Origin of the sequence: Halorientalis persicus (genome assembly GCF_900110215.1) — an archaeon.
Classification (GTDB): domain Archaea; phylum Halobacteriota; class Halobacteria; order Halobacteriales; family Haloarculaceae; genus Halorientalis; species Halorientalis persica.
The window spans coordinates 164,707-345,647 of the sequence record NZ_FOCX01000002.1 but is presented as its reverse complement, the minus strand read 5'-3'; the positions used below and the strand labels follow the sequence as shown (position 1 = coordinate 345,647).

Sequence of the window (180,941 nt, the reverse complement as noted above, 5' to 3'; positions counted from 1 at the left end):
TCTCAAACTGTTTCAGCAACGCCGAGCGAGAAACAGCCGACGACTGGCTCCAATCGTTCGCCTTCGCATGGAATCAGCTAATCTGAACACTACCCGTTCAGGCCGTCGCCGCCTCGGCCGTGTGGCGCAGGATGTCCGTCGTGGTCAACATACCCACCACGTCGCCGTCGACGACCGGAATGTGGTTGAACCCGCTGTCCAGCAGGTGTGCGGACGCCTCGGCGACAGTGGTGTCGGGCGTGACCGTCTCCACCGTGGTCGTCATGCACTCTTCGACGGTGGTCTCGGTCGGCTCGGTATCGTCCGCGGCCACCTGGACGAAGTCAGTCGAGGTGAGGATGCCCACCGGGTCACAGTCCGCGTCGATGACAGCCACGGACTTGATCTCGGTGTCGCGCATCGCCCACGCGGCGTCGGACAGCGTCTCGTCCGGGGCGACAGTCAACACCGGCGTCGTCATGATTTCGCTGACTGGGGTCTCGGTCATAGTTCCCGCACTGTCTCCGCGAACAAAACCGTTCGTCTACCGGCGAGTGTTGACGGTCCACACGGTATATCGACAGTCAGCCCGAACACGGAGCGTCAGCGCACGAGCGCGCCGAACACGCGAGCCTCGATCTTCCGGAGGTGTTCGCCGGCAGTCGTCGGTGCGATGCCGACGCGCTCGGCCACGTCCTCGTGAGTCGCGGTCCGTGGATTGTCGTAGTAGCCGACGGCCACGGCCGCGTCGAGTACCTCCCGCTGACGCGCCGTGAGCAGGCGCGTGAACGACGCCTGCTCGGGGTCGTACTCGCCGGTCTCGACGACCTCGAACGCGACGCCCGCGTCGGCGGCCACGTCCTCGAACAGCGACTGGAAGGCCGGATCGCTCCCCAGATACGTGATCCGGAGCGCCCCGTCTTCGGTGAAGTAGATCGGCGTCTCGACGACCACGTCGGACTCGCGCTGGCGGTCGAGGATCCGCTCGGCCAGCTCGGTCGCCTCGAACTGGCTCACCGCCATCCACTGCCGTTCCCCGGAGACGAGGTAGTCGAGGACCGCGGGCGAGTCGGCCATGATCTCCTCGTATCGGTCGCGGTCGCCGCTTCCCTCCGCGAACAACAGGACCGTGCCGTCGTCCAGCAACTCGACGTGGTGGATCGCCTCCCGCGTGAGTGACGGGTCCTCGGAGAGGGCCCGTCCGAGCGGGTGGAACGCGCCGGTCTCGGCGGGCCGAACCAGCACCGTGAGATAGCGCATACCGGCACCGACCCGCCGACCCATATTAAAAGAGCGTGGATGCACTGCAGTCTGTGCTTCGTCGGCCCGCGCCAACCCTGTGGTATGCTCCGATCCGATCCCGAGATCGCGGTCGTCGGCGGCGGTATCTGTGGGCTCACCACGGCGCTGGCGCTCGAACGCCGCGGGTTCGACCCCACGGTCTACGAGGCCGCGGCCGCGTACCGCCCCGTCGGTGCCGGCATCCTGTTACAGACCAACGCCTTGCTCGTGCTGGACCGGCTCGGCGTCGCCGACCGGGTTCGGGACGCCGGCGTCCCACTCATGGAGAGTCTGATCCGGTCACCGAGCGGGTCGATCCTCCAGCGGCTGGACCTCGATGGCGTCGAGCGGGCCGAGTTCGGCTACGGCCACGTCGCGGTCCACCGCGCGACCCTCCTCGACAGCCTCCGGACGGCACTCGACACGACGGTCGAGACGGGGATGCGCTGTCGGGACGTGGCCGAGACGGCCCCGGCGACGGTGATCTTCGAGGACGGAACGCGCGTCCGGCCCGACGTACTCGTTGGCGCGGACGGCATCCATTCGACCGTGCGCGACGCCGTTGTTCCGGGCGTCGACCCGCGCCCCCTCGATGCCGTGGTCTACCGGGCGCTCGTGGACGTGGCCCTGCCCGACCGCCACCGGGACCGTGGAGTCGAGGTCTGGGGTGACGGGAGCTACGCCGGCGGTGCACCCGTCGGCGACGACCGCTTTTACTGGTTCGGGACGGCACCCGACCCCGTCCCCGCAGCGGGTGCCGACCCGGCGGCCAGGATGGCAGCCTTACGCGAGCGCTTCGGCAGGTTCCCCGCTCCGATTCCGACGGTTCTCGACCACGCCGACCCGGCGGCCGTGATCGTCACCGAACTCGAAGACGTACCGACGCTGGATCGGTGGAGCCGCGGCTCGGTCGTCCTCGCCGGCGACGCGGCCCACGGGATGCTTCCGTTCGCGGGACAGGGTGCGGCCCAGGGGATCGAGGACGGTCTCGCGCTGGCTCATGCCATCGACACTCACGAGGTCCCGACCGCGGCGTTCGACGCCTACGCGACGGAGCGGCAAGCCCGCGCCGAGCGCGTCCGCGACGAGGCCCGCCGACTCGGGATGCTCGGCACGCTGCAGTCCCGTCTCGCCACGCGAGCGCGCAACCTCGCCGTACGGGCCGTCCCGAATCGGCTCTTCCAGCGATTCCGCCGCCAGCGGACGGTCGGAACGTCGTTGCCCGATCCCGGCAGCCTCGGTGGGATCGAGACAGTTTGACCGACCTCGCTCAGCGCGAGAACCGATCTTTCGCTGACTGGATCGCAAGCCGGGAGAGCAGGCGAGCGGGGCCGCGTTTGTGGATGTCGCGGGCGGTCGCGACCGTGCCCGGTGGATCCCCGCCGCCCACGTCGAGGTCCCAGCCGGTCTCGTCGACGAACCGCTCGACGGCCGCCTCGGCGCGCTGCTGGACCGCGTCACCGTCGAGTCGCGTCGGCGTCCCGTCTTCGACCACGAACTCGCCGTCGACGACCACCGTCTCCACGTCGGCCGGTGTGGCCTGGTTGACGACCTGCGCGGGGAGATTCGTCCGGGGTGCGAACTTCGGTGTGTCCACGTCGAGGACCAGGAAGTCCGCCCGCTTGCCGGGTTCGAGGCTCCCGATCTCGTCGCCGACGCTCAACGCCCGTGCACCGTCGACGGTGAGCATCCGGAGCAACTCGATCGACTGGAACTGTCCGGTCCCGCGTTCGAGATTCGCTGCGAGACGGGCCTGTCGGGCCTCGCCGAACAGATTGTACGAGTCGTGCCAGTAGTGATCGTCGAGCCCCAGCCCTACGTCGACGCCGGCCGCCCGGAGTTCGGGAACCGGCGTCCACTGTGTCGACGGGTCGGGATTCCAGTAGCAGAACACGGAGGGACAGTGGGCGATGCCCGCACCTGCCTCGGCAGTGCGCTGGATATCGACCTCGTCAGCGATCCGGAAGTGGGCGGCGACCAGTCGGTCGTCGAGTAGCCCCACGTCCGACAGGAGTGCGGTCGAGTCCGCGCCACCGTTGGCCCGGGCCATACGGTCGCTCTCGTCGAGTTCGAGCAGGTGCGTGTGGACGAGCAGGTCGGGATACTCGGCGGCGAAGTCGGCGGTACGTTCCCACAGTTCCCGGGTACACGACCAGTCGTCGTGCGGGCAGATCGTCGCCCGAATCCGCCCGCCGTAGGTGTCGTGGTGAGTTTCGACGAACTCGCGAGCCCGCTCGAACTGCTCGTCGACTGGACGGTCCCAGAACAGGTCGCTGATCGCGGGGCCGAGAAAGCCGCGCAGTCCGGCCGCACCGACCGTCTCGACACCGACACCGGGACGCACGTCCATCGTGTTGATCGTCGTGATGCCGCCGGCCAGAAAGTTGTAGGCGGCGAGTTCGTACCCCGCCTCGATCAGGTAGTCGAACTCGCCGTCGGCGAACTGGGTGTAGACGGCCGTCATACTCCCGAGCATCTCCAGCAGATCGAGGTCGCTGAACGCGCCCAGCAGTGGTGTCAGATCCAGATGCGTGTGGGCGTTGACCAGCCCCGGCAGTACCAGTGTGCCGTCGCCATCGATCACGTGGTTCGCGTCCAGTGCCGCGTCGTCGGGGTCCGTCGACCGCACCTCGGTGATCGTGCCGTCTTCGACGACGAGTGTTCCACGCTCGAAGAGGCGATTCCGTTCGTCGACCGTGAGGAGGGCCGCGTCGTGGACGACGATATCGGCCATACATCTCTCTCGTCGGCCGTCTGTCAAAATGCTATCCGTCCCCGTTCGGGCCGGGGGTACTCAGCGGCCACCTGTCAGTAGTAGAAGATGGCGGTGGTGAGCGTGATCGCGGTCACGATGTAGGTGACCGGGCCCCAGTCGATGACGGTCAGGTCGGCGGCGTACAGCAGGCTGCCGACGGTCGGCAGGATGCCGCCGATCAGGAACAGCTGGGTCTGGCGGAGCCGATTGCCCTCGACTTTCGGCCACTGCAGGGCGAACAGCCCTGCGGCGGCGAACGATACGCCAAGCGAGTAGAGCGCGTGGACGTAGTACCACGGCCCGTACGTGACCGAGAGGCGCTCGATCCCGCCCTGCGGGCGCATCTCGGCGGCCCCTCGAACCAGCTCGTGCAGACCGAAGTAGTTCGTCCACACGAGAACGATGGTGAGCGTCGGGACCGCCGCCAGCAAGGCGACGTTGCGACGTGTCAACAGCTCTGCTCGATCCGTGAACTGAAAGGCAAAGAGTAGGAAGGCCAGCGACGCGAACGCGGGGCCGATGAACCGGACCGTGTTCCACAGCAACGCCTGATCGAGGGTCGTACTCGCCAACTGGAGCGCGTAACTGACCGACCACACGACGATAGGTGTGAACAACACGATCATGAGATACGCTCCCTTCTGTTGTCGTTTCATGATCGTGAGCGCGAGCAACGCGCCCACGATCACGGCCGAAAGCGCAAGGGGAATCGTATACGGTGTCGCCTGAAATGCCATTGTATGCACTGCCGACATATTGCCGTAATAAAATACTTTGGTAGAAATCACGAGTCGAACCGACGTTTCTGGGGTTTTGCGTGACGCCGACGCACCTGGGAAATACGTTCGGTGCCGTCTCTCCGGGAGAAATTCCGGCGTGGGTACTAAGGTCGACCGCGTGACACGAGCCGGGTATGACCGACATCACGCGTGACTCACGCACTGTGTCGAGCCGCCTCCCACCGATCACGGGATTGCTTCTCGCTGTTTCCTTGCTCGCACTGCCGGCCGTCTCGACGCTCGTCGCGGTCACCGATTTCACGCTGGCTCCCGTCGCCGTGATCGCCGTTCAGTGGGTCGTAGCCGGCGTCGTCGTCGGGGTCGCGGTCGGTGTCGAGGGCCGGTCGCTCGCGGACCTCGGGTTGCGCCGGCCGGCCTGGATCGACGGCGGCTACCTGCTCGGGGCGACGGTCCTGACGCTCGGCGTCTTCCTCGCGGCCGGTCCCGTCCTCCGGACGCTGGGGCTGCCGGTCGAGTCCGGTGTGGCGACGGCCTCGATGGACGCGAGCCTCCCCGTCGCGCTCGCCGGCGCGGTGACGATCGGCATCGTCGAGGAACTCCTCTTCCGGGGCTATCCCATCGAGCGCCTGCTAGAGTATACCGGGAGCCCGCTCCTGGCCGGCGGCCTGCCGTGGGCGGTCTTCGTCGCGGCACACGCGCCGACGTGGTCGCTCGGCAACCTCGTCTCGGTCTCGCTGGTTGCCGCCCTCCTGACGGTCGTGTACCTCCGCCGACGGACGCTCGTTCCGGTGGTCGGCACGCACGTCCTCGTCTGGGTGGTGGCGGTCCTGGGTCAGTTCTACGGGTGACCCGGCCCCGTTCACTCCACCCACGTCTCGCCGAAGCTGTCGAAGAAGTCCTCACCGGTGTCGACAGCGACGTGGCGCGCCCCCAGCCGGTCCCCGACCGCCTCGATCTCGCCGATGTGGGACTGGAGGCGGTCGCGATAGCGGCGTTCGACGTTCGCCCCGAAGTAGGTGCGCAGTTTCGTGTCGGCCTCCGGGTCGCGGAAGATCGTGTCGCCACGCGCCGGTGGGTCACGCTCGTCGGGCGCGAGGACGTGCGCGAGCGTCAGGTCGTTGCGCTGGAGGGCGGCCAGTCCCGCCTCGATCGCGGCGGGGTCGTCGAGGAAGTCACTCGCCACCAGGACCAGCGACTTCGAGTCGATGGTCGCGGCGTAGTCTTCACAGGCCGTCCGGAAGTCCGTCTCGCCCGACGGGTCGGTCTCGTTCAGTCGCTCGATCAACCGCAGGATCTCGCCCTGGGTCGAGCGGCCGCGGTCGATCCGCTCGAAGGTCTCGCCGAGCAGTGAGAATCGGAAATCGTTCCCTTCGGCCGCCGCGAGTGCGGCGAACCCGAGCCCCAGTTTGGCCGCGTACTCGAACTTGTGGGGGGTCGCTACCTCGCTTCGGTCGCCGCCGAAGTCCATCGACGTGCTGGCGTCGATCAGGACGTGGACGGTGAGGTTGCGCTCGGCCTCGTACTGTTTGATGTACAGTTCCTCGGTGCGGGCGTACACGCGCCAGTCGACCAGTCGGGTGTCGTCGCCGGGCGTGTACTTGCGGTGGTCGCTGAAGGTCAACCCCTCCCCGACTTCCGTCGAGCGCTGTTCGCCCTGTTTTATGGCGTCGACCCGGCGCTGGACGGAGGGGTCGAACCGCGCCAGTTCGTCGAGGAAGGTGGGTTCGATCACAGCAGGTCTCCGATCACGTCGTCGGCCGTCACGCCGTCCCGTTCCGCCCGGAAGTCCACGACCACGCGATGTCGCAGTACAGGGCGCGCCATCGCCTCTACGTCCTCGCCGGTGACGTGTGCGCGCCCGGCCATGAACGCGCGGGCCTTCGCCAGCACGACCAGCCCCATGCTGGCTCGCGGGCTCGCCCCGTACTCTAGCTGGTCGGCGGTCCGGGTGTCCCGCACCAGTTCGACCACGCGGTCACGGATGTCCTCGGCGATGGGGATCTGCCGGACGAGTTCCTGGGCGCGCAGGAGATCGGCGCTCGTCAACTGCTGTTCGACCGGGATGTTGCCGTCGACGCGGCCGGTGAACCGGTCGACGATCTCCCGCTCGGCGTCTTCGCCGGGGTAATCGACGAGGACCTTCGCCAGGAAGCGGTCCTTCTGGGCCTCGGGCAGCGGGTAGACCCCCTCCTGCTCGACGGGGTTCTGGGTCGCCAGCACGAAGAACGGATCGGGCAGGTTCCGGGTCTCGCCGCCGGCGGTGACCTGGCGCTCCTGCATCGCCTCCAGCAACGCGGCCTGGGTCTTGGGCGTCGCACGGTTGATCTCGTCGGCCAGCACGACGTTGGCGAAGATCGGGCCGGGTTCGAAGGTGAACTCTCGCCCGTCGCGGGTCTCCCGGATGATCTCGGTGCCCGTGATGTCGGAGGGCATCAGGTCCGGCGTGTTCTGGACCCGCGAGAACGAGCAGTCGGTGACCTCCGCGATGGTCCGGACGAGCATCGTCTTGCCCAGCCCGGGCGTACTCTCTAGCAGTGCGTTCCCGTCGGCGAGCAGGCAGGCCAGCACCTGATCCAGCACCGCCTCCTGGCCGACGAGGCGCTTTCGTACCTCGGATCGCACCGCCGCGAGTCGTTCCTGAATCCTGTCCACCTCGTCGTCGTCGAGTGTGTCGTCAGTCATCGGTATCACGCTGGACGCGCAGATTGTATTCCCGTACGAGATCCGCGTCTTCGAGGTTCCGCTCTGCGGCGAAGCCGGCCTGCTGGGCCGCGACCGGATCGCCGCCGGCCGACAGCCCGCTGTCCTCGTAGCTGTCGACCTGGTCGCCGGCCCCGCCGCCGCTACTCTGTGAGAAGTTCACGTCGAGTTCCTCGCGGCCGCCGGCGGCCTCCTTGCGCTCGCCGAGCACGTCGTCGGGGTTCTGGAGTTCGGACACGCCGTTGTCCTCCCCGCCGAACGATCCCGGCCCGCGCCGCTCGTCGGTCGTGTTCGGCTCCGGCGCGAACGTGACGCCCGCGACGGCCGCCTGGACGGTCAGCGCGCTCGCCAGCACGACCACGACGACGCTGACCGACAGCCAGCGGGTCTGGAGGAAGCCGCCGGCGCTGGTCTCGGAGAGCCGGTCGGTCACGTCCCGGTAGAGCCGGCGGGCCATCTGCGTCTCGGCCCCGTCGGTCGCGGCGTCCCGGGCCGTCCGGAGCGCGTCCGCGACGACCGGGTTGGCCGCCTCGAACCGCTCGACCGTGTAGTACCGGACCCGGAACGCGAACTCGACGCCACCCGCCAGCAGGGCGACGCCGACGGCCGCGACCGTCCCGCCACGGACCGGACCGACCGCCGGCAACGGGGCCGCGACGACCCGGGTCAGCAGGTTCACCACGAGGAAGACGGCCACGGCGTCGACCACCGCGTGGAGGCCGGCCGCCTTGTACCCCTCGCGTCTGATCGCCCGGACCGCGCGCTCGATCCCGGTGCGTTCCTCGCTCGGTTCGGTGTCTGGTTCCTCGCTCATGTCAGTTACACTCCGGATACTGCGCGCTGTTGTTCAGTTGCCCACAGACGTAGTCGAGATCGTCCTGCAGGGCTTCGTTGTCCTCCTCCAGGCCGTCGATCCGATCCTCCTGATCGTCGATGGTGCCGTTCAGTTCGTCGGTCAGATCCTGGAGGTTCGTGTTCCGGGCCTGGAGTTCGTCGTTCGCCTCGATCAGTTCGTCGCGGCGCTCTTCGAGTTCGTCCACCCGGTCCCGCAGGTCCGCCCGCTCGTTCAGGAGATCGTCGACCTCGCGCTGGAGTTCCTGTCGCTCGTTTTCGAGCCGGTCGATCCGGTCGCGGGCCGAGGACAGATTGCGCTCTGCCGCCTCCAGTTGATTGGTGAGGTCCTGAACGTCCGTCTGCCGGGTTTCGAGGCTCTCGTTGATCGTCGCGAGCCGTTCGCGAGTTTCGTTGAGTTCGCTGCGAACGGTCGCGAGTTCTTCCTCGGCGTCCGCTTTCTGTTGGGCGAGCCGTTCCGCGCGGTCGGTCACGTCTCCGACGCTGTACTCGTAGTAGACGGTGACGCCCGCGACACCGAGGACTGTCAGTCCGACCACGGCGAGCAAGACGACGTTGAGTCTGGTTCCGATCATAGCTGTCTGATGCGAACGAGTCGCCGCGTGCCAACCTCGGCGAGGTACAGCAGCAGGGCGACGACGAGGACGAGCCACGTCCACGCTCTGGTGACTGTCTCCACAGTACTGGCCTCCTGACAGACCTGCTCGGCGATGGCCGCGGTCCGATCCGGCTCGAACACGCGCCCGCCGGAGCGCTCGGCAGCGGTCCGGACGGCCCGGGACTGCCCGAAGGCCGCGAACTCCCGGGGGTAGTTCACGGCGTACTCGGCGGCCAGCAGCGACTGGTAGCCCGGCGACGCCGGCACGAACGTCGTCTCGTACTGGCCGGTGTCGACCTGGGTGAACCGGTAGCCGTCGGCCGACGGTCGGCTCGATCCCTCGTAGGTGGCCGTCGCGGGGCTGCCCACGCGGGCGTCCGAGATCGACGTGATGCCGGTCGCCAGCCGTTCGGGATCACCGATGGCCCAGTTGACGGACTTGGTGATCCCCAGCGAGTCCGGGGCCGAGAGCAGGCCGTCCAGGCCCCCGCTCTCGCCGTAGGCGGTGATCGCGACGGTCCGCCCCAGCCCGTACCGCCAGGCCGAGATCGCGGGCGCACCGTCCGATCCGGCGACGAGCAGGTCCGCCCCCCTGGCCGCGGCGACCGAGTGGGTCCGGCCCGGCCGGGCGGTGAACTCGACGCCGCTCGTGATGAAGTGGGTCCGGTCGAGCACCGTGAGACCGCTGCCCTGGAACTCGCGGGTCTCGCCGCCGAACTCGATCCGGAGCTTGTTGGACTCGTCGGCCCGGAGGAAGACGCCGTTACCGGCCTCGGCCACGTCCTGGAGTCGGTCGACGGCAATCTCGCTGCCGACGCCGACGGGGATAACCTCGATGCCGCGCTCGCTGGCCCGGGCCGCGGCACCCGGGGCGTTCCCGCCCTGTGCGCGCCCGTCGGTCAGGAGGATGATCGTCCCGCTCGAGCCGAGCATCTGGGTCGCCCCCTCGATCCCGGCGCTCACGTCCGTGCTCCCACGACTCTCCAGCCGGCGGATGCGGTCTTCGAGGAAGGATCGGGAACTCCCCACCCCCGTGAGGCCGGCGATCCGGTAGACCTGGTTGTTGAACGCGACGATGCCGACCCGGTTCTCGTCGCCGAGCTGGTTCAGCACGTCCAGGGCCAGCGCCTGCTGGGCCGACATCGACCCGGTCGTACTGCCGGAGATGTCGACCGCGATGACAACCCGCGAGGTCTCGCCGCCCTCGCCGATGGTGACCGGCAGGAGGTCGGTCACAAGCGACTCGCGGTAGTTGCCCCGCTCGAAGGCGTTGGGGCCGCCGACGGTGACCAGCCCCGTGCCGTCGATGACGGACCGCTGGAGCGCACTCACGTTGCCCAGGTCGCCCGCGGCGACGTTCTGGACCACGACGGCGTAGTACCCCGAGAGGTTCGCCGGGATCGACTCGGCCCGATCCACGTCGTACACGTCCCGGAGGAACCCCTCGAAGGCGTAGTCACCGCGGGAGACGTAGAGGATCTTCGGCGGTTCGACCACTCGCACCGTCTTGCGGAACACGTCGTTGCGGTCGTACACGTCGCCGCCCTCGATCCGGGCGGTCACGCGGTGGCTCCCCGTCTCCGAGAAGTTGTAGGTGAACGTCAGGCCCCCGTCGCCCTCGACGGTCTCCTCGCGGATCCGCTGGCCGTCGACGCTGACAGTGAGGGTCGTCGCGGTGTCTCCGAGCGCGACGCCGTCGACGGTCACGCGGAACTGGTTGGCGACGCCGGTGCTGGTCTTGGCCGGCCCGCTGACGGCGACGGCCCGCTCGGTTCGGTTCGAATCCAGCGAGACGGCGTGGATGGAGGCGTCGACCTGCTCTGCGACGCCCGCGGCCGCGTCCAGCGAGCGCCCCTCGGTCACGCGCCCGTCCGAGACCAGCAGGACGCTCCCGTTCGGGGCGAGCGCGCTCGTCACGGCGTCGCCGACCGGCGAGTCCGCCTCGCTGCCGACGGTCCGGGTCCTGACCGCGACGCCCTCGTTCTCGATGGCGGTCGCGAGTTCGCCGGCCGCGGCGTCGGTCGTCGCCATGCTCGCCGAGCGGTCGACGAGCATCGTCACGGTCGGCTGCCCCGTCGAGTCCGTCGTCGCCAGCGTGTAGGGGCCGGCGGCCGCCAGCACCAGCAGCGTCACGAGCACGAGCCGCGAGGCCAGGAACAGCGCCCGCGACCGCCCCGTGAACACCGCCCGCTCGCGCCGGCGGAAGGCGAGCCCGAGCAACACCGCTGCGACCGGCAGCGCGACCAGCACGAGCGGCCGCTGGAGGCCGATCCGGAGTCCTGCCAGCGTCGTCTCGACTGGCATCAGATGTCACCCCGTCTGCGGAGATACCCAAGCTCGGCCCCGAGCAGGACGAGCAGGCCGAGCAGGACCAGCGGCGTCAGGTCCTGGCGAACCTGCTGGCCCGTCGTGGGGCCGCCACCGCCGCCCCCGTCGCCACTCGCGTCGACCGGATCGGCGCTCACGTTCGACTCGGCGGGGGAGAGCAGGGCGGCGCTGGTCCGCTGGTCCGCGGTCCGGTAGGTGCCCACGCGGTCCAGCTGGACCGCCGCTGTCGTCCGCTGGCCCGTCGGCGTCTCGACGGTCGTCTCGTTGGCGAGCTGGAGCGTCGTTCCCGTCTCGCGGTTCAGGTCCGACAGCGAGGGGCGGCCGGCCAGCCAGTGGATCGCCCGCTTCCAGAACACCGGGTAGCGGTAGTCGTACCGGAAGGCGGTCTGGTTGGGCAGGTAGCCGTAGTACATCGTTCGGCCGCCCGCCCGCCCGTCGGTGGCCAGCAGCGGCGACCCGTCCGCGAGCGTCACCAGCGCGGTTCCGGTCGCCGTGGCCCCGAGGTGGTAGTCCGGGGCCGGGAACTCGAAGCCGGTGGTGACGGGGTGGCTGGTGACGTTGTCGATGCCGCCGGACTGTTCGATCCCGCCCGGCGTGACCGGGAGGAGGTCGCCGTAGCCGACCTCGCCGACGTTGCGCTGGCCCTGGATCAGGACACCGCCGCCGTCGTCGACCGTCCTCTGGGCGGTCTCGACGGTCGAACCCAGCACCCGTTCGGCGACCACGTCGGCGAACACCACGGCGTCGTAGTCGCCGGTCGTCGAGACCGGGGGTCGCTTCACGGTCACGTTCACCGTCGGGATCACGTCGAGTGCGGTCCGGAGGTTCCGGTTGTTCCCGTTGGTCAACAGCAGGGTGTCTTCGGCCTGTTCGTCGGGGACCGCGACGGGCACGCTGTCGTCGACCGGGAACGCGTCGCTCCCTGCTAACCGGGCGGTCGCCGACGCCGCGGGGAGCGGGAAGACGACCGAGCGCCGGTCGCCCGGCTGGAGCGACACCGTCCGGGACTGCCCGGCGAGCGTCACAGTCCGCTCGGTCGCCGTCGATCCGGTGTTCGCCACCCGGAGGACGACGTTGCGGTCCTCGAACGATCGGCCGACGATGCCGACGTTCTCGGTCGTCCCGCCGTCGAACTGCCGGAGGGAAAGCGTCGCGCCGCTGGCTCGCACCGCGTCGGCGGCCTGCTTCCAGCCCGCCTCGCCTCCGCCCGACCCGCCCGCGAAGTCGCTGAACACGAGGACACGGCTCTCGGAGCCGGCGAGTTCGCGGGCGCGTTCGATGGCTCCGCGGAGGTCGCCCGGCGCGTGCGTGACACGGAGTTCGTCGAGCGCCGACCGCGCGTCCTCTGGGTCGGCCTCCCCGATGGGCGTCCGGACGGAGCCGCCGGCGACGACGACCGTCGTCGGCGTCCCGACGGCCCCTTTGGCGGCCGCGACGGCCTCGGAAAAGCGGGTTCCGTCGCCCGTTTCAGTGGCCATGCTGGCGGAGGCGTCGACCACGAGGACCGTGGGCTGGGCGCTGACCTCACGGGTCGTCGTCACGTAGGGTGCGGCCAGCCCGACCGCGAGCAAGACGATGGCGAGGACCTGCAACAGGAGCAGGAGGTTCCGGCGCAGTCGCTCCAGCACCGGGTTCGAGCCCCCTTCGTCCGGATCGGACTGGAGAAACGAGACCGTCGGCAGGGGTAGCTCCCGCGGGTCCGGCTGGATGAGGTACAGCACGAACAGCGGGACGAGGGCGGCGAGCGCGGCCAGGCCGAGCGGGGCGGCGAAGACGTCACCGAGCGCCATGTGTTGGAGGGACCACTGCAGTCACGGTCCCCTTGTGGGACGGGTACTATAAGCCTCGTGGAAACTTCAGCCGGAATTTGTGTCACCGGTCGACTCGTACGCTGCACTGTCGACGCCGACGAGGGGGAACCGGACGGTCGCGGTCGTCCCCGAGTCGGTCACGTCGAAGCCGATGTCGCCGCCGGCCGCGCTGACACTCCAGGTGACGAGCCAGAGGCCGAGCCCGCTCCCGTGCTCGAGGTCGGTCTCGTCGCCGTCCTCGATGACGGCCAGTTCGTGAGCTGGGACGCCCGGCCCGCGGTCGCGGACGGTTACGGTCACCGCGTCGTCGTCGCTCGCGACCGTGACGGTCACGTCCCGTTGTCTCGCGGTGTCGTCACCGCCGTCGCTCGCCGCGCCATCGCCGTCGGTGGCGGTCCCGTGTTCCAGCGCGTTCTCGACGAGTTCGCGGACGAGGACTTCGAGCAGGGCGGGGTTGATCCGGAGCAGGGCGGCGTCGGTTCCCTCGATCTCGACGGTCGCCTGGGGGAACTCCTCGCGGAGTTCGGCCACCACTTCACCCACCACCTCCCGGGCGGCGACCAGCGACTCGGTGTCGTCCTCGATGACGCGCTCGAAACGCCGGGCCTTCTCACTGAGCGAGACCAGCCCACGCGTCTTCTCGCGGGCGGGGTCGAGCAGGGCGGTTACGTCCTCGTCGGCACGGTCGGCGGCGGCGTCTAAGTTCATGTCGACGACGGTCAGGTCGTTGCGGAGGTTGTGTCGGAGGACACGGTTCAGGACGGCCAGACGCTGTTCGCGCTGGCGTTCGGCGGTGATGTCCTGGAAGACGAGCGTGTAGCCCAGGTCCGCGCCGGTGCCGTCGTCCAGATCCGTGGCGGTCACCTTGAACGTCCGCCTGCCCGCGTCGGTCCGGATCGTGGCGTCCTGTTCGGCCTCGGTGGGGTCGATCTCGTCACCCTCGTAGCAGGCCGTGAACGGTTCGGTCAGGACATCGCGGCTCACCAGTCCGAACGTCTCTCCGGCGGCCGGGTTGTAGTTGACGACCCGGTGCTGTTCGTCGACGATCACGACGGGGTTCCCGAGGTCGGCGATCGCCGCCCGGTTGCCGGCCCGTCGGGTCGCGGGGTGGAAGTCGAACATCCCGCTGCCGACGAAGGCGTAGGCGTCGAAGGCGACGTGGGCGAGAAAGAGAACCGGGGCGACGTTGACCCCCGGTGCGGGGACGACGCCGAACGTCCAGGCGATGAGGCCGATCCCCGGCGGGAGCGGGCTGAGTGCGACCGCCAGCGCCTCGCCCCGGTAGAGGTCGCCGTAGCTGATGATCGTGTCCACCAGCAGGAGCGTCCCGACGGCGGTGCCGATGCTGGTGACGCCAAGGATCAGGAACGAACCGCCGTGTCGGGTGAACGATGCCGTCGCGAGTCCCCAGGTCGACTCGACCCGGAAGTCCGCCCAGACGAGTTCGTGGACGGGGTTGGTCACGACCAGCAGGGTCAACAGGACGGTGAGCGCGGTCAGCAGTTTGAACCACGGCGAGCGGATGACGTGGCCGCGGCCGGTGTAGGCCAGCGCGAAGGCGATAAACAGCGCCCCGAGCCAGATGTAGGCCACCCAGAACAGCGCCTCGACGGCCCAGCGCAGCCAGGAGTCGAAGACGAGGTAGCCGACGCCGTAGCCGGCGGTCAGCGCGAACTGCACACCGAGAACGACCAGAAGCCACGTCGCACCCGGGCGATCCCGGACCGACCAGAGGTAGTAGCCAAGCGCGAGTGTGCCGGCGGCCGCGGCGAACGAGCCGACCACGGGCCAGAGCGTGGTCGGAGACACGTTCGGAGTCTCGGCCCCCCGAAGCACGTACCTTTCGGTCGGCTCACGCGGGCGAACTCGGTGTGTACATTCAAAAAGGAAGACGCGACCACTGGGGGTATGATCGCCATCGCTGGCGCGAAGGGTGGATGCGGCAAGACGACGGCGACGCTGGGCCTGGCCCAGGCCTTCGCGCGGGCCGGGACGCCCGCGCTCGCCGTCGACGCCGACCGACAGCTACCGAACCTCCACGTCACGGCCGACGTGGAGCGCGAACCGACCGCCTCGGCCCTGGACGAGGGGACCGACGTGACCGCACTCGCACAGCAGACCGCCGGCTCGCCCAGTGTGGGCGTCCTGACGGCCCCGAAACCCGCAGACACCGTGGACCTGGGGGCCGCCCTCGGGAGCATCGAGCAGGACTCGACGGAGGTGTTCGTCGACTGTCCCTCCGGGGCCGGGCCAGACATCGTCGAACCGCTGTCGGCGGCCGACGGCGTCGTCGTCGTCTCCACACCCACGGAGCGGAGTCTGACCGCCGCCGAGACGACCATCGACATCGCGCGTCGGCTGGAGGTCCCCGTCGAGGGCCTCCTCCTCAACCAGTGTGACTCGGTGCCTGCGACGGTGGAGTCGGACTTCGACGTGCCGGTGCTGGGAGCCGTCCCCGAGCGTGAGCCGCCGTTGCCCGCCGAGGACGCCCGGACGGCCTTCGACCGGGCGGCGGCCCACCTGCTCGACTCGGCGACCGATCCCGAGCCGGTCGCGACCGTGCCCGACGCCGAGAACCGGCTGGCGACCGGCGTGGACGCCCTCGACCGGGCCTTCGGCGGTGGGTTCGAGCCGGGGACCGTCGTCGCGCTGACCGCCGCGCCCGCCAGCCAGTCGGAGCTGTTGCTGTACCAGTCGACGACCGAGCGGGGCACGCTGTACCTCTCGACGGAGCGCAGCGAGGACACCGTCCGGTACGCCATCGAGGAGTCGATGGCCACCGCCGGCAGTCCGACGGTTCGCCACCTCGACGCCGGCAACCCGCTGGTGAAAGCCGAACAGCTCATCAGCAACCTCCCCGAGGGGGCGAACCTGATCGTCGATCCCGCCGACGCGCTGGAACGGGGCGACCGCGACGACTACGTCAGTTTCCTGAACGCGCTGGTCGAACACACCCGCGCCACGGGGAGTATCGCCGTCCTCCACTGTCTCGACCCCGCGCCGGCGAACCGCTCGGCGACGGCGCAGTTCGCGGACGTGGTGGTCGACCTCGACGCCGACTTCGGCGACGAGGGGCTGACACACGAACTCCGCGTCAGCAAGTCGCGTCGCGACGGACTCCCGACCGAGCCCGTCGAGATCGACCTCACGACCGAGGCGACGCTCGGACACGGCGGCAAAAACTAGCTCAGGCGTCGATACGCGTCCCGATCCGGCTCTCGCAGGCCTCGATCCGGCGGGCCAGGCGCTCGAAGCTGTCGACGGCGGCACAGTCCGGAGCGTGGTCCCGCACCGGCTCCCAGTCGGCCTGAGCCTGTGCGACTGCCCGGTGTTTCGGGACGACGGTCGTCGGCGCGCCGAACGTCGCTTCGATCCGCTCGGCGATGGCGTCAGTCCCTGTCTGCTCGCCGTCACTCGCCTCGCCACTGCCGCCCAGCGTGTAGTCACCGACCGAGAATCCCTGGTCGCCGTCGTTCGCGCCGGGCCCGTCCCGGACCATGTTGAGCGCGACGCTGGCCAGCGGCGTGTCGACGTTGAGCGAGAGTTCCCGCGTTCGGTAGGCGTTCAGCAGGGCCGGCTTCTTCGCGGTCGTCACGATCACCGACACGTCGGCGCTGTGGAGTTGCATCCCCACGTCGCGGGCCAGGCCGGCCGGACAGTCGATCACGACCGTGCCGTACTGGCGCTCGACCGCGCCGACGGTCTCGACGATGCCGTCGAGTCGGGAGGCACGGGCCCCCTCCAGTGTCCGGCCACAGGGAAGGATCTTGATCGAGCCGAACTCCGCGACGGCGTCGACGGGATCGGTCCGGCCCGCCAGCACGTCGTGGAGGTCTGGGCCCGTCCCGCGGGGCAGGTCGGCGGTCGCCAGGTCGCCGTCGACGACGACGGCGTCGAGTTCTCGCCCGAGGTTCAGCGAGACGGTCGACTTGCCGACGCCGCCTTTCCCGCCGGTGACGGCGACGATCATGGGTCCTCGGCCAGGAGGTCGCTCGGCGGCGACCACGCGTCCAGATCGGCGAGCACTTCCTCGGTCCCGGCTCGGTCGTCCTCGGCGCGTGTGACCGAGACGACTTCGAGTGGCTCGTCGACCGGTTCGCCGGAGCTGGCGAAGCCAACCCCGCGCCGGCGGCCCGGCTGGACCGTCGCTTCCCACACGTCGCCCGACCACTCCGGGGCCGTCCGGTCGTCCAGCCCGGGCGACCAGGTCGGCCCGTCGATGCGACTGCGCAGCCGGACGACCTGAGGCGTCGACCGGTCGTTCGCCACGGTCGCGCTCACGAACGTCACCCCGGCACGCCGCCGCACGTCCGTGTCGTCGATCCACTCCTCGTGCATACCACTGGTGGCCTCGCTATCGCGTATAAAGTTCAACACGGCAGGGGAACATCCGCGGCCTGCCGGCTCGGCGCCGAATCGCCACTCAGTCGTCGCTGGCCGCCGCTTCCGTCTCGGCCCCGGCGGTGTCCGCCGCCACTGGCTCGCCCTCGCCGTTGCGCTGTCGGTCGCGGTCGCGCTCGTATTCCGCGAGGTCACGGAGCTGACCCGGCGTCCCGAGGACGTAGACGGTGTCGCCCGCCTGCAGCGGGTCGCGGTCGTCGGGGAACGGAACCGTCTCGCCGCCGCGGTCGACGACCAGCACGTCGACGGGGAGCCAGCCGGCGAACTCGCCGTCCAGCGCGCCGCCCTGCGCGACCGTCACGGAGGTCACCGTCTCGTCGGCCACCCGGACGACCGAGACGAGTTCGTTCACGTCGTCGGGGTCGGCTGGCTGGGTCACTAGCCGGTAGCGCGTCGCCGCGGCCAGGTCGTCGGCGTCGTCGGCGGCCACCTGCAGGGTCGTCACGTCGCCGACGCTCGCCCGGAAGGTGCCCGTGGCGACCAACTGTGCGTCCGCGTCGTCGTCGGTCCACACCTCGACGGGGTCGCCCGTGCTGGCGTCGGCGGGCGGGTCGCCCCGCACGGCGACTGCGACGGTCTCTGGCGGGAGCGACGGGCCGATGCCCGCCGGCCGTGTCCCGACGGCGAGGTAGGTCACCTCGCCCTCGTCGGTGACCGAGACCGACACGTGATCGACGGGAAAGTCCCGCTCGATCCGGGTGACCAGCCGCGACTCCAGCTCCTCGACCGAGAGCCGACGGGGGAACAGCAGCCGCCGGCCCGCCAGTTCCCGCTTGACGGCCTCGTCGACCGACGGGTACCCTTCGGCGTCGGCCACGGTATCGGGCAACTCGACGGCGATGACGAGGCCGGCCGAGCGGACCAGTCGCGCGAGTTCACCGTGGGCGTCCAGTCGCGTGATCCCGAACACCTCGCAGGCGAGGTGGTCGCCGATCCACCGGCCGCCCGCCGACGCGACGGCACTGACGAAGAAGGCGCCCAGCAGGTACGCGCCGGTACCGTAGTGCAGCAGCGGCGTGGGCTGGACGATCACGTCGCGGAGCAGGCCCACGAGGTTCAGCCAGATCGCCGGGAACACGGTCCCGACGACGATGCTCGCCCCGATGGGGAGCGGGTAGGTCGTGTACTTCCGGTAGACGAAGGCGACGCCCGTCGCGACGACGCCGGCGTACAGCCCGAACCCGAGGATGTGCAACAGCGAGCGCTTGGTCCAGTCCCCGGCCAGCGACTGGAGGAGAATCGGATCGATCATCGCGCTGCCTCCGTTTGCTCGTCCAGTCGACGCAGGACGGCAGTTTCGCCGACCACGAACGCCTCCTCGGCCCGTTCGAGCGCTGCCTGTGCCGGCCCGAACGTCCAGCCGTGTCGCGCCCCGCGCTCGGCGGGATCGGCGTCCGGCGTCTCGTCGGTGCTGTCAGTGTCCGCCACTTCGGCGTCGGCGGCGTCCACGTCGCCACGGACCGCCAGCGGCTGGATCTCGTCGTCGGCCAGCGCCTCGCGGACCGCCGGCGTCAGCGTGAGCCGCCGGATCGTCCGGTCCGTCCCGTCCAGCAGCGAGAACGCCTCGAAGTCGTGGCGGCGACCGCGGGGTTCGACGACGATCCGACCCCGCTCGGCGTCGAGCAGGGTGCCGGCCGCCGACGCGGGGACGGCCACCGTGACGCGGCCCTCGCCCGATGCTGTCGTGGCCCCGCCGTCGGGCACCACTTCGTCGGAATCGCCCGCAGTCCGGTCGATACCGAGTACCGTGCCCGCGACCGATCCCTCGGCGGTCCGGACGCTCACCTCGTCCTCGGCCGTCAACCCGGTCGGGAGCAGCGCCGCAACCGAGACGGCCCGCCAGCCGTCGGGGACCTGGCTGGCGACGCCGGCAGTCGGCGGCGCGGCGGTGATCGTCGCCCGGCCGCGCCCGTCGATCGAGACCGAGACCTCGCCGAGGTCGTGGTCGGTCCGCAACTGGTCTTCGAGTCGCCGCTCCAGTTCCGGGAGCGGGAGGTCGGCGGGGAGCCGCCAGGCCCCCTCCGCCAGCGTGGTCCGAACGTCGGGCGACAGCGACGGGTAGCCGTCGATCTCCTGGATCTCGCCGGCCGTCCGGATCGTCACCTGTCCGAGCCCGTCCACGGCGTCGACCGCCTCGGCCGACAGGGTGCGCTTGCGCTCGGTCGGCTGTGTCGTCTCCCGTGGCAGTTCGGCCGCGATCTTTTGACCCTGGCTGTTGGCGTACAGCGCGATCATGACGATGACGAGCAGGCCGATCAGCAGTCGCGGGACCTGCTGGACGCCCGATCCGATGATCCCGATATACAGCGCGTCGACCGCCACCAGCGGCAGGATGAGCACGACGACGGCGACCTGGGAGAGTTCCTGGTCCCAGTAGTAGCTGATCGTGAAGCTGAACACCCCGACGGCGAAGGAGACGACGATCCCGAGCAGGACGCCAAAGGAGATGCCCAGCAGCACTTCGACCGGAAGCGACGGTGCTGCCATTAGTTTTCCTCGATCGTTACTTCGTGACCATCAGTTCCTGGGTCTCTTCGTCCACGTAGTTGCTGTCGCCTGGGGGTTCGATGGTCACCTTGAGCGTTCCCTTGACCTGATCGGACCGGAAGTCGATCTTGTCGTGTTCGATCTCGATCGTCTGTGAGCCACTGATCGTCCGCGTCTCGGTGCCACTGGTGAGTTCGACACTCCCACCGCTGATGATGAGCGTCGATTCACCGTCGACCGACTTCCCCTCGGTATCGGTGACTTCGACCGTGTACGTCACGGGCTGGTCGTTTCCACTGCTGTCCGTGACCGAGGCGATCCCGTCGTCCTGTGTCTCTAGCTTAACTTCCGTCTGTCCGACGGTCCCGATCCCGCCGAGCAGTTGCATCATGATTGCGAGACTGGCCACACCCACGACGAGCGCGATCACGAGGCGGATCGGGAGTCCCTCGATCGCCCGCTCGTCCCCGCGGAACGATTGCTTTCGAGTCACACCCCCCTTGGATTCGTCTTCTGTCTTAAACCTTGGAGCCAAGGTTGAAATACGAAGGCTGGGCCAGACCGAGGTGTGACTGGCCAGGAGTTCGTCATCGGGCGTGGGCAGGATCTCGACGCGGGACCCTCGGGCCGGCTCGGTGCCTACCGGGCGCTGGACGGGAGCGAAGGGGCACCGCTGTATCTCGATCTCGACGGCCCACACGCCATGCTGATCGTCGGCAAGCGTGGCTACGGGAAGTCCTACACGCTGGGGGTCATCGCGGAGTCGCTTGCGCGGGCTCGCGGCGTCGCGCCCGTCATCGTCGACCCGATGGACGTGTTCACGACGCTTTCCCAGCCGACGCGGGGCGACGCGGACCCGGTGCTGGCCGACGTGATCGAGGAGCCCGCGGTCGCGCCCTCGGCGCTGGACCCGCGGTCGTGGTGTGCGCTGCTGGGGCTCCCGGTCGAGAGCGGGGCCGGGAGCCTCCTCTGGCAGGCCGCGGGCGAGGCCGACACGCTCGACGGGATGCGCGCGGAAATCGAGGCGACGGACGCGCCGGATACCGACAAGCGGGCGGCGAGCAACCACGTCGACATGGCCGAGGCGTGGGGCGTGTTCGACGCCGACGGGCTGACGGCCCAGGATCTGGCGGGGCCGGAGATTACGGTGATCAACGTCGCGGGGATGGACACCGACCCGATGAACGCCGTGGCGCGTGGCATCGGCGAGGCGCTGTACCGGGCCCGCGAGACCGAGACAATCGACCGGCTCCCCTGGCTGTTGATCGACGAGGCCCACACCTTCTTCCAGGGGGTCGCCGAGTCGACGTTAGAGACGATTCTCACGCGGGGGCGTGCGCCCGGTGTCAGCCTCATCATGGCGACCCAGCGCCCGAGCGCGGTGCCGGAGGTCGGCATCTCCCAGTCGGACGTGCTGATCTCCCATCGGCTGACCTCCGAGGCGGACCTCGACGCCCTGCAGGCGGCCCAGCCGACGTACATGAACTCCTCGCTGGCCGACGAGGATCGGATGCCCACCGATACCGGAGAAGTCGTCATCATCGACGACTCGACGGAGACCGTTCACGCCGCCCAGATCCGGCGGCGGGACACGCCCCACGGTGGGGACAGTCCCAACGCCAGCGACGTGGTGGTCGACGGCGGGGACTCGGGTGAGGAAGCAACCGGAGACGGCTGAGGGGACCAGCGAACGGCACCGCCGCCCCGTTCTAGGTTTAAGTACGAAGAGGCGGCCAAGCGGAGCATGACCGACATCGAGCGGATCGAACAGCGGCTCGCCGCCGTCGAGCGGACGGTCGTCGACGGGGACTTCGAGCTGGACGAACTCGCCGACGTGGCGGCGCTGGCCGAGGACGTCGAGCGGATCGAGTCGCGGCTCGAAGAGCTCGAACGCCGGGTCGCGGATCTGGAGGGATCGGCCCAGGCGGTCGAGGGGTACGTCTCGAACATCGAGGCCGTCAACGACGACGTCGAGCGGCGGGCCGACGCCGCGGTGGCGGCCGTCGACCGTCTGGAGCGTCGCGTCGACGAACTCGACGCGGAGGCGCGCGCGGCCGCCGGCGGTGACGGTGTGACGGTGCCCGCGGCCGACGGGACGGACGGTGACGCGAACGCGGGCACGGCGGTCGGCGCGTCCGGGGCCGGCGAGCCCCATCCCGCGACCGACGGACCGGCGGGAAGTGACGATGACATATTCGAGGACCCGAGCGAGGCCGAGCGGGCGGTCGACGACGTGATCGGGGCCGACGGTGCCGACCGCCGGACCGATGGCGACGCGCAGTCGGTCGGCGAAAACGGGCAGTCGGGCACTGCGCACGCGGCCAACGGTGGCCAGCAGGCGGGCGAACGGTCGCCCGATCGTCGGGGGTCGACCGGCGGGTCCGGGACGCCCACTGGTGCGGGAGGGACGCGGGGCACCCGGTCGAACGGGGACCGCGCGGACTCGGAGTCGGTCGAGTCGGCCGATCAGGAGAGCGTCGAGCGGAGCCTCGCCGGCGCTGACGGGGGTCGGGCCGAGTCGGCCGATACCGGCGGCCGGACCACCGATCAGTCCGGCGAGTCCGACGAGTCGGGCGGGCTGTTGGCCTCGCTACGCTCGAAGCTGTCGTGATCCGGTACGTGCTGGCCGTGTTGCTCACGGTCGCGATTCTGGGCATCGCGATGCCGGCCGTCGAGGACACGGCCGGCAAGCAGAGCGACCAGCAGATGGCCAATCAGGTCGCCAAGATCGAGCAGGCTGCCGTCTCGCTCGTCGAGAACGAGGAGCTCCCGCCGGAAGGGGAGACCGGCGCACGGCGCTCGATCACGCTCCGGTTCCCGGGCGATTCCTTGCTCTCCCGGCCCGTCACGGACTTCGAGATCGAGCGCGTCCGGTCGAACCTGAGCGTCGTCCGCTACACCGTCGAGGGGCGATCCCGACAGCGGCTGTTCATCGACGCGCCAGTGGCCAGCGCCGCCGACGGGACGATCGAACTCGGCGGCACGGGGGAAAAGGAGTTCGTCCTGACCTACGAGCGCAACGAATCGGGTGCGCCGACGGTGTTCCTGCGGCGACCCTAGGGTGGCTAATTTTAAACCGGATCACGCGGCCACTGGGGATATGTCACAGAACGCGTCCGGTTTCTCCATCGAGTCGCTGCTGGCCGACGCGGGGCTCGGGGGACTGTTCGGACTGGGGTCCGACGAGCCGGACCAGACGTGTTCCTGCCGGATGCGGTTCGAGGATCGACTGTTAGCGGTCGACGCCACGGACTGTGACGGCGACCTCTCGCAGTCGACCGTCTGCCGGCAGGCGGTCGTCGAACAACTCGTCGACCGGGACGCCGGGGGTATCGTCGTCGAATCGAACGGTCGGGAGTACCGCTACGACGACGCCACCGTCTCGCTGCTGTCTGCGGCCGGGCGGTTCGTCGACCTGCTGGGCGACCGCGACGAGCGTCTGGCCGACGCCGCCGCGAGCGACCCGCTCGACGTGGCCGCGGAACTGGAGACGCGTGTCGGCCCCGTCGCGGACGTGGGCGTCGAGTCGGGCCTGCTCGACGCCGCGGCGGCGATTCCGGACTACGCCGCGCTGGCTCCGGACGTGGGTCTGCGGATCGCCGACTACTACGTCGATCAGGCGGTCACCGAGGACGCCCGGCTCGAAGGGGTCACGTCACTGTCGACGGGTAGCGAGGCGCGCATCTACCGGCGGGACGACAGCGTCCCGCTGTACGCGCTCGATCCCGTCGATCTCACCCTGTCGCCGGCGGAACGCGAGATCCTGCTCGACGCCTACGAGGCCATCGCCAACGGCCTCGTCGACGGCGAGCGGGCGGCCTCGCGGGCCATCGAACACGTCACCGACGACGCGGTCGACCCACTCCTGACCGCGATCCTCGCGAAACACACGAGCGGCTACGGCGTCCTCGAGGACCTGTTCGCCGACGACCGCGTGACCGACGTGTACGTCACCTCGCCGGTGTCGGCCAATCCCGTCCGGGTCGTCGTCGACGGCCAGTCGATGACGACGAACGTCCACATGACCGAGAGCGGCGCGGAGGCGCTTGCCTCCCGCATCCGGCGGACCAGCGGCCGGGCCTTCTCCCGGGCGAGCCCGACTGTCGACGCGACCGCGGGACTGGACAACGGCATCGACCTCCGGATCGCCGGGATCACCGATCCGGTCGCGGAGGGCGTGGCCTTCGCCTTCCGGGAGCAGGCCGACGACCAGTTCACGCTCCCGTCGCTGGTGGCCAACGACACCATGTCCCCGGAGGTGGCGGCGTTCCTCTCGGTCGCCATCGAGCGCAACGCCGCGGCGCTGATCGCCGGGACCCGCGGCGCCGGGAAGACGACCCTGCTGGGGACGCTGCTGTACGAGTTGACGCCGGACACGCGGACCGTCGTGATCGAGGACACGCCCGAGTTACCAGTGAAACCGCTCCAGTCGGTCGACCGGGACGTACAGGCCCTGCGGACCGGGACCGGCGAGGGACCGGAGATCACCGCGACGGACGCCCTGCGGACGGCGCTCCGTCTCGGCGACGGGGCGCTGGTCGTCGGGGAGATCCGCGGCGAGGAGGCACAGGTCCTCTACGAAGCGATGCGGGTCGGGGCCAACGCCAACGCGGTGCTGGGGACGATCCACGGCGACGGGGCCGAGGAGGTGTACGAGCGGGTCGTCTCGGATCTGGGCGTCCCGCCGTCGTCGTTCGGCGCGACCGACCTCGTGGTGACGGTGCAGGCCTACCGAACGGCACAGGGCCGGAAACGCAGGCTCGCCCGCATCGAGGAGGTGATGGTCAGCGGCGAGGACATCTGGTTCGAGCCGCTGTACGAGATCGAGGGCGACCAGGCCCAGTCGACGGGCCGGATCGACCGCGGTGAGAGCCGCTTTATCGACCGGCTGACCGGACCGGGCGAAACCTACGCCGACATCAGGGCGGCCATCGATCGGCGGAGTCGGTTGCTCGCGGAACTGGCAGACGACGGCCGGACGAGTCCCCGGGAGGTGGCAGCGGCCTACGCGGGCCGGGAGAATGTATGAGTTCGCCGACGGCGGCCGACGCCGAGGAGGGAAGCGAGGACGACCTCGGGAGCCGAGTGCAGGGCTTCCTGACGGGACAGGAGGCCGACGCCGCTGGCTCCTCGGGAGCCGCGTCCCGGCGCGAGCGCCGGCGACAGCGGCGGGCCGAGCGGTCCCGCGAGCCCATCGTCGAACTCTCGACCGTCGTCCACGGGCTGGCGAGCCTCTACCCCTACGAGGTCGAGACGAGCGACGAACTGGCCGACTCGCTGTCCTTTCTCCAGTCGGCGTACCGCGCGGAGACGGTCGTTCGGGCCGGGTACGGCGCGGGGATGCTCTCGCTGTTCGCGCTCGTCCCTCTGATCATGTCGCCGCTCCCTTTGTCCGCCGTCGCCTTCCTGATGCTGTTGTTGCCGCTGGGGGTCATCCACGGCGTCCACTCTACGCCGCACGTGCTGGCCGACCTCCGGCGGACGCGGGCGCTCGGTGACACACCGAACCTGATCGGGCGGGCGGTCCTGCGGATGCAGATCCAACCTGCCACCGAGAACGCCGTCCGGTTCGCCGCCGACACCGGACGTGGGCCGCTGGCAGAGAGCCTCTCGGCGCACATCGACCGGTCCATCGGGACGCCCCGAACCGGGCTGACATCCTTCGCCGACGAGTGGGCGGAAGAGTTCCCGGCGATCCGGCGGTCGGCCGCCCTGCTCGTGACCGCACAGGACGCGCCGGAGGGCGAGCGCGGGCGGACGCTGGACCGGGCTCTCAGTGCGATTCTCGACGGGACGCGCAACCAGATGGCGGCGTTCACCTCCGCGATCCAGGGGCCGACGACGGCGCTGTACGCCTTCGGCGTCATGCTCCCGATGGCGCTGGTGGCGCTGATTCCGGCGGCCACGCTGGCGGGATATCCGGTCTCGATCTGGGTGTTCGTGGTGCTGTACAACCTCACCCTGCCGTTGATCCTGCTGGCGGCCAGCGCGTGGTTGCTCACCCGGCGGCCCGTCGCCTTCCCGCCGCCACAGGTCAGCCGCGCCCACCCGGACGTGCCCGACCGGGTGACGAAACCGCTCCTGATCGGCCTCGGGGTGGGTGGGTTCGCCTTCGGCCTGCTCCAGTTCGCCGGGCTGGTCGGGCGTGTCCCCCCGCTCGCGCCCGTCGCGTCGGTCGTCGGTCCGGTGAGCCATCTGGCTCCGATCGTCGCGCTCGGGCTCGGGCTCGGGTCGTTCTTGCTCGCGGCCTACCAGCCGATCAAGAACGTTCGGGACTACGTCCGGGACGTGGAGGAACACCTCGTCGACGCGCTCTATCTGGTCGGACGACAGGTCGACGAGGACGAGGCCGTCGAGTCGGCCATCGCCCACGCCGGCGACCGCGTGCCCGAGGAGACCGGCGAGGTCTTCGCCGACGCCGCTGGTATCCAGCGCCGACTGCGCACGAGCGTCCACGAGGCTTTCCTCGGTGACTACGGCGCACTCAAGGACATCCCGAGCCCGCGTGCGGAGGGGACTGCCTCCCTGCTCTCGATCGCCGCCGACGAGGGCCAGCCCGCGGGCCGGGCCATCGTCTCGATGGCCGACCACCTCGAAGAACTCCAGGAGGTCGAGGGCGAGACCAAGCGGGCGCTGGCGACGGTGACGAACACGCTCGAACACACGGCGTCGTTTTTTGGCCCGATGGTCGGCGGTGCCACCGTGGGACTGGCCGGCGGGATGGTCGGCGAGGGCGCGGCGGCCGCCGACGTGGAGCCGATGCCCGTCGAACCGCTGGGCATCGTCGTCGGCGTCTACGTCATCACGCTCTGTTTCATCCTGACCGCCCTCTCGATCGGTCTCCGGCACGGCCTCGACCGCTCGCTCGTCGGGTACAAGATCGGCCAGTCGCTCGTGTTCGCCGTCCCCATCTACGCGATGACGCTCTACATCGTCGGCTCGATCATGTAGGCCAGTATGACAACCAGCTGACCATCGCTTCGGTTTAAGTACGATCACGGTGCCAAGGGGGGTATGGACTTCGAGGCACCGGCGGACGCCTGGTACGTGTTTCTCGGCGTCTCGCTGATCAGTGTCGCCATGGCCGGTGTGGCGCTGGGGCTCCCGTCGGCGGCCCCGCCGGACGCCAACGCGGCGGCCAACACCATCGACCGGGTGGCGGCGAGCACCCAGAACGCCAGCGCGAGCTACGAGCACGACGCCGACCGGCTCTGGGTGGGAACGAAGCGGATCCGGATGGAAAGCGAGGACGGTGGCAGTGCCGAGGAGAGCATCTCCTTCGGCCAGATGGTCTTCGTCCGTCACGACGACGACGAGCAACTCGACGAGGTGCTCCACGGGGCCTCGCCCACCGAGGTCTACTCGGGCACGCCGAGCCAGAAGGAGACGAAATTCGAGACCGACATCGACGATGCGAAAGACGAGATGAACGACGAAGCGCGAAACGACGAGCCGGACTGGTGGACAGCCAACGGACAACTCCGTGTGCGGACGGTCAACTGGAGGGGTATCAGTGTCACGCTCGTCGACGGGTGACCGGGGCCAGACCGAGCCGCTCGCGGCGCTGGTGGCCGTCTCTGTTGTGGCACTGGGACTGGCGCTGTACGGCGGCTACCTCTCGGACGTGTTGCCCGGCAACAGCGACCGCCACGTCAAGGGCGCGACCCAGGACCGTGTCTGGAACGAGATTCAGACCAACGGCGTCTTCGACGGGTCGACACGGATCGAGAACAGGCTGGTCGGAACGAGTGGCGACGCGACCGACCTTCCGGAGGGGTACAACGTCTACGTCGCGGTGACGAGAATTGGTGCCGACGGCAAAGTCGAGGTGGTCGACCAGCACTACTTCGAGTCCGACAGTTCGCCGGCCGGCGACGCCCCACCGGACGGCGTGCCCGACGTGGCGAACAACGCGACCCGGCCGGTTCCCGTCCGGGAGTCGCCCGGCGACGTGGAGGGGGGCCAGCTCACCGTGTCCGTCTGGACGTGAGAACTGTTCGCCGGCAACGTTAGCTATCAGATCCACGGGTCGCCGACGTACCTGACGGCCAAGCCGGTGACTCGTGACACGGTGCCGGCGGTACGCCCGAACGGTGAGACGATCTCGGATCCCGAGAACACGCTGTACTCGTCGTTTGCGGCCCGGAACCATATGTTCCTCCCGCGGCCGGGACTCCCGTTGATCCCGTGGCCGACCTACTGGTATCTGTCGGTCAACAACCTGAACGTGCAGGTGCAAGGTGAGTACGCTCGCTTCGAGGTCACGGCAACCAGTGGGTCACCGATGTCGAGTGGTGCGACCAGCTACATTCGCCAGTCCCAGCCCGTCTCGCTGGAGATCAACGGGCTCCAGCGGAAAGTGGGGGAAGTCGAACCGATCGACTTCCGGAACGTGACGCCCATCGTCCTGATGACACCGGGTGGGACGGTCCAGCCCACCGGTAGCCTCGGACCGGGTGACATCGCTGGGAGCAGACCGAAACACTCGCTGAAGGAGTGTACGAAAACCTGGAAGTACACCGGCGCGGATTTCGACCCCCAGACGGACGTGACCGCCAGCGAGTGCGCTAACATCCAGCAGGCCGACGCCGGCGGACTGTCGGCGTTTCAGGCGTTCGTGCCCGACGGTCACCAGGGCACCGTCGAGACGGTCAGCGAGTACGTCGACGACGACGATGACGACTACGGTGATCTCTGCCATCTCTCGGGTAGTGCCGGACTGGCGTTGCGTGGCGGTGTCGGGACGCCGACAGCGACGGTCGCCGATGACGACGACGATGCTGCCGGGTGTCCCGACAGTGAACTCAGCGTGAACTTCATCAACGTCGGCAAGGGGACGGCGATCTTCGTCAACGGAACCGATGGCCAGAGTATGCTGATCGACGCCGGCTCACGAAAACACCCCGACAAGTACGGCCAGCATCCCAGTGACCGGGTCGAAGAGGTAATTCACGACACCCTCGATGACGTCGGCGACGAGCCATACGAGGTGGAGTATCTCGTTGTCACACACAACCACGGCGACCACCTCAACTTCGTCGACAAGATCGACGGCGTCGAATTTGGCACAGTCTATCACCAGGGCGAGTTACAAGGCGACGGCCTCCCGAACGAACCTGACTCGTACGATCACATAGAGACACTGCAGGAAGATGACGGGGACGAAATCGACCTCGGCACTGACTCGATGGAAGTTACGGTGCATCATCCGGTGGACGGTCTCTGGACGCAGAAATCCGGACACCCGTGTGGCGGCGGCACATCGAGTGGCAAACTGAAGGACTGTAACTCGATCGTGATGAGTCTCGAGTGGGGCGGGACGAAATTTGCGTTCGGCAGTGACATCCGGGCAAACACGAAACGATATCTCTGGGACGGGACCGGGCCCTTCAGGGGTGCGGATGTCGTTCAGGTGGCCCATCACGGCTCCGAGACGTCACTCCTCGACGAGCCGATCTACTGTCGAACGCCCGGGCTGGAGAGTGCCGTCATCTCCAACGTCAAGGAAGATCGGAAGGGGCCGGACGCACCGGTGCTGCAGGCGCTGGACGATGCCGGCATCTCCACGTACTGGACCGGTGTCCACGGAAACGTGGAGTACGTGGTCAAAGACGGCGGGGATTCCCTCTGGCTGACCCCTGAATCGGAAGACGGTGACGCTCGACAGACGGCCCATTCGGCCGATGCAGGCTCCCTCGTGGGTATGGCCGACGGGCCGACCCACGGCGGTGCCCTCTGTAGCGGTACCTGACCGGAGCGTGAACCGCCTCACGGTCATGCCCCGGGGCACTCGGCCTGCTCAGTCTGTAGACCGGCCGACAGCGCCCCCTCGAGTTGGGTCTCGTGTCAGAGCGGAACGTGTACCGAGAACGCCGCCCGTTCGGGTGCCGCCGGATCGTCGACAACCGCGAACGATTCGTTCTCGATCCAGTGTTCGCCATCGACGTCGATGATCGCCTCGTAATCGGCCAGGGCCGCTTCGAGGAATTCGTGTCTCTCGGCTCCCAGCTCTTCCGGGGTGAGAGCGTGCCCTGTCCCGTCGACGGTGGCGTGGAGCCGGCTCAGGGTGCCGTCCCGAAAGCGAGCACGGATGTCCCCGATATTCTCGTCGGTCAGCGTCAGGCCATCGAACTGGCGATCCTCCAGGTGCCGACTGAGTGCCAGATAGACTTCCTCGTCGGCCGCTTCGTGATCGAAGGCGTTCTCGATCTCGAAACGGACGACGCCGACGGGACCGCCATCCCCAGTGTTCGAACTGATCCGTCTGGCACGGTCCGCGAGCGAAACGGTCGAGTGCTCCCCCAGCGGGTACGCGTCCATTTCGATCGAGTATCGGTTCGAAAGGGCGTCCAGTAACCCTGCGAGCCGGTCGGCGAGGTCACCGGTTGCGTCGACATCCACGTATCTCGGTTGCTGGTCGCGTACGTCGGTCGTCTCCACCCAGCGCCCTCTGAGACGTGGGGCGTTCGCACCCGGACGAACGTACCACGACTCCGGTGATTCCTCGAAGACGCTCGCAGCAATTAACTGGCGCTCGATTTCGGTCTGGACGTCCATCGTTTCTTTCGCAGTGCCGCAGTATGGTATTCGTTTGGGACGAACGTGGTTCGGACACGGGTATACTCCGTCGACCGGCTAACGCGGTAGATACTACCGGCGCGACCGATACTGCGGTTCGCGCAGTCGATACGGAATCACCGGTGTCTCCCGGCGGCGACTCGAAATCGACAGACCGTCGTGTTTATAATCTGTCAACACGGCTCCAGAAACAATGGCGGAATCGCCGGACCGCCGGCAGTTTCTGAAGCTGAGTGGCGTGACGACGGCACTGGCTCTGGCTGGGTGTTCCCAGACCGATTCGGGACCGGGTGAGGACGGGGGGTCCCCACCGGGTGGGATCGACTCGGGACCGGACGGTGGGACCACGGACGGGTCTTCGGAGACGCAGAATCTGACGCCACTCACGGTCGACGAATCGTGGCCTTCGTATCGCGCCGACAGTTCGAACACCGGCCATACCACGAACGCGGGGCCGGGATCGGACCTGGAGGTCCGGTGGACATCCACGGACGTACACGCTCGGGGTGGCTTCGTCCTCGCCGAGGGGACCGTTTTCGTCGGATCGTATCTCGAGAACGCCTTCGTCGCGTTCGATGCTGCGTCCGGACGGGAGCAGTGGCGATTCGAACCGAGTGGACCCGTCGTGGCGAGTCCGGAATACACCGATGGGACGATCGTGTTCCCGACGAAATCGGGAACGATGTACGCGCTCGACGCCGCAGACGGCACCGAGCAGTGGCAGTTGAGCGCGGGCAGATACGCCACCCCGACTGCGGTCGACGGGACGCTGTTCGTCCCGGACGAACCGGTACTGGCAGTCGACGCGGCGTCCGGTGAGACGCTGTGGGAACACTCGATCACCGAGAGCCCGTGGGGGTACCATCCGGTTGCGGTCGCCGACGGTACTGTCTACCTCTCGGACAACGAGTGGGGGCTCCACGCCATCGATAGCGAGAGCGGTGAGACTGTCTGGGAGACCACACTCGGTGAGGGGGCTGCACCAGCGACGGGCACGATGCCGTTGATCGACAGTTCCGGGGACGACTCGGGCCAGCGGACGATCTATCTCAGCAACGGGACGCAGTTCACCGCCGTCGATGCCGCGTCGGGCGAGAAACGCTGGACCTACGAGACGCCGGACCCGGTCGATCAGCCGGCGGCACTCGCCGACGGGACCGTGATCTTGCTCTCGGGGGCCGGGAATATGCACGCACTCGACGCGGCGACCGGCGAGCAGCAGTGGACCAAAGACCTGTTCGGGTCGCTCACCGACCCGGTCGTCGCCGACGGGACGGTGTACGTCATGGACAAAGACACCGTGCTGTACGCGCTCGATGTGGCAACTGGTGACGGACAGGGGCAGTTCGAGATCGACCCGCTCGGCCACGACAGTCCGGCTATCGCCAGTGGCGTCATCTTCGTGCCTACGAACGAAGGCGTCGTGGCCCTCCAGTCGGCGGACGCGGCGTGACCGACCACCGTCCTCGCGTGCTGTGACTGCCTCGAAGTCGCCGGTCCCAGATTTAAATACGAAGACCCGACCAAGCAGGATATGTTACCGCTCGGTGGGTGGCCGGTCCGTGGCGTCGACGGCCGTCACGTACGGCAGTCTTGGCTTCTCTCTCCGCATTCTGGCGGCTGTGGCGACGATTCACAGCGCTGTGATCGAGAACGGGTCCCGTCAGACGAACCGATGTCGCTTCTTGTCAGTGGGTGATCGACGTGTCGAGACGCACACCCGACAAGCGAGCGCGCGCGATCAGCACGGTGATGGACGTGTCGCTGGCCCTGCTGTTGATCAGCGCCAGCGTCGTGTTGATCGCCACGTCGATGAACGAAGACAGCGAGGCGACGACGCCCGACCCGGTGGCGGCCGACCAGACCGCCGAGACGCTGGCGGCCACCTCGATGTCGGTGGAGTACTCCATCGAACCGGTTACGGACCACTCCGAGTGGGACGGGGAGAACGTCGCGACGGACTTCGCCGACGAGTCGTTCAGACGGGTCAGCCAGGGCTCTGCGGCCGGCCTGCTCGCGGAAGCGGCGGTGGCCAACGTCGAGGTCGACGGCACTCGGTTGACGAAGGAAGGCCAGAACTTCGAGCCCGCCGTGGAGGCGAAGGTCCTGAACACGTTCCTCGGGGCGAACCAGAGCGTCTACGTCGAGGCCGTCTGGCGGCCGTATCCCGAGTCCGCCATCGAGGGAATCGCCTCGGCCGGCGACCGACCGCCACGTGACACGTCGGTTAACACGGCCGTCCTCCGGGTCACGAGCGACGTGCCGTCGGTCGGCTCCGGGGCGGTGGAACGCGGCTATCGACTCGACGGCTTCGAGGGGGCGGCGGGACCGATCGCCGCCGCGGTCGTCCGGGGCCTGTACCCGCCGACGGAGATGCAACTCCTGCTCGAACGGCAGGGGTTCCACCGGGCGCTGGGGAAGTACCGGTACCAGCGGATGGCGACGACCATCGAGGCCTCGGACGCCGCGACCGACGACTTCTCCTTCGAGAACGCGCAGGGCGTCTACTTCGGCGAGGCGACGGTCATCAGCCGCAACGGGGCCGACGCCCGGGCGGCCAACGCACAGCTCACCGACCACCTCACACAGATTATCGCCGCGGACATGGACGAAAAATACGACGACGACGTGACGGCCGACGAACTCGGTTCGGACGTGGCGACCGGCGAGGTAGAGATCATCGTCAAGACGTGGTAAGATGACACGCAGAGATCACACTGTTTCGATCGCAGAGGACGACCGAGCACGGATTCCGTTCGCGCTGATCGGCGTCATCGTCCTGATCAGCAGCGTCGCCGTCGTCGGCACACTCCAGACCCGGCCGGAGCCCCAGCCCGACACCGATCCGTCGCTGGCGATGGATCGGGCGGTCTCGACCTCCCAGACGGCGATCAAAGACGCTGTCAGGACGGCCATGAAAGACGCGGCGGCCGAACCGCTGACCACGACAGCGAGCACGCCGGTCGGCAACGCGATCGACGACAGCGGCGGCGACACCTTCGACGATTACGTGAAGTTGCGGGTCTACCTCGAAACCGCCGAGGCCCTCCGGACCTCCGGCCAGCGGGTCGATACGGAGATGCGGACCGACCTGTCGCTGCCGCCGGTCGAGTACACCGAGGGCAGCATCGAGGACGCCATCGACCGGGTCGACCTGACCGTGGGCCACGAGTCCGGGTCGCTCGACGCCGGGAAGGTCACCGCGGAGATCAGCGGGATCGATGTGACGGTTCGCGACAACGGCTCGCAGGTCGCCAGCGACACCCGGACGGTCTCCGTGACAGTGAGTTCGACGGCCTTCGCGCTTGACGAGAAGGTCACGGAGTACGAGAACCGGCTCAACCGGGGCTTCTTCGAGGCCAATAGCCTGATGGACGGGTTCGGGAGGAAATTTGCTGCACGCCTGTATCCGATGGCCTACGCGAAGGCGTACTACGAGCGGGTGTTCGGTGATGTCCCTCCCGGAACCGAAGACATCTTCGAGCGGATAAACAAGAACAAACACTCGGAAGTGCTGGCTAACGACGCAATATTCGGAATCCAGAAGCAGACTTTCGATGCCACTGACCCCTACGCCGCCCGGACGATGAAAGGCGAGTGGGCCTGTATGGGTGCGAAGGTCGTCCAAGACCTGAGTAGCGGACGAGCATCCGACAAGATTTCGAGTAACGTCTCCGGCATTTCGGGTCCACTCTCTGCCAGCACCTTCTGTTCGGGTGCCAAGGCACTCTTCGGTGACGCAAACGGAAACCTCCCCAAGATTCCGACGCCGGGCGATTTCGTCGACCGTCGTATCAACGCCCTCTTCGGCCCGTCGACGGGTGTTTCCTCCGAACACGACATCGCCATCGACCGTTTCGCGGAAGCGGCCTACGAGGACATGACCGGCGGCGGGATGAGCGGTGACAATTGGCTGGCTAAACCCGACATCATCGACGAGGTTCAGGGCAAAGACAAGATGCCAGATATCGAAGAGGAGTTGCCCGAGGACATGGGTGACGGCCGTATCGAGACCGCGATCGACCGCACATACGAGGTCAAATCTTGGGCGGAGACGACCGACGAGAGTTCGAGCATCTCCATTCCGAGCGTGAGCAGTCCGGACGACGACGACCTCAGCGGCTGTAGCGCCGACAGTACCGACTACTCGATCGACAGCGTCGACAGCGTCAGTGCCTCGCGAAACGACGTCTGGAACTCCGACGCCGACGGCAGTCGGAAGCCGGTCGTTCGGTTCGACGTCGACGCCGACGTGACGGTCGAGACATCGGTCGACTTCTCCTGTAGCTCTCACGACGAGAAAAACGACAGCAATGCGCCGTTCTCCGGGTCTGGATCCGACACGTCCTCGGGATCGGTCAGCTTCGACGTCGAGATCGACGGGAAACACAGCACGGGAACCGGCGTCCTCCGCAACGGCGTCGACAGCGATTACGGCTCTGACAGCAACTTCAAAGCCGCGCTGGACAAGGCGGTCTCGGCCCACATCGCTGACGACGGAGAGGGTTCGATCGAAGGTGACGTGAACGGAGCGTCGGGGACTGATCTCGGATCGAGTACATCGGCATCGGAGGTCGAAGACGAAGTCGTCGATGCGGTCAGTTTGGACGGCTCACAGAAGACACACGACCTCAGTGCGCCCGGCGGGCTCGAAGGATCGATCGAGAGCGACATAGAGGACTTCCGGGGCGTCGTCAAATCGGAAGTCAGCAACGCGAGTTTCTCACGGCTCGGCATGGCGACGGGGAAGGGCCCGTTCGAGGAACTCAAGAACAACGTCGACCAGCGGGCGCTGGTCCATCACGACCGAACGCCGACGAACGATTACAGCAGTGCACGGCGGAAGGCGAAAATCGAGGCTCGGCGGATCTACATTCAGCGGCTCTACCACTGGATCGACGAGATCAACAGCACCCGGAACGAGGCCCGCGACAAGGCCGACAACAAGATCACCGACGCACTCGGCGGTGCGATGGACGGGCTCTCCGGCGGAATCGACGTTCTCAACAAGGGTCTCGGATTCGCACAGGAGGCGATGAGTGGTGACACGTCGTTGTCGATGGCCAACCGGGGAACCGTCGCGGAGACGCCGCTGACCGAAGACATCACCTACTCCGTCCACGGGTCACCGACGTATCTGACGAAATCGCCGTTGACTCGGGCGACGGTACCGGCGATACGTCCCGAATACGCCAACGTGACCGAGCCGATGGACACGATGCATGCGTCGATGGCGGTCCGGAACCGCGATCTGATCGCGTATCCCGGGCTGCCGATCATCCCGTGGCCGACGTTCTGGTACCTATCGGTGGACGCCTGGCAGGTCAACGTCCAGGGCGAGTATGCCCGCTTTGCGGTAAGCGCGAACCGCGGGGATCCGTCGACGACCGGTGGGACGACCTACGTCCGCCAGGCGCAACCGGTGACGATCGGGATCGCGGGACGTGGCCGCCGTGCTGGGACGGTCGATCCGATCACCTTCGACAGCGACACGCTGGTGATCATTCCGGTACCCGGTGGGACGGTCATGCCCGGGAAAGGCAACATGGGTGTCGGTGACCGAGTCGACGTTCCTGGCAGACCCAGTCTGGTCAGGAAGAAGTGTTCGAAGACGTGGGACTACACGGGGCCGGGATTCCGGCCGAACAGGGCCGCTGGACCAGACAAGTGTGATGACGGCGGGAATACCGGTAGCACGTCGCTCTCGACGGACCTGGTACCCGGTGGCGGCGATGTCGCCTGGGACGGTGACGGGCTCGAGTTCGAGGCGTCCGGCTTCGAGTACTCGACCGACGAAGGCCTCGAATACGAGGGCGAGGAGGCTGGCTGTGACGCCAGCGACCTCTACGAGGAACTGGAATCCCAGCCAGACAATCCATACAGCAGCGCCGAGGACATCACGGACGAGATCTGGGAGAGCTACTGTCGCCTGTACAAACCCACCTACAAGTCGCAGTTCGCCGAGTTCCTGGGCAGTTCGGACGATTCTGTTCAGGACTCCTGGCGGACCGTCGTCCCCGAAGTGGACGAAAACAGTCTGCGACGGACGATGTATTACCTCCTCGATGACGGAGACGGCGACTTCGATGGAACGGGATCGGTCGTCGACCGGTTCGATATCGTGCGGTTCACGACCGCCGAGGAAGCTAACGAACCACACATCGACGACGGCGAGCGTCCACCCCACAAACGGGGCGGCATCGTCACCGAGGTTGAAACAGACGATACGGAGGCTCTCGCCCGGGTATACGATGGTCCATGGATGCCTGGGAAATTCTTCGGCCGGCCGGGCGATCTGGAGGGGAAAGATTGGCAACAGATCGTCGGAGATCTCGCACTCATCGACAACCGGACTGTCAAGTCCGGGTCGAAAGACGAGATGGGCTGGGGAGTCTACGACTGTATCGGAAAGACGTTCGTTCCAAAGGGTGGATACGATCTTAGCATCGATTACACGAGCGGGTTCTACTTAGAAGAGCTCAAGCGGGACCTGCCGGGATCCACGATACAGTTCGAGATCAGTCACCACGACGGCAGTAGTGAAGAAAATATCGACCCCGATCACTGGGTTCCACTCGGCACGATCGGGTACTTCAGGCAGAATCCCGATAAACTCGAGGACCGCTGGGACGACGTGGACGGTCCTGACGACCACGTCGTGGGAACCGATAATGTCTGCCGGTCCACCCCCTGACTGGGCGACCGGATAACTTTCACATCGATTCCCCGAGTAACTCTAGTATGACTCAGCACACGGTCGGGAACTCGACGGTTTCTGTTTCGGGGTCTGGTGGAACTGTCTTCAGCCGAAGCGGCAAATTCCAGTTTCCCATGCCGATCAAAAGTCAGGTCATTCTCGACGGGCTGCTCGTCGTCGCTCTCGACCCGACCGAAACGCTCGACCTTGACCCGGATGTGACAGTCCAGCGCTGCCGGAACGTGGTCGCGCTCGGTCCCGACTGTCAGCTCTCGTGGGTCGTCGAGGAGCCGCCGACGGGAGACACCGACGACTACTACTCGATACTCTCGGTCTCGAAGGGCAAGCTTACGGCGAAATCGACCGACCGCCAGTTCCACCGGATCGACACGGCGACGGGGGAACTCGTCGACTCTTGGCGCGAGTACACCTGGCGCGAGGTCTGGATCGACGGGAGTACGATCTCAACCGCCAACTCGCGGCTCGCCCTCCCGCTGAAGCCTAGTATGTGGGATGGCTCGACCGACACGTTCGTCGTTGTGGTAGGTTCCGGGACCGAGGGGGCCGACGACCCGGACGTCTCGGTGTCGCCGCCGAACAACGCCATCGCAGTGGGGCCGGACGGGGCGTTGCGGTGGGTCGCCAGCGGCGTTACGACCCTTGAAGACGACTACTCGCTGCTGAAGCCCTACTGTCTCGGGGACCGTATTATCATCCGATCGGTGACGGACCACTATCACGAATTCGACCCGGAGACGGGGGAAGAGCGTGCGGTTTGGCCGCACGACCAGTTCGAGTTCGGTGGCGAGCGCTTCTCGTTCGGGTCTCCGGTCATTGGCCTCAAGTGGTGCGATGGAGTGACGGTCCTGAAGACGGACGGGCCGAACAGGGGCCACGAGCTCTATGGCTTCGCGGACGACGGCACACAGCTATGGCACAGATCCGACGAGACGCGCTGGCGGCTGCTCAAGAAGGAGGGCGAAATCCGGCTCTGGGATGAGACGACCCGTGGCCGCCCGACGCGGTTCAGATTCGACGAGATGACTGGTAAAATTATAGAAAAACTCACTGGATCGGGCTAGGATCGGCAGTTCGTCGACGAGTGATCGTCAGGCAGGTTCGAGCACGTACACTGCGCTCTCGGTGCCGTAGACGACGAGGTCTTCGAGCACCATCGGGAAGTTCTCGATGTATCCCGGCACTATCGTCTGCCAGCGAGTCTCCAAGGAGTCTGCGTCGACGGCGTACAGTCTCAGATCGGCGTCGAGATCCGGCTGGACGCTGAAGTAGACTGTCCCATCCGCCACGACCGGCTGGCCAGTGTAGCCGTCGATGTCGATCTGGTCGAGAGTCTGGCCGTTCCCGGCGTCGATTCGGTATGGACCGGGTTCTCCCCGGCCGCCGGCATAGACCATACCATCGGCGATTGTTGGGACGGTGCGAATCATCGTTCCATCGGTCCACTCCCACGACAGCGATCCATCTGCAGTCGAGCGGGCCTCGATCCGACCGTCGGTCACGAAGTAAGCTGTACCGTCGGCGACGGAGACACCCACGTCGTTCTGGATCCCCGCGTGTTCGACTGTCCACTGTCGGTCGCCGCTTCCGGTCTCGTAGGCCTTGAGCTGCTGACGGTCCTTCACCAACACGGAGTCGTTGGTGACTGCCAGATCGCTGAGTCCATCCGGGACGGCTGTCGTCCAGAGTTCGTCGCCAGTTTCGGCATCGCGAGCGAACAGTCGCTCCTGCCCTCTGGCGTACACTGTCCCGTCAGTGACAACGAGATCGAAGATGAACTCCTCCAGGGACTTGTCCCAGGCGACGGTGTTGTCGGCCGTAATCGCACTCACTCCGCCTGCCCAGCCGACGTAGACTCTGCTGTCGTCCGTGGCGAGACTGAATATCGTCTCGGGACCCAGATTCTGTTCCCACTGTTTCTCACCGGACAGCAGATCGAAAGCGTAGCAACTGCCCCCTTCGGTGGCGGCATAGACCGTCTCACCGCTAACGAGAGGGACGCTCGCAATCGAATCGAGCGTGTTCGACCAGCGCTCCTGAACGGCAACCGGCGGGCCACTGGCGGTGGTGGCGCGGGTGTTCGCGGCGTCGTAGTCCAGATGTGTCCATTCACCATTGGCGGTGACCGGTCCCTCGAAGGATTGCTCGCTCGTTCCGCCGTCGGGATTGGACGTGTCGCCGTTACCACTGTTCCCGCCGGGTGTGCTGCCGTCGTCGTCGGTGCCTCCAGTGCCGTCGTCGCTGGAACAGCCGGCGAGGCCGACTGCGGCGGTACTGCCGGCGGCGGCGAGCCATCGGCGGCGGCTCCACTGTCGCTGGTTTGTCATGCTACCTCTCGGTGCGAAGCGGAGTAAAATAAGCGTCGGGGAAGCGTGATCCGAATGGATGGCAGAACGGCGCCGATCACTCGAATCGATAGCGACGCTGTGACTACGATGCCTGCGGGATCGACGTTCTCAACGGGGGTCTCGGATTTGCACAGGAAGCGCTCAGTGGCGATACGTCACTGTCGATGGCCAACCGAGGGACGGTCGCGGAGACACCGCTGACCGAGGACATCACGTACTCGGTGCACGGCTCACCGACGTATTTGACGACACGACCGGTAACTCGGGCGACAGTCCCGCAGGTTCGCCCCGGATACGCGAACGTGTCCAGCCCGCAGAACACGCTTCACTCGTCGATGTCGGTTCGGAATCACGACCTCGTGGCTCATCCCGGCTTGCCGATCATCCCCTGGCCGACGTTCTGGTACCTGTCGGTGGACGCCTGGAGCGTTCATGTGAAAGGGGAGTACGCGCGGTTCGCGGTAAGCGCGAACAAGGGTGATCCGTCGACGACGGGCGCGACGACGTACGTGCGCCAGCAGCAGCCGGTCACAGTCGATATCGCCGGACGAAACCGGCGGGTCGGGACGGTCGAGCCGATCAGTTTCGACAGCGACACCCTGGTTGCGATCCCGGTTCCCGGCGGGACGGTCCTGCCAGGCCGTGGGAGTATGGGTGTCGGCGATCGGATCCATGGCCATGGGACCGGCGTGGTCAAAAAGAAGTGTTCGAAGACGTGGGGGCACGTCGGGCCGGGCTTCGACCAGAGCAAAGCTTCGACTGGCCCGAACTGCGCGCGGCCGGGGTCGTCGGGGTCGTTCGGAAGTCAGTGGCTACCCGGGTCGAACAGTGGCGTCTCCTGGGATGATGGTGGCCTGGAATTTCAGGCGGCCGGCGTCGAGATCGACGACGACGGGTTCGAGTACGAGGGCGTGTCTGCGGATCCAAGCTGTGACGAGGACACGCTGTACGACGCGCTCAACGACCAGCCGGAGAACCGCTACAGCAGTGCCGACGACATCGACGATCCGGTCTGGAAGAAGTATTGTCGGCTGTTGCGGCCGGAGTACAGGACGCAGTTCGCGGAGTTCCTCGGAAGCGGCGACGACGATGTCCACCGGAGCTGGGAGCGTTCGGTCAAACAGACGGATATCCGGGTTGGAGAAGTCAGAGAGACGATCAACTACGTCGTCGACGATCCGGGTGAGCCGCTGGACGAGCAACACGACATTACCGAGTTCCGCCTCGCTGAAAACGTCAACCGGGTCGAAGACGGCGTGCCGTCCCACGAAACGCCCGGGATCGTGATCTACTTGACGACCGAAGAGCCCGACTCGTTCGCTCGCGTTTACGACAGCGATGGCTCCCACGCGCCGAGCGGAAACTGGCTGGCAAGGACATACTCGCTCACCGGAAAAGACGAACACAATGTCATCAATACGTTCGCACTCTGGGACGATCGGGTCGTGAAGCCGAGTGCGGACTCGGATGACAAATGGGGCGACTACGACTGCATTGCAAAAATGTTCATAGAACAGGAAGACGACGTTGATATGACTGTGAGCACGGTCGGCGGATTCAGCGCTCGGGTACGCGATCCGCTCCTGCCTGCGCAGGTGAAACGAGTGAACCCAGATGGACGGCCGAGGCTTGAGGGTGGAGTGAAACAATTCCAGATTCTCATCGATCACACTCATTCCGAATGGCCGTTTGAAGAATCGCAGAATATGGTACCCCTGGGACCGATCGAACGGTTCGCAGATGACCCGTCGTATCTACGCAGTCAAATGGGTTCAGCAAGCCAGGGAGATGATCTCTCAAGTGCCTGTTAACAGACGTTTCACGGCTCATCCACTCGTACTGTCGACCAAAACCATTCTATCGGGGGAATAAATACTCCACTGTATGGAAACGGTCGAATTGGGCGGCAAATCTATTTCCATCGATTACGATGGTATCTTGAGCAGTGACACTACTTCCCTACGAATCGCCCCGAAAATAGTGAGTGCTGCGCGGTTTGACGATGGGTTGTTACTTCTGCGTATCGGGATGCCTGAAAAAGTCTCGTCCCCCGACATCGTGGTTCCGGAGGACAGAAACATCGTTGGAATCAGTCCGGAGCCCGGCCACATCTGGACGATCGAAACACCGCGTGAATCGGAGTCGACTCGGTACGATACTCTCGACACTTTGGGCGATCGAATTATCGCCCGGTCGGACACGAACCACTGCCACAATGTTGATCCCGAAACCGGTGAGATTCTGTCCGACTGGCCGGGGACGGAGTTTCAGTTCGGCGATCGGACGTTTTCCTTCCCGCGGGGTGAGGTTGCCCAGATCGAGTGGTTCGATGGAAGGATACTCATTCAGACGACGAGAAAGGACCTGTTCGGGTTCGAGCCGGACGGGACGAAACTGTGGGAGCGCAGGGACGATCCTGGGTGGGGGCTCATCCCGGAAGAAGACCGGTTCATCATCTGGCAACGGCCAAGACGTGGAAAAGAGATGGAATTCGTGTTGGATACCGAGACCGGGAAGATTGTTGAACAGATCCTCGGTGGGGAGTACGGCCAGCAATACGTCGACGAATGACCTGAGGCCGGGTCGCGACACTGGCTGCGGCGAAGGACTCGCTCAGGCCGGTTCGAAGACGGAGGGGACGCCGTAGACCAACAGGTCTTCGAGGACGATGGGTGTCTGGCCCAACTTGTCCGGGGGTTGCATCTCCCATTTCACCGCGTTCGTCTCCGCGTCGATAGCGTACAGTCGAGCGTTCGTCTCTCGGGTCCACGGTCGGCTGACAAAGACCGTCCCGTCGGCGACGACTGGGGGCATGGTGTACCCGTCGATGTCGATCGCGCCGAGGTTCTCCCCGGTTTCGGCGTCGATGCGGTATGGGCCGGTTCTGCCATGTGGGTTAGCGTAGACGACGCCGTCGGCGACGGTTGGCGGGGTCTCTTCGGCAGCGCCATCGGTCCACCGCCACTCAAGAGAGCCGTCCTCGATGGAGCGAGCTTCGATGTTGGTGTCGGCCATGAAGTAGGCTGTGCCGTCGGCGACGGAAACGCTGTTGAGTGCGATGCTGCCGCCGTGTTCGACCTGATAGCGTTGGTCGCCCGTTTCGGCGTCGAACGCTCGGAGATACTGTTGGTCCTTGGTGAGTACCGACCCGCCAGCTACAGCTGGTCGTGACTGTCCGGTATCAACCGTCGTGGTCCAGAGCTCGTCACCCGATGCAGCGTCGCGGGCGTACAGCGTCTTCCCGCTCCGCGTGTAGACTGTTCCGTCCGAGACGAGAACGTCGGCTGGGGAGGTAATGTCCTCAAAGGTCCACTCGACGCTGTTGTCCTTCGTCAACGCCGTCACGCTGCCCTGCTGGGCCACGTAGATGCGATCTCCGATGGCAGCGATATCGTACACTCTCCCGTTCCCCATCGACCGCTCCCATCGCTGATCGCCGGAGAGGAGGTCGAACGCGTAGCAAGAATTCTCCTTGGTTGCGATGTATACCGTTTTCCCACTAACAGCGGGACGTGCGACGGTATCTCCGACATCTTTCGACCACCGCTCCTGCACGGGCACCGGTGGGCCGCTAACTGCCTCGGTCGCGCGGGTGTTACCGGCATCGAGATATCGCATCGGCCACTCACCGTCGGCGGTGACTGGTCCCTCGAACGACTGTGTATTCGTCTCACCGGGATTGGACGTGTCGCCGTTGCCCCTGTTCCCGCCGGGTGTGCTGCCGTCGTCGTCGGTGCCGTCGGTACTCCCGTCGTCGCTGGAACAGCCTGCGAGGCCGACTGCGGCGGTACTGCCGGCGGTCGCCAGCCACTGGCGGCGGCTCCACTGTCGCTGGTCTGTCATGCTAACTATCGCTCCGGAGCGGCGTAAAATAAGCGTCGGGGATCGCGGTCAAGAACGACGATCTGATCGCCTATCCCAGCCTGCCGATCGTCCCGTGGCCGACGTTCTGGGACCTGTCGGTAGACACCTGGTAGGTCGGTGTGCAGGACGAATCCGCTCGATAATAATCAGAATATGACACGAACGGCTGGATGTGTGTTTGGTGCCCGTGGCCGGAGCTGTCGAAATACCGGACGTAGACGGCCATATTACTGTATTCAGACCCGATAGCTGCTGTCTTAACTGCCGCACATCACCCGGGTATACGCGTTTTATTAAATCGAGTCTGATATTCTACTCTCGGAACAAGTAGTAACGTTTATACTTCAAATCTCCCGCTATGGATATGTCGCGATTCGGTGGACTACAAATGGGTGGTGTAAACGACGGTGTTTCCTGCACCGAGTGTGGTGGATCGGTACGACGCACGGGGACGGAAACAGTCTGTGACGATTGTGGGCTCGTCGTCGACGAGGACGCGATCGATCGGGGACCGGAGTGGCGCTCGGGTGACGAGGAGAGCGACGAGCGCCGGACGGGCGCGCCGCTGACGCGGGCCCGTCACGACAAGGGGCTGTCGACGGAAATCGGCTACGGCACGGGTTCGGAGGTTTCGGGTCGGCGACAGCGCCAGCTCGTTCGGATGCGCCGCCAGCACAACCGGGCACGGCTCTCCCCGAAACGGGAGCGCAACCGGCTGTACGCGTTCACCGAGATCAGGCGGATCGTGTCGGTACTGGGGCTCCCGACGACGATCCGCGAGCAGGCGTGTTCGCTGTTCGAGTCGGCCCAGTCCGAGGACCTGCTCTGTGGCCGCTCGCTCGAAGGGTTCGCGGCGGCGGGCGTGTACGCGACCTGTCGGACCAACTCCATCGCCCGGACGATGGACGAGGTCGTGGACATCGCCCGCGCCGATCGGAGCGAACTCAAGGTCGCCTACGACGCATTGAACCGCGAACTCGGGCTCCCCATCGGTCCCATCGACCCGACGGACTACCTGCCCCGGTACGCCTCGGAACTGGGTCTGGAGGCCGACGTGGAGAGTCGGGCGCGGGAGTACGCCGTCACGCTCGTCGAGACCGGCCGCATGGGTGGGAAAAATCCCAGCGGCGTCGCGGCCGCCTGCCTCTACAAGGCGGCCTACGACCACGGCGTCGAGGTGACACAGACCCGGGCGGCCGACCTGGCCGACGTGTCCCGGATGACGATCCGCTCGACGGTGACGGACCTGAAACACCTCCGGCAGGCCGAGGACGTGGAGTTCCCCTTCGAGTGAAACCGTCCGGCACTGTTCCCGCCGAAACCCGTACCCGTCCGGTGGCCTTCCCGCAAGGACGCCTATGTTCGCGGCCGGTGTGCTACCAGTCGGCCCCGATGTTCCGGTCACTCCCTCACACGGACGCAGACGCGAGTCTCCGTACAGATGCGGTCTCGGGTCGCGTTCGGCGGTCGCCCGCCATCGCCGGTGTGGCCCCGGTGCTGACGGTCACGTCCGCCCGTCCCGTACTGCTGTTCGGGGGCCTGTCCGTAGTCGTCCTCCTGGCCGGTGTGTTGACGGTCGCGACGATTCGGACCCGGACGACCACGGAGTCCACCGAGGCCGACGACGCGGACGCGCCGGCACATCCCGACGCCTGGCGGGTCCGCCGACTGCTGGACGAACACGGCGGCCGGCTCCCCCAGTCCGAGATCGTCGAGCGGACCGGCTGGTCGAAATCGAAAGTGAGTCGCGTCCTCTCGGCGATGGCCGAGGACGAACAGGTCCGCAAGATCCGCCTCGGGCGCGAGAACCTCGTCACGCGACCCGGTGACGTGCCGGAACACGCCGGCAGCCCGTTCGACGACGAGTCCCCGAAGGGTTAGGTGCGTGGCGTGTCATCGGACGGGTATGTTCGGGCTGGGGAGTGATTCCTACGAAGACGTCGAGGACGTGGTGGTCGAGGACGCCGACGATCTGGTCCTCTCGAACCCCCAGGACGTGTTCGTCGAACGCCGCGCCGTCGCCGGCGAGTGTCGCATCGAGTCGGTGGGGGACGTGTACCTGACCGCCTCGAACGACGACTTCACGGAGCCGTATCGCGATTGTGTCGTCTCCGGCGGGGACGACACCCGGATCGAGACCTGCCAGGACGTGCTGATTACACGCGGTGCAGTCGACGGCGACCTCGTGATCGAGGACACCCGCGACGACGTGTTCACCGCCGTCACCGACGCCGTCGTTCTCGACGCTGTCGACGACGTGTACCTCCGGGGCGGCGTCAGCCGCGGGGACTCGGTCCGGGTCGAACGCGCCGAGGACGTACGCCTCGAGTCCGACGCGCACGTCCCGGCGGTGACCGCCGACGACACCGGGGACGTTCTCGTCGCTGGCCCCTCGGCCGTCACAGACGGCGTCGAGGAACGGGCGTACCACGAGCGTGCGCCCGTCCACCTCGGCGACGTGGAAGACGTGCTGGTCGAGGCCCGCGCCGTCGAGGGCCGACTGGTCGCGGCCGAGCCGGGCGATATCGACGAGGACGCGGTGCTGTGAGCGGACGGGTGAGCGTGTGACAGCCTTTCTGGAAATTCCGGAAGCGACACGCCACCAGTTAAGCCGCTGGCACCACAGGGGTCTGACATGATCGAGGACGCCCGAGTGTTGCGTGCGGAGTTCGTCCCGCACGAACTCGAACATCGGGACGGCGAGGTGACACACCTGTCACAGGTCCTCGAACCGGTGACGCGGGGCGAGCCCGCGGGCCCGGCGATCATCACCGGCCCGTCGGGCGTGGGCAAGACCTGCGTGGCTCGCTACACCGTCGAGCAGTTGCGCGAACAGCACCTGGACGTGGCGTCCCAGTACGTCAACTGCTGGCAGAACTACTCGCGGTTTCGCGCGCTGTATCGCGTCCTCGAAGGGCTGGGCAAGACCGTCGACATCCACCGGCAGTCGACGCCCCACGACGAACTCCTCGAACGGCTCCGCCGGTACGACGGGCCCCCCTGTGTGGTCGTGCTGGACGAGGCCGACCAGCTGGAGTCGGCGGACGTGCTCTACGACCTGCACGCGCTGTCGACCGTCTCGCTCGTGTTGATCGCCAACCGCGAGGCGGACCTGTTCGCCGGGGCCGACGACCGACTGCGCAGTCGCCTCCGGGGGAGCGAGCGGATCGGCTTCGACCGCTACGGGATCGACGAGCTCACGTCGATCCTGCAGGCGCGTGCCCGCTGGGGGCTGACGGCGGACGCCGTGACGCCCGACCAGTTGCGCGACATCGCCGACGCCGCCGCGGGGGACGCCCGCGTGGCGATCAGCATCCTCCGGAACGCCGCCCGGCGCGCCCAGCGGACGACTGCGGCGACGATCACCGACGAAATCGTCGCGGAAGCGGTCCCGGCCGGCCGGTCGGCGGTCCACCGGCGCACCCTCGACACCCTCACGCCCCACCAGCGGGCCGTCTACGAGATCGTCGAAGACGCCGGCCGGATCGACCCCTCGACGCTGTACCGGCGCTATCGGGAAGCCGTCGACGACCCGAAGACCGACCGCACCGTCAGGAACTACCTCGGGAAGATGGTCCAGTACGACCTGCTGGTCGCGGAGGGCACGAGCCGCGACCGCACATATCGGGTCGTCGAGCCCGCGGCCGACGAGGGCTGACGCCGGCGCCACAGACCGATTTCCGCCACGGACAGGTTTATTCCGCTCTCGGCCAACTAGAACGCGCTCCCATGAGTGACTCCGAGTACGCGTTGCTGGCACGACTCGAAGCCAAGGACGGCAAAGAATCCGAGGTCCAGGAGTTCCTGGAGTCGGCGCTCCCGATGGCCGAAGACGAACCCGACACGACGACCTGGTTCGCCCTCCGGATGGGCGAGTCGACGTTCGGCATCTTCGACACGTTCCCCGACGAGGACGGCCGGCAGGCCCACCTCGACGGCGAGATCGCCGCCGCGCTGCTGGAGCAGGCCGACGACCTGCTCGCCGAAGACCCCCAGATCGAGGAGGTCGACGTGCTCGCGGCCAAACACGCCTGAGCCACCGGCGACCGCGACGGCGACCCCGCACCGTGACAACTCTTCTGGAAACCCGCGAAACCTTCCGTTCAGGGCCGCGAACCTCCGCTCGTGACCGGGACCGGGCTTTCCGGAACTTCCGGAAACGACGCGCCAGCGCCCTTTTCGATGGCCCCACTCGGTCCGGGTATGGATCGCACTCGACTCCCCGAACTGCCGACGCTCGACTCCGGGATCCAGTTGCTCGCGACCGACGGCCAGCGAGCCGGCGAACCGCTCCGTGCGCTCGTCCTCGACCACGCGCTCGGCGGTGGACAGGTCCGCTGGGTCGACAGCCGCGGGTACGCACGCACCGACCGGCTGGCCCGACTCGCCCCGGACCCGCGGGCGCTCGACCGCATCCGGATCGCTCGCGGGTTCACCGCGCATCAGCACGTCGCGCTGGTGCGCCGACTGCCAGACGTGGTGACCGACGACACCGCGCTGGTCGTCCTGCCGGCGATGGACGCACCCTACCGGGCCGACGACGTGTCCCGGGGCCGTGTCCTCCTGCTCCGGAGTCTCGCCACCGTCGCCCGGGTCGCCCGCGACCACGCGGTCCCGGTGCTGGTGACCCGGACCGATCCCGAGGGCCTCGGCGAACCCCTCGCGGCGGCCGCCGACCGCACCGTGGAGTGCCGGCAGACGCCACAGGGGCCACGGTTCGTCACCGACGACTTCGAGACGCTGGTCTACCCGCAGGGGGACGGTATCGTCCAGACGACGCTCGCGTTCTGGCGGCGCGTGCTGGCCGCCCGCGCGCCGGCCGCCGGCGACGGGCCCGCTCAGGACGACTACCCCCGCCCCGCGGAGGTGACCGTCGATGGGGCGCACTAACCCGACCTTCCGGGATCGGCTGGAGCGACTGCGCGCCGACTGGAGCGACTACCGGCGGGCGCTCCGCCGACGCGACGAGCCACACTTCGACCGGCTGTTCGAGCACGCTCGCGCCCACGCCGACGCCTGCGGCTACCTGAACCACGACTCGCCCATCGTCCCGGTCCTGCTGTCGGTAGCGCTGGAACAGCAGGCGACCATCGCCGCCCTCGAAGAGCGGGTGGCCGCGCTGGAAGCCGCTGAGGACGACAGCGGGCGCGAGGTCGACGCCTGCCAGACCGCGATCGAGCGCCCCTGGCCGGGCGGGGTCGACGAATGACGTTGACCGTCGACTTCGCGGACGGCGAGGCGCGAAGCGCCGCTGGCGGCCGGACGCGGTCCGGCGACCCGCTCGTCTGGGAGTGTACCGACGACGGCGCGACGGCGACCCGTGACACCGACTACGCGCCGACGCTGTGGGTCACCCGCGAGGACGGCCCCGTCGCGGCCGCCCGCGAGACCGTCGCCGATATGCTCGACGTGACCGCCACGACCGTCGAGCGCCGCCGTCGCGGGTGGCGTGCCGACCCCGAACCTGTCCTCCGGGTCACCGTCGACCGCGTGGACCGAGTTCGGTCCGTAGCGACCAAACTCGTCGACCTCGGCCGCCCCGGCGAGTACCGCTGTTACGGCGTGGACCTCTCGCCCGGCTTCCGGTACTGTCTGGATCGGGGTCTGTCGCCGGTGCCCGACCGCGAGTTGCGGACGCTCGAACTCGGCACGCCCGAAGCGGCTCGCAACGGCGACCCGCTCGATTCGGTGACCGTCGACGGTGATTCCCACGAAGGAAATACGGGTGATCTCGTCACGCTGGTCGCCGACGCCGTGGCCGAGACTGACCCCGACGTGCTGGTCCTGGACGCGGGCGCGACGATTCCGACGCTGTACGAGGCGGCGGCGACGACCGGCCAGACCCTGCAACTGGGCCGCCGGCCGGGCTGGAAGCGTCTGGCCGGGGACTCGACCTACGAGAGCTACGGGCAGGTCCATCACTCGCCCGCGCGGTACACCGTTCCGGGTCGGGCCGTCGTCGACCGCTCGAACACGTTCTTCTACGAGCAGGCCGGGCTGGACGGCTGTCTCGATCTGGTCGCACGGTCGTGGAAACCCCTGCAGGAACTCGCCTGGGCCTCCATCGGGAACGTGTTGACGGCGATCCAGATCCGCGAGGCTCGCGACCGGGGCGTGCTGGTGCCCTGGCGCTCCTACCGCCACGAGCGGTTCAAGTCCGCGCGCACGCTCGCCGACGCCGACCGCGGCGGCCACACCCTCGAACCCGCGGTGGGCGTCCACGAGGACGTGCACGAACTCGACTTCGGGAGCCTCTACCCGTCGATCATGATCGAGTACAACCTGAGCCCCGAGACGGTCTGCTGTGACTGTCACGACCGTGCGGACGTGCCTGGACTGGGCTACAGTGTCTGTGACGACCGGGGCTACCTCCCGGACGTGCTCGCCCCGCTCGTCACCGACCGCCGGGCGATGAAACGCGAGCGAGCGGCGACCGACGACCCCGAACGCCGGCAGGCACTCGACCGGAAAATCGAGGCGATCAAGTGGATCCTCGTCTCCTGCTTTGGCTATCAGGGCTTTTCCAACGCCAAGTTCGGTCGGATCGAGTGCCACGAGGCGATCAACGCCTACGCCCGCGAGATCCTGCTGGACGCGAAAGCCGAACTGGAAGCCGGCGGCTGGCGCGTGCTGCACGGCATCGTCGACAGCCTGTGGGTGACCGCCGCGCCGGACGTACCCGACCGCGATCGGACGCCCCTCGACGAGTTGGCCGAGCGGGTCTCCACCGAGGCGGGCGTCCCCGCGAGCGGAGCGAGTGAGGGCCCGGGAGAGCAACGCTCGTCCGGTGTCCCGCTGGAGTACGAGGCGGCTTACGACTGGATCGCGTTCGTGCCCCGGGCCGACAGCGAGTCCGGCGCGCTGACGAAGTACTTCGGGAAGGTCACCGATCCCGACTCGTCCGACGACGGCTACACCTACCGCGGCATCGAGTGCCGGCAGGACAGCACGCCGCCGTTCGTCGCCGACTGCCAGCGCGAGTTGATCCGGACGTTCGACACACACCACGAGCCAGAACCGATCTGTGATCGGCTCGCCGGCCAGCTCCGGGACCTCCGGACCGGTGCCGTGGATCCCGGCGACCTGATCGTGGAGAAGCGCGTCTCGAAGGATCGGGCAGCCTACGACCAGTACACCCACTCGGTCGCCGCACTGGATCGACTCGCCGACGCGGGAATCGACCGCCACGCCGGTCAGCGCGTACGCTACGTCGTCACCGACGACGACTGTGATTCCCGCGAGCGGGTGCGTCTGGCCCGCGAGTCCCCGACCGACTACGACGCCGAGTGCTACGCCGACCGGCTCGTTCGGGCGGCCGAGAGCGTCTGTGCACCGCTTGGCTGGCGTCGCGGAGACATCGAGGACTACCTCGCGGAGCGGACGGACGCGTCGCTGTCGGCGTTCGGTCGATAGCGGAAAATTTGGTGCCGATCAGTTCTTGGCGATCCCGGGCTGCCAGTCGCGCAGCCAGGTGACGCCAGCGCCGACGAGTCCGGCTGGGATCGCCATGACGATGGAGCCGACGATGAAATCACCGAGGCTGCCACCGCTGCCACCGCCCGCACCGCCACCGCTGCCGCCGAGAACGGTGATGAGGAGGGCCACGATGATGCCCATCACGACGAAGCCCGCGGCGTTGCTGACGAACGCGAGGAAGTACGTCTGGTTGTCGACCTTGCCGATCTGGAGAAAGTCCTGCAACCCGATGACTGCCGCCAGGATGCTCCCACCGAAGATCGCGACGCCGAACGCCATCAGCGTGATGCCGAAGCTGATGAAACCCGTGGAGCTGGCTGTGCCTCCGCCACCGAGAAGCGAGTCGGCGAGGATGGCGGTGAGACCGATACCGACGCCGACGACGGCGAAGATGCCGACGACGTACTTCACGACCGACTGACCGGCCGGCCGGTTCAGCACGTCGGTCGCGCTCGGGCCGGTCTGGACCTGCTGGGCACGCCCCTGGCCGGGCTGGGTCTGCCCTGGCTGTCCGCCAGTCTGCCCGCTAGCCTGGCCAGCCTGTCCGGGCTGTCCACCGGTCTGGCCACCCGTCTGGCCGCCGGTCTGCCCGCCCTGGGCTGTCTGTCCACCCTCGTCGTTCCCCGTCGGATCGTCGTCCGAACTCATGAGTGTTACATTCAATAGACAGGTAATAAAGGTGAACGTTGACAGACGTTGTCGATACCGGGCTGTTTCCGCGTCTCCGGGCTGACCGGGGACGAACCCGCCTTGCCGGGTGTCGACGTCGGCGGACCCGAGACCGCCTCCTTTTGGGCGTCGACCGACAACGACGCCCATGGAGAGCCTCGAAGCCGAACTCGACCGGGCGCGCGACCTCGACGTGGCCGCCCTCGCCGACGCCATCGTCGAAATCGGGTTCGAGTGTACACGCTGTGGAGCCTGTTGCAAGGCCGAAACCTGCGGAAGCGAGGACGGAGACGAGAACGGGGAGTCCGAACCCCACACGGCGACGGTCTTCCCCGACGAGATTCGGCGGGTACAGGATACCGGCGACGAGGAGTACGACTTCCGTGACGTGGCCCGGCCGATGCCCTACGGCCTCGAAGACGGGCCAGCGGGTCCGGAGGGCGAGACGTTCGAGTGGGCGCTCCAGACCGACGACTGTGGCGACTGCACCTTCTACGAGGAGCGAGAGGCGTCGGAGACGCCTCACGGAGACGCCGGTACGGGGGCCTGTACGGTCCACGAGGATCGACCGCTGATCTGCCGGACCTACCCGTTCTCCGTCGCACTCGGGGGCACCAGCCAGCCGATGGGGGAGGCCGTGGATAGCGAGGGTATGGTCCGGGCCCACGAGTGTGAGGGGCTGGGACGGGACATCTCGCGGGCCGAGGCCGAGGATCTGGCCGCGGCGCTGAAAGAGCGAGCGATCCGGGAGATAGAGGAGGCCATCGCGGTTCGGGACGCGTACGAACCGGTCGAGACGGGGCCGGGCGAGGTCGTCGTCCACGATTCGGAGGGACAGAAGCGACCGGACGGGACGCCGCTGGACTGAGGGGACAGAGCGCCGGTCAAGGGCCGAGCCACGGGCAAGTTCTTTACTGTAGGCCTACCACATACCCATGGAGGTCTAACCTTGGAGATATCTGATAAACTCCTGTGTTTGTTCAGCGCCGAAGTCGAGCGGAGCGAGGACGGGTACGTGATCGAGGTACCACAGCGCGAACTCGACACTGGTTCGGTCGAAGCCGGGGACACTTACCGGGTGGCGCTCATCGAGAGCGAGCGGGAAGAACCGTCCGAGGACGAGCCCGAAACGCCCTCGTCGGAGCCCCAGCCCCCGGTCGAGGCCGGCGAGATCCGCTACGTCGAGATCGAGGACATCGGCAAACAGGGCGATGGGATCGCCCGCGTCGAACGCGGCTACGTCATCATCGTCCCCGGTGCCGAGATCGGGGAACGCGTGAAAGTCGAGGTTACCGAAGTCAAGTCCAACTTCGCGGTCGGCGAGATCATCGAAGAGGACCTCTGACCGTTACCCGGCTGTACCAACGGACCCGCCTCGTCATCGATCCCGGACCGTTCTCTCTCCGACGGATGCGCAAAACCGCCAGACAGCAGGCGGTTAACCGTCTGTACCAAACCCGCTAAAGGGAACCTTACCGTACGGATTAGTATGAGCGCGACCGCGACTGCGACGACCCAGGCGGCGACCAGCCTTTCCGAGAAACAGTCCCGCATCCTCGAGTACCTCCGTGAGAACGCCGACACCCAGACCTACTTCAAATCACGCCTCATCGGCGACGCACTGGATCTGTCCGCCAAGGAAGTCGGCACCAATATGCCCGCCATCCAGAACGGCGACTTCGAGGTCGACGTCGAGAAGTGGGGCTACTCCTCCTCGACGACCTGGAAAGTCACGGCCTGAAGCCCACGTCCGCGTCCGCTCGTTTTCTACGCGTCGTAACTGAGTAGCGTATCGGCCTCGGCCGCCAGCGCCGCGGCGTCCGAGTCGAACGAGTCGGCGTACCGCACGAGCAAGAGCATGATCGTCTCCGGGCTTTCGACGGCGTAGCCGTCCGTCCGCGAGAGCAGACCCGCCGTCTCGAGTTCGCTCGCGTACTTGCTGACCGTCGGCGTCGAGACATCCAGTCGGTCGGCCAGGCCGCTCGCGGTCAGCGCCGGGTCGCGCAACAGCGCGACGAGCATCCCTCGCGGTGTCTCCCGGCGCAGGTACCCCAGCGCGACCTGTTCGAACTCCGAGAACCGGTCGGCCGGGAAGTACCGGCGGTAGTCGCCGTCCTTGCGGCTCTCGACGACTCCCTCCCGGACGAGCCGACGGAGGTGGTGCTGGGTCTCGCCGGTGCCCAGTTGCAGGTCGTCCCGGAGCTTCGAGAAGTGTGCGCCGGGTGTCGCGGCGACGTAGCCCGCGATGGCGTCGGGTGCGTCGCTGTCGCTCCGTTCGTCGGACTGGAAGCGAGCGAGGGGGCTGGCCGCGCCGATCGCTGCGAACCGGCGCAACGTCGACCGCTTGGACTCGTCCACCCCCTCCTCAGGCATACCTATCCGTTGGTAAGACGTAGATAAAACGGCTTCGACTAGCCATCCTGGCCCATTCGCGTCCGGACGGGTGCGCCGTCCGTGCGCGTCGGTTGCGGAAACGTCGCAGCGCTACTTGCCGTCGCCCTCGCCGTCGGTGTCGCCGTCGACGCTCGTTCCGCCGCCACCGCCGGTCTCGAAGTCGTCGTCCATCTCCTCGATGACGTCGTCGGGATCTTTGATCTCGGCGGGGTTGTTCCCCTGCTTGACGGCTTTGGCCTGTTCTTCCATGGCCTCGACGTCGACCTCGGCCTCCTGGTCGATCTGGCCGAGGATCTCCTCGATGTTGTCGAGCCCGAGCATCTCGCGGGTCTCCGAGTCGAAATCCAGACTGTCGAGGGTGCCCTCGCCGTTGGTCTGGACGTCGCTGCCGGAGAGGTGCTTGCCGTAGCGGCCGACCATCGACGTCAGCTCCTGGGGCAGGACGAAGGTGTTCGACTCGCCCTGGCCGATGTTCTCCAGCGTCTCCATGCCTTTCTCGATGACGGCGCGTTCGCCCATCGACTCGGCGGATTTGGCACGCAGCACGGTCGAAATCGCGTCACCCTGTGCTTCGAGGATCTGGCTCTGCTTTTCACCCTGTGCGCGGATGATGTTGGACTGTTTGTCACCCTCGGCCTTCTCGACTGCGGAGCGTCGTTCACCCTGCGCTTCGAGGATCATCGCACGGCGGCGACGCTCGGCGGAGGTCTGTTGCTCCATGGCCTGCTGAACGTCCTGGGAGGGGTTGACCTCGCGGACCTCGACGGACTCGACGCGGATCCCCCACTCGTCGGTCGGTTCGTCGAGCTCGCGGCGGATCTTCGCGTTGATCTCCTGGCGCTTGTTCAGCGTGTCGTCGAGTTCCATGTCGCCCAGCACGGCACGGAGGGTGGTCTGGGCGAGGTTGGAGACGGCGCGCTTGTAGTCGTCGACTTCGAGGTAGGCCTTCTTCGCGTCCATCACCTTGATGTAGACGACGGCGTCGGCGGTCACCGGCGAGTTGTCGCGGGTGATCGCCTCCTGCCGGGGCACGTCCAGCGTCTGCGTCCGCATATCGAACGTGTGGGTTCGCGAGACGAACGGCGGGACGAAGCTGATACCCGGTTCGAGCAGTTTGCGGTACTCACCGAAGACGGTCAACGCGCGCTTTTCCGTCGCGTCGACGATCTCGACCATCTGGTAGACGGTGACCACGGCGAGCATCAACACCAAGATCAGGACGATGCTGATGGTGCCACCGCCGAGTTGTAGTACTGTCGCGGGGAACATTACTTCGACTTTCGGACGAACAACAGAAAAGGGTTCGGTCCAACGGGGTCCCGTGGTCTCGTCAGTACTACAGGACGCGAACGACACCGGACAGGAACGCAAAAGGGTTCGGTACGGTCGGGAAAGTGGCTCCGTGATGGTTGGGTTGGGGGGAGCGAAACCGGAACGGGGCGAGCCGACGTGGGAGCTCGCCGCGCTCGTGGACAACGGAACCACTGACACCAGTGGTGACCAGCCACGTAGTCGCTGACAGCGCACTGTGGGGTGTGACTACCTCACCGACCACCTCCCGTGCCGGTAGCGCCGGCGACCCCTCTCGCCACACGGGAACTGACCGAACGTGCGGCGTGTCTCCCGTTCCTGTACGCCCGTCGTCGTCTGAACATTACATCTACACGTATGTCCGAGGAGGATAATAAAGATTGGGTATAAGGAAAGTAATATCGAATATTAGTGTTTGGTCATACTGATTACCTCGGAGAAAGAAGGCGATCGTAAAACTATACGTCCGGTTCGGTTGTGGATCGGCGGATCGAGTCGATCTCGCGGGGGTAAAACTGAGCGTCTGTCCGTGGTCAGGCCGCGTCCGGGTCCGCGTCGGGTTCGCCCGTCTCGGTCTCCCGTTTGCGGGCTTCCGCTGCGAGTTCGCGGTCGATGTCGTCGGCGATGTCCTCGATGGCTTCGACCGTGACGACGTTGCCCCCGCCGGGGTCGATGACGATGATCTCGGTCCCTTCGGCGATCTCGCCGTCGACGGAGCGGGCCCGGTAGTGGGGGTTGAAGCCGCCCTCGTCGAGTTTCACCTCGCCGCCGGTCTCGGTGACGCGCTCGGTGACGCGGCCGGTCTGGCCCCGCAGGTCGTCCGAGGAACTGGTCTGGCCCGACCCCTTCCCGCCGTAGAAGTCGAACTGGCGGTACCCGTAGAGGGTGAGCCCGCCGACGACCAGTACCAGCGCCGCCAGCACGAGCGGCGCGAAGATGCCGATACTCGTGGGCAAGAGGAGGCCGGCGATGCCGGCGACCAGGAGGGCGACGCCCAGGACGATGAAGTGGGCACCGGGGGCCAGCGCCTCGGCGATCACCAGCCCTGCCCCCGCGATCACGAGGAGCAAGGCCAGGTCCTGTCCCAGCACCGAGGCCTGTGCGAACAACCAGGATACCATACCCGCGGGTAGGGCCGCCCCGGGGTTAAGCTTCGGGGTCGGCGGTTCAGATCAGTCCCAGGATCGCCATGAAAAACAGGACGGTACACAGCGCGCCGAGCAGGACGAACGCCGTGTTCTCCATCGAGGGCGATCCCGGTTCGAGCGGCTGATCGAGGACCATCGACCCGGCGACGTTCCCCTCCTCGCCGTCCTCGTCCTCGTCCTCGTCCTCGCCCTCGCCCTCGTCGGTCCTCGCCGACCCGTCGCCGTCCTCCTCGGGTAGGTCCTCGAGTTCGAACTTCCAGCCGCCCTCGTCGTCCGCCTCGGACATACACGACTGTACTGGCCTCACGACCAAAAGCACACGGTCCGCGTCCGCGGTCGATCCCCGGCCGCGCTACTGAACCTTCGAGCCAAGCGGTGCGTCGCCGTGGGTCGTCAACAGGTCGGCCTCGTCGCCGGCCGCCAGGATCATCCCGTTGGACTCGACGCCGAACAGCTCCGCTTTCTCCATGTTCGCCAGCAGGATACACCGCTCGCCCGGCAGTTCGTCGAGGTCGTGGAGCTGTTTGATGCCGGCGACGACCTGTCTGGTCTCGACGCCGATGTCGACCTCCAGCCGCGCGAGGTCGTCCGCGCCCTCGATGGGCTCGGCCACCTCGATTTGCCCGACCCGCATATCGAGGTCGCCGAAGTCCTCGAAGCCGATCCGCTCGTCGGCCAGCGCTTCGATGTCGGCGGCCGCGGACTCGTCGTCGTCCTCGTCCTCGGTCGCTTCCTCGACCCGTTCCTGCAGTTTCTCGTTCAACTCCTCGATGCGCTCGTCCTCGATCTTGGCGAACAGCTCGTCGGGCTCACCGAATTCGGCCGGCGGCGCGACCAGCGCGTCGTCCAGACTCGCCTCGTGGACGGAGCCGTCCTCGCCGAGCTGGTCCCAGAGGTCGGCGGCCTTCCCCGGCATCACCGGCTGCATCAACACGGCACAGGCCTTCGCGAGTTGCACGCAGTCCCGGATGACCTGGGCGGCTTCCTCGGGGTCGTCGTCGGTGAGCTTCCAGGGCTCGTTGCGCTGGATGTACTCGTTGCCGAAGTCCGCGAGTTCGACTGCGGCCGCGCCCACGTCGCGGATGCGGTAGTCGTTCAGCGCCGCCTCGAACTCGTCGATGGCCGTCTCGATGCGGTCGCGCACGTCGTCGCTGACCTCGGTATCGGGCGTCCCGTCGAAGTTGCGGTGGGCGAACAGCAAGGATCGGTACGCGAAGTTCCCGAGGTTCCCCACGAGCTCGCCATTCACCCGCTCGGCGAAGCGGTCCCAGGAGAAGTCCACGTCGGTCTCCATCCCGCTCCCGTCGATCATGTAGTAGCGGAACAGGTCGGGGTGGAACCCCTCGTCGAGGTACTCGTCGGCCCAGACTGCGCGATTACGCGACGTGGAGAGGGCCTTTCCGTCGATGCCGACGAAGCCCGTCGCCAGGATCGCCCGGGGCTCGTTGTAGCCCGCGCCCCGGAGCATGGCGGGCCAGAAGACGGCGTGGTGCTGGATGATGTCCCGCCCGATCACGTGGACGATCTCGCCGTTGTCCTCGCCGGTGAGTTCGGCCTCGTCCTCGACCGTCCAGACCTCCTCCCAGTCGTACTCCTCGGCACCCACCCGCTCGGTGTACTGTTTGGTCGAGGAGACGTACTCGATGGGGGCGTCGACCCAGACGTAGAGGACCAGATCCTCGGCCTCCTCGTCGTCACCTGGGTAGTCGATCCCCCAGTCCATGTCGCGTGTGATACAGAGATCCTGCAACTCGCCCTCGATCCACTCGCGGGGCTGGTTTTTGGCGTTGTCGGTGCCCTCCATCCGGTCGATAAAGTCCTGCAGGTAGTCCTGGAAGTGAGAGAGGCGCAGGAACTTGTGCTCGCGCTCGCGGTACTCGGCGGGGTTGCCGGTGAGCGTCGAGACGGGGTCTTCGACCTCCCCGGGTTCGAGGTGGCGTTGACAGCCCTCGTCGCACTCGTCGCCGCGGGCGTGTTCGCCACAGTAGGGACAGGTCCCCTCGACCAGTCGGTCCGGGAGCCACTGGTCGGCGTCGGGGTCGTAGGCGACCTGAATCTCCTTCTCGACGACGTGGTCGTCGTCGATCCACGAGCGGACGAACTCCCGGGTCGTCTCGACGTTCGTCTCGTCGTGGGTGTGCCCGTAGTTGTCGAACTCGACGTTGAACTTCGGGAAGGTCTCGGCGTACTCCTCGTGGTACTCCATCGCGAACGCCTCGGGTGAGACGCCTTCCTCGGCGGCGTTGACGGCGATGGGTGTCCCGTGCATATCCGACCCGCAGACGAAGGCGGTCTGCTGGCCGACGCGCCGGAGCGCGCGGGCGGCCGTATCGCCGGTGACGTAGCCCCGGAGGTGGCCGACGTGCAGGTCGCCGTTGGCGTAGGGCAACCCGACCGTCACCACCGCGGGATTGTCGGTGGGGAACTCCTCGTGGCTCATATCCCTACGGTCCCGACAAACGGCCTAAAACCCGCCGGTTCGCGGGCGGGGTCGCTACTGCTCGACGGTCCAGCCCTCGCCGTCCTCGCGGCGGACGATGCTGTCGAACAACGTCGCGATCGTCGCGACCGTCTGCTCGTCCTGTGTCGCGGGGTCGAGGTGGGCGTGGACGGACGCGTCGACCGCCAGACACCGACTGGTGAGCGTGTGCAGAAAGCGAAACACCCGGTCTCGGTCGGCGTCCCGGAGCAGTGACGTGAGCGAGTTCAGACAGACCGTGATGGGCGCGTCGCCGTCCCAGCGGTCCAGATACCGCGAGACGGCGATGCTCGCGCCCGTGAGGTCGCTGGCCGGGACGTGTGTCGTGTGGACACCGTCCGGCGGCTCTCGGTCGGCGTGTGACTCCGGGCAGACGATGGCCATCGACGCCGGCAAGGAGTCGTGGGCCGCCCGCCAGTGATCGACGATCCGGGTCGGTCGGCGCGTGTACGACAGCGACAGCACGCGCTGGCGCTCGGGGCTGTCACCCGAAAGCAGGTCGACACAGAGGTCGTCCGCCGCCACGTCGGCCGACGACGCCAGCACGAGCGCCCGCTGACGGTCCCGGACCGACTGGGTTGTGGGCTGTGATGCCATCCCGCGATCTACCCCGAACTTTCGTCGGAACCATCGAATAGCTTTCGGTCGTTTCGACACGAACCAAACTAGATGATCGCGAACGCGGCGACTCCAAACGAGATGGTCACGAGCAGTCGGCCGACACTCCCGGCGAAGGTCGCCAGCGCGAACTTGTAGTAGTCCTCCTCGAGAACGGTGAACGCGTAGATCGAGATGGTGTCGGGAAACCCGGGCACACAGAGCGCGAGCGCCAGCCCGATGTACCCCCACTTCTGGGCGATTTCGACGGTTTTGCTTTCGGACCACTCCACTACGTCGAACCGCGAGCGCCGCAGAAAGCGGATGACCGGTCCGGAGTCTTTGACTTCCTGTCCGATGTGGAAGGCGAAGACGCTCCCGGCGGCCTTCCCGAGACCGCTGACGAGGACGATGACGCCCAGCGTCCCCCAGTAGGGAAGGCCGAGATCGAGCGGTGCCGCGAGGACGACCTCGCTGGGCAAGGGGAGTACGAACGCGATCAGAAACGAGTAGACGGCGATGATACCCAGCCCTGCCGGACCGGTGGCCGTCCGGACCGCTCCCTCGACGACCTCGAACTGGAGGAACCACTCCAGGACTGCAAGCGTCACGGCGGGCACTACGTCCTGATTTTTGTGCTGGTGCTGTAAGCTTTCATATTTGTACTACAGAGACCTCCGGAACCGGTCGCGCCGACTCTGTCGCCGGCCCGTCAGAACCAGTCGAGTTCGGCCACGAACGACCGGAGCATCGACCGGGTGACGTGGGGCATACAGACCACCCGCATCTCGCCTGCCCCGGTCTTGGTGACCCGCCAGCCCCGGCGGCGCAGGTCCTCCGTGACGGGCATCGACATATCGGCGGCGACGATGGGAAGTTCCGGTTCGACCACCTCGTGACCCCGGGCGGCCAGGCGGTCGGCCAGCCACTCGGCGTTGTCCATCGACTCGTGGTACTGCTCGCGGTAGCCGACGGGCCATAACGCGTCCATCGCGGCGACGGCGCTGGCGACGCCCGCACCGCTCCGGGTCCCGGTCAACGTCGCCTGGGATTTGGACTCCAGATACGGCGTCTCGACGGCGAGTTCGTCCAGCAGGGACTTCGAGTGGGTGACCAGCCCGCCCGAGGGGATGGCGGCCTGGCCCATCTTGTGCGGGTCGATGGTCATCGTGTCGATGTCCGCGTGGCCGAAGTGCCACCGGTGGTCGGTGAAGGGCAGGACGAACCCGCCCCAGGCGGCGTCGACGTGACAGAGTGCGTCGACCTCGTTGGCCAGCTCGGCCAGTTCCGGGATGGGATCGACGCGGCCGTACTCGGTGGAGCCGGCGACGCCGACCACGACGACTGTGTCCTCGTCGACGGCCCGGGCGACGGCCTCCGGGTCGGCGCGGTGGTCGTCGTCGGTTGGGGCCGTCCGCAACTCGACGTTGAGGATGTCCGCGGCCTTGTTAAAGGAGAAGTGGGCGCTGTCGGGCGCGACCATGTTCGGCCGGTCGGTGTCGGCCCGGTTGCGGGCGATGCGAACCGCCTGGATGTTGGCTTCCGTCCCGCCGGAGGTAACGTACCCCGCGGGATTGGGCAGGCCGGTGACCGTCCCGAGCATCTCGACGGCCTCGTTCTCCAGTTCCGAGACCGTCTCGTAGGTGCCCGGGTCGCCGGGATTCGTCGCCAGAAACTCCTCGGCGGCCTCGCGGGCCGCTGGATGTGGCTTGGTACACATCGAGGAGAGAACGCGGCTGAAGTCCTGCGGTTCGACCCGCTGCATACTCCATCCAAGTGATGGCACCGGCTTAGGGGTTGCGCTCTGTTCACTGCCCACCACCGCAGTATATACGCTGTTCACCGCGACGGCACGAACGGTTAACAACTGCCCCGTCGTAGCCGGGGGCGATGCGACGGAGTTCACTCGACGGCGACACCGCGGTCGTCACCGGCGCGAGCGCGGGCATCGGCCGTGCGACCGCTCACGCGCTCGCCCGCGAGGGTGCCAACGTCGTCCTCGCGGCCCGGAGCGAGGACAGGCTCGAAGACCTCGCCGCGACCGTCCGCGAGGAGTACGACACCGCCGCGCTGGTCGTCCCGACCGACGTGACCGACGAAGACGCCGTGGCGGCCCTCATCGACGCCACGGTCGAGGAGTTCGGCGGCCTCGACGTACTGGTCAACAACGCCGGCCTCGCCCGCGGCGGCCCCATCGAGGACATGAGCACGGACCAGTACCGGACGATGATGGACACGAACGTCGACGGGATGTTCTTCGCCGCCCGCGCCGCCATCCCGCACCTCCGGGAATCGAGCGGGACGATGGTCTTCCTCGGGAGTTTCGCCGGCGAGTACCCGCGTCCGTCCAACCCCGTCTACGCCGCGAGCAAGTGGTGGACCCGCGGGTTCGCCAAGAGCCTCTCCGCGCAGGTCGGCGACGACTTCGCCGTGACCGTCGTCAACCCCGCCGAGGTCCGAACGGAGTTCGGCTACGAGGAAGGCACGCCGTTCAAAGAACGGTTCGACGAGGGCGAGGCCAGCGAACCGGCCGAGATTGCCGAGGCCATCGCCTTCGCGGCCAGACAGTCGCCCTCGATGGCCGCGGAGATCGACCTCTACCGGCGGGACAAGTTCGAGATGTTCGGGCGGTAAGACGGCGAAAACAGTCCCTGGCTGGTTAGCGGACCGAGTCGAGCAGGAGTTTCTGCTCGACGCGCTTGACTTCGTGCTGGACGTCGCGAACGGCGTCGATGTTGGCCGAGATGGAGGTCGCACCCTCGTTGACGAGGTGTTTGACCATCCGGGGCTTGGAGCCGGCCTGGCCACAGATCGAGGTGTTCACGTCGTGGTCGCGGCAGGTCTCGATGGTCTGGCTGATCAGATCGAGAACGGCAGGGTGGAGTTCGTCGAACCGATCGGCGACGTTCCCGTTGTTGCGGTCGACGGCGAGCGTGTACTGTGTGAGGTCGTTCGTGCCGAAGGAGGCGAAGTCGATGCCGGCTTCGGCCATCTTCTCGACGCCCAGGGCCGCGGCGGGCGTCTCTATCATGACACCCCAGGAGCGTTTCTCGGGGTCGATGCCGGCCTCCTCCATGAGGCCCTTGGCCCGTAGCACGTCCTCGGCGTCGTTGACGAGGGGGAACATGATCTCGACGTTGTCGTAGCCCATCTCGAACAGTTGCCGGAAGGCTTCGAGTTCGTGTTTGAACACGTCCGGCGTGTCGAGACTCCGACGGATGCCCCGGTAGCCCAACATCGGGTTGTGTTCCTCGGGCTCGTTCTCGCCACCTTCCAGCTGGCGGAACTCGTCGGTCGGCGCGTCGAGCGTGCGGACCCGGACCGGACGCGGGTAGAACTCGTCTGCGACTCCGCGGACGCCGTCGACGATCTCCTCGATGTAGGCGTCTTCGCCGTGATCCTCGATGTAGCGTTCGGGCGTCTTGTTCGTCGAGAGGATCATGTGCTCGATCCGGAGCAGGCCGACGCCGTCGGCACCGGTCGCCGCGGCACGCTCGGCCGCTTCGGGAATCGAGACGTTGACCTTGACCTCCGTCGCCGTCATGGGCTTGACGGGGGCCTGCGGTCGGACCTCCTCGACGGGTTCGGTCTCGTCCTCGGTCTCGACGCCCTCGCGGATGGTCCCCTTGTCACCGTCCAGGGTGACCAGCTGATCGTCTTCGAGCGCGTCGGTCGCCCCGCCGGTCCCGACGACCGCGGGCGCACCGAGTTCGCGCGCGACGATGGCGGCGTGGGAGGTCATCCCACCCTCGCTGGTGACGATCCCGGCGGCGCGTTTCATCGCGGGCACCATGTCCGGCGTCGTCATCTCGGTGACGATGATGTCGCCCTCGCCGACCTTGTCGAGCTGGTCGAGCTTGTCGACGATCCGCACTGCGCCCGAGGCGATGCCCGGGCTCGCGCCCAGGCCGGAGAGCAGCACGTCCTCCTCGTCTTTCTGGGTGGCCGCCGCGCCGGAGCCGTCGGCGGTCGCGGCCGACTCCCCGTCCTCCGAGATCGTGGTGATCGGTCGGGACTGCAGCATATACACTTCGCCCTCGAAGATAGCCCACTCCACGTCCTGTGGAGTGTCGTAGTGGTCCTCGACCTGCTCGCCGAGCTCGACCAGCCGCTCGATCTCGGTATCGTCGATGACCCGTTCGTTGCGCTTTTCCTCCGGGACGGGTCGCTCGTTGGTCTCACCGGTCTCGGGATCCTTGGAGTACATCGTCTTCTTGTCGGCGACCTCCACGTCGGTCACCGCGCCGGTTTCCCGGTCGATCACGTAGTTGTCCGGCGTGACCGACCCGGAGACGACGCCCTCACCGAGTCCCCAGGCGGCCTCGATGATGACCTGTCGTTCCCCGGTCGAGGGGTGAGACGTGAACATCACGCCCGACTTCTCGGCTTCGACCATCTGCTGGACGACGACCGCGATGTCGACCTTGTCGTGTGAAAAGCCCTGTTCCTGCCGGTAGTAGGTCGCCCGCTGGGTAAAGAGGGAGGCCCAGCAGCGCTTGACCCGATCCAGCAGGTCCTGCCCGGTGACGTTCAGGAACGTCTCCTGCTGGCCGGCGAAGGAGGCGTCGGGCAGGTCCTCGGCGGTCGCCGAGGAGCGCACCGCGACGAACGCCTCGTCGTCGCCGATGTCCTCGTAGGAGGCCAGAATCTCCTCGCGCAGGTCCTCGGGCATCTCCGTCTCCAGAATGAGCTCCTGTGCGCGGGCCTCGGCCTCGGCCAGTGCCTTCGAGTCCTCCGCGTCCACGTCGACCGCCTCGAACAGTTCCTCGTCGATACCTGTCTCCTCGATGAATCGTCGGTAGGTCCCCGCTGTGACGACGAACCCCGGGGGAACCGGCAGGCCTGCGGCCGTCAGTTCCCCTAACGAAGCCGCCTTCCCGCCGACCGACTCGAGGTCGTCTGCCCCGATTTCGTCCAGCCAGAGTACAGCCATGTCCTCACCTGGGAAGTACAGAACACCGATAAAGAAGGTTCCGAACCGAGCGTGGCGTGCAACGCTTGCCACCCCCGACGGGCCGAGACGGGATGCAGGCTCCCCGAAACGGCCGAAATCAGGCCTCGATGATCTCGTCGTCTTCGGTCTCGGGAACCACCAGATCCCCGTCCAGCGCGGTCACCGCCCACCCGCCGACCTCGATCTCCGCGCCGACCCGGACGTACACCGTCCCCGGGCGGTCGACGAAGTGTCCCTGCTCGAAGATCAGCTCGTCGGGCAGGTCGTCGAAGGCCTGGAACTCCCGCAGGTAGGCCCCAACCGCGCCGCTGGCGGTCCCGGTCACGGGGTCCTCGGGGACGCCGGCCTTCGGCGCGAACATCCGCCCGTGCAGCGTCGACTCCTGTTCCAGCGTGTCGAAAGTAAAGGCGTACACGCCGGCGGTGTCCACTTCGCGGCTCAATTCCGTGATGGCGGCCATGTCCGGGTCGAGATTGCTGATGTGTTCGAGGAAGTTCACGGGGATCACGAGGAAGGGCAGACCCGTCGTACTGCGTGCCAGCGGGAGGTCCGCGCCCACGTCCTCCAGCGCCGCCACGTCGACGCCGAGCGCGTCGGCCACCCGGTCGTATTCGAGGTCGACGCGTCGGATCTCGGGCTGGTTCTGTGTCATCCAGACGCCGCCGTCCTCGGTGACCTCGATGTCGAGGATGCCCGCCTGCGTTTCGAGGGTGTGCTCGCCGGCGTCGATCTCGTCGCGCTCGTAGAGGTGGGCGTGGCTGGCGATGGTCGCGTGCCCGCACATATCGACTTCCGTCTCGGGCGTGAAGTAACGCACCGCCCGATCTGCCTCTTCGGAGGACCGAAGGAAGGCGGTCTCGCTCGCGCCCAACTCCGACGCGATGGCCTGCATCTGTTCGTCGTCGAGATCGTCGCCGTCGGGCACGACGCCCGCGGGGTTGCCCGTGAGGGGCTCGTCGGTGAACGCGTCGACCAGAAGCGCCTGTCGCGTGTCCATACCTCCGGGTTCGGAGAGGGGTCGGATTAACTTACCGTCGGTCCGCGCGGTGATCTCACGTCACTCACCGACCAGCCGCTTGCCCCCCTCGCGCGGCCTGCTCCGGGAATCACCGATGGCCGTCGTCCCGGACGTACTGGAGCGCCTGGAGGAACTGTTCGGTGTCGACTCGATCCTCGCTCTCGGCCAGCCGCTCCTGGAATTTGGTCGGTGTCATGGGTATAGCTACCATACAACACGAACTGTCATAGCTCTTTCGCCGGGCCAGTCGGTGTCGAAAAAAGGTCACGATCACCGGGTTTCGGTCGCGCCGTACTCCTCTTCGGTGGCGGTCGGGTCGTTGCCGTACCAGAGCAGGATCGCGCCCGCGGCCGCCAGGAGCGCGACTGCACCGGTCACGGCGAGTGACATTGGCCACTGGGCGATGCCCCACGCGTCGACGACGTACAACAGACTCAGGATGACGAAGCCCGCGGCCGAGACCCAGCCCAGCGGGCCGAACGAGTGGTCTGCCATCGCGTCACTGACTTCCACGTCCAGACGGTTAATCACCCGTTCTTGGCGGACTGAGATGACGAGCGCGACGAATAACGCTCACCGAACGTTCGGTGCGGTGACCCGTCCTACGGCTCCGTGTCCCCCTCGTTCTCGTCCAGTTTCTCTTTGATCTCCCGGAGGCTGTTGATGCCGTACAGGCCGAGGAGCAGCCACGCGACCGAGAAGACCACGCCGAGGACGGCGAAGGTCAGCCCGAGGGTCGTTTCGTTGATCGCGACCATATCTACGTGGAGGATGCCCGTGGATATAAGCCGGTAGCCCCGGTTTCAGCGACTGAAGCCGTGCGGCGCGGTTGATGATCCGTCCCCGAGTGGTGGTACTGTGGATGCAGACAGCGATGTCGACGCCATCGCGACGCTTTTGGCCGACGACTGTGCGCGGACGATCCTCGAAGCGACCGCCGCGGACGCCCTGTCGGCCGAGGAACTCAGCGACCGCTGTGGCGTCTCCCAGCCGACCGTCTACCGCCGACTGGAGGACCTCCGTGCCCACGATCTGGTCACCGAACAGACCCGGGCCGACGCGGACGGCCACCACTACAAGGTCTTTACCGCCAGCCTCGACCGCGTCGTCGTCGACCTCTCGGCCGACGGACTCACGATCCGCCTGTCGAGACGGGACCGCATGGCCGACCGATTCACGCAATTCGTGGAGGATCTCAGATGAGTAATCCCCTGCTCCAGTTCACCGTCCGAGAGATCGGCTCCGTGTCGGCAGCGCTCACCTTCGCCATCGCGATCCTCGGCTTTCTGGTCGGCTACGTCGCCTTCCGGGGGTACCGGCGCAACGAGAGCCTCCCGATGTTGTTCGTCGCGACCGGCTTCCTGCTGACCTTCTGGGCCCCCGGCCTCCTGCTCGGAATCACCGTCGTCCTCGACCGGGTCGCCACCTACGCGCCCGGAATGTCGACGACCGTCGAGGTGGCGCTGTCGCTCGCGGGCGACGTGAGCACGCTCGTCGGCCTCCTGTGCCTGCTCTATGGCCTCTGGATGCCGCGCGATTAGTCCGCGATGGCCTCTTCGGAGCCTTTCGTCGCGTTGGGGTCCTGGATCCAGAGGTCGCCGAACAGATCGTCCTGCTGGAGGTAGACCTGCCCGCGGTGGGACAGAAAGAGCAACCCGAGGAAGGTTTCGACGCGGGAGCCGCCCGCGTCCTCGATCTCGGCGTAGAGGACCTCCTCGCGGCCGGCCTCCCACTGTTCGAGGCAGGCCGCGTACACGTCGTCGATGATCGCGTCGATGTCCTCGCCGTGGGCGGTCCCGGTCACGTCCGCTGCCGTCGGCTCGTCGTCCATCCGGAACTCGTCGCCGCTCCGGTAGTCCAGTTCCTGGGTCCCCCGCTGGTACGTGCCGGGACTGTCGCTGGTGTCGTACTCTCTGGACTCTTTCCACCAGGTGTCCCGTTCTGCCTCCCGGAGGTCCCGGACGAGTTCGTCCAGCGTCTGGGGCATCCCGCGGGCCCGTTTTCGTTCGAGCCGGCGGTCCATCTCCTGCTCCAGGGAGGCGAAGGGGTCGGCCTCCGGATCCAGCGGCGTGTCTTCGCCCATCGCCGCCGCCTCCCAGGGCTCGGGTTCGGGTTCCTCGTCCTCGTCGTCGTTCAGCATCGCGTCACTCTTCATCCGCAGGAGGACGCTCGCGTAGAACAGCGCCCGACCCGACGTACGCAAATCCGCCTCGTCCAGCCGGTCGAGGAACTTGTCCGTCACCGTCACGATGTCGATGTCCCAGGGTTCGATCTCGTCGTCTTTGGCCAGTTGGACCAGGACCTCGACCGGCCGTACGTCGTCCTCGTCCGCTTCGCTCGGCGGTTTCGGTCGGTCGACGGCGGGAGCGTCTGCTGTTTCGGGTCCGTCGTCGCCGGCCTCGGCATCGTCCCTGCCGAGCATCGACGACGCGCCCTCGGGCCGCTCCCGATCCTCGTGCCCCGCGATGTTCAGCGGGATGTCGTCCTCACTGTCGTCCGCTCCGTCCCCGTCACCGTCAATCATCCGCGGGCACCTCCTCGTCGCCGTCCCCGACGCTACTCAGGTCGATCCCCGTCACGGCGGAGATGTTGTCCTCCTGCATCGTGACGCCGATGGCCCGCTCGGACCGCTCCAGCAGCGCCGACCGGTGCGACACCACGACGAACTGCGCCTCGCCCGCGAGTTCGTCGACCATCTCCCCGACCATCTCGGCGTTGGCCGCATCGAGGAAGGCGTCCACCTCGTCGAGCGCGTAGAAGGGCGCGGGGTTGTACCGCTGGATGGCGAAGATGAACGCCAGCGCCGTCAGGGACTTCTCCCCGCCGGACATCGCCGCCAGCCGCTGGATCGGCTTGTCCTTGGGCTGGGCCTTCATCGTCAGCCCACCGTCGAACGGATCGTCCTCGTCTTCGAGGTGAAGCGTCCCGGTCCCGTTCGAGAGCCGCTCGAAGATGTCCTCGAACTGCTCGTTGATACCTTCGTAGGCATCCATGAACGTCTCCTTCTTTCTGGCCTCGTAGGTGTCGATCCGGTCGCGGATGCCGTCGGCCTCCTCGACCAACGTCTCCTTTTTCCCTTCGAGGTCCTCGAGATCGTCGGCCACCTCGTCGTACTCCTCGATGGCGAGCATATTGACGGGTTCGAGCTTCTCCATCTCGGTTTCGAGGCGGTCGATCTCGCGCTCGACCTCGTCGTGGTCGGGCACGTCCTCGGGATCGTAGTCGCCGACCTGCCCTTCGAGTTCGTCGACCTCCCAGTCGAGTCGGTCCTCGTCGTCCCGCAGGTCGTCGAGATCGTCCTCGACACTGGTGACCTTCGACTGCTGTTCGTCACGAACCTGCTTTGCCTCCTTGAGCTCGTCTTTGAGGTCTTCGCGCTCGTCTTTGAGGTCCGCGAGTTCGTCCTCCAGATCGGCGACCGCCGCCTCTTTCGCTTCGAGCAGTTCCGCCTGCTCGTCGATCTCCGCTTCCAGGTCCTCGATCCGTTCCTCCTGGTCGGCCTTGCGGTTCTGGGCCGCCTCGATGTCGTCGTGGAGTTCTTCGATGGCGTCCTCGGCGTACTGCTTTTCCAGTTGCAGTTCGTTCAGGTCGCCGTCCAGATCGTCCCGGCGGTCCTCGAGGTCCGCGATGTCCTCGCGCACCTCGTCGGCCCGACTCGTCAGTTTCGGCAGTTCCGAGTCCTCGATCTCGCTCTCCAGTTCGGCGATCTCGTCTTCGATGGCCTCGATACGGGCCGTTCGCTCCTCGATCTCGCCTTCGAGTTCGTCCATCCGGTCGGAGACCGCCTCCCGATCGTTCTCGATCTCGTCGAGTTCGGCCTCCAGCCGTTCGATCCGCTCGTTGGTCTCCTCGCGCTCGGTTTCGAGCGCTTCGATCTCGCTTTCGATCTCCCGGACCTGCTCCGCGGCGTCTGACTTCCGGTCGCGGGCGTCGTCCAGTCGGTTCTCCACGTCCCGGAGGTCCGACCGGATCGACTGGCGCTCGTCTTCGAGGTCGTTGATCCGCGCGGCGACCCGTTCGAGTTGCCCCTGCCCGCCCGAGAAGGAGTACCGGGTCCCCTTCGAGGACCCGCCGGTCATCGCGCCGGACTTCTCCACGAGGTCGCCTTCGAGGGTCACCATCCGGTAGTCGCCCATCAGGTCCCGGGCCGTGTCCATCTCGTCGACGATCAGCGTATCGCCCAGGACGTAGGAGAACACGCCCGCGTACTCCTGGTCGAAGTCGACGAGGTTGTACGCGAAGTCGACGACGCCGTCGTGACTCGGCAGGTTCGGGCGCGACCGCCGCTGCATCTTCGTGATCGGCAGGAAGGTCGCCCGCCCCGCGTTGCGCGATTTCAGGTACTCGATGCAGTGCTGTCCGATGCCGTCGTCGTCGACGACGACGTGGGCCAGTCGGCCGCCGGCGGCCGTCTCACACGCCGTCGCGTACTCGGGGTCGACGCCACCCAGCTGACCGACCGTGCCGTGGACGCCGTCGATGCCCCCGTTGAGGATCGTCGTCACCGCCCGGCCGTAGGAGGAATCGCCGTCCTGTCCGGCCTTGGCTTCGAGTTCGGCGTACTCCTGCTGTTTGGCCGATATCTCGTCCTCGATGTCGTCCAGATCCGACTGCAACTCGCGTTTCTCCTGTTTGAGGTCCTCGACGACGCCCGAGATGGTCGAGCGGTTCTCCGCTGCCTTCTCCAGTTCGTCCTCCAGGTCGGAGATCTCGGCGTCGATCTCGGGGAGCCTGGCCTCGGCCTCCTCGATGGCTTCCTCTTTCTCGCGTTGCTGGTTCGAGCGCCGGCGCGCCTCGTCGAGCAATCGGTCTTGCTCGCGCTGGAGGTCGTTTTTCTCGCTCTTTTCCTCTTCGAGCGCGGCCCGTTTCTCGTCGAGTTCGTCTTTGACCTCCTCGAACTCCGCGCCGACCTCCTCGATGCGCTCCTCCAGTCCGGCGAGTTCGTCCTCTTTCTCCTGGATGTCGGCTTTGACGCCGGACTTGGCGACCTTCGTCTCGCGGATATCGCCCTCCAACTCGTCGATCTCCTCCTGTTTCCGGTCGATCTGGACGAACGCCTGTCGGCGCTCGTTCTCGGCGTCCTCGATCTTCTCTTCGGCGCTCTCGACGGCGTCTTCCAGACGGGAGATCTCGCCTTTGACCTCCTCGATCTCGCGTTTGATCCGTAACTGCTCGTCCTCGCCTTTGCGCTCGATCTCGGCGTTTAGGTCTTCGAGGTCCTCTTCGAGGCGGACCACTTTCCCCTGGCGCTCGTCGAGTTCGCGCTGGAGACCCTCGAGTTCGTCTTCGAGGTCGGTGATCTCCTCGCGAACGCCCGCGAGTTCCGCGCGCTTGTCCTCGAGTTCGGCGGCTTTCCGGTAGGATTCGTACTCCTCCTTGTCCTCCCGGAGGTCCTGATATTCCAGGGCGGTCTCGCGTTCGTCTTCGAGCTGGCTCAGCCGATCGCGTTTCTCCTCGATCCGCAGTTGGGCCTCCTCGATGCGTTCCTCGACGACGTCCAGTTCCTCGAAGGCGTCCTCTTTCTTTTCGTCGAACTGGGCGACCCCGGCGATCTCGTCGATGATCTCCCTGCGCGCGTGCGGGGTCATATTGATAATCTCGGTCACGTCGCCCTGCATGACGACGTTGTACCCTTCGGGCGTGACGCCGGCCTGTGCCAGCAGGTCCTGAATGTCCGAGAGGTTGACCGAGCGGCCGTTGATGTAGTAGTACGAGTAGTAGTTGTCCTCGGTCTCTTTGACGCGGCGCTTGATGGAAATCTCCGAACAGTCGCCCACGTCTTCGGTGCCGGCGGCGTTGACGACGGTCCCTCGTTCGAGGGTGCTGTCGCTGTTGTCGAGGATGACCTCGACGCTGGCTTCGCGTTCCTCGTCGCCCTCACGCTCGCCGTCCTGGTGACCGGGGTTGTAAATGAGGTCGGTCAGCTTCTCCGCGCGGATACCCGACGTGCGGGCCAGGCCCAGCGCGAACAGGATCGAATCGATGATGTTGGATTTGCCCGAGCCGTTCGGGCCGCTCACGGTGGTGAAATCCTCGTAAAACGGGATTCGCGTCTTCCGGCCGAAACTCTTGAAATTGTCGAGGACGAGCTCTTTGATGTGCATGGGGGTGCTCGTGGCCGGAGCCCGTCAGGCGACGATGATGTCGCTGCCCTCGGACTCCGTCTCGTCTTCCGCGTCGGCGGCCTCGGATTTAGGCGCTTCGGCCGGCTCCGCGTCCGGTGCCGGTTCGGGCTCCGGTTCCGGTTCGGGCTCGGACGGTGCGTCGTCGGCTTCGCGTTCCGCCGGGGGCGTCGACGAGCCGACGCCGCTCCCGTCGATGGTGTCCAGACCGACCTGATCGTCGACGACGTTTTCGAGTTCGCGGATGCGTACCTTGCACTCGACGAGTTCGTCGGTCAGGCCGTCGACCGTGGCCTCGAGTTCGTTCACGCGCGATTCGAGTTCCTCGACGCGATTGCCGCTCGCCATAGGGACACAACCCGCCCCTGTCGGCATAAAGTTACGTCAGACATTCACATAGCTTCTGATAGGAATGGCGGCGGTGAAAACGGTCGTCGGTGTCGCCGGCCATCCGCGGGACGGCCCCGAGGAGCCGGAGCCGTCAGTCCTCCCTTCGGTCGGTCGCCTGCAGGTACTCCTCCAGCAGGGTCGGGAAGTCCCGGCCCTTCAGATAGCGCAGACCGAAGTCCTCGGCCCAGTTGATGATGCCCTGGTCCTCGGTGACGACGCCGGCGTCGAGTTCCCGGGCGAGGATCAGCAGGTCGAAGTCCTCACGGGAGTCGAGGACGCCCTGCCGGAGCGTCGTGCGGTACTCCGAGCGCAGGTCCGAGATCACCTTGTCGACCTCGGTCATGTACTCGTGTTCCTCGATCTCGTCGGCGCGGGACTGTTCGGCCTTCCGGACGGCTTTCTCGGAGACGCGCAGCCCTCGATCCACGCGGTCGGACATCTCGTCGATGAACTCGTAGACGATCTCGGCGGGGATCATCACCTCGTAACGCGCCGGGTTCTTCTTGATGACCCAGGTGTTGAGCTTCGAGAACACCTCGTCGTCGATCTCGCGGTCCTCGAGCATCGGGTGCAGTTCCTCGTAGATCGACGGCGGCATATAACAGGAGATGTTCAGCTCGAGTTTCGCCTCCGCGATCAGGTCGAGCAACCGGTTCACGGCGTCGTTGGCGTCCTCGCCGTCCCGCCTGATCTCGTCGGTGAGGAAGGCGGACGTGTCGACGACGAACCGCTGTTTGAGCGGATGGCCTGCCATACCTGATCGCAGTACCTCCGGGGTAATATGTCCACGGCGTGTCGTGAGGGATCCTCGCCCCATCGCTCCCGGCGATTCCCGGAAACTGGGAGGTCGACGGAGTTTCTTTGGCCCGACTGGCCTTGTCCCAGTATGGACTACCACGAGCCCCTGCCGGTCTCGGCCGAGCGGTTCGCCGAACTCCGGGAGTACTTCGAGACACGTTCGTTCCGCGGTCGGGAGTACGAACACCTGCCGGACTACCGGAGCGACCTCAACCGCGGCGTGGTCCTGATCGAGGACACCGTCGTCGACGGCTTCCCGAAGATTCCCCGGACGCTGGTGATCGAGACCGGCGTCCCCCGCCACTTCGAGGAGGAACTCGCCGTCGAGGAGAAACTCGACGGGTTCAACGTCCGTGTCGCACGCGTCGGCGACGATTCCGCCGACGAACCCCTCGCGTTCACTCGGAGCGGCATCGTCTGCCCGTTCACGACCTACCAGGCGCGCGAACTCCTCCCCGTCGCCGAGTTCTTCGCCGACCACCCCGACCTGATGCTCTGTGGCGAGATGGTCGGCCCGGAGAACCCCTACACCGATCACGAGTACGCCGACGTCGACTCGCTCGATTTCCGGGTGTTCGACGTGCGCGACCGTGAGACGGGCGGGTCGGTGCCCGTCCGTGAGCGCCGCGACCTCTGTGCCGACTACGACATCCCGCAGGTCCCCTTCCACGGCGTCTTCACGCCCGAGGAAGCGGTCGAGAAACTCCCGGGTATCGTCGAGGAACTGGACGCCGGCGGCCGCGAGGGCGTCGTGATGAAGACGCTCTCGGTGGACCAGCAACTCAAGTACACCACGTCGGCCGCCAACCAGGGGAATCTCGAATACGCCTTCTCCCTGCCCTTCGACTACGGTCAGGCGTTCATGTTCCGGCGGCTCATCCGCGAGGCCTTCCAGTCCGTCGAGTGGGACGAGGACGAACGGGCCCGCCGGGAGCGCGCTCACGAACTCGGGGAGGCGATCCTCTGTTCGATGACCGACACCATCGAGCGGATCGACGGCGGCGCGACCGTCGGCGAGCGCCACACCGTCCGCGCGCCCCCCGAGATCGTCGACGAACTGTTCGAGCACTTCCGGAGCATGGGCCTGCAACTGGAAATCGAGACCGACGAGCGCGAGGCTGGCGAACGCGTCGTCACGTTCACAAAGAAGACCCAGGCGACCAACGACAAGGTTCGGGCGTATCTGGACGGCCAGATCGTCCGGGAGTGACGGCCTCGGCGTCCCTGCCCGCGTTACGCGTCGTCGGTCTCGACCGTGATCGGTTCGTCCGGTTCGTCGACCCCGTCGTCACCGTCCTCGCTGGCCCGTTCTTCGAGCAGGAGGCCGACGCCGCCGGCCGCGAGCATCCCGACGCCCGCCGCGCGGACCGAGCGGACGTACCAGGGTTTCGGCTCCAGCTCGTCGGCGTTCTCGAAAGCGAGCCCCCACAGCTTGGCGTTCAGATCGATACTCCGTTTCGGGCTGGCGGCGGCCAGCAGTCCCTGGACGAGCAGCCAGCCGTAACTCAGGCGGCGCAGTTTGTCACAGACCATACCCGAACTTGGGCGAGGACGGACAAGAAAGGTGCGTCTGCGGTCGCCGTGGCGACGGTGGCAGGCCGACGAACCGTCGGCCACAGCACTCGCCCGGGTCGTTAGCCTTTAGCCGGCGGCTCACGAACCGCGAGTAATGACTGCACAGGCTGCCGAAACGGGGGATCTCGTCGCCGTCATCGGGCTGGAGGTCCACGTCCAGCTGGAGACGGCGACGAAGATCTTCTGTGGCTGTTCGACCGACGTCGGCGACGACGGGCCGAACACCCACACCTGCCCCGTCTGTCTCGGTCTCCCCGGTTCCCTGCCGGTCCTCAACGAGGGGGCCGTCGAGGCCGCCGTCAAGGTGGGGAAGGCCATCGACGCCGAGATTCCCGAGGAAACGACGTTCCACCGGAAGAACTACTACTACCCCGACCTGCCCAAGAACTTCCAGATCACCCAGTACGACGCGCCGATCTGTCAGGACGGGGAACTCGAATTTGCCGTCGACGACCAGCGTCGGAGCGTCGACATCCGCCGGGCTCACCTCGAAGAGGACCCCGGCAGTATCAAACACGTCCGGGAAGGTACCGAGGGGCTGGAGAGCCGCACCGTCTCCATCGAGCGCGCCGACTACACCCTGATCGACTACAACCGCGCCGGCACGCCGCTGATGGAGATCGTCACCGAACCGGACTTCCGCGAACCTGCCGAAGTCCGGAAGTTCCTCGAAAAACTCGAAGAAGTGCTGGAATACCTCGGCGTGTTCGACCCCGGCCGCGACGGGTCGCTCCGTATCGACGCCAACCTCTCGATGGTTCCCGCCGAGGAAGTCGACGAGGACGGCGAGATTCCCGAGTCCGTGCTGGAGGAGGCCAACCGCACCGAGGTCAAGAACATCTCCAGTCACAAGGGCGCGGAGAAGGCCCTGGCCTTCGAGCAGTCCCGGCAGAAGAAACTCGTCGAGTCGGGGCGCGCGGTCGAACAGGAGACGCGCCACTTCAACGAGACCCACGGCAACACGGTCTCGATGCGCTCGAAGGAAGAGGAGAAAGACTACCGCTACTTCCGGGAGGCCGACCTCCCGCCGCTCCAGGTCGCCGACTGGAAAGAGGAGATCGCCATCCCGGAACTGCCCGACGCCCGCCGCGAGCGCTTCGAGGCCGAGTACGGACTCAGCGAGGAGGCGGCCTCGAAACTCACCAGCACGAAACAGGTCGCGGACTTCTTCGAGGACGTGGCCGAGGAGTTCGATCCCGATCTGGCGGCGACGTGGGTCGCGGACAACCTCCTGGGTGAACTGAACTACCGCGACATGGCCATCACGGACATCGACGACCGGTTCGACGAAGCCATGCGGCTGGTCGAACTCGTCGCAGAGGACGAGATCACCGCGAAGAACGCGCGCGAGACGGTTCTCCGGGGGATGCTCGACGACGGAGACGCCCCCGACGAGATCGTCGAGGCGGAGGATCTGGGCAAGACCAGCGGCGACGAGGTGGCCGCGGCGGTCACCGAGGCCATCGACGAGAACCCCGGTGCCGTCGAGGACTATCACGACGGCGACGACAACGCGATCAACTTCCTCGTCGGCCAGGTGATGCAAAAGACCGGCGGCAGTGCCGATCCGGGCGACGTGAATCAACTGCTGCGTGAAGAGCTGGCCGAGTAAGCATCCTACTGACGCCGCCGCTTTTCTGCGTCCCGATTACGTACCGTCGGCCAGCGCCTCGCTCGCGGCATTCCGGACCCGTTCGTCGGGGTGGCTCTCGCGGGCGTCCCGAAGCGCCGCGCGCGCCTGCTCGTTGCCGACGTGGCCGAGCAGGGCGGCGGCCTGCCCGCCGACAGCAATCGACTCGTCGTCGAGCGCGTCGACGAGGGCCGCCGTCCGGTCTGCGTCGAGGCTCGCCAGATCCCGACTCGCCGCACCGCGGTCGATCGCCGAGAGCAGGTACTCCCGGGTGAGCGTGTTGTCCTCCGTCGTCGTGTCGCCCTCGATCGCGGCGGCGAACGCGTCGAGCAGGGCCTCGACCTGTGCCGGCGTGAACTCGTAGGTGACCCGTGAAAGTGCGTGGTACAGTCCCACTGCGCCGGCGGCGCGGACGCCGGGGTCGTCGGCGAGTGCGTACGGCAGAATATCGTCGACGACCGTCGCGTCGGTCGTGACCGTCAGCGCCTCGGCGGCCGCATATCGGACCCGCCGCTCCGGGTCCTCCAGCAGGTCGACCAGCGGGTCGGCGGCGACCAGTTCGTGGTACACCTCGACCGAGCCAAGCACCTCCGCGGCGGTGGTCCGCACGAGCGGGGACTCGTCGGAAAGCGCCGCGAGGACCTCCTCGGTCGCGTCGTGGCCGTGGGCCAGCGGATCGCGGCCGATCTCGCGGATGCGGTCGGCTCGCTGTTCGGGGGACGGTCGGTCGCGGTTGGCCTCACCCGGGCCCGGAAGCCACGACAGCAGGCGGCGGAGCATCGTCGGACAGTGGCGGCCGCGACGGATAAGCGTTGAACGTGTGCGCTCGCCGGCGCGTGGGCGCGCGTACCCGCGTAGTCCGGCGATTTCGCGCCTCTCCCTGGCGAAAGCTTTAGAAGCGGTCTGCGCATAGGAGTTGGCGAATGACCACCCACGTATCGGGAGGTGGGCCGCCGTGGAGTTGATAATCACCGAGAAGGACAACGCCGCGCGGCGCATCGCCGAGATCCTCAGCGAGGACAGCGCCGAGGTCGAACGCCAGAACGGCGTCAACGTCTACCGCTGGGGCGACAAGCGCGTCGTCGGCCTCTCGGGTCACGTCGTCGGCGTCGACTTCCCGCCGGAGTATTCGGACTGGCGCGACGTCGAACCCGTCGAGCTGATCGACGCCGACATCACCAAGTCCGCGACCAAGGAGAACATCGTCCGCACGCTCCGCCAGCTCGCGGGCCGGGCCGACGAGGCCGTCATCGCGACCGACTACGACCGCGAGGGCGAGTTGATCGGCAAGGAGGCCTACGAGATCATCCGCGACGAGACCGACGTGCCGATCAAGCGGGTGCGCTTCTCCTCGATCACCGAGCGCGAGGTGAAAGACGCCTTCGCGGACCCGGACGATCTGGACTTCGATCTGGCGGCGGCGGGCGAGGCCCGCCAGATCATCGATCTGATCTGGGGCGCGGCGCTCACGCGCTTTCTCTCGCTGTCGGCCCGGCAACTGGGTGAGGACTTCATCTCCGTCGGGCGGGTGCAGTCGCCGACGCTGAAGCTGATCGTCGACCGCGAACGCGAGATCGAGGCCTTCGAGCCCGACGACTACTGGGAGCTGTTCGCGGACCTCACCGAGGACGACCAGTCCTTCGAGGCCCAGTACTTCTACGACGACGACGGCAAGGAGGCCGAACGCGTCTGGGACGAGGACGCCGCCGAGGACGCTCACGAACGGTTGCAGGACGCGTCCAGCGCGACCGTCACCGAAGTCCGACGGCGTACCCGGACCGACGACCCGCCCGCGCCGTTCAACACCACGGCGTTCATCAGCGCCGCGGGCTCGCTGGGCTACTCCGCCCAGCGCGCGATGAGCATGGCCGAGGAGCTGTACACCGCCGGTTACGTCACGTACCCGCGGACGGACAACACTGTGTACCCCGAGGACCTCGACCCCGAGGAACTGCTCGCGGCCTTTACCGACACCGGAGCCTTCGGCGAGGACGCCGCCGGTCTCCTCAACCTCGACGAGATCGAACCCACGCGGGGCGACGAGGAGACGACCGACCACCCGCCGATCCACCCGACCGGCGAACTCCCGAACCGGAGCGAACTCGACGACGACGAGTGGGAAGTCTACGAACTGATCGTCCGCCGCTTTTTCGCGACCGTCGCGGAACCGGCCACCTGGGAACACCTGCGCGTGGTCGCCGAGGCCAACGGCTGTCAGCTGAAGGCCAACGGCAAGCGCCTGGTGGAACCGGGGTATCACGCGGTCTATCCCTACTCCAGCGCGAGCGAGAACTTCGTGCCCGACGTGGAAGAGGGTGCGGAACTGGCAGTCAGCGACGTGGAACTGGCGGCGAAACAGACCCAGCCGCCCCGTCGCTACGGCCAGTCGCGGCTGATCGAGCGCATGGAGGATCTCGGCCTCGGAACGAAGTCGACGCGACACAACACGATCGAGAAGCTCTACGACCGGGGGTACATCGAGAACGACCCGCCGCGGCCGACGACGCTGGCCAAAGCCGTCGTCGAGGCCGCCGAGGAGTTCGCCGACCACGTCGTCAGCGAGGAGATGACCGCGGAACTGGAGGCGGACATGGCAGCCATCGCGGGCGGCGAGGCCACGCTCGACGACGTGACCGAGGAGTCCAGAGAGATGCTCGAACGCGTGTTCGAGGAACTCCACGAGTCACGCGAGGAGGTCGGTGACCACCTCCAGCAGTCGCTGAAGGCCGACCGGACGCTGGGCCCCTGTCCCGAGAGCGATCACGACCTGCTGATCCGGCAGAGCCGCCACGGCTCCCACTTCGTCGGCTGTGACGGCTTCCCGGACTGTCGGTACACGCTCCCGTTGCCCAGTACCGGCAAGCCACAGGTGCTCGACGAGGAGTGTGAGGAACACGGGCTCCGGCACGTCAAGATGCTCGCCGGACGGGACACGTTCGTCCACGGCTGTCCGCAGTGTAGGGCCGACGAGGCCGACGAGAGCGAGGACGAAGTGATCGGTGACTGTCCGGACTGTGGTGAGTCCCACGGTGGCGACCTCGCCATCAAACAGCTCCGGAACGGGTCGCGGTTGGTCGGGTGTACGCGCTACCCCGACTGTGAGTACTCCCTGCCGCTCCCGCGCCGGGGCGAGATCGAGGTGACCGACGAGCGCTGTGACGAGCACGATCTGCCGGAACTGGTCGTCCACAACGGTGACGAGCCCTGGGAACTGGGCTGTCCGATCTGTAACTACCAGGAGTATCAGGCACGGCAGGCGGTCGACGATCTGGTGGATCTGGACGGACTGGGCGAGCGCACGGCCGAGAAGTTGGCCGAGGCCGACATCGAGACGTTGGCCGACTTGGAGACCGTCGACCCCGACGAGGTCGCGACGACGGTGCAGGGGGTCAGCGCCGACCAGATACGGGAGTGGCAACAGCAGGTGGGCGCGGAAGCCGCCGACTGAGCGGGCTGGCTTTCCGAAGTAGTTTTCACGGTCGGTCGGAATGCCCCGGTATGAGCGGGCCATGGACGGAGTGGGATCACGTTTTGAAGATCGACCCGGACAAGTCGCTGGTCGACGGTGAGACGTTCGAGGACGTGGCGGCGACCGGGACCGACGCCATCGAGGTGGGCGGGACCACCGGGATGACCGAAGAGAAGATGCAGCGGGTCGTCGAGGCCTGCGGGAAGTACGACATCCCGATGTACATCGAGCCGTCCAACCCGTCCTCGGTCGTCCACAGCGACGCTCACGACGGCTACCTCGTCCCCATCGTGATGAACGCCGGCGACGTGACGTGGACGACCGGCGCGCACAAGGAGTGGGTCCGACTGGACGACGACATCGACTGGTCGCGCACCTGGACGGAGGCGTACATCGTCCTCAACCCCGAGGCCTCCGTGGCCACCTACACCGGGGCCGACTGCGAACAGGACGCCGACGACGTGGCCGCCTACGCCGAGGTCGCCGAACAGATGTTCGGCCAGGAGATCGTCTACGTCGAGTATTCCGGCACGCTGGGCGATCCATCGAAGGTCCGAGCGGCCAACGAGGCACTGGACGAGGCCACGCTGTTCTACGGCGGCGGCATCCACGACTACGACTCGGCCCACCAGATGGCCCAGGAATCGGACGTGGTGATCGTCGGCGACCTCGTCCACGACGAGGGTGTCGACGCCGTCCGCGAGACCGTCGAAGGCGCGCGAGACGCGAACTGATCAGTCTCGCTGTCCGTCCGGCCCACCTGTTTCGTCCCCGTCGGCGAGCGGCCGCAACGGCGTCACCTGCGGACCGTGGTCGGTCCGCGTGACCGCGGCGTCGATGCCGAACACGTCGGCCAGCAGGGCCTCGGTGACGACCGACTCGGGCGGGCCGCGGGCGTAGATTTCGCCGTCTTCGAGGGCGACGACGTGATCGGCGTACTGGGCCGCCTGTTCGATGTCGTGCAGGACGAGCACCACGGTCGTTTCGCTCTCGTCGCGGAGGCGTTCGACGATCTCCAGCACCTGGAGCTGGTGGCGCAGGTCGAGGAAGGTGGTCGGTTCGTCGAGCAAGAGCACGTCGGTCTCTTGGGCCAGCGCCATCGCGATCCAGGCCAACTGCTGTTGGCCACCGCTGAGGCTGCCGATGTCGCGATCCCGGAGGTGGTCGACGTCGGCCATCGCGATCGCGCGGTCGATGGCGTCCCGATCCGCGTCGGTCAGGGACTCGAACGCGCCGCGGTGGGGGTACCGGCCATGTGCGACCAGTTTCTCGACGCTGATGCTGTTGGGCGCGGTGCTGTCCTGGGAGAGCAGGCCGAGTTTCCGGGCGAGTCGCTTCGCGCCGAGGTCGTGCACGTCCGCGCCGTCGACCCGGACGGTGCCCCGGTCCAGCGATAGCTGGTCGGCAAGCCCTTTCAGCAGGGTACTCTTGCCGCTCCCGTTCGGACCGACCAGGGCGGTCACCTCGCCCGGCGGGACACTGATCGACTCGCCGTCGACCACCGGTTCGTCGGTGCTGGGATAGCCGATGACGAGGTCGTCGCCGGCGAACTCGCTGGCGGCCGCGGCGGGGGCCTCGTTGAGTTCGTCCTCGGTCGGCGTGCCGTCGGCTCCATCGGCGTCGTCTTTTTCGCTCAGCAGTGATCCGGTGCCGCCGTCCGTCGTGCATCCGTTCTCGCCCGTCATATTTCACCCAGTGTCTCCTGTCTGCGCATCAGGTAGAGGAAGTACGGTCCGCCGACGACGCCAGTGACGACGCCGACGGGGATCTGTGCGGGCCGTAACGCGAGCCGTGCGCCCACGTCGGCGGCGACCATCAGGGCCGGCCCGGCGAAGACGCACCCGACGATCAGCTTCCGGTAGTCGCTGCCGACCGTGAGACGCACGATGTGGGGGACCACGAGTCCGAAGAAGCTGATGATGCCGGCGACGGCGATGGCGGCGCTCGCGGCCAGGATGGCCACGGCCGACAGCAGAAATCGGACGCGCTCGACGCGCATCCCCAGCGAACCGGCCGTTTGCTCACCCAGCAGGAGGACGTTCAACTGACGGGCACCGGCGAGTGCGAACAGGACCGCAAAGAGCGTCGGGATCGCCGCGATACGGAACTCCTCCCACCCGACGCCGGTCAGCGAGCCGGTGATCCACGCCATCGCCGACTGGACGGTGCCGAGGTCGTCGGCGAAGAAAAACATCGCCCGCTGGAGCGACTGGAAGACCATGTTCACGATCACGCCGGCGAGCACCAACCGGATCGGGCTGGTTCCGTCTTTCCAGGCGATGAAGTACACGATCAGGAACGCGAGAGTCCCACCGACGGCCGCCAGCAGCGGGAGGAACGGCGTGAGACTGCTGAACACGACCAGCGTCAACAGGACGGTAAAGCCCGCTCCGGAGGAGACTCCGAGAACGAACGGGCTGGCGAGTTCGTTTCGGGTCACCGCCTGGAAGATGGCTCCCGAGACCGCGAGACACATCCCGGCAAGCACCGCGACCAGCACCCGCGGGAGGCGGATGTTCCAGACGATGAGGCTCTCGGTGCTCATCTCGGGGACCGCCTCGCCGAGCAGGAACGCGTCCCACGCTTGCGGGTTGAAGATCACGTTCGGGTTGAACACGGCCGCCCACGCCTGTTCGATGGTCATCGAGTACGAACCGTGGCTGACCTGGATCAGTCCGCCCACCATCACGACGATCGTGCTCGCGACCGCGAGCGCGACGAGGGAGGGATCGAGCAGTGTGGGCACTCGGCCGATCCGGTCCGGAGTCCCCCGTCCGGTCTCCGCGGTGTCGCCGCGCCAGGCCCTGACTCGATCACCGAAGCCCCGGCGTCCGTCCTCGCCGGTCGGTCCGTCCTCGGTCATCTCAGATCTCTCCGTCGACGATCTCGGCGACGCGACTCCGGTCGAACAGTTCCCGCTCGACCCCGTAGACCTGTTGTGTGGCCCGTTCGGTGAGCACGAGGTTCGTGATCGGCCCCTGGTAGAGGCCGCCGCCACGGTAAACGTCGCCGTTCTGGACGGCAGTCAGTCGGCTCGCCACGTCGTGGTTCTGCATGAACGAGACGACGGTGTTCCGGAACTCCGTCGCGGTCTTGTCTTCGTGGCCACGCAGGAGGAGCACGTCGGGGTCGATCTCCAGGAGCGTCTCGTAGTCGACCGAACCGCGATTGGCGTGGAAGTCCCGCACGCTGGTCTCCGCCAGTGCGTCCCGGACCCGGAGGTCACGCCACTGCTTGAAGCTCGTTCCCTCGCCGATCAGGTACGGCGAGAAGCTCTCGGGCTGGGGTCCGCCGGCCCACATGATCGCGACACGGGGGCGCTCGCCCGCCGAGGGGACCACCTCCTCGACCGTCGACTGGAACTCCCGATGGAGCGACTGGAAGGCCTCGTACCGGTCGGTCCGCTGGAACACCTCGGCGAGCTTCCCGAACGCTTCGTAGAGATCGAGGTACGGATAGTCCTCGTGCCAGCCGTAGCCCGTCGAGAAGATGCTGTTGCCGAAAAAGGGTGCCACCCGATCCCTGATCTCGTCCACGTCCGACTTGCTCCACCCGTCGAACCGGTTCATGAGGAAGTTCGGATCGATGACGTGGATGTCCGCGTCGAGCGAGTAGAACTGTTCCTTGCCGACTCCGTCCTGGTAGAGGCTGACCGTGTCGGATTTGTCGACCGAGACGCCGTCGACCGCGTCGTAGTAGTTCGTGTGGTAGCGGCCCGTGAGCCAGACCCCCTTCGGCGGTTCGAGACCGAGTGCGATCCCCATATCCGCCCAGCTACCGTTGTTGGCGACCCACGTCTCGGGAACCGAATCGAAGCCGACCTCGCCCACCGGCTCCATCGACACCGTGTACGAACCGTCCGATTGTGTCTCGTCTTCCGCGCCGTCCCCTTGACCCACCATGTTCGAACAGCCCGCGAGCAGGCCGCCGGCCGCCAGTGCGCTTCCGCCTGCGATGTACTGTCGTCGCGTCGGCGCGGTGTGTGTCGTCTCCATCTTGATTTAGGCATACCTAAACACGGGCTTAGTGGTTTCGGTTCGCCTAAAATACGGTCGAGATAACCGCCCGCTCACACAGCGCGACCGCTACCGGCAGGTTCCGGGACGGAGACCGGCGATGCGGCCAGGTGGTCGACGGGAGCGACACCCGGCTGTTCGATTTCAGAAGACGAGTCGCTCGACCAACCGGCGGATGACGCCGGGGCCGTCGGACCCGGCGGGCTCGATCTGGACGGCGGTACAGTCGACGCTGTCGACGATCCAGTCGGCCGGGCGGCCGAACAGGTTGCTCCGGAGGCGACCACCGTCGGTGCCAATGATCAACACGTCGGTGGGGTCGGTCGCGGACACGAAGTCCCGCGTGTGGTCGTCGCTCTCCACGACCGAGCGATACACCGGGACCGAACAGAGTTCCTCCAGTTCCGCGAGGTACTCGTCGAGCGTCTCGCGCTGGGTCTCGGTCGCGCTCCCGTCCACGGGATAGCGCAGGTCGATGCGCGATCCGGTCTCGCTCGCCAGGGCGTTGGCGATGGCGATCTTCTGGGGGTCGAACGGGCCTCGATCCGTCACGACGGTGATCGAGTGGATGTCCGCGAGATCGCGCTCTTCGATCAGCAACACGTCACAGGGGGCGTTTCGCGTGATCCACTCGACGCCCGTACCGAACACCGAGGCGTACAGCGGCTCGTCCTCGCGTTCGAGCAGGAGGAAGTCGGCGGCCTCGTCCTCGGCGAAGTTGACGACCGCGCGCTCGACGTCGTGGCTGACGATCTCCCCGTACTGGATCGGCACGTCGAACGCCTCGGTGAGTTCGGCCGTGCGTCGCTCGAAGTCCTCGTCGGACGCCGACAGGGTCTCCGAGGCGTGGCCGAGTGGGGCCTGATCGGGTACCTCGTCGAACTGCACGACGGTGACGCTCCCGTCGTTTTTCCGGGCGATGTCGGCGGCGATCCGGACCAGCGAGCGTTCCCGCCTGGCGCTCGTGTCCTCCGTGATCGCGACCACCACCTCGTACCCCTCGATCTCCTCGAACGTCGACTTGGTGCGCTCGATGGCCTCCTGCCCGATCGCCCGCCGGAGCACGTCCGTCGCCGCGCCCTCCCGCTCTACCTTCCCGCGGGCGTAGACGAAGTACCAGAGGATCGACCCGACGGTGATGACGACCGCGCCGACCAGCGGGATCGTCCCCATGAACCCGATGAGCGCGAGTCCACCGACGATCCCGGCGATCTGCGTCCAGGGGTACAGCGGCGACTCGAAACTCGGGTCGTACTCGCCCACGTCACCCTCGCGGAAGGCCACGACCGCCCCGTTGACCAGCGCGAAGACGACGATCTGGAAGGCACTCGCCAGCTTCGCGATCTCCTCGACGGGGACGAACGCGATCAGGACCAGCATGACGGCACCCGTGAGCGTAATCGCCTTCGAGGGGGTCCCCCAGGACTCGTGGATCTCGGTCAACGACGGGGGCGCGAGTTTGTCCCGGGCCATCGCGAAGGGGTACCGCGACGAGGAGAGGATCCCCGCGTTGGCGGTGCTGATGAGTGCGAGGACGGCGGCGACGATGACGGCGACCACGCCCGGGAAGGCGAGCGTCGCTTCGGCCGCGTTGATCATCGGCACCGCCGAGTCGCGCAGCAGGTCCGGCGGCGTCACGCCGACCATGACGACGACGATGAGGACGTACAACAGCGTCGTGAACCCGAGCGAGACCAAAATTCCGAGGGGGATGTTCCGGTCGGGGTCTTCGATCTCCTCGGCGATGCTCGCGACCTTGGTCACCCCGGCGTAGGAGACGAACACCAGCCCCGTCGCCGCGAGCAACCCACCGGCTCCCTTCTCGAAGAACCCACCGTAGTAGCTCCCGGTCGTACTCGGCAGCCCACCGACGACGAACCACACCATCGCCAGGAGCATGACGACGACGATGCCGATCTGGAGCCGCCCGGTCTGTTTCGCGCCGACGAGGTTGACGACGATCAGGACCGCCGCCAGCGCGAGCGCGACGGGCTTGACGGGGAGATCGAACAGGTACAGCAGGTAGGGGACACCGCCGATGAGCGCGAACGCGCCCTTGAACGCGAGCGAGAACCACGTCCCCACGCCGGCGATCGTCCCGAGCAACGGTCCCATCCCGCGCTCGATGTAGATGTACGTCCCGCCGGCTTCGGGCATCGCCGTCGCCATCTCCGCCTTGCTCAGGGCCGCGGGCAAGACGAGGATTCCGGCGACCAGATACGCCAGGATAACCGCCGGGCCGGCGGTCTTCAACGCGAGCCCGGGTAGAATGAAGATGCCGCTCCCGACCATCGCACCGACGCTGATCGCGATTACCGCAGGCAGTCCGAGATCACGTTCGAGTTCTTTTGGCATTGTCTGGATTGGAAATGACAGCGACGGATCGCGTCGACCTCAGACCTCCGACTCCCGGGACGAGAGCTGATCGCGGACGGCACCGGCCAGCAACGACGACGCGTCGAGGAAGTGAACGTCCGCGTTCTCGAACGCGTCGCGGTACGCCCGTTCGGCGATACACGCGATCACGGTCTCCACGCCACAGCTCACGCGGAGCAACTGCGCCGTCAACAGCGCCGTGCGGTCCGGGTCGAAGGCGACGACTGCCGTGTCGATCCTCGCCGTCACCCGACGGAGACTCGCCGCGTCGGTCACGTCGACGCGACTGGCGTCCAGTCCGGCGGCGGTCGCCTGCCGAACGAGTCCCGCATCGGTGCTGGCGAATCGAACCGTTGCGGATTCGGCAAGTTGTGCAGCGACCCCTCTCGCATCGTCACTGCCGACGATCAGGATCGGTCCGTCGTCAGCGAGTATATTGCCGGACGTCGGTCGGTTCTGTGTCGTCATCGTTGGCGTGTTCGATCGACAGACGCAGCTCTATTCGGGGGCCCTGCCCGCCCGAATATCGTGGTCCGTCAGCCGTCTGGTCGCTAGTCGTTGCTGGAACGCCATAAACTGACCGATTATTTTGCGCAAAACGGAAAATAAGCGTGTGTGAAAAGACGATTCGCTATCCTATTGCGGGCTATCTCGATCCGGGGCGAACCCCTCGTACGGGTGGACGTACTCGTTTCGGATGAGGTCCTCGTCGAGGACGTCCAGGCCGAGCGCGTCGAGTTCACGACCGATGCGGCTGAGGTCGTCGCCGTCGCTCCCGACGACCTCCACGTGGACGTTCTCGTTTCCGGTCATCACTTCCTGGACGGCGACGACGCCCTCGATTTCCAGAGCCTGGCTGGCCAGTTCCTCACGCTCTGGAATATCGGCGTTACAGATGATGAGCGTGTGGAGCTGGAACCCGGTCCGCTCGTAGTCGATGTCGAGGTAGTAGCCCTTGATAACGTCGCGGTCCTCGAGTCGGTTGATCCGGTTGCGGACGGTACTCGCCGCCACGTCCATCTCCTCCGCGATCGCGCTCGCGGACGTGTTGCGCGCGTCGTGCTGGAGCCGGTAGATGATGTGCCGATCCAGCGCGTCGAGTTCGACGATATCGTCTCTGTCGCTCATAGCGAGTGGACTGGGCACCCGACAAAAAGTGTACCGTCGTCGAGAGATAGCCACGGGAAACGAGGGGGCTTAAGTCCCGGCCGCCGATATCCGACAGCATGGACGACCGCACCTACACCGCGGACGCCGAGCCGGGCGACACGGTCACCGTCGCCGGCTGGGTCCACGAGATCCGCGACCTCGGCGGCATCGCCTTCCTGATCGTTCGCGACACCACTGGCAAGATCCAGGTCAAATTCGAGAAAGACGAGATGGACGACGAACTCGTCGAGAAAGGCCTCGATGTCCACCGCGAGAGCGTCGTCGCCGTGACCGGTGACGTGGAGGAAGAAGAGCGCGCCCCGACCGGCGTCGAGATCGTCCCCGAGTCGCTGGAAGTCGTCGCCGAGGCCGACCCAGAATTGCCGCTGGACCCCTCCGGCAAGGTCGACGCCGAACTCCCGACACGACTCGACAACCGGACGCTCGACCTGCGCAAGCCCGAGGTCAAGGCCATCTTCGAGATCCGCGCGGCGGCCCTGGAGGCGGTCCGGGACGCGTTCCGCGACCTCGGATCCACGGAGATCAACACACCCAAGATCGTCGCCACCGGGACCGAGGGCGGGACGGAACTGTTCCCGATCACGTACTTCGGCCAGGAGGCGTTCATGAACCAGAGTCCACAGCTGTTCAAGCAGCTGATGGTCGGCTCCGGTCTGGAACGCGTCTTCGAGATCGGCCCGATCTTCCGCGCCGAAGAACACAACACGCCGCGGCACCTCAACGAGGCGACCTCCATCGACTTCGAGTCGGCCTTCTACGACCACACCGAGGCGATGGACGCCTGCGAGACCATCGTGAAAGCCGCCTACGAGGGCGTCGCCGAGAACTGTCAGGAGGAACTCGAAGCCCTCGATCTGCAGGACGGGTTCGAGGTTCCCGACGGTGACTTCCCGCGGCTCACCTACGAGGAGGCCCTCGAAAAGATCAACGCGACGGGCGAACTGGACGAAGTCCTCGTGTGGGGTGACGACCTCTCGACGGAGGCCGAACACGTCCTCGGCGACGAGGTCGGCGAACACTACTTCATCACCGACTGGCCCAGCGAGATCAAGCCGTTCTACATCAAGGATCACGACGACGACGCGGAGGTCTCGACGGGCTTCGACATGATGCACCCGTCGATGGAACTGGTCTCGGGCGGCCAGCGTGAACACCGCTACGACAAGCTGGTCGAGGGCTTCGAACAGCAGGGACTCGATCCCGAGGCTTTCGAGTACTACACCAAGATGTTCAAGTACGGGATGCCGCCCCACGCCGGCTGGGGGCTCGGTGGCGAGCGCCTCATCATGACGATGCTCGGGCTGGGCAACATCCGAGAGGCCGTGCTCTTCCCGCGAGACCGGCAACGGCTGAGCCCGTAGGGCGAAGCCGTCCCTGGCGAGCGGGAGCAGAGAACAGCTCTGCTGCGACCGGGTTCCCGCGAGATCGCCAGCGTCTGAGTCCCTGACGAAGACGTTGCGGGCCAACGAGACGAGGGTGCGAGGTGGGACCGACGGGAGTACCTCGGAGACGCGAACGGCGAAGCCGTGAACGACGCGACTCTCGTCAGATCGCCAGGCCTGTCGCCGTAAGCGACGCGGCTTACTCCGCTTCTCCGACGGCCTGCTCGCGCAACTCGCCGGTCAGGTGCAGGCCGTGGCTGTCGATCCGGCGGACGACGCGTTTGGCCTGTGACTGGGAGAAGTACTTGTCCGAGACCGCCGCGCGGACGACGACGCCGAAGGTGCCGGTGACCGTCGCGCCGAACCCCTCTGCGACCGTCCGGAGCCGCCGGTCCTCCGAGACCAGTCCGACGGTCACGCCAGCGTCCCCGTTCCCGTCCACCGTATCCTCGGCGGCCGTCTCCGCTCCGTCCGTCGCGTCGAGGATGCCCTCGATCACGCGCACGTCGCTGGTCGGCTCCGGTTCGTCCAGCACGCGCATCGCGTCGTCGGTCCACTCGGTCTCGACCGGCCCGGTCACGATATCGTGGTCCTCGACGAATCGGTCGACGTTCGTCCGAGCCGGTTCGGTCGTCACCTCCGCCCGGACGGCGTCGGGGATGGCGACGGTGCCGTCGAAGGCACCGAGCAGGTCGAGTTCGCCGACCGCTCCGAGGGCCACCAGGACCGTGGCGTCGACGAAAATGTCGCTCACAGCTCCCTCGCGTTGTCGGCGTCCCGCCGGAGGTCTGCCGCGCGCAGCTGTGTGGTGAGGTTGCGCTCGCGGGCGACTTCGAGCCACTCCGCGACCGAGAGGCCGGCGATCCGGGACGCCTCGGTGACCGCCACGTCACCCTGCTGGTAGCGCCCGACCGCCTCGCGGATACGTAACTCCGCCAGCCCCTCTTCGAGGGCCTTCCTGATCGTCGTACTGCGGTCGTCGTCCAGAAGCTCCGCGACCCGCTCCAGTTCCGCCAGCTCCTCCTCCGACAGCCGCGCGCTGATCGTCGCCATGTGTACGTCGTATTACCACGTATACAAAGAACTATCGCCCCCGGGCACTCGCTTTCGGGGCTGACGGGTGCTATCATCCGCCTGCGGATACAGTTATGTCGAATTCCGTCGTACTAGAGTCGTTATGTCAACGTTAGCGTCGACCGACCCGACCACGGACGAGTGGGTAGACATCCGGATGACCGATCCAGAGGCAGGCGAGTGGGAACTCGACGCCGTCGTCGTCGACGGCCGGATGGAACACGTCGACCTCCGAGTCCGCGAGGACCTCGTGGCGTCGTTCGTCGGGTGTCTCGCCGAAGACCTGTCCCGGAGTCAGCGAGCGGCACTGCTCGACCGGCTCTCCGAGGAGGGGGCCGACGATGTCGACGCGGACGACACGGCCGCAACGTCCGACGCCGCCGACGCGACCGAAGACTAGGGGTACAGCCCCTCGTCTAACACCTCCAGCGTCCGCTCCCACGCCTGCGCGTCGGCGCGGGCGTACCCTGCAGGGGTGCCGCCCATGTCGAGTGCGAGGGGCCGACCGGGTAGCGGAAACGGTCGTGTCGCACGCTCGGTCGTCGGGTGATATGGGACCTTGATGTCGTGGCCAGCCCCGGGAACCCTGAGGTGGTCGTAGGTGTGTGGGTACGACGCCGCGTCCAGCCGTGCCATCGCCCGCGTGGCGAGCGTGTCGGCCGGCCAGACCCGGTCGTCGTCGCCGGTCACCAGCAAGACGGGACCACCGATCTCCTCGACGGGGATCGTCGCCGCGCGGACTCGCTTTTCGCTCGCCTGTGCCAGTCCGCGCTCGAACAGCGGCCGAACCGAGAGTGGCTGTCCCTGGAGCCACCCGGCGACGGCCCGGCATCGAAATCCAGTGGGCCGGGCCAGCGGCACGTACGGCACCCCCTCGCCGTCGACCGTCCAGGCCGACCCGGGGTCCGACAGCAGCTTGTTGCCCTGGAAGGTAACAGCGCTTGGCGCGTAGCCGACGGCGGTCCGGAGTCGGTCACAGCGGGTGGCCGCGAGCAAGGCGAGTTCGCCGCCCCGCGACCAGCCGACGACTCCCAGGGGGTCGGGTCGAACGTGGTTACGGGCGGCGAGCCACTCGACCGCCGACTCGACGTACTCCAGCGGAACCTCGACGAGTCGGTCCGGAAGACCGTCGCGGCCGAAGTACGCCAGCGCCAGTACGGCGTAGCCACGCGAGGCCAGCAACGAGGCGACTCGACGGGACGGGAAGCCGCCGCTGGAGCCTCCGAGGAGGACGACGCCGGGGTGATGTCCGTCGTCGTCCACGGCCGCAGCGGGTGGCTCGTACAGTCGCGCGACGAGTTTCGGGTGGTCGACCGACTCGACGGTGACGCCCTCGCGCTGGAAGCGGTGTTCGACGGTGGCGCTGGCGACGCGTCGCCCGCCGACAGTCGCGGTGAGCGAGACGTTGCCGTCGGTTCGCGTACGTTCGTGGGCCGCGGGTCGGTCGCCGATCCGTTCGGCCGACCAGACGAGCCCCATCGTGTCGGCGGTGTCGTACGTGCCGGCGAGCGGGCGCTGGCTGTCGAGGTCGGCGGTCCCGTCGTCATCGGTCCGGATCGTCACACTGGCCGCCCAGAGCCCGCCGTCGAGCGGCATCCGAGCGCGGACGGTCACTCGTCGCCGTGGCGGGAAACCAGCGAGCCGGACCGCGAACCGCTCGTCGACCAGCGGACGAGCAGGGTCGACGACGATCAGTGGACTGTCGTCCATTGCCCCCGACCTGCGGGGCCGGAGTAAAGTCGGTGTCGGCTGTGGGGCCCCACGGGCCGCCCGCGACGACCACCTTTTATTCACCCGGGGCCCCGACCGGGAGGCATGACTGAAGCCGAAGCGTTCGTCCCGGGCCACGTGACCGGCTTTTTCACCATTCACCGGGACGACGATCCGACGAAAGCGGGCTCGCAGGGCGCGGGGCTGGCCCTGACCGACGGGGTGACCGTCACCGTCCGGCCGGCCGAGGAGACGAGCGTGCGCTGTAACGACGTGCCCGTCGAGATGGACGCCGTCGAGACGGTGCTGGACACCCTGCAGGCGACCGCTCGCGTCGACGGCCAGACGCCCCTGCCCATCGGGTCGGGCTTCGGCGTCTCCGGCGCGATGGCGCTGGGCACCGCCCTGGCGGTCAACGAGGCGTTCGACCGCCGACTCTCCGAGAACGAACTCGTCACCATCGCCCACGGCGCGGAAGTACAGGCCGGGACGGGGCTGGGCGACGTGGTGGCTCAGGCTCGCGGCGGGGTCCCGATCCGGCTGGAGCCGGGCGGGCCACAGGACAACCTGCTGGACGCCATCCCGGCACGCGGGCCCATCGAGTATCACACGCTGGGCGAACTCTCGACGGAGGAGGTCATCTCCGGCGACACCGATCTGCTGGATCAGGCCGGCAAGCGGAGCCTCTCCCGGGTCGTCGAGGAGCCCACACTGTCCTCGTTCATGCGCGCGTCCCGGCAGTTCGCCCGCGAGGCCGAACTGCTCACGCCCGAGATCAGGGACGTAATCCTGGACGTGAACGAGGCCGGCGGCGACGCGTCGATGGCGATGCTCGGCAAAACGGTGTTCTCAATCGACGGCGGGCTCTCGGCGGCCGGCTACGAGCCTTCGACCTGCCGGATCGACTCGACGGGCGCGCGGTTGCTCGACTAGCCGTCTTGTCAGTCGCCGAGGGACGTGTGAACCAACCCCACGTTTAAGGTACCGAGTGGTCCAACGTCGAACTGTAACCATGGCAACGGGATCGCAGCCGGACAGCGCTTTCTACGGGTTCTACGACGAGTACATGGGGGAAGCGCGGACGAAACCGGAGGTGTACGGCTACTGGGTGCTGGTGATCGGGCTGGTGGCGATACTTGCGGCTGGGGGGGTGTTCGCCGCCGGTCGCACGGGACTGCTCTCGCTCCGGCCTGTGGCGGTCACGGAACTCACGCTGATACTCGCCGCCGCCGGATTCCCCGTGTTCCTGCTGGGGACCGTCCTCCAGTTGCCCCTCCGAAGGCGGGCGGTCCCGGTCGCGGTACTCGGCGCGCTCGTCTCCGTCGCGGCGGTGGGATACTTCCTGCAGATCTATCCGGGGCAGTGGGGGGTCGGGCGGACCTCGGGTCAACTGTTCCTGGCGGGCTACGGCGGCGGACTGGCACTCCTTGCGCTTGTCGCCGCGCTGGTGCCCGTGGTGGCCGGGCGACGGAGTTACTTCCTGGCCGACGAGGACGCGGCCGCGATGGGGTGGGTCGTCGAGGACGACACGGAGGCCCGTGTCTCCGATGTGCTGGTCGGCGAGGCCGACCGCGACGGCGTGTTCGCGGTCTTCCCCGGCGAGTCGGGCTGGCACTGGTGGTTCGTCGAGCAGACGGCCGTCGCGGACGGAATCCGGGCCTACGAGAGCCAGACCGACGCCGAGGCCGCCCTGGAGGAGATAAAGGCGAAGGTGGCGGGCGCGAGCCTGTTGGAGATCAACCACGCCGCCTTCCGCCTGTACCGTGAGGAGGGGGAAGACGGCGAGTCGACTGCCCGCTGGACGCTGGTCGACGAGGACGGCGTCGTGCTGGCCGACAGCGACGGGCACTACGCCGACCGAGAGAAGGCCGAGAGTGCGGTGAACCTGTTGAAAGAACACGGGCCGGGAGCCTCGCTGCTCGACGTGGACGACGGTGCCTTCGAGGTCTACGGCGACGGCTCGGACTGGCGCTGGCGGCTGGTCGACGAGAACCGGGGCGTCCTCGGCGAGAGCCCGACCAGTTACGAGGACCGCGACGACGCCGAGGCCTCGGTCCGGTCGATCCGGGAGGCCGCGCGCGAGTCGCCGGTGATGGACGTCGAAGGGGTCGGCATCGAGTTGATCGAGGACGACGACACCTGGCGCTGGGAGCTGGTCGATGCCGCCGACGAGACCATCGCCGAGTCCAGCGACGAGTTCGAGAGCCGGGAGGCGGTCGAGGGGGCCGTCCGTCGGATCATGGAGGGGGCCATCGATATGCCGTTCCTCGAATCCAGGTCGCCAGCCTACGAGATCGTCGAGGACGAGGCGGGCGGCTGGCGCTGGCGGCTGGTCGACGGCGAGGACGAGGTGGTCGCCCGAAGCGAGGGCGCAGTGCCCTCCGAGGAGAGCGGCCGGTCGGTCGTCGGCCGCGTCAAGGAGGTCGTCACGGACGCGCCGGTCGTCGAACTCGACGACGCCGAGTACGAGATCTACCCCGAGGGCGACCGGTGGGCCTGGCGGCTGGTCACCGAGGACCGCGAGACCGTCGCGCGCAGTCCAGCCAGCGCGACCTTCGCGGACCCGGAGGAGGCGGCGGCGGCCGTCGAGCAACTGCGCGAGGAGATCGGGACCGCCGACCGCATCGAGTTCGACAGCGCCGCGTTCCACCTCTACGAGGCCGACGACGGCGGCTGGAACTGGCGGCTGGTCGACGCCGACGGGAGCGTCGTCTCCGACAGCGGACAGGAACACGCCTCCCGCGAGGACGCCGCGGCGGCAATGAACACGATGAAACAGCACGCACCCGAGGCCGATCTGGTCGAGATCGGGAGTGCTGCCCTGGAGCTGTACGAGGCCGAGTCGGAGTGGCACTGGCGACTGGTCGACGCCAGCGGCGACACGCTGGCGACCAGTCCCGGTCGCTACGACAGCGACGAAACCGCCCGCGAGGCGATGGACGCCCTCTCGCTTCTGGCCCCCGAGGCCGAGACGCGGCAGATGGACGCCGCCCTCTTCCAGGTCTACGTCGGCGAGGGCGAGCGTCGGCAGTGGTGCTGGCGGTTGATCCACCCCGACGGCAGCACGATCGCCCGGAGTCTCGACGGGTTCACCGACCGGGAGAGCGCCACCGAGGCCGCCGAGTCGGTCGCCGATTTCGCCGCCGATGCGGCCGTCCACACCGTCGAGGACATCGCGATCCGCTTCTCGGTCACGGACGGCGAGGAGGGCGAGACCTGGGCGTGGGGAATCGTCGACCGCGAGCGTGAGCCCCTGGCGGTCGGCACCGAACAGTTCCCGTCCCGTGACGCCGTGGCCACGACCGCGCGTCTGGTCCGGGACAACGCCGGCGGCGCGAGCGTCTTCGCGGTCGACCCCGCCGCGTTCCGACTCGAGACGGTCACCGACGAGGACAGCGGGACCGACGAGTGGCGCTGGCGGCTGGTCGATCCCGACCGAGACACGCTGGCCGTCGGGGCTCGAACCCACGAGAGCCGCCAGAGCGCGCGTGAGGACCTCTCGCGGGCCCGCGAACTCGCCGGCGGTGCCGGCCTGCTCGACTTCGACCTGGCGGCGTTCGAGGTCACCGAACGTCAGGACGGCTGGATCTGGCGGTTCGTCGACACCGCTGGCAACACCGTCGGCGTCAGCGGTCCGACCTTCGAGTCCCGGAGCGCGGCCGAGCGCGCGCTCGCGTCCGTCCGGGACGTGCTGACACCGGCGAGCCTGCTTGAGATCGAGTCACCGGCCTTCGAACTCCACGAGGGCGATGGGGACGACGGCTGGCGGTGGCGACTCGTCGACACCGACGGCAGCACCGTCGCCGAGAGCAAACGGACCTATCCTACCCGCCGCGAGGCCCGAGAGGCACTGGGCGGGCTCCGGGCGTTCGGCCCCGACGCCGCGACCGAGACACAGGCCTGACCTGGGGAGGGCGGCGAGGAACGGTTGATTTCGCCGGCGCACCGGGCGATTTTTCACACCAGCGCAAACGTGATCGAGTATGGACGAGATCGACGTGCCAGAGAGCCACCCCCGCTACGAGTCGCTGCTGACGCGACACCGGATCGAACACGGCGTCGATCTGGGGATCACCTCTCGGCAGGGATTGATCGCACAGGGTCGGGGTGAGGCCTACGACTACCTGCTCGGCGAGCGAACCACCGAGAGCGCCGACCGGGCCGAACGCGCCGCCGCCGCCCACCTCCTGCGCGCCGCCCACCCGGTCCTCTCGGTCAACGGCAACGCCGCCGCCCTCGTGCCCGGCGAACTGGTCGAACTGGCGGCCGCGACCGACGCGGATCTGGAGGTCAACCTGTTCAACCGTACCGAGGAACGCATGGAACGGATCGCCGACCACCTCCGCGAGCACGGCGCGGACGAGGTAAAAGGTCTGGCGGCCGACGGTCGGATTCCGGGTCTCGACCACGAACGCGCGAAGGTCGACGCCACCGGCATCGGCGACGCCGACGTGGTGCTGGTCCCCCTCGAAGACGGCGACCGCGCCGAAGCCCTCGCGGAGATGGGCAAGACCGAACTCGTCATCGACCTGAATCCGCTCTCCCGCTCCGCTCAGACCGCGACGGTCCCCATAATCGACAACATCATCCGCGCGGTGCCGGGGATCACCGAACACGCCCGCGACCTCGCGGACGCCTCCCCCGACGAACTCGACGGCATCGTCGAGGAGTTCGACCGCGAGGCGGCGCTGTCGGCGGCCGAGGACGCGATCCGCAGCGGTGATCTGTGATGTCACTGCCGCCGTACATCTACGTGGATCACCGGCTCCCCGACGCCGACACGGTGCGGGACGTGCTGGAAGGGCGGACGCTCACGCCGTTGGGCGAGGCGGAACGCCTCGAACGCCTCCACCGCGTGTTCTATCCCGTGTTCCGGGTCACCGTCCGCTACGAGTCCGACGAGGGCCAGTGGTTCGGGAGCGAAGAACGCGAGGACACCGTCTTCCTCGACGGCCTGTGGGCGGACAACGACGCCCACGTCTCTCGCTATGCCGAGGACACCGGGAAGCTGCAGAACGTCGCGACCGGCGACTTCGACTTCGGGGACGGCCCCGGCCTCGGTCCCTCCGTGTTGCTCCAGTTTCAGGTGGACAACGACACCGCCGGCGACCTCATCCCCGAGCGGGTCGCCGACTGGGCGCGCCAGCGCGACGCCGGCCGGGGCGATCGGGCCGACGTGTTCCTCCAGAAACTCCGCGAGAACTACGGCTTGCCCGGCGAGTTCGATCCGGCCGGATTCGACGAGGTGACCGAGGTCACGCGGGTCTATCTCCCCTTCTGGCTCGCAGAGTACCGTGGCGAGACGGCCGATCACTCGATCATGCTCGCCTTCCGCGAACCCGACGCCAGCGAACGGGAGTTCAAGCGCCACGGCTGGCTCTCGGAGTTCATCGCGGACGACCCGACCCGGCTGGCCGAGTACGGCTACGACCTCTCGCTGGACCGGGTCCAGAAACAGCTCTCGAACGAAGGTGGCGGGAGCGACGATCGCGGAACCAGCGGCGCCACGGACCGTTCGCCCGACCGCTCGTTCGGCGGCGAGGATACGGCCGGCGAGGACGAGATCGTCCAGCCCGACGGCGTCGAGATGGACGCCGAGTCGCTGGTCACCAAACAGGTCGAACGGGGCTTTGGCGACGTGGGCGGGATGGACGACCTCAAAGACACGCTCCGGCACAAGGTGATCCGCCCGCTCGAAGACCCCGCGGCGTTCGAGGAGTACGGCATCGGCGTCGTCAACGGCGTCCTCCTGCACGGCCCGCCGGGCTGTGGGAAGACCTACATCGCGGAGGCGCTCGCCGGCGAAGTGGGTCACGACTTCATCGAGATCGGTCCCGCCGACCTGACGAGCAAGTACATGGGCGAACCCGCCCAGAAGGTCGAGGAACTGTTCGAGATCGCCCGCGCGAACCAGCCGTGCCTGCTCTTTATCGACGAGATCGACGCCATCGCGGGGACCCGGGACGGCGACGCGAACATGAACTCCAGCGAACAGCAGATGGTCAACCAGTTGCTGACCGAACTGGAGGGCGCCAGCGACGACGACGTGGTCGTGATGGGCGCGACCAACCTCGTCGACGACGTGGACGGCGCGATCCGGCGGTCGGGCCGGTTCGACGAGCGCGTCGAGGTACCGCCGCCGGACACCGACGCCCGCCGCGAGATCGTCGAGGTCCACCTCGCCGGTCGTCCGACGGCCGACGAAATCGATCTGGAGGGGGTCGTCGAGACGACGGCGGGCTACGCGGCCAGCGACCTCGAACTGATCGCGGAGAACGCCGCCCGGAAGGCACTACGGGCCGGCGAGGAGATCGGCGAGTCACATCTGCTCGCGGCCGCCGACGAACTCGACTCTTCCATCCCGAACTGGGGCGGGCCGGAAGACGCCGAGGATCACGTCGAACAGCCCGACAGCGCGGACCTGAACGCCCGGTCACTGGTCGACCCCGATCCCGGTATCGACTTCGACGACGTGGGTGGGATGACCGACCTGAAAGCTCGCCTCGAAGCGACGGTGATCGAACCCCTCGACGATCCCGACCGCTTCGAGGACTACGGGCTGGACGTGCTGAACGGCCTCCTGCTCTACGGGCCGCCGGGCTGTGGGAAGACCTACATGGCGACCGCACTGGCCGGTGAACTCGGCCACAGCTTCCTCGACGTGACGCCCGCGGACCTCACGAGCAAGTGGATGGGCAAGCCCGCGGAGAACGTCGCAGACCTGTTCGCCATCGCCGAGGCCAACGCCCCCTGTGTCCTCTTCGTCGACGAGATCGACGCCATCGCCGGGAACCGGACCGGGGGGATGAACACCAGCGAACAACAGATGGTCAACCAGTTGCTCGCCGAGTTGGAAGACGTCGGCGAGGACGTGGTGGTCGTCGGCGCGACCAACCTGCTCGAAGACATCGACGGCGCGATCCGGCGGTCGGGTCGGTTCGACGAACGCATCGAAGTGCCGCCGCCGGACACCGACGCCCGCCGCGAAATCCTCGGCGTCCACCTCCGGGATCGGCCGCTGGCCGACGACCTCGACTGGTCGGCCGTGGTCGAGCGCACCGAGGAGTACGCGGCCAGCGACCTCGAACTCGTCGCGGAGAACGCCGCCCGGACGGCGATGCGGGCCGACGCACACATCGACACCGATCACCTGATACAGGCCGTCGAGCGGACCACGTCGAGCCTCGACGGCTGGGACTAACCGAAATCGAACCCAACGTCGGTCTCGCCGAGCGCCAGCCCCTGTGCGGTGGTGACGCCGGTGATCTCGAAGCGCGCGCCGCCGTACTCGCCCTCGTCGTGGGTGCTGGCGAGTTCGCCGTCGACCGCCCGGATCTCCCAGCCGTGGGCCTCGACGATCTCTTTGACGATGGCCAGCCCGAACCCGGTCCCGTCCTCCTCGGTCGTGTGTCCGTAGTCGAAGACGTTGTCTCGCTCTTCGGCCGGGATTCCGGGGCCGTCGTCCTCGACGGCGAAGCCCGCCCGGGTGCGGGCGTCCTCGTCGTCGCTCTCGTCGTCTCCGTCCGCGTCGACAGCGTCCGACGCCACGCCCATCTCGGCGTCGTACGCCAGTGGTTCGACGATCAGCGACACGTCCGTGCCGACGTGATCGACGGCGTTGCGAAAGAGGTTCTCGAAGGCCTGCTGGAGCCGGTCCCGATCCGCCTCGACGAACATATCGCTCTCGACCCGGAGGTCGGCCTCTGGGGCGTTCACCAGCGACCAGGCGTCGTCGGCGACCTGCTGGAGCGACACGCGTTCGGTCTCGTCGACGGTTTGGCCCTGCCGGGCGAGCTGGAGCAGGTCGTCGATCAGCCGGTCCATCCGGTCGGCCGCCCGGTCCAGCGCGTCGAAGTGCTCCGCGTCGCCGGTCTCGCGGGCCAACTGCGACCGGGCACTGATGACGTTCAGCGGGTTGCGCAGGTCGTGGGAGACGACGCTGGCGAACTCCTCTAGCTGTTCGTTCTGCTGGCGGAGCCGGCGCTCCCGACGGACGCGCTCGGTGATGTCCTGCAGGACGACCAGCTGGCCCATCACGACGCCATCGTTGTCGGTCAGGGGCGTTCCGATTCGCTGGTAGGAGCGCCCGCTCTCGGGGTTGGTCACGACCTCGCGGTCGCTCTCGGGATCGCCCGATCGCGGTGCAGGGGGCACCGCGAACGGACGGAGGACCTCGCCGATCGACCCGCCGATGGCTTCGTCGGGGCCGACCGTCAGGAACGGTTCGGCCTGCTCGTTCACGTTGACGACGAGCCCGCGGATGTCGATGACGACGACCGCGTCGTCCATCTGCTCGACGGCCGCCTGGCTGGCGATGGGGATCAGCGTGAAGAGGCCGTGGCGGGCGACCGCCCAGCAGAACGACCCGGCGGTGACGGCCAGCGAGATCGTCATGACTTCGAGTCCGGGCAGCGGGTTCCCGCCGGAAAAGTAGACGCCGGCGGCGACGACTGGCACTACCGTCCCGGCGACCAGCAACACTGCCTGGCGGCGGTAGATCCCGGCCGACGTGTAGGCCCGCAACGACAGGAGCACGATACTGATCCCGCCCAGCAGGACGCTGACGGCCACGTACGCGACGATCGCGCGACCGTACTCGGGTCGTAACGCGACGAACGCTCTGTTGTCGATGATTTTGGGATTCGTCCAGACCAGCTGATGACTCCCGTTCGAGAACGTCAGCCCGATCATAGCCAGCGGGATCACGAACAACAGTCCGAGGCTCCACCACGTGATCCACTCGTCGCGGCCCGTGTACTGCAGCGTAAAGAGCAAGAGGAGGACGGGGACGGGCATGAACCCGATGTAGCCCAGTTTGTACCAGAACAGCTTCTGTGGGAGTTCGACGCTCCCGATCTGAAGCGCGTACGTGACGAGTACCCAGCAGATCGCCACCGACAGTATCACTGCCGTGTACCCACCCGGGACCGGCTCGTAGGCCCGCTGTTGGCGGACCACGTAGAGCGCGGCGACACCCACCAGCACGGCCGCGATGAGCGTGAGGGTGAGAAACGGAGTGTACTGCCAGGCCATCTCGGGGTTGCGATGTGTTAGCCGGCCGATGGCTTATGACTTTTCGCTATTTCGACGCGGGACGCGGACCCAACGGCTCGCTCGTGGCCGCCGCCCCCGCAACTCCGCCGATCAGAATCCCTTTGTATCACCGGGTGGTAGTAATGGCTACTATGTCCGACTTCGAGCAGTTCAGCGACGTGGGCGAGGCGGAAGTGACCCGTGCCATCGGTCAGGAGTGGACCGAGGAGTTCATGGACTTCTCCGACAGCGACGTGATCATCGTTGGCGGCGGCCCCTCGGGACTGATGGCCGCCAAGGAACTCTCCGAACGGGGCGTCCAGACGATGGTCGTCGAGAAGAACAACTACCTCGGCGGCGGCTTCTGGCTCGGCGGCTTCCTGATGAACAAGGTCACCGTCCGGGGCCCGGCCCACCACGTCCTCGACGACCTCGACGTGGATTACAAGCAGTCCCAGGACAGCGAGGGGCTCTTCGTTGCCAACGGCCCGGAGGCCTGTTCCGGTCTCATCAAGGCCGCCTGTGACGCCGGCGCGAAGATGCAGAACATGACGGAGTTCACCGACATCGTCATCCGCGAGGACCACCGCGTCGGCGGTATCGTCATGAACTGGACACCCGTCCACGCCCTGCCCCGCGAGATCACCTGTGTCGACCCCATCGCCGTCGAGGCCGACCTCGTGATCGACGCGACCGGCCACGACGCCATGGCCGTCAAGAAACTCGACGAGCGCGGCGTGTTGAACGCCCCCGGACTGGAGGAGGAAGCAAGCGGCATGGACCAGACCGGCGACGACACCTACGGGGCACCCGGCCACGACTCGCCCGGCCACGACTCCATGTGGGTCGGCAAGTCCGAGGACGCCGTCGTCGAACACACCGGCCTCGCCCACGACGGCCTCGTCGTCACCGGCATGGCCACCGCGACCACCTACGGCCTCCCCCGGATGGGCCCGACCTTCGGCGCGATGCTCCTCTCGGGGAAGAAGGCCGCCCAGGCCGCCATCGACGAACTCGGCGTCGACGCCGAGGACGTGGACATGACGACGCGAGCCAGTCCCGCTGACGACTAGAACCCACTTTTTACTGCAGGGGGTTCGCCAGCGGCGAACCCCCCGTTGCAAAAACTTGGGGAAAAACCGCCGCGAGCGCCACGGGCGCTCGCGGATGCTGTGCTCGTACCCACCGCACCGCACAGCCACCGCCACCTGCCATCGGAACTAAGTTCGCGCTGTCCCTCGCTGTGACCGATGGGACGACGACGCGTGCTGGTATTCTGTCTGTTGTCGGTGATCGCACTCGGTGTCGGCGTGGCTGGGCCCGCGACCGCCGAAGCTGCGGACGCGCCCGCCGCGAACGTGTCGATGGGCACCGCACAGGATGGCGGAACGTTGCAACTCACGAAACGCCTGCACCTGACGCCCGACCGGCCGGGCGAGATCGAGGTCACGGCACGGTTCGACGACCCCGACAATCTGGTCGAACTGGAGACGGAACTGCCGGCCCGGGCGACGGTGATCGAGACCGACGGGTTCGCCGCGTCGGACGGTCGGTACGCCTGGGACGGCCGGACGGACGCGCCGAGCCTGACCTACCGACTGTCGGTCAACGAGACCCGCGACACCGAGGGACCGCTGGCCGGACGGGGTGACTACACCTTCGTCGACGCCGGTCCGTGGGCGCTCGTCCGGACGCCGCAGGTCGGCGTCTCCTGGAGCTGGCGCGGCGAGAACGTCACGCTCGACCGGCGGACGCGAATCGACGGCGAAGGTGTCGCCAGTGAGGCCATGGCGTTTCTCGGCCCGCACGCCGAGTATACGCGGCGGGCCCACGGCCAGCGGTTCCGGCTGATCGTCCCGGCGGCCGCGACGCTGGCCGAACCCCGGAGTGACATCTTCGAGTCGGTGACGGCGGCCTCGGGCGCGATGCGGGTAGGCGACCGCGACGGGAGCGTCCTCATGATCGCCGCGCCGACGACGGCCGTCGAGTGGTCCGTCCAGGGGCTCCAGACCGGTGGCAACTCCTTCTGGGTACTGGACAACAAGCGGCTCGATGTCCCCGACAACGTCTGGCTCCACGAGTACGTCCACACGCGACAGGCCTACGACCGCAACGACGGCACACGCTGGTTCACCGAGGCCAGCGCCACGTACTACGCCGCCCTGCTGTCGCTCGAGCAGGACCGGATCGGCTTCCGGGCGTTCAGCACACGGCTCGAGGCCGGCAACACCCGCTCGGATCCCGGCGAGATACTGGCGGACCCGGCCACCTGGTCCGGACGGACGCCGTACCTGAAAGGCGCGCTCGTGGCGGGCGAACTCGACCGACAGATCCGGCTGGCGACCGACGGCCGTACGCTCCAGCGGGTCTTCCAGCGAATGAACGCGGCCGACGATTCGCTGACGGCGGCGGCCGTCCAGTCCATCGTAGCCGACGTCGCCGATGCCGAGGTCGGCCGGTTCGCGGACCGTTACACCACGACCGACGCCGTCCCGTCGATGTGGACCCGGACCGAACACCTGCGGGCCTTCGAGGGAGCGGCTCCGCGCATCGAGTACGCGCTCGCGCCGGCCGCCGACCGCTACCGAGTCGACGGGCCCTACCGCAACGGCTCGCTCGACGCCGGCCAGCCGGTCGAACTCGCGACCGGCGAACGACTCTCGCTCGACGTGATCGTCCGGAATACGGGCGACGCATCCGGCGAGTTCGACACCGTCTTCGCGGTCGACGACCGCCGCCGCGACGGTCGATCCGGGTCGATCGACCCCGGCGAACAGCGGCGACTCACGTTCGCGCACACCTTCGACGGTCCGGGCACGTACACGCTCACGGTCGGTACCCGGTCGGTCACGGTCACGGTCGAGGGTCCGTCGCCGCCGGCCGTCGTCGACCTGCAGGCGAACGCGTCGCGGCTGACCGCGGGCGATGCCCTCGAACTGACGGCTCGGGTCCGCAACGACGCCGTGATCCCGGCCGCCGGGACCCTCACGCTCTACCGGAACGACACGGTGGTGTCGACCCGCGAAGTCGTCGTCCAGCCCGGCGGCGAGCGGGACGTTGCGTTCGTCACTGCACCCGCGGCCGGCGTCCACCGGTTCCGCCTCGGCAACGCGACGGCGACGGTAACCGTGGACGCACCGCCGACCGAGCAGGCGGGGACAGCGACCGGAACGGCGGCGGACGGTGCCGGGTTCGGCGTCCTCGTCGCCGTTCTCGCGGTGATCGCCGGGGGACTCGTCGCCCGCCGTCGGTCGCGCTGACGGCTCCTGTCTCATCACTGGACTGAAATAACTGGCCAGAGAGGGGTCCGGTATGGGTACGGACCACGCGCCGACGCGGCGTCGCTATCTGCAGGCGATGGGGGCCGCGAGTGCGGTCGCCATCGCGGGGTGTGCAGGCTCCGGGACGGACTGGGACTGTACCGAGCCGACGAGTTTCGCCTCGACCATCGGCGTCGCGGCCACGGCCGAACTGGCCGTGACCGACGCGACACACGACTGGCCACAGGGTGAGCGTGACTCGCGAAACACTGGCGCGACGGCCGATCCGGGGCCCCGCGAGGACGTGGTCCGTGGCTGGCGGTTCGAGGCGACCGACACCGGGACCGAGGGGCCGGTCGACGACTGCTACCCGGTAATCGCCGACGGCCGGGTCTACGTCGGCACCTACGAGGGGGACGCGCTGGTCGCGCTCGATCCGGCGACGGGGGCCATCGAGTGGCGGTACGACCGGCTCAGTTCCGGCGGACAGGTCGCGGTACTCGACGTCGGGGACGACCCGCTGGTCGTCGCGCCCGGTGCGGACGGACTGCACGCTGTCGACGCCGCCACGGGGGAGCGCCGCTGGCTCTACGGCGACGGCGAGTTCGACCACGACGGGAACGTCGTCGCGACCGACAGAGCGGTGTTCGCCAACGGTCGCAACGGCATCCACGCCGTCGAGATCGCGTCCGGGGACCGGCGGTGGACCGCAGACGGCAACCAGGTCGGGGCCGCTACGGGGGAGACGCTGTTGCTCGGCGACAGCCCGTTCCGAGCGCTCTCGACGGCCGACGGGACCGAACGGTGGCGCGTCGAGGACACCACGCCCTACGGTTCGATCGCGATTCGCGACGGGACCGCCTACATCGGCGAACTCGGGACCGTCGCGGCCTACGCGCTGGCTGACGGGACCCGGGAGTGGGTGTTCGAGGGCGCGACCGAGGACTTCCGCGTCCCGGCGGTCACGGCCGACCGTGTCGTCGTCGGTTCCGTCCGGACCGAGGCTGCCGGAGGGAACCTGTACGTCCTCGACAGACCCGACGGCGACCTCCAGTGGTGTCGCTCGTACGACGACCGCGACGTGCACGGGACTGCGGTCGCCGACGGGGCGGTCTACGTCGCGACCGACGACGTGGTCGAGGCCCTGAACTCCGGCGGCGATCGAATCTGGGTCTACCGGGAACAATACGGGAACTACGAGACGCCCGCGGTGACGGGCAACCTGCTCCTGGTCGGAACCGGCGACGGTGCCGTCACGGCGTTCTGCGAGGGCGAGTCCGGTGGTCCGGTCCCCACCCCGACGCCGGACCCCACGCCGCCGGTGACGCCGCCGGAGTAGCGCCGGACACGCGGTCGGCCGCACCCAAAACCAGTAACTGGGGCGGTCACGGACTGTCGGGTATGCTCGACCGCGTCACGCTCTACCGCGCGCCGACGACCGCGGCCGACGCCGACGCCGTCGCCGACTGGCTCGACCAGCGCGTCCCCGCGACCGTCGACGTTCGGGACCGATTTCTCGCCGACCGGGACGACGACCTCGCCGAAGCCTTCGCCGAGGCCAGAGTTCTCAGCCCGTACGACCGGGAGACGGGCAACACGATGCTGGGTATCGTCCGGTACGAGGAGCGCGCCCTCGACCACCCCGAACGGGCCGGCGGCGTCATCTACGACGGCCTGGCCGTGCAGGACATCCTGCGCGAGCGCCTGCCCGCCGACGAGCGCTCGCTCGACCACCTCCACGTCCCGCTACTGGACCGCGTGCTGGGGACCTGGGGCGACCACGACGGCCGCTGGCACAAGCGCGTCAACGTTCTCGGCCAGCCGGCGCTGGTCTCGGTGCCCGGCCTCTACGAGGCCCCGGCCAAGCCCGAACAGTATTACAAGGAGAAACAGCGCACGGCGATGGTCAGCGGCGACACGCCTCCGCGGGAAGTCCTCGAAGAACAGGTCGAGGGGGAGTTCCTGGTCGAAGACGACCCCCGAACGACCGAGGCGATCAAGGGGTACGTGCTACAGGTCTACCACTACCTCGCGACGGGTGCGGACTTCTGTGCGACCGAGGGCTGTCGGCTGGCGAATCCACATCGCCAGCCCGGCGTGATAGAGGCGCAGTTGCGCGACCCCGAGTTTTGCGAGGCTCACGCCGCGCGGTACGAGTCGTAGATCAGGCTCCGACCTGTACCGTGACGTTGGCGGTCGTGCCGTCGACCGAGGCGGCGTCGGCGAAGGATTCGGGTCCGAACACCAGCGCGGTCGTCTCGTCGCTGATCCGGACCGTCCGGAAGTCGAGGTCGGTATCGGTCTGTCGCGACACCTGGTAGTCGTCCAGCGCCGCGACGGCCTCGGCGGCCTCGCTACTGTTGTCCCAGCGGTGGGTCCAGACCCACGCGTACTGGTCCGGATCGGTGTTGCTCCGGAACACCGACAGTTCGTCGCTTCCCCAGCCGGTCGCCGCGGCGGCAGCCCGCTCGACGGACAGTTCGGTCCCCAGCGAGTGACGGGTGGTCATCTCACCCATCGTGTTGTTGCCGAGGAACCGCCACGACGACCCGCTGGTCACCGAGACGGTGAGGTTCTTCTCCGGTTCCTCCTGGCGCGTGTAGTTGTGCAGCAACTGCTCGGTCGTCCGCGGGTAGTTCCGATACACCGCAGACAGGTTCGAGGGCGAGTCGATGGTGTGGGCCACGTACTGTTTGCCGAACAGGTACGGGGCGAGCGCCGACCGGTAGGCCGCCCCGCCCTCCCTGTATCGCTCGCGGACGAACGCCGAGTTGTTTCGCACGTCGAGATAGCGGTGGGCGTACGCGTCGGCCACGAACACGGCACCACCCTCCTGGAGCGCGCGGTAGGTCTTGCGCTGGTCGGTGAGGACGCGCTCCGTCTGCAACCGATCGAGCCACGGCAGCAGGTTCGCCTGGTACTGGATCGTGTGCGCGAACTCGTGTGCGAGGGTGCGCTCGACCGTCGCGGGCGATCCCGAACCGGGGTGGACGTAGACGTAGCCGGTCACCCGAGTCAGTCCCGTGGGCTCGCTCCAGTTCACCGAGACGTTCTCGAACCCGAGCGCGGCGTTGAGCGGACTCGCGGCGATGCGCGGCAGACTCCCCCGCCACTCGCTCAGGTTCCGGATCTCGACCGGCCGCGGCTCCACGTCCGTCCCGGCCAGCCCCTGCACGCGAGTGAAGGTCCGGTTCACGTCGAACGGCAACGTCCCGTTTCGCACCTGGATACTGTATCCGGTCGTCTCTCCGCCGTCGTCGGTCTCGTTGCTCGGTGTCCCCTCGTCGCGCGTCGCCGTGCCAGGCGTTTCCGCTCCGCCGGGCGTCGGCGTGTCGGTCGACGCCGGTGTGTCGGTTGCCGTCGGTGCGTCCGTGTCTGCCGGTGCCGTCGTCGTGCCGTCGCCCGGGCCGGCCCCACACCCCGCCAGCACGAGGAGGAGGGCGACCGCGAGCGGTGCGAGTCGCCTGGCGGACAGCATATTCGTACACACTGAAAGGTCTGAAAAAAGCGTTCCTAAACGCGCCCGGAGAGCAGGCCGAGGTAGCCGCCGCCGAACGTCTCGTAGCGCCGGTCGTCGGTGCGGGCGGCCAGCGCCGTCCGCCCGGCGTCGACCCGGCGCTCGAAGGCCGCCGTCACGGACTCGTCCGGGACGCTCCAGCCGGGTGAGCCGGCCCAGAGGAAGGCGGCGAACGCGAGGTTGATCGGGGCGGCCAACAGGTGGTCGCTGGACTGGAAGTTCAGGACGGCGACGCGGCCGCCCGGCCGACACAGGTCGGTCCAGTCGTCGACGACCGCCGCAGGATCACGAAACAGCCCGAGAACGAACGTGCCGAGGACGGCGTCGACCGGCCCCGAAATCGGCGGCTGGGTCGCGTCGCCGACACAGACGTGTGCGTTCGTCCAGCCCGCGTCGGCCGCCCGCTCCCGGGCCCGATCGAGCAACGGACGAGTCACGTCGATGCCGACGATGTGACCGTCGGGCCCGACCTGCTCCCGGAGGAACGGGCAGTTCGCGCCGGTCCCACACCCCATCTCGACGACCGTGTCGCCCGGCGAGAGATCGAGCGCCGCGGCGGCCCGGCGTCGCCAGGACCGGACGCCGGGCGCGGTCGCCAGTCGGTCGTAGAGGTGGGCCCACTGGCCGTAGAACGCCCGTACCCGGTCGAGATCGGCCATCAGCGGCTGTCCCGGAGCCGGCCCGCGACCGTCGGCGCGTCGGGACCGAGGACGTAGATCACGGGTTCGATGCCGAAACCGCCGGTCTGGTAGAGCACGTCAGCGTCGGGGTTCGCCGCCAGCGCGGTCGGAATCGCGTCGTCGATCCCGGATTCGGCGTCGAACTCGACGGCCGCGTGCCCGCTGGATTCGAGTGCGTCGACGAGCGTGGGATCGTACCGGACGTTCATCGCCGCGCGGGCGTCACTGCCGTGGTCGCGGGCCGTCAGGAGGACGCTGGCGACGTACTCGCTGACGCCAAACTCGGGTTCGGCGGGAATCTCCGGGCGGCCTTTCAGGTCGATGATCCGGCCGGGCACCGCCACCACGTCCTCGATGCTGGTCGCGTCGGGGAGAGCCTCGACCAGGTTCGTGCCCACCGCCGGGATGTGTCGGGCGAAGTCGGTGGTGTTCTCGATCACCGTCAGCCCCCGGCGGACCGAGGCCAGCGCCTGTTCGGCAACGCGCACGTCGCTGTCCGGATCGTGCACGTCGAACGCGCCGTCGTAGTCGGCCAGTTCGGGGACCTCATTCTGGTGGATCTGGGCCAGCACGTCCCCCTGTTCGAGTTGCCGGATGACGACCTCGGCCTCGACGAGTGCCTGCACGGGGCTCATCTCACCGTCGGTCAGCCCGTCACCGAGCCGCTCGACCAGGTCGACCACCCGCTCGTCGGCCAGGAGCCGCTCGTTGCGCGCCACCTCACCGTGGACGTACTTCGAGACGGCGCTCTGGCTGATTCCGAGGAGTTCGGCCACCTCGCTCTGGGTCAACCCCCGCTCCCGTAACTCCTCGGCCAGCATCGAACGGAGGGTCGGAAGGAACTCCTCGACCACTACCTCCTCGATGAATCTCATTGCTCCTCCCTCCGGGACCGACTGGCATAAAAACCGTGCTGGTCGGCTCACTCGCTTGACGGAACCGGATCCCGCTCCGAACGCTTTCTCGCCGAAGAAAATCGACGCGGAACAGGGTTCGCGCTTAGACCTGGTCGCCTCCTCACGCTCCTCGTTCTCGGCGACGACGCCTGAGCGCGACGCGGAACAGGGTTCGCGCTTAGACCTGGTCGCCTCCTCATGCTCCTCGTTCTCGGCGACGACGCCTGAGCGCGACGCGGAACAGGGTTCGCGCTCAGACCTGGTCGCCTCCGAACTCGTCGTCCCCCTGAATCTTCGATGCCTGCGGTCCCGACTGGTCCTGGTACTTCGAGCCCCGCTCCTCCCCGTAGGGCCGATCCGCGGCCGTCTTCAGTTCGGTGAAAGTCAACTGGGAGATACGCATCCCCGGCGTCAGCGCGACGGGCGCGGTCCCGAGATTCGACAGTTCCAGGGTTATCTGGCCCTGGTACCCCGGATCGCACAGACCCGCTGTCGCGTGCACCACGATGGCCAGTCGACCCAGCGAGGATCGACCCTCGACGTGGGCGATCAGGTCCGCCGGGATCTCGACGCGTTCGACGGTCGTCCCGAGGACGAAATCGCCGGGATGGAGGATGAACTCGTCGCCCTCCTCGACGTGGGTCTCGTCGACGTACTCGGCGACTTCCTGTTCGCTGTTGGGGTGGATACAGGGGATGTTGGCGTGCTGGAACTCCAGAAACTCCCGGCCCAGCCTGAGATCGACGCTCGCGGGCTGGACCTGCAGGTCCACGTCCTCCAGCGGCTCGATGACGAGGTCGCCCTTGGCGAGCCGGTCGAGAATATTCGTGTCCGAGAGGATCATACGCCTACCAGCGCAGTCGCCCGTCTAAAATTATTGGATCCGCGACGGCCAACGGTCAGACCTATTGTCACCGGCCCGCTCCCCGAAGACATGAAACAGGCAATCGTCGCGCGCGCCGACGTGGGGATGGGTCAGGGCAAACTCGCCGCCCAGGTCGCCCACGCGTCGCTGTCGGCCTACGAGGACACACCCGACCGGACCCGCAAAGAGTGGAAAGGCGGGGGGCAAAAGAAGGTCGTCCTGAAAGGCGAGAGCGAACAGCAACTGTTCGAGCTGGCCGACAAGGCCGAACGCGAGGGACTGCCCAACGCCGTCGTCCGGGACGCCGGCCACACCCAGCTGGAACCCGGGACGGTCACCGCACTGGCGGTCGGGCCGGGCGACGAGGACGCCGTCGACCGCGTGACCGGCGAACTCTCGCTGTTCTGAGGCGGGGAAACGCCTAACTGCCGCTGTCAACGACGTATTAGCATGAGCCATCAGGTCCGCCTCGACGACGACGTTTACGAGCGGATAAAGAGTCAGAAACGAAGCGACGAGACGTTCAGCGAGGCGATCGAACGGCTGACGAGCGAGTGGACGCTGCTGGATTTCGCCGACGGTGAGCCGGTCGTGGATGCAGAGACGCACCGGGACGCGCTGGAACGGTCCGAGAAACGAGGGATCGAGGACACGAGGGAGCGACTAAAGCGCATGGGTGTCGAGGACGACGGATGATCCTCGACACCGAATTCTTGATCGAACTCGACAACCGGAATCGGAACGCGATAGAGAAAGCGGCCGAACTGGAGTCGGCGGACGTGCCGCTACGGGTCCCAACGATCGTGGTTCAGGAACTCTACGTCGGTGTTGGCGCGGGCTCGGAGTCGTTCGAGAACGCCCGGAAGTACGAGGCACTCGTGGCGAACAAGCCGGTCGTGGAGATCGACGGAAAAATTGCGCGTCAGGCCGGCGCGCTGGAGGGACAACACGTGGTCAGTGACGAGAAACCCGAACTCGGCCCCGGCGACGCCATCGTCGCCGCGACTGGACTCCAGTACAACGAGCCGGTCGTGACCAACGACGGCGATTTTACTCGGGTCGACGGACTCGCCGTCGAACTCGTCTAGGGTCACTACGGCGGCCGAGTTCTCGACGTGCTGTGGTACGTGGGAACGCTCTCGCAAGGATCTACGGATAGTTGGCACGGACGCCTTTGCACATTGCTCTCGTCTGTCGAAGCGATGTTCGCCGACAGGATCGACGCGGGCGAGCGACTCGCCGAACGACTCGCGAGCGAGGGCGTGGTCGTCGATCTCGTGCTGGCGATTCCGCGGGGCGGGCTGCCGCTGGGACGTGTGGTCGCGGACACGCTCGACGCCCCGCTGGACGTGGTCGTCGCGAAGAAACTGGGCGCGCCGGGCAACGAGGAGTTCGCCATCGGTGCCGTCGCCAGCGACGGGAGTACGTGGTACAACGAGGACGCCATCGACCGTCTCGACGTGAGCGGCGCGTACGTCCGCGAGGAGTGGCAAGCACAGACAGCCGCCGCGCGACAGAAGGCGGCGACCTACCGGGATGGAGAGCGACTCGGCGAACTGGAGGGGCAGGCGGTCGTCGTGGTCGACGACGGCGTCGCGACGGGCTCGACCGCCCGCGCGTGCCTGCGACAGGTGCGCGAGGCCGGGGCCGATCCCCTGCTCTTTGCCGTCCCCGTCGGACCGCCCGACACGATCGAGGCGCTGCAGGAGGAAGCCGACCGGGTGATCTGTCTGGACACACCCCAGCACTTCCGTGCCGTGGGACAGCACTACCGGAACTTCCGACAGGTCCCCGACGAGGAGGCGCTGACGTATCTCGACCGGAACGACGAGGCGGCGTGAGCGATCCGGAACGGGCGGGCCGTCGCGGATCTCCAGGCTTTTGTCGGGGCGGGTCCAACCCCGGACAATGACGACCGATTTCCGGGTGGGTGGCTGATGCGAGAGGCCGAGCCCGTCGAGCGCGCTGTCGGGATGGAGTACTACGTGAGCGACGCCGATGGCATCGGCGGCCGCCTGCGCGTCGACCCCGAGGACTTCCGGGTCACCGAGATCGAGGCGTTCGAGCCCGAACCGGTCGACGCCGACCCCGGCGCGTACCCGCACGTCCTCCTGCGAGCCACTCTCACCGGCTGGGACACCAACGACTTCGCGAGCGCCCTCTCGAACGCGCTCGAATCCAGCCGCGAGCGGATCTCCTGGGCCGGCACGAAGGACAAACACGCCGTCACGACCCAACTCTTCTCGGTCGCCGACGCCGACCCCGAGGCCGTGGCCGACGTGGCCCTCTCCGACGCCGACATCGACGTGCTGGGCCGGACGGGCCGCCCCATCTTCTTCGGCGATCTGGCGGGCAACGCCTTCGAGGTGACCGTTCGCGATCCCGAGCGACCGGACCTGGTCGACGCGATCACCGACGACCTCCGGACGTTCGCGGGTGCGGCTGGAGACGACGAGGGCGACGACGCGACAGCCACGGACGACACCGTCACCGTCGGCGTCCCCAACTACTTCGGCCAGCAGCGCTTCGGGAGCCACCGCCCGATCACCCACGAGGTCGGCCTCGAAGTGGTTCGCGGGAACTGGGAGGGCGCAGTTCTTGCCTACGTGGGTAGGCCTTCCGAGCGCGAACCCGAGGAGACGCAGGCGGCCCGCGCACGCGTCGAAGAGGTCGCAGCGGGCTCACGGGACTGGCAGGCCGCCCTCGACGCCTTGCCGGGCTATCTGAACTACGAGCGGGCGATGTTGCACGAACTTGTCGACCGTGACGCCGACGACCCGGGGGACTTCCGGGCGGCCCTAGAGACGATGCCGAGCAATCTCCAGCAACTCGTCGTCAACGCCGCCCAGTCGTACGTGTTCAACCGGATTCTGTCGGAGCGACTGGCCCGCGGCCTGCCCTTCGACCGACCCGTCACGGGCGACGTGGTCTGTTTCACCGACAGCGACGCGCCGGCCGAGTTGACCGTGCCCGACACCGATCGCCTCCAGCGCGTCGACGCGGATCGGGTCGACACCGTGACCCGTCACTGCGAGCGCGGGCGAGCGTTCGTCACCGCGCCGCTAGTGGGGACCGAGACGGGCCTGGGCGACGGCGAACCCGGCGAGATCGAGCGCGAGGTGCTTTCGGACGTGGGTATTGGCCCAGAAGACTTCGACCTGCCCGGGGAGTTCCACTCGACGGGAACCCGGCGGGCGGTGCTGGTGCGGACGGAGCTGGAAGTCGAGCGCGATCCACTCTCGTTTTCCTTCGCACTGCCGAAGGGGAGCTACGCGACGGTTCTCCTGCGGGAGTATCTGAAGGTCGATCCGGCGGACCTGGGGTGAGCCGACGCGTCGAAATTACTAACAGTCTACCTACACTTTCTTTCGACAGTGCAAGCGACACGATCCGCCCTTGTCCTCCTCGTCGCGTTCGCGCTCGTCACTGCGGGCTGTAGCGTCCTCCAGTCCAGCGACTCCCGAACGGCCACGTTCGAGAACCGGGACTCGACGGCGTACAACCTCTCGGCGTACGTCGTGCCTAACGTCGACGACCGGTCCGACGTGCTGTTCCGCGCGACGACGGACAACCGTAGTGACGGGCTCTTCGCCTACACAGAGGTGCAGTGGGCGTACGGCTACCGCAACGTCACCGTCGACGACGACGGCGTTCGGGGCGAGCGATTCACGCTTTCGCCCAACGAGACCACCTCGGTCACGATAGAGAACGTGACCGCTGACGCGGCGGTGGTTTACGTCGTCGAGCGGTCGAACGGGTCGCTGGTGCACGTCGGCTTCCCGTTCTGTGACGGCGAGAACAGCGTCGAGGACTACCACCTCTCGCTCGATGACGGTGGCGCGGATAGCTGGTCCCACGAGTGCCTGTAGTCGACGACCCGAACCGCCCCCCTTATCCCGTCGAATCACCGACACGGAGGCATGGAGTGTCGGCAGTGCGCCAGCGAACTCGACCGGCCGGGCGATTACTGTCTGGTCTGTCGGACGGCCAACGCCGACACGGTGGTGCTGGACCTCTCGCGCGACCGCGCGACCGTCACGACCTTGCTGGACGAGGAGGTCGTCAGCCGGCGGACGATCACGACCACGCCGGAAGATCCCGACGGGGAGAGCGACGTGATCGAACTCCGCAACTTCGCGGGCCTGATCGCCGACGAGATCAGGCGCAAACGACCCGAGGAGGTGTACGCGACGGGTGACAGGACCGTGCTCCGGGCCGTTCGCGGCCAGGTCCACTACGAGTTCTATCGGGTGACCGGCGACGATCCCGTGACGGCGGTGATCGAGCGGAAGGGGCGGCCGGCGCTGGAGGTCGTGGAGGCGTCGACGGCCGACATCCTCGGCGGCTCCCACACCACGCTCATCGGCGAGCGGGCGGGGAAACAGGCCATCGAGACGGTCGCGGGCCACCCCCACGTCAAGAAGATCATCCCGGGCCCCATCGACGCCTCCGGCTCGGGCTCGCGGGGCGGCGTCCGGGCGAAGGCCACGCGGGCCGACGCCAACGGGAACGTCCGCCTGCTGATCCGGGACGGCTCCAGCGTGCAGGAAAACCGTGTCGTCACGACCGCTGGCGACCGCGAGCTGGGCGAGCAGGTCCGGGCGGACCTGAACGAGGCGCTGAGCGAGGCCGGGCTCCGGGAGTAATTTCACCCGCGTTCGGCCGTCCGAACACGCAGGGTTTATCAGCGGGCTGTGCCGATACAACGGTACTATGGCCAAAGACAAGGCACGGACGGGAAGCGCCGGCCGGTTCGGCGCTCGCTACGGCCGCGTCGCACGACGCCGCGTCGCGGACATCGAGGACGATATGCGCGACGAACACGAGTGTCCCGAGTGCGGCAAGGAGTCCGTCGAGCGCCAGGGCACCGGCATCTGGCAGTGTGGCTACTGCGACTACAAGTTCGCGGGTGGCACGTACCGCCCCGAGACGCCCGGTGGCAAGACCGTCACGCGCTCGATCCGCGCGGCCCTGTCCGACGACGAGGAGTAATGAGCTACAAGTGTTCCCGCTGTAAGCGCGACGTGGAACTGGACGAGTACGGCGGCGTCCGCTGTCCGTACTGTGGCCACCGCGTCCTGCTGAAAGAGCGCAGCCGCGACGTGAAGGAAGTCGACGTCAACTAGCGTGGCGCGCGCCCACGACGCCGTTCTTTCGTTCACGTTCGAAGACGAGCGTCGTGCCCGAACCGTCGAGCACAGCGTCCGTCCCGAGGTCGGTGCCATCGCTGGCGACCGGACGACGGCGACGCTGGACCGCGAGGCCGCGACCGTCACGGTGACCGTCGAGGCCGACGACCTGGTGGCACTCCGGGCAGGGATCAACACCTGGTCGACGCTCGTTTCGGTCGGTGAAGCGGCCGACGCGACCGCCTGTGGCAGTCTCTGACACCGGCGATACGCTTATCAGACGCTTCGACTAGACCGGCATATGATCGAGCAGCCGTCGCTACCAGGGCTAGCGACGTTCGTCTGGGGGGGGAGTAACGGATGAGTCGGGCACTGGGCCAGCAGGGCGACTGGTGGGTCGACCCGGACAGCCGCAGTGAGTGGCCGGATCCCGAAGACGCGTCACAGACGATCCTCGACACGCTGACGGATCTGTACTACGTCTTCGACCGGTCGGGCCGACTCGTCGACTGGAACGAGAAGTTCGAGGCCGTCCTGGGGTACTCCGAGGAGACCCTCGCGGAGGTCGACCCGCTGACGCTGGTCACGGCTCGTGACCGCGAGCGGATGGTGGACGCGCTCGACCGCGTCGCGGCGGGCGAGGAAGTGACCGCGGAGCTTCACCTCGAAACCGCGGACGGGCGGGAGATTCCACACGAAGTCACGGCCGCGCCGCTGTACGAGGACGACGAGGTGTGGGGTCTCGCCGGCACGGCCAGGGACGTGAGCGACCGCCGGGAGCGCGAACGGAATCTCTCGCGGTACAAGTCGCTGCTGGAGACGGTCGGTGACGGGGTGTACGTCCTCGACGAGGATCTGCGGGTCGCGAAGGTCAACGACGCCATGACGGACCTGTCCGGGTACGACCGTGAGGAGATACTCGGGATGCACTTCTCGGCGTTCATGGACGCCGAGACCGTCGACCGAAGCAGGCGTCTGGCCAGGGCCATGCAAGAGACCGACCGCACAGTCGAGACTATCGAGTACGATCTCGTCCGGAAAGACGGCAGTTCGATTCCCGTCGAGGGGCGATTCTCGCTGATCTCCGACGAGGGGTACGCGACGATCGGCCTCGTCCGCGACATCACAGCGCGCAAGGAACGCGAACGCGATCTCAGACGCTACAAGTCGCTACTGGACACCATCGGCGACGGGGTATACGTGGCCGACGACGACCGATACGTCCGGAAGGTCAACGACGCCATGGCGGAGATGGTCGATGCCGACCGCGAGGCCGTCCTGGGACGGCACGTCTCGGAGTTCACCGATCCGGGGACGGCCGAGCGCGGCCTCGGGATGTCGGAGGCACTCAAACGGGGCGAGGAGTCGGTCACAACCATGGAGTTCGACTTACACTGCGAGGATGGCACGCGGCTCCCGGTCGAAGGGCGGTTCGGACTGGTGGACGACGAGGAGTACTCGACCATCGGGCTGATCCGGGACATCACCGAGCGCAAAGAGCGCGAGCGCGAACTCGAACGCTACGAGACGATCCTCGAGACGGTCGGCGACGGCGTCTACGTCATGGGTGACGATCTGCGAGTAAAGGAGGCAAACGATACGCTGGCGGACCTGTTCGGGTACGAGATCGAGACGATGATGGGCGAACACCTCACCGAATTCGTCACCGAGGAGACGGCCCAGCAGGGGATCAGACGCCGCCAGGAAGTGGTCGAACGGGACGAGAAGACGGTCGCGACGATCAGGGGAACAGCCATCGACGCCGACGGCGAGTCGTTCCCCATCGAGGTCCGGTTCATGCCCCTGGAGGGCGACCTCGCCACGCTGGGACTGGTTCGGGACGTGAGCGACCGCCGGGAGCGTGCGAAGTTGCTCGAACAACTCCACTGTGGGACGCGGGAACTGATGGCCGCCGAGACCCACCACGAGGTCGCCGAGACGGCCGCGGAGGTCTCACAACAGCACTTCGCGTTCGCGACGACGGGCGTCCGGATGGTGACCGACGACGGCCGCCTCGAACCCGTCGCGGTGGCGACCGACGACGAGAGGCTGGACGAGATGCCCCCGACGTACGCCGTCGGCGAGGGGTTCGTCGGTGACGCCTACGAACGCGGCGAGTCGATGATCGTGGACGATATGCGCGACCTCGACACCGACTTCGACTACGGCCCGGCCCGGAGCGCGCTCTTGCTCCCCATCGAGGGGTACGGGATGCTCAGTATCGCTTCGACCGAACCGTCGGCCTTCGACGAGCGACACCGCGAACTCGGTCGACTGTTCGCGGCGGACGTGGAGTCGGCGTTCAGGCGGGCCGACCGCGAGGAACAGTTGCGGGAGCGCACCGAAGAACTCCAGCGCTATGCGACGCTGGTCGAGACGATGAGCGACGGCGTCTACATGACCGACGAGAACCACGACGTGCGGATGGTCAACGGGGCGGCCGAGGCGAAACTCGGGTTCGACCCGGCGTCGTTCGAGGGGCTGGACGCACGGTGGTTCGGGGCCGACGACGTCGTCGAGAAGGCCCGCGAGCAACGCGAGGCGATGCTCGACGGCGAGCAGTCTGTGGGGACGGTCGAGGGCACACTCCGGACGGCCGCAGGGGAGGAGGTACCCGTCGAGAACCGTTTTTCCCTCCTGCCCTCGGACGACGGGGAGTTCGCCGGGACCGTCGGCGTCGTCCGTGACATCACCGAACGCAAAGAGAGCGAGCGGCGACTCCGGAATCAGCGCGACGAACTGGAGACGCTGAACCGGATCAACGAACTCGTCCAGGAGACCATCGGCGCGCTCGCGGCGGCCGCGACGGCCGAGGAGATCGAGGAGACGGTCTGTGACCGACTCGGCGGGTCGTCGCTGTATCGGTTCGCCTTCACGGGCGTGGGTCGTCCGGGCACGGAGTTCGTCGAACCCGATGCCTGGGCCGGCGAGGGGGCCGCGTACCTGGACGCGGTCGAGATTCCGGCGGATCCGGATCACGAACGGGCCGCGCTGGCCGCCGAAACCCTCGACACAGGCGAGGTGACGGTCGTCCACGACGTGGAGTCGGACCCGCTGTTCGAGCCGTTCCGGGACCCCGCGCTGGAGCACGGCTTCCGGTCGGTCGCGGCCATCCCGTTTACCCATCGGACGGTGACCCACGGCGTGCTGGTGGTGTACGCCGACCGGCCGGGCGCGTTCAGCGACCGCGAGATCAAGGCGTTCGAGGTGCTGGGCGAGATGGTCGGGTTCGCGATCAGCGCCACGCAGAACCGTCAGCTCATCGAGTCCGACGTCCCGATCGAGATGACGCTCGAACTCGACGAACCGGACACGTTCTTCGGGACCGTCTCGACGAACCTCGACTGCGCGTGCCGACTGCTCGGATCGGCGAAAGCGTCCAGTGGGGCCCCCCTCCACTACGTCGCCGTCACCGCACCGCCCGAGGACGTACACGCGCTGGCCGAGGAACCGGGGATGCCAGTACCCGACTCGCTCCGGCTGGTCACCGAGAACGACGATCACGCCGTCTTCGAGGCGCGGGTCGAGCCGTCGATCACGTCCGTCCTGTTCGAGTCCGGGGTCGAGCCGCTCGCGATCGAAGCCGAGGCCGGCGAGGTGGTCGTCGAGGCGGCCGCGCCCCGCGGGTTCGACCTCCGGGCGTTGACCGAGCGGCTGGACGAACGGTTCGGTGGCGTCACGCTCGCGGCCAAACGCGAGGGTGACGGTTGGCCCGACGCCGCCGATGATCCGTGTGCGGGCGTCGACGACAAGCTCACCGACCGACAACGAGCGGCGCTGTCGGCGGCGTACTTCGCCGGCTACTTCGACTGGCCGCGTGCTAGCACCGCCGAAGCGGTCGCCGACTCGCTCGACATCGCCTCGCCGACCTTCCACCAGCACCTCCGGCACGCACTGGGGAAGTTGCTCTCGGCGTACTTCGACGACGGCCGTACCTAGATGGCTAGGTATCCCTCTCATGCGGGAGGGCACACGAGTAATCTATGTAGCCTCCATGAGAGACGACCATCAGCCCGAACGATCGGTGCGGTCCCCGAACGCGACGAATCCACTGGGCACGAACCGTGCGGTAGTGACGCCGCCCATCGACGAGGTGTTCGCGTTGCTCTCGAACGACTGCCGACGCCGTGTCTGCCTGTTCCTGCGGCGGGCCGGGATCGAGGTGGCGACGCTCGACGACCTCGTCGACGCGCTCGCGTCGGACGAAAGCGACGAGGAGCGCGAACGGCTGGCGATCAACCTCCATCACCGGCACCTGCCGAAACTCGACGAGGCGGGCATCGTCGACTACGACCCGCGGAGCAACACCGCACGGTACTGGGGCCAGCCGACCGTCGAGAAGTGGGCCGAACACGTCGAGGCCATCGACGACGGTCAGCAGGCCGAATCCTGATCGCTCGGCCGTGCTCTCGGCCGCCCAGCGTCCGCCCTCCGTCCGCCGTTCCTCGCTGGCGTTCCCTCCCGTGACCGGCAGGACAGTCGGCGACGCGGTGGAGTAGTGAGATGCGTGGGTTTTTCACTCCGGATGCCGAGAGTCCGGGTATGCAGGGTAATCTGCCGCCGGAAGCACAGGAGAAAATCGAGGAGCTACAGGACCTTCAGGAGACGGCACAGCAGGTCGCCGCCCAGAAACAGCAGGCCGAGACACAGCTGACCGAGTCCCAGACCGCGCTCGAAGAGCTCGACGACGTGGACGAGGACACCACCATGTACCGCGAGGTCGGTGAACTGCTCGTCAAGACCGAGTACGACGAAGCCAAAGACGATCTCGAGGAGTCCGTCGAGAGTCTCGAAGTGCGCGTCGACACGCTCGAAAAGCAGGAAGAGCGCGTCCAGGAGCAGTTCGAGGAACTCCAGCAGGAGCTCCAGCAGTTGCTCGGCGGTGCCGGCGGCGGTGGCGGCCCGATGGGTCCCGGTGCCGGCGGCGCATAGGATGGGCGAGCCCACCGACGAGGACGTCGTGGAGACGGCCGCCGACGCCGCGGAGGGGGTCGTGTTCGCACGCTACAAACAGTCCGAGGTCACCGACCTCGACGTGACCGTCACCTTCGAGGACGGGATCCTCGAAGTAGACGTGTACCTCAACGCACCCTCGGACACGCGCGACCCCGAACAGGTCGCCGACGACGCCGCGCTGACCGCGCGATCCGCCGTGGACGACCTGTTCGAGTAATTTCTCAGGACGCGCTCTCGCTGCCGCCCCGTCGTGTGACGACTGCCCGTGCGACCACGTACGCGAGTATCACGAACACCATCGAGCCGAGCGTGTACGGGAGTACCGACGTGACGTAGCCGAGCACCCCCCCGAGTAGCGACCCCTCCGAGTCATCGCTCGGCGCGGAGGCGTTCGTCGCGACGGTGGTCGTCGGATCGGGCGTCACCGTCGCGGTCCGAGTGGGTGGTGACTGGGGCGTGTCGTCCACCGTCGCAGTCGGTGGCTGTGCCGTCTCCGGCGTGCTCGGTTCGGGGGTCGTCGTCTGCGCCGGGGTCGAGCCGGGTTCGATCACGAGCGTGCCCGACAGCGTCCGGTCCTTGCCGGCCAGCCTGAGGGTGTAGGGGTACTCTCCGGGCGGCAACGAGGGGTAGGAACTGCCGAAGGCGACGGTTCGGTTCCGGTCCGGGGTGACGGTGACCGTCCGGTTCCCCCAGAGGTCGCCGTCGATCCGGAGCCTGACGTTGGCGTTCCCGTCCGCGACGCCCGTGTTCTCGACCGTGGCGGCGAGCGCCGACAGCGACTCGCCCTCGGTGATCGTCACCGACGAGGTGGCCTCGACCAGCGCGAGTTCGGCCGGATTGTCGGGATCGTCGGCGATGACGACGGGACGGCGGTCGACCAGTTGGTCACGCAAGAACAGTTCGGCCTCGACCGGATGCTCGGGATCGAGTTCGGCGAAGCTGACCGCTGGCGTCCGGAAGTTGCCGTCGGCCGCGATGGACACGTCGTCGATCTGTATCTTCGTCGGCGGTGGGCCGTCCCGGGAGATGAGCTGGATCTCGATGTCGGTCCCGGGCGCGTACGTCGTCGACCCGGTGAGCCGGTACTGGCCGTTCTCGCCGACGATCAACTCCCCGTCCCCCGTCAACTGGTCCTCGCTGTAGTCGATCCGGGGTTCGACGACGGTGAAATTCGTCGTCGACTCGACGGTCGTCTCCCCGCTGTCGAAGTAGGGGTACTGCTCGCTGCGGTCGTCGTCGGCCGTCGACTGGGCGGTGAACGGCCCGGGTAGCCCGCCCCCGGTCGGGAACCGATACTCCTCGCCGGCCGTCCCCTCGAACTCGAAGGTCACTCTGAACCGGTCGCCGGGGGCCGACCGCTGACCGAACCACGTCCCACTCGACGTGTCGAGGACCATCGAGAACGACGACTCGCCGTCGGTGAAGTCGACGAACAGGTCCTGGGCGTTCGCGCTGTCGAACGTGACCTGTTCGGGCTCCTGATTCACCCCGGGATTCAGGTGTTCGACGGTGACGTTGACGCCCTCGGGATAGTCGAGCAGGGTCCGGAGCTGGTCGAGCCCGTCGCCCTCGATGGTCGCGAGCGTCCCGCGGAACCCGGCGGTCGAGAAACCGCTGATCTGCACGCGATCGCCGGCCGCGACCCAGTTCCGGTCGGTCGCAGGTGTGAAGTCCTCGTCGGCCGCGCCCTTGGGGTGCCACGCTCCGTTCGAGGCCCCCCTCGAAACTCGGTTTGGTCAGCCTGAGGTTCGACCGGTCGAGCGGCCCCTTCAGGTAGGGCACGTCGTCGTCGCCGAAGACGAGCGTCTCGTTGGCTCCCGCCAGCAACCGGTAGCGAGCGGGCTGGACCGGTCGCGGGAGTCGCGTGATCCCGACCTGTTCGTTGAATCCCTCGAGGTCCTCGGCGATCACCTCGCCGTCCTCGTTCACGAACTCGAACCCGTCGAACTCCGCGGTGTTTTCGGGCTTCGTGTCCGCGCCGTACTTCTGGGCGTAGCTGACGACGCTCCCGGAGTAGGCCGACTGGTCGGTGCCCAGCAGGCGCGTGTTGACGGTGAACGTCGTCCCACCGGAGACGTACAGCAGGTCCAGAAAGTTCCGGTTCGACGAAGATTCGACCGTCTTGTCCCCGCCGACGAGGAGGTAGCCGCCGCAACTGGTCGAGATCTCGACCGTATCGCCGGCCACGCCCTCGAACGTGTCCGGCCCGAAACAGTCCTCCTAGGCGAGCGCGACAGCGGGCGGCGCGGTGTCACTCGCGGCGACCGAACCGGCATCGATGGAGCCACCCACGGCCGGCCCGGTAACTGCGAGCAGACACAGCCACAGGCAGACACCGTAGACCGCCAAGCGTGCCGGTCGGCTGGTCGCGGCGCTCGTGTTCTCCGGTGCCAGTAGCGGTTGCATCGTCGTGTCACCGGCGGTCGTCCGCCGTTTCCCGACGGTCGGACTGGCCGCGGCTTAAAACGTCCCGTCGGGTTATCAGATTCGGTAACTACATGAGGGCAAAGAGGAACAGCGAGATGGTCAGGACGGCGACGATGACGGCGGCGGCCAGCGTGGCGCCCATCGAGATCATCGCGTTGGCGTGGGACGCGAGTGTCTCGGTCCGGTCGTTGCCGAAGACGGTGACCGCCGCTCGCTCGGAGGCCATGCCCGCCTCGACCGGTTCGAGGTCGTCGGTGGCCTGTGCTACCAGTTCGGTGACGATAGCGACGAGTTCGTCGTCGTCGATGGCCGCGCCGACCTGGTTGTCCGCTTCGACGGTGTTGACGATGTGGGTGTCGGTCGTCATCACCTCGGCGTGATCGACGCCCTCGATGGCGTCGACGAGCGTCCCCCGCAGGCCCGGTTCCATGTTGTTGCCGTCGACCAGCACGTACGCGGTGCGGTGCTCGCCGACTTCGAGGACGGCCACCCGGACGCCGAGCGGACCGATCCCCTCTTCGGGCTCCCAGGGCGTCTCGTCCCAGGCGACGCCCAGGTTCGGCTGGCCGCGCTCGGCGTCGAGGAGTCGTTCCCCGACCGCGCCGGCCCCGGTGATCATGTCGAACGACCGCCTGCTCCCGGGGGTGACGTGGCCCAGGTCCTCGCCCTCCAGCCCGTTGTTGCTGTTGTGGGCGTCGACGAGCATCACGTCGTCGAGGCCGGCCGAGCGGGCCTCCGCGGCCGCCGAGAGCCCGACCGCGTACTCCACGTCGTCGGCGAATTCCGGGGCGTAGGTCGCCACCGCGAGGGCGTCGTCGCCGAAGGCCTGCCCGACGAGTTTCGCGTCCCCCTCACTGGCCCGGACGGAGACCGTCGCCTCGTCGGTGAACTCGATCTCCCCGATGGCGCTGTCGGCGGCGTCGAGGATGGTGTCGACCTCCCGTTCTGTCACGAGGTTGAAATCGTGACCGGCAGTGGCGTGGGGCGGGAACGCAAGCCCCTCGGCCCGTCGGGCGACTCGCTCGGGGAGGTTGCCGCCGCCGATATCCCCCATCGGGCCGGGGTGGATCATCGGCAGGACGAAGCGGGCTTTCTCCGCGCCGTTCTCGGTCCGGAAGACCAGTACCGTCACGGGCACCATCGCCTCCTCGCCGATCTCCTCGAAGAAATCCTCCAGTTCGCGGGTACCCTCGGCGATGTGGCCGATGAACCCGCGGACGAAATCCAGCACGGACACGTCGAGACTCCGCCGCCACGGGGAGTCGATGGCCCGGAGGAACAGCGCGACACCGCCGGCATAGATGAGACAGACCGCGGCCAGCACCGCGAAGTCCTGCGGGACGACGACCGACAGCTCCTCGGGTGCCGCCGCGCGCCGGGAGAGGTACGCGTTGACGATCGGGCCACCGACCTCCAGGAACCGGAGCGTCCCGCTGTAGATAAAGAGGAGGACGGCGGCCGCGACGGTCTGGATGCTGGCGGGGATCGCCGCGACCGGCAGGGAGTGTCTGGAGACGGCGACGATCACGAACAGCCGGATCGCGAAGATCGACGCCAGCGCGAGCAACAGCGCGTCGAAGACGAACTGCTGGCCGAGCGCGTCGACGACGGGCGCTGCGAGGACCAGGTCCTGTATGGGCCCCGTGACGAGGACGATTAGGCCCGCGACCACCAGCACCGCGACGGTGACGAGTTCACAGGTCAGCGCCAGCAGCGACGCGCGGTTGGGTGTCAACTGCCCGCCGAGCCGGCCGTCGACGTACGGCGTGAGGACGCTCGCGGCGATGGTCGGCAGGCCGATGAAGAAGATCCCTTCCCACGCGTCACCGAGGACGAACCGGCCGTCGAACACGGCGACGCCGGTGACGGCGGCGATTACGAGGGCGAACGTCATGGTCGAATACCAGTTGGGCGCGCGGAAGATGAACCGCGAGAGCCCGGCGAGATCGCCCTGAGTCTGGGTCATTGTTGCTGGTTGGATTCCCCTCCGCTATAGTTCTTGATGCCTTCCTGACTGTAGTGGATCGTTCACATACCCGGTGAAAAATCCACTCTCGGGCCCGCTATGGCGAAAGAGGGTGGAGCGACCGCCCGGAGACCGCTCACTCGCAGATCCCGAGGAAGTTCTCGAAGACGGCTTCGCCCTCTTCGGTGTGGGAAACTTCGGGGTGCCACTGGACGCCGTAGAGGTTGCGCTCGGTGTCGCTCATCGCCTCGACGCCGCACACGTCGCTTCTGGCGGTTCGGGTGAAGCCCTCGGGGACTTCCTTGACCTCGTCGGCGTGGCTGGCCCACACCCGCGTTTCGGGTGCGAGCGAGCCGATCAGGGGATCGGCGTCGTCGGTGATCTCGACGGTCACGTCGGCGTAGCCGCCGTAGTCGCCGGCGTCGACCCGGCCGCCGAGCTCGGCCGCGATGATCTGCATCCCGAGACAGATGCCCAGCACGGGCACGTCCAGCTCGAGGTAGTCGGGGCAGTTGCCGATGTCCTCGATATCGGGACCGCCCGAGAGCACGAGGCCGTCGGCGTCAACCTCCGCGGGCGGGGTGGTGTTGTCGATGAGTTCCACGTCCACGCCCAGGTCCCGGAGCGCGCGGTGTTCCAGGTGGGTGAACTGACCGTGGTTGTCGACCACGTCGATACGCGTCATTGGGAGGACACAGACCGACGGGACGGATAAGTCGCCCGAAACTCACTGGTCGCGGTCGAACCGCTCGGCCGCCGAGGAGAAGTCGAGTTCGTCCTGCTCGCGGGCGCGGCGGGACTCGGCCTCGGCGATGGCCTCGGCGTCGGGATTCACGTCGTCGCCGATACGCGCCCACGAGTCGTGGACCTTCGAGTGACACCAGCGACAGAGGACGACGGTGATCTCGTGGCTCGGATCGCCGTCCTCCTCGGCCCCGTCGGCGTAGGAGAGGTGGTGTTCCTCCAGCAACGGCCGTTCGTCGGAGTGGGCCAGCCGTCGCGATTCCAGCCCACAGCGGGCACACTCCCGACTCGCGGTCGCGCCGCCCGCGCCGCGCCGGCCGTGGTCCCGACAGCTGAAGTGCGGGCAGTCGGCCCACTCCCAGGGGCCGGTCAGGCCCTCCTCGTCGCGGTCGCCGGCGACCGGGCACTGGAACTCCTCGGCGCTACGGGCGTCGGCGAAGGCCGGATCGCGGTCGCCCTGTTCGACCGCGAACCGACACTTCCCCGCGTCGGTGAGGTGGTCACACCGGTCGACGTGGGCGTAGGGGTCGTCGACCCCGACGGTGGTGCCGGTCGGCGTCTTCTCCATACCTCGTCTCTGGCCCCACTCCGGTTTCAATAGCCCGGCTCTCGGTCTCCGCCGCCCGGATGTCTGGTTGCGGGACTGCCCGGCTCACGCTCACCGGGGATATCAGCGATGAATTCGACAGTGTGGTTCCTCGACCTCTCTGCCCATCGCGCCCGTATGGGATTTCACTCAATGAGAATCGAGCGAGCGTTAAAACGTGTCCATCGAGACAGTCGAAATGTATGGACGCATTTCTCGATCGGTACCGCTCCCTGCTCTGGGGGACGATGGATCGGCTCGGCGTGACCGACTCCGTCGAGCGGAAGGTCGTCGCCGCGGTGGTGATCCAGTTCGCGATCTCACTGGCCCAGGCCGTCCTCCCGTTTCTGGTCTCCGGACTGGTCCGCGTCGCGCTGGTCGGCGCGCTCGTCGTCGCGGCCGTCGTCGCCTTCCTGAACACGCTCCTGATCACGCGCGAGGATCTGGTCACGCCGATCAAAGAACTCGAACGGACGGTCGCGGCCGTGGCGACCGGCGACCTCGACGTAACCGCCACCCGGTCGGACCAGCCCGACGAGGTCGGTTCGCTCACCAACGCCGTCGCCGACATGAGCGAGTACCTGACCACGGTCTCCCGACAGGCCGACGCCCTGGCCCGCCAGGAGTTCGATGCGCCGGTCCTGGACGAAGCGGTCCCCGGCGAGTTCGGCGAGTCGCTGTCGACGATGGCCGACGAACTCGACGGCTACACGACGGAACTCGAGGAGATGACCGCCGAACTCGAAGAACGGTCCGCGAGCCTCGAAGCGATGGCCGCGGCCTTCGCCGACGCGACCGAACAGGCCCGCGAGGGCGACCTGACCGCGACCGTCGAACTCGACGCCGACGACGACAGTCACGCGGCCGTCGTCGACAACTACAACGACCTCTTGGCGACGCTGGCCGACACCATCGGCGACGTGGCGGCGTTCGCGGGTGCGGTCGCGGACACGAGCGACGACCTGCAGTCCTCCGTGGTCGAGATCGATCGCGCCAGCGACGAGATCGCCGGTTCGACCGAGGAGATCTCCGAGGGCGCGGCCACCCAGAGCGACCGGTTGCAGGAGATCGCCACCGAGATGAACACACTCTCGGCGACGGTCGAAGAGATTGCAGCCTCGGCCGACGAGGTCGCCGAGACTGCGGAGGAAGCCGCCCAGCGGGGTCGGTCGGGGCGTGAGGCTGCCGCTGACGCTATCGACGAACTCGACGCGGTCGAGGCGCGTATCGACCGTACTGCCGAGGACGTTGCGGGGCTCGCGACGAAGATCGGACGGATCGACGAGATCGTCGCCGACGTCGAGGCCATCGCCGAGGAGACGAATCTGCTCGCACTGAACGCCTCCATCGAGGCTGCACGCGCCGGCCAGGACAGTGAGGGCTTCGCCGTCGTCGCAGACGAAGTGAAGGCGCTGGCAGACGAGGCTCGCGACTCCGCCGACGAGATGTCCGAGCTCATCGCCGAGGTTCAGCGTGAGGCCGACGATACCGCCGCGAGCGCCCGCGAGATGAACGACCAGGTGACCGACAGCATCGCGACCGTCGAGGGGACGCTATCGAACTTCGAGGACATCGTCGCGGTGGTCGGCGAGTTACACACGAGCGTCAAGGAGATCTCGACGGCGACCGACGACCAGGCCCAGACCACGCAGGAAGTCGTCGACATGGTCGACGAGGTGGCTTCGATCAGCGAGGAGACCGCCGCCGAAACCGAGACCGTCGCCACGGCCGCCCGCCAGCAGACTGCGTCGGTCTCGGCCGTCGCCGAGCAGACCGAGTCGCTGTCGGCCGAAGCGAGCGACCTGACTGACCTCCTCGACCGGTTTCGACTCCCGGACGCGTCCCGCCAGCCCGACGCGGCTATCGGCGGCGCGTCCCGCCCCGCAGACGACTGACCGGCTCAGGACGTGGGCTGTGGATCCTGATCGTCGACGACCGAGCCACCGCCGACACCGGTGAAGACGAATCGCGTCCCCGCGGACGCCCCTTCTCCATCCGGTGTCTCCAGTTCGACGCTCCAGCCGTGGGACTCGGCCATGGTCTCGACGATGGAGAGTCCCAGCCCAGTGCCGTCGTCGGTGGTCGTGTAGCCGTACTCGAAGATGTCGTCGGCGTGTTCTGCGGGGATACCGGGGCCGTCGTCTTCGATGTAGAAGCCGTCCGCGGTCGCGCCGACCGCGACGGTCACGTCCTCGGGGCCGTGGTCGACTGCGTTGCGGACGACGTTCTCGAAGACCGTCAGGAGCTTGCTCCGGTCGGCCTGGAGCCGTCGGTCGTCGGCGACGGTGAGTGTGGCGTCTTTCGTGTCGACGTTGGCCCAGGCGTCGCGGGCGACGGTCGAGAGGGCGACCCGTTCGGTCGATTCGACGGTTTTGCCCTCGCGGGCGATGGTGAGTACGTCACCGATGATCGCCTCCATACGGCTGTGAGTCTCGCTCGTCTTTCGCAGGTACGCCTGGGCTTCGTCGGCGTCGGCGGCGTTCAGGCCGTCCGCCGCGACCATGTCGTCCAGCATCTCGGTGTAGCCGTCGGCCACCTGAATGGGGTTGCGCAGGTCGTGAGAGATGGTGGAGGCGACCTGATCGAGGCGTTCGTTCTGCTTTTCCAGTTGCCAGCGGGACCGCTCCAGCGCGGTCACGTCCCGCAACAGAACGGAGTACCAGTGACGGTCGTCGCGGCCGCGGCTGACCTGCGCGACGTTGACCGAGTAGTGCCGCTCCGCGCCGTCGAACTGGCCGGTGAGCCGTCCGGCGGTCTCCTCGCTGGTCTCGGGGAACGAGACCGCATCGGTCAGGTCCGGACAGGCGATCCCGAGTGGCTCGCCGACGTGCTCGCCGAGGTTGGGCCAGATGCGGGTGCTGGCCCCGTTGAAATCGACGACGCGGCCGTCCTCGTCGAGGACGAGGACCGGGTCACGGAGGTTCTCGACGACGGCGTTGCGCGCCACCGGCTGGATGTCGAACAGCCGGAGCCGAAAGAGCGCCACTGTGGTCAACACGTTGAACGGGAGCGCACCGTAGGCAGCGTGAGCCAGCCCCGCGGCCGGAAAGACGCCGGCTTTCCCCAGTACCTGCGCGACGGCGATGGCGAGCCCGCCCGCGAGCAGGAGGACCAACTGCACCTCCGACCGCTGAGAGGTGGAGAGCAGGTACTTCACCAGCACCGACCAGGCGTAGCCGATCACCGCCGCCAGCAGGAGGATCAGGACGATGAAGCCGGGCTCGTAGACGAACTCGTAGTAAGTGAACGGCTCCCGCCGGAAGACGAGCCGCTGGTACAGCAGTCCGTGCGACCAGTTGGTAAACGAGAGGACGGTGGTCCCGCCGACGAGGGCGGCGAGCGCGGCCTGTGCAATCGGATGGCGGTGGAATCCCGATCCCGTGTACTGGGAGACGAACACGGCGAAGAGGCCGTAGGAGCCGAAGGCGGCGCTCGTCTCCAGCATCGCGGCCGCCCGCTGGAGGTCCGGATCGGACACGACGATGTGGGCGACCACCGACAGCATCCACACCTTCCCGACGAGCAAGAGCAGGACGAACGTCTTCGCACCGGGCCGATCCCACTGTAACCGATAGATCCAGTAGATCAACCCGACGCCGATGACGGCCGTCAGGACCGGCAGGCCGACGTACGCCAGGTACATCGCCGAGACGGCCATGGCTCTAGATACCAATCGACAAATATAGGTTCTCGTCCAGTTACACGTCCCGAAACCGCTTGGCCGGTGTAGCGGTCCGCGGACCGGTCACTCCACGACGGACGGTGGGGTCTCGGTCACGGGTTCGCTACTGGCCTCGCTGAACACGAAGCGTGCGCCGTCATCGTAGTCGGTGTCGTGATCGACGGTCCAGCCGTGGGATTCGGCCATGGTCTTGACGATGGAGAGGCCGAGCCCGGTCCCCTCGTCGGTGGTGGTGTAGCCGTACTCGAAGACGTTGCTCGCGTGTTCTGCGGGGATACCGGGGCCGTCGTCTTCGATGTAGAAGCCGTCCGCGGTCGCGCCAACTTCGACGGTCACGTCGTGGGGTCCGTGGTCGAGTGCGTTTCGGAAGCAGTTCTCGAGGATCGAGAGAAACTTCGAGCGGTCGGCCTGGAGCGTGCAGTCGCCGTCGACGGTCAACCTCGCGTCGCTCGTGTCGACGTTCTCCCAGGCGTCTTTGGCGGCCGTCGCCAGTGAGACCGGGTTGGTCTCGTCGACGGTTTTGCCTTCGCGAGCGATGGTGAGGATGTCGTCGATGATCGCTTCCATCCGGTCGTGACTGGTCTGGATCTGATCGAGGTGAGTCAGCGCCTGTTCGCCCTCGTCGGCGTCGAGACCGTCCTCGTCGATCATGCCCTGGAGGATTTCGGTGTAGCCGTCGGCGACGTTGATCGGGTTGCGCAGATCGTGGGAGATGGTGGAGGCGACCTGATCGAGGCGTTCGTTTTGCTTCTGGAGCTGCCAGCGGGACTGTTCGAGGGCCGTCACGTCCCGCAGGAGGACCGAGAGCCACTCGTCGTCGCCGTCACGCCGGGCGACCCGCGAGACAGTGACCGAATAGTGACGGTCACGCCCGTCAGCCGGCATGGTGAGCCGTGCCCCTTCGTCGTCGCCCGCCGGATCGACTTCCTCGGCCAGGGTCGGACAGGCGGCCTCGAACGGTTCGCCGACGTGGGCGTCGAGGTCGGGCCAGATCCGGGTGCTGGCTTCGTTGAAATCGACGACGCGTCTTTCGCTGTCGAGGACGAGGACGGGGTCTCGGAGGTTCTCGACGACGGCGTTGCGCGCCACCGGCTGGACGTTCAACAGGTCGAACCGGAACAGTGCGAGCGTCGCGAACACGTTGAACAGGATCGTCGCGTAGGTGGCGTGGTTGAGGTGTTCCGCAGGGAAGAGTCCGAACTCGCTCGCGGCGGTGATGCCGATGACCGAGAGCACGGCGGCGATCAGCAGTGCGAGCTGTCTCGTCGCCTGCGCCGACGTCGAGAGCGTGTACACGAACAGCTTGTAGATGTTGTATCCGCCGAGCAGGTAGATGAGCAGGTAGATGCCACCCAGTCCCGCCTCGACCTCGTAGGCGTAGTAGGTGATCGGCTCCTGGATCAACCGGACGTTGGAGGTGTAGAGGCCGGCCGGTCTGAACAGGGAGAGCACGACGAACCCGCCGAGGATGATCGCGAACGCGGCGCGGACCAGCCAGTGGCGATGGAAGTTACTGCCCGTGTACCTGCCGGTGAACACGGTGAAGGAGATGTACGAACAGAACGCGAACAGCACGATGGGGAAAAACAGCGCTCGCTTGACCCCCACCGGCGGGGCAAGCAGGTAAATCCAGAAGAAAAAGGCCGAGAGCCCGCCGGTACCGAGCGTGATCACGAACCACTTTGCCCCTGCCCGGTCCCAGTGGCGACGATAGATCCAGTAGCCGAGGACGGCGTGTAACAGTGTCGCAACCGCCGGTAGCGTGTAGTACGCCAGCGCGACGGTCGAGAGACTACTGGCCATAGTCGCTCTACTGACCACCCTAATTTCAACTATCCCCTCCAGTTCTCACTGCCTGAAACGCAGCGGGCCCGCGATCGGACCCGAAACGCAGGGACGACGGCACGGGCCCCGACCAAAACGTTTTGTCGGCACCGGGCGAGCGAGGGGTATGCGCGTCGTGCACGAGGCCGCAGGTGAGCGGCGAGCGCTGGCGACGACCGTCGACCTCGCCGATTCGTTCGTCTCACAGACGATCGGGCTGATGGGACAGTCGACGGTGTCCGACGACTACGCACTGGTCTTCGAGTTCGGTGAGCCCGGTTTCTTCTACCGACTCCGTGACACGGTGCCCCGGCGGGTGATCCATATGCTGTTCGTCCGGACGCCGCTCGACGTGCTCTGGTTGCGGGACGACGAGGTCGTGAAGATGGCAACGCTCTCGCCCTGGACCGGCCTCGGCGTCGCCAAGGCCGACACCATAATCGAACTCGCCGCCGGGAGCGCCGAGGGCGTCGAAGTCGGCGACAGAGTGGTCGTCGAACGTGGGGAACCACCGGACGGCGACGCGGAACCGACCGACGACAATCCGACGGCCGTCTCGACCGAAGACGACCCGGCCGCCGACACGACCGAGTGAGTCGTGCGTTCGGCCGCTGTCTCGAATCCAATAGATTAATGCGCGGGACTGGTCAATGGTGGGGTACAATGTCGGACCATACCCCGACGGAGGATAGAGGAAGTCGCCGCAAGGCGGCTGGATGCGAAATTCTCGGTTCTGCCTGATGGTGGACACACCGTGACAGACAGTAGCTTCTTCGGGAGCCACCCACAGCTCCGGGACCTGAGTGACGTCGACGACGTACAGTTTCTCGATACGACGCTGCGCGACGGCGAACAAGCGCCGGGTGTGTCGCTGACGCCCGAGGAGAAAGCGCGCATCGCCCGCGGACTCGATCGAGCAGAGATAGACTTCATCGAAGCCGGCAGCGCCTGCACCGGGCCGGGCGAGCGCGAGACGATCAAACGCGTGACCGACCTCGATCTCGACGCGACGATCACGAGTTTCTCGCGAGGCATCCAGAACGACATCGACCTCGCGCTGGACTGTGACGTCGACGGCGTGACCATCGTGGTCCCGGGCAGCGACAAGCACATCGAGACGAAAGTCGGGACCACCCACGAAGACAACGTCCAGAACACGGAGGAACTGGTCGCCTACGCCAAAGACCACGACCTCTGGGTCGAGGTCATCGCGGAGGACGGCTCTCGTGCCCGCGTCGAGTACCTCGAAGAGCTGATGAGCGCGTCGATGGACGCCGGTGCCGACCGGATCTGTTACGCCGACACCGTGGGCCACGCCACGCCCGACGACACGCTCGAACGGATCGAGCCGATGACCGACCTCGGCCCGACCAGCACTCACACCCACGACGACCTTGGACTGGCTGTGACGAACGCCCTCGTGAGCGTCGCCGCGGGTGCCGACCTCGTCCACGGCACCATCAACGGCATCGGCGAACGGGCCGGCAACGTCGCCCTCGAAGAGGTCGCCATCGCGCTGGACCACGGCTACGACGTCCAGCCGATGGATCTGACCGAGGTGTACGACCTCGCACAGCTGATCTCCCGGACGACCGGTGTCCCGCTGGCCCCGAACAAGGCCGTCATCGGCGAGAACGCCTTCACCCACGAGAGCGGCATCCACACCGACGGCACCCTGAAAGACGACTCGATGTACGAGCCCTACCCGCCCGAGAAAGTCGGACGGGAGCGCCGGCTCGTCCTCGGGAAACACGCCGGCCGCGCCGGCGTCGCCGCCGCCCTCGAGGAACACGGGATCGACGCCGACGACGACGAGATCGACGCGGTCGTCGAACGCGTCAAGGCCATCGGCGACCGGGGCAAGCGCGTCACCGACGCCGACCTCCTGACTATCGCCGAGGAAGTCGTCGGCCAGGACCGCGAGCGCCGGGTCAAGCTCCTGGAGATGACCGCCGCGAGCGGGTCGGGCACCCCGACCGCGAGCGTCCGGGTCGAAGTCGACGGCGAGGAACGCGTCGCGTCGGGCCACGGTGACGGCCCCGTCGACGCCGCCGTCTCCGCCGTCCAGCAGGCGCTGGGCCGCGCCGCCGACGCCTCGCTCGATTCCTACCACGTCGACGCCATCACCGGCGGCACCGACGCCGTCGTCACCGTCGAAGTCGAGATGTCCCGCGGCGACAACACCGTCACCGTCGCCGTCTCCGACGCCGACATCACCAGAGCGTCCGTCGAGGCCATGGTCGAAGCCATCGACCGCCTGATCGAGAACGAACCCGAGCAGGTCTTGGCTGACGACTAAATTTTTACTTCCTCGGGTTCGCGCTTCGCGCGAACCACTCGTCGCAAAAATTTAGTATAAAAACTTCCCGGACGCTCACTCCGTTCGCGTCCGGTGAACCGCCTCGCGGCTCCGCCGCTCGACGGATAGTAGTTTCAGCGAGAAATGTGTACAACGGCAGACACAATGAATGTGCGTATTTATCGGTTTGATAATGCCGAGGGTTCGGTTCTCTCCTGCTGTTCCTCATCCTTGTACTGAATATAATCCAGCACCAACCCATACCCCTGAAATGGATCCTGTTCCTCAACACATTCGGATATCTCAGTTCCGACTCCCATCGGAATCTCCCCATCTTCATCAAAATAGATTTCTGACCATTCGTCCCGAACTTCCCGTAGATTCTCAAACCAATCCTCGTGATACTGAGAAATCACAAATGCTACTCTCGCTACTGCATCCCAAATGCCTGATTTAGCAGTTGTAGAAACCCAGAAACTGATTCGAACGTCATGTGGGCTATACCCACTTATTGATAAGTCCGCCATCAAGGGGTTGGCAAGCTCAGAGGCTGATTCCTTACCACGAAGGAAAGAGTGAATATAAACATAAATTAGGTCTTCTTCCCATCCCTCGCGCGACGTTGGAAGTTCGTAGTTTTCTAATCGGAGACCGATGTTGACAGAGTCATTGCAGTCGATCCCTAAATTCTCAATACTGAGCGTTAGATCTCTTGCTTCCCCATCAATTATAATAGTGAATTCGTATTCTTCCCCGCGTAATTCGGTGTGTAATTGGTCTTCCTTCTCCCTCGGTGTGAGTCGGTTATGAATTTCTGTCTGGAGAATTTCAATCGGTTTGAATGGAGAAAGAGGCATCATAGAGAACAAAATGTGGTATTGAGCCAAAAGGATTCGGGAGCTATTCAAATGAAGTGCGAAATTAGAAGGCTCTTCTGACTACAGGTCACCCGTACCGCTCGACCAGCGCTTCGTCGGGCGCGTTCACACGGACGGGCTGGTTCTCGCGGGCGAACCGGACGGCCTCGTCGCGTTTCTCGGCGGTCTCGGCGTGGATCGTGAACAGCGCCTCGCCCGCCTCGACGGCGTCGCCGACTCTCGCGGCGATATCGAGCCCAGCACCCTTGTCCTTGGGTGCGCCGGCGCGGCGCGCACACTCGTTGACCAGCCGGTTGTTGGCGTGGCTGACCCTGCCCTCGCGCCGGGCGTCGACCGTCGCCGTGTGGCTCCCGATGGGAAGATCGTCGACCGTCACGTCCGGGTTCCCGTTCTGTGCGGCGACGATCTCGCGGAACTTCGCGAGCGCGCGGCTGTCGTCGAGGATGGCGGCGGCCGACTCGTCACAGTTACACGCCGACAGGAGTATGTCCGCGAGTGTGACGGCTTTCGACCGGAGGTCGTCGGGCCCCTCGCCCTGGAGGACCGCGAGCACGTCCCGGGCTTCGAGGCCACAGCCGATCCCGGTGCCGACGGGCTGGTTGCCCCGGGTGATCGCGCAGTCGACGGCCATCCCGAGGGCGTCGGCGACGCGGTCGAAGTCTTCGGCCATCTCTCGGGCGGCGTCGAGGCTGGGTACCTTCGCCCCCTCGCCGTAGGGGATGTCGATGACGATCTCGGTCGAGCCGGCGCTTTTCTTTTTCGAGAGGACAGAGGCGATCATCTGCCCCGGCGGGTCCAGCGAGAGGGGCGTCTCGACGCGAATGATCTTGTCGTCGACCGGCGAGAGGTTGACGCCACCGCCCCAGACCATACAGCCGTCGGTCTCGGCGACGATCTCGCGGATCTCGTCGAGACCGAACTCCACGTCACAGAACACTTCCATGGTGTCCGCCGTGCCGGCGGCCGAGGTGACCGCCCGCGAAGACGTTTTGGGGATGGTCACGCCCGCCGCGGCGACGATTGGGACGACGATCGGTGTCACTCGGTTGCCCGCGACACCGCCGATGGAGTGTTTGTCCGCCACGACCGCCTGGTCCCAGTGCATGGTCTCGCCGGCGGCGACCATGCTCTCGGTGAGATTGACGATCTCGGCCCGCGAGAGCCCGTTCGTATAGATGCTGGTGACGAACGCCGACAGCTCCGCGTCCGTGAGCCGATCGTACTTGATGTCCGTGACGATGTCTTCGATCTCTCCGGCTTCGAGTTCGATGTCGTCCAGTTTCTTCCGGACGTAGGAGGCCGAACTGGGGCTGGGCGCGATGGTCACCGTGACCTCGCCCTCGATGTGGCCGAGCGGGCGCGTCACCGCCAGCTCACCCTCGGCGACGAGTTCCTCGGTCAACTCGACGATCCCGACGACCGTACCCCCGTCGTGGTCGATCTCGACGCGGTCGAGCGGGTGGGCACCGAGTTCGGCGGCGTCGGCACCGTTGAGGATCACCGTCGGTGTCCGGGTCCCGATATCGATCTCCCGGGCCTGCAGCTTCATGCCTCAGCCTGTCGGCGCGAGACTATAAGTGTCGGGAGAACGGTCCTCAGTCGGCGGGTTCGTCGACCTCGATCAGCACCGGCTCGGGTTCGTCCGGGTCCGTGACCGGGCCCGGCTGTGATTCGCCGCTCAGTTCGTCGAGCAGGAGTTCGACGTTGCGCACGTTGGTTTTCCAGAGCGCGTCGAAGACGGTCCCGACGAACGGGATGGCCCCGCCGCCCACGTCGATGGCGATGTTGACGAGCATTCGCGCGAGCGTGGCGTACGAGACGCCGAGATACGCCGATTCGACGACGATGTACAGCGAGAGCCCGCCGCTGATCACGTCACCGACGACCGGGACCGCACTCACCAGCGGATCGAGGCCGACCCGGACCTCCGTGCCCGGGACCCGGATGCTCTCGTCCATGACGTAGGCCACGGCTTTGAGCCGGTCGAGCGCCGCCTCGTCGACGTCGTCCGGCGGGTCCCCGTCGAACGTCTCGTCGAGCCGTGCCGCCAAATCCCCGCTCATACCCGAGGGGTTCGGTTCGGCGACGGATAAGGCCGACGCCACTCCTATTTTTGTTCCGACACATCACCACAAAACACATCCGACAGGCGACGGGATCCGCTCCCGTATGCTTCAGGCAGAGTTCGAGGTGTGTACCGACTGCGGCAACCTGCACATGGAAGGTGGATCGGCACCCGACCACGTCGAGGAGTGTGCGGTCTGCGGTGGCCGCCTCGACGAGGTGGAACTGGACGACCTCGTCGGGCTGTAGTCGCGCCCGGCGAATCGACTCGCGGTCGTCGCCGTTGAAGTACCTGGCGCGCCAAGTCCGACTGTGACCGGAACTCGTGTCGCCGTCGCCGGGACGTTCGGGCCGCTCCACGACGGCCACCGCAACCTCCTGGAGACGGCGCTGAAGTACGGGGACGAGGGGTTGATCGTCGGCCTGACGAGCGACGCGTTCGCGCGGGCGTCGCGGACACGCGACGTGCCGCCGTTCGATCGGCGTCGGGCCGCGCTGGAGACCGCCTTCGGGGATCTCGACGAATGGGGCCGCGAGGTGGAGATCAGACGGCTGACCGACGAGCACGGGATCGTCAGCGACGAACCGGACATCGACGCGCTGGTCGTCTCACCGGAGACGGCCCCGGAACTGGCGGCGATCAACGACCTGCGGCGCGAGAACGGGTTCGACCCCATCGAGGGAATCGTCGCGCCCTACGTCCTCGCCGAGGACGGTGAACGCATCTCCTCGACGCGGATCGTCCGCGGCGAGATCGACGAACACGGCCGCGTCCGGAACTGATCACGCCTCGTCTGCGTCCTCGTCAGTGGGCCGGATCGTCATGACTGGGGCCGGCGAGGTCCGGACGACGCGCTCGGCGACGCTCCCGAGCAGGACGCGCTGGAGACCCTGCCGACCGTGGGTCCCCATCACGACCAGATCGATCCCCTCGTCCTCGACGTAGTCGACGATAGCCCGATGGGGAACGCCGACGAGGATCGCCTCCTCGGTGTCGGGGACGATCGCTTCCTCGGTCGACTGGCCTTCGGCACCGGCCAGGCTCACGATCTCGTCGATGTCGGCCTGTGCCTGTGTCCGTAGCGTCGACTTCAGATCGCCCAGATCGGTGTCGGTCGGTGTGGTTAGCGCCACGTCGTCCACGTCGACCACTGCGAGGGCGTGAATCGTCGCGTCGTAGCGCTCGGCCAGTCCGACGGCGTGTTCGGCCGCCGCCAGCGCGCCCTCGCTCCCGTCTGTCGGCACCAAAATCGTGTCGTAGTCGCGATCTACCATGGGTTCGTTTCGACGTTCTCGTCGCGCGGTAAAAAAGACGGCCGTCGTCTCTCAGTCGCTGGGAGGACCGATCAGGTGCCCTCGACGTCGAACTCCTCGGGCGGGCGGCCGGCGGCGTCCAGCACCTCGTCCGAGACCAGGATCGGACAGTCGACCCGAAGGCCCAGCGCGATGCCGTCGCTGGGGCGGGCGTCGAAGACCAGTTCCTTGCGCTCGCCGCCGTGGTACTGCTCGGCGTCGACCTTGGCGTAGAAGGTGCCGTCCGCGAGGTCGTCGATGCGAACCTTGTCGATAGCGCCGCCGAACTCGGCGACCATCTCGACGAACAGGTCGTGTGTGAGCGGTCGGTCGAACGGTTCGCCCTCGATGGCCAGTTGCATCGACTGGGCCTGGTCGCTACTGACGAAAATCGGCAGGAGTTCGTCCCGCGCACGGAGGACGACGACGGGCGCGCCCGAGCCTTCGTCGCCGACGCCGACACCGACGCCCTCGACGGTGGCCTCGTTCATACTCACAGTACGACCGGCGGGTATGAAAAGATATCCCGGCCCCGACGGCGTGGCGGCGGCCGGGTCGGCCGTCGATATAGAGGGCTAGTTGTGTCAACAGCTACCACACTGGGCCAACGGGCCGTTCATAGCAACGCTCAGGCACCCGCTGGTCCAGGTGGCCACTACCGTGATACCGATTACCGTCCGCGAGGTGATGAGTTCGCCCGCGGTGACCGTTCCCGCCGACCGCCCGGTCGAACGAGTCGCCCGGCGACTCCGGAAGGAGACGATCGGCTCCGCGATCGTCGTGGCAGACGGCGAACCCGTCGGCATCGTCGAGTTGACCGATATCGTCGATCTGGTGATCGAAGAGATCGACCTCGAGGCGACACCGGTCGGTGAAGTCACGGCTGGCGAGCCACCGACCGTCGCTCCGGCGGCCCCGGTCCAGCGGGCCGTCGCGGTGTTCCGTGATACCGGTCGGAAACGACTCGCGGTGCTCGAGGACGGCGAACTCGTCGGTGTCGTGACGACGACGGATCTGGCCACCTACATCCCACAGGTCGGTCCCCGGATCGGCACGGATGGCGGCGTGCTGGCCGCGGACCGTCCTGGAACCAACGACACGGCCTACGATCGGGTCGACTGGGCGTTCACCGACGACGGGGACCGCCCCGAGTCGATCGAAGAGGGTGAGACCTTCCGATTCGAGAAGCGACTCTCGGCGGCCGATGTCGCGGCCTTCGCCGAGGCGAGCGGCGACACCAACCGGCTCCACCTCGACGAGGCATTCGCCGCCGAGACGCGGTTCGGCGGCCGGATCGTCCACGGTGCCCTCACGGCGGGGGTGATCAGCGCAGCCCTGGCCCGGCTTCCTGGCACCGTGATCTACCTCTCCCAGAACCTCAGTTTCCGTGGTCCGGTCGGAATCAACGAGACGGTCGCCGCCGAGGTCACCGCGACCGAGCGCCTCGCGGCCGACCGCTGGCGGTTCGAGACGGTCCTCCGGGACGACGATGGCGACCCCGCCCTCACCGGCGACGCGACGATCCTGCTCGAGAAGTGAGACCGTGAGGTTATTCCAACCCACTGTCCTCACGAACCGAGAACGGTCGGGACGTCTTTAGAATCACTCCACGAACGCTGATATATGGGACATCACGAACTCATCTGCCGGTCCTGTGGCGCTGAATCACGGATTCAGGACCTCTCGACCACCGGCGAGGCCCGCCCGACCTGCCCCAACTGCCGGAGCCACTCGTTCGCGATCTGATCGGCCGAGTACTCCCCACCGTCCCGCGCGGGTGGCGCGACCGAGTCTTTTTGTTTCCCTCTGCAGTGGGTGACCCCATGCAACCGATCGGATCGGGAACCGTCGCCGTCTCGTTCGAGGACCACCGCGCTGACGTGTTGCTGGATCGCCCCGAGAAACGCAACGCGATGGACCTGACGGTCGTCGACGACCTCCGGGCGGCAATCGAGACCGTCGACGACCGCGAGGACGTGCGCGTGCTGACACTGCTGGGCAACGGTCCCGTCTTCTCGGCCGGGATGGATCTGGAACTGATGGCCGAGGCCGACATGGACGGCCATCAGGAAATCTACGACGGCCTCCGGGGCGTCTTCGACGGGATCGAGGCACTGTCGGTGCCCACCGTCGTCGGCATCGAGAAGGCCGCCATCGCCGGGGCCTTCGAGCTGACCCTGCCCTTCGACTTCCGGATCATCGGTGCCGACGCCGCCTACGGCCTCAAGGAGACGAAACTCGGCATCTTCCCGTTCGGCGGGGGCACCCAGCGCCTCCCCCGGCTGATCGGGCTGGCGAAGGCCAAAGAACTGGTGCTGAAATCGGATACGATCGACCCCGACGAGGCCGAGCGGATCGGCCTGGTCAACGAGGTCGTCGAACCGGGGACCGTCGACGAGGCGACCCGCGCGTACGCCGACGAACTCGCGACGCGGGCCCCGATGGGGATGACCCGCGCCAAGGGGTGTCTGAACAGCGCCTTCGACGTGTCCCTGGAGGAGGGGCTGGACATGGAGTACGAGCGCTCGCGGGAGGTCTGGGACAGCCACGACCACCGCGAGGGGTTCGCGGCGATGCTGGAGGACCGGGAGCCCGAATTCGAGGGGGAGTAAGTTAGAGGTCCTCGGGCTTCAGCCGCGCCAGCCGCATCGCGTTGCCGGTGATGGCGCTGGTCATCCCCACGTCGCCGATCAGGACGGCGTGGATGACGCCGACGACGCCGAAGGGGATTCCGAGCGCGAGGACGGCCTTGACGCCCAGCGAGCCCCAGATGTTCTGCCGGATAACGCCGTTGGCCCGGCTGGCGAGTTTCGTGAGGTAGGGAAGTCGGGAGAGGTCGTCGCCCAGCAGGGCCACGTCGGCGGTCTCGATGGCCGTGTCCGACCCGGCCGCGCCCATTGCGACGCCCACGTCGGCCGTGGCGAGGGCGGGCGCGTCGTTGATGCCGTCCCCGACCATCGCGACCTCGCCGTATTCGTCCTGCAGGGACTCGATGGCCTCGACTTTCTCCTCGGGGAGGAGACCGGCCCGGAACTCGTCGACGCCGACTTCCTCGGCGACGGCGCGGGCGGTCCCCTCGTTGTCGCCGGTGAGCATCACCGTCGTCAGTCCCTGCTCGCGCAGCGCCGCGACGGTGCGGGCCGCGTTCGGCCGGATCGTGTCGGAGACGGCGATCAGCCCCTCGACTTCCTCTTCGGTGCCGACGAGGATCACGGTCTTGCCCTCGCTCTGGAGCCGCGGGATGGTGTCCTCGACGAGGTCGAGACAGCCCGCGCGCTCACACTGGTCGCGGGCGTCGGCGGGTAACTCGCCCGCGTCGGTCGTGAAGTGGACGTGGCCGAGATCGAAGCCCAGGTCCTCGAACAGGGCGGGCTTGCCGGCGTAGTGGGTCGCACCGCCGAGGTCGGCGCGGACGCCCTGCCCGGTCAGGCTCTCGAAGCCCTCGACCCCGCGGTCGCCGTTCTCGACGCCCTCGGCGCTGGCGTGGCCGACGATTGCCGTCGCGATGGGGTGTTCGCTCCGGGCCTCCAGCCCGCGGGCACAGCGGAGCACGTCTTCCTCGTCGTTGCCGTTGAGCGGCACCACGTCGGTCACGCCCAGATCGCCGGTCGTCAGTGTCCCCGTCTTGTCGAGGGCGACGGCGTCGACCTCGCCCATCGCTTCGAGGTGGTCGCCGCCCTTCACGAGGACGCCGTTGCGTGCCGCGCTAGTCACGCCAGAGACCACCGTGACCGGCGTCGAGATGACGAAGGCGCAGGGACAGGCGATCACGAGGAACGTGATCCCGTTGACGAGCCACTCGATCCCGGGCCACCCGAGGACCAGCGGCGGGACCGTCGCGGTGACGATGGCTGCCGCGACGACGATCGGCGTGTAGTAACTCGCGAAGCGGTCGACGAACTGTTCGCGGTCGGTCTTGCGCTCCTGTGCGCCCTCCACGAGGTCGATCACCCGCGAGAGCGTGGTGTCGTCGGCTCCGGCGGTCACCTCGAATTCGAGGTAGCCGCTCTCGTTGATCGACCCGGCGTACACTTCGTCGCCGACGGTCTTGTCGACGGGGACGCTCTCGCCCGTGATCGGAGCCTCGTTGACCGCGCTCTCGCCCTCGATCACCTCGCCGTCCAGCGGGACCTTCTCGCCGGGTTCGACGACGATCGTCTCGCCCACTGCGACCTCGCCGGCAGGGACCTCGGTCAGTTCCCCGTCCCGACGGACCAGCGCCCGCTCGGGCGCGAGTTCGAGCAGTTCGGTCAGGGAGTTCCGCGCCCGGTCGACGGCGTGCCGTTCCAGCAACTCGGCGACGTTGAACAGGACTGCGAGCGACGCCGCTTCGATCAGCAACCGCTCGGGCGTGAACAGCGACACCGCCGTCGCGCCGAGGATTGCGACGGTCATCAGGAAGTCGATGTCGAGGCTCAGGTTCCGCGCCGAGTAGTAACCGTTCCGGACGATCACCTCGCCGCTCGCGACGACGGCCACCAGCAGCACCACGTCGGCAGCGAACAGCGGGTGGCCGAACGGCCGGGCGACCGCCACGTCCAGCCCCAGCGGCAGGAATCGGACCGCGAGCCCGACCAGCAACAGCACGGCACCGACGGCGGTCTTTTTCGCTCGCGTCGTCTTCCAGACCGGTTCCGTCGCGGCCGGTCCCGACCGCTCCGTCCCGCCCTCGGACGCGTCGGTCACCTCGTAGCCGGCCGCCTCGACCGCCTCGACGGCCGCCTCGCGGGCCGCCGCCGAGGTCGCCGTCAGCGTGACCACGCCCGTCGCCGGACTGAACTCCGACCCGGTCACGCCGTCGACGCCGTCGAGCGCGTTCTCGACTTTCCCGGCACACGACGGACAGTCCATCTCCGGCACCTCAAGCCGGAGCTGGACCGCCTCGCCCGCGTCCCCATCGCCGTCCACGGTACCGTCGGTCATTACGTGACCGTAGCCGTTCAGGTCTTATTAATCGCGCTGTTACTACCCCGCCCCGTACTGCCTTTCATTAATAACTGAGCGCGAATCTGTTAACAACTCTGGGTGGGTCGGGCGGGGTGGACAACGCGGTGCTTTTCACCTCGAAAGCCGAACGTGAGGTATGGACGAATTGCTGTCCGGCGACGAGGGCGGGGTCAGCCGCAAGCAGGCGGCGCTCTGGATCCTGCCCTTTTTCGCGCTCGGGATTGCGGACGTGATCCTCCTCCTCCAGTGGGGGCTCGACGGGCTCTGGGGCTTCATGATCCTGCCGCCGATCCTGTTCATCTGCGTCCTCGCCTACATCGCCTTCCGGACCGGGTTCGCGACGGATCGGACGGGTGATGTGACAGGCGAGGCCGAACAGAGTGAGGCCTCGGAAAGAGCCAGCGGGCCGTAGGCCTGCGAGCAGGGCGCGGCTGGCCGAACGAAGTGAGGAGCCGCGGAGAGAGGGCGAGCGGGGAGGCGGAACGACCCGCGAGCAGGGCGCGGCTGGCCGAACGAAGTGAGGAGCCGCGGAGAGAGGGCGAGCGGGGAGGCGGAACGACCCGCGAGCAGGGCGCGGCGGGCCGAACGAAGTGAGCGTCGTCAGCGTACCCGGGGCACCATCTCGACGGATTCGGTCGGCGATGCGGTCACGCCCGACGTGAGGTCCAGCGGCCCGCCGTCGCCGACCAGTTCTAGCCGAAAATTTCTGGCCAGTGTCGCGAGGATGAGCTGTGCCTCTAGCTTCGCGAAGCGCATCCCGATACAGCGCCGCGGCCCGCCGCCGAACGGGAAGTACGCGTACTCCGGGCGGTCACGGTCCTCGACCCACCGCTCGGGCCGGAACTTCAGGGGGTCGTCGTACCACCGTGCGTCCCGATGGACGATCCACTGAGGCATCGTGAGGATCGACCCTGCCTCGACGGCCCGGCCGCGCAACTGCACGTCCTCGCTGGCCTCGCGGACGACCCGGTGCACTGGCGGGTAGTACCGCATCGCCTCGGTCACGACCTGCTCGGTGTAGGACAGGTCTCCGAGGTCCGCCATCGTCGGGACCGCATCGCCGAGTACGTCGTCGATCTCGTCGTGTAACCGCTCTCGGACCGCTGGATTCTCCGCCAGCAGGTACCAGGTGTAGGTCAGCGCCAGCGAGGTCGTCTCGTGACCCGCAAGCAGGAACGTGACGAGTTGGTCTCGGAGCGTCCCCCGGGTGATCTCGCCATCGTCGTGAGCCACCAGGAGCGTCGAGAGCAGGTCGTCCCGCCCCTCGGCGTCGCCCCGCCGGCGCTCGATCAGGTCCTCGATCACGCCGTCGATGGCGTCGACGCCACGCTGGGCCCGGCGGTCCCACGGCGTCGGGAGCCACTCCGGGAGCAGGGCCGTCGCCGCCGGCGCTTCGGCCTGGGCGCCGATGTCGCCCATCGCGTCCGCGATGGTCTCGACGTGGTCGCTGATGTCGGTCCCGAACAGCGACCGCGCGAGTATCTGGACGGTGATGCGGCGCATCTCGTCGTCGACCGCGATCTGTCGCCCGTCCCACCATCGCCTGCCGGCCTGCTGGGCACAGTCGGTCATGACCTCGACGTACGAGTCGATCTTCTCCGGCCCGAAGGTGGGCTGGATGCGCTGGCGCTGCTCGCGCCACCGCTCGCCCTCGCTCGTCAGCAACCCCTCGCCGAGGACGCCGCTCAACTGTTCGCGCTGGAAGGCTCCCTTCTCGAACTTGCGGTGATCCGTCGAGAGAACTCGCTCGATGTCTTCGGGGTGGGTGACGAGGTAGAACGTCATCCCGCCGACCTCGTAGGGCACTACGTCCCCGAAGTCCGCACACCGCTCGTAGAACGCGAACGGATCGCGCGCGAACTGGAAGGTGTTGCCGACGACCGGCCAGCCGTCCGGCCCCTCCGGCCCACCCGCATCTGTCTTTGCCATGCCATCACATACGCACGCCGCCGCTTGATTACACCGCCTCCCTTCGTGGGTTTTTGAAAAGCGGTGGCGGAACCGAGTGGTCTTCCTCCGCGGCGCACGTCACTCGCCGTCCCTCGAAAATGACGCCGAGGCGGGGATTTGAACACGCCGAGACGTTCCGGGCGTGCGGCCTCGCTCCGCTCGGCCGTTCCGGGGCTGCGACTCGTCTGCTCAAATCGCTCGACGGCGTTTTCACTCGCCGTGTTGGCTCGTGGAAAACGCCGAGGAGGAGATTTGAACCACGGTCGTTCCGCTTCGCTCCACTCCCTGATTCAAATCTCCTGCGGGTCATTCGCGGCGCTGACGGTTCGCTTCGCTCACCGTATTGCGCCGCGAAAATGACGCCGAGGAGGAGATTTGAACTCCTGAGTCCGTGAGGACAGTTGCTCTCGAAGCAACCGCCTTGGCCAGGCTAGGCTACCTCGGCTCACTCCAACGTTTTGCCGGTTGGTCTTTATCCGTTTCGATTCGGAAGACGGAGCGATCTTTCAGCGACCCAACCACTAAATGCGGCGACGTGGATGGATCGGACATGGAGATCCCCGAAGCGAGCTCCGCCCTGGAATCGGTTCGCGAGGAGGTCGGATCGGCCGTCGTCGCCGACGACGAGTTCCTCGAAACAGTCCTCCTCGGTATCGTCGCCCGCGGCCACGTCCTCATGGAAGACGTGCCCGGCACCGGCAAGACCCTCACCGCCCGAAGCGTCGCCACGGCGCTCGGGCTCTCCTTTTCGCGTGTGCAGTTCACGCCCGACCTCCTCCCCTCGGACGTGACCGGCACGAACGTCTACAACGAACGCGACCGCACCTTCGAGTTCGCCGACGGCCCCATCTTCGCCAACGTCGTCCTCGCGGACGAGATCAACCGCGCCCCGCCGAAGACCCAGTCGGCGCTGCTGGAGGCCATGGAAGAGGGCCAGGTCACCGTCGACGGCGAGACCCACCAGCTCCCCCAGCCGTTCTTCGTCATGGCGACCCAGAACCCCGTCGAGATGGAAGGAACCTTCGAGTTGCCCGAAGCGCAGGTCGACCGCTTCGCCGTCAAGACCGCCATCGGCTACCCCGACGAGGACGGCGAAGTGGAACTGCTGAAGCGCCGCCGCGGCCGAGACGCCCTCAGCCCGACCGTCGAGTCCGTGCTGGCCCCCGGTGACGTGGAGGCCGTCCGGCAAGCGCCCGAGGCCGTCCGCGTCGAGGACGACCTGCTCGACTACATGGCGGCCATCGCCCGCGCGACCCGTGACGACCGACGGGTCGAGGTGGGTGTCTCGCCCCGCGGAACTCAGCGGCTGTTCGAGAGCGCCCGCGCCCGCGCCGTGATCGAGGGCCGGGAGTTCGTCACGCCCGACGACGTGAAGTGGGTCGCCGAACCGACGCTCGCCCACCGGCTGGTCCTCACGCCCGACGCGCGCGTCGACGACGTGCAGAAGGAGAGCATCGTCCAGGGGATCCTCGACGAGATTCCGGTGCCGACAGTTTAGGGCTCGGCCCGCTCGCCGTCGAAGTCGAGGTCGCCCTCGACGGCCAACTTTTCGAGGTGAGCGCGCACGGTCGCACGCGCGAGGTCGCGAACGCCGGTGAGGTCCTTGTCGTAGGCCCCGTCGAGGACTTCCTCGACCGTCCGAGCGCCCTCTGCCACGGCCCGCCGGACCGTCCGCTCGCGGTCGAGCCGGTGGTCGATCAGCCTGGCGAGCGTCGCGTCGGGATCGTCGATCACAGGGCCGTGGCCGGGGTACAGCGTCGCGAAGCCACGAGCGTGGAGTCTGCGGAGGCTCGTCAGGTACGCGCGCATATCACCCTCCGGCGCACCGACGACGACGCTGCCGGCCGCGACCGCCAGGTCGCCGACGACCGCGCCCCGATCCCACGTGAACGCGACGTGTTCCTGTGCGTGGCCGGGCGTATCGACGATCTCGACCGGGCCGTCGTCCGTCTCGATCCGGTCGCCGGGGCGAAACGTGCGGTCGGGCGTGCGGCCGGTGGCTCGCTCGAAGCCGTCGGCGCGACCGGCGCGTGCCCACAGGGTCGCGTCGCAGGCATCGGCGTACTCCGCGACCGCACCGACGTGATCCGGGTGGTGATGTGTCACTGCGACGTGGGACGGATCTGCGTCTGGGACGGCCTCGTCGAGGGCGTCGGTCCGGGCGGCCGGATCGATCAGGAGGGCGTCGTCGCTGCCGAGCAGATACGCGTTCGTCGCGCCGCCGGGGCCGCGCGTGGCGGTGTCGACGGGGACCCGGGAAACGTCCATACCCCACCCCTGAGGTACGCCGGGCAAAAGAGCCTGCGGTCAGTGACTCAGGTAGTAGACCTGCTTGCGCGCGTCGTGGAAGCTGTACCGCGATCCCACGAGGTCGGATTCTTCCAGCCGGTTCAGCGCGTAGCGTACCGTCCGATCGGGCAGCAGCGACTCCTCGGCGAGTTGCCCCTGCGAGAGCGGTGCGTCACCCTCCAGTACCTTCGCGACGAGCTTCGCGCTCGGCGGAAGCTCGCGCAACCGCTCGCGGAAATCCGGATCTGCAAGTGGACTCTCCTCACTGTTCTCCGCGTGCGTACTTTCGTCCGGCGTCGTACTCATACCTGCACGTGGCCGAACACGACGGGTAAAACTTGGCTATATGTATGACAAAACAATAGGAACAAATAAGTGCGTATTATGCATCCTTATACAAAGTCTGCCGACACAAATTGCCGGAATCGATAACGCCCCTCCGTCCGTCGGTTCCGGTCGGTCGATTTCTGGTTCGGATACAGACGTATTGGTGTGTTTACTATTACGGGACTTTTGGCGCGGTCGCGCGATGCGTTTCAGTATCGTTTTATGGACTGCGAGTCGCAATCAGGCACAAACCGTGAAGGGACAGGAGTGGTATCAGGAGGACGATATCGCCGAGGAGTACGAGGAGAAACGGTTCTCACGGGGGGGACGGCTCATCGATCGGCGGGAGAAACAGGCCGTGCTTGACGCGATCGGGCCGGTCGAGGACAGGGACGTGCTGGAGATCGCCTGCGGGACCGGACGGTTCACGGTCATGCTGGCCGAGCGCGGGGCGAACGTCGTCGGACTCGACATCTCCGGGCCGATGCTCCAGCAGGGCCGGGAGAAAGCCGAGCGCGCGGGCGTCGCGGAGAACATGGACCTGATGCGGGGCGACGCCGGCCGGCTGCCGTTCCCCGACGACAGTTTCGACTCGGTGATCGCGATGCGATTCTTCCATCTGGCCGACCAGCCGGCCTCCTTTTTGAGCGAGATGCGGCGGGTCTCGCGCAACCAGGTCTTCTTCGACACGTTCAATCGCTTCACCACGCGCTCGCTGTACAACTGGGCTCTCCCGATGGGCTCGCGGCTCTACTCGCGCTGGGAAGTGTCCCGACTGCTCGACAGCGCCGGTCTCCACCTCGTGGACGACGATCACGACTTCGCGTTCCCGTACGGGCTCTACCGCGAGATTCCCAACGAGTTGGCCAGCGTGTTTCGGGACATCGACACCACGCTGATCAGTTCGCCGCTGGGCAAGCGCCTGGCGTCGGTCTCGTATTGGCACACCCGCGTCCCCTGACGGCACGAGTTTTTTAGGGGTCCGGCGGGGAACGGGGAGTATGGATCTCTCGGTGGTCGTCCCGACACTCAACGGACGCGACCGGCTCGCGGGCTGTTTAGACGCCCTCGCCGACCACGCGTCCGACGCCGAGATCGTCGTGGTCAACGGTCCGTCCTCGGACGGGACGACGGGGATGGTTCGGGACCGCGCCGACGTGGATCTGCTGGTCGAGATCGCCGACCGCCGGCTCAACGTGGCGCGCAACGCCGGTCTCGACCGGGCCAGCGGCGACGTCGTCGCCTTCGTCAACCACGAACTGGCCGTCGAACCCGAGTGGCAGTCGGCGCTTGCAGCCGGCATCGAGACCGCCGATGTCGTCTCGGGCCCGACCCACCAGGAACTCAAAGCCGGGATGACGACCGAGAGCGTCGAGTCAACGAGCATCAAGGGCCGCACGGTTACCTACTTCAACGGCGACAACGCCGCCTTCACCCGGGCGGCACTCGACGCTATCGACGGGTTCGACGAGTACCTCCGCACCGGTGGCGCGCGCGACGTGGCCCACCGACTGGCCGGGCAGGACTTCGAGGTGACCTGGCGCGGCGATATGTCGGTCCGCGGCGAGTACGGCACCGACGGTGGCGTGACCGACACCGACTGGCGCTGGAAGTACCGCTCGCTGGCCTACCGGCTGGCGAAGAACTACGGCGTCCGGCCGACCGTGCTCCGTCGGCTGGTCGGCCACGCCGTTCGCGACGCCGGTGGTGGGCTCCGGGCGGTCGCCGGCGGCTCCATCGAACCGTCACAGTGGTTCGGCAACGGCCGGGACGTGCTGTCGGGCCTCGCCGTCGGGCTCAAAGACGGCGTCCGTGCCCGGTGGCGCGACCGAACGGCCGCGCGCAACCCAAACGGCCGGGCCGACCGCACCGACCGCGCCGTGTCCGTCTACGACTGGCGCTGAGTCCGGTTTGCCAGCAGATAGACCTCGATACTCTCGTACTCCCGGTGGCGGACCACCTGCCGCCCCTCGCCCGCCACGTCCAGCATCCGCTGGCGCTCGCCCGGCAGGAACCAGAGGTGTGTCAGGACGAGCCACACCCGGTCGTGGCCGGCGGTCACGTTCCGGAGCGTCGCGTTGGGCGTGACGTAGCTCCCGTTCGCCCGCCACCCGGCGTGGATCGGTCGGACGGTGATGTCGCCTCGCGTCCGGTAGTACTCGAACGCCGACAGCCCCGCCCGGTCGATCACCAGGACCAGATCGTCCGATTCCGCGGCTGTTTCGAGGTCGGGGACGGCCTCGTCCCACTGTTCTTTCTCGTCGGTCGTGTGGTAGTGCACGGTCGCCGGCAGGATCGAGACGACCAGCAGGCCGGCCAGTGCGTAGCCGACGTGACGGCGTTCGAGACCGAGGGGCAACCGGTCGCGGGCGAGGCTCGTGAACCCGCGGGCCGCGAGCAGGATCCACGCTGGCGACGCCGTGATCGTGTACCGGTCCCAGAACAGCGGCGTCACCAGGTACGAGACCGCGACCAGCCCGAGGATCGGCACGAGTGCCCAGACGACGAGCAGGTGACGCTCGCGCCCGAGCGGTCGCGCCCGGAGCGCGAGTGCGACACCGACGGCGACCAGCGACCCGACTGCCAGTTCGGCCGTCCCGCCCGCGGTCGTGAAGTATTCCACCACGGTGCCGGTGACCCGTCCGGGGCCCGGCGGGGAGATGAAGTTGAACCCCACGACGGCCGACTCGACCTTCAGGATGCCGACGACGAGGATCGGCGCGAGCAACGCCCAGCAGGCCGCCTGAGCCCGTTCGAGGGCCGTCAGCCCGTCGAGCGTGAGCCCGTCGCCGGCCAGCAGGCGCTCGATCAGGAGGACGAGCCCCTGGGCGACGACGACGAACAGGCCGAACGGGTGGACGGCGGCGGTCGAAAGTGTCGCGACGACGTAGCCCGCGGCCAGCCGACGGGTCGGCCGCCGTCGGAGCCACAGGAAGGCGAGAAACGAGAGGAGCGTCAGCACCGTCCACAGGCTGTACATCCGCGTCTCCTGGGCGTAGTAGAGCTGGAACGGGGCGACGGCGAACACGAGTGTCGCGACCAGCCCGGTCTCCCTGTCGAACAGCTCACGGCCCAGCAGGTACAGGAGTGGTAGCGAGACGATCCCGAAGACTGCGGAGGGGAAGCGAACGGCGGTCGCGCTCGTCCCGACGGCCGTGACCCAGAAATCGAGGAAGACGTAGTACGGCGGGAGGTGGGGTTGCTTGCTGGGGATGACCCACAGGAGTTCGAGGGGGCCGTGGTTCGTGACGAACCGGAGTGTGATCGCCTCGTCGACCCAGATACTCTCGACGCCGAGGCCGTACAGCCGGAGGGCGGCTCCGAGGGCGACGACGCCAGCCAGGGCTAGCACGTACCGGTTTCGCCAGTCGATGTGCCCACCCACTGTCACCCTCTCTGCAGGTGTCAGTGATAAACACTACGAGACGGACGGAGCGATGGAGTTCACTCGCCGCCCGACGAGGACAGTTCCGGGACGACCCGGGAGGGGTTCTTCGAGAACACCTTCCGCATGGCGTCTTCGGGCACGTCCAGCGTGAGAATCTCCATGAGGCCCACGTCGGGGTGGGTGGCCGGTGCGCCGCTGCCGAAGCAGATCCGGTCGGGGTGTTCCATGATCGCCCGTTCCAGCGGCGTGCGAAAGCGGACGAAACTCGTGTCGAGGAAGCAGGACTCCCAGCGATCGAGCAGGGCGATGCCGTCCGCGATCAACTCGCGGTCGAGCGGGTAGCCGCCGAAGTGTTCGACGATCACGGGGAACTCGTAGTCCAGCAGGTGGTCGGCGACGGCCCGGGGCGGGAACTGCCGGCCGGCGTGGACCAGCACCGGGAGGCCAACGTCGGCGAGCCGTTCCAGCACTTCCTCGTCGGGGAGGCCGTCGGCCGCAGGGTGGAGCTTGAACCCGGCGAAGCGGTCGTCGTAGGCGTACTGTTCCACGTCCTCGGGCGAGGTGTGGTGGTCCTCGCGGGAACTGGCGAGGTTGCGCAGGCGCGCGCCCGCACTCGATCCGGCGTCCCGGGCCCCGTTGATCCGGGCGAACGCGACGAACGAGCGCCCGACGCTCATCCGAGCGACGGCGTTGTTGACCTTGAGATAACTGCCGTCCCGCGAACCCGGGAACACGACCGACCGGACGACCCCGGCCTGGTGCATCTCCCGCTCGATGGTCTCGGGATCTCCCGTCCGGCCGTCGGAGCGTCGCGACTCGTCGGGTTCCAGCCGGACGTGAACGTCGACGACGCGGAACTCGTGTTCCAGCTCCAGCATCCACCGAGGTAACGAACGGCCCTGTAATAACGGTTGCCCGCGTGACGACGCGTCCCGTCGCCGACCCCGCCTGAGTCCCCGACTGCTGTGGTCCCTCACATCCGGTCGCCGTCTCTCCGTTTCCTCCGATAGTAACTTTTATATAGAACCGCTGACCACCTCATTAGTGACTATGAGCCAACAGCGACGGATGGGCGGCCAGCCCATGTTTATTCTCAACGAGGATTCCCAGCGGACAGAAGGGGAAGACGCACAGACATCCAACATCGCCGCGGGGAAGGCGATCTCCGAGGCAGTACGGACGACGCTGGGCCCTCGCGGGATGGACAAGATGCTCGTCTCCGATTCCGGCGACGTGGTCATCACCAACGACGGGGCGACGATCCTCGAAGAGATGGAGATCGAACACCCCGCCGCACAGATGATCGTCGAAGTCGCCCAGACCCAGGAGGACGAGGTCGGTGACGGGACGACGACCGCGTCCGTCCTCGCAGGCGAACTCCTCAAGCAGGCCGAGGACCTGCTCGACGACGACGTGCACCCGACGACCATCGTCGAGGGGTACCACGAGGCCGCACAGCTCGCCCAGGCCTCGATCGACGCCGAGACGCTCGACGCCGACGTGGACGAGGAGACGCTCCTGTCGGTCGCCGAGTCCTCCATGACCGGCAAGGGCACCGGCGACGTCAACGCCGAGAAGTTGGCCGAGACCGTCGTCGGAGCCGTCCAGCACGTCGACACCGACGCCGGCGTCGTCCGTGACAACATCACCGTCCGGACCCAGACCGGTGCCTCCTCTTCGGCGACCGAACTGGTCGAGGGCGTCCTCGTCGACGAGGAGCCGGGCCACGAGAATATGCCCCGCTCCGTCGACGACGCCGCCATCGCCGTCGTCGACAACGACGTCGACCTGAAGGAGTCGAGCATCGACGCCGAGTACAACATCACCGAGGTCGACCAGCTCGACCAGGCCATCGCGGCCGAGGAAGAGGAACTCAAAGGCTACGTCGACAAGATCGAGGACGTCGGCGCGAAGGTCCTGTTCGTCACCGGTGACATCGCCGACCGCGCGAAGGCCTTCCTCGCAAAGCGGGGCATCCTCGCCTTCGAGAGCGTCGGCGACGACGACGCCAAGTCCATCGCCTCCGCGACGGGCGGCTCCCGCGCCGGCGCCGTCGAGGAGCTGGAAGCCGACGACCTCGGCGAGGCCGACGCGGTCCGCGTCGAGAAGTACGACGACGACGACGTCGTCTTCATCGAGGGTGGTGCGGCCGCCGACGCCGTCACCGTCTTCGCCCGCGGCGGCACCGAACACGTCACCGACGAACTCGAACGCGCGCTCAACGACGCGCTCGACGTCGTGACCGCCGCGCTCGATAAAGGCGGCGTCGTCCCCGGTGCCGGTGCCGCCGAGATCGCTATCGCGGCCCACATCCGCGACGAGGCCGCGAGCATCGAGGGCCGCAAGCAGTTGGCCGTCGAGGCCTTCGCCGACGCCGTCGACGTGCTCCCGCGCACGCTCGCGGCCAACACCGGCATGGACCCCATCGACGCGCTCGTCGACCTCCGCTCGGAGTTCGACAGCGAGGGGCGCGCCGGCATCATCTCCGAGGGCCAGACGGGTATCATCGGCGACCCCGTCGAGTACGGCGTCCTCGACCCCGCCGCGGTCAAGGAGGAAGCCGTCGAGTCCGCGACCGAGGCCGCGACGATGATCGTCCGCATCGACGACGTCATCGCCGCGGAGTAATCGAGTCTTACCGGGAGACTCTCGTTTCGTAGTGAGTGGCGGCCGAGCAACTACCCGACATTTTTCGAGCCGACCGCGTCGCTGAGCCCGAACGGACAGCGTCTCGCAGTCGATCGCGCAAGAAGAGACAGCGAGTGACGCCCCTCGGCGTCACGGTAGCGGCCCGATGTCTACTCTTCGACGACGACGGTGCCTTTCATCCCCATCTCCTCGTGAGGGATGCAGACGTACTCGTGGGTGCCGGTGGTCTCGAAGGTGTGGACGTAGGATTCGCCCGAGCGGATTGCGCCCTCGATGGTGTCACCGCCGTTCCAGCCCGCGCGGGCGGCCGACTCCGAGTCGAAGCCGCCGGAGGCCCAGTACTCGGCGTCCGACGGGATCGAGTCCTCGTAGGCGGTGACCGAGTGTGGTTCGCCTTTGTTGTGGGTCCAGGCGATCGTGTCGCCTTTCTGGACCGTGATCTCTTTCGGGTCGAACGCGACGAGGTTCATATCGATCACGTGGTCGGCGTCGCTCGGCGTGCCCTGCTGGACGTTCGGCCCACCGGCGTAACGCTTCTCCTCGCCGGTGCTCCCGCCGTCTGCGCTGACCGGCGCATCGTCGAGCGCTCCGACGACGGCGAACTGCGCGCGCAGGGTGGTGTTCGCGTAGGCGCTGGCGGCCCCGCGCACGTCACCGTTCTCCGCGAGCGCTGTCGAGAGGCCGTCCAGACCGCTCTCGAAGTTCTCGTAGGCTCCTTCGTCGGCGTCCTCCAGTGTCTCGTGGATGCCGCCGTCGTTGGCCTCGAAACTGGTGAACACGGCGTCGACCATCGTGCCCGCCGCGCCGCCGAACGAGCCGCCGGCGGCCGCGACGGTGGCATAGGCCGCCTCGACGGCTCGCGTGTAGAAGGTCGTCGCCGCGGCGTAGGCGTCGCTGTCGTTCCCGGCGGCGCTCCCGACCGCGCTCAGATCCGCCTCGAAGCTCTCGTAGACCTCGCCGTCGGCGTCTTCGAGAGCTTCGTGGAACCCGCCGGCACCGCCCTCGAAGTAAGTCAGGGCGTCGGTGACGACCGTGTTCGCGCGGCTCTGCTCGTCGAGGGCGGCCAGCGCGGCCGCGTCGAACCCGCGGGCGGCCACGTACGTCGACTCGGCGGCGCTGACCTGTGCGGTCGAGCCGGCGGTCGTCATGTATCCCAGCAGTTCGTCCATCACTGCCGTCGCGTGGGTCTCGACGCCGCTGTCGTTCGTGTTCTCCATGGCCGTCCGTAGCGAAGACAGCGCCGACTCGAAGGCCTCGTAGCTCTCGGCGTCCGTGTCCTCGAAGGCCTCGTGGAAGCCGGCCTCGTCGGCCTCGAACCGCTCGAACACCGACCCGACGACGCCCGACGCGACGTTGTTGGCCCCGAGCCGGTAGATCTCGCGGGCGTCGGCCACCCGGGCCCGGAAGAAGGCGGCTTCCAGCAGGGTCGCGCCTGTCGACCCGGCCAGCGCCTCGATGCCGGTGACGAGGTTCTCGTCGACGGTGGCGACCGCCGAGTCGATACCCTCGCTGTCGCCGTTGCCGATGGCCGTCGAGAGGGAATTCAGGCCGCGCTCGAAGCCCTCGTAGGCCTCGCCGTCGGCCTCTTCGAGGGCTTCGTGGTAGCCGTGTGCGTCGGTCTCGAAGTGCTCGAACACGTCGTCGACCATCGTCTGTGCGGTGTCGGTCGCGCCTCGGGCCGCCAGCCAGTGGGCGTCGTAGACCCGCGCCCGGTAGCTGTTCAGGACCGCGGCGTGGGCGAGATTCGTCGAGGGGCCGCCCAGCGACGCGAGTGCCGCGGCGTCCCAGCCCTCGGCCTGGTAGGCCGCGAGGTGGCCGGCGGCCGCGAGGTCCCCGCTGGCGATGGCGTTCGCTCCGGTCACGGACGCGGAGATGGCCGCATCGCTGGCGCTCCGGACGGTGGCCACGTTGCCGGCACTCGCCGCACGCCGTGCGTCTTCCATCGCACCTTCGAGGCTCTCGTAGGCCTCGCTGTCGGCCGATTCCAGCGCGCCGTGTTCGGGCGCGTTCTCGAACCACGATTTGATCTCGCCGGCGACGGTCGCCGCCGCCTCGGTCTCGCCGGCGGCCGCCAGCAGTTCCACGTCGTTGACCGCCACACCGTAGCGGAGGACGCCGAGCGCGTTCGCACCCGTCTCGCCGACGACCGCGATCTGTGCCTCCCGGAGATGTTGCTGGGCACTGCGCCAGCCGTCCTCCGCGGCTTCCTTGTCGCCGCTGGACAGCCCATCGCGGAGGTCGACGAGACCGCTCTCGAAGCCCTCGTAGTTGGTCGTACTCGTCTCCTCGAGGTACTCGTGAGCCCCGTACTCGCCGTTGGCACCCTCGAAGCGCTCGAAGGTCCGGCCGGCGACGGCTTCCCCTTCGCCGGTCATCCCGGCCAGGCCGAGCGTGTACGCGTCGTCCAACCGCGCGCTCATGACCGTCCACTCGGCGGCGACGGCCGCGCCCGCACCGACGCTCGCCGAGGGTTCCACCTCAGCGTCGTCCTCTGTCGACGCTGGCGTGTCCGTGGGCGCGTCCGTCGCCGTGTCGGTCGACGCTCCGTCATCTGTACTACCACTACACCCTGCGAGCCCCAGTCCAGCGGCCACGGCCGTCGCCGTCCGGAGCAGCTGCCGTCTGTTCGCTTCCATCGGTTTTAGGTCTGCCTAATCCAAACTTAAACCCGTCGAAGTTTTGGCGTACCTAAAACCGATCGGCGGGTCGCGGCTTTCAACACGGTCGGTGCCGTGGCTCCGGGTATGCACGGGTTCGGGGAGGAACCACTGATCGAGACGCAGGTCGGGGAGGCGCTGGCCGAGCGCGGCGAGACGCTGGCGGCCGCCGAGTCCTGTTCGGGCGGGCTGGTCGCCTCGCTCGTGACGGACGTGCCCGGGTCCAGCGAGTACTTCGACCGCTCGTACGTGACCTACAGCTACGACGCCAAACGCGAGGTTCTGGGCGTCTCCCGTGAGGCGCTCGACGCCGAGGGTGCGGTCTCGGAGCGGGTCGGCCGGGAGATGGCAAAGGCCGCTCGCGACACCGCCGACGCGACATGGGGTGTTTCGACGACCGGCGTGGCCGGGCCCGAGCGCGACCGCGCGGACCACCCGATCGGGACCGTCTTCGTCGGCGTCGCCTACGCCGGTCCGTGGGGGAGCGGCGAGTCCACGACGACCGTCGAGCGCTACCAGTTCGACGGCTCCCGGACCGAGATCAAAGAACGGGTGGCCCGGCAGGCGCTCGCGGACTTGCTCGACCGGGTTCAGGCGTGATCGAGGTCGATCGACACCGCGTCGCCGACGCCCACGCCGAAGGCGTCCGCGCCCCGGCCCCGGTTGACCGCTAACTCGACGTTCTCGTGGCTCCCCACGGTCACCAGCCGCTGGCCCGCCTCGACGGCGGCGTAGGTCGGTTCCACCGGCGCGGACTCGCCGTTCACGCGGACCGTCCCGCCGTACCGTTCGTCCAGTACCTCGCCGGGCACGTTCGTGATCGCGTTGCCGAAGCCGTCGACGACCAGAACCTCGCCCTCGGCGCGACCGTTCTCGACCGTCGGTTCGGGGAACGTCAGGTCGGTCCACTCCCCGACCGGCGCGAACTCCGAACGGCTCTCGAACGCTTCGACGCCAGCATCGTGGGCCAGCGCGGCCGCGGGCGCGAACACGTCCCGCCCGTGGAACGTCGAACTCGCCGGGTCGCCGAGATCGATCTCGAAGACCTCGATTTCGTCCGCTCCGTCCGCCAATCGACGGGCGGCCGGCAGGCAGACGCCGTTGTCCGGGCCGACGAGGGCGTGGTTGCCTGCGCGGGCGACGACCGCGGCCCGGTCGGTGCCCACGCCGGGGTCGACGACGACCAGATGGACGGCCGGCGGGAACCAGGGGAGCACCTCCCGGAGCCAGAACGCGGCGGTTCGCACGTCCTGCCGGGGGAAGTCGTGGGCCACGTCGACGAGACGCGCGTCCGACTCCTGCAGGATGACGCCTTTCATCGCGGCCGGGTACGGTGAGCCGAAATCGGAGGCGAGGGTTATCATCTGCTGTCGTGTGGGGTCTCAGTGGTCGTTCTCGGTCGCGTCGCCGCCGTCGTCGCCCGATATCCGGCGGAGCCGCTCCAGTCCGTCGATTTCGTCGATCACGTCGACGACGGCGTCGGGGACGAGGTGCTCCCAGTCTTTGCCCTCGATCATCCGTGCTCGAATGCGGGACCCTTTCAGATCACCGCGGTTGTACATCTCGGATTGGCGGACTTCGATGCCGGCTTCCTCGAACAACCGGATCACGAGCGGGTTGTTCGAGTAGGCCACGTCGAAATCCGGTGCCATGCTCTGGATGTGACCCACCCAGACGGAGTTGCGGTCGATGTCTTCGATGGGAACGACGTACGTCTGGGTGTCCAGTTCGTCGAGGACGCGCGAGACCATCATGATCCGTTCGCCCGCGGTGAACGGATTCCGGACGGTGTGGCTGGCGTCGGCGCTCCCGATCCCGACGACGACCTCGTCGACCTCCTCGGCGATGCGGTCGGTCATCTCGCGGTGGCCGTCGTGGAACGGCTGGAAGCGGCCGATGTAGAACCCCCGTGTCATACCAGTACGTACGTGGGCTGTTTGATAAATCACGCGAGTCGTTCGCGATCACCCGACGGAGCGTCTGACGGATCGCAGTCTGGCGGTTTCTCCGTTCTCACTGGTCGGAATAGGGGAGAAAGTATATCAGTCGACAGCCCTTCCCTTTCGCTAACAGCAACGGTTCTATGAGCAACGATACGGACACCGACGACGACCCCGAAGACGGGGGGCCCGACTCCGCCGAGGAGTCCCCGGACGCGTTCGACGACGTGGTCGACGACATCGACGGCGTCGAGAGCGTCCGCGATGGGGACGACGACGAGTCGGGCGTTCCCGACGGCAACGAGGGCACCATCGACGACCTCGGTAGCGAAGTCGAGATCGATGCTCCGGTCGACGAGGAGAACGCCGAGGACGACATCCTCGGCGGCCTCGACATCGACTCGACCCACGACATCGAGGTCCCGGACCGCCTGGTCGATCAGGTCATCGGGCAGGACCACGCCCGCGACGTGGTGAAAAAGGCCGCCAAACAGCGGCGCCACGTCATGATGATCGGCTCGCCCGGGACCGGGAAGTCGATGCTCGCCAAGGCGATGAGCCAGTTGCTCCCCAAGGAGGAACTGCAGGACGTCCTCGTCTATCACAACCCCGACGACGGTAACGAGCCGAAAGTTCGGACCGTTCCCGCCGGCAAGGGGGACCAGATCGTCGACGCTCACAAGGAGGAAGCCCGCAAGCGCAACCAGATGCGTAGCTTCCTCATGTGGATCATCATCGCTATCGTCATCGGCTACTCGCTGTTGATCGTCCAGCAACCCCTGCTGGGCATCCTGGCGGCCGGTGTCATCTACCTCGCGTTCCGCTACGGCTCGCGGGGCAACGACGCGATGATCCCGAACCTGCTCGTCAACAACGCCGAGCAGAACACCGCACCCTTCGAGGACGCGACCGGTGCCCACGCCGGTGCCCTGCTGGGCGACGTGCGCCACGACCCGTTCCAGTCCGGTGGCATGGAGACGCCCAGCCACGACCGCGTCGAACCCGGCGCGATCCACAAGGCCAACAAGGGCGTCCTGTTCGTCGACGAGATCAACACCCTCGACATCCGCAGTCAGCAGAAGCTGATGACGGCGATCCAGGAGGGCAAGTTCTCGATCACGGGCCAGTCCGAGCGCTCCTCGGGTGCGATGGTCCAGACCGAGCCCGTCCCGTGTGACTTCATCATGATCGCGGCCGGGAACCTCGACGCGATGGAGAATATGCACCCCGCCCTGCGCTCGCGGATCAAGGGCTACGGGTACGAGGTGTACATGGACGACACCATCGAGGACGACGCCGAGATGCGCCGGAAGTACGCCCGCTTCATCGCCCAGGAGGTCGAGAAAGACGGGCGGCTCCCCCACTTCGACGAGGAAGCCGTCGAAGAGGTCATCCTCGAAGCCCGCCGCCGCGCGGGCCGGAAGGGGCACCTGACCCTCAAACTGCGCGACCTCGGTGGGCTGGTGCGGGTCGCCGGCGACATCGCCCGCGCAGAGGACAAGGAGTACACCGAGCGCGAGGACGTGTTGCAGGCCAAACGCCGCAGCCGCTCCATCGAGCAACAGCTCGCGGACAACTACATCGAACGCCGCAAAGACTACGAGCTCACCGTCAACCAGGGCGACGTGGTCGGCCGCGTCAACGGTCTCGCAGTGATGGGCGAGGACTCCGGTATCGTCCTCCCCGTCATGGCCGAGGTCACGCCCTCGCAGGGCCCCGGTGAAGTGATCGCCACGGGTCAGCTCAAGGAGATGGCCCAGGAGGCAGTCCAGAACGTCTCGGCGATCATCAAGAAGTTCAGCGACGAGGACATCACCGAGAAAGACGTCCACATCCAGTTCGTCCAGGCCGGTGAGGGCGGTGTGGACGGCGATTCGGCCTCCATCACCGTCGCGACCGCGGTGATCTCCGCGCTGGAGGACGTGCCCGTCGAGCAGAACATCGCCATGACCGGCTCGCTGTCGGTCCGGGGCGACGTGTTGCCCGTCGGTGGCGTCACCCACAAGATCGAGGCCGCGGCCAAGTCCGGCCTCGACAAGGTCATCATCCCGAAGGCCAACGAACAGGACGTCATGATCGAGGAGGAGTACGAGGAGATGATCGAGATCATCCCCGTCTCCCACATCAGCGAGGTCCTGGAGGTCGCCCTCGCGGGCGAACCCGAGAAGGACGGCCTCGTCGACCGCCTGAAAAACATTACCGGCAAGGCGCTGGAACAGCGCGAAGTCGGGCGCTCCAGCGGAAGCCCAAGCCCCCAGTAAGCCGTGGCGCAGTGGGGTGCGTTCGTCGGACTGACGGGCGTCGTCTGCACCCTTTTACTCGCGCTTGCTCGACTCTCCCAGCATCTGGTCCGTGACGACGCGGACGGGACGGGACCGAGCGACGCACCGCCTTCTGCACCCGACCGTCGACGGAGCGACGAGATTCCGACGTTCGTCCCGCCGGCGGTCGACGACACGCACGCCGACGAGCGACCGCTCCGGGCGGACGGCGAACTCGCGGCGACCGGGACGCCCGGGGGACGAACGCCGCGTGCCGAGCCCACGGCGGGCGACCTCTCGACCGGAACCCTGCTGGCCAACGTCGCGCTCACGCAGGGGTTGTTCGGCGGGTTCTTGCTCGCCGGCGCGTGGTACTTCGGGATTCCCGGGTCGGCCTTCGGCGTCACCGACGCACCGCTCTCGACCGGCCTCCCGGCGCTTGCGGTCGGCGGTCTGCTGGGCGTGTCGCTGTACGTCGTGAACGAGATCGGTGCGGTCAGCGCCGACGCGGTGGGGGTCGAACACGACGAGCGCCTGCGGTCGATGCTCGCGCCGGACTCGGCCGGCGGGTGGCTCGTCCTCCTGCTGGTGGTGCTGCCGATCATCGCGGGCGTCGAGGAGTTCATCTTCCGGGCGGCGGTGATCGGCGCGACCAACGCCGGGTTCGGGACCTCGGTGTGGGCGCTGGCGGTGATCTCGTCGCTGGCGTTCGCGCTGGGTCACGGTGCACAGGGGCGGGCCGGTGTGCTCGTCACTGGCTCGCTCGGGTTCGTCCTCGCGGCGGCCTTCGTCCTCACCGGAAGCTTCCTCGTGGTGTTCGTCGCCCACTATCTGGTGAACGCCCTGGAGTTCGTGGTCCACGAACTGCTGGGGATCGAGTGGGCGGAGAAGGGATTCGGTGGCTGAGCCTACTCGGGCCGGTCGTCGCCGTCGGCGGTCTCGACTGCCGTTTCGTCGCCGAGCGAGCGGTACAGGTTCACGCCGAGTCCGGCCGCGAACGCGGCGACACCGGCGACGACGATCCAGGTGAGGTTCGGGTGTTCCAGTCCGACGTGGAGTGGCAGTGCCATACCTCGGCTCACTCCCCGGAGTGTGTAAAACCAACCGAATCGGACCGGGAGGTACCCGGGCGTTCGCTCGGAAGCCGGAACCGATGGCCCGCCGCCGGCACCTAGAAGTAGCGTTCGACGATCTTCTCCGCGGTCCGGGCGGCCAGGGCCTGCCCCGTATTCGTCGGATTGACGCCACCGACCGAGTTGGCCAGCGCGCTGTGGTCGGCGACGAACAGTCGGTCCACGTCGTAGGCCTCACACGCCGTATCGACGACTTTTCCCATCCGCATCGTACTCTGGACGTGGAGGGCGGTCGGGGGCGAGTCCGAGCGGTGGACGTGGGACGCGCCGGCCTCGCGCAGGATCTCCGCGCCGATCTCGGCGAGACGGTCGCGGCGTTGCTGGTCGCCCTCGCTGGGTTCGTAGTTCACCAGCGGGATCGAGCCGTTCTCGTCGGACACCCCTGGAACGACCGTGACGCCGTTGCGCTCGTGCGGCCGATCGTCGGAGACGACGAGCAACTGGAGCATCCGGCGGTACCCCGATAGCAGTTCCTTCAGCCGGCCGCCGGCGAGTCGCCCCATCGTGTCCCAGGGAGCATCGGCAGTGTCGTTCTGGAAGGTGAACCCGGACGCGCTCGCGCCGAAGCCCAGGATCGCGCCGAGGCCGGGCGTGGTGCCGACGGTCTGGAGCATCCCGATCCCGGGGTAGTCGAAGCGGGCGGCGATGTCCTGGCCCTGGTGCTGGTCGACGGTGGCCTTCCCGAGGCGGCCCGCCAGGTCGTCGCCGTCGAACAGGCCCATCACGTTGTCGCCGAAGTGGATGGTCATGCCGCTCCCGACCCAGTCGTTCTCCGGGAGGTCGGCGTTCTTCCAGAGTCGCGGGGTCTCGATGGCACCAGCGGCGAGCACGACCACCTCGGCGTCGACCGATTCGGTCTCGCCGGACCACGTGTCGCGGAACTCGACACCGGTCGCCGAGGGGTCGTCGCCGAACCAGGTGTCGGTCTCGATGTCGGTGACGAAGGCGTTGGGTCGGATCGTGACGTTCCCGGTGCGCAGGGCCGGCGGGACGAAGCTGACGTTGCTGGCTCGTTTGGCTTTCTCCTCGAACGGCGCGCCCCGCGGGTGGGGGTTGCCGGCGATGTTCCCGAGCGCGAGCGTGTCGCCCTCGACCTCGGGATACGTGAAGTCGCCGTCGTAGTCCCCGTCGACGTGGAGTTTCTCGTCGGGCTGTTTGATCGCGTTTGGCTGGGGCCGGTAGCCGGGTTCGGTGACGTTTTTCACGTCCAGCAGGTCCCAGCCGGCGGCGTCCGCACCCTGGAAGAACAGCTCCTCCTTGGCGGTCACGGGCGCGGGCGCGACCTCGCACATCTCCTCGATTTCCTGGTAGTAGGGCACGAGGTCGGCGTAGTCGATGGGCCAGTGGCCCTGCTCGTCGATGGACGCGGGGTAGGCCCGCGGGTGGTTGCCGGTGTAGTGCAGGGTGGTGCCGCCGACGCCCGAACACTGCAAGATCGCGCCGTCGCCGGGGAACTTCCGGAAGTAAAACCCCCGCTCGTGGTCGGCGGGGCCGAAGACGAGCTTGTTCACCATCTCGAACTCGCGGGTGGTGAACTGCTCGTCGAGCAACTCGCCGCTGAGGTCCTCGACCGAGGAGGAGGCCTCGCCGCCGGAATCTTCGTGCGGGTTGGGCCACTGCTCGTTGCCGTGGAACGGACCGGCCTCCAGCACCAGCACGGAGAGGCCGGCTTCAGCGAGTTTCCAGGCCGCGACGGGGCCGTCGCCGCCGGCACCGACGATCACGGCGTCGTACTCGTTCGCGACCATCTACGCGCCCTCCGGGTACGGTTCCTCGTAGCCGCTGGTGTCGTAGTCGTTCTCCCGGAACTGCCCCGAGTCGCGGGCGATGCGCACGTCGCCGTCGAGATCTTTCCAGACGTCACCGCCGCCCAGCGGACTATCGGGCTTGTCGACGTAACCCCGGAGGGCCGCGTAGCCGTCGGCGAATCCGGGGTAGCCGGTCTGTCGCCAGCTCTGGACGGCGTCGGGATCGTTCGGGTGCGCGCGCTGGCTCGGCGGCTGGGTGAACTCGTCGTAGCCCTGCCACTCGCTGTAGTAGATGACCTCGGCGAAGCCGACCACCAGTTGCCCGACGAGGCCGGCGTCGGCCTCGAACAGGAACCCCGAGACGGGTGAGAGCTCCAGTTCGTAGCCGTCGAGCAGACCGATGGCGCGCAATCGGTCGCGCCGCGATAGCTTCGAGAACGTGCCGGCGGCAAAGCGGACGACCCAGGCCGAGGTGTCGTCGGCCTCCAGCAGCGCCAGCGGTCGGTCGACGCTGGGGTCGTCCTCGTTGTCGCCGCGGTCGAGCAACTCCTTCGCGGCCAGGTCCAGCACCGCCGCCACCGGCCCCGCGATAGGGATGTTCCCGACCTCGCCGATGTAGGGCAGGCCGAACGTGAACAGGTCGTTCGCGTACGTGATCAGGAACTCGTCGAGGCCGACAGCTAGCCCACCGGGCACGTGTTCGGCCCCCAGTGGCTCGGCCAGTTCCGGCGTCTCCGGGAGCACCGCGTCCACGACGGCCCGGAACGTGATCTCCGTGTGTGTCTCGAAGGTCAGCGACGACCCCGAGGCCGACGCCGACCCCGAGACCGCGACCACTCCCCCACCCGCTGCGACGCCGCGAAGTACCGATCGCCGCGGTACGTCTCTCTCCACCATGACCTGTTGTCGGTAAAACAGGCATAAATAAGTTCACGGTAGAACAGCGTGTAATTTAATCGGCCAGCGCGCTGTCGACGTCCTGGGGCTCAGATCCCTTCGATCGACCGGAGTTTGTCGACGATGGCGGGCGGGGTCGCGCCGGGGCCGTCGCGGACGCGGTGGTCGGGGATGAGCAGGGGTGCGGGATTCTCGGTGAGCGCTTCTCGCACTGCTCGGATGTCGTCGTCGCTCCCGTCGTCCAGTCCGGGTGTCATCCGCACGAGTTGCGCGACCGAGGAATCCTGGCCGTACGGAATCTCGCGCACGGATTCGAGAATCTTGCGCTGGTCGGTCGGGACCGTCAACGCGACCTGCACGTCCTCGAAGGTCTCCTCGACGCCGTCGAGGTAGGCGTCGATCCGGTTCAGGAGGTCGTGGTCGGCCTCGGCACCCTCGTCGGGCGTCTCGGGGAACGAGACGGAGATGACTCGACCCTGTGCGATCCCGACCTGCACGTAGCGGTCGAGATACGACGATTCGTGCGCGTAGATGCCCGCAACGTCACTCATGCTCGCCTGAACGGGCGAGAGTGTCTTGAAACTGGCTACAGGGTGACTGCCCGTTCACCGGCGAGGGTCTCCGGGACCGTGAGCCGGACGGTCGAGGTCGCGCCAGCGGCTGTCGTGAGCTGGAGCGTGGCGGTGGCTCCAGGCTGGAGCGGTTCACCGAACCCCTCGACGCCGGACACCTCGTCGGCCGCCCCGAGATCCATCGACAGCTGCATCCGGTCGTCGTCGGCGTTCAGGACGGGTGCGGAGTCGTCAGCGTCCTTGATCGGCGTGATCCGAAAGGTGCCGTCGGCCGTCGTGTCACTCGACGCCGCGGCGAGGTCGTAGGACCCGCGCTCGTCGACCCACTGGACCGTCGTCCGCCGCAGGTCGGCCGGCCCGGCCCCTGGAGTGGGTGCGACCACGAGTTCGACGGCGCTGATCGCCCCATCCGCGACGAGGCCGACGGACGAGATCACCCTGACACGAGCCACCGACTCTGGGTCGCCGTCCGTCGCGGTCTCGGTCGGCTCGTCCGTGTCGGTGTTTTCCTCGGGCGAGTCGGTTCCAGCGGCGTCGTCGGTCTCGTCGACGCCGTCGTCGTCGGTCCCGTCGCTGGTCGCATCGGTCGCGTCGTCCTGACTGGTACAGCCAGCCACCGCCAGGGCTGTGGCGGTGACGCCGGCCCGCAGGACCGTCCGTCGCTGATACATGGACAGCGATGAGATGTCTCCAGGTCCTAAAGATCCGTACCGTGACGAGATTCGAAACCCCAGCTACTCGACGGGCGCTCGTGAACACTGGACGGCCGTTGCAGGAAGCACCCGTTCGCCCGGGGCCTTCGACGAACTCTCGCGAGATACGCCGTCCGACGGTATCAGTCGACGCCCAACTCGACGGTGCCCTCGATCCGGTTCACCTCGGTCGGTGCGAGGAGTCTGGCGTCCGTCGTCGATCCGCCGGCGGTCGTGAGCCGGAGGCCGATCACGTCGTCGACACGCACGACCTCGCCGAAGTGCGTGCTGTCTGTCTCCAGCCGTCGGTGCCAGTCGTCGATCTCCTCGTCGTCGTCCCCGAGATCGAACACCAGCCGGTGGCGTTCGTGGGTCGTCTGCAGCGTCGCGTCCGCGCTCGTGCTCCTGGCTGGCTCGATTCCGAAGTAGCCGTCGGCGTCGGCGTCGGTCGTGGCCGCGGCTAGTTCGTAACTCTCGCCGGGGACGGTCCACGTGGCGGTGACGCCTGTCAGATCGACCTCTTCCACCCAGTCGGCCTTCGCGACCGTCACCTCGACCGTCCCGATCCGGCGCTGGGCGACGTTGGTCCCGACCGCCGAGACGACCCGGAGTGCCGACGGGAGTGACCGCTCCTCGTCCGACTCGTCCGGTCCCGTGAACCCACTCCCGGTTTCGCCCGGCCCCACCGTCGTCGGCGTCGTGTCGCCGTCGCTACCGCTCTCCCTGTCACCGCCCTCGTCACCGAGACAGCCGGCCGCGCCAGCGACCCCGAGGAGTGCCAGCCTCCGGAGGAACCCTCGTCTGCCCGTCATTTCTGCTCGGTAGTTATCCGTGCCGGCCCTTTAGCCTGTTCGTCGCTGTGACGCAAGTCTTATGTGCAGTTCCGTCCGTTAATGTACAGTAATGGACGCTAGTGGAGAGATTGCGCCAGCGGTGAAGTCGATCCTCGCGGCCGCACGCGAGCGGGGCGGGGGCGACGAGCGGCTGTCGGTCGACACGCGGTCGTTGCCCGCCGCGTTCGCGGCCGCCGAGGCCGACGGCAGGGTGCCCGTGATCGCGGAGGTGAAACCGACGAGTCCGACGACCGACGGCGAGCGGACGGACGATCCCGTCGCGCTCGCCGAGGAGATGGTCGCCGGCGGCGCGGCGGCGCTGTCGGTGCTGACCGAACCTGACCACTTCGGCGGGTCACCGGAGAACCTGCGGCGCATCCGTGCGGCCGTCGACGTGCCGGTCCTGCGGAAGGACTTCGTCGTCCGCGAGGCCCAACTCGACACCGTGGCGGCCGACGTGGTCCTGTTGATCGTCCGGTTCCTGCAGGAAGACGACACGGACGATCTGGACGACCTGCTGGCGGCGGCCCGGGATCGGGGCTTTCAGGTCCTCGTGGAGGTCCACGACGGCACGGAACTCCAGCAGGCACTTGACGCCGGGGCCGATATCGTGGGTGTGAACAACCGCGATCTCGCGCAGTTGAACGTCGATCTGGACACGTTCGAGCGGGTCGCGCCCGACGTGCCAGACGACGTGACCGTGCTCGCCGAGAGCGGGATCGAGACGGCCGAGGACGTGGCCCGGATGCGCGCCGCCGGGGCCGACGGGCTGTTGATCGGCAGTGCGATCATGGACGGATCGGTCAAGGAGAAGACGTCGCGACTGACACAAACCGAGACAGAGACATGAGCGAGACAGTAAAATTCGGACAGTACGGCGGACAGTACGTGCCCGAGGTGTTGATGCCGGCCATCGAGGAACTGACGGACGCCTACGAGCGGTACGTGCTGGACAACGAGGACGGGTTCATGGACGAGTTCCGGCAGCGACTGCGCGACTTCGGCGGGCGACCGACACCGCTGCAGTACGCGGACCAGCTCTCGGAAGCGTACGATACCGCGGTCTATCTCAAGCGCGAGGACCTGCTCCACGGCGGCGCACACAAGCTGAACAACGCGCTCGGGCAGGTCCTGCTGGCCAAGTACATGGGCAAAGAACGGATCATCGCCGAGACCGGGGCCGGTCAGCACGGTACCGCGACGGCGATGGCCGCCGCCCATCTGGATATGCCCTGTGAGATCTACATGGGCCGGACCGATATCAACCGCCAGCGGCCCAACGTGTTCCGGATGCGGCTCAACGGGGCCGAGGTCAACCCCGTCACAGTGGGCCGGGGGACGCTCAAGGAGGCCATCAGTGAGACGATGCGTGACTGGGCGACGACCGTCGAGACCACCCACTACGTCATCGGGTCGATCGTCGGGCCCGCACCGTTCCCCGCGATGGTCCGTGACTTCCAGTCGGTAATCTCCGAGGAAGCCCGCGAGCAGATTCGGGACCACGCGGGTCGTCTCCCCGACTCCGTGGTCGCCTGCGCCGGCGGCGGGTCGAACACGATGGGGTCGTTCGCCGAGTTCGTCGACGACGCGGACGTGGACCTGCTGGCCGTCGAGGCCGGCGGCTCCTCGCTGACCGTGAACGAACAGGAGGGCGTCGCACCCAACTCGGCCACGCTGTCGACCGGGGACGAGGGCGTCCTCCACGGCGCGCGCACCAAACTCCTGCAGGACTCGGACGGCCAGATCATGGAGTCCCACAGCGTCTCGGCGGGGCTGGACTACGCCGGCGTCGGCCCGGAACTGGCACACCTCGTCGACGAGGGTCGGGTCACGCCCGCGAACGTCGACGACGACGCCGCGCTGGAGGCGTTCCACCGCCTCTCACAGGAGGAGGGGATCATCCCCGCACTGGAGACGGCCCACGCCTTCGGGTACCTGCACGAGAACCCCGATGCCGTCGGTGACGTCACAGTGATAAACGTCTCGGGCCGGGGCGACAAGGACCTCGAAACGGTCATCGAGGAGACCGAGCAGCGGGATCTGGACGTGGACGTGGATATGAGTGTATTCGAAGCTGCGGAGGGGATGTAGATGGCCAACAATCCCGACCTCGCCGGGGCCTTCGAGCGCGACGACCCCGCCTTCGTGCCGTATCTGGCCGCGGGCGACCCCGATTACGAGGCCTCCCTCGAATACGTCGAGGCGCTGGCCCGCGGCGGCGCGGACGTGATCGAACTCGGCCTGCCCTTCTCGGAACCCATCGCGGAGGGCAAGACGATCCAGGACGCCATCGTCCGCGCGCTGGACGCCGGCATGACCCCCGACCGGTACTTCGAGTTCGTCGCGGAACTGGACGTGGACGTGCCGCTGGTCTGTATGACCTACTACAACCTGATCTACCAGTACGGCCAGGAAGAGGGGCCACGCCCCTTCGTCGAGAAAGCCGCAGACGTGGGGATCACGGGCTTCGTCGTGCCGGATCTGCCCGCAGAGGAGGCTGATCCGCTCCGGGAGGCCTGCGACGAGTTCGACCTCGACCTCGTGTTCATCGTCGCGCCGACGACGCGGGGCGACCGACTCGACCGGATGCGCGAGCAGGTGTCGGGCTACGTCTACGTGCAGGCGCGACTGGGCACGACCGGTGCGCGCGACGACGTGAGCGACCAGACCGACGAGAGCCTGGCCCGCATCGACGACTGGGACGTGCCCAAGGCCGTCGGCTTCGGGATCAAGGAGGGCGATCACGCCGCGCGAATCGTCCGCGCGGGGGCCGACGGGATCATCGTCGGCTCCGCCCTCGTCGACATCGTGGCCGAGGGCTACGAGAACGACGAACCGGTCTCGGCGGTGGCCGACCGGCTGGAAGCGAAGGCCCGCGACCTGAAGGAGGGCGCACTGCGCGGGGCCCAACAGCGCGCCGAATCCGTCGTGCCCGAGGACCAGTAAGCTATTTCTGCCGGCGAAAACCCCTTCGAGTATGCCGTTCGGGAAGCCCGTCGGATACGCACTGTTGGGACTCGTCGACGCACTCGTCCCGACGGCGGTGGCCGTCGCGGTGGTCTTCCAGCTCTGGTCGTGGGTCACGGGATATCCACGGCTGGAACTCGTCCTCGCGGTCGCCGGACTCGGTCTCGCCGCCGGGTTCGTACTCGGGGCCCTGGCCGCCGTGCGCGGCGGTGAGCCCTTCCCGGTGACGCGGGCCGCTGTCGCGCTCTGGAAGCGATACCTCTGGTACATCTGACCGGGAATTGTCGGAACACTGCCACGACCTGATACCGCGGCCGACAGTGGCAAAAATCACCGAGAGAGACTGCCCTGCTGGGGCCGGTGATGTCGCAGTCTCGCAACGCTTATGTCCGTACTTGCCACACCTTCACCTAATATGAGTACGGGGAACACAGCGCGGCTGGCGCGCATCGGGACAGGGGGACGTCACCTCATCGTCCCCATGGACCACGGCATCACACTGGGGGCCGTCAAAGGCCTCAAGGACATCGAATCGACAATCGACGCGATCACGCGAGGCGGCGCGGATGCAGTTCTCACGCAGAAGGGCATCGCGGGGCGCGTCCACGAGCACAAGAACGGCGCGGGCTATATCTGCCATCTCAACGGTTCGACGGCCATCGGTCCGGACGAAAACGACAAGCGCACGACTGGTACTGTGGAGGACGCCATCCGGGCCGGGGCCGACGCCGTCTCCTTCCACATCAACGTCGGTTCCACGTACGAACGCGAACAGATCGAGGAACTCGCGACGGTCACCAGCGAGGCCGACCGCTACGGGATGCCCGTCCTCGCGATGACCTACGCGCGCGGGCCGGACATCGACCCCGAAAGCGAGGAGTACAATCAGGCCGTCGGCCACGCCGTCCGCCTGGGCGAGGAACTCGGCGCGGATCTGGTGAAGACCGGCTACACCGGCGACGCCGAGAGTTTCCAGCACGTCGTCGAGTCCACCAGCCTGCCGGTCGTCATCGCAGGCGGGTCGAAAGGCACCGACAAGGAGACTCTGGAGATGGTCCGGGGCGCGATGGACGCCGGCGCGGCCGGCGTCTCGATGGGCCGGTCGATCTTCCAGCACGACGACCCCGAGGCGATCACGCAGGGCGTCGCGAGCGTCCTCCACGACGACGCGAGCGCCGAGGACGCCGCCCGCGAGGCCGGGCTGGCCGTCGAGGCCTGAAACGTACCGTTGTTGGCTGCCGACAAGCATCCGCGCGCCGCAGGCGCGCGGTTCTTCGCGAGCGCCTTCGGCGCTCGCGCCTTTTTCACCCACGTTTTTGCAAAGGGGGTGCGCGACCGAAGGGAGCGCACCCCCTGCAGTAAAAAGGTGGTTTAGAAGAGGAACCGCTTGTCCGTCTCCGCGGCGACCTCGACCATCACCAGCTGGGCGTCCATGTACTGCAGGGTGTTTTTCATGTCGGCGGTCACGTTCAGCGTCCCACCCATCACGGCGTCGAGGAGGCCCAGTTCGCCCGAGAGCAGGCGTTTCCAGTCCTCGTACTCGCCGGTGAGGCGGACGCGGTGTTCACGCTCGTCCACCGACTGCATGGTCGCGGTCTCGCGACAGTCGCCGTCGACCATGTTGAGCCAGGCGAAGACGTGGCCCTCGTCGGTGACGTGATCGTCGAGTTCGTCGACCAGCGCGTCGAGCACCTCCGGCATGATGTTGCGCAGGCCGGGCCAGACTTTCTCGGGCGACTCGTTGAGCGGTGTCTCGAGTAGCTCGGCGGACGCACGCTCTTGGAGGGTCCCGGTCCGCTTGTCGACGTTCTCCTGGATCTCTTCGGGTGCGGTCTGCATGACGGCTTCGAGCGTACTGTCGGGCAGTTGCCGGATGGCGTCGCCGAGGTTGCGCCAGAGTTCCTCGGGCAGATCGTTGACGGCGTTCTCGAAGATCGGGAGGTTACGGATCTCGAACACGAAATCGCCGTTCCAGTCGGTGCCCCAGCCGTCCATCTCCCGGTCGAGCGCCTCGCTCGCACAGAGCCGTTCGGCGTAGGTCTCCAGCCACGCCGTCGTCGGGAAGTACTCGTCCAGTTCGTAGTAGGTCAGTTCGTCCGCTGGCGTCCCCTCCTGTTGCGTACTCATGTGGTCTCACCCCGTGGTCGCCGCGGGCGGCACCGGTCCCGCTGGCGCGGTACCGCCCGGCGTCACACTACCTAACGCAACACGTCGTGTAATAAAATCTTGTCCGATTCCGTCGGAACCGGCCGGCCTCGGCGAACGTGGCCGTTCGGTTCGTATCCGTCGCTCGCAACCGATCGGTAGCTACCCTGCGAGGACGCTTATACGCCTGTAACTGCCGGTTGGGACTATGGCTCCCGTACAGCAAGACGAAGGGGCCGGTGAGTCGGAGTCGGCCGTTCCCCGACCGGCGACTTCGCGTATCGACGAACTGGCCTCGGTGCTGGCCGACGCAGAGTCGCTGGGCATCGTCTGTCACGACGACCCCGATCCCGACTCCATCGCGAGCGCGCTGGCACTGGAACTGCTCGCCGAGGCCTGGGGCGTCCCCGAGACCGATATCGTCTACGGCGGCTCGATCACCCACCAGCAGAACCGCGCGTTCGTCAACCTGCTCGACCTCGATCTGACTCACCTCGACGAGACGGAGCTCGACACCTTCGACTGCATCGCTTTCGTCGACCACTCGATTCCCGGCGTCAACAACAGCGTCCCGGCCTCGACCAGCGTCGACGTGGTCATCGACCACCACGACTTCCCGGAGCCACCCGAGGCCGAGTACGTCGACGTGCGCGATCGCTGTGGCGCGACCGCGTCGATCCTCGTCGGCTATCTCACGCGGAGCGACGTCCCCCTCTCCGAGCCCGTCGCGTCGGCGCTGCTCTTTGCCCTCCACCGCGAGCGTCTGGACTACGTGCGCCACCCGACGGCCGAGGAGTACCAGGCCGCCCTCACCGTCTTCCGACAGGCCGACGTGCCGCTGGTCGAGGAGATGTACGGGTCGGCATTTACCCCCGCCATGCTCGACGCTATCGGCGAGGCGATCCGGAGTCGCACCGTCCGCGGATCGAGTCTGGTCGCGACCGTCGGCCGGACGAGCGAGGGCGGTGCGATCCCCCAGGCCGCCGACTACCTCCTGAATCTGGAGGGGATCACGACGGTCCTGGTGTTCGGGCTGGTCGACGAGACCGTCCGACTCAGCGCCCGGTCCATCGACTCCCGGGTCGACATCGCCGACGCCCTGCGGGTCTCGTTCGCCGATGTGGGACAGGTCGGTGGCCACAGCGACATGGCTGGCGGACAGATCCCGTTGGGGCTGTTCGCGGACCACGGTGACGACGACCCCGATCTCCTCGCCTTTGCCGACCGCCGGGTCCGGGGTCGCTTTTTCGACGCGATGCATCTGGGCGGCGACGACGGGTGAGCGGCCCGCGGCGGCCCCGTCGGAACCCGCTCGAACTGACACTGATTTAGGGGACGATACCCTACCAGCGTGTATGCTCAGAGACGAGTTCGAGGCAGTCGGGGACCGCGACCCCGAGGACCTGCTGGCCGCTTACGAAGCGGTCCTGACGGACGTGATCGACGATCGGGGTATCGAGACCGTCGCCGACGAGACCGGGATCGACGAGGAACGGCTCTCGGCGCTGGTCGACGGTGAGTCGCCGGACCTGACCCTCGAAGAGGCGGCGGCGGTCCTCGCGACCGACCCCGACCGGCCCGACGCGGACTTTCTGGTGGCCGACGCCCGCGACATCCTCATGATGGGGATGAGCACTGCCGTCCTCGACGTGGAGGCGATCCAGTCGGGGATCGACAGCCAACTCGAAGCCAAGGAGATCCAGCAGAAAGTCGAGGGGCGACACCCGATGACCATCGCCGAGTACGCCCTGCTCCACGCGTACATCGAGAGCAAGAAGTGACCATGCGCGTCGCGATCCTCGGCTGTGGCTACGTCGGCCTGGAACTGGGGCGACAGCTATCGGCCGACCACGAGGTCGTCGGCGTCCGCCGCTCGGACGCGGGCGTCGCGGCCATCGAGTCGGCGGGGTTCGAGGCCGTGCAGGCGGACGTGACCGACCCCGCCGATCTGGAGCGGGTCCCAGACGCGGACGCGGTCGTGTTCGCGGCCAGTTCCGGCGGTCGCGGTGCCGAGGCGGCACGCGACATCTACGTCGACGGCCTCCGGACTGCCGTCGAGCACTTCGCCGCCCGGGACGACCCACCGGAACGGCTGGTCTACACCTCGAGCACTGGCGTCTACGGCGACCACGACGGCGACTGGGTGGACGAGGACACGCCGCTTTCGCCGACCACCGAGAAGACCGAGGTGCTGGCCGAGGCCGAACGGATCGCCACCGAGGTGGCCGGCGACCACGGCATCGACGGCACCGTCGCCCGCTTCGCCGGCCTGTACGGCCCCGATCGGTACCGACTGGAGCGGTATCTGGAGGGGCCGGTGACCGAGGGGTACCTGAACATGGTCCACCGGGACGACGCCGCCGGCGCGGTGCGGTACCTGCTGGAAACTGACCGGGGTCGGGACGATGCCGTCCTGGTAGTCGACGACGAACCCGTCTCGAAGTGGGCGTTCGCGGACTGGCTGGCCACCGAGTGTGGTGTGCCCGAGCCGCCCAAGCGGACGAAAGCCGAGCGGCTGGCCGACGACTCGCTGTCGGCCGCGGCGCGTCGCCGAATCGAGACGAGCAAGCGGTGTTCGAACGACCGGCTCCGCGAGTGGGGATACGACTTCTCGTTCCCGACCTACCGCGAGGGGTACCGGGCGGCTATCGAGGCGTATCGGCGCGGCGATTACGGTTAATCCCGCCGTACAGCACCGATACGTGCGTCTCGGTTGCGGCTTTCGAGTTGTGTACCGATGGGGAACCTTCATGTTCGTCGGGTTCGACACATCGCGAGTATGCCACTTGCTGCCGCGGGTGGCGTCGGGCTCGGTGAAGCCGTCGATACCACCGCGGCGTTCGCCCTGGAAGGCCCACCGCTGGTGGCGGTGGCCGTCGCTGCGCTGGTCGCCCTCGGTGTCGTCGCCTGGCTCGTCGCCCGCCTCCGCCGAACGAAGGGGGCGAAACTCGAACGGCTCCTGGCTGCCCGCGACGAGGTATCGGTGTTGATGCACCCCAACCCCGACCCGGACGCCATGGCCAGCGCCATGGCCGTCCGGACGCTCGCCGACTCCGTCGACACCGACGCGACGATGCAGTACACCGGCCAGATCCGCCATCAGGAAAACCGCGCCTTCGAGACCGTCCTCGACCTGGAATTCGAGCGCGTCGACGACGCCAGCGAACTCACATCCAAGAACGTCATTCTCGTCGACCACAACACCCCCAGAGGGTTCTCGGGCGCGGACAGCGTCGATCCCTTCGCCGTCGTCGACCACCACCCCGGCGAGGGGACCGGCTCGGAGTTCACCGACGTTCGCACCGACAGCGGTGCCTGCGCGACGATCTGCGCGGAGTACTTCGAGAATCTGGGCTGGGACACCATCGACCCCGACGACGAGGCCGGGCCCGAACAGCTCCCGACGGATCTCGCGACCGGCCTCGTCCACGGCATTCAGTCCGACACCAAGAGCCTCACCAAGGGCTGTTCGGCCGCCGAGTTCAGTGCCGCCGCCTACCTCTACGACGGGGTCGACGAGGATATGCTCGACCGCATCGCCAATCCCGAAGTCGACGCCGAAGTGCTGGAAGTCAAAGCGAGGGCGATCACCAACCGCGAGGTCCGCAACGCCTTCGCCTTCGCCAACGTCGGCGAGGTCAACAATGCCGACGCCATCCCGCAGGCCGCCGACGAACTCCTCCGACTGGAGGGCGTCACGGCCGTCGTCGTCGCCGGCGAGAAAGACGGCACCGTTCACCTCTCCGGTCGATCCCGGGACGACCGCGTCCACATGGGCAAGACCCTCCGGGCCGCCGTCGACGACATCCCGATGGCCGAAGCCGGCGGCCACGCCCGCATGGGCGGCGGCCAGATCTCGCTGGATCACATGGAGGGTCTGGGTCCCTCGACCGGCATCACGATGCCCGAACTCACGGATCGGCTGTTCGACGCGATGAGTGGTGATATCTGACCCTCCCACTTTTTACTGCAGGGGGATTCCTTGGGTGCCTTCGGCACCCTGCGGAACCCCCTTTGCAAAAACTTGGGGAAAAACTGCCGGACGCGAGCCAGCGGCTCGCGTCCGGTACGACACTGAGTGTCGACGCACCACCCGCGACCGCTCCGGGGGCATCGGTGCCCGAGCGGCGAAACAGCTACCACCATCCTGTACACAACGTATACACATGAGTACGATCCGGGTCAGCGAGGAGGTCAAAGAGCGGTTGCGGGACCTCAAGCGGGACGACGAGAGTTTCAACGACCTGCTGGAACGGCTCAGTCGGACGGAAAAGGACGTGGAACGGATCGCCGAATCGCTCCCGCCCGTGGACGACGAGGACATCGAACGGATGGACGAAGCCCGCGACCGGTTGAACGACTCGCTGGAGGAGCGACGGTAGATGATCGTCCTCGACAGGGACGTGTTGGTGAAACTACGAAACTCGGATCCAGCCGTCATCCAGCACCTGCAGCAGTACAGCACCGAGGAGTGGACGATTCCCGCTCACGTCGCCTGGGAGTCGTTTCAATACAAGACAAGTCGAGACGAGATTCGACAGGAACAACACCGTCTTCAATCGACGTTCGACCGAATCCTCTCGTTTGGGGCCGATACGGCCCTCGAAGCGTCCTATCTCGACGACAAACTTCAGTCTCAGGGCGTCGCACTCGACGCTATCGATCTGTTCAACCTCGCGACTGCCTACACCGAAGGTGGAACCTTCGTCACCCACAACAAGAACGACTTTGACGAGGGACCGATTCACTCGCTGGCCGACGTCGACGTGATACACACCCCCGAGTGACGGTCTCGACTCCGCCCACCCGAGCGGGAGAAAGCATTTACCGCGGTGACGACCAGTCGAATCCGAATGCGTCGCCGTCGCTTCCTCGGCCTGCTCGGTGTGGGCGTCGGTCTCGCGACTGCTGGCTGTTCTTCCGGGAACAGTTCTGAAACTGGGACGGGAACGAATCCGACGCCGAACAGGCGGGCACCGCCCGAGTACGACTGCAGCGTGGCAGGTCGGCCGACGCTGACCGGGGGCTCGAGAGCGCGCGGTGACACCGTGGAATCGCGACCGTATCCGGACGGGCCGCCGCCGCTGGGCGACGAGGACGCGGTCGTCGAGTACGTGACCCGGTACGAGCGCGCGCTCGTGCAGAGACGAGTGCGAAACGATGCCCCCGAGCGGGTTACCGCGTTCGGTCTGAGTGGCGGGACCCGAATCTACGACGCACCGGCAGATACCGCCCTCGTTCGGTTCCGGTACACCTACTGGTACGAATACGAGGCTGACGGAAACCGAACGGTCCACGCCGATTCGCCAATCCACTACGCCACCTACTACGTCGACGATTCGGTGGTCGTCCGCGCAAAGCGCGAGGGGTTCCTAGACGACGCGGAGGAGGCCAAACTGATCCCCGACCCGTGGGAGAGCGGTGAACCCGTCGAGTGTTTCGACTGAGCAGGCTGCGACCACTTCTCCTTTACTGCCGGCCACCCAAGCAAGGCCCATGGCTACCCGCGAGGCAACATGGGACTACCGCGACCGTCACCACGAGCGGTTCGCCCGCACCTACTTCCGCTCCTTCGGGAACTGCGTCGTCTCCTCGGTCGGCGTCGGCACCTACCTCGGCGACCCGACCGACGAAGCCGACGAGAACTACCGCGAGGCCATCGTCGAAGCGCTGGAATCGGGCGTCAACGTCGTCGACACGGCGATCAACTACCGCTGTCAGCGCTCGGAACGCGTCGCCGGCGCGGCCATCGAGGCCGCCGACGTGGACCGCGAGGCCGTGCTGGTGGCGACCAAGGGTGGATTCGTGCCCTTCGACGGCGAGCGACCGACAGATCCCGGCCAGTTCGTCCGCGAGGAGTACGTCGAGACCGGCCTCGTCGACCCCGACGACCTCGTTCGGGGACAGCACTGCATCGCGCCCGAATACATCGACGACCAGCTGGATCGGTCGCTGGCGAACCTGGGGCTCGACGCCGTGGACCTCTATTACGTCCACAACCCGGAGACGCAACTCGAAGCGAAGTCGCAGGAGGCGGTCTACGACCAGCTAGAGGACACCTTCACGCGTCTCGAAGAACGGGCGGCGGAGGGGGACCTGCGCCAGTACGGCGTGGCGTCCTGGGAGTCGTTCCGGGTTGGGCCGGACGACGACAGCTACCTCTCACTCCCGGAGATCGTCTCGCGCGCCCGGACGGCATCGGATCGGGCGGGCACCGATGCCACCCACTTCCGGGCGATCCAGTTACCGTTCAACGTGTTCATGGCCGACGCGTTCACGGTCGCATCGCACGACGGCGCGGAGGGCCCACAGTCGGCGCTGTGGTTCGCGAACGACGCGGGGCTGGACGTGTTCACGAGCGCGTCGATCATGCAGGGGAAGCTGGCGGCGGAGATGCCCGAACAGGTCGAGGCGAAACTGGACGGGGAGACGCGGGCGCAGCGGGCGATCAACTTCGCGCGGAGCGCGCCCGGAGTAACGAGTTCGCTGGTCGGAATGGGCTCGCCCGACCACGTCGCCGAGAACGTCGCGGCGGGCACGTTCGAACCGCTGGGGGCGAGCGCCTTCGACGCCGTCTTCGAGTGACTACCCGACTTTCTTCCACTCGCGGTCACAGCTCGGACAGAACCTGATCGTGTTGAGTTCGTCGGGGTCGTTTTTCGTCCCGAGTTGCTCCCCACACGCCGCACAGGTGAGTCGCTCGTAGGTGTCCTTCTCGATGTCGCCCGAGCGTAGCCCCTTGCGGACGGAATCCATAACCGGCCATACTCGTGGCCGCATTAAAAAGCCCGTGCCGACGTGTCTGACGCGCGTTCGACAGCGCGCGTCTCGGAGCCGGCCGGGAGACCGACACACGGCCGAGAACGGCGGGTTTTTTCGAGGCCAGTCCTAACGATGGGTCGATGGAATACGTCCAGGAGCGGGTGGCGACGCTCCACGCGTTCGCCGACCGCGTTCCCGACGCGCCGACCGAGAACGCGGCCGTCGTCGTCCCCCTGACCGAACGGGAACACGCCAGTCTCGCGGCCGAACGGGTACTGACGACGCTGGATCGGGTCGACCCCGCCCGCGTAATCGTCGCGCTCCGGGCCAGCGAGGAGCGCGTCGATACCGTCGCCCGCTGGCTCGACTCCTTCGAACTCGGCCCCGACGTGCTGTGGTGTAACGCCCCCGAGGTCCGGGACGCCCTCGGCGAGCACGGGCTGAACGGCCCCGCCGGGAAGGGGCGGGACGTGTGGCTGGCGCTGGGGCTCGCGGCTCAGGAGAAGTACGTCGCGGTCCACGACGCCGACGCGACGACCTACTCGCGGGCCCACGTCCCGCGCCTGCTGTTCCCGCTCGCCCGGGGCTATGACTTCTCGAAGGGCTACTACGCTCGCGTCGAGAACGACCGGCTGTACGGTCGCCTCTTTCGGCTCTTTTACACGCCGCTGGTCCGGGCGCTCGCCGCGGACGACGACGCGCCCATCGTGGACTACCTGGCGAGTTTCCGCTACGCGCTGGCCGGCGAGTTCGCGGCCACGAGCGATCTCGTTCGCCAACTGCGCGCCCAGCGGGGCTGGGGGCTGGAAGTCGGGACGCTGGGCGACGCCTTCGAGGCCGCCGGCTTTTCGGGCACCGCACAGGTCGACCTCGGGCGGCACGAACACGACCATCGTGCCGTCGGCGGCCCACAGGGACTGGGTGATATGTGTCGCGAGGTCGCCACTGCGCTGTTCCACGCCGTCGAGGGCGCGGGCGTCGATCCCGACTACGACCGGCTCCGCGAGCGCTACCGGACGGTCGCGGACGACCTCGTCGCACAGTACGAAACCGACGCCGCGTTCAACGGGTTCGCGTTCGACGCCGCCGGCGAACGCGAGCAGGTCGACACGTACGCCGAGGCCGTCGCCCCGCCCGAGGAAGACACCCGGCTCCCCGCCTGGGCCGAGACGAAACTCGAACCCGAAACAGTCGAACGGGCCGCCCGGCAGGGGCTGGACCGGGCGACCGACCGGTGACCGGCGTTCACTCCTCGCCGTCCGGTTCCGACCAGTTGACGACCACACCCATCACCGCGGGGCGTCCCTCGTACTCGATCCGGCCGCCGTGGAGTTCCAGATCCAGCGTCGAGCCATCGCGGTGTTCCCCGACGATCCGGTAGTTCAGTTCCTCGCGGTCGCCCGCCAGTCGCGCCTGGAGGTTCCGACGGACGCGGTCCCGGTCGGACTCGGCGACGACTTCGAGCGGCGACATCCCGACCATCTCCGTCCGGTCGTAGCCGTGGATCGAGGCGAGTTTCTCGTTGACGAACCGGAACTCGCCGTTCTGGATCAGGTAGATCCCGACGACGTTCTGTTCGACGAGGCGCTGGTACTGCTCTGTGGTCGTGCGCAGTTCCCGTTCGGCCCGGTGGCGCGCGACGGCCGTCTCGATCTTGTTCGCTAACACGTCGTAGTGGTCGATTCCCGACTGTTTCTGGAGGTAGTCGGTCACGCCCGCGGAGATGGCCTCGCTGGCGATCTCCTCGCTGCCTTTCCCGGTGTAGAGGATAAACGGGAGGTCGTCGTACGCCTCCCGGACGCGGTCGAGGAAGGCCAGCCCGTCCATCCCGGGCATATCGTAGTCGCTGAGGACGCAGTCGACGGTCGAGTCGGCGAGCCGGTCCAGTCCCGCCGCGGCAGTGGTCTCCCGAGCCACTTCGAGCCGGTCCGACGCCCGCTCTAGACACTCCCGGGTCAGATCGAGGAGGCCGACCTCGTCGTCGACGTGGAGTACCCGTATCCGGTCGTCGGTCGATGCGTGCACAGTTCCTTACACGTTGGGAATACTATACAATAAACGTGGGGCCTGGCACAGTGGGTTGTCGGTCGCCCCGTCAGAGTAAAGAGGGTGCCACTCGCCGGTCGGAGCATGGACGTGACGGGCGACGAGTTGGCGGGGGTCGTCGACCTGTTCGACGCGCTGACGGCCGCGGAACTCGGGCAGGCACTGGTCGAACTCGCCTACCGGCAGGGCGAGGACCTGGAGCCGGCGGCCTTCGAGGGCGACATCGCCGCGGCCCGCGAGACCTATCATCTGGTCGGATTCGAGCCGACGGCCGCCGACGAGGAGTGGCTGGTCCCTGGGCCAGTGGCGTTCCCGGAACTCCCCGAAGACGCGACGGACCTGCCGCACATCCTCGACGTGCCCGACCGGACGGTCGACCGCGAGCAGTTGGGGGCTGCCGCGGAAGAACGCTTCCGGGCGGACACGGCACAGGCCGTCGACGAGGGCGACGACGATCGAATGCGGGAACTGCTCGACGTGAGCTACGAACTCGAAGTGTGGGGCCCGGTCGATTTGGCGTCGGCGCGAGAACGCCTCGACGACGCGTTAGCATGACTCACGGACGGCGGTGTCCCCGGGCAAATTAAGAGCGCGGGGGCCCACATGGAGTGTATGGACCTGGAGCGGGTCGGGAACTTCCGGGCGACCGGAATCAACGACGAGGAGCGCGAGGCCGCCGTTCTCGCGCCGATCATCGCCCGTGACGGCGGTGAACACCTGCTGTTCACCAAGCGGGCGGACCACCTCGGGGAGCATCCGGGTCAGATGAGTTTCCCCGGCGGTGGCCGCGAGCCCAGCGATCGAGATCTGGAGGCGACCGCGCTCCGGGAGGCAAACGAGGAGATCGGGCTCGTTCCCGACGCGGCCGATATCGTCGGCCGACTCGACGACATCCGTACCGTCACCCAGTACTCCGTCCGACCGTACGTCGCGAGAATCCCCGACCAGGAGTACGTCCCCGACGAGCGCGAGGTCGCCGAGATCGCCGTCCTCGCGGTCGCTGACCTCATCGACCTGGACAACTACGAGTCCGAGCGACGGGACCACCCCCACTACGGCGACATCCGCCTGCACTTCTTCCACGTCGACGGCTACACGGTCTGGGGCGCGACCGCCCGCATCCTCGTGCAGTTGCTCGAACTCACGACCGACTGGGAGATGCCGGCGGAGGTGGACCGGGAGGTCGACCCGGACGCAGACCTCCCGATGTAGCCGTCCGGAGAGACCGCGCTCCAGCGAGGAAACGACAGCGTTTTGCGGGCCACTCCCACACTGGCGCACAACGGGTCGCGGGAACGCGGCCGGTCGGAGACCATGTTAACCGAGGGCGTGCTGGCGAAGACCGGCATCGGCGCGGTGGCGCTGAAACCTACGGAGGTCGATCTCTCGCGAGCGGCGTCGCTGGCGGTCGACGCCGTCGTCGACTACGAGGGGCGGGACACCC

174 protein-coding genes, 1 tRNA gene and 1 pseudogene (1 of these 176 running past the window's edge) are annotated in these 180,941 nt (G+C 67.2%); 94 read left to right on the top strand and 82 right to left on the bottom strand.

From position 1 onward, the window contains the following. Positions 1-86 (top strand): annotated as a pseudogene (locus BMX17_RS24995) (IS6 family transposase); the annotation flags it as partial. 11 nt (positions 87-97) lie between these two features. Here the strand turns inward: BMX17_RS24995 and BMX17_RS03735 are convergent. Both BMX17_RS03735 and BMX17_RS03730 read right to left on the bottom strand, forming a co-directional pair. Next, complete coding sequence (locus BMX17_RS03735) at positions 98-487, bottom strand: CBS domain-containing protein (RefSeq protein WP_092657784.1); 390 nt, start codon at positions 485-487, stop codon at positions 98-100. A 95-nt stretch (positions 488-582) separates the two neighbouring features. Next, positions 583-1,239, bottom strand: a complete 657-nt coding sequence (locus tag BMX17_RS03730) for a helix-turn-helix domain-containing protein (RefSeq protein WP_092657782.1) — start codon at positions 1,237-1,239, stop codon at positions 583-585. Positions 1,240-1,323: 84 nt separating this feature from the next. On the opposite strand from BMX17_RS03730, the gene BMX17_RS03725 reads away from it, so the two are divergent. After that, positions 1,324-2,520 (top strand): FAD-dependent monooxygenase, encoded by a 1,197-nt coding sequence (locus tag BMX17_RS03725; protein ID WP_092657780.1) that lies wholly within the window; start codon positions 1,324-1,326, stop codon positions 2,518-2,520. 10 nt (positions 2,521-2,530) lie between these two features. Here BMX17_RS03725 and BMX17_RS03720 read toward each other — a convergent pair whose 3' ends face one another. Both BMX17_RS03720 and BMX17_RS03715 read right to left on the bottom strand, forming a co-directional pair. Beyond that, complete coding sequence (locus BMX17_RS03720; RefSeq protein ID WP_092657778.1) at positions 2,531-3,994, bottom strand: amidohydrolase family protein; 1,464 nt, start codon at positions 3,992-3,994, stop codon at positions 2,531-2,533. 74 nt (positions 3,995-4,068) lie between these two features. Beyond that, the gene (locus BMX17_RS03715) at positions 4,069-4,752 is read right to left on the bottom strand and encodes a histidine kinase N-terminal 7TM domain-containing protein (protein ID WP_170845318.1); all 684 of its coding nucleotides are present in this window, start codon (positions 4,750-4,752) and stop codon (positions 4,069-4,071) included. 176 nt (positions 4,753-4,928) lie between these two features. On the opposite strand from BMX17_RS03715, the gene BMX17_RS03710 reads away from it, so the two are divergent. Then, positions 4,929-5,603, top strand: a complete 675-nt coding sequence (locus tag BMX17_RS03710) for a CPBP family intramembrane glutamic endopeptidase (RefSeq protein WP_092657774.1) — start codon at positions 4,929-4,931, stop codon at positions 5,601-5,603. Between the two features lie 11 nt (positions 5,604-5,614). Here BMX17_RS03710 and BMX17_RS03705 read toward each other — a convergent pair whose 3' ends face one another. The 7 genes from BMX17_RS03705 to BMX17_RS03675 all read right to left on the bottom strand — a co-directional run bounded on the left by BMX17_RS03705 (position 5,615) and on the right by BMX17_RS03675 (position 14,853). Continuing rightward, complete coding sequence (locus BMX17_RS03705) at positions 5,615-6,487, bottom strand: DUF58 domain-containing protein (RefSeq protein ID WP_092657772.1); 873 nt, start codon at positions 6,485-6,487, stop codon at positions 5,615-5,617. Continuing rightward, positions 6,484-7,437, bottom strand: a complete 954-nt coding sequence (locus tag BMX17_RS03700) for an AAA family ATPase (protein ID WP_092657770.1) — start codon at positions 7,435-7,437, stop codon at positions 6,484-6,486. Before BMX17_RS03700 ends, BMX17_RS03705 begins: the two co-directional genes overlap by 4 nt. After that, on the bottom strand, positions 7,430-8,269 hold the full coding sequence (locus BMX17_RS03695) for a DUF7502 family protein (RefSeq protein ID WP_092657768.1): 840 nt from the start codon (positions 8,267-8,269) through the stop codon (positions 7,430-7,432). Before BMX17_RS03695 ends, BMX17_RS03700 begins: the two co-directional genes overlap by 8 nt. 1 nt (position 8,270) lies before the next feature. Continuing rightward, positions 8,271-8,882, bottom strand: a complete 612-nt coding sequence (locus BMX17_RS03690; RefSeq protein ID WP_092657766.1) for a hypothetical protein — start codon at positions 8,880-8,882, stop codon at positions 8,271-8,273. Then, positions 8,879-11,209: a vWA domain-containing protein gene (locus BMX17_RS03685; RefSeq protein WP_092657764.1), complete on the bottom strand. Its 2,331-nt coding sequence runs from the start codon at positions 11,207-11,209 to the stop codon at positions 8,879-8,881. Before BMX17_RS03685 ends, BMX17_RS03690 begins: the two co-directional genes overlap by 4 nt. Beyond that, on the bottom strand, positions 11,209-13,023 hold the full coding sequence (locus BMX17_RS27230) for a vWA domain-containing protein (protein ID WP_092657762.1): 1,815 nt from the start codon (positions 13,021-13,023) through the stop codon (positions 11,209-11,211). Before BMX17_RS27230 ends, BMX17_RS03685 begins: the two co-directional genes overlap by 1 nt. A gap of 66 nt (positions 13,024-13,089) precedes the next feature. Then, on the bottom strand, positions 13,090-14,853 hold the full coding sequence (locus BMX17_RS03675) for a histidine kinase N-terminal 7TM domain-containing protein (RefSeq protein ID WP_139203419.1): 1,764 nt from the start codon (positions 14,851-14,853) through the stop codon (positions 13,090-13,092). 99 nt (positions 14,854-14,952) lie between these two features. On the opposite strand from BMX17_RS03675, the gene BMX17_RS03670 reads away from it, so the two are divergent. After that, positions 14,953-16,230 carry a DUF7125 family protein gene (locus tag BMX17_RS03670; RefSeq protein WP_092657758.1) on the top strand — a complete coding sequence of 426 codons (1,278 nt, stop codon included), beginning with the start codon at positions 14,953-14,955 and terminating at the stop codon, positions 16,228-16,230. 1 nt (position 16,231) lies between these two features. Here BMX17_RS03670 and BMX17_RS03665 read toward each other — a convergent pair whose 3' ends face one another. The 5 genes from BMX17_RS03665 to BMX17_RS03645 all read right to left on the bottom strand — a co-directional run bounded on the left by BMX17_RS03665 (position 16,232) and on the right by BMX17_RS03645 (position 20,425). Further along, a complete protein-coding gene (locus BMX17_RS03665; RefSeq protein WP_092657756.1) occupies positions 16,232-17,014 on the bottom strand; it encodes a MinD/ParA family ATP-binding protein in 783 nt (260 codons plus the stop codon). After that, a complete protein-coding gene (locus BMX17_RS03660) occupies positions 17,011-17,382 on the bottom strand; it encodes a DUF7857 domain-containing protein (protein ID WP_092657754.1) in 372 nt (123 codons plus the stop codon). The genes BMX17_RS03665 and BMX17_RS03660 overlap by 4 nt, the downstream gene beginning before the upstream one ends. Positions 17,383-17,467: 85 nt before the next feature. Beyond that, positions 17,468-18,697, bottom strand: coding sequence for a DUF8167 domain-containing protein (locus BMX17_RS03655; protein ID WP_092657752.1), 1,230 nt, complete (start codon positions 18,695-18,697; stop codon positions 17,468-17,470). After that, positions 18,694-19,932 (bottom strand): DUF8167 domain-containing protein, encoded by a 1,239-nt coding sequence (locus tag BMX17_RS03650; RefSeq protein WP_092657750.1) that lies wholly within the window; start codon positions 19,930-19,932, stop codon positions 18,694-18,696. Before BMX17_RS03650 ends, BMX17_RS03655 begins: the two co-directional genes overlap by 4 nt. A gap of 16 nt (positions 19,933-19,948) precedes the next feature. Next, a complete protein-coding gene (locus BMX17_RS03645) occupies positions 19,949-20,425 on the bottom strand; it encodes a hypothetical protein (RefSeq protein ID WP_211611275.1) in 477 nt (158 codons plus the stop codon). Positions 20,426-20,500: 75 nt separating this feature from the next. On the opposite strand from BMX17_RS03645, the gene BMX17_RS03640 reads away from it, so the two are divergent. From BMX17_RS03640 to BMX17_RS03605, 8 genes are all read left to right on the top strand, one after another. Continuing rightward, positions 20,501-21,610 (top strand): ATP-binding protein, encoded by a 1,110-nt coding sequence (locus BMX17_RS03640; RefSeq protein ID WP_092657748.1) that lies wholly within the window; start codon positions 20,501-20,503, stop codon positions 21,608-21,610. 66 nt (positions 21,611-21,676) lie between these two features. Next, positions 21,677-22,543, top strand: a complete 867-nt coding sequence (locus BMX17_RS03635) for a DUF7310 family coiled-coil domain-containing protein (RefSeq protein ID WP_092657746.1) — start codon at positions 21,677-21,679, stop codon at positions 22,541-22,543. After that, a complete protein-coding gene (locus tag BMX17_RS03630; protein ID WP_092657744.1) occupies positions 22,540-22,992 on the top strand; it encodes a DUF7311 family protein in 453 nt (150 codons plus the stop codon). The genes BMX17_RS03635 and BMX17_RS03630 overlap by 4 nt, the downstream gene beginning before the upstream one ends. A gap of 40 nt (positions 22,993-23,032) precedes the next feature. Next, entirely contained in the window at positions 23,033-24,961 is a 1,929-nt protein-coding gene (locus BMX17_RS03625; RefSeq protein WP_092657742.1) for a type II/IV secretion system ATPase subunit, read from the top strand. Next, entirely contained in the window at positions 24,958-26,883 is a 1,926-nt protein-coding gene (locus tag BMX17_RS03620; RefSeq protein WP_244514927.1) for a secretion system protein, read from the top strand. The genes BMX17_RS03625 and BMX17_RS03620 overlap by 4 nt, the downstream gene beginning before the upstream one ends. Positions 26,884-26,946: 63 nt before the next feature. Continuing rightward, complete coding sequence (locus BMX17_RS03615; RefSeq protein WP_092657740.1) at positions 26,947-27,468, top strand: DUF7283 family protein; 522 nt, start codon at positions 26,947-26,949, stop codon at positions 27,466-27,468. Further along, on the top strand, positions 27,446-27,922 hold the full coding sequence (locus BMX17_RS03610) for a DUF7285 family protein (protein WP_092657738.1): 477 nt from the start codon (positions 27,446-27,448) through the stop codon (positions 27,920-27,922). Before BMX17_RS03615 ends, BMX17_RS03610 begins: the two co-directional genes overlap by 23 nt. A 66-nt stretch (positions 27,923-27,988) precedes the next feature. After that, positions 27,989-29,683 (top strand): ComEC/Rec2 family competence protein, encoded by a 1,695-nt coding sequence (locus BMX17_RS03605; RefSeq protein ID WP_139203418.1) that lies wholly within the window; start codon positions 27,989-27,991, stop codon positions 29,681-29,683. Positions 29,684-29,778: 95 nt separating this feature from the next. Here BMX17_RS03605 and BMX17_RS03600 read toward each other — a convergent pair whose 3' ends face one another. Continuing rightward, a complete protein-coding gene (locus BMX17_RS03600; protein ID WP_092657734.1) occupies positions 29,779-30,489 on the bottom strand; it encodes a hypothetical protein in 711 nt (236 codons plus the stop codon). Positions 30,490-30,703: 214 nt separating this feature from the next. Between BMX17_RS03600 and BMX17_RS03595 the strand changes: the two genes are divergently transcribed. The 4 genes from BMX17_RS03595 (at position 30,704) to BMX17_RS03580 (ending at position 38,289) form a co-directional block, all read left to right on the top strand. Beyond that, positions 30,704-31,963, top strand: coding sequence for an outer membrane protein assembly factor BamB family protein (locus BMX17_RS03595; RefSeq protein ID WP_092657732.1), 1,260 nt, complete (start codon positions 30,704-30,706; stop codon positions 31,961-31,963). 251 nt (positions 31,964-32,214) lie between these two features. Next, positions 32,215-33,207, top strand: coding sequence for a DUF7284 family protein (locus BMX17_RS03590; protein ID WP_139203417.1), 993 nt, complete (start codon positions 32,215-32,217; stop codon positions 33,205-33,207). A 1-nt stretch (position 33,208) separates the two neighbouring features. After that, positions 33,209-37,204 (top strand): DUF7286 family protein, encoded by a 3,996-nt coding sequence (locus BMX17_RS03585; RefSeq protein WP_092657728.1) that lies wholly within the window; start codon positions 33,209-33,211, stop codon positions 37,202-37,204. A gap of 137 nt (positions 37,205-37,341) precedes the next feature. Further along, complete coding sequence (locus BMX17_RS03580) at positions 37,342-38,289, top strand: DUF7957 family protein (protein ID WP_092657726.1); 948 nt, start codon at positions 37,342-37,344, stop codon at positions 38,287-38,289. A 27-nt stretch (positions 38,290-38,316) separates the two neighbouring features. Here the strand turns inward: BMX17_RS03580 and BMX17_RS03575 are convergent, their stop codons facing one another. After that, the gene (locus BMX17_RS03575; protein WP_092657725.1) at positions 38,317-39,552 is read right to left on the bottom strand and encodes an outer membrane protein assembly factor BamB family protein; all 1,236 of its coding nucleotides are present in this window, start codon (positions 39,550-39,552) and stop codon (positions 38,317-38,319) included. A gap of 185 nt (positions 39,553-39,737) precedes the next feature. Here BMX17_RS03575 and BMX17_RS03570 point away from each other — a divergent pair, with 185 nt between their 5' ends. Together BMX17_RS03570 and BMX17_RS03565 are read left to right on the top strand one after the other, a co-directional pair. Then, on the top strand, positions 39,738-41,384 hold the full coding sequence (locus tag BMX17_RS03570; protein WP_092657723.1) for a DUF7286 family protein: 1,647 nt from the start codon (positions 39,738-39,740) through the stop codon (positions 41,382-41,384). Between the two features lie 73 nt (positions 41,385-41,457). Next, positions 41,458-42,144, top strand: a complete 687-nt coding sequence (locus BMX17_RS03565) for a hypothetical protein (protein ID WP_092657721.1) — start codon at positions 41,458-41,460, stop codon at positions 42,142-42,144. Positions 42,145-42,186: 42 nt separating this feature from the next. Here BMX17_RS03565 and BMX17_RS03560 read toward each other — a convergent pair whose 3' ends face one another. After that, positions 42,187-43,416 carry an outer membrane protein assembly factor BamB family protein gene (locus tag BMX17_RS03560; RefSeq protein WP_092657719.1) on the bottom strand — a complete coding sequence of 410 codons (1,230 nt, stop codon included), beginning with the start codon at positions 43,414-43,416 and terminating at the stop codon, positions 42,187-42,189. Between the two features lie 409 nt (positions 43,417-43,825). On the opposite strand from BMX17_RS03560, the gene BMX17_RS03555 reads away from it, so the two are divergent. The 8 genes from BMX17_RS03555 (at position 43,826) to BMX17_RS03520 (ending at position 50,850) form a co-directional block, all read left to right on the top strand. After that, on the top strand, positions 43,826-44,731 hold the full coding sequence (locus BMX17_RS03555; protein WP_092657717.1) for a transcription initiation factor IIB: 906 nt from the start codon (positions 43,826-43,828) through the stop codon (positions 44,729-44,731). 98 nt (positions 44,732-44,829) lie between these two features. Next, positions 44,830-45,318 (top strand): helix-turn-helix transcriptional regulator, encoded by a 489-nt coding sequence (locus BMX17_RS03550; protein WP_092657715.1) that lies wholly within the window; start codon positions 44,830-44,832, stop codon positions 45,316-45,318. Between the two features lie 25 nt (positions 45,319-45,343). Next, positions 45,344-45,985, top strand: coding sequence for a hypothetical protein (locus BMX17_RS03545; protein ID WP_092657713.1), 642 nt, complete (start codon positions 45,344-45,346; stop codon positions 45,983-45,985). Between the two features lie 87 nt (positions 45,986-46,072). Beyond that, positions 46,073-47,095, top strand: coding sequence for a Cdc6/Cdc18 family protein (locus BMX17_RS03540; protein ID WP_092657711.1), 1,023 nt, complete (start codon positions 46,073-46,075; stop codon positions 47,093-47,095). Between the two features lie 71 nt (positions 47,096-47,166). Beyond that, on the top strand, positions 47,167-47,472 hold the full coding sequence (locus BMX17_RS03535; RefSeq protein ID WP_092657709.1) for a putative quinol monooxygenase: 306 nt from the start codon (positions 47,167-47,169) through the stop codon (positions 47,470-47,472). A gap of 168 nt (positions 47,473-47,640) precedes the next feature. Next, on the top strand, positions 47,641-48,327 hold the full coding sequence (locus BMX17_RS03530; protein ID WP_092657707.1) for a P-loop NTPase family protein: 687 nt from the start codon (positions 47,641-47,643) through the stop codon (positions 48,325-48,327). Further along, positions 48,314-48,646, top strand: a complete 333-nt coding sequence (locus BMX17_RS03525) for a DUF8156 family protein (RefSeq protein ID WP_092657705.1) — start codon at positions 48,314-48,316, stop codon at positions 48,644-48,646. The genes BMX17_RS03530 and BMX17_RS03525 overlap by 14 nt, the downstream gene beginning before the upstream one ends. Then, entirely contained in the window at positions 48,643-50,850 is a 2,208-nt protein-coding gene (locus BMX17_RS03520) for a type B DNA-directed DNA polymerase (protein WP_092657703.1), read from the top strand. The genes BMX17_RS03525 and BMX17_RS03520 overlap by 4 nt, the downstream gene beginning before the upstream one ends. Positions 50,851-50,868: 18 nt before the next feature. Here the strand turns inward: BMX17_RS03520 and BMX17_RS03515 are convergent, their stop codons facing one another. Continuing rightward, positions 50,869-51,561: a hypothetical protein gene (locus tag BMX17_RS03515; RefSeq protein ID WP_092657701.1), complete on the bottom strand. Its 693-nt coding sequence runs from the start codon at positions 51,559-51,561 to the stop codon at positions 50,869-50,871. A gap of 169 nt (positions 51,562-51,730) precedes the next feature. On the opposite strand from BMX17_RS03515, the gene BMX17_RS03510 reads away from it, so the two are divergent. The 3 genes from BMX17_RS03510 (at position 51,731) to BMX17_RS03500 (ending at position 53,323) form a co-directional block, all read left to right on the top strand. Beyond that, positions 51,731-52,450, top strand: coding sequence for a YkgJ family cysteine cluster protein (locus BMX17_RS03510; RefSeq protein ID WP_092657699.1), 720 nt, complete (start codon positions 51,731-51,733; stop codon positions 52,448-52,450). 81 nt (positions 52,451-52,531) lie between these two features. Then, entirely contained in the window at positions 52,532-52,927 is a 396-nt protein-coding gene (locus BMX17_RS03505) for a TRAM domain-containing protein (RefSeq protein WP_092657697.1), read from the top strand. Positions 52,928-53,071: 144 nt separating this feature from the next. Beyond that, entirely contained in the window at positions 53,072-53,323 is a 252-nt protein-coding gene (locus BMX17_RS03500) for a DUF7123 family protein (RefSeq protein ID WP_092657695.1), read from the top strand. A 26-nt stretch (positions 53,324-53,349) separates the two neighbouring features. On the opposite strand, the gene BMX17_RS03495 is transcribed toward BMX17_RS03500, so the two are convergent. The 8 genes from BMX17_RS03495 to mfnA form a co-directional block, all read right to left on the bottom strand. Next, positions 53,350-53,955, bottom strand: a complete 606-nt coding sequence (locus BMX17_RS03495) for a winged helix-turn-helix transcriptional regulator (RefSeq protein ID WP_092657693.1) — start codon at positions 53,953-53,955, stop codon at positions 53,350-53,352. Positions 53,956-54,066: 111 nt separating this feature from the next. Continuing rightward, positions 54,067-55,245: an SPFH domain-containing protein gene (locus BMX17_RS03490; protein WP_092657691.1), complete on the bottom strand. Its 1,179-nt coding sequence runs from the start codon at positions 55,243-55,245 to the stop codon at positions 54,067-54,069. Positions 55,246-55,820: 575 nt separating this feature from the next. After that, entirely contained in the window at positions 55,821-56,408 is a 588-nt protein-coding gene (locus tag BMX17_RS03485) for an NfeD family protein (RefSeq protein WP_092657689.1), read from the bottom strand. Positions 56,409-56,454: 46 nt separating this feature from the next. Next, a complete protein-coding gene (locus tag BMX17_RS03480) occupies positions 56,455-56,721 on the bottom strand; it encodes a DUF7312 domain-containing protein (protein ID WP_092657687.1) in 267 nt (88 codons plus the stop codon). Positions 56,722-56,787: 66 nt separating this feature from the next. Next, on the bottom strand, positions 56,788-58,875 hold the full coding sequence (metG, locus tag BMX17_RS03475) for a methionine--tRNA ligase (protein ID WP_092657685.1): 2,088 nt from the start codon (positions 58,873-58,875) through the stop codon (positions 56,788-56,790). 54 nt (positions 58,876-58,929) lie between these two features. After that, a complete protein-coding gene (locus BMX17_RS03470; RefSeq protein ID WP_092657683.1) occupies positions 58,930-59,511 on the bottom strand; it encodes a DUF7504 family protein in 582 nt (193 codons plus the stop codon). A gap of 68 nt (positions 59,512-59,579) precedes the next feature. Then, the gene (locus BMX17_RS03465) at positions 59,580-60,122 is read right to left on the bottom strand and encodes a YqaA family protein (RefSeq protein WP_244514928.1); all 543 of its coding nucleotides are present in this window, start codon (positions 60,120-60,122) and stop codon (positions 59,580-59,582) included. Positions 60,123-60,223: 101 nt separating this feature from the next. Beyond that, on the bottom strand, positions 60,224-61,276 hold the full coding sequence (gene mfnA / locus BMX17_RS03460) for a tyrosine decarboxylase MfnA (protein ID WP_092657679.1): 1,053 nt from the start codon (positions 61,274-61,276) through the stop codon (positions 60,224-60,226). A gap of 125 nt (positions 61,277-61,401) precedes the next feature. On the opposite strand from mfnA, the gene BMX17_RS03455 reads away from it, so the two are divergent. Then, a complete protein-coding gene (locus tag BMX17_RS03455; protein WP_092657677.1) occupies positions 61,402-62,145 on the top strand; it encodes an SDR family oxidoreductase in 744 nt (247 codons plus the stop codon). Positions 62,146-62,170: 25 nt separating this feature from the next. On the opposite strand, the gene ppsA is transcribed toward BMX17_RS03455, so the two are convergent. The 4 genes from ppsA to BMX17_RS25865 all read right to left on the bottom strand — a co-directional run bounded on the left by ppsA (position 62,171) and on the right by BMX17_RS25865 (position 66,241). Beyond that, positions 62,171-64,444 (bottom strand): phosphoenolpyruvate synthase, encoded by a 2,274-nt coding sequence (gene ppsA / locus BMX17_RS03450; protein WP_092657675.1) that lies wholly within the window; start codon positions 64,442-64,444, stop codon positions 62,171-62,173. 118 nt (positions 64,445-64,562) lie between these two features. Beyond that, a complete protein-coding gene (locus BMX17_RS03445) occupies positions 64,563-65,462 on the bottom strand; it encodes a PhzF family phenazine biosynthesis protein (protein WP_092657673.1) in 900 nt (299 codons plus the stop codon). A gap of 291 nt (positions 65,463-65,753) precedes the next feature. After that, the gene (locus BMX17_RS03440; protein ID WP_139203414.1) at positions 65,754-65,978 is read right to left on the bottom strand and encodes a hypothetical protein; all 225 of its coding nucleotides are present in this window, start codon (positions 65,976-65,978) and stop codon (positions 65,754-65,756) included. Between the two features lie 107 nt (positions 65,979-66,085). Beyond that, positions 66,086-66,241, bottom strand: coding sequence for a hypothetical protein (locus BMX17_RS25865; RefSeq protein WP_170845317.1), 156 nt, complete (start codon positions 66,239-66,241; stop codon positions 66,086-66,088). Between the two features lie 100 nt (positions 66,242-66,341). Between BMX17_RS25865 and BMX17_RS03435 the strand changes: the two genes are divergently transcribed. Both BMX17_RS03435 and BMX17_RS03430 read left to right on the top strand, forming a co-directional pair. Further along, positions 66,342-66,686: an ArsR/SmtB family transcription factor gene (locus tag BMX17_RS03435; RefSeq protein ID WP_092657669.1), complete on the top strand. Its 345-nt coding sequence runs from the start codon at positions 66,342-66,344 to the stop codon at positions 66,684-66,686. Continuing rightward, a complete protein-coding gene (locus BMX17_RS03430; protein ID WP_092657667.1) occupies positions 66,683-67,024 on the top strand; it encodes a hypothetical protein in 342 nt (113 codons plus the stop codon). Before BMX17_RS03435 ends, BMX17_RS03430 begins: the two co-directional genes overlap by 4 nt. Here the strand turns inward: BMX17_RS03430 and BMX17_RS03425 are convergent. The 4 genes from BMX17_RS03425 to BMX17_RS03410 all read right to left on the bottom strand — a co-directional run bounded on the left by BMX17_RS03425 (position 67,021) and on the right by BMX17_RS03410 (position 72,749). Beyond that, positions 67,021-68,007, bottom strand: coding sequence for a segregation/condensation protein A (locus BMX17_RS03425; RefSeq protein ID WP_092657665.1), 987 nt, complete (start codon positions 68,005-68,007; stop codon positions 67,021-67,023). The two genes, BMX17_RS03430 and BMX17_RS03425, sit on opposite strands and share 4 nt — an antisense overlap. Then, complete coding sequence (smc, locus tag BMX17_RS03420; RefSeq protein ID WP_092657663.1) at positions 68,000-71,587, bottom strand: chromosome segregation protein SMC; 3,588 nt, start codon at positions 71,585-71,587, stop codon at positions 68,000-68,002. The genes BMX17_RS03425 and smc overlap by 8 nt, the downstream gene beginning before the upstream one ends. Positions 71,588-71,611: 24 nt before the next feature. Further along, the gene (locus BMX17_RS03415) at positions 71,612-71,953 is read right to left on the bottom strand and encodes a DUF7518 family protein (RefSeq protein WP_092657661.1); all 342 of its coding nucleotides are present in this window, start codon (positions 71,951-71,953) and stop codon (positions 71,612-71,614) included. Positions 71,954-72,086: 133 nt separating this feature from the next. Then, positions 72,087-72,749: an RNA ligase partner protein gene (locus tag BMX17_RS03410; protein WP_092657659.1), complete on the bottom strand. Its 663-nt coding sequence runs from the start codon at positions 72,747-72,749 to the stop codon at positions 72,087-72,089. Positions 72,750-72,881: 132 nt separating this feature from the next. On the opposite strand from BMX17_RS03410, the gene BMX17_RS03405 reads away from it, so the two are divergent. Continuing rightward, a complete protein-coding gene (locus tag BMX17_RS03405; protein WP_092657657.1) occupies positions 72,882-74,003 on the top strand; it encodes an RNA ligase in 1,122 nt (373 codons plus the stop codon). A 23-nt stretch (positions 74,004-74,026) separates the two neighbouring features. Here the strand turns inward: BMX17_RS03405 and BMX17_RS25860 are convergent, their stop codons facing one another. Beyond that, positions 74,027-74,326: a DUF6199 family natural product biosynthesis protein gene (locus tag BMX17_RS25860; protein ID WP_092657655.1), complete on the bottom strand. Its 300-nt coding sequence runs from the start codon at positions 74,324-74,326 to the stop codon at positions 74,027-74,029. 136 nt (positions 74,327-74,462) lie between these two features. Here BMX17_RS25860 and gatB point away from each other — a divergent pair, with 136 nt between their 5' ends. Continuing rightward, a complete protein-coding gene (gene gatB, locus BMX17_RS03395) occupies positions 74,463-75,980 on the top strand; it encodes an Asp-tRNA(Asn)/Glu-tRNA(Gln) amidotransferase subunit GatB (protein ID WP_092657653.1) in 1,518 nt (505 codons plus the stop codon). Between the two features lie 36 nt (positions 75,981-76,016). On the opposite strand, the gene BMX17_RS03390 is transcribed toward gatB, so the two are convergent. Then, positions 76,017-76,778 (bottom strand): HEAT repeat domain-containing protein, encoded by a 762-nt coding sequence (locus BMX17_RS03390; RefSeq protein WP_170845316.1) that lies wholly within the window; start codon positions 76,776-76,778, stop codon positions 76,017-76,019. 175 nt (positions 76,779-76,953) lie between these two features. On the opposite strand from BMX17_RS03390, the gene BMX17_RS03385 reads away from it, so the two are divergent. After that, a complete protein-coding gene (locus BMX17_RS03385; protein WP_092657649.1) occupies positions 76,954-79,446 on the top strand; it encodes a DNA topoisomerase I in 2,493 nt (830 codons plus the stop codon). 50 nt (positions 79,447-79,496) lie between these two features. Then, positions 79,497-80,201, top strand: a complete 705-nt coding sequence (locus BMX17_RS03380) for a phosphoglycerol geranylgeranyltransferase (RefSeq protein WP_092657647.1) — start codon at positions 79,497-79,499, stop codon at positions 80,199-80,201. Here the strand turns inward: BMX17_RS03380 and BMX17_RS03375 are convergent, their stop codons facing one another. From BMX17_RS03375 to BMX17_RS03350, 6 genes are all read right to left on the bottom strand, one after another. Then, the gene (locus tag BMX17_RS03375) at positions 80,202-81,152 is read right to left on the bottom strand and encodes an ABC transporter ATP-binding protein (RefSeq protein ID WP_092657645.1); all 951 of its coding nucleotides are present in this window, start codon (positions 81,150-81,152) and stop codon (positions 80,202-80,204) included. Then, complete coding sequence (locus tag BMX17_RS03370; RefSeq protein WP_092657643.1) at positions 81,149-82,330, bottom strand: FecCD family ABC transporter permease; 1,182 nt, start codon at positions 82,328-82,330, stop codon at positions 81,149-81,151. The genes BMX17_RS03375 and BMX17_RS03370 overlap by 4 nt, the downstream gene beginning before the upstream one ends. A gap of 1 nt (position 82,331) precedes the next feature. Then, positions 82,332-83,462, bottom strand: a complete 1,131-nt coding sequence (locus BMX17_RS03365) for an ABC transporter substrate-binding protein (RefSeq protein ID WP_092657641.1) — start codon at positions 83,460-83,462, stop codon at positions 82,332-82,334. Between the two features lie 165 nt (positions 83,463-83,627). After that, on the bottom strand, positions 83,628-85,838 hold the full coding sequence (locus BMX17_RS03360; RefSeq protein ID WP_092657639.1) for an amino acid permease: 2,211 nt from the start codon (positions 85,836-85,838) through the stop codon (positions 83,628-83,630). A 39-nt stretch (positions 85,839-85,877) separates the two neighbouring features. Further along, entirely contained in the window at positions 85,878-86,327 is a 450-nt protein-coding gene (locus tag BMX17_RS03355; RefSeq protein ID WP_092657637.1) for an NAD-binding protein, read from the bottom strand. Positions 86,328-86,495: 168 nt separating this feature from the next. Further along, positions 86,496-86,987: an Lrp/AsnC family transcriptional regulator gene (locus BMX17_RS03350; protein ID WP_092657635.1), complete on the bottom strand. Its 492-nt coding sequence runs from the start codon at positions 86,985-86,987 to the stop codon at positions 86,496-86,498. A gap of 98 nt (positions 86,988-87,085) precedes the next feature. Here BMX17_RS03350 and aspS point away from each other — a divergent pair, with 98 nt between their 5' ends. Next, positions 87,086-88,390: an aspartate--tRNA(Asn) ligase gene (gene aspS, locus BMX17_RS03345; RefSeq protein WP_092657633.1), complete on the top strand. Its 1,305-nt coding sequence runs from the start codon at positions 87,086-87,088 to the stop codon at positions 88,388-88,390. A gap of 220 nt (positions 88,391-88,610) precedes the next feature. Here the strand turns inward: aspS and BMX17_RS03340 are convergent, their stop codons facing one another. Together BMX17_RS03340 and BMX17_RS03335 are read right to left on the bottom strand one after the other, a co-directional pair. Beyond that, positions 88,611-89,165 (bottom strand): PIN domain-containing protein, encoded by a 555-nt coding sequence (locus tag BMX17_RS03340; RefSeq protein WP_092657631.1) that lies wholly within the window; start codon positions 89,163-89,165, stop codon positions 88,611-88,613. After that, the gene (locus tag BMX17_RS03335) at positions 89,162-89,464 is read right to left on the bottom strand and encodes a UPF0175 family protein (RefSeq protein WP_092657629.1); all 303 of its coding nucleotides are present in this window, start codon (positions 89,462-89,464) and stop codon (positions 89,162-89,164) included. The genes BMX17_RS03340 and BMX17_RS03335 overlap by 4 nt, the downstream gene beginning before the upstream one ends. A 124-nt stretch (positions 89,465-89,588) precedes the next feature. Between BMX17_RS03335 and BMX17_RS03330 the strand changes: the two genes are divergently transcribed. Next, on the top strand, positions 89,589-89,885 hold the full coding sequence (locus BMX17_RS03330) for a hypothetical protein (RefSeq protein ID WP_211611273.1): 297 nt from the start codon (positions 89,589-89,591) through the stop codon (positions 89,883-89,885). On the opposite strand, the gene BMX17_RS03325 is transcribed toward BMX17_RS03330, so the two are convergent. Then, positions 89,882-91,195 carry an acyl-CoA thioester hydrolase/BAAT C-terminal domain-containing protein gene (locus BMX17_RS03325; protein WP_092657627.1) on the bottom strand — a complete coding sequence of 438 codons (1,314 nt, stop codon included), beginning with the start codon at positions 91,193-91,195 and terminating at the stop codon, positions 89,882-89,884. The two genes, BMX17_RS03330 and BMX17_RS03325, sit on opposite strands and share 4 nt — an antisense overlap. A gap of 105 nt (positions 91,196-91,300) precedes the next feature. On the opposite strand from BMX17_RS03325, the gene BMX17_RS03320 reads away from it, so the two are divergent. The 4 genes from BMX17_RS03320 (at position 91,301) to BMX17_RS03305 (ending at position 98,396) form a co-directional block, all read left to right on the top strand. Continuing rightward, positions 91,301-92,128 carry a pantoate kinase gene (locus BMX17_RS03320; RefSeq protein ID WP_092657625.1) on the top strand — a complete coding sequence of 276 codons (828 nt, stop codon included), beginning with the start codon at positions 91,301-91,303 and terminating at the stop codon, positions 92,126-92,128. Between the two features lie 79 nt (positions 92,129-92,207). After that, positions 92,208-95,099: a DUF1508 domain-containing protein gene (locus tag BMX17_RS03315; RefSeq protein WP_092657623.1), complete on the top strand. Its 2,892-nt coding sequence runs from the start codon at positions 92,208-92,210 to the stop codon at positions 95,097-95,099. A gap of 79 nt (positions 95,100-95,178) precedes the next feature. Further along, positions 95,179-95,925: a 4-phosphopantoate--beta-alanine ligase gene (locus BMX17_RS03310; RefSeq protein WP_092657621.1), complete on the top strand. Its 747-nt coding sequence runs from the start codon at positions 95,179-95,181 to the stop codon at positions 95,923-95,925. After that, positions 95,925-98,396, top strand: a complete 2,472-nt coding sequence (locus BMX17_RS03305) for an AAA family ATPase (RefSeq protein WP_092657619.1) — start codon at positions 95,925-95,927, stop codon at positions 98,394-98,396. Before BMX17_RS03310 ends, BMX17_RS03305 begins: the two co-directional genes overlap by 1 nt. Here the strand turns inward: BMX17_RS03305 and BMX17_RS03300 are convergent. After that, positions 98,393-100,228, bottom strand: coding sequence for a histidine kinase N-terminal 7TM domain-containing protein (locus BMX17_RS03300; RefSeq protein ID WP_092657617.1), 1,836 nt, complete (start codon positions 100,226-100,228; stop codon positions 98,393-98,395). The genes BMX17_RS03305 and BMX17_RS03300 overlap by 4 nt on opposite strands. Positions 100,229-100,380: 152 nt before the next feature. On the opposite strand from BMX17_RS03300, the gene BMX17_RS03295 reads away from it, so the two are divergent. The 4 genes from BMX17_RS03295 to BMX17_RS03280 all read left to right on the top strand — a co-directional run bounded on the left by BMX17_RS03295 (position 100,381) and on the right by BMX17_RS03280 (position 105,651). Beyond that, entirely contained in the window at positions 100,381-101,301 is a 921-nt protein-coding gene (locus tag BMX17_RS03295) for a sulfide-dependent adenosine diphosphate thiazole synthase (RefSeq protein ID WP_092657615.1), read from the top strand. 177 nt (positions 101,302-101,478) lie between these two features. Next, a complete protein-coding gene (locus BMX17_RS03290) occupies positions 101,479-103,488 on the top strand; it encodes a hypothetical protein (protein WP_139203413.1) in 2,010 nt (669 codons plus the stop codon). Positions 103,489-103,540: 52 nt separating this feature from the next. Then, positions 103,541-104,827, top strand: a complete 1,287-nt coding sequence (locus BMX17_RS03285; protein WP_092657611.1) for an outer membrane protein assembly factor BamB family protein — start codon at positions 103,541-103,543, stop codon at positions 104,825-104,827. A gap of 62 nt (positions 104,828-104,889) precedes the next feature. Then, the gene (locus BMX17_RS03280) at positions 104,890-105,651 is read left to right on the top strand and encodes a DUF7001 family protein (protein ID WP_092657609.1); all 762 of its coding nucleotides are present in this window, start codon (positions 104,890-104,892) and stop codon (positions 105,649-105,651) included. A 1-nt stretch (position 105,652) separates the two neighbouring features. Here the strand turns inward: BMX17_RS03280 and BMX17_RS03275 are convergent, their stop codons facing one another. The 4 genes from BMX17_RS03275 to dcd form a co-directional block, all read right to left on the bottom strand. Next, complete coding sequence (locus tag BMX17_RS03275) at positions 105,653-106,966, bottom strand: hypothetical protein (protein WP_092657607.1); 1,314 nt, start codon at positions 106,964-106,966, stop codon at positions 105,653-105,655. Between the two features lie 35 nt (positions 106,967-107,001). Beyond that, the gene (locus BMX17_RS03270; protein ID WP_092657605.1) at positions 107,002-107,664 is read right to left on the bottom strand and encodes a class I SAM-dependent methyltransferase; all 663 of its coding nucleotides are present in this window, start codon (positions 107,662-107,664) and stop codon (positions 107,002-107,004) included. Further along, positions 107,664-108,560 carry a thiamine-phosphate synthase family protein gene (locus tag BMX17_RS03265; RefSeq protein WP_092657603.1) on the bottom strand — a complete coding sequence of 299 codons (897 nt, stop codon included), beginning with the start codon at positions 108,558-108,560 and terminating at the stop codon, positions 107,664-107,666. The genes BMX17_RS03270 and BMX17_RS03265 overlap by 1 nt, the downstream gene beginning before the upstream one ends. Positions 108,561-108,834: 274 nt before the next feature. Then, complete coding sequence (gene dcd / locus BMX17_RS03260; protein ID WP_092657601.1) at positions 108,835-109,425, bottom strand: dCTP deaminase; 591 nt, start codon at positions 109,423-109,425, stop codon at positions 108,835-108,837. Positions 109,426-109,515: 90 nt separating this feature from the next. Here dcd and pth2 point away from each other — a divergent pair, with 90 nt between their 5' ends. From pth2 to BMX17_RS03190, 14 genes are all read left to right on the top strand, one after another. Beyond that, positions 109,516-109,854, top strand: coding sequence for a peptidyl-tRNA hydrolase Pth2 (pth2, locus tag BMX17_RS03255; protein WP_092657598.1), 339 nt, complete (start codon positions 109,516-109,518; stop codon positions 109,852-109,854). Positions 109,855-109,896: 42 nt separating this feature from the next. Beyond that, on the top strand, positions 109,897-110,142 hold the full coding sequence (locus tag BMX17_RS03250) for an antitoxin VapB family protein (RefSeq protein WP_092657596.1): 246 nt from the start codon (positions 109,897-109,899) through the stop codon (positions 110,140-110,142). Continuing rightward, positions 110,139-110,534: a PIN domain-containing protein gene (locus BMX17_RS03245; protein ID WP_092657594.1), complete on the top strand. Its 396-nt coding sequence runs from the start codon at positions 110,139-110,141 to the stop codon at positions 110,532-110,534. The genes BMX17_RS03250 and BMX17_RS03245 overlap by 4 nt, the downstream gene beginning before the upstream one ends. A 114-nt stretch (positions 110,535-110,648) precedes the next feature. Continuing rightward, the gene (locus BMX17_RS03240) at positions 110,649-111,287 is read left to right on the top strand and encodes a phosphoribosyltransferase (protein WP_092657592.1); all 639 of its coding nucleotides are present in this window, start codon (positions 110,649-110,651) and stop codon (positions 111,285-111,287) included. Between the two features lie 96 nt (positions 111,288-111,383). Further along, positions 111,384-112,772, top strand: a complete 1,389-nt coding sequence (gene truD / locus BMX17_RS03235; protein ID WP_092657590.1) for a tRNA pseudouridine(13) synthase TruD — start codon at positions 111,384-111,386, stop codon at positions 112,770-112,772. A 48-nt stretch (positions 112,773-112,820) separates the two neighbouring features. Then, positions 112,821-113,315 carry a hypothetical protein gene (locus tag BMX17_RS03230; protein WP_092657588.1) on the top strand — a complete coding sequence of 165 codons (495 nt, stop codon included), beginning with the start codon at positions 112,821-112,823 and terminating at the stop codon, positions 113,313-113,315. 51 nt (positions 113,316-113,366) lie between these two features. After that, a complete protein-coding gene (locus BMX17_RS03225) occupies positions 113,367-114,092 on the top strand; it encodes a DUF2103 domain-containing protein (protein ID WP_092657585.1) in 726 nt (241 codons plus the stop codon). Positions 114,093-114,159: 67 nt separating this feature from the next. Then, entirely contained in the window at positions 114,160-114,438 is a 279-nt protein-coding gene (locus BMX17_RS03220; RefSeq protein WP_092657582.1) for a 50S ribosomal protein L37ae, read from the top strand. Further along, entirely contained in the window at positions 114,438-114,572 is a 135-nt protein-coding gene (locus BMX17_RS03215) for a DNA-directed RNA polymerase subunit P (RefSeq protein WP_077205698.1), read from the top strand. Before BMX17_RS03220 ends, BMX17_RS03215 begins: the two co-directional genes overlap by 1 nt. 1 nt (position 114,573) lies before the next feature. Next, on the top strand, positions 114,574-114,834 hold the full coding sequence (locus tag BMX17_RS03210) for a KEOPS complex subunit Pcc1 (RefSeq protein WP_092657580.1): 261 nt from the start codon (positions 114,574-114,576) through the stop codon (positions 114,832-114,834). Between the two features lie 101 nt (positions 114,835-114,935). Beyond that, positions 114,936-118,514, top strand: coding sequence for a PAS domain S-box protein (locus BMX17_RS03205; protein WP_092657578.1), 3,579 nt, complete (start codon positions 114,936-114,938; stop codon positions 118,512-118,514). A gap of 55 nt (positions 118,515-118,569) precedes the next feature. Further along, positions 118,570-118,968 (top strand): DUF7344 domain-containing protein, encoded by a 399-nt coding sequence (locus BMX17_RS03200; protein WP_211611270.1) that lies wholly within the window; start codon positions 118,570-118,572, stop codon positions 118,966-118,968. 149 nt (positions 118,969-119,117) lie between these two features. Beyond that, positions 119,118-119,507 carry a prefoldin subunit beta gene (locus tag BMX17_RS03195; protein WP_092657576.1) on the top strand — a complete coding sequence of 130 codons (390 nt, stop codon included), beginning with the start codon at positions 119,118-119,120 and terminating at the stop codon, positions 119,505-119,507. Position 119,508: 1 nt separating this feature from the next. After that, positions 119,509-119,748: a DUF3194 domain-containing protein gene (locus tag BMX17_RS03190; protein WP_092657574.1), complete on the top strand. Its 240-nt coding sequence runs from the start codon at positions 119,509-119,511 to the stop codon at positions 119,746-119,748. Between the two features lie 4 nt (positions 119,749-119,752). Here the strand turns inward: BMX17_RS03190 and BMX17_RS03185 are convergent, their stop codons facing one another. Further along, on the bottom strand, positions 119,753-121,156 hold the full coding sequence (locus tag BMX17_RS03185) for a hypothetical protein (protein ID WP_092657572.1): 1,404 nt from the start codon (positions 121,154-121,156) through the stop codon (positions 119,753-119,755). On the opposite strand from BMX17_RS03185, the gene BMX17_RS03180 reads away from it, so the two are divergent. Beyond that, on the top strand, positions 121,104-121,928 hold the full coding sequence (locus BMX17_RS03180; protein WP_139203411.1) for a hypothetical protein: 825 nt from the start codon (positions 121,104-121,106) through the stop codon (positions 121,926-121,928). The genes BMX17_RS03185 and BMX17_RS03180 overlap by 53 nt on opposite strands. 97 nt (positions 121,929-122,025) lie before the next feature. On the opposite strand, the gene BMX17_RS03175 is transcribed toward BMX17_RS03180, so the two are convergent. From BMX17_RS03175 to BMX17_RS03165, 3 genes are all read right to left on the bottom strand, one after another. Beyond that, the gene (locus BMX17_RS03175) at positions 122,026-123,924 is read right to left on the bottom strand and encodes a DUF2070 family protein (RefSeq protein ID WP_092657568.1); all 1,899 of its coding nucleotides are present in this window, start codon (positions 123,922-123,924) and stop codon (positions 122,026-122,028) included. Between the two features lie 136 nt (positions 123,925-124,060). Then, the gene (locus BMX17_RS03170) at positions 124,061-124,609 is read right to left on the bottom strand and encodes a GMP synthase subunit A (protein ID WP_092657566.1); all 549 of its coding nucleotides are present in this window, start codon (positions 124,607-124,609) and stop codon (positions 124,061-124,063) included. A 42-nt stretch (positions 124,610-124,651) separates the two neighbouring features. After that, on the bottom strand, positions 124,652-125,236 hold the full coding sequence (locus BMX17_RS03165) for a DUF7097 family protein (RefSeq protein ID WP_092657564.1): 585 nt from the start codon (positions 125,234-125,236) through the stop codon (positions 124,652-124,654). Positions 125,237-125,502: 266 nt separating this feature from the next. Here BMX17_RS03165 and BMX17_RS03160 point away from each other — a divergent pair, with 266 nt between their 5' ends. Beyond that, positions 125,503-127,149 carry a methyl-accepting chemotaxis protein gene (locus BMX17_RS03160; RefSeq protein WP_394327890.1) on the top strand — a complete coding sequence of 549 codons (1,647 nt, stop codon included), beginning with the start codon at positions 125,503-125,505 and terminating at the stop codon, positions 127,147-127,149. A 5-nt stretch (positions 127,150-127,154) separates the two neighbouring features. Here BMX17_RS03160 and BMX17_RS03155 read toward each other — a convergent pair whose 3' ends face one another. Next, the gene (locus BMX17_RS03155) at positions 127,155-128,927 is read right to left on the bottom strand and encodes a histidine kinase N-terminal 7TM domain-containing protein (RefSeq protein ID WP_139203410.1); all 1,773 of its coding nucleotides are present in this window, start codon (positions 128,925-128,927) and stop codon (positions 127,155-127,157) included. Between the two features lie 72 nt (positions 128,928-128,999). After that, positions 129,000-130,739, bottom strand: coding sequence for a sensor histidine kinase (locus tag BMX17_RS03150; RefSeq protein ID WP_092657557.1), 1,740 nt, complete (start codon positions 130,737-130,739; stop codon positions 129,000-129,002). Positions 130,740-130,887: 148 nt separating this feature from the next. Between BMX17_RS03150 and BMX17_RS03145 the strand changes: the two genes are divergently transcribed. Then, entirely contained in the window at positions 130,888-131,355 is a 468-nt protein-coding gene (locus BMX17_RS03145; protein WP_092657555.1) for a DUF192 domain-containing protein, read from the top strand. Between the two features lie 159 nt (positions 131,356-131,514). Next, complete coding sequence (locus BMX17_RS03140) at positions 131,515-133,059, top strand: (R)-citramalate synthase (RefSeq protein WP_244514926.1); 1,545 nt, start codon at positions 131,515-131,517, stop codon at positions 133,057-133,059. Between the two features lie 179 nt (positions 133,060-133,238). On the opposite strand, the gene BMX17_RS03135 is transcribed toward BMX17_RS03140, so the two are convergent. The 3 genes from BMX17_RS03135 to BMX17_RS03125 all read right to left on the bottom strand — a co-directional run bounded on the left by BMX17_RS03135 (position 133,239) and on the right by BMX17_RS03125 (position 136,000). Continuing rightward, a complete protein-coding gene (locus BMX17_RS03135; RefSeq protein WP_092657551.1) occupies positions 133,239-133,919 on the bottom strand; it encodes a hypothetical protein in 681 nt (226 codons plus the stop codon). Positions 133,920-134,004: 85 nt separating this feature from the next. Next, complete coding sequence (locus tag BMX17_RS03130) at positions 134,005-135,486, bottom strand: AMP phosphorylase (protein WP_092657549.1); 1,482 nt, start codon at positions 135,484-135,486, stop codon at positions 134,005-134,007. A gap of 46 nt (positions 135,487-135,532) precedes the next feature. Then, positions 135,533-136,000 (bottom strand): DUF4112 domain-containing protein, encoded by a 468-nt coding sequence (locus BMX17_RS03125; RefSeq protein ID WP_092657547.1) that lies wholly within the window; start codon positions 135,998-136,000, stop codon positions 135,533-135,535. Positions 136,001-136,106: 106 nt separating this feature from the next. Between BMX17_RS03125 and BMX17_RS25855 the strand changes: the two genes are divergently transcribed. Both BMX17_RS25855 and BMX17_RS03120 read left to right on the top strand, forming a co-directional pair. Next, entirely contained in the window at positions 136,107-136,250 is a 144-nt protein-coding gene (locus tag BMX17_RS25855; RefSeq protein WP_170845314.1) for a hypothetical protein, read from the top strand. Positions 136,251-136,313: 63 nt separating this feature from the next. Next, positions 136,314-136,784: a phosphopantetheine adenylyltransferase gene (locus tag BMX17_RS03120; RefSeq protein ID WP_092657545.1), complete on the top strand. Its 471-nt coding sequence runs from the start codon at positions 136,314-136,316 to the stop codon at positions 136,782-136,784. Here BMX17_RS03120 and BMX17_RS03115 read toward each other — a convergent pair whose 3' ends face one another. After that, positions 136,785-137,276 (bottom strand): universal stress protein, encoded by a 492-nt coding sequence (locus BMX17_RS03115; protein WP_092657543.1) that lies wholly within the window; start codon positions 137,274-137,276, stop codon positions 136,785-136,787. It abuts the gene before it with no gap. Positions 137,277-137,347: 71 nt separating this feature from the next. Further along, entirely contained in the window at positions 137,348-137,785 is a 438-nt protein-coding gene (locus tag BMX17_RS03110) for a bifunctional nuclease family protein (protein ID WP_092657541.1), read from the bottom strand. Between the two features lie 169 nt (positions 137,786-137,954). On the opposite strand from BMX17_RS03110, the gene BMX17_RS03105 reads away from it, so the two are divergent. The 3 genes from BMX17_RS03105 to BMX17_RS03100 all read left to right on the top strand — a co-directional run bounded on the left by BMX17_RS03105 (position 137,955) and on the right by BMX17_RS03100 (position 139,906). Next, on the top strand, positions 137,955-138,833 hold the full coding sequence (locus tag BMX17_RS03105) for a CBS domain-containing protein (protein ID WP_170845313.1): 879 nt from the start codon (positions 137,955-137,957) through the stop codon (positions 138,831-138,833). 84 nt (positions 138,834-138,917) lie between these two features. Further along, positions 138,918-139,040 (top strand): hypothetical protein, encoded by a 123-nt coding sequence (locus BMX17_RS27225; protein WP_280141354.1) that lies wholly within the window; start codon positions 138,918-138,920, stop codon positions 139,038-139,040. Between the two features lie 77 nt (positions 139,041-139,117). Continuing rightward, positions 139,118-139,906 (top strand): enoyl-CoA hydratase/isomerase family protein, encoded by a 789-nt coding sequence (locus BMX17_RS03100; RefSeq protein ID WP_092657537.1) that lies wholly within the window; start codon positions 139,118-139,120, stop codon positions 139,904-139,906. A gap of 1 nt (position 139,907) precedes the next feature. Here the strand turns inward: BMX17_RS03100 and BMX17_RS03095 are convergent, their stop codons facing one another. Continuing rightward, a complete protein-coding gene (locus BMX17_RS03095) occupies positions 139,908-142,217 on the bottom strand; it encodes a heavy metal translocating P-type ATPase (RefSeq protein ID WP_092657535.1) in 2,310 nt (769 codons plus the stop codon). 160 nt (positions 142,218-142,377) lie between these two features. Here BMX17_RS03095 and BMX17_RS03090 point away from each other — a divergent pair, with 160 nt between their 5' ends. After that, positions 142,378-142,653: a DUF8142 family protein gene (locus BMX17_RS03090; protein ID WP_092657533.1), complete on the top strand. Its 276-nt coding sequence runs from the start codon at positions 142,378-142,380 to the stop codon at positions 142,651-142,653. A gap of 188 nt (positions 142,654-142,841) precedes the next feature. Here the strand turns inward: BMX17_RS03090 and BMX17_RS03085 are convergent, their stop codons facing one another. Further along, on the bottom strand, positions 142,842-144,170 hold the full coding sequence (locus tag BMX17_RS03085) for a cytochrome P450 (protein WP_092657531.1): 1,329 nt from the start codon (positions 144,168-144,170) through the stop codon (positions 142,842-142,844). Between the two features lie 381 nt (positions 144,171-144,551). Further along, positions 144,552-144,636 (bottom strand) — tRNA-Ser (locus tag BMX17_RS03080). Between the two features lie 105 nt (positions 144,637-144,741). On the opposite strand from BMX17_RS03080, the gene BMX17_RS03075 reads away from it, so the two are divergent. Next, on the top strand, positions 144,742-145,689 hold the full coding sequence (locus BMX17_RS03075) for an AAA family ATPase (RefSeq protein ID WP_092657808.1): 948 nt from the start codon (positions 144,742-144,744) through the stop codon (positions 145,687-145,689). On the opposite strand, the gene BMX17_RS03070 is transcribed toward BMX17_RS03075, so the two are convergent. Together BMX17_RS03070 and BMX17_RS03065 are read right to left on the bottom strand one after the other, a co-directional pair. Further along, positions 145,686-146,459, bottom strand: a complete 774-nt coding sequence (locus BMX17_RS03070; protein ID WP_092657529.1) for an MBL fold metallo-hydrolase — start codon at positions 146,457-146,459, stop codon at positions 145,686-145,688. The two genes, BMX17_RS03075 and BMX17_RS03070, sit on opposite strands and share 4 nt — an antisense overlap. Positions 146,460-146,498: 39 nt before the next feature. After that, positions 146,499-146,786 carry a MarR family transcriptional regulator gene (locus BMX17_RS03065; protein ID WP_092657527.1) on the bottom strand — a complete coding sequence of 96 codons (288 nt, stop codon included), beginning with the start codon at positions 146,784-146,786 and terminating at the stop codon, positions 146,499-146,501. Positions 146,787-147,060: 274 nt separating this feature from the next. Here BMX17_RS03065 and BMX17_RS03060 point away from each other — a divergent pair, with 274 nt between their 5' ends. Both BMX17_RS03060 and BMX17_RS03055 read left to right on the top strand, forming a co-directional pair. Beyond that, the gene (locus tag BMX17_RS03060) at positions 147,061-147,768 is read left to right on the top strand and encodes a class I SAM-dependent methyltransferase (RefSeq protein ID WP_092657526.1); all 708 of its coding nucleotides are present in this window, start codon (positions 147,061-147,063) and stop codon (positions 147,766-147,768) included. Positions 147,769-147,808: 40 nt separating this feature from the next. Further along, positions 147,809-148,711 (top strand): glycosyltransferase family 2 protein, encoded by a 903-nt coding sequence (locus BMX17_RS03055; protein WP_092657524.1) that lies wholly within the window; start codon positions 147,809-147,811, stop codon positions 148,709-148,711. On the opposite strand, the gene BMX17_RS03050 is transcribed toward BMX17_RS03055, so the two are convergent. Both BMX17_RS03050 and BMX17_RS03045 read right to left on the bottom strand, forming a co-directional pair. Next, on the bottom strand, positions 148,696-150,192 hold the full coding sequence (locus tag BMX17_RS03050; RefSeq protein WP_170845312.1) for a glycosyltransferase family 39 protein: 1,497 nt from the start codon (positions 150,190-150,192) through the stop codon (positions 148,696-148,698). The two genes, BMX17_RS03055 and BMX17_RS03050, sit on opposite strands and share 16 nt — an antisense overlap. Positions 150,193-150,251: 59 nt before the next feature. Beyond that, the gene (locus tag BMX17_RS03045; protein ID WP_092657520.1) at positions 150,252-151,073 is read right to left on the bottom strand and encodes an amidohydrolase family protein; all 822 of its coding nucleotides are present in this window, start codon (positions 151,071-151,073) and stop codon (positions 150,252-150,254) included. A gap of 190 nt (positions 151,074-151,263) precedes the next feature. Between BMX17_RS03045 and thsA the strand changes: the two genes are divergently transcribed. Then, positions 151,264-152,823, top strand: coding sequence for a thermosome subunit alpha (gene thsA, locus BMX17_RS03040; RefSeq protein WP_092657806.1), 1,560 nt, complete (start codon positions 151,264-151,266; stop codon positions 152,821-152,823). Positions 152,824-152,993: 170 nt separating this feature from the next. Here the strand turns inward: thsA and BMX17_RS03035 are convergent, their stop codons facing one another. After that, on the bottom strand, positions 152,994-155,480 hold the full coding sequence (locus tag BMX17_RS03035; RefSeq protein ID WP_092657518.1) for a DUF5059 domain-containing protein: 2,487 nt from the start codon (positions 155,478-155,480) through the stop codon (positions 152,994-152,996). Positions 155,481-155,588: 108 nt separating this feature from the next. Between BMX17_RS03035 and BMX17_RS03030 the strand changes: the two genes are divergently transcribed. Then, positions 155,589-156,101 carry a CinA family protein gene (locus BMX17_RS03030; protein ID WP_092657516.1) on the top strand — a complete coding sequence of 171 codons (513 nt, stop codon included), beginning with the start codon at positions 155,589-155,591 and terminating at the stop codon, positions 156,099-156,101. Here the strand turns inward: BMX17_RS03030 and BMX17_RS03025 are convergent. Continuing rightward, complete coding sequence (locus tag BMX17_RS03025) at positions 156,092-156,865, bottom strand: SAM hydrolase/SAM-dependent halogenase family protein (RefSeq protein ID WP_092657514.1); 774 nt, start codon at positions 156,863-156,865, stop codon at positions 156,092-156,094. The genes BMX17_RS03030 and BMX17_RS03025 overlap by 10 nt on opposite strands. Before the next feature lie 18 nt (positions 156,866-156,883). Further along, a complete protein-coding gene (locus tag BMX17_RS03020; protein WP_092657512.1) occupies positions 156,884-157,417 on the bottom strand; it encodes a nicotinamide-nucleotide adenylyltransferase in 534 nt (177 codons plus the stop codon). Positions 157,418-157,584: 167 nt separating this feature from the next. On the opposite strand from BMX17_RS03020, the gene lonB reads away from it, so the two are divergent. Then, the gene (gene lonB / locus BMX17_RS03015) at positions 157,585-159,702 is read left to right on the top strand and encodes an ATP-dependent protease LonB (protein ID WP_092657510.1); all 2,118 of its coding nucleotides are present in this window, start codon (positions 157,585-157,587) and stop codon (positions 159,700-159,702) included. A gap of 3 nt (positions 159,703-159,705) precedes the next feature. Further along, on the top strand, positions 159,706-160,608 hold the full coding sequence (locus BMX17_RS03010; RefSeq protein ID WP_092657508.1) for a CPBP family intramembrane glutamic endopeptidase: 903 nt from the start codon (positions 159,706-159,708) through the stop codon (positions 160,606-160,608). A 2-nt stretch (positions 160,609-160,610) separates the two neighbouring features. Here BMX17_RS03010 and BMX17_RS25850 read toward each other — a convergent pair whose 3' ends face one another. The 6 genes from BMX17_RS25850 to BMX17_RS02985 form a co-directional block, all read right to left on the bottom strand. Further along, a complete protein-coding gene (locus BMX17_RS25850) occupies positions 160,611-160,772 on the bottom strand; it encodes a hypothetical protein (RefSeq protein WP_170845311.1) in 162 nt (53 codons plus the stop codon). A 101-nt stretch (positions 160,773-160,873) separates the two neighbouring features. Then, the gene (locus BMX17_RS03005) at positions 160,874-162,583 is read right to left on the bottom strand and encodes a GMC oxidoreductase (RefSeq protein ID WP_092657506.1); all 1,710 of its coding nucleotides are present in this window, start codon (positions 162,581-162,583) and stop codon (positions 160,874-160,876) included. Continuing rightward, a complete protein-coding gene (locus BMX17_RS03000; protein WP_092657504.1) occupies positions 162,584-163,480 on the bottom strand; it encodes a hypothetical protein in 897 nt (298 codons plus the stop codon). An 89-nt stretch (positions 163,481-163,569) separates the two neighbouring features. Next, the gene (locus BMX17_RS02995) at positions 163,570-164,031 is read right to left on the bottom strand and encodes an MGMT family protein (RefSeq protein ID WP_092657502.1); all 462 of its coding nucleotides are present in this window, start codon (positions 164,029-164,031) and stop codon (positions 163,570-163,572) included. Positions 164,032-164,066: 35 nt separating this feature from the next. After that, positions 164,067-164,723, bottom strand: coding sequence for a hypothetical protein (locus tag BMX17_RS02990; RefSeq protein ID WP_092657500.1), 657 nt, complete (start codon positions 164,721-164,723; stop codon positions 164,067-164,069). Between the two features lie 164 nt (positions 164,724-164,887). Continuing rightward, the gene (locus tag BMX17_RS02985; protein WP_092657498.1) at positions 164,888-165,556 is read right to left on the bottom strand and encodes a hypothetical protein; all 669 of its coding nucleotides are present in this window, start codon (positions 165,554-165,556) and stop codon (positions 164,888-164,890) included. 91 nt (positions 165,557-165,647) lie between these two features. On the opposite strand from BMX17_RS02985, the gene trpC reads away from it, so the two are divergent. The 5 genes from trpC (at position 165,648) to BMX17_RS02960 (ending at position 169,763) form a co-directional block, all read left to right on the top strand. After that, a complete protein-coding gene (gene trpC, locus BMX17_RS02980; RefSeq protein ID WP_092657496.1) occupies positions 165,648-166,427 on the top strand; it encodes an indole-3-glycerol phosphate synthase in 780 nt (259 codons plus the stop codon). Next, the gene (gene trpB / locus BMX17_RS02975; RefSeq protein WP_092657494.1) at positions 166,424-167,668 is read left to right on the top strand and encodes a tryptophan synthase subunit beta; all 1,245 of its coding nucleotides are present in this window, start codon (positions 166,424-166,426) and stop codon (positions 167,666-167,668) included. The genes trpC and trpB overlap by 4 nt, the downstream gene beginning before the upstream one ends. Beyond that, complete coding sequence (gene trpA, locus BMX17_RS02970) at positions 167,669-168,523, top strand: tryptophan synthase subunit alpha (RefSeq protein WP_092657492.1); 855 nt, start codon at positions 167,669-167,671, stop codon at positions 168,521-168,523. It begins immediately after the preceding gene. A gap of 31 nt (positions 168,524-168,554) precedes the next feature. Then, positions 168,555-168,818 (top strand): hypothetical protein, encoded by a 264-nt coding sequence (locus BMX17_RS02965; protein ID WP_092657490.1) that lies wholly within the window; start codon positions 168,555-168,557, stop codon positions 168,816-168,818. Between the two features lie 141 nt (positions 168,819-168,959). Next, positions 168,960-169,763, top strand: a complete 804-nt coding sequence (locus tag BMX17_RS02960) for a 2-amino-3,7-dideoxy-D-threo-hept-6-ulosonate synthase (protein WP_092657488.1) — start codon at positions 168,960-168,962, stop codon at positions 169,761-169,763. Between the two features lie 152 nt (positions 169,764-169,915). On the opposite strand, the gene BMX17_RS02955 is transcribed toward BMX17_RS02960, so the two are convergent. Then, entirely contained in the window at positions 169,916-170,671 is a 756-nt protein-coding gene (locus BMX17_RS02955; RefSeq protein ID WP_092657486.1) for a hypothetical protein, read from the bottom strand. A 226-nt stretch (positions 170,672-170,897) separates the two neighbouring features. On the opposite strand from BMX17_RS02955, the gene BMX17_RS02950 reads away from it, so the two are divergent. The 8 genes from BMX17_RS02950 (at position 170,898) to BMX17_RS02915 (ending at position 177,274) form a co-directional block, all read left to right on the top strand. Continuing rightward, positions 170,898-171,971 (top strand): DHH family phosphoesterase, encoded by a 1,074-nt coding sequence (locus tag BMX17_RS02950; protein ID WP_092657484.1) that lies wholly within the window; start codon positions 170,898-170,900, stop codon positions 171,969-171,971. A 73-nt stretch (positions 171,972-172,044) separates the two neighbouring features. Continuing rightward, positions 172,045-172,470 carry a DUF5791 family protein gene (locus tag BMX17_RS02945; protein WP_092657482.1) on the top strand — a complete coding sequence of 142 codons (426 nt, stop codon included), beginning with the start codon at positions 172,045-172,047 and terminating at the stop codon, positions 172,468-172,470. 2 nt (positions 172,471-172,472) lie between these two features. Further along, positions 172,473-173,369: an SDR family oxidoreductase gene (locus BMX17_RS02940; protein ID WP_092657481.1), complete on the top strand. Its 897-nt coding sequence runs from the start codon at positions 172,473-172,475 to the stop codon at positions 173,367-173,369. Positions 173,370-173,468: 99 nt separating this feature from the next. Beyond that, the gene (locus tag BMX17_RS02935) at positions 173,469-174,641 is read left to right on the top strand and encodes a DHH family phosphoesterase (RefSeq protein ID WP_092657479.1); all 1,173 of its coding nucleotides are present in this window, start codon (positions 173,469-173,471) and stop codon (positions 174,639-174,641) included. A gap of 214 nt (positions 174,642-174,855) precedes the next feature. After that, a complete protein-coding gene (locus BMX17_RS02930; RefSeq protein ID WP_092657477.1) occupies positions 174,856-175,071 on the top strand; it encodes a DUF7557 family protein in 216 nt (71 codons plus the stop codon). Continuing rightward, positions 175,072-175,476, top strand: coding sequence for a type II toxin-antitoxin system VapC family toxin (locus BMX17_RS02925; RefSeq protein WP_092657475.1), 405 nt, complete (start codon positions 175,072-175,074; stop codon positions 175,474-175,476). Between the two features lie 66 nt (positions 175,477-175,542). Then, positions 175,543-176,136: a hypothetical protein gene (locus tag BMX17_RS02920; protein ID WP_092657473.1), complete on the top strand. Its 594-nt coding sequence runs from the start codon at positions 175,543-175,545 to the stop codon at positions 176,134-176,136. Positions 176,137-176,185: 49 nt separating this feature from the next. Continuing rightward, positions 176,186-177,274 (top strand): aldo/keto reductase, encoded by a 1,089-nt coding sequence (locus BMX17_RS02915; RefSeq protein ID WP_092657470.1) that lies wholly within the window; start codon positions 176,186-176,188, stop codon positions 177,272-177,274. Here the strand turns inward: BMX17_RS02915 and BMX17_RS25845 are convergent, their stop codons facing one another. Further along, positions 177,275-177,445, bottom strand: a complete 171-nt coding sequence (locus BMX17_RS25845) for an HVO_0758 family zinc finger protein (protein WP_170845310.1) — start codon at positions 177,443-177,445, stop codon at positions 177,275-177,277. A gap of 146 nt (positions 177,446-177,591) precedes the next feature. Here BMX17_RS25845 and BMX17_RS02910 point away from each other — a divergent pair, with 146 nt between their 5' ends. Then, on the top strand, positions 177,592-178,689 hold the full coding sequence (locus tag BMX17_RS02910) for a glycosyltransferase family protein (protein ID WP_092657468.1): 1,098 nt from the start codon (positions 177,592-177,594) through the stop codon (positions 178,687-178,689). 7 nt (positions 178,690-178,696) lie between these two features. Here BMX17_RS02910 and BMX17_RS02905 read toward each other — a convergent pair whose 3' ends face one another. Continuing rightward, complete coding sequence (locus BMX17_RS02905; protein ID WP_092657466.1) at positions 178,697-179,476, bottom strand: response regulator; 780 nt, start codon at positions 179,474-179,476, stop codon at positions 178,697-178,699. Positions 179,477-179,581: 105 nt separating this feature from the next. Between BMX17_RS02905 and BMX17_RS02900 the strand changes: the two genes are divergently transcribed. The 3 genes from BMX17_RS02900 to BMX17_RS02890 all read left to right on the top strand — a co-directional run. Further along, complete coding sequence (locus BMX17_RS02900) at positions 179,582-180,052, top strand: DUF7109 family protein (RefSeq protein WP_092657464.1); 471 nt, start codon at positions 179,582-179,584, stop codon at positions 180,050-180,052. Positions 180,053-180,109: 57 nt separating this feature from the next. Next, entirely contained in the window at positions 180,110-180,709 is a 600-nt protein-coding gene (locus BMX17_RS02895; protein WP_092657462.1) for an NUDIX hydrolase, read from the top strand. A gap of 102 nt (positions 180,710-180,811) precedes the next feature. Continuing rightward, positions 180,812-180,941 carry the 5' portion of a DUF7388 family protein gene (locus tag BMX17_RS02890; protein WP_092657804.1) on the top strand. Its footprint extends 311 nt past the window's final position, so 130 of the gene's 441 nt are visible here — the first part of the coding sequence; the start codon lies at positions 180,812-180,814; the stop codon falls past the right edge of the window.

Excerpts from the sequence above, each read along its gene's own strand:
- BMX17_RS03735 (WP_092657784.1), bottom strand. The coding sequence starts at position 487 with ATGACCGAGACCCCAGTCAGCGAAATCATGACGACGCCGGTGTTGACT.
- BMX17_RS03730 (WP_092657782.1), bottom strand. The coding sequence starts at position 1,239 with ATGCGCTATCTCACGGTGCTGGTTCGGCCCGCCGAGACCGGCGCGTTC.
- BMX17_RS03725 (WP_092657780.1), top strand. The coding sequence starts at position 1,324 with ATGCTCCGATCCGATCCCGAGATCGCGGTCGTCGGCGGCGGTATCTGT.
- BMX17_RS03720 (WP_092657778.1), bottom strand. The coding sequence starts at position 3,994 with ATGGCCGATATCGTCGTCCACGACGCGGCCCTCCTCACGGTCGACGAA.
- BMX17_RS03715 (WP_170845318.1), bottom strand. The coding sequence starts at position 4,752 with ATGGCATTTCAGGCGACACCGTATACGATTCCCCTTGCGCTTTCGGCC.
- BMX17_RS03710 (WP_092657774.1), top strand. The coding sequence starts at position 4,929 with ATGACCGACATCACGCGTGACTCACGCACTGTGTCGAGCCGCCTCCCA.
- BMX17_RS03700 (WP_092657770.1), bottom strand. The coding sequence starts at position 7,437 with ATGACTGACGACACACTCGACGACGACGAGGTGGACAGGATTCAGGAA.
- BMX17_RS03695 (WP_092657768.1), bottom strand. The coding sequence starts at position 8,269 with ATGAGCGAGGAACCAGACACCGAACCGAGCGAGGAACGCACCGGGATC.
- BMX17_RS03690 (WP_092657766.1), bottom strand. The coding sequence starts at position 8,882 with ATGATCGGAACCAGACTCAACGTCGTCTTGCTCGCCGTGGTCGGACTG.
- BMX17_RS03685 (WP_092657764.1), bottom strand. The coding sequence starts at position 11,209 with ATGCCAGTCGAGACGACGCTGGCAGGACTCCGGATCGGCCTCCAGCGG.
- BMX17_RS27230 (WP_092657762.1), bottom strand. The coding sequence starts at position 13,023 with ATGGCGCTCGGTGACGTCTTCGCCGCCCCGCTCGGCCTGGCCGCGCTC.
- BMX17_RS03670 (WP_092657758.1), top strand. The coding sequence starts at position 14,953 with ATGATCGCCATCGCTGGCGCGAAGGGTGGATGCGGCAAGACGACGGCG.
- BMX17_RS03665 (WP_092657756.1), bottom strand. The coding sequence starts at position 17,014 with ATGATCGTCGCCGTCACCGGCGGGAAAGGCGGCGTCGGCAAGTCGACC.
- BMX17_RS03660 (WP_092657754.1), bottom strand. The coding sequence starts at position 17,382 with ATGCACGAGGAGTGGATCGACGACACGGACGTGCGGCGGCGTGCCGGG.
- BMX17_RS03655 (WP_092657752.1), bottom strand. The coding sequence starts at position 18,697 with ATGATCGATCCGATTCTCCTCCAGTCGCTGGCCGGGGACTGGACCAAG.
- BMX17_RS03650 (WP_092657750.1), bottom strand. The coding sequence starts at position 19,932 with ATGGCAGCACCGTCGCTTCCGGTCGAAGTGCTGCTGGGCATCTCCTTT.
- BMX17_RS03635 (WP_092657746.1), top strand. The coding sequence starts at position 21,677 with ATGACCGACATCGAGCGGATCGAACAGCGGCTCGCCGCCGTCGAGCGG.
- BMX17_RS03625 (WP_092657742.1), top strand. The coding sequence starts at position 23,033 with ATGTCACAGAACGCGTCCGGTTTCTCCATCGAGTCGCTGCTGGCCGAC.
- BMX17_RS03620 (WP_244514927.1), top strand. The coding sequence starts at position 24,958 with ATGAGTTCGCCGACGGCGGCCGACGCCGAGGAGGGAAGCGAGGACGAC.
- BMX17_RS03615 (WP_092657740.1), top strand. The coding sequence starts at position 26,947 with ATGGACTTCGAGGCACCGGCGGACGCCTGGTACGTGTTTCTCGGCGTC.
- BMX17_RS03600 (WP_092657734.1), bottom strand. The coding sequence starts at position 30,489 with ATGGACGTCCAGACCGAAATCGAGCGCCAGTTAATTGCTGCGAGCGTC.
- BMX17_RS03595 (WP_092657732.1), top strand. The coding sequence starts at position 30,704 with ATGGCGGAATCGCCGGACCGCCGGCAGTTTCTGAAGCTGAGTGGCGTG.
- BMX17_RS03585 (WP_092657728.1), top strand. The coding sequence starts at position 33,209 with ATGACACGCAGAGATCACACTGTTTCGATCGCAGAGGACGACCGAGCA.
- BMX17_RS03580 (WP_092657726.1), top strand. The coding sequence starts at position 37,342 with ATGCCGATCAAAAGTCAGGTCATTCTCGACGGGCTGCTCGTCGTCGCT.
- BMX17_RS03575 (WP_092657725.1), bottom strand. The coding sequence starts at position 39,552 with ATGACAAACCAGCGACAGTGGAGCCGCCGCCGATGGCTCGCCGCCGCC.
- BMX17_RS03570 (WP_092657723.1), top strand. The coding sequence starts at position 39,738 with ATGGCCAACCGAGGGACGGTCGCGGAGACACCGCTGACCGAGGACATC.
- BMX17_RS03565 (WP_092657721.1), top strand. The coding sequence starts at position 41,458 with ATGGAAACGGTCGAATTGGGCGGCAAATCTATTTCCATCGATTACGAT.
- BMX17_RS03560 (WP_092657719.1), bottom strand. The coding sequence starts at position 43,416 with ATGACAGACCAGCGACAGTGGAGCCGCCGCCAGTGGCTGGCGACCGCC.
- BMX17_RS03555 (WP_092657717.1), top strand. The coding sequence starts at position 43,826 with ATGGGTGGTGTAAACGACGGTGTTTCCTGCACCGAGTGTGGTGGATCG.
- BMX17_RS03550 (WP_092657715.1), top strand. The coding sequence starts at position 44,830 with ATGTTCCGGTCACTCCCTCACACGGACGCAGACGCGAGTCTCCGTACA.
- BMX17_RS03545 (WP_092657713.1), top strand. The coding sequence starts at position 45,344 with ATGTTCGGGCTGGGGAGTGATTCCTACGAAGACGTCGAGGACGTGGTG.
- BMX17_RS03540 (WP_092657711.1), top strand. The coding sequence starts at position 46,073 with ATGATCGAGGACGCCCGAGTGTTGCGTGCGGAGTTCGTCCCGCACGAA.
- BMX17_RS03535 (WP_092657709.1), top strand. The coding sequence starts at position 47,167 with ATGAGTGACTCCGAGTACGCGTTGCTGGCACGACTCGAAGCCAAGGAC.
- BMX17_RS03530 (WP_092657707.1), top strand. The coding sequence starts at position 47,641 with ATGGATCGCACTCGACTCCCCGAACTGCCGACGCTCGACTCCGGGATC.
- BMX17_RS03525 (WP_092657705.1), top strand. The coding sequence starts at position 48,314 with ATGGGGCGCACTAACCCGACCTTCCGGGATCGGCTGGAGCGACTGCGC.
- BMX17_RS03520 (WP_092657703.1), top strand. The coding sequence starts at position 48,643 with ATGACGTTGACCGTCGACTTCGCGGACGGCGAGGCGCGAAGCGCCGCT.
- BMX17_RS03515 (WP_092657701.1), bottom strand. The coding sequence starts at position 51,561 with ATGAGTTCGGACGACGATCCGACGGGGAACGACGAGGGTGGACAGACA.
- BMX17_RS03510 (WP_092657699.1), top strand. The coding sequence starts at position 51,731 with ATGGAGAGCCTCGAAGCCGAACTCGACCGGGCGCGCGACCTCGACGTG.
- BMX17_RS03500 (WP_092657695.1), top strand. The coding sequence starts at position 53,072 with ATGAGCGCGACCGCGACTGCGACGACCCAGGCGGCGACCAGCCTTTCC.
- BMX17_RS03495 (WP_092657693.1), bottom strand. The coding sequence starts at position 53,955 with ATGCCTGAGGAGGGGGTGGACGAGTCCAAGCGGTCGACGTTGCGCCGG.
- BMX17_RS03490 (WP_092657691.1), bottom strand. The coding sequence starts at position 55,245 with ATGTTCCCCGCGACAGTACTACAACTCGGCGGTGGCACCATCAGCATC.
- BMX17_RS03485 (WP_092657689.1), bottom strand. The coding sequence starts at position 56,408 with ATGGTATCCTGGTTGTTCGCACAGGCCTCGGTGCTGGGACAGGACCTG.
- BMX17_RS03480 (WP_092657687.1), bottom strand. The coding sequence starts at position 56,721 with ATGTCCGAGGCGGACGACGAGGGCGGCTGGAAGTTCGAACTCGAGGAC.
- metG (WP_092657685.1), bottom strand. The coding sequence starts at position 58,875 with ATGAGCCACGAGGAGTTCCCCACCGACAATCCCGCGGTGGTGACGGTC.
- BMX17_RS03470 (WP_092657683.1), bottom strand. The coding sequence starts at position 59,511 with ATGGCATCACAGCCCACAACCCAGTCGGTCCGGGACCGTCAGCGGGCG.
- mfnA (WP_092657679.1), bottom strand. The coding sequence starts at position 61,276 with ATGCAGCGGGTCGAACCGCAGGACTTCAGCCGCGTTCTCTCCTCGATG.
- BMX17_RS03455 (WP_092657677.1), top strand. The coding sequence starts at position 61,402 with ATGCGACGGAGTTCACTCGACGGCGACACCGCGGTCGTCACCGGCGCG.
- ppsA (WP_092657675.1), bottom strand. The coding sequence starts at position 64,444 with ATGGCTGTACTCTGGCTGGACGAAATCGGGGCAGACGACCTCGAGTCG.
- BMX17_RS03445 (WP_092657673.1), bottom strand. The coding sequence starts at position 65,462 with ATGGACACGCGACAGGCGCTTCTGGTCGACGCGTTCACCGACGAGCCC.
- BMX17_RS03440 (WP_139203414.1), bottom strand. The coding sequence starts at position 65,978 with ATGGCAGACCACTCGTTCGGCCCGCTGGGCTGGGTCTCGGCCGCGGGC.
- BMX17_RS25865 (WP_170845317.1), bottom strand. The coding sequence starts at position 66,241 with ATGGTCGCGATCAACGAAACGACCCTCGGGCTGACCTTCGCCGTCCTC.
- BMX17_RS03430 (WP_092657667.1), top strand. The coding sequence starts at position 66,683 with ATGAGTAATCCCCTGCTCCAGTTCACCGTCCGAGAGATCGGCTCCGTG.
- BMX17_RS03425 (WP_092657665.1), bottom strand. The coding sequence starts at position 68,007 with ATGATTGACGGTGACGGGGACGGAGCGGACGACAGTGAGGACGACATC.
- smc (WP_092657663.1), bottom strand. The coding sequence starts at position 71,587 with ATGCACATCAAAGAGCTCGTCCTCGACAATTTCAAGAGTTTCGGCCGG.
- BMX17_RS03415 (WP_092657661.1), bottom strand. The coding sequence starts at position 71,953 with ATGGCGAGCGGCAATCGCGTCGAGGAACTCGAATCGCGCGTGAACGAA.
- BMX17_RS03410 (WP_092657659.1), bottom strand. The coding sequence starts at position 72,749 with ATGGCAGGCCATCCGCTCAAACAGCGGTTCGTCGTCGACACGTCCGCC.
- BMX17_RS03405 (WP_092657657.1), top strand. The coding sequence starts at position 72,882 with ATGGACTACCACGAGCCCCTGCCGGTCTCGGCCGAGCGGTTCGCCGAA.
- BMX17_RS25860 (WP_092657655.1), bottom strand. The coding sequence starts at position 74,326 with ATGGTCTGTGACAAACTGCGCCGCCTGAGTTACGGCTGGCTGCTCGTC.
- gatB (WP_092657653.1), top strand. The coding sequence starts at position 74,463 with ATGACTGCACAGGCTGCCGAAACGGGGGATCTCGTCGCCGTCATCGGG.
- BMX17_RS03390 (WP_170845316.1), bottom strand. The coding sequence starts at position 76,778 with ATGCTCCGCCGCCTGCTGTCGTGGCTTCCGGGCCCGGGTGAGGCCAAC.
- BMX17_RS03380 (WP_092657647.1), top strand. The coding sequence starts at position 79,497 with ATGAGCGGGCCATGGACGGAGTGGGATCACGTTTTGAAGATCGACCCG.
- BMX17_RS03375 (WP_092657645.1), bottom strand. The coding sequence starts at position 81,152 with ATGACGGGCGAGAACGGATGCACGACGGACGGCGGCACCGGATCACTG.
- BMX17_RS03370 (WP_092657643.1), bottom strand. The coding sequence starts at position 82,330 with ATGACCGAGGACGGACCGACCGGCGAGGACGGACGCCGGGGCTTCGGT.
- BMX17_RS03365 (WP_092657641.1), bottom strand. The coding sequence starts at position 83,462 with ATGGAGACGACACACACCGCGCCGACGCGACGACAGTACATCGCAGGC.
- BMX17_RS03360 (WP_092657639.1), bottom strand. The coding sequence starts at position 85,838 with ATGCCAAAAGAACTCGAACGTGATCTCGGACTGCCTGCGGTAATCGCG.
- BMX17_RS03355 (WP_092657637.1), bottom strand. The coding sequence starts at position 86,327 with ATGACGACACAGAACCGACCGACGTCCGGCAATATACTCGCTGACGAC.
- BMX17_RS03350 (WP_092657635.1), bottom strand. The coding sequence starts at position 86,987 with ATGAGCGACAGAGACGATATCGTCGAACTCGACGCGCTGGATCGGCAC.
- aspS (WP_092657633.1), top strand. The coding sequence starts at position 87,086 with ATGGACGACCGCACCTACACCGCGGACGCCGAGCCGGGCGACACGGTC.
- BMX17_RS03335 (WP_092657629.1), bottom strand. The coding sequence starts at position 89,464 with ATGGCGACGATCAGCGCGCGGCTGTCGGAGGAGGAGCTGGCGGAACTG.
- BMX17_RS03330 (WP_211611273.1), top strand. The coding sequence starts at position 89,589 with ATGTCAACGTTAGCGTCGACCGACCCGACCACGGACGAGTGGGTAGAC.
- BMX17_RS03325 (WP_092657627.1), bottom strand. The coding sequence starts at position 91,195 with ATGGACGACAGTCCACTGATCGTCGTCGACCCTGCTCGTCCGCTGGTC.
- BMX17_RS03320 (WP_092657625.1), top strand. The coding sequence starts at position 91,301 with ATGACTGAAGCCGAAGCGTTCGTCCCGGGCCACGTGACCGGCTTTTTC.
- BMX17_RS03315 (WP_092657623.1), top strand. The coding sequence starts at position 92,208 with ATGGCAACGGGATCGCAGCCGGACAGCGCTTTCTACGGGTTCTACGAC.
- BMX17_RS03310 (WP_092657621.1), top strand. The coding sequence starts at position 95,179 with ATGGACGAGATCGACGTGCCAGAGAGCCACCCCCGCTACGAGTCGCTG.
- BMX17_RS03305 (WP_092657619.1), top strand. The coding sequence starts at position 95,925 with ATGTCACTGCCGCCGTACATCTACGTGGATCACCGGCTCCCCGACGCC.
- BMX17_RS03300 (WP_092657617.1), bottom strand. The coding sequence starts at position 100,228 with ATGGCCTGGCAGTACACTCCGTTTCTCACCCTCACGCTCATCGCGGCC.
- BMX17_RS03295 (WP_092657615.1), top strand. The coding sequence starts at position 100,381 with ATGTCCGACTTCGAGCAGTTCAGCGACGTGGGCGAGGCGGAAGTGACC.
- BMX17_RS03290 (WP_139203413.1), top strand. The coding sequence starts at position 101,479 with ATGGGACGACGACGCGTGCTGGTATTCTGTCTGTTGTCGGTGATCGCA.
- BMX17_RS03285 (WP_092657611.1), top strand. The coding sequence starts at position 103,541 with ATGGGTACGGACCACGCGCCGACGCGGCGTCGCTATCTGCAGGCGATG.
- BMX17_RS03280 (WP_092657609.1), top strand. The coding sequence starts at position 104,890 with ATGCTCGACCGCGTCACGCTCTACCGCGCGCCGACGACCGCGGCCGAC.
- BMX17_RS03275 (WP_092657607.1), bottom strand. The coding sequence starts at position 106,966 with ATGCTGTCCGCCAGGCGACTCGCACCGCTCGCGGTCGCCCTCCTCCTC.
- BMX17_RS03270 (WP_092657605.1), bottom strand. The coding sequence starts at position 107,664 with ATGGCCGATCTCGACCGGGTACGGGCGTTCTACGGCCAGTGGGCCCAC.
- BMX17_RS03265 (WP_092657603.1), bottom strand. The coding sequence starts at position 108,560 with ATGAGATTCATCGAGGAGGTAGTGGTCGAGGAGTTCCTTCCGACCCTC.
- dcd (WP_092657601.1), bottom strand. The coding sequence starts at position 109,425 with ATGATCCTCTCGGACACGAATATTCTCGACCGGCTCGCCAAGGGCGAC.
- pth2 (WP_092657598.1), top strand. The coding sequence starts at position 109,516 with ATGAAACAGGCAATCGTCGCGCGCGCCGACGTGGGGATGGGTCAGGGC.
- BMX17_RS03250 (WP_092657596.1), top strand. The coding sequence starts at position 109,897 with ATGAGCCATCAGGTCCGCCTCGACGACGACGTTTACGAGCGGATAAAG.
- BMX17_RS03245 (WP_092657594.1), top strand. The coding sequence starts at position 110,139 with ATGATCCTCGACACCGAATTCTTGATCGAACTCGACAACCGGAATCGG.
- BMX17_RS03240 (WP_092657592.1), top strand. The coding sequence starts at position 110,649 with ATGTTCGCCGACAGGATCGACGCGGGCGAGCGACTCGCCGAACGACTC.
- truD (WP_092657590.1), top strand. The coding sequence starts at position 111,384 with ATGCGAGAGGCCGAGCCCGTCGAGCGCGCTGTCGGGATGGAGTACTAC.
- BMX17_RS03225 (WP_092657585.1), top strand. The coding sequence starts at position 113,367 with ATGGAGTGTCGGCAGTGCGCCAGCGAACTCGACCGGCCGGGCGATTAC.
- BMX17_RS03220 (WP_092657582.1), top strand. The coding sequence starts at position 114,160 with ATGGCCAAAGACAAGGCACGGACGGGAAGCGCCGGCCGGTTCGGCGCT.
- BMX17_RS03215 (WP_077205698.1), top strand. The coding sequence starts at position 114,438 with ATGAGCTACAAGTGTTCCCGCTGTAAGCGCGACGTGGAACTGGACGAG.
- BMX17_RS03205 (WP_092657578.1), top strand. The coding sequence starts at position 114,936 with ATGAGTCGGGCACTGGGCCAGCAGGGCGACTGGTGGGTCGACCCGGAC.
- BMX17_RS03200 (WP_211611270.1), top strand. The coding sequence starts at position 118,570 with ATGAGAGACGACCATCAGCCCGAACGATCGGTGCGGTCCCCGAACGCG.
- BMX17_RS03195 (WP_092657576.1), top strand. The coding sequence starts at position 119,118 with ATGCAGGGTAATCTGCCGCCGGAAGCACAGGAGAAAATCGAGGAGCTA.
- BMX17_RS03190 (WP_092657574.1), top strand. The coding sequence starts at position 119,509 with ATGGGCGAGCCCACCGACGAGGACGTCGTGGAGACGGCCGCCGACGCC.
- BMX17_RS03180 (WP_139203411.1), top strand. The coding sequence starts at position 121,104 with ATGGTCGCGAGCGTCCCGCGGAACCCGGCGGTCGAGAAACCGCTGATC.
- BMX17_RS03175 (WP_092657568.1), bottom strand. The coding sequence starts at position 123,924 with ATGACCCAGACTCAGGGCGATCTCGCCGGGCTCTCGCGGTTCATCTTC.
- BMX17_RS03170 (WP_092657566.1), bottom strand. The coding sequence starts at position 124,609 with ATGACGCGTATCGACGTGGTCGACAACCACGGTCAGTTCACCCACCTG.
- BMX17_RS03165 (WP_092657564.1), bottom strand. The coding sequence starts at position 125,236 with ATGGAGAAGACGCCGACCGGCACCACCGTCGGGGTCGACGACCCCTAC.
- BMX17_RS03160 (WP_394327890.1), top strand. The coding sequence starts at position 125,503 with ATGGATCGGCTCGGCGTGACCGACTCCGTCGAGCGGAAGGTCGTCGCC.
- BMX17_RS03150 (WP_092657557.1), bottom strand. The coding sequence starts at position 130,739 with ATGGCCAGTAGTCTCTCGACCGTCGCGCTGGCGTACTACACGCTACCG.
- BMX17_RS03145 (WP_092657555.1), top strand. The coding sequence starts at position 130,888 with ATGCGCGTCGTGCACGAGGCCGCAGGTGAGCGGCGAGCGCTGGCGACG.
- BMX17_RS03135 (WP_092657551.1), bottom strand. The coding sequence starts at position 133,919 with ATGATGCCTCTTTCTCCATTCAAACCGATTGAAATTCTCCAGACAGAA.
- BMX17_RS03130 (WP_092657549.1), bottom strand. The coding sequence starts at position 135,486 with ATGAAGCTGCAGGCCCGGGAGATCGATATCGGGACCCGGACACCGACG.
- BMX17_RS03125 (WP_092657547.1), bottom strand. The coding sequence starts at position 136,000 with ATGAGCGGGGATTTGGCGGCACGGCTCGACGAGACGTTCGACGGGGAC.
- BMX17_RS25855 (WP_170845314.1), top strand. The coding sequence starts at position 136,107 with ATGCTTCAGGCAGAGTTCGAGGTGTGTACCGACTGCGGCAACCTGCAC.
- BMX17_RS03115 (WP_092657543.1), bottom strand. The coding sequence starts at position 137,276 with ATGGTAGATCGCGACTACGACACGATTTTGGTGCCGACAGACGGGAGC.
- BMX17_RS03110 (WP_092657541.1), bottom strand. The coding sequence starts at position 137,785 with ATGAACGAGGCCACCGTCGAGGGCGTCGGTGTCGGCGTCGGCGACGAA.
- BMX17_RS27225 (WP_280141354.1), top strand. The coding sequence starts at position 138,918 with ATGGGACATCACGAACTCATCTGCCGGTCCTGTGGCGCTGAATCACGG.
- BMX17_RS03100 (WP_092657537.1), top strand. The coding sequence starts at position 139,118 with ATGCAACCGATCGGATCGGGAACCGTCGCCGTCTCGTTCGAGGACCAC.
- BMX17_RS03095 (WP_092657535.1), bottom strand. The coding sequence starts at position 142,217 with ATGACCGACGGTACCGTGGACGGCGATGGGGACGCGGGCGAGGCGGTC.
- BMX17_RS03090 (WP_092657533.1), top strand. The coding sequence starts at position 142,378 with ATGGACGAATTGCTGTCCGGCGACGAGGGCGGGGTCAGCCGCAAGCAG.
- BMX17_RS03085 (WP_092657531.1), bottom strand. The coding sequence starts at position 144,170 with ATGGCAAAGACAGATGCGGGTGGGCCGGAGGGGCCGGACGGCTGGCCG.
- BMX17_RS03075 (WP_092657808.1), top strand. The coding sequence starts at position 144,742 with ATGGAGATCCCCGAAGCGAGCTCCGCCCTGGAATCGGTTCGCGAGGAG.
- BMX17_RS03070 (WP_092657529.1), bottom strand. The coding sequence starts at position 146,459 with ATGGACGTTTCCCGGGTCCCCGTCGACACCGCCACGCGCGGCCCCGGC.
- BMX17_RS03065 (WP_092657527.1), bottom strand. The coding sequence starts at position 146,786 with ATGAGTACGACGCCGGACGAAAGTACGCACGCGGAGAACAGTGAGGAG.
- BMX17_RS03055 (WP_092657524.1), top strand. The coding sequence starts at position 147,809 with ATGGATCTCTCGGTGGTCGTCCCGACACTCAACGGACGCGACCGGCTC.
- BMX17_RS03045 (WP_092657520.1), bottom strand. The coding sequence starts at position 151,073 with ATGCTGGAGCTGGAACACGAGTTCCGCGTCGTCGACGTTCACGTCCGG.
- thsA (WP_092657806.1), top strand. The coding sequence starts at position 151,264 with ATGGGCGGCCAGCCCATGTTTATTCTCAACGAGGATTCCCAGCGGACA.
- BMX17_RS03035 (WP_092657518.1), bottom strand. The coding sequence starts at position 155,480 with ATGGAAGCGAACAGACGGCAGCTGCTCCGGACGGCGACGGCCGTGGCC.
- BMX17_RS03030 (WP_092657516.1), top strand. The coding sequence starts at position 155,589 with ATGCACGGGTTCGGGGAGGAACCACTGATCGAGACGCAGGTCGGGGAG.
- BMX17_RS03025 (WP_092657514.1), bottom strand. The coding sequence starts at position 156,865 with ATGATAACCCTCGCCTCCGATTTCGGCTCACCGTACCCGGCCGCGATG.
- BMX17_RS03020 (WP_092657512.1), bottom strand. The coding sequence starts at position 157,417 with ATGACACGGGGGTTCTACATCGGCCGCTTCCAGCCGTTCCACGACGGC.
- lonB (WP_092657510.1), top strand. The coding sequence starts at position 157,585 with ATGAGCAACGATACGGACACCGACGACGACCCCGAAGACGGGGGGCCC.
- BMX17_RS25850 (WP_170845311.1), bottom strand. The coding sequence starts at position 160,772 with ATGGCACTGCCACTCCACGTCGGACTGGAACACCCGAACCTCACCTGG.
- BMX17_RS03005 (WP_092657506.1), bottom strand. The coding sequence starts at position 162,583 with ATGGTCGCGAACGAGTACGACGCCGTGATCGTCGGTGCCGGCGGCGAC.
- BMX17_RS03000 (WP_092657504.1), bottom strand. The coding sequence starts at position 163,480 with ATGGTGGAGAGAGACGTACCGCGGCGATCGGTACTTCGCGGCGTCGCA.
- BMX17_RS02995 (WP_092657502.1), bottom strand. The coding sequence starts at position 164,031 with ATGAGTGACGTTGCGGGCATCTACGCGCACGAATCGTCGTATCTCGAC.
- BMX17_RS02990 (WP_092657500.1), bottom strand. The coding sequence starts at position 164,723 with ATGTATCAGCGACGGACGGTCCTGCGGGCCGGCGTCACCGCCACAGCC.
- BMX17_RS02985 (WP_092657498.1), bottom strand. The coding sequence starts at position 165,556 with ATGACGGGCAGACGAGGGTTCCTCCGGAGGCTGGCACTCCTCGGGGTC.
- trpC (WP_092657496.1), top strand. The coding sequence starts at position 165,648 with ATGGACGCTAGTGGAGAGATTGCGCCAGCGGTGAAGTCGATCCTCGCG.
- trpB (WP_092657494.1), top strand. The coding sequence starts at position 166,424 with ATGAGCGAGACAGTAAAATTCGGACAGTACGGCGGACAGTACGTGCCC.
- trpA (WP_092657492.1), top strand. The coding sequence starts at position 167,669 with ATGGCCAACAATCCCGACCTCGCCGGGGCCTTCGAGCGCGACGACCCC.
- BMX17_RS02965 (WP_092657490.1), top strand. The coding sequence starts at position 168,555 with ATGCCGTTCGGGAAGCCCGTCGGATACGCACTGTTGGGACTCGTCGAC.
- BMX17_RS02960 (WP_092657488.1), top strand. The coding sequence starts at position 168,960 with ATGAGTACGGGGAACACAGCGCGGCTGGCGCGCATCGGGACAGGGGGA.
- BMX17_RS02955 (WP_092657486.1), bottom strand. The coding sequence starts at position 170,671 with ATGAGTACGCAACAGGAGGGGACGCCAGCGGACGAACTGACCTACTAC.
- BMX17_RS02950 (WP_092657484.1), top strand. The coding sequence starts at position 170,898 with ATGGCTCCCGTACAGCAAGACGAAGGGGCCGGTGAGTCGGAGTCGGCC.
- BMX17_RS02945 (WP_092657482.1), top strand. The coding sequence starts at position 172,045 with ATGCTCAGAGACGAGTTCGAGGCAGTCGGGGACCGCGACCCCGAGGAC.
- BMX17_RS02940 (WP_092657481.1), top strand. The coding sequence starts at position 172,473 with ATGCGCGTCGCGATCCTCGGCTGTGGCTACGTCGGCCTGGAACTGGGG.
- BMX17_RS02935 (WP_092657479.1), top strand. The coding sequence starts at position 173,469 with ATGCCACTTGCTGCCGCGGGTGGCGTCGGGCTCGGTGAAGCCGTCGAT.
- BMX17_RS02930 (WP_092657477.1), top strand. The coding sequence starts at position 174,856 with ATGAGTACGATCCGGGTCAGCGAGGAGGTCAAAGAGCGGTTGCGGGAC.
- BMX17_RS02925 (WP_092657475.1), top strand. The coding sequence starts at position 175,072 with ATGATCGTCCTCGACAGGGACGTGTTGGTGAAACTACGAAACTCGGAT.
- BMX17_RS02920 (WP_092657473.1), top strand. The coding sequence starts at position 175,543 with ATGCGTCGCCGTCGCTTCCTCGGCCTGCTCGGTGTGGGCGTCGGTCTC.
- BMX17_RS02915 (WP_092657470.1), top strand. The coding sequence starts at position 176,186 with ATGGCTACCCGCGAGGCAACATGGGACTACCGCGACCGTCACCACGAG.
- BMX17_RS25845 (WP_170845310.1), bottom strand. The coding sequence starts at position 177,445 with ATGGATTCCGTCCGCAAGGGGCTACGCTCGGGCGACATCGAGAAGGAC.
- BMX17_RS02910 (WP_092657468.1), top strand. The coding sequence starts at position 177,592 with ATGGAATACGTCCAGGAGCGGGTGGCGACGCTCCACGCGTTCGCCGAC.
- BMX17_RS02900 (WP_092657464.1), top strand. The coding sequence starts at position 179,582 with ATGGACGTGACGGGCGACGAGTTGGCGGGGGTCGTCGACCTGTTCGAC.
- BMX17_RS02895 (WP_092657462.1), top strand. The coding sequence starts at position 180,110 with ATGGACCTGGAGCGGGTCGGGAACTTCCGGGCGACCGGAATCAACGAC.